This is a genomic window from Thiomonas bhubaneswarensis, assembly GCF_001418255.1.
Lineage (GTDB): Bacteria > Pseudomonadota > Gammaproteobacteria > Burkholderiales > Burkholderiaceae_C > Thiomonas > Thiomonas bhubaneswarensis.
In genome coordinates this window covers 1-219,590 of record NZ_LIPV01000003.1, presented here as the reverse complement: position 1 = coordinate 219,590, position 219,590 = coordinate 1, and the positions used below count along the sequence as shown (strand labels likewise).

The window sequence follows — 219,590 nt, the reverse complement described above, 5'->3', positions numbered from 1 at the left end:
GAATCTCGACGGTCACCTCGCCGTCGGAGAACCTGCCGATGTAAGCCTGACCGAGGCCGATACCGAGTTGTTCCGCAACTTCCTGGGCAAGCGCCGGATTGGCATTGCCGGTGAACAGAATAAAGTCCGCCGGATTCGGTGTCATGGTGGAGTGTTGCGCGATCGCTGCGCCTGAAATGCCCGGGCGTCTGACCGCTCCGGCAAAGCCCGCGGTCTGCAGCGCCGCAGGCAAAACGCTTTCAAAACTCGGCTTTCAAAAATCGTGGCTGGGGAGGAAGGACTCGAACCCTCGCATGCCGGAATCAAAATCCGGTGCCTTAACCAACTTGGCGACTCCCCAACATCATCCGCGCCATGCGAATGACAAAAACCGTTTGCCCTTCGTTTGCCGATCTGCCCCACGCGTTCGCAAGACAAGGCCGACATTATGCTTGAATCCAGTGACGCAGGGGATGCTCGCGCAACCCCTGGCACAACCTGCCTGCCCAACCCGAAGGCCATGAAGCCATGACACCCGGCGTCAAACCGCGCTCGCTTTGCCCCTCGCTCATGTCCGCAACATCGACCAGGGCAAAAACCGCACTGCCCGAGCCCGTCATCCGCACATCGAACGGCAAGGCAAGCTGCCTGCGGCCAAACTGAGTGCGGACAAGCTCCATCGCACGAGCCACTTCAGGCTCAAGCGCAATGGCGCCCGGCTGCAAATCGTTTCGGCCCCACAAAGCGCAGACCGCCTTGGAAGGAATTGTCTCGGCAAATGATCCAGGCCCTTCTTCGGCTGACGCTTTACCGGCATTCATGCCTTCATGCTCATTCAGACCACACGACCTGAAAAACCTGCGAGATTCGAAAAGCCATTCAGCAAAGCCCATTATTTTTGCTTCGGGTCTTGGTGTTGTCAAGTCAAGGGTGGAAAACACGGCGGATGTGGACAAGCCGCGTCCCGGATGCACCACAAGGAACCACGGCGTGGGCAGGTCGATGGCCTGGAGCTTTTCGCCCACCCCTTCCGCCCAGGCGTTGCGGCCGTAGATGAAGATGGGAACGTCGGCGCCGAGCTTCAGCGCAAGCCTCATGAGGTGGTCACGGGTAAGACCCAGACGCCACAGACGGTTGAGCCCAATCAGCACCGTGGCCGCATCGGAGCTGCCGCCACCGAGACCGGCCTGCTGCGGAATGCTCTTGCGCAGGTGGATGTCGACTCCGCTGGTGCAGCCAGTGTCTTCCTGCAGCAGCCGCGCCGTGCGCACGCAAAGATCGTCAGCAGGCAGATCGTCGGCCCCGATGCGGCGAATGACACCGTCGTCGCGGCGAATCAGGTCGAGCGAGTCGTTCCAGTCGATGAACTGAAACACCGTCTGCAGGGTGTGATAGCCGTCGGGCCGCCTGCCGGTGACGTGCAGAAACCAGTTGATCTTGGCCGGAGCCGGCAGGTTGAACAGAGCTTGCATGAATCTGGGGGAATGCCGCGGGTCAACCGGTTGCCTGCGATGCCGCGGGCACCGGGGACGCCGTGGAGGACTCGATCACCATGCGAAGCTCGGCAGGTTCTCCGGTCTGGCGCTGCGCCTTGATCAGCGCCAGCACACCGTCGCGCCAGGTCGGCTGCACCCGCCAGCCCAGTTGCTCGAAGCCACCGTCTTCCAGCGCCTTGGAGGGCAGACCAGCAGCAGGTCGGCCGCGCACCCAGTCTTGCAGCGCGGCTTGCGGCAGCGCCACACCGAGGGCGGCGCGGGTCATGTCGTCGAAAGAGGCGTAGCGCTGCGTCTGCCGACCATCGTCCAGACTGGCCTGGCCCGGGCTCCACGCGGCCCTGGCCATCATCTGACCCAGGGGTGAGAACACCTCGAACTCGCCCGAGGCCGTTCCTTTCAGCGCCAGACGGAACCCGCCGTACAGCGCCTTCTGCGCATCGGGCTGGCCGCTGACGAGGGAAAGACGCCCCGCCATGACGAGGGTGTCCGAGGGTTCGGGCGCCTGGGAGGCCTGGGGCACGGCGCAACCGCCCGCCATCAGCGCCGCGGCGCAAAGAAGGATGGAGCCGAAAACGCGACGCCGCATCAGAAAGTGACGCCGTACTTGCGCAATACGGCTTGCACCATGGCGTCGTGCGGGGCGCGGTCGATGGCCTGGCGCCAGATGGCGCGGGCGCGGTCGCGCTGGCCAAGCTGCCACAGCACCTCGCCCAGATGGGCGCCGATTTCAGGGTCGGGCCGCGCGTCATAGGCCTGCTGCAAGAGGTCGAGGGCCTGGGCCAGCCGCCCCATCTTGAACTCGACCCAGCCCAGGCTGTCGAGGACAAAGGGGTTGCCCGGGGACAGCGCCAGCGCGCGGCTTACCAGCTTGCGCGCTTCGGGCAGTTGTTCGCCGCGATCGGCCAGGGTGTAGCCCAGCGCGTTGTAGGCCGGCTGCGAATCCGGATCGAGCGCGATCGCCTTGCGCAGCATCGCCATCATCTCCTTGATGTGGCCACTCTTGTCGGCCATCATCGAGGCTTCGTAGAGCAGATCGACATCGTCTGGCATCTGCTTGAGCGCGCTCTGCAGCACTCTGAACGATGCCTCGAAATGCCCGGCCTCGCGCAAGATCTGCGCGCGGGCCAGCCAACGATCCTTGCGCTGCGCCGCATTGCCCTGAGGCAGGGCATCGGCCAGTTGGAGCGCTTCGTCCATCTTGCCCTGCTGCACCAGAATCGCCGCGCGACCGCTGACGACGGCGAGGCGGTTATTGGCGTCGGGCTGAGTCTGGTCGAGCCAGCGAGTGGCCTGATCCAGATCGCCGAGCTTGCGCGAGGCCTCCGACAGCGCGAGATAGGCCGGGGTGAGCACCGGCGGCTCGGGCTGGGCACGCGCCAGCCGCAGATAGGTCTGCAACGACACCACCGCCTGCGCGGGTTGGCCGAATTCGGTTTGCAGGCTGCCGAGGATCAGCCAAGCGGGCGCCAGATCGGGCGCATCCACCACCAGTTTTTCGAGCGCCGCAAGCGCAACACCATCGCGCTGCTGCCCGAGCGCCGCCTGCGCCCATGCCAGACGCAGCCCGCTGTCCTTGGGTTGGGCCCCGGCAAACTTTTGCATGGCCGCATCGGCCGCCTGAGGATTGACGGTATAGAGCTGCAGCAGCAGGGCTGCCGCCGGCGCAAGACCGGGGCTGAGGTTCAAGGCATGCAGCGCATCGGCAAAGCCGCCGGTGCGATCGCCCGTGCGTGACCGCAACAGGCCGAGCACCACGTCGGTTTGGGCAAATTGCTTCTGCCCTGCCAGCGCGGTGCGCATCATGGCCAGCGTGGCGGCGGGGTCGTTCGACTGCGCCGCCAGGGGCAGCAGATCGGCAATGGCCTGTCCGCGCTGCGGTTCGGGCGTTTGCGCCAGATCCTGCGCGATCGTGGCCCCGGCCTCGGCCATCTTGCCCATCAACATCTGCAACTGCACGACCCAGGCCCCCGCCTCGCGCGAAGTGGGCATGGCCTTGCGCCAGGCCTGGGCTGCAGCCAGCGCCTTGTCGGGAGCACCGGCGCGCAGGGCGATTTCCGCAGCGCGGCGGTACAGCGATTCGGCGTCCAGTTCCTTCGCGGCCTTGAGCAACTCGGTGTAGGCGACGCCCGGATGCCCGGTATTGGCGGCGATTTCGCCCGCAAGCACCGCAAACACCTGCCGCGCCGTTTCCTCCGCACTGACCCGATCAGACGCCTGCTGCGCGAACGCGGTCACGGGCAGGGAGACGAACGCCGGAAACAACAAGGCCGACACAAGAACGGCAGCACGCATGGGAATCCTGAAAGTCGACGGTGAGAGGGCGAAGACCGCGCGCGGGCGGGCCCGCGCCGATTCGATGGCCGATTGTAGAAGTCTGCCATTTCCCCCTGCGGCACAATGCGGCCATGCCTGAACTCCCCGAAGTCGAAGTCACCCGCCTCGGCCTTGAACCGGCGTTGACCGGTGCCCGGCTGGAGACGCTGCGCCTGGGCAAGCCGCTGCGCTGGCCGCTGAATATCGATCCGGCAGCGCTTGGCGGCCTGCGCATCGTGGCGCTGCAGCGTCGCGGCAAATATCTGTTACTGCGCATGGCAGCGGCCACGCCGGTTGCGCAAGAGTTGGAACCGGACATTGCCGGTGTGCTCATCGTGCATCTGGGCATGTCGGGCTCGTTGCGCTGGATTCCGGCCACGCAGACGCCCGACCCGCGGTCGCCTCACGATCATGTGGAGTGGCAGACCGACCGGGGCGTGCTGCGCCTGCGCGACCCGCGACGTTTCGGCGCCGTGCTCTGGCATGCGGGCGACACGGTGCATCAGCACGCCCTGCTGCGCAGCCTCGGGCCAGAGCCGCTGAGCGCCGATTTCGATGGCGCAGCGCTGCATCGCGCCCTGCGCGGCCGGCATGCGGCGATCAAACCGCTGTTGCTGTCGCAGCAGATCGTCGCGGGCGTGGGCAACATCTACGCCTGCGAAGCCTTGTTCCACGCGGGCATCGACCCCCGCACGCCTGCATCGCACTTGCGGCCCGCAGACTGCGAGCGTCTGGCGACGGCCGTGCGCGACATATTGCTCGAAGCGGTGGCGCTGGGCGGCAGCAGCCTGCGCGACTTCGCCCACAGCGACGGCGAATTGGGCTACTTTCAGATGCAGGCCTGGGTTTATGGCCGCGCGGGCCTGCCCTGTCGCCAATGCGCCACGCCCATCCGACAGATCGTGCAGGGGCAGCGCAGCACCTATTTCTGTCCCAAGTGCCAAAAAATTCTCAAATCGAAGCCCAAGGCGGGGATACGCTGATCGAAATCAGGCCAGCGCCGTGGTTTACTTTCGCCCAATCTGAATCCGATGCGTTGCCGCCATGAATCCGCACGTCGAAACCCCCATCCTCACCGCCGGTCTGTTCGACTACGCCGAGTGGCGCGCCGAGCGCCTGCAGCGCGTCAAATCGCTTCTGGTCTGGCTTGAGGAAACCGGGCTCGATCTCGAACTGGCCAGGCCCGTGCTGCAGCGGCAGATCACACGCCTCGATCACGACCGCATGACCCTGGCCTTCGTCGCCGAGTTCTCGCGCGGCAAATCCGAGCTGATCAACGCCATCTTCTTCAGCGGTCACGGCCAGCGCATCCTGCCCGCCGGAGCCGGGCGCACCACCATGTGCCCGATGGAGCTGTTTTCCGACCCGTCGCAGCCGCGCGGCCTGCGGCTGCTACCCATCGACACCCGCCTGCAGTCGCAGACGCTGGCGCAATGGAAATCGAGCCCCCAGGTCTGGACCTATTTCGAACTGCCGTCGCAGGATGCTCAGGGCCTGGCCCAGGCACTCACCCATCTGTCCGACACCCAGCGCGTACCGCTGGAACGCGCCCAGGAGCTGGGCTTTTTCCACGACGCTGAGGAACTGGCGCAGCTCACGACCGACGCCGACGGCGAAGTCGAAATCCCGCTGTGGCGCCACGCCCTGGTGAACTTCGCCCACCCCCTGCTCGACCAGGGGCTAAGCATTCTCGACACGCCAGGGCTCAATGCCGTGGGCGCCGAACCGGAGCTGACGCTGTCGCTCATTCCCTCGGCCAATGCCGTGGTCTTCGTCCTCGGCGCCGACACCGGCGTGACCCGCAGCGACCTGGACATCTGGAACCGCCACATCGCCCCGGCCAGCGGCGCGCAGACCCTGGTGGCGCTCAACAAGGTCGATTCGCTCTGGGACCCATTGCTCACCGCGCCGCAGATCTCGGCCAGCATCGATCATCAGGTGCAGACTACCGCGGCGACGCTGCGGCTGCCCGTCGATCGCGTGTTTCCAGTCTCGGCGCACAAGGCCCTGCTGGCCCGCATCCAGGGCGATGGCCCGCTGCTGGCGCGCTCGGGATTGGGCGCGCTGGAAAACGCCCTCAACCGCGCGGCCAACATCGACCGCCGCGGCATGCTCGACGGCGCACTGCGCGAAGCCGTCGAGCAGGTGCAGACCGCACTCGACCAGCAGTTGCGTCAACAACTGCACGACACCCAGGGCCAGCTCGACGAGCTGCTGGGGCTGCGTGGCAAGAACGCCAACATGGTGGTGCTCATGCTGCAACGACTGTCCGCCGAGCGCAGCGAATTCGATGCCGGCATGGCGCAGGTCCTCGCCCTGCGCGCCGTCAACAACCGCATGCTCGAAAAGCTGCGCGAGCGCTTCGCCTCCAAATCGGTGCTCCAGGAACTGGAGCAGCTCGAATCACGCATGGGCGCTGCCGTGCTGAAGCTGGGCGTGAAGGGCGAGCTGACCCGCATCGGTGCCGAACTTCGCAACCGGCTGGTCGAAGCCGAGACGCAGATCGAGGAAATCCGCCAGATGCTGGCCGCTGCCTTCACCCGGGCCAACAGCGAGTTTGGCTTCACCGTGTCGGCGCCGCGCGTGCTGCGGCTCAACGGCCTGATGCAGGAGTTCGACCGTGCGATGCATGCCTACACCGAGCATCTGTCCGGGGTGAACTGGCTGAAGCTGCAGAACAATGCCTACACCTTGCGCACCCTGCGCGGGCTTTCCTCGCGGGTTCGCGACCTGTTCGAACGCGCCCTGCGCGACATCGAAAACTGGGATCGTTCGGCCATCGCCCAGCTCGACAGCCAGGTGCGCGAGCGCAAGAAGCAGCTCAACCGGCGCCTGGCCACCCTGCAACGCATCGAGGACACCAAGGACAGCCTTCACGACCGCATCAACGAACTGCGGGCGCAAGTCGAGCACATCGGCACCCTGCAGCGCGGCCTGAACGATCAGCTCCAGCGCGTGCGGCTCGGGTAAGCGCGCCGCGGGCCGCGCTGGCACAATGCGGCGCCTGCGCTTCGATGCACGCCAGCACCGTGTCCGACACCGACCACGCCACCCTTCCCTCCGATAGCGTCACGCCCCTGCCGGACTTTGCCACCAGACTGGTGCGCTGGCAGCGCCACAGTGGCCGCCACGATCTGCCCTGGCAGGTGCGCGACCCCTACCGCGTGTGGCTGTCCGAAATCATGCTGCAGCAGACGCAGGTGGCCACGGTGCTCGATTACTTCGAGCGCTTCACCGCGCGCTTTCCCACGGTGCAGGCTCTGGCGGCGGCGCCCGAGGACGAGGTGCTCGCCGCCTGGAGCGGGCTGGGCTATTACCGGCGCGCGCGGCATCTGCATCGCTGCGCGCTGATCGTCGTCGAAACGCATGGCGGCGTCTTTCCGCAAACCGCCGAAAGCCTGGCGACGCTGCCGGGCATCGGCCCCTCCACGGCGGCGGCAATCGCTGCCTTCTGCTTCGACGAGCGCGCCGCCATCCTCGACGGCAACGTGCAGCGGGTGCTCTGCCGCAGTCACGGCGTGGCCGACCCCGTGCCCTCCACCGCCACCACGCGCAAGCTGTGGTCGCTCGCCCGCAGTCTGTTGCCGCAAGCGCCCGACATCGCCGCCTACACCCAGGGTCTGATGGATCTGGGCGCCACCGTGTGCAAGCCGCGCCAGCCCTCCTGCGGCGCCTGCCCCTTCGCAGGCGACTGCCGCGCCCGCCTCTCGGGCGACCCGCAGCGGCTGCCCCTGCGCCGCCCGACCCGCAAGAGCCGCCCCATGCGGCACACGGTGATGCTCTGGCTGCGCCAGCCTTCGACCGGGCTCAATTGGCTGGAGAGGCGGCCGCCGCAGGGCATCTGGCCCGGGCTGTGGAGTCTGCCGCAGTTCGATACCGCCCAGCAGGCACTGCAATTCGCCGCGCGGCTCGGGCAGGTCATCGGCCACCAGGAACTGGCGACGGTTCGCCATGCGTTCACCCATTTCGAGCTGACCATTCTGCCCTTGCGGGTCGAACTCCAGGCGCGGCCCGGCGCGGCGGAGCCGCAGGGGCAGTGGCTTGATCTCGACGAAGCCACGCGGCTGGGCCTGCCCGCGCCGGTGCGCAGCTTGCTGATGCAACCGATCGCTACGGCTCCGCTACCGTCTTTGCTGCAGGGATGAAACGAGCGCACCACGACATCGTGCTTCACGGCGTCGATTTCAGCAGCGCGCCCAGCCGCCGCAAGCCTATCGTGATCGCGCATGGCCGAATCGCCGCGCTGCAGCCTGATGTCGTCAACCTGGAGGGCTTCACCCGGCTCGAAACGCTGGCGTCTTTCAGGCAGTGGCTGAACATCCCCGGCCCGTGGATCGGCGCCTTCGATCTGCCCTTCGGACTGCCGCGTGAACTGGTCGATGCCCTGCGCTGGCCCGGCCATCGAGGTGACCACGCCCCGCTGCCCTGGGAACGTCTGATCTTGCATGTGCGCCATCAGAGCCGGGAGCAACTGCGCGCGATCTTTCGCGACTTTTGCGCCGCCCGCCCCGTCGGCGCGAAGTTCGCCCGCCGCGCCTGCGATCGGCCTGCCGGATCTTCGCCATCGATGAAGTGGGTAAACCCCCCGGTGGCCTGGATGCTGCACGCGGGCGCCCCTCTGCTGCTCGATGCCGACGTGACCCTGCCCGGTCTGCGCGCAGGCGACCCTGACCGCGTGGCGCTCGAGGCCTATCCGGGTCATGCCGCCCGGGCCGTGCTCGGCCGGCGCAGCTACAAGAGCGATGACCGGGCCAGGCAGACCGACGAGCGCGAGAGCACGCGCGGTTTGCTGCTGACCGCACTGGAATTAGGCCGCCACCCGCTGGGCGTGCGCCTGCAATGCACCAACGAACAGCGGGAACAGATGCGGCTCGACCCCCGAGGCGATGCACTCGACGCCGCGCTCTGTCTGCTGCAGGCCGCCTGGGCCTGCAGCAGACAGAGCGCGGGTTATGGACTGCCCGAGACCATCGACCCCGTCGAAGGATGGATCGTCAGCGTGCTGCCGCAGCGTTGACCGACAGATACTTCAGACGATGGCCAGATGGCCGGTGTCGCTACCGATGTCGGCATTGCGGGCGCGCTTGCTGTCGAGCTTGATGCGCAGCCGAAGATCGTTGACCGAATCGGCGTTGCGCAGCGCATCTTCGTAGCTGATCTTGTCGGCGTCGAACAGGTCGAACAGCGACTGGTCGAAGGTCTGCATGCCCAGTTCGCGCGAGCGCCGCATCACGTCCTTGATCTCGGTGAGCTTGCCTTCGAAGATCTGATCGGCAATCAGGGGCGAATTGATCATGATCTCCACCGCGGCCACCCGCCCCTTGCCCGTCTGCAGCGGCACCAGCCGCTGTGACACCAGGGCGCGAAGATTGAGCGACAGGTCCATCAGCAGTTGGGTGCGTCGGTCTTCGGGGAAGAAATTGATGATGCGATCGAGCGCCTGGTTGGCGTTGTTGGCGTGCAGCGTGGCGAGCACGAGGTGGCCGGTCTCGGAGAACACCACGGCATGTTCCATGGTCTCGCGGTCGCGGATTTCGCCCATCAGAATGACGTCGGGCGCCTGTCGCAGGGTGTTTTTCAGCGCCGCTTCCCAGGTCTCGGTGTCGAGTCCGACTTCGCGCTGGGTGACGATGCAGTTCTTGTGCGGATGCACGAACTCGATCGGGTCTTCCACGGTGATGATGTGCCCGTGCGAATTTTCGTTGCGGAAATCGAGCATCGCGGCCATCGAGGTCGATTTGCCCGAGCCGGTGGCGCCGACGAAGATGATGAGTCCGCGCTTGTGCATCGCCAGGGTCTTCAGAACCTGCGGCAGTTCGAGGGAATCGATGGAAGGCAGCTCTTGTGGAATCTGCCGCAGCACAATGCCCACCTTGCCTTGCTGAATGAAGGCGTTGCAGCGAAACCGGGTGAGGCCTGCGGGCGAGATGGCGAAATTGCACTCCTTGGTGCGCTCGAATTCGGCCGCCTGCTTGTCGTTCATGATCGAACGCGCCAGCGCCAGGGTGTGCTGGCTGCTGAGTGCCTGCGACGACAGCTTGGAGACCGCGCCATCGACCTTGATGGCAGGCGGAAAGTCTGCGGTGAGAAACAGATCCGAGCCACCGCGGCTGATCATCAGCTTGAGCAGGTCGTTGATGAATTTGGATGCCTGATCACGATCCATAAGCCCCCCAGCAATGGTGTGTGTTGTAGGTGGTGTCCATTCCGCTCGGCAAATCGCGGCTCGCTCAACCGCCGGGCGACGTTGCCGCAACGCGCGCGCTGAGCTTGCGCAGCCGCAGCGACAGGCGGCGCGCCAGCGAGCCGATGAGGCGGCAGGCGGCAGCCGGGTCCTGCGCGATCATGCGGTCGAGATCGCTGGCTTCGAGCACGGCGATCTCGCTGTCGGTCAGGGTGGTGCAGTAAGACCAGCGCGGCGCGGCATCAACCAGCGACATCTCGCCCAGCAGACTGCCGGCGCGAACTTCGGTCAGGCGCAGCCGGTCGCCCCAAGGTTGCATGCGATCGACCGCAACCGCCCCGCGCAGCAGCACGACCATGAAGCTGCCGGTCTCGCCCTGCGCGATCAGATCGGCATTGGCGCGGACGGTGTAGAAGTGAAAGTACTTGGCGCAGCGCTCCATGTCGGCGGGCGTCAGTCCGGCCATGTATTTGTCCTGCTGCCACAGTTCGAGCAGGCGCTGGGCACCGGCGCTGCGCGACAGCTTGGTGGCGCCGATTTCCGCCGAGCGCTGCGACCAGTCCACCACGCTGTCCAGGCTGGAGACTTCAGCGTCGTGGAAGCCGGTGGTGAAGAACTGCGACTCGGGTGCGTCGTCCACCCCGTCTTTGCGCGAACTGGCTCGGAGCTTGTCGAAAAGTTTCATGGCCTGCTGTGAACGATGAATGGGGAAAGTGTGCGTGAGCCCGCAAATCTGTGCGCCAATAGGCGCGCTCAAGCTCCGGGGAAATTTTCGGGCTGCTTGGCCTTGGTGCGGGCCTCGGTGGAGGAAATCATGTTGCGCTTGACCAGATCGGCCAGGTTCTGGTCAAGCGTCTGCATGCCGAAGGACTGGCTGGTCTGGATCATGGAATACATCTGCGCGACCTTGTTCTCGCGGATCAGGTTGCGGATGGCCGGGGTGCCGATCATGATTTCGTGCGCGGCCACGCGGCCCGAGCCATCTTTTTTCTTGCACAGAGTCTGGGAAATCACCCCGACCAGCGCTTCCGACAGCATGGCGCGCACCATTTCCTTTTCCTCGGCCGGGAACACGTCGACGATACGGTCGATGGTCTTGGGCGCCGACGAGGTATGCAGAGTGCCGAACACCAGGTGGCCAGTTTCCGAGGCGGTCAGCGCCAGACGGATGGTCTCGAGGTCGCGCATTTCGCCCACCAGAATGGCATCGGGGTCTTCGCGCAGCGCCGAACGCAGGGCATTGGCAAAGCTCAGGGTATGCGGCCCGACCTCACGCTGGTTGATCAGCGACTTTTTCGATTGATGCACGAACTCGATCGGGTCTTCGATGGTGAGAACGTGCCCGTACTCGGTTTCGTTGTAATGATTGATCATCGCCGCCAGCGTGGTGGACTTGCCCGAACCCGTCGGCCCGGTGACCAGCACCAGGCCGCGGGGCTTGAGCGCCAGGTCGGCGAAGATTTTGGGCGCATTGAGGTCGTCGAGGGTGAGCACCTTGCTCGGAATGGTGCGGAACACCGCCCCCGCGCCACGCGCCTGGTTGAAGGCATTGACACGAAAGCGCGCGAGCGACGGTATTTCGAACGAGAAGTCGACTTCGAGAAATTCCTCGTAGTGCTTGCGCTGCGAATCGCTCATGATGTCGTACACCATGGCATGCACCGCCTTGTGATCGAGCGGCTCGACATTGATGCGCCGCACGTCGCCGTGCACGCGGATCATCGGCGGCAGACCGGCCGAAAGATGCAGATCGGATGCGTCGTTCTTGACGCTGAATGCGAGAAGTTGGGTAATGTCCAAGCGATGTCTCCCCCGAGCAAGCTTGTGCGTGATGGCGCGTGATGCTGCGCAAGCGATTGGGCTATCTTAAGGTCAGAACATCGGTTTCCCGCAATTCGCCGCTCCGGCCCGCGCCGATGTGTTGTATCGAACCCCCGTTTTTCACACCCATGTCGCTCCAACAATCCCTGGCCGCGGTGCGCCAGCGTATCGAACAGGCCGCCAAGATGGCCGGCCGCGAGCCGCGCTCGGTCACGCTGCTGGCAGTCTCCAAGACCTTTCCTGCCAGCGACGTCGCCCAGGCTGCCGCGTTCGGTCAGAACGATTTCGGCGAGAACTATGTGCAGGAAGCGCTGGACAAGATCGCCGCGCTGCGCCCTGCCTGGCCCGCGTTGCAATGGCACTTCATCGGCCCTTTGCAGAGCAACAAGACCCGGGACGTGGCACTGCATTTCGACTGGGTGCACAGCATCGAGCGGCTCAAAATCGCCCAGCGTCTGAGCGACCAACGCCCGCCCGAGTTGCCGCCGCTGCAGGTCTGCATCCAGGTCAACGTGGATGGCGAAGCCAGCAAAAGCGGCGTTTCACCCGACGAGGCCGGGGCGCTGGCCGCCGCCGTCGCCGCCCTGCCGCGGCTGCGCCTGCGCGGTCTGATGTGCATTCCCGCGCCGCGCGCCGACGTTGCGGCGCAGCGCGAGCCGTTCGCGCGGCTGCGCACGCTGCGCGACGCCATCGCCGCCGAGCACAGGCTTACGCTCGACACCCTGTCCATGGGCATGAGCGCCGATCTCGAAGCCGCCGTGCAGGAGGGCGCCACCATTGTGCGCGTGGGCACGGCGCTGTTCGGCAGACGCGCTGCGGCCGGGGCGGTTCAGCCATGATCTGCAAAAAGGTCTTGGTCAAGGGCCGTGTGCAGGGTGTGTCGTTCCGCGCCTACACGCGCGAGCAGGCGCTGCGGCTCGGACTGCGCGGCCACGCCCGCAACCTGCCGGACGGGTCGGTGGAGGTGCTGGTCTGCGGCGAGGCGCAGGCCGTCGAAGCGCTGTGCCGCTGGCTCTGGCAAGGCTCTCCGGCATCGCGGGTCGACGCCGTGCGAGTGAAGGATGCCGCGCAGGCCGACTGCGGCGACGGTTTCAGCGTCGGCTAAGCGATCGTCCTAGCGCGCCCACTGTCGCAGGTCGGGCAAGCGCGCAGCGCCTTCCCGCGGGCCAGATGCAGGCGACGCGACGGCGCCCGGTCGGGCCAGCTCGTCGATCAGCCGCAGCCACAGTCCTGGCTGCTGCGCAACCGCAGCACAATACAGCAGCTCGCCGCCGCGCTGCACGGCAAGAACCGGGAAATTTTCCGGCTCGTAATCACCCAGCAGGTCGGCAGCTTCCTCGACATCCACCCAGATGAAGCGAGCCTGTGGGCGCTGCGCCGCAAGCAGCTCGAAGCCTGCGCGCCAGTCGCGGCATACGCCGCACCACTGAGCGCACAGGCAGGCGACGAGCAGCGGCTCCATCAGCGCGCACCGCGAAGTTCATCTCTACCGCAGCGCCTTGAAGCGCAGGCGGTGCGGCCTGGCGCCTTCTTCGCCCAGGCGGCGCTTCTTGTCGGCCTCGTACTCCTGGTAGTTGCCCGGGAAGAAGGTCCACTGCGAATCGCCCTCGGCGGCGAGGATGTGGGTGGCGATGCGGTCGAGGAACCAGCGGTCGTGGCTCGACACCATGATGCAGCCCGCAAACTCGAGCAGCGCGTCTTCGAGCGCGCGCAGGGTTTCGACGTCGAGGTCGTTGGAAGGCTCGTCGAGCAGCAGCACATTGCCGCCGGAGATCAGGGTCTTGGCCAGATGCAGCCGCCCGCGCTCGCCGCCGGAGAGGTTGCCGACGATCTTCTGCTGATCGCCGCCCTTGAAGTTGAACCGCCCGCAGTAGGCGCGCGAGGGCACCTGGAACTTGCCGACATTGAGCATGTCGAGTCCATCGGACACGGCCTCCCACACGGTCTTGTCGTCGGGCAGGGCCTCGCGGCTCTGGTCTTCGTACACCAGCTTGACCGTGGGGCCGATGACGATTTCGCCCGCGTCGGGCTTGTCCTTGCCCGCGATCATGCGAAACAGCGTGGACTTGCCCGCGCCGTTGGGGCCGATGACGCCGACAATGGCGCCCGGTGGCAGCTTGAAGCTGAGGTTCTCGATCAGCAGCCGGTCGCCGTGGGCCTTGCGCACGTTCTTGAACTCGATGACTTCATTGCCCAGGCGCTCGGCGACGGGAATGAAAATCTCGTTGGTCTCGTTGCGCTTCTGGTATTCGATGCTGGAGAGCTCTTCAAACCGGGCCATGCGCGCCTTGCTCTTGGCCTGGCGCCCCTTGGGGTTCTGACGTACCCATTCGAGCTCCTGTTTCATGGTCTTGAGGTGCGAGGCTTCGCTACGCGCCTCCTGCTCCAGACGGGCCTCCTTCTGTTCCAGCCAGCTCGAGTAGTTGCCCTTGAACGGAATGCCCGAGCCACGGTCGAGTTCGAGAATCCACTCGGCGGCGTTGTCGAGGAAATAGCGGTCGTGGGTGACGGCCACCACGGTGCCGGGAAAGCGGTGCAGGAACTGCTCCAGCCAGTCCACGCTTTCGGCGTCGAGGTGGTTGGTCGGCTCGTCGAGCAGCAGCATGTCGGGCTTGGAGAGCAACAGGCGGCACAGCGCGACGCGGCGCTTTTCACCGCCAGACAGCGGGCCGACCAGCGCATCCCAAGGCGGCAGGCGCAGCGCGTCGGCGGCCACTTCCATCTGCAGATCGGTGTTGTCACCCTCGCCTGCGGAGATGATGGCTTCGAGCTGCGCCTGCTCCTCGGCCAGCTTGTCGAAGTCGGCGTCGGGCTCGGCGTATTCGGCGTAGACCTCCTCCAGGCGCTTTTTCGCCGCCAGCACGCCGCCCAGACCTTCCTCCACGGCCGCGCGCACCGTCTGCTGCGGGTCGAGCTGGGGCTCCTGCGGCAGATAGCCGATGCGCAGACCCGCCATCGGCACGGCTTCGCCTTCGATGTCGGTATCCACACCGGCCATGATCTTGAGCAGAGTCGACTTGCCCGAGCCGTTCAGGCCGAGCACGCCGATCTTGGCGCCGGGAAAGAAAGACAGCGAGATGTCCTTGAGAATCTGCCGTTTGGGCGGGACGATCTTGCCGACCCGGTTCATGGTGAAAACGTATTGAGCCATCTGTATCCTGAATCTGTCTGGATTGAACCTGCGGGGCTGCAGGCCATGCCGTATTGTCGCCGCAAGGCCACGGTCATGACGCGCTGCGACATGAATTCCACTACCATAATGCCCAGCGGCCATGTCCAGTCTCCCAGCCGCAGTCACTTCGACTCCTGCCGAGCCACTCGGCCCACCCCATCTGTTGCAGACTGGCGCGCTAGAACCAGCGTGGTGGCAGAGTCTTGGGGCCTTGCACTTCCGGCCCCGGAAAGCTTCTTCTCACATGTCTTTTCAAGATCTGGGCCTGATCGAGCCCATCGTGCGCGCCGTTGCCGAACAAGGCTACACCGAGCCCACGCCGATTCAACAACAAGCCATTCCCGTCGTCCTCGCCGGCCATGACCTGCTCGCTGCCGCGCAGACCGGCACCGGCAAGACCGCGGGTTTCACCCTGCCCTTGCTGCAGCGCCTGAGCGGCGGCGAACCCGCCCGCAACGCCAAGGGCCGCGTGATTCCCCGCGCCCTCATCCTCACCCCCACGCGCGAACTCGCCGCGCAGGTGCATGAAAACCTCGCCGCGTATGGCCGCCATCTCAAGCTGCAGAGCATGACCATGTACGGCGGCGTCGGCATGCAGCCGCAGATCAACGCCCTGGCGCGTGGCATGGACATCGTCGTGGCCACGCCCGGCCGCCTGCTCGACCACCACAATCAGCGCCATATCGACCTCTCCGCTGTGCAGATGCTGGTGCTCGACGAAGCCGACCGCATGCTCGACATGGGCTTCGTGCACGACATGCGCCGCATCGTCGCGCTGCTGCCCAAGCAGCGCCAGAACCTGCTGTTCTCGGCCACCTTCTCCGACGAGATCAAGCGCCTGGCCGGCGACTTTCTGGTCCACCCGCAACAGGTTTCGGTCGCCCGGCAGAACGCCACGGCCGATCTGGTCGAACAGATCGTGTTCCCCGTCGATCGCGACCGCAAGCGCGACATGCTGGTGCACCTCATCCGCGAGCGCAACTGGGAACAGACCCTCGTGTTCACCCGCACCAAGCACGGCGCCAACCGCCTGGCCGAACAGCTCGACAAGGACGGACTCAAGGCCACCGGCTTTCACGGCAACAAGACGCAGTCGGCCCGGCTGCGCGCGCTGGCCGACTTCAAGAGCGGCAAGTTGCAGGTGCTCGTCGCCACCGACATCGCCGCTCGCGGCATCGACATCGACCAGCTCCCCGTGGTGGTGAACTACGAGCTGCCCAACATCCCTGAAGACTATGTGCACCGCATCGGCCGCACCGGCCGCGCCGGCAGCACGGGTCAGGCAGTGTCGCTGGTCTGCGTGGACGAACTCGGCTTCCTGCGCGACATCGAAAAACTGGTGCGCAACCCCATCGCTCAGCAGGTCATCCCCGGCTTCGAGCCCGACCCCAACGCCAAGGCCCAACCCATCGTCATGGGCCGCACCGTGCTGCATGGCGGCGAACGCCGCAGCGGCGCGGGCGGACGTGCAGGTGGTCGTGAACAGGGCCAGCGCCGCCAGGGCGCAGGCAGCCCCGGCGCAGGCCAGGGCGCCAGGCGCGGTGACGGCCGTCAGGGCCAAGGTCGCCCGCAAGCCCCCGCCAGCGCCAAACCGCAGGGACAGCGCCAGTCGGGTGTCGGCACCAAGTCTGGCACAGGCAATCTCCCGCCCGAGCGCCGCGCCGATTCGTGGCAGAGCACCCCCTGGGTCGAACTCGACCTGCCGCCGCACATGCGCAACGGTCAAGGCCGTGGGCGCCGTCCCTCAGGCGGTGGCCAGAACGCAGGCTTCGGCGGCCCGCGCCGCCAGGGCAGCGGTCAGCGCGGGCGCTGACGCAGGAATTGCGATCGGGCAATTCCTCGCGAATCGTCCGGCCGCATTCGCCGCGTAGGGGATTTTTAGGGACATAGCATTTCGCGCATCTATCTCGATTCGCTGGAGTCTCGCGCATGTTCAAGTCCCCGCTTCATCATCTCAGCGTCATGGCGCTGGTCGAAGGCTCGTCGCTCATCGCCCTGGTGCTGCTGGCGGTGCCGCTGAAATACGCGGCGGATTGGCCTCTTGGGGTGAAGATCGTCGGGCCGGTTCATGGCGCGCTGTTCATCTGGGCCACCATCGCGCTGGGGGTGACGCTCTCGCGCGGGCAGCTCACGCCGTTGCGCGGAGCTGGCGTGTTTCTGGCGTCGCTGGTCCCGTTCGGCGGGCTGTGGTCGCACCGCATGATGCGGCGTCAATTGGCAGCCTCCTGACGCGTATCACTGCAGCGCCAGTTGCACCGCCCCGCTGTGGGTGAAGGGAATCTGCAGCATGGTCTGGCCGATCTCGGCCGTGCCGGTGATGACGTAGGGCACCATGCCATCGGGCGGCAAGCTGGCGATGAGGCTGAGCATCGTCGGGCCGTCCACGCTCACCTGCACCGGCACTTGCGCCTGCTGCTGCGCGGGGATGGTGACGGGGGCGGTGCTCACACCCTGCGCCACGTCCAGGCCGTTGAACTGCAATTGAAACCGGAGCTTCTGCAGCGGCAGCGCCAGGCCGCCCGGGTTGCGGATATCGAGGGTGAGGTCGAGGATGGCCGTGGTCCCCCGCAGCGCCATGCTGTCCACGCTGCGGATCGACACCTCGGGCGCTGATCCCGAGGGCTGCGCCTGGGCAGGCGGCCCGGCCAGAAGCAGCGCTCCCATCAGCGCGAGCAGCAGCGCCCGCCAGACCCGCATCGGCCACCGCACGGTCAGTGTCCCGCGAAGTCCACCAGGGTGAACAAGGGCAGCCCCGATTCGCGCAGCATCTGCGATCCGCCCAGTTCGGGCAGATCGACGATGGCGGCACCCTCAACCACGCTGGCGCCGAGCTTTTCGAGCAGGCGCTTGCCGGCCATCATGGTGCCGCCGGTGGCGATGAGGTCGTCGATGAGCAGCACGGTGTCACCAGGACCGACGGCGTCGGTGTGAATCTCCACGGTGGCGCTGCCGTATTCGAGCTCGTATTCCTCCGACACCGTGGCGAAGGGCAGCTTGCCTTTTTTGCGAATGGGCACGAAGCCGATGTTCAGCTCGTAGGCGATCACGGCACCGAGGATGAAGCCGCGGGCGTCGATGCCCGCCACCACGTCGGGGCGCAGGTCGGGCGCCATGTAGCGGTGCACGAACTGGTCGATGAGCACACGGAACACCCGAGGGTTCTGCAGCAACGGCGTGATGTCGCGGAACTGCACGCCGGGCGACGGCCAGTCGGGCACGGTGCGGATGTGTTGGCGCAGATAGTCGATGACGTTCATGTTGTTGAGAGGAAGAATCAGCCCGCCGCAGCGTCACCGAAGACGTCGTGATACGACGCATACGACGCGCCCGACAGCACGGGAAACAGCACCAGCAGCCCCAGCCCGAAGGGCAGCATGGCCAACAGGGAAATCGGCAGCAGCAGCACGGTGAACAGGGTGATGGGCGCCAGATTGGCAAACTCCGCGCGTACCGACAGCTTCACCGCATCCCAGGGGCGGACGCCCCCGATCGCCACCAGAGTATTGACGAACCAGAACGCCACGCTGAACAGATAGAGCGCCAGCAGCACGAGCAGCAGCAGGGTGAGCACGGAGCCCGCCATCGCGCCCATGCCGGCGGCCATGCCCATGCCCGGGGTCATCATCTTGGCTAACGCTCCCATGCTGGCCAGGCCCAGGCCGAACAGGGCGCCCAGACCCATGACGATGATCGCCCCGACGACGCCGCCGATCGCCAGCACCAGCAGCGAGGCCAGCAGCAGCGGCCCGATGCGGCCGCTCCAGGCCTTGGCCGATGCGTTCAGCGCGCCTTCATTCTGAGGCTCCAGTGGCATGCCCGGTGGGGTGATCTCGCGCGCCCGCGTCGCCCGCTGTCGCAGCAGGGCCGCGAAGATCACACCGAATGCCAGCAGCGGCAGGCTCAGCCATTGCGAGAGCACGCCGCCCAGCGGCAGCTCGCCGATCAGCCACAGCAACACCAGCAGCGCCAAGGCCAGACCGACCCAGGGCAGCGGCGCCTGAGTGAAGCTGCGCCAGCCTTCACCCCACCAGCGCAGACCGTAACCTGCAGCGACAAGGCGGAAGGAAGGTTCTGCAACGACGAGATCTTGTGAGGTCATGGTGAGCAGCCCGAGTCGACGACTGCCCATTATCTCCCGCAGCGCAGCACGTTCGTTACCGCGCGATGTCCTCCAGCCGCCTTTGGGTGACGCGCGGCCCCATGAGGACGATCACCAGCGCCACGCCCACCATCGCCGCCGCGATGAAGGTGAACACGCCGACGTCGCCCGAGGTCTTGAGCAGATCGGCAATGACGAAACCGGTGAACACGGCGCTGATGCGGCTGAACGAATAGACGAAGCCCACCGCCTGCGCCCGGATTCGCGTGGGGTAGAGCTCGCTCTGGTAGGCGTGGAAGGCGTAGCTCATGATGTTGTTGAAGAACGCCACGGCTATGCCGAACACGATGATGGCCGCCGCGCCATTCGCGTTGGCGAACAGCAGCCCGAACAGCGCTACCGCCAGCGCGGGCACCGCGATCAGCCATTTGCGCTCGAAGCGGTCACCGAACGAGGCGCCGATGAGCGACGAGATCGGATAGGCGAAGGCGATGATGAAGGTGTACAGCAAGGACTTGGGGATATCCAGGCCCTTGGCGATGAGATAGGTCGGCGCCCAGCTGGCAAAACCGTAGTAGCCCACGGTCTGCAGAATGTTGAACAGGATGAGCATGACCGTGCGTTTGCGGTAGACCCCTTCCCACATCTCGCCCCAGCGCGGCTTCACATGCTCGACATCGCCGACAAAAGCTTTGGGCTCGGGCAGCGGCTGGCCGGTCTCGCGCTCCACCTGTCGTTCGATGCGGCTGAGAATCGCGTCGGCGGCATGGTGGCGCCCCTTGTCCTCCAGCCAGCGCGGCGACTCGGGCAGCCGCAGCCGGATGAACCAGATGAAAATCGCCCCCACAGCGCCGATGATGGCCACCCAGCGCCAGCCATCGAGACCGGCGATCTGATGCGGCACCAACAGCCAGCCCAGAAACGCCACCACCGGCACGGCGCTGAAGGTGATGAACTGGTTCATCGCGAAATACGTTCCCCGCTTGGCCTGCGGCGCAAGCTCCGAGACGTAGGTGTCGATGTTGACCATCTCCAGCCCGATGCCGATGGACGCGATGAAGCGCCAGATGTCGATACTCATGGCCGTGTGCTGAAACGCCATGATCAGCGTGGCGGCGCAGTACCAAAGCAGGGCCCAGGTGTAGATCGCGCGCCTGCCGTAGCGGTCGGAGAGCCAGCTCACGAAAAGTGTGCCGACCCAAAGGCCGAGAAACAAGGCGGCGACGAAACTGGCGATGCCCTCGAAGCCGAACAGCCCCTTGGTCGTTGCGGTGAACACCCCGCTCTTGAACAGCCCGGGCGCGATGTAGGCGGTCAGGAAAAGGTCATAAAACTCGAACAGCCCTCCGAGAGACAGCAGGATGACCATATTGCGCACGGTCCTCGAGGGGGGTAGCCGGTCGATGCGCGCCGCGATGGTGGGCGCACCGTGGTGGCCCGGGCGGGCGGCCACGGCGGACGCGTAGGGGGATAGGTCAGCGCTGGGCTGCGCCGGGATGGTGCTCATGCCTGTCTCCTGTTTTTGTCGTTCATCCATGATGGATGCAAAAAACAGGTCGTGCGGTGACCAAATGTATCGCCCGGGTTCACCGGCCGGTACGAGATACCCCTCGGCTAAGACGGCTGAAGCACGCTGGCGCCGGGCTGCTTGAGCAGCTGCGCCCATTCCTCCAGTTCGCGCGGCTCGCCGAACAGATAGCCCTGCATGCTTTGAAGACCCATGGCGTGCAGGGCCTGGGCGCATTCGCGGTTTTCCACGCCCTCGGCCACCACGTGGATCGACAGCCGCCGCGAAATATCGACCAAGGCACGCACGATTTCGGCGTTGCGCACGTCCTTGGTGACGTCTGCCGTGAAGCTGGCGGGAATCTTGATGTCGCTCGGATCGAGGATCTTCAGGTATTCGAACGAGGCATAGCCTTCGCCGAAATCGTCCATGGCCACGCGCACGCCGGACTTGCGCAGCGATTGCACATTGCGCGCCACGCTGGGAAACGCCGGAATGGCTCGGCGCTCGGTGACCTCGACCATCAGGCGCTCGGGCGCCCAGGCGTAGCGTTGCAGGGTGGTGTTGATGTGCTCGATCAAGGCCGGATCGCCGATCTGATCGGCTTCGATGTTGACCGAGATGTAGCCGTTCCAGCCCGTCCAGTTGGACAGCACCCTGGCCTCGGAGATGGCCTCTTCCATCACCCAAAAAAACAGCTCGCTGGTCTGCGCCGGGGTCAACTGGGGCAGAAACATCAGCGGGGAATGCCGCTTGGGGGCGTCTTGCGCCCGCCACCGAAACAGCACTTCCAGCCCGATGACCTGGCCAGCGGGAAAACTCACCTGCGGCTGATAGACCAAAGCCGGAGCCCCCGCCCCGGCATGTGCGGCAATCTCAGAAAAAACGTCACGTTCCACGATGGGTATGCCGCTGAATAGGAGCAAGCTTGAATGCTTGAATATTTCCCGCAGGTTAGCATGGGTTTTGAATCGTTCAAATGCGAATTTACAAATTCTGATCACCTGCGGCATAGCTCGAATGCCGCCCTTCGCACCATGTCCCGCAAAACACGCGCCAAGTCCCCGTTTCATTCTCAGCCCTCCGGGCCGAGCTACCGCGTCTTTATCGCCGATGCGAGATCGCACCAATTCCAGGTTGAACTCGAACTTGCCGACCCTGCGCCCGACGGACAGGAGTTCTGGCTGCCGGTGTGGATACCCGGCAGCTATCTGGTGCGCGAATTCGCCCGCCATGTGCTGCAGGTGCAGGCCTGGTGCGGCGACCATCCGGTGGCCATCGCCAAGATCGCCAAGAACCGTTGGCGTGCAGCGCCGTGCCAGGGCACGTTGCGGCTGAGCTACAAGGTGTACGCCTTCGACCTGTCGGTGCGCACCGCCTACCTCGATCCGCAGCGTGGCTTTTTCAACGCCAGCAGTCTGCTGCTGGCCGCAGCGGGCCGCGAAACCCTGCCGCACACCGTCACCCTCATCCGCCCGGACTTCGCGCCGCAATGGTCTGTGGCAACCACCCTGCCTGCGGTGCAATGCGACGCCCACGGCTTCGGCAGCCGACGTGCTGCCGATTACGACGAGTTGATCGATCATCCGGTGGAAATGGGCGACCTGATGCGACTGACTTTCAGCGCCGGGGGCGCCGCGCACGAGATGGTGATCGCCCACGGCGCGGCAATGCAGGGCGAGGTCGACGCCAGGCGCCTGGCCCGCGATCTCAAGCGCATCTGCGCAGCGCAAATTGCTCTGTTCGAGCCGCGGCGCAAGCGCGCGCCGTTCGACCGCTATGTCTTCATGGTGGCGCCCACGGCCGACGGCTACGGCGGGCTGGAGCACCGCAGCAGCACCGCGCTGATGTGCGCCAGACGCAGCCTGCCGCATCCACGCATGACTGACGCCGACAGCGACTACCGCGATTTCCTCGGCCTGTGCAGCCATGAATACTTCCACTCTTGGAACGTCAAGCGCATCAAGCCTGCTGCGTTCACCCCCTACGACCTGGAGGGCGAAAACCCCACCAGCCTGCTCTGGCTGTTCGAAGGGTTTACGGCCTATTACGACGACCTGATGGTGCTGCGCGCCGGGCTCATCACCCCGCAGCAGTATCTCGACGTCCTGGCGCGCACGATCGGCGCAGTGCAGCGCACGCCCGGCCGCCTGGTGCAGAGCGTGGCCGAGGCCAGTTTCGATGCCTGGACCAAGTACTACCGCCCCGACGAAAACACCGCCAACGCCACCGTCAGCTACTACCAACTCGGCGCCCTGGTGGCGCTGGCCATCGACCTGCGGCTTCGTCTGCACACCAAGGTCACGCTCGACGACCTGATGCGGCTGCTCTGGGTGCGCTACGGTCGTGACGATGCCCCGCTGCGCACCGAGGGTGTGGCCGAAGACGCCCTGCCCGGCCTGCTCAGCGAACTCAGCGGTCTGGACTGGCGGGCCTTTTTCCGCCGCCATGTTCACGGCACCGAACTGCCGCCGCTGCAGAAGCTGCTGACCGAATTCGGCGTGCAAGGGACCACAGCGCAAGACACGCCGTTCGACGCGCTCGGGCTGGCCGTGCAGGAGCAGGCGGGCGGCTGGCTGAGTGTGCAGCGCGTGCGCAACGGTGGCTGGGCCGAACGCTCGGGTCTGGCTGCTGGCGACGTGCTGCTCACGCTGAACGGCGAGCGGGCGCGAAAAGCCGTGATCGAACGCCGTCACGCCCTGGCGCGCGAAGGCGACCTCTGGCGCCTGAGCTGGCTGCGCCAAGACATCGAACAACGCAGCGAAACACCCTGGTTCGCGCTGCCACCGAGCCGGGTGCAACTGCGTCTGGCCGACAAACCCCGGCGGGTGCAGCGGCAACGCCAGGGTGCCTGGCTGGGCACCGCGCCGTGACGCACAATGACCTACTCGACACCTTGAGGAGATGCCCATGCAAAGCACGGACGACGCCGTCATCCTGACCGAAACACGAGGCCACGTCGGCCTCATCACCCTCAACCGCCCCAAGCAGCTCAACGCCCTGAACGACGCGCTGATGGATGCTCTGGGCGATGCGCTCAAGGCGTTCGACGCCGATGCGGCCATCGGTTGCATCGTCGTCACCGGCAGCGACAAGGCTTTCGCCGCCGGGGCCGACATCACGGCCATGGCGCAGAAGACCTTCCCCGCCAGTTACACCGAAGACTTCATCAGCCGCAACTGGGAAGCGATGATGCAGATCCGCAAGCCGGTCATCGCCGCCGTGCGCGGCTTCGCCCTGGGCGGAGGCTGCGAACTGGCGATGATGTGCGACCTCATCGTCGCCGCCGACAATGCCCAGTTCGGCCAGCCCGAGATCAAGCTCGGCATCATTCCCGGCGCCGGCGGAACCCAGCGTCTCACCCGCGCCGTGGGCAAGGCCAAGGCCATGGATCTGGTGCTCACCGGCCGCATGATGGACGCGCAGGAGGCCGAACGCAGTGGCCTGGTCGCACGGGTCGTGCCACTGGAAGGCGCGCTCGATGAAGCCGTGGCCATGGCCGAGACCATCGCCGGTTTTTCGCTGCCCTCGGTGCTCATGGCCAAGGAAAGCGTGAACCGCGCGTTCGAATCGCCGCTGGCCGAAGGGCTGCGCTACGAGCGCCGCCTGTTTCAGTCGCTGTTCGCCACCGCCGATCAAAAGGAAGGCATGGCGGCTTTTCTGGAAAAGCGAAAGCCCCTTTTCACCCACCGCTGATGCGCTATACTGCATGGCTTTGGCGCTTTAGCTCAGTCGGTTAGAGCGACGGAATCATAATCCGCAGGTCCGGGGTTCGAGTCCCTGAAGCGCCACCAATGCCAAAACCCAACCGGCACCGGTTGGGTTTTTTGTTGCCCGCAGCGCAAATAAACCCTTGTGATCTCGGAGCCTACCGTCGCGGACTGAATAAAGACTATATTGAGCCCTTGTCAGGTCAAGGAATCAGATCATGCGCTACTCATCGCAAGTCAAACCCATCAGCTACCTCAAGGCGAACGCCGCCGAAGTTCTGGCCCGATTGACCGAGGGGCGGGAGCCGCTGGTCATCACCCAGAACGGAGAGGCCAAGGCGGTCATTCAGGACGTCGCATCCTATGAGGAAACACAGGAAACGCTGGCGCTGCTGAAAATTCTCGCGCTCGGCAACGCCGAGGTAGAAGCTGGCAAGGTCAAGCCCGCGGGTGAGGTTGTCGCAAGGTTGCGGGCCAAACAGGCAGCCAATTGATGGCAGGTCGAAAATACGAGGTCTTGCTGACCGAGGGGGCCGAGCAGGATCTGGAGTCGATCTACGACTACATCGCCGAATTCGACTGCAAGGCCCATGCCGACCATGTGCTTGATCGGCTATTGGAGGTCGTCGAGAGCCTGTCAACCTTTCCTGAGCGCGGCGCCTACCCCAAGGAATTGATCACCCTCGGCATCCGGGAGTATCGGCAGACCGCCTTCAAGCCCTATCGAGTGATCTACCGCGTCATGGGGCAGAAGGTTTACGTTTATGTGCTCGCCGACGACCGTCGGGATATGCAGTCACTCCTGGCACGTCGCCTGCTGGGAGCCTGCCGGACTTGAGGATCGCGGGCTGCATCAGGGGTCTGGTGGCATCAGATTTCCAGCACGTCCCCCTGGCTTGGACGATGCACCCGGGTGGAGGTGAGCTTGGCGGCAAAGGCGTCCATGCTGTCGGGGTCGCCATGGACGAGGATGGTCTGCTCAGGACCCAGCGCCTGATGCCAGGCCAGCAGCTCGCGTTGGTCGGCGTGCGCTGAAAAGCCGTTGATGGTGTGGAGCTTGGCGTGAACCGGAATCTCCTCACCGAACAGCTTCACGGTTTTCGCGCCGTCGATGAGCAGGCGAGCGAGGGTGCCGCGCGCCGCGTAACCGACGAACACCACGCTCGACTCGCGTCGCCAGAGGTTGTGGCGCAGGTGGTGACGCACCCGCCCGCCGGTCGCCATCCCCGAACCCGCCATGATCACGGCGCCTCCGGTCAAGCGGTTAAGCGCCATCGACTCGGCAGCCTCGCGGGTGAAATGCAGCCCCGGCAGTGAAAACGGATCCTTGCCGCGGCGAAACAGGGCGTTGATCTCGTCGGAGTAACACTCGGGGTGGCGGCGGAAGATCTCGGTTGCCGAAATCGCCATCGGCGAATCGAGAAAAACCTGCAGCGAGCCCGGCAGCTTTGCGGTCTCGATGCCCTCACGCAGGCTGTAGAGCAGTTCCTGCGCGCGTTCGAGGGCAAAGGTGGGAATGATGACGTTGCCGCCGCGATGCAGGGTGTCGCCTATGGCCTCGAACAACTCGGCAATCGACGCGTCGACGGGCTTGTGCAGCCGGTCACCGTAGGTGGTTTCCATCACCACCGCATCGGCGCGCGGGGGCAGTTGCGGATCGCGCAGCACGGCGCGGCCGCTGTTGCCCAGGTCGCCGGAAAAAATGACCGAGCGGCGCGTGCCCGCTGCAGTCTGCTCGATGCGGATGCTGGCCGAGCCGAGGATGTGCCCGGCGTCGAAAAAGGTGGCCACCAGACCTGGCGCGAGCTCGATGGCCTGGCCGTATGTCGCCGTGCGGCCGAAGGCGTCCATCGCATTGAGCGCGTCGAGGGTGGTGTAGAGCGGCTCGCTCTGCGAGTCGCCGCGCCGGTTCGCGTGCCGGTTGTGGCGCTCGGCCTCCTCCTCCTGCAGATGCGCCGAGTCGAGCAGCACCACACGGGTGAGCTCGCGCGTGGCCGCCGTGGTGATGATCTCGCCTCGAAATCCGCGCTTGACCAGCAGCGGTATACGCCCGCAATGGTCGAGGTGAGCGTGAGTGAGCAGCAACAGGTCGATCGATCGGGGGTCGAAGCCGAAGTCCTCGGCGTTCTCCTCGTCGAGCTCGCGGCTGCCCTGGAACATGCCGCAGTCGATGAGCACACGCTTGCCTTGCGCCTCGAGCAGATGGCAGGAACCGGTGACGTTGCGGTCAGCGCCGTGGAAAGAGAGTTTCATGCCTGTCGTCCTTGTGGTGGGGTTGGCGGATGGGGAGCGTCGAGCGGCGTGCCATTGCGCACATGCCAGGCGCGGATGCCGTCCCAGGCCTCCTGCGCCGTTTCGGCAAACCAGAACAGCTCGGCATCCTCTTCGTCGATCGCGCCGGCTTCGAGCAGGAAATCGACGTTGAACACCCCGCGCCAGTACGACTCGCCGATCAGCACCACCGGAATCGGCGCCGTTTTGCGGGTCTGGATCAGGGTGATGGCGCCGAACAGTTCATCGAGGGTGCCGAAACCGCCGGGCAAGGCGACGATGGCGGCTGCCCGCTGCATGAAATGCAGCTTGCGCATCGCAAAATAATGAAACTGGAAACACAGCCCCGGGGTGAGATAGGGGTTGGGATATTGTTCGCGCGGCAGGCTGATGTTCAGCCCTATGGTCTCGGCGCCAGCCTCGAACGCGCCGCGATTGGCCGCTTCCATGCCGCCCGGGCCGCCTCCGGTCATCACCGCCAGCCCGGGAATGGAGGCCGCGCCGATCAATTGCCCGAGTTCGACGCCGATCTTGTAGTAGTGCGACAGCGCCATGCGCCGCTCGGCCAGCCGCAGCGCCTTGGCCCTCACGGCATCTCCCGCGCTCGCCGCAGCCTGTTGCCGCGCGGCTTCGAGTTCGGCGCGTGCGGTCTGCGGTTCGCGCAGCCGGGTGCTGCCGAAAATGACCACGGTGCGGTTGATGCCGTGCGCCTGCAGCATGTCCTCGGTCTTTTGATAGTCGAGCAGCAGCCGCAACCCGCGATGCGCATCGGCATGCACAAACTCGACATCGCGGTCGGCGGGGATATACGACGGGTGCTCCATGATGGCGCGCAACCGCGCCTGCACCTGCGCCTCCTCCTCCACCGGCTTGGGCCGCTCCCAGGGAAGCGGCTGGCGGCGCTGGGTGCGAGGCGCTGGCGATGGAATGCGAACGGGGGCGCTCGCTGCACTACCCTCCTCGCTACGCTCGGCTCCCCGAGGGAGTTGAGCGCCACCTTCGGGCGGCCGGGCGGTGGCGCTCATGACTGGATCTCCAGCTTGCGCGGCTTGCGGCCAAGACGCGCTTCCACCGCAAGCACATGCTGGGTGGTGGCAATGACCGTGTCGGGATTGAGGCTCATGGTGTCGATGCCGATCTCGACCAGGAATTCGGCCATCTCAGGATAGTCCGATGGCGCCTGGCCACACAGCCCGGAGTGGATGCCGTTGCGCCGACAGCCCTCGACCGCCAGGCGAATCATCTCCTTCACGCCGTCGTCGCGCTCGTCGTAGTCGAAGGCGACGATGTCGCTGTCGCGATCGACACCCAGGGTGAGCTGGGTGAGATCATTCGAGCCGATGGAGAACCCGTCGAAGCGCTTGGCAAACTGGTCGATGAGAATGACGTTGTTCGGGATTTCGCACATGGCATAGATCTGCAGCCCGTTCTCGCCACGCTTGAGGCCGAATTCGGCCATTTTGGCCAGCACCGCGTCGGCCTCCTGCACCCGACGCACGAAGGGCAGCATGAGAATCACATTGCTCAGTCCCATGTCCTCGCGAACCCGTTTCATCGCCAGGCACTCCAGGCGGAACCCTTCCGCATACGCCGGGTGGGCGTAGCGGGAGGCGCCGCGAAAGCCGATCATGGGATTGGATTCATCAGGCTCGAAATCGGCGCCGCCGATCAGGCTGGCGTACTCGTTGGATTTGAAATCAGACATGCGCACCACCACCGGCTTGGGCCAGAACGCTGCAGCAATGGTGCCGATGCCCTCGGAGAGTCGCTGCACGAAAAAGCTCGCGCCGTCCGGATAGCCGCAAAGCAGACGGTCGATCGCCGTGCGCGCGTGCGCATCGCTTACCTTTTCCGAGTGCAGCAAGGCCAGCGGATGCGCTTTGATGGTTTCGTTGATGACGAATTCCATCCGCGCCAGACCCACGCCATCGTTGGGCAGGAACGAGGTCTTGAAGGCGATGTCCGGGTTGCCGATGTTGATCATGATGCCGGTGACTGGCCGCGCGATGTCGCCGACCTCGACTCTGTCCACATGAAACGGAACCGCGTCGTGGTAAACCTTGCCGGCATCGCCTTCGGCGCAGGAGACGGTGACCGTCTCACCGCTGGACACTGCATGGGTTGCGTTGCCGGCGCCGACGACTGCCGGAATGCCCAGCTCGCGGGCGATGATGGCCGCGTGGCAGGTGCGCCCGCCGCGGTTGGTGACGATGGCTGCGGCGGTCTTCATCACCGGCTCCCAGTCGGGCGTGGTGGTGTCTGCAACCAGCACTTCGCCGGGTTGGAACTCGGACAAATGCGCGACATCGGCGATCACCCGCGCCCGGCCGCTGGCGATTTTTTCACCGACTGAGCGCCCCCTGGCCAGCTCTTGCCCACGGCCGTCGAGCACATAGCGCTCGATCACACTGGCGCGGCGCCGCGAGGCCACGGTCTCCGGCCGCGCCTGCACGATGTAGATGTTTCCATCGATTCCGTCCTTGGCCCATTCCATATCCATCGGTCGACCGTAATGCTGCTCGATCTTGATTGCTGCGGCGGCCAGTTCGAGCACGTCGGCGTCGCTGATGCAAAAGCGTTCGCGGTCGGCCTTGGGTGTGGGGATGTTGCGCGTGGTCAGTCGCGTCTGACCCTCGACGAAGACCATTTTCACGGCCTTGTCGCCCAGGCTGCGGCGCAAGACCGCGCGGTGGCCGAGGGCGAACGTGGGCTTGTGGACATCAAACTCGTCGGGATCGACGGCCCCCTGCACGACGTTTTCGCCCAATCCATACGCGCCGGTGATGAACACCACATCGCGAAACCCGGATTCGGTGTCGAGCGAAAACATCACGCCCGAAGCGGCGAGATCGGAGCGCACCATTTTCATCACGCCGATCGACAACGCAACCTTGAAGTGATCGAATCCCCGGTCGATGCGATAGTGAATGGCGCGGTCGGTAAACAGGCTGGCGAAGTCGCGGCGGCAGGCGTCGAGCAGGCTTTCGTCGCCGCGGATGTTGAGATAGGTGTCCTGCTGGCCGGCAAAACTCGCGTTCGGCAGATCTTCGGCGGTTGCCGAACTTCGCACCGCCAGACTGACTTCCTCGCCATATTGCGCCTGCAGCTTGCGGTAGGCGCCGATGATCTCAGCAGCAAGATCCTTGGGCAGACCCGCGCCGTAGACGATTTCTCGGGCCCGCTTGCCGCGACGGGCGAGGTCTTGCATGTCGTCGGGGTCGAGCCCGTCGAGCGCTTCATGCAGCGCGTCCCAGGCGCCTGCGGCGTCGAGCATGTAACGGTAGGCCTCGGCGGTGATGGCAAAACCGTTGGGCACGCGCACACCCTGCGCCGAGAGTTCGCGAAACATCTCGCCCAGCGAGGCGTTCTTGCCACCGACCAAGGGCACATCCTGGATACCGAGTTGATCGAAGAATCGGATGAACTTGTCGTTACTCATATTCCTTCTCCATGCCGCGTCAACGCGGACACCCATTGCCCAGTCTTCTGCCGAATGCCACCTCGGGTGCTGTGGGCATCAACCCTCGTCGAGCCCAACCCAGCCGCTTCACGCCGGATGCTGGCCCGCGTGCACGATCAAAACCGGCACCGAGCTGCGCTGCGCCACCCCCTCGGCAACGCTGCCCAGCATCAGACGACGCACGCCGCTGCGGCCGTGGCTGCCGATGACGATGAGATCGGCACCCCAGCGCCTTGCCTCGGACAAAATGACGTCGGCCACCCGGGGCATCGCCTGCGAGGTCTCGAGCACGGTCGAGCTGACATCCTGGCCAGGCGACCGCGCCTTGTTGACCCAGGTGTCGAGCAGCAACCGCGCATCATTGCCCATGACGGTGAGCAACTCCGGAGACGAGGCGATCAGCCCATGCGCTTCGACAACGGTGACAAAGCGCAGCGCCGCCGCCTGATCGTGCGAAAGCGCGGCGGCCTGCTCAGCAGCGGCCTGCGCGGTCTGGCTGGCGTCGATGGGAATCAGGATTTTTTTGTAGGTGGACATGATGAATGGGAAGAATCAAGGCGGTTGCGGGAAGAAGAGAGACTCTCAGATGCCTAGGAGCCTGTCCTTGGCCTTGAAGTAGTGGCGGGCATGGGCGATCAGTTGCCCGTCGGTCGGATGGTCGGCCGATTCGATGCCCAGCACATGCTCGGCCACCGCAGGGTCATGGCGCTGCAGGTGCTTGAACAGCGCCAGCTTGGCCTGTCCCGGCCCGGTGATCAGAATCTCGGGCACCGAGGCCACCGCCTCGGCGACGGCGTGGTAGTAGCGCTGGTCCTCGGGCGCCTTGCCGCTGCCGACCGTGCCGCTCATGACGTGCAGGTGCGGGTGCTCCTTGGGCATGACGATGGATTTTTCGACGTCCTCGGGGTCGATGAACAACACCTTCGCTTGCGAATGATCGATCCAGACGACGGCATGACGGTGTGACATGATGAGCCTCCCAGTAAAAAGTCAACGACGACAAAGTGCCCGTGCCGATCAGGCACCGGCGGAATGATGCGGTCTGAACACGCGCTGCTTGAGCAAACCCAGGAATGCGCGGTGACGCGGCGCCTCACGATCAAAGTGCCTGTAAACCGCGAGCTTGGCGCGGTCTTCGACCCAGGCCCAGAACAGGCAATAAACCCAGATGATGGCCACGGCTTTCCAGCTGATGGGGGCAATCAAGCCCAGCGGGTACACGACAAACAGCGTGGCGAGCACCTTGGTGACGATGGCCGACCACAGCAGCGCCGGCGCAGGCCAGGGCTTCTTCCACAAGGCTTGTTTGCTGCGCGCGACGAACAGGGTGAGGTGCCCGGAGACGGCCATCTTGAGGAAGATGAAGGTCTGGATGCTGCCCATATCGAGTTTCATCACGTCGTGCGCGTACCAGAGCAACAGCATGGTTTCGGCCACGCCGATGAGGCCGAGCACGGTGGAGACGGTGATGACCCGCTGCATCTCCCAGCGCACCGGCTGCGGGTCAACCGCGGTGCGGTCGTAGGCGATGGTCATGATCGGCACGTCGTTGAAAAACGCCAGCAGAATGATCATCACCGCGGTGATGGGATAGAAGTCGTAGATGAGCATCGCCAGCACCACGAACACCATGATGCGGATGGTCTCGGTGATGCGGTAGATGGCGTAGCTGTTCATGCGCTCGAAAATGCGCCTCGCTTCCTCGACTGCCTTGACGATGGTCGACAGTCCCGGCGCGGTGAGGATGAGCGCGGCGGCTGCGCGCGCTGCGTCGGTCGCGCCAGAGACCGCGATGCCCACGTCCGCCTGCTTGAGCGCCGGGGCGTCGTTGACGCCGTCGCCCGTCATCGCCACGCGGTGCCCAGCCTCCTGCAGCGCCTTGACGATGCCGTACTTGTGCTCGGGAAACACCTCGGCAAAGCCATCGGCGGCGTCGATGCGATCGGCCAGGCTCACCCCTGGCGACTGGCCCGCAGTGTCGAACACCGCGCCCGCGGCAAGGATGTTGCGCCCGATGCCCAGTTGATCGCCGATTTCTCGGGCGATGGCGACGTTGTCGCCAGTGACCATTTTCACCTGTAGCCCATGCTCGCGGGCGTCGGCGATCGTCTGCCTGGAGTCGGGCCGCGGCGGGTCGAACAGCGACAGCAGGCCGTCGAGCTGCCAACCGCCCTCGCCCGTCTTGCTGGCCACGCCCAGGGTGCGCAGACCTTTGGCGGCCTGGGCATCGATCCATGCCTGCGCCTTGCCGCGCGCTGCGGCGTCGAGACCGCACAGATCGAGGATGACCTGCGGCGCGCCCTTGGTGACGGTGAAAGGCTGGCCCTGCGCCGTGGTCCAGCGGCCTTCGCTGCGCTTGCCCACGGGGTCGAACGGCATGAAGCCCTCGGCCTTGTAGCCTGCGGGCGTGGTCTTGTCGTTCTGCGCGGCATACACCGCCTGGTCGATGGCGTCGCCATTGTCGGGCTGGCTGGCGAGCGCGGCGTGCAGATTCAGCGTGGCCGCGTCTGACGCGTTCATGAGCAGCGCCTCGCCCAGGGTGAGTTTGTTTTGCGTGAGCGTGCCAGTCTTGTCCGAGCACAGCACATCCACTGCGGCCAATTCCTCGATCGACTCCAGCCGCGAGACGATGGCCTTCTCTTTTGACAGCGCCAGCGCGCCCAGCGCCATGGTCACCGACAGCACCGCGGGCATGGCCACAGGAATCGAGGCCACGGTGAGGATGAGGGCGAACTGCAGCAGCTCGATCCACGGCAGGCCGCGTTGCAGCTCGACCAGCACCAGAATGACCACCAGCCCCAGGCTGACGTAGATGAGATAGTCGCCGATGCTCAATACCGCCTTCTGGAAGTGCGACACGGCGCCAGCCTTTTGCACCAGCTGCGCGGTCTTGCCCAGATAGGTGTTGACCCCGGTGGCATAGACCACGCCGATCATCTCGCCCTGCTTGGCCACCGAACCGGAATACACCACCTCGCCCACCTTGCGGCTGACCGGCAGCGACTCGCCGGTCAGCGCCGATTGATCGACGCTGAGATAGTCGCCTTCGAGCAGTTTGAGGTCGGCCGGAAGGATGTCTCCCAGCCGCACGCGCACCACGTCGCCCGGCACGAGTGCAGCGGTATCGATCTGCAGCCACTGGCCGTCGCGCTTGACGCGGCACTTGAGCGCGAGCTGTTTTTTCAGCGCGTCAAGGGCGCTGCTCGCCTTGAACTCCTGCCAGAAGCCGATGCCCGCGTTGAACAAAAGCAGCAGAACGATGATGACGAAGTCGGGCCAGTGCCGCACCAGCGCTGACAGCAGCGCGGCTACCTCGATCATCCAGGGAATCGGCCCCCAGAAGTAGCGCGCCAGACGCATCAGCAGGCTGACATGCTGCTCCGGCAGGCTGTTGGGGCCGGCCTGCGCCAGGCGCTGCGCGGCCTCGCTTGAGGTCAGCCCGTCGGAACTGCTGTGCAGGGTTTGCAGCAGATCGGTCGGTGACATCGCAGCCACGGCCTTGGCGTCGAGTTCTTGAACGGTCTGATTCACGCTGTGCTCTCCGGATGCGCCCGCAGCAACGCAGCTTGAGCATGGTGCCTGGGCAAGTCTTGGGTCTGATGTTCTTCGAGGGTGAGGCCGTGGCCATACATGCTGAAGGCCCAGGTGGCGAGCAGGCCGAGCAGGCTGCACGCCGCCATCATGGCGAGCACCATGGGCACCCCAAGCGCAGACTTCACCAGCGGCAAGGCGAATACGCCGAGCGTGGCGCCGATCTTGGCCACTGCGGCAGCAAAGCCCGCGCCGGTGGCTCGAAGCTGGGTGGGATACAGCTCGGTGGGCAGGATGTAGGTCGTGCTGTTGGGCCCCATGTTCATGCTCAGGTTGAACACGATGAACCCGGCAAAGATCAGCGGCACATGCATCCCGGAAGTCACCGTGCTCAGCCACAGCAGCCCCATGCCCAGCGTCATGCCGGCAAAGCCCGCAAGCTGCATGCGAATGCGCCCGAATCGCGCCACCGTCCACAGCCCCAGCGCGAATCCCAGCAGCAGGAACAGGTCGATCAATCCGGTGCCTCGCACCAGCGCAGCCACCTGTTGCACCAGCGATAGATCGCGGCCGGTGAAATGCAATTGCGCCAGCAGCACGGCGGTGAACAGCCCCACCCCGTAGGTGGCGATATCCATCAGAAACCACGGCACCGCGCTCAGCAGGGTACGGCGCAGATAAGCAGGCTGGAACAGCACCGCATAGCCATGAGGTTTGTCGCCTTGCGGCACGCGGGCAACGTAATGCACCGTGCTGCCCAGACGCGAGGCCATGCGTTCGAGCTGGCGCCTGTCGGAGGGCACGAAGCGTTCGAGCATGTGCACCGCCTCGCGGTTGCGGCCCTGCCCGATCAGCCAGCGCGGGCTCTCGGGCAGATTGAGCCTGCCGAGCAGAAACAGCAGCGCGGTGAGCATTTCCGCAGCAAAAAACCAGCGCCATGCTGTGGGCTCGGGCTGCAGATGCAGCAGCGCCATGGCCAGCAGCGCCGCCACCAGCAGGCCGACCGACTGACAGGCGATGGTGGCCACCATCATCACGCTGCGCTTTTTGTGCGGCATGCACTCGGCCACATAGCTGCCGCTGACGGGAAAATCCATGCCGATGCCCACGCCCACGACGAACTGCGCCGCGATCAATCCCCAGGCGTTCCAGGTCAGCGCGCTGAAACCCGCAGCCGCCGCAAGCAGGGCCATGTCGAGCAGAAAGACCGACTTGCGCCCGATGCGGTCGGCCAAGCGCCCACCGAGCACCGCGCCGCCAATGGCCCCGGCCACCAGCGCGGCACCGAGCAGGCCCGTTTGCAACGGCGACAGCCCCAGGCTGTCTGTGAGCAGCGGCATGGCGATGCCCAGCATGAACACCGAGATGCCGTCGATCAGCGTGCCGCCGCTGGACAGCGCCCAGGCCAGATAGTGCGGCAGACGCATCGGCGCGTCGTCGAGCAGGGCGACGATCTGCGCATGATCGGGATGGACTGCGGACCCGCCCGGCGTAGTTTGCACGGTGGCCGCCATGGCTCTTACTCGGCGATGCGGCCTTGCATCACCGCGTCCTGGGTGTAGCTGAAGACCCCGTCAGGATCGGGACAGAGCAAGGCCTCGTTCTTGTCGCGGTAATCGAGGCGGCTGAGCAGATCCATGATGAGGTTAAGCCGCGCGCGCTTTTTGTCATTGGCGCGCACGATGGTCCAGGGCGCCGCCAACGTATGGGTGCGGGCGAACATGGCGTCGCGCGCGGCGCTGTAGTCTTTCCAGTGCTTCTGCGCTGCGGCGTCGATCGGGCTCATTTTCCACTGCTTGAGCGGGTCGGTCAGCCGGGCCTTGAGCCGCTGCCTTTGCTCGGCCTTGTCGATGTCGAGGTAGTACTTGAACAGCCGCAGACCCGAGCGCACCAGCATCTGCTCGAACACAGGCACCGTCTCCATGAACTCTTCATACTGCGCCTCGGTGCAGAACCCCATCACCCGCTCGACCCCGGCGCGGTTGTACCAACTGCGGTTGAACAGCACGAATTCGGCAGCGGCCGGCAGATGCGGCACATAGCGCTGGAAATACCACTCCGATTCGTCGCGCGTGGAGGGTTTGCCCAGCGCCACCACGCGCGTGTCGCGTGGCGAGAGATGCTCGATGATGCGCTTGACGGTGCCGTCCTTGCCCGCACTGTCGCGCCCTTCGAGAATGATGAGGATGCGGTCGCCGTGGCTGATGAGATGCTTCTGAAATTTGACCAGCTCGATCTGCAGTTCTCTGAGGATGTGGCGATAGCCGTGATCGACATCGTCCGCATCGCCGGTGGCCCGCACTTTTTTGGACTTGGCTGTCATATCCATCTCCTCGTCTGAAACCGGTCAGGTCGGTCGCTGGCGGCGAGGCCGCACACACGCTTTGCGGCCCGAGATCCTCAAGCCCGACACGCCTTGCCTGATCTGAGTGTAGGAGCCGCCCAAAATCCGAGCGCTTGACTCATATCAATCTCCGCTGTCCGGGTTTACATCATGTCACGACACACTGTGACCTCCCGCTCACCCTAACTTAGAATCAAGGCATTTCGCGCGAAGCCCATGCACTGCAGCGTGGGCTTTTTTGCTTTGCTCAGGAGTCCGAGATGAAACCTCCTTACCTGCCCCGCAGCATCGCCGCGCAAGCCGCTCTGGGCATGGCGCTTGGCCTGGGGGCAGCAAGCGCTGCGCTGGCGCAGATGACTTACCCGATGGGCAGCCTGCAGGGCAAGGCCGAGTTTGGCGCCTTCCCCAAGGTCAGCATCAACTGCACCGATTACACCCTGGGGCCGGGCGTGCGGGTGATCAGTCCGGACAACCGCATCATTCCCCGCAGCCAGCTCAAGGGCATGCAAAGCCGCGTGGTGTTCCAGACCGACGCGATGGGCAATGTGTTTCGCATCTGGCTGGTGAGCGACGCCGTCGCCAGTCAGCTCCAACTGCCCAAGGCGCCTGGCCAATGCGGGCTGTTTTTCAGTGAATGACGGATGTCGATGGTGATGAAAAAGGTCTTTATCAAGACGTTCGGCTGCCAGATGAACGAGTACGACTCGTCGAAGATGGCCGATGTGCTGAGCGCCTCCGAGGGCTATGAGCCGGCAGCCTCGCCGCAGGAGGCCGATCTGATCCTGCTCAACACCTGCTCCATCCGCGAAAAGGCGCAGGAAAAGGTGTTCAGCGATCTGGGACGCCTGCGCGAACTCAAGGCCGACAAGCCCGACCTGCTCATCGGTGTGGGGGGCTGCGTGGCCAGCCAGGAGGGCGAGGCCATCGTCAAGCGTGCGCCCTACGTCGATCTGGTCTTCGGCCCGCAGACCTTGCACCGCCTGCCGCAGCTCATCGCCCAGCGCCGTGCGCAGGGACGGGCGCAGGTGGACATCAGTTTTCCGGAAATCGAAAAATTCGACAACCTGCCGCCTGCGCGAGTGGAAGGCCCCACGGCCTTCGTCTCCATCATGGAAGGCTGCAGCAAGTATTGCAGCTATTGCGTCGTGCCCTATACCCGCGGCGAGGAAGTGTCGCGCCCGCTGGTCGACGTGCTCACCGAGGTGGCCGAACTGGCCGCGCTCGGCGTGCGCGAGGTCACGCTGCTGGGCCAGAACGTCAACGCCTGGCGCGGCGCGACCGAGGACGAGGACTTCGCCTTCCTGCTCGAGTGCGTGGCCGAGATCGACGGCATCGAGCGCATCCGTTACACCACCAGCCATCCCAAGGAATTCACCCAGCGGCTAATCGACGCCTACGGTCGCATTCCCAAGCTGGTCAACCATGTGCACCTGCCGGTGCAGCATGGCAGCGACCGCATTCTGGCGGCGATGAAGCGCGGCTACACCGCGCTGGAGTTCAAGAGCATCGTGCGGCGGCTGCGCGCGGTGCGGCCCGACATCTGCATCGGCTCGGATTTCATCGTCGGCTTTCCGGGCGAGACTGATACCGATTTCGCGCAATTGATGAAGCTGATCGAGGACATGCGGTTCGACGCCAGCTTCAGCTTCATTTTCAGCCCGCGCCCCGGCACCCCGGCCGCCAATCTGCCCGATGACACGCCGGCGGAGGTCAAGCTCCAGCGGCTGCAGACCCTGCAGGCGCGCATCGAGGCGCAGGCTTCGGCCATCAGCGCCGCCATGGTGGGAACCGAGCAGCCGGTGCTCGTCGAAGGGCCGAGCAAAAAAGACCCTTCGGAGTTGCAGGGCCGCACCGAGAACAACCGCATCGTGCATCTGAAGGGCAACAAGCGGCTGATCGGCAAGATCGTCCCCGTGCGCATCACCATGGCCTACCCGCACTCGCTGCGCGGCGAGGTTGGCAGGGTGCAGGCGGAGCAGGCCGCAGTGGCCTGCTCCTCGGTTATCACTTGATCATCAGCCTCAGGCTGTCCCAGGCACGGCCGAACAGTCCGGCCTCGGGCACGGCCTTGATGACTTCCAGCGGATAGGTCGCCAGCGGCTTGCCGCTGATGCTGACGTCGAGCTGGCCGACGCGCTGACCGGCCGCAAGCGGCGCCACCAGAGGATCGGGCCGCACCACCTTGGTCTGCAGATCCTTGCCCATGCCGCGCGGCACGGAGATGACCACCGGCACGGTGGAGCCCAGTTCGACCTTGTCGGCAACGCCCTTCCAGACCGGCGCGGTCAGCACCGGTTTGCCGGGCGTGGCCAGCACGATGTCGTCGAAATTCTGATAGCCCCAGTTGAGCAGCACCTGGCTCTCCTCACCCCGCGCCCGCTCGGTGGGCGTGCCCATCACCACGGTGAGCAGTCGGCGCGGGCCGTTGGGAAACTGGCGCTGCGCCGAGGTGATCATGCAATAGCCGGCTTCGGCGGTGTAGCCCGTCTTCATGCCATCGACGGACGGGTCGGTGAACAGCAGGCTGACGCGGTTGGGCTGAGTGATGTGGTTGTAGGTGAACTCCTTGACCTTGAAGTAGCGCGCGTAATCGGCCGGGAAGTCGCGGATGATGTGGGTGGCGATGACGGAGAGGTCATAGGCCGTGGTGTGGTGGCCGGGGTCGGGCAGGCCGGTGGGGTCCATGAAATGCGTGCCCTTGAGGCCCCACTGTTGCGCCTGGCGGTTCATCATGGCGACGAAGGCGCTGGTCGAGCCAGCCACGGTCTGCGCCAGGGTCATCGCGGCGTCGTTGCCTGATTGCACGATCATGCCCAGCAGCAGGTCGTTGACCGACACCGGCACCCGTGGGTCGATGAACATGCGCGAGCCGCCAGTCTGCCAGGCCTCTTTCGATTCGGTGACTTTCTGATCGAGCTTGATCGTGCCTTCCTTGAGCGCCTTGAAGGTGAGGTAGGCGGTCATCAGCTTGGTCAGCGAAGCCGGAGCTTCCTGCTGGTGGGCGTTGTGCTCGGCGAGGATCTGGCCGCTGGTCAGATCGACCACCAGCCAGGCACGGGCGTCGAGTTTGGGCGGCGGGACGTTGGCCAGCAGGGCCTGCATCGGCGTGAGCGCAGGGGCGGCGGCGCTGGCAGCGGGCGCGGGTTTCGCAGCCGAAGCGGGCGCAGCCTGCGCCAGAGGAGACAGGGCCAGCAGACTAGCTGCGCTGCAGACGGTGATAAAGGATCGAAGGGACATGGGAGATTGATCGATAGGCACAAAACAAGCAAAACAATGCAAAGTAGCAGCAGCATCGCTGCTCAGGAGTAACGAATGTTTGCTCCTGCTTAGTGGTAGCAGACGGTCGGAGCAAAAAATCACGAGAAGGTTCGCGCCGCCGAGCCAATGCACCAGGCTTACCCGCACCCCGCGCCGTGCCACCGGCACACCCAGTCGCGCAGCGGCAGCAGCAGGCCGTGGAAAAAATGTCCCGCGCCGGGGAAGACCACGACCGGCAGCGCCTGCGGCCTGGCCCAGTCGACCACGGCCTGCAGCGGCACCACGTCGTCCTGCTCGCCATGCAGCACCAGCAGGGTCTGCGCCAGCGGCGCCGCGTTCGGCGGCCTGACCTGCGGCACCTCGAAGCGGGTGACGGCCGTGCCGACCAGGGTGAGATGCTGCAGCGCCCTGCCCCGCTGCTGCAGCGCCAGGGCACAGCGCGCCGCCACAGCAGCGCCGAAGGAAAACCCGGCCAAGGCAAGGGGCAGGTTCTCGGGCTCGGTCTGCATCGCCGCAGCCACCTCGACCGCGAAAGCATCGAGCACCGCCAACAGGTCGTCGGTTTCGCCCATGCCGTGATCGTGCTCTCCAGCGGTTTCCCCCACCCCGCGGAAGTTGGGCCGTACCGCGACGAAGCCGAGTTGCAGCCAGGCCCGGGCCAGCGTCTGCGCGACCTTGTTGTCCAGGGTGCCGCCGAAGAGCGGGTGCGGATGCGCCACCAGCGCCAGACCGTGCGGCGGGCCAGCGGGCGCATCGACCGCCACCTCGATCGGCCCCACCGGGCCGGACACGAGACGCTTGCGCGTCTGGGCGTTCATCGGCATCACACCGACCCCGACGGTTCAGCATCGGGCAGTCGCAGGCGCTCGACGATCCTGCCGCCCACCAGATGCGTGCTCACGATGTCGTCGATGTCCTCCTGATCGACATAGGTGTACCAGACGCCTTCGGGATAGACCACGCAGACCGGCCCTTCTTCGCAACGGTCGAGGCAACCGGCGCGATTGACCCTCACCTTGCCCGCGCCGGCGAGATCCAACTTCTTGACAGCTTGCTTGCAGTGCTCGAAGGCGGCCTCCGCGCCGCTGGCGGCGCAGCATGGCCGGGAGGCGCCGGCCTCGCGTTGATTCAGACAGAAAAAGATGTGGTGTTGGTAGTAGCTCATGGGATATCAGGAATGAGGGCGCGTGCGCCGCAGCGTATGCGCCAGAAGATAAACCAACACCGCGAACGGCCAAAGCCAGCTCAGCCACTGGGGCAGGCCATACAGCCGGATGAACAGCCCCTGGCTCCAGGCCTGCAGGTTCATGGCGTAATAGGGGCCGGGCCCGGAGACGTTGATCCAGAACAGGGCCAGCACCAGACTCACCCCGCCGCTGGCCGCGGCCCAGCGCGGAGGCAGATAGCTCAGCGGCAGGCCGACCATCAGCCCCAGCGCCACGCTGCGCAGATTAGGTGTCGTGGCCCAGGCCAGCGCGTGCTCGGGGCCGAAGCTCAGCACGGCCGACAGGCTGACCGCGAACAGCCCGGCCAGGGTCAACCCCAGCGCCAGCCGCAGGCGCGGCGCCCCCGGCCGCAGCAGCGAAGCCAGGGTGAGGATGCTGGCTGCGAGCATGGCTGCGGTGATGCCCGTCTGGCGCAGGATGCTCATGGGGGCGAAGTCCGGCAGACGCAGCCCACTGTTGACGAACCAGGCCGACAGCACCCGCCAGGTGTCGGTATCCAGCGCGGGTTGCAGCAGGGTCGGGCCGATCTGGCCGGTGCCGAACAACACGGCTGCAGGCCACAGCAGCGCCACCGGCCACAGCGCCAGCAGCAACAGTCCGTAGCCGACATGGGGCGCAAACCAGCGCTCGCGCCACAACCTCAGCAGGCCCGCCAGCCGCAGGCGGGGGAGCAGCCATACGCAGACCGCGGCGCCCAGGACGCCGCCCAAGGAGTTGGTCAGCCAGTCAAGATTGGACGACACGCGCATGGGCAGAAAGGCCTGCAGCGATTCCATGGCGAAGGACAGGGCGCTGGCCAGCAGACTCGCCACCAGCCACGTCGGCCAGCGCGGCCAGCGCGCGGGCAAGGTGCGGGCGACGAGGTAACCCAGAGGCAGGTAGCCGCCGACGTTGATGAACAGGTCGCTCGCGGTGATGTAGCGCGGCAGGGGAGCACGCACGAAATCAAAGGGCATCAGCCCCTGCCAGCGCCATCCCGAGAAGGGATAGAGGCTGGCATAGACGATGAGCAGCACATAGCCCGCCAGCGCATAGCGCGAAAAGCGGGAAACCGGGCGCGCGGAAGAAGAAGGCCGAGGCGAAGGCATGATCCCAGATTGTTCATGAGGGCACGGGATGATGGCGAGGCGGGTTGGGGATGGATTTGGCCCCGTGCGACAAGCCCATAGCCGTAGCTATGGGCGCGAAGCGCGGGGGCAAAGACGCCCCAAACTGACCGCCAGCACCCGTGCAGGCGCAAAGCGCCGCCTCATGGACAATCTGGGATGAAGCAACAGCGCCCGGCAGCGGCGCGCCGGGAAGGCGTCAGAAAGGCTTGATGACCACCAGCGGAATGATGATGAACAGAATGATGGTCGGAATTTCGTTGAACCAGCGATACCACTTGTGACTGCGGGTATTGGTGCCCTGCTCGAACTGCCGCAGGATGCGCTTGCACCAAAACATATAGATCACCAGCAGCACGACCAGGCTGACCTTGGTGTGAATCCACCCGTTGCCGGGGCCGTGCAGACCGATGCCGTAATACAGCCACAACACCAGACCGAGCACGATGGCCGGCCACATCAGAATGTGGGTGAAGCGGTAGAGCTTGCGGCCCATGAGCAACAGGCGGTCGCGCTCAGCCGTACTACCCTCGGGCACCATGGCCAGATTGACGAAGATGCGCGGCAGGTAGAACAGGCCCGCATACCACGCGATCACGAAAATGATGTGCCAGGTCAGCACCCATTGAAAAGCCATTTCGCACTCCCTTCTTCAGACTGACGCACAGTGTAAAAGAGCTCCCGGGAACCTCTGGGTCGGAGGGAAAACCAAAGTGGCAGGCAAAAAAATCCCCGGCAGTGCTGGCCGGGGATTCAAGCCTTGAAACAAGGCCCCGCTCAGGGAGGAGAAGCGGGAGAGGCCGCGCCTGTCGGCGCAGCATCTGGCTGGAAAAGATAGCATTGACTGCCTCAAGTTCCCGTTCCCACCTCTGCGAAGATGAAAAACTTTGTGAACATGCCGGGCTTTCCTGGCACCCGCATGCGGCGGCTGCGCCGCGACGATTTCAGCCGCCGCCTGGTGCGCGAGCACCGTCTGAGCGCCGACGATCTGATTTACCCGGTGTTCGTCCTCGACGGCCAGAACCAGCGCCAGAGCGTAGCCTCGATGCCCGGTGTGGAGCGGTTGAGCGTGGACCTGCTGCTGCCGGTGGCCGAAGAGTGCGTCAAGCTCGGCATTCCCGTGCTGGCGCTGTTTCCCGTCATCGACCCCAGGCTCAAGACGCCCGACGGCATCGAAGCCACCAACCCCGACGGCTTAGTGCCTCGCGCGGTGCACGCGCTCAAGGCCGCGTTTCCGCAACTCGGCGTGCTCACCGACGTGGCGCTCGACCCCTACACCTCGCATGGTCAGGACGGTCTGCTCGACGACAGCGGCTACATCCTCAACGAGCCCACGGTGGCCATGCTGGTCAAGCAGGCGTTGACGCACGCCAGCGCCGGGGTGGACATCGTCGCGCCCAGCGACATGATGGACGGCCGCATCGGCGCAGTGCGTCACGCTCTGGAGGAGAACGGCCACATCCTCACTCGCATCATGGCCTACAGCGCCAAATACGCCAGCGCGTTCTACGGCCCGTTTCGCGACGCCGTGGGCTCGGCCGCCAATCTGGGCAAGGCCGACAAAAAGGTCTACCAGATGGATCCGGGCAACTCCGACGAGGCGCTGCGCGAAGTCGCGCTCGACATCGCCGAGGGCGCCGACATGGTGATGGTCAAACCCGGCATGCCCTATCTCGACATCGTGCGACGGGTCAAGGACGAGTTCCACATGCCAACCTTCGCCTATCAGGTCAGCGGTGAATACGCCATGCTCAAGGCTGCGGCGCAAAACGGCTGGCTCGACCACGACGCGGTGATGATGGAATCGCTGCTGGCGTTCAAGCGCGCCGGGGCTGATGGCATCCTCACCTACTTCGCCATGGATGCGGCGCGCAAGCTGCGGCAACAGGGCTGAACCGCGGAGCCATGCGATGAAAGTGCGCGTCTGGGATCTGCCGCTGCGACTGTTCCATTGGGGGCTGGCGATTTGCGTTACCGTGTCCGTCATCACGGGGCTGGAGGGCGGTAACGCGATGCAGTACCACTACTGGAGCGGCTACACCCTGATCGCGCTGCTGGTGTTCAGGCTGGCGTGGGGGTTGATCGGGCCGCGACATGCCCGCTTCGCTCATTTTGTGCGCGGCCCCGGCGCCATCCTGCGCTACCTGCGCGGCGACGACCCGCGGCCGCCGCATCTGCGCGTGGGCCACAATCCGCTGGGCAGTCTGTCGGTCATCGCCCTGCTGCTTGTAGTGACGCTGCAGGTGGCAAGCGGCCTGTTCGCCAACGACGAGATCTTCAACGAAGGGCCGCTGGCAGGCTATGTGAGCAACCGCACCAGCGAGATTCTGACCTTCTATCACACCACCATCGGCCAGCCGCTGATCTACGCCCTGGTCGGCCTGCACATTGCGGCGATCGCGTACTACGCCATCGTCAAGCGCCAGAATCTGGTGCGCCCGATGCTCACCGGCGACGTGGATACCGTGGCCGGCGCCCCCGCCGCCCGCGACACCTGGGGCGTGAGGCTGCTCGCCTTGCTCATCGTGGCCGCAGGCGGAGCATTGGCATGGTGGATCGCGTCGCTTGGCAGCGTGGGCGGGTATTGATTCACCACCTGCCGAGCACCTCGTAACGCCCCGTACCCAAGACTGATCGCACCAGCGCGAAACCCTGCACGCGCCAGTGCAGCGGCGGGAAAATGCCGGGCGGCTTGGACTCCTGCGCCCGCCGCGCCAGGGTCACATGCGGAGCAAAGGCCCGACCGTCGAACGGCAGGCTGCGCCGTTCGACCTCGCCCGCCAGTTGCGCGCGCAAGCGCAGCAGCTCGGCTGGCGGCTGCGACGGCGCCAGATGCGCAATGCCACCCCGGGGCCACACGCAGGCACGGTCCAGGATGAGATCGAAATCGACCCATCCTGACGCGACCGCGGCACCCACTTCCATCAACTCGGGAACTCGGTTGGCGGCAACCCCCTCCATGAACAGCAGCGTGAGATGCAGTTTGGGCGCGGGCGTCGCTTTCGCCGGCACCGACATCTGCCACAACGCCTGATGACGCACGATGCGTTCGCGCATGGCGCTGCCGGGCCAGAGCGCGAAGAACAGGCGCTGCGGGGATGTGTCGTCTGGCGGCGGCGGGGAGACAGATGATGCCGACATGGGTCTTGACCTGATGCTGACGCGGGCTTGCCCGCCTGAAGTAAGTTCCAACAGATACCGAAGGAAACAAGCCGCCATGATGCCATTCAACCGATCTTCAAACCCCGACGCCACGCGACGGCGTCTGAATGTCGCGCTCGGTCTGACGGCCGGTGCGCCTCTGTGGCTTTCGGCCTCCGCAGCGCGGGCCGCTGCCCTGCCGCCGCTGCCGCGCTACACCCAGCCGGTCGAGGCGCACTCGCCGCTGGTCGGGCGCATCCTGCAGCGCGGTCGGCAGTTCATCTCGCCGCAACAGCTGGTGGACGACTGCGCACGTGCCACGCTGTGCATGCTGGGCGAGCAGCATGATCATCCCGATCATCACGCGGTGCAGGCGTGGATTGTCAGCGCGCTGGGCCAGCGCGGACAACTTGCCGCACTCGCACTGGAGATGGCCGACGCTGGTCAGCGTTTCGACGGCCCGCGCGATGCGCCCGAAGCCGTCGTACGCGCCCGGCTGCGCTGGAACGACGACGGCTGGCCTTGGGCCATGTACGCCGCGCCGGTGATGGCCGCGGTGCGCGCCGGGGTGCCTGTGGTCGGGGTCAACCTGCCGCAGGCCGACATGCGAGCCGCCATGCAGCAGGCGAAGTGGGACGCCAGCGTGCCGCCCGCGGTGCGCCAGCGCATTCTCGACGACGTGGCCGAGAGTCATTGCGGCCTTCTGCCCGCCGCGCAATTGCCGGCGATGGCGCGCATCCAGCTCGCCCGCGACGACAGCATGGCCGCGCACAGCTTGGCGCTGGCCGCGCCCGCCAAGACCGTGGTGCTGCTCACGGGCAGCTTTCATGCCGACCGCACCCTGGGCATAGCCCTGCATATCGCCGCGCATGAAGCGCGTCTGCCGCGGGGCATCGCCCGCCCGGTGCGTTTGTTCAGTCTTTTGCTCGATGGCCTCTCGCCCGAGACCAAACCCGATCTGCCTGCGGGCTATGACGCCGTGTGGTTCACCCCGGGCACGCCGCCCGTCGACCATTGCGCGCAATTGCGCCAGATGATGCAGCACCAAGGCAAGCCATGACGACATCTCCAGCCTGCTGCTCCGCCGCGAGTCCCGATCGGCCGGTCGAGCTGGTTTCGGTGTTGACCTGCCCCACCTGCGGGGCCTCCAGCACCCAGACCATGCCCGAGGATGCCTGCCTGTGGTTTTTCACCTGCCCCGCATGCGGCGCCGAGCTGCGTCCGCTGCCAGGCGACTGCTGCGTGTTCTGCTCTTACGGCAGCGTGCCCTGCCCTCCGGTGCAGCGGCAAGCGGGAAACGGCGCGCCCGATGCGTCACAGGGATGACAGCAGCCGCTTGCGCAACTTGTAAAGATCGTCCCCGACCGGCACAGCGGCCAGCAACAGCAGCAAGGCCGCCAAAGGCAAGGTGGTGACATAGCCGATGCGGGCAAAACTGATCGCACCGACCACGCCGCCGCCGAAAAACAGCAGCAGCAAGCCCGTCAACAGAGCGAGATGGCCGAGATCGGCGCGAACCGGCCGCAGTTGCGGATCGGGGGCGCGGTTCCAGTACACCATGCGCCCGAGCTCGATACCGATGTCGGTGACGATGCCCGTCACATGCGTGGTGCGGATCACCGCGTGCGACACCTTGGTGATCATCGCGTTCTGCAAACCCATCATGAAACACAGCAGCGAGACCGTAGCCGGAATGAACACCCAGTCGCGCTCCGACAGGCTCGTGCCCATCAGGCCGAACACCAGCATCACCCCTGCTTCGAGCACCAAGGGCAGCGCGTACTCGCTGTGAAGATGCTGCCTGCGACCCAGATTGATCAGCAGCGTGGACACCATGGCCCCCACCACAAAACTCAGCACCGCCCCCGTTCCGGCCGCCACCAGCGTCCAGTTCCCCACGGCGAGGTGATCGGCCATCTCCGACACGATGCCGGTCATGTGCGAGGTGTATTGATGCACGGCGACGAAACCTCCGGCATTGGCCGCGCCCGCCACCGCGGCCAGCACCAGACCGAGCACGCGGTCCGCCCAAGGCGTACGCCGACGCCCGGTCAATCGACGCAGAGTGTGCACAGGCATGACTGAAACAGGCCGCCGGCAGCGGCCCTTGCTACGAAACGAGGAACAGCACCGACAATCCGGTGATGGATTTCATTATTTTGCTCCTCGGCGGCGCAGTGCTCGGTCTCGCCGGCGTCTTTGTGCGGCTGGCCGACACCACCGCGAGCCTCGGGCCCTTCGCCAGCGCCTTCTGGCGCATGGCCGTGGCCGCGCCGTTTCTGCTGGCCTGGGCTGCGGTGGAATGGGCACGCAAGCCCGTGCCCCAGACCGCCGCGCTGCCCACACCCGGCTCCCCGCGATGGTTCACCTCGCGCCCTTCCCCGCCCACGCTGCTGGCGCACTGGCCGACCTGGGGGCTGGCGCTGTTTGCCGCAGCCATGTTCGCGCTCGATCTGGTGTTTTTTCACCTCGCGGTGACGTGGACGGCGGTGGGCAATGCCACGCTGGAGTCGAACTTCGCCCCCGTGCTCATCACCCTGGCTTTCTGGATCATCACCCGCAACGCGCCGCGGCCGGTGTTTCTCGCCGGTCTGACCGCGGCTTTGGGCGGCGCTGCGCTGATGATCGGCCCCAACTTCGGCCACAGCCGCGCGCTTCTGGGCGATGCCAGCGGTCTGGTGTCGGCCGTGTTCTATGCGGCGTATCAGGTGGGCATCCAGCAGGCGCGGCAGCGGCTGTCCACCGCGCCGCTCATGGCCGTGGTCACCCTGCTCGCAGCGTTGGTGCTCTGGCCTTTCGCTCTCGCCGAGGGGCGGATGTGGCCGACTGCGACCATCGGCTGGGCGTGGGTGCTCGGACTGGCGCTGCTGGTGCAGATCGGCGGGCAGGTGGTCATCGCCTACGCGGTGCGCAGGCTCAACCCGGCGCTCTCGTCGGTAGGTCTGCTGGTGCAGCCGGCCATGGCCGTGGTGTATGCGTGGATCCTGCTCGGCGAGGCGCTGACCGCCCCGCAACTGCTCGGCGCCGGTCTGGTGCTCGCAGGCATCTATCTGGCGCGCAAGGGGATGTGAGGTTCAGCGGTGCCGCGGTGTAGCGGGCGGGGCGAGGGTGCCATCGCTCGGGCGCAGATCGGAGCCGAGGACTTCGCGCTCGTCGAACACGAAACAGCCGCCCTCGTAATGCGCGCCACCGACCTGCTCGAAGTATTTGAGGATGCCGCCTTCGAGCTGGTAAACGCGCTCGATGCCCAGGTCTTGCATGAGCAGCGCGGCTTTTTCGCAGCGGATGCCGCCGGTGCAGAAGGTAACGACGGTCTGGCCTGCAAGGTCGGCGGCGCGCCCCTCCACTGCGGGGGCGAACTCGCTGAACTTGCCGATGCGCAAATCCATGCAGCCGACGAAGCTGCCGAGATCGCGCTCGAAGGCGTTGCGGGTGTCGAGCAGCACCACGGGGCGACCGTCGTCGTCGCATCCGGCGTCGAGCCAGGCCAGCAGGCGCTCGGGTGTCACCGCAGGCGCGCGCCCGGCCTCGGGGCGGATCTGTGGGCGGTTGAGGGTGATGATTTCGCGCTTGATTTTGACCTTCATGCGCTTGAAGGGCTGGGTCGCTGAAAGCGATTCCTTCGGGCAGAGGTCGGCCAGCCGGGCGTCGGCGCGCAAGGTCGCCATCACCGCGTCGATGGCTTGCCGCGCGCCCGCGAGAAACAGGTTGATGCCCTCGGGCGCGAGCAGGATGGTGCCCTTGAGCTGCAGCGCGTCGCACTGCGACTTCAGCCGCGCCTGCCAGCCGGGCAGATCGTCGAGGCTGACGAATTTGTAGCAGGAGATATTGACCACGGCGGGCGTGGAGGCGGGTGGCGGTGTCGTCATGGGCGGCCATTATCGGGCGGTACCATCGAGCCGCCCCTGCGCTCTTGCCCACTGCCATGACCGATCGCGCCCGCCCCAATCAATTCGCCCTGCTGGGTCAGCGCCGATTCGCGCCTTTTTTCTGGACCCAGTTCGGAGGCGCGGGCAACGACAACCTGTTCAAGTTCGCCTTCACGGTGATGGTGGCCTACCGCACCGAGGGGCAGACGGCGCTGTCCACCGGGCTGATGGTCAACCTGATCGCGGCGCTCTACATCCTGCCCTTCGTGCTGTTTTCGGCCACCAGCGGGCAACTAGCCGACAAGTTCGACAAGGCCGCGCTGATGCGCCGGGTGAAGACGCTGGAGATCGGCATCATGCTGCTGGCGCTTTGGGGCTTCGTCGTGGGCAGCGTGCCTGCGCTGCTGGCCTGCGCCTTCGGCATGGGGCTGCACTCCACCCTGTTCGGCCCGGCCAAGTATGCCTATCTGCCGCAGCACCTCAACCAGGCCGAGCTCACCGGCGGCAACGGCATGACCGAGATGGGCACCTTCGTCGCCATACTGCTGGGCAATCTGGCCGGGGGGCTGCTGATGACCTTCGAGCGCGGGCCGCTGCTGGCCGGGCTGGCGTGCGTAGGCGTGGCGCTGCTCGGCTGGACGGCGGCGCGCTTCATTCCCGCCACCGCGCCGGTGGACCCGCAGCTTCGCATCAACTGGAACCCTTTCACCGAGACGGTGCGCAACATCCGGCTCGCTGCGGGCGACCGCACGGTGTTGCAGGCGCTGCTGGCGATTTCTTGGATGTGGTTTTACGGCGTGTCCTTCCTCACCCAGTTTCCGGTGTTCGCCAAGGACGTGCTCGGTGGCGACGAGGCCGTGGCCTCGCTGCTGCTGGCGGTGTTTTCCATCGGTATCGCGCTGGGTTCGGTGGCGTGCGAGTGGCTGGCGCGCGGGCGGGTGGAAATTGGCCTGGTGCCGCTGGGAGCCATCGGCATGACCCTGTTCGGCGTCGATCTCTACTTTGCGGTGCAGGGGCTGCCGCACGGCGCCGCGCTGCTGGGGGTCGCGGCTTTCATGCAGCAAAGCGCGAACTGGCGGGTAATGCTCGATCTGTTCCTGCTGTCGGCCAGCGCCGGGGTCTACAGCGTGCCGTTGTACGCGCTCATCCAGCATCACACCCCGGTGACGCACCGCTCGCGCGTCATTGCCGCCAACAACATTCTCAATGCCCTCTACATGGTGGTGTGCTCGGGCTATTGCGCCGCGCTGCTGGCCGCCGGGGTGGACGTGCCCACGCTGCTGCTGAGCGTGGCACTGCTCAACGCCGTGGCCGCGCTGTGGCTGATCTGGCGCCAGCCGCTGTACGGTCAGCGCTTTCTGGCCTGGGCGCGGCAGCGGGGTTGAAACGGGATGCGGGCGCGCGAGGCGACCCGACTGTGCGAACATTCCACCGTTTTTGTCTTCCACCGCTGCATGCCCCCGCCTCGCTGTCCGCCTGATCCCCCTGCATCCGTCAACCAGTTCAAGCTGCTGGGCCAGCGGCGATTCGCGCCGTTCTTCTGGACGCAGTTCACCAACGCCGGCAATGACAACCTGCTGAAGTTCGCCTTCACCATGCTGGTGACCTATCGCGCGCAGGCGCAGACCGGGCTGCCCGCCGGGTTGATGGTCAACCTCATCGCCGCGCTGTATGTGCTGCCGTTCGTGCTGCTGTCGGCCACCGCAGGGCAACTGGCCGACAAGATGGACATGGGCATCATCATGCGGCGCATCAAAACCTTCGAGGTGGTGGTGATGCTGGCCGCGCTGTGGGGCTTCATCACCGTGAACGTGCCGCTGCTGCTGGTCTGCGTGCTGGGCATGGGGCTGCATTCCACCCTGTTCGGCCCGGTGAAATTCGCCTATCTGCCGCGCCACCTGCACACCGCTGAGCTGACCGGCGGCAACGGCATGACTGAGATGGGCGGCTTTGTCGCCATTCTGCTGGGCAGCCTGGCCGGAGGCGTGCTGATGACCTATCCGCAAGGCCCGGTGTTCGCCGGGGTGGCCTGCCTGATCGTGGCGCTGGCCGGGTGGACGATGGCGCGCTTCGTGCCCCATACCCCGCCGCTGGCGCCGGGCCAGCGCATCGACTGGAACCCGTTCACCGAAACCGTGCGCAGTCTCAGGCTCGCCGCCACCGACCGCACCGTGCTGGTGGCGCTGATGGCGGTGTCGTGGATGTGGTTCTACGGCGTGGCCTTTCTCACCCAGTTCCCGGTGTTCACCCGCGAGGTGGTGCACGGCTCGGAGGCCGTGGCCTCGCTGCTGCTGGTGATTTTCGCCGTGGGCATCGGCCTGGGCTCGGTGGCGTGCGAATGGCTGGCGCATGGACGGGTGGAAATCGGCCTGGTGCTGCTGGGCGCCCTGGGCATGACGGTGTTCGGCGTCGATCTGTTCTTCGCCACGCACGACCTGCCACACGACGGCACGCTGCAGACCCTCACGCTGTTTTTGCGCGAAGGCGCGCACTGGCGCATCATGGTCGATCTGCTGCTGATCTCGGCCAGCGCCGGGCTTTACAGCGTGCCGCTTTACGCCTTCGTGCAGCACAGCGTGGCCGAGACCCACCGCGCCCGGGTGATCGCCGCCAACAACATCATCAACGCCCTGTTCATGATCGCTTGCGCCGCCTATTGCGCCACCTTGCTGACCCTGGGCGTGGGCGTGCCGGTGCTGCTGCTCACCGTGGCGCTGTTCAATGCCGTGGTCGCGGGCTGGCTGGTGTGGATGCAGCCCGAATACGGACGGCAATTCATCAACTGGCTGCGGCGGCGCAAGACGCTGCGCGTCTGATCCGCAGCAGTGCTTCGCGCGTAGCGCTATCCCCTTTCAAGATTAAAGTCTTTAGTAAGGTGTAGAGTTGTGGCATTCCGAATCTGCCCCACGCAAAGCCATGTCCGCCCAACCCAAGCCCCAACGCCTGCCCGATGCCGAACGTCTGACCATCGGCGAACTGGCGCAGCGCGCGCAGCTCGGCGCCGAAACCCTGCGTTATTACGAGCGCCTGGGTCTGCTCTCGCCCGCGGAGCGCACCCCCGGCGGCTACCGTCTTTACGCGCCCGACGCATTGGAGCGCCTGGACTTCATCCGTCGCGCGCAGGCTCTCGGTTTTTCCCTCGCCGAGATCGCCGAACTGCTGGCGCTGCACGCCCGGCCCGAGGCCGACATGGGTGCGGTACGCGCCATTGCCGCCGAGCGCCTGGCGCAGATCGACGCCAAGATGGACGACCTGCGGCGCATGCGCTCCGGGCTGCAGGCTCTGCTCGACGCCTGCCCCGGCCACGGTCCGGCGGCGCAGTGCCCCATCCTCGCCGCGCTGAAATCGTGAAGGAAGCGAACATGGCCCCCGACACGCCCACAGCCTGCCCGATCGACTCGCAGGAGCCGCAGACCAACCCTGTGCCCGCGAACACCCCGTCAACCACCGGCCAGACGCTGCGGCTGGATGTGGACGGCATGACCTGCGCCTCATGCAGCGCCCGGGTGGAGCGCGCGCTGCGCAAGCTACCCGGGGTGCAGGCCGCGAGCGTGAATCTCGCCACCAACCAGGCCGAGGTCACGATCGATCCCCAGACCGCCACGGCGCAGCAGCTGGTCGATGCCGTCAGCGCCGCGGGCTACACCCCGCTGGTGGCCGAGGCCACACTCGACGTCGAAGGCATGACCTGCGCATCGTGCAGCGGCCGGGTGGAGCGCGCGTTGCGCAAGCTGCCCGGGGTACTCGCGGCCACGGTGAACCTTGCCGTCAACCGCGCGCAGGTACGTTATCTGCCCGCCATGCTGGCCCCCGCCGCGCTGGCGCAGGCCGTGGTGGCCGCAGGCTACGGCGCCAGGCCCGTGGAGGAAGGCGACACCGCCGCCGAGGACGCCAGCGCGCGCGCCCACGAGCGCAGCGTGGCGGCGTTGCGGCGCGATGTCGTCGCCGCCGCCGTGCTCGCCCTGCCGGTATTGCTGCTGTCCATGCTGCCGATGGCGTGGCCCGCGCTCGACGCCGCCTTGCTGCGCGCCGCGCCGCTGCCGCGCTTTTGGGAATGGGTGCAGTTCGCCCTCACCACCGCGGTGCTGTTCGGCCCCGGCAGGCGCTTCTTTCGCACCGGCCTCATCGCCTACCGGCATCTTTCACCCGACATGAATTCGCTCGTCGCCACCGGCACCGGCGCGGCATGGGCCTACAGCACCCTGGTGCTGTTTGCGCCGCATCTTTTCGCTGCCGAGTCGCGCCATGTGTATTTCGACTCGGCCGCCGTGGTTGTCGCGGTGATCCTGCTGGGCAAGTACCTCGAGGAACTGGCCAAGGGGCGGGCCTCGGCGGCCATGCACAAGCTGCTCGGTCTGCAGGCCAAGCAGGCCACACTGCTCGACGCGGGCGGCAGCGAGCGTGAGGTGGGCATCGCCGCGCTGCACCTGGGCGACCGCGTACTGGTGCGCCCCGGCGAGCGCCTGCCGGTGGACGGCCTGATCGTCGAGGGTGACAGCCATGTCGATGAATCCATGCTCACCGGCGAGCCCGTGCCGGTGCACCGCAAGCCCGGCGACCGAGTGGTGGGCGGCACGGTCAACGCCGAAGGGCGGTTGGTGATCGAAGCCACCGCGCTAGGCGCCGACTCGGTGCTGGCGCAGATCGTGCGGCTGGTGGAAAGCGCGCAGACCGGCAAGCTGCCGGTGCAGCGCGTGGCCGACCGCGTGGTGGCGGTGTTCACCCCGGCGGTGCTGCTCATCGCCGCGGCGAGCTTTGCCGTCTGGCTGGGCCTCACGGGCGACGTGAGCGTGGCTCTGGTCGCGGCGGTGGCCGTGCTGGTGGTGGCCTGCCCCTGCGCCATGGGTCTGGCCACGCCGGCCGCCATTCTGGTGGGCAGCAGCCGCGCCGCCGAAATGGGCATGCTGTTCCGCAAGGGAGAGGCGCTGGAGGCGCTGTCGCGCATCGACACCGTGCTGCTCGACAAGACCGGCACCGTCACGCTGGGCCGCCCCGCGCTCACCGCCCTGCACAGCGCGCTGGGCGACGATGAGGCGCTGCGCCTGGCCGCCGCGCTGGAGGCCGACTCCGAGCACCCGCTGGCGCGCGCCGTGCGCGAAGCCGCCACCGCACGCGGTCTGGTCATCCCCACGGTACAGGGTTTCGCCGCGATCCCCGGTTACGGTGTGCGCGGCATCCTCGATGGTCACAGCCTGCTGCTGGGTGCCCGACGGCTGATGCAGCGCGAGGGCGTGGCCCTGGGCGAGTTCGTAGCACAGGCCGATGCCCTCGAAGCGCGTGGCCAGACCGCCGTCTATCTGGCGCAGGACGGCGCGTGCGTGGCCGTGCTGGGCATTGCCGACCCGATCAAACCCGAAGCCGCAGCCGTGGTGCAGGCGCTGCACCGCCGCGGTCTTTCCGTGACCCTGGTGACCGGCGACGCGCAACGCACCGCGCAGGCCGTGGCCGACGCCTTGGGCATCCAGCAAGTCCACGCCGAAGTGCTACCCCAGGACAAGGCCCGCATCGTCGCCGATCTGCAGGCGCAGGGGCGGCGCGTGGCCTTCGTTGGCGAAGGGCTCAACGACGGCCCGGCGCTGGCGCAGGCCGATGTCGGTCTGGCGCTGGCCAGCGGCACCGACGTGGCCATCGAAGCTGCAGACGTCAGTCTGGCGCGCGGTGATCTCGCCACCCTGCCCACCGCCATCGACACTGCCCGCCACACCCTGCGCACCATCCACGGCAATCTGTTCTGGGCCTTCGCCTACAACATCGTCCTCATCCCCCTGGCCGCCGGTGTGGCCGCGCCCTGGGGCGTGCATCTGCACCCCATGTTGGCCGGGGTGGCAATGGGGCTGTCGTCGGTGTTCGTACTAGGCAACAGCCTGCGGCTCAAGCGGCTTTCCCCGTGGTCGGCGACACACCCATCGCCCACCCCACCCTCGACCGCCATCACTTCCCTGCCCCCCACCACCTGAAAGGACGCTCCCATGCCCTCCATCGTGTTTTCCGCCCAGCCCTGCTGCACCTTCGATAACGCCGTCACCCGCACCACCGAGGCGCTGAAAGCCCAGGGCTTCGGCATCATCAGCGACATCGACGTGTCGGCCACGCTCAAGGCCAAGCTCGGCGTGGATCGTCCGCCCTATCGCATCCTCGGCGCCTGCGCCCCCGGTTATGCCATGAAGGCGCTGGACTTCGATCCGCACATCGGCGCCCTGCTGCCCTGCAACGTGGTGGTGCGCGAAGACGCCGCGAGCAAACAGGTGGTGGTCGATTTCATGGATCCGACCTCGGTGCTCGGACTGATCGACAAACCCGAAGTGCACGCCATCGCCAAGGAAGTGTGCGGCAAATTGATGGCCGCCCGCGACGCCCTGGCGAAAGCCGCCTGAACCTCATCGACTGACGAAGGAAACCCCATGAACACCGTGCAACTCCAGATCACCGGCATGAGCTGCGGCCATTGCAGCGCCGCCGTCACCAAGGCCCTCAAGCAAGTGCCGGGCGTGGCCGATGCCCAGGTCTTTCTCGCCGAGGGCATCGCCCGGGTGCAAGGCAGCGCCGCGCCCGAGGCGCTGATCAAAGCCGTAGCCGACGAGGGCTATGGCGTGAAGATCAAGACCGGCGCCTGAACCGCCACAGTGCGCAACCCGACGCGCGCTCAGGCGCTGACCTCCACGCGGTTGCGGCCGCTCTGCTTGGCGCGGTACATCGCAGCATCGGCACGGCTGAGCGCGGCATCGACGGTGCGCTCGGTCGGCAGCACCAGCGCGACGCCGATGCTCAGGCTCATGGGCACGCGCTGCCCCTGCACCCGCAGGGCATGACGATCGACGATCTGGCGGATGCGCTCGGCCAGCAACCGCGCAGCCCGCTTCGATGTGTTGGGCAGAAACACGGCAAATTCCTCGCCGCCGATGCGGCCAAGCACGTCGCCTTCGCGCAGCACCGTGCTCATGCGGCTGGCGATCTGCTGCAGCACGACGTCGCCAACGGCATGGCCATAGGTATCGTTGACGCGCTTGAAGTGATCGGCATCCATCAGCAACACACTGCAATCCGCGCGGTCAGCCTTGGCCAGCAGCGCCTGGCTGCGCTCGAAAAACCCGGTGCGGTTGTACAGGCCGGTGAGCGCGTCGGTCTGCACCAGCCGTGCCAGCCGCAGCTCGCGGCGTTTGCGCTCGGTGATCTCCACCAAACTGGTCAGCACCGCATCCTGGCCATCGAAGTGCAGGCTGCGTGCGGCCAGCATGACATGAATGGGGTCGCCCTCGGCGCTGCGCAGACGTGCGTCCATCGGGCCGACCTGCCCCCGGGCGCGCAACGCCTCGCCCACCTGCTGGCGCACCTGCGCATCGACGTAGAACTCGCCCGCCCATGCGGTACCCGGCTCGGAGAACCGCCCCGCCGGATCGAGCAGATTTTGCGCCGCCTGATTGAAACGCAGCACCAGGCCATCATCCTGCGCGCTGAGCACCAGCGGCACGGGACAGACCTCGAACAGATGCTGCAGATTGCTCTCGGCGGCACGACGTTCTTTCATCTCGCGCGCCAGACGCCGACTGTCCAGCCAGGCCAGCCGCCTGCCGCGCGCGTTCTGCGCCGCCGCGGCCCAGCCCAAGATGTGAACGAATGTCGCCATCACCAGCAGCGTGGCCAGTTCTTTCATCGGCACCTCGAACCACCACAGCGACTGAGCCAGCAAGGTCAGCGTGGCCAGCGGCAACAGCCAGAAGTTGGCCGGAGCCAGCATGGGCACGAAGGCGTAGAACGCCAGCGTCATCAGCAAGGCCGACAGCCCCTGGTTGGGCGAATAGTTGCCGTAGCCCACATTGACCAGACGGAACGCGACGATCACCCCCAGTTCGAACAGGATCAGCGCGTAGCGCAGCGCCACCGGGGAATGCACACCGACGGCTCTCGCGGTGCGCCACAGATGCAGCCCCAGAGCAAGCACGCCCAGTCTCAGCGCCAGCAGACCCAGAAAGGGCGCCTGGCCGTGCAGATGCAGCCAGTCCACCACGCTGGCCATAAAAAACGCGCCACCACCCACCAGCCCCAGCAGCCGCAGCCGGCCAGCGATCTGCGCCCAGTTGGCCTGGACATAGTCGGCCTCGTCCTCGGCACGCAGAAACAGACCCAGACGGCCGATGGGATGGGCCGCGTCGGGACCGGGCAGCAGGGTGTCGCTGCCGCCTTCGGCTGCTTGCGCTGCAGGACTGCGTTGCCAGAACTTCATGTCGTCACCCGATCCACCCACCCAGCATGAGCGTGAAAGGTGAATTGTCGTTTGCAATCTGGCGGGGCAGTTGTTGAAAAATGCACACTCATACGGAGTATTACGAGCATTGAACCCAGATTCTCCATGAGGCGGCGCTTTGCACCTGCAGGGGCTGACGGTCGGGTTGGGGAGTCTTTGCACCCGCGCATCATCCCATGACCTCATGAACCATCCGGTTTGACGCCGAGCCCGGAGCCATGGCGGCGAACAAATCAGTCACTGTGACGCGCTGACCTAAACTGAAACGGTTGCGCAAAGCCACACACCGATGAGCCACGAACCGCGTATCGCCCTTCTGATCGACGCTGACAACAGTCCGGCGGATATGACCGACGAAGTCCTCGACGAACTGGCGAAAGAAGGGGTCATCAACATCCGCCGCGCGTATGGCAACTGGAGAAGCCCGCACCTGAGCGCATGGGCGGCGCTATTGCACGATTTCGCCATCCAGCCGATCCAGCAGTTCGACTACACCAAGGGCAAGAACGCGACCGATGCGGCCATGATCATCGATGCGATGGATCTGCTCTACACCCAACAGCTCGACGGCTTCGGCATCGTTTCGAGCGACTCGGATTTCACCCCGCTGGTGATGCGTCTGCGTGCCAACGGTCTCAAGGTTTATGGCTTCGGCGAACAGAAAACGCCCAAGCCCTTCGTCAACGCCTGCTCCAAGTTTCTGTATCTGGAGAATCTCCGCCGACCCGAGGACGCGCCAGCCGCCTCACCGTCTGATGAGCCTGCACCCACTGGTGCGCCTGTCGGCAGCAGCGCCCCCAAAAACGCCCCGACCCGCGCCGATGCCAAGACCCTGCGCGGCGATACCCGCCTCGTCAACCTGCTGCGCAAGGCGATCGAAGCGGCTGCCGACGAGGAAGGCTGGGCAGGCCTGGGCGCCGTCGGTCAGCACATTTCCAAACAGGCTTCTTTCGATAGCCGCAACTACGGCTACGCCAAGCTTTCAGGCTTGTTTCAGGCCATCGGCCTGTTCGATATCCGCACCCACGGCAAAGTGCTGCAGGTACGCGACCCGCGCGCGGCGCGATAGATGAGGATCACACCCCCCGCGCCCGGTCGGCGCGGAACTGGGTGACGAAGGCGTCGAACGTCCCGGCGTCGAGCGCGGCGCGCATGTCGCGCATGAGCTGCAGGTAGTAGTGCAGGTTGTGGGTGGTGGCGAGCATGCCGAATAGCATTTCGCCGCAGCGGTCGAGGTGGTGCAGATAGGCGCGGGAGAACTGGCGGCAGGTGGGGCAGGTGCAGGTTTCGTCGAGAGGGCGTTCGTCCAGCTTGAAGCGGGCGTTGCGGATGCGCAGGTCGCCATAGCGGGTGAACAGGTGACCGTTGCGTGCATTGCGCGTGGGCATGACGCAGTCGAACAGGTCGATGCCCGCGGCCACACCCGCGACCAGGTCTTCGGGGGTGCCCACGCCCATGAGGTAGCGCGGCTTGTTGGCGGGCAGGCGGGGCGCGGTGTGGCGCAGCAGGCGCAGCATGTCGTCCTTGGGCTCGCCCACGCTCAGGCCGCCGATGGCGTAGCCGGGCAGATCGAGCGCGGCAAGTCCGTCGAGCGAGGCGTCTCGCAGGTGCTCGAACATGCCGCCCTGGACGATGCCGAACAGGGCGTTGGGGTTTTCCAGCCGGGCGAATTCGGCCTTGCAGCGCGCGGCCCAGCGCAGCGAGAGTTCCATCGAAGCTCGCGCCTCGGACTCGGTGGTGATGTGCTTCTGCCCGCCGCGCGTCACGTCGTACGGCGTGCATTCGTCGAACTGCATGACGATGTCGGAATTGAGCACGGTCTGGATCTGCATGCTCACCTCGGGGGTGAGGAAGAGCTTGTCGCCGTTGACGGGCGAGGCGAATTTCACGCCCTCCTCGCTGATCTTGCGCATCGCCCCCAGGCTCCACACCTGAAAGCCGCCGCTGTCGGTGAGGATGGGCGCGTCCCAGCCGATGAAGCGGTGCAGCCCGCCGAACTGCCGCACCACGTCAAGCCCGGGTCTCAGCCAGAGGTGAAAGGTGTTGCCCAGAATGATCTGCGCGCCCGCGGCCTTGAGGCCCTCGGGCGTGATGCCCTTGACCGTACCGTAGGTGCCCACCGGCATGAACTGCGGAGTGTCGATGACGCCGTGGTTGAGGGTGAGGGTGCCACGCCTGGCCTGGCCCGACGTGTGGTGGACGGTGAATTGCAGCATGGGCGGCATTGTTTCAGAGTTGGCGCGGCGCCATGCACGCGATCGGCTAACCTATGGCCGACCCAGAACCGTCCGACCATGCGCACTCACTCGCCCGAGCTACCGCCAGCCACCCTGTCGTGGACACCTTGCGATGAGGCGCAGAAGTGCGTGTGCCACCTGCAAGGCGCATGGAACGCACGCGGGCTCAGACGCCGACCCGACACCCGCCTGCCCGAGGACACACGCCACGTCATCCTCGACGCGGAGAGCATCACCTTCGACACCGGTGGCGCGCTGCTGCTGGCGCGCAGCATGGCGCAGTGGGAGGCGGCGGGTGCCACGGTGAATGCCAACGGCCTGTCGCCCTCGCAACGGCAACTGCTCGATCTGGTGCGCTCGCGGGCGTTGACCCCGCCCGCGGCCGCGCGCGGCCTGGGTCTGCTGGGCGAGATCGGCCGCGCCGCGCTCACGGCGCTGGACGAATTGCGCGCCCTGCTGGCCTTCGTCGGCGAACTGAGCCTGCGCGGCTCGCCGCTGCTGCTGCGGCCCTGGCGGGTGCGCTGGCGCGAGGTGATTCATGAGATCGACGCCGCGGGGCTGCGCGCCCTGGGCATCATCGGCCTGCTGTCTTTTCTGATCGGCATGGTCATGGCGTATCAGGCCGGGGCCACGCTGGCGACCTACGGCGCCAACATCCTGATCGTCAATCTGGTCTCCATCATCACCCTGCGCGAACTCGGGCCGCTGCTCACCGCCATTCTGGTGGCCGGGCGCACCGGCTCGTCGTACACCGCGCAACTCGGCACCATGCGCATCACCGAAGAGGTGGACGCGCTGCGGGCGCTGGGGCTGTCGCCCTTCGAGGTGCTGGTGCTGCCCAAGGTCATCGCCCTGCTCATCACCCTGCCGCTGCTGGCGCTGTTCGCCGATGTCATGGGACTCATAGGCGGCGGGGTGGTGGCGGCGATGGGTTATGGCGTGCCGCTGAGCGAATATGCCGCGCGCATTCCGCAGGTGGTGGGCCTCAAGACCCTGGTGCTCGGCCTGGTGAAGGCGCCGGTGTTCGCCATCGTCATCGCCCTGGTGGGCTGCATGCAGGGGCTGCGGGTCAAGGGCAGCGCGGCGGCGGTGGGCCGAGCCACCACGGTGAGCGTAGTGCAGTCGATCTTTCTGGTCATCGTGATCGACGCCGGTTTTTCGGTGCTCTACAACCTGCTCAGGTTATGAATAAAGCAGCCGATCTGGTCATCGACGCCCGCGGCATCGTCAATCGCTTCGGCGACGTGGTGGTGCACGACGGGCTCGACCTGGCCGTGCCACGCGGCACCATCATGGCGCTAGTGGGTGGCTCGGGTTCGGGCAAGACCGTGCTGGTGCGCAGCCTGCTGCTGTTGCGTGCCCCAAGCGGCGGCACGCTCAGACTGTTCGGCCAAGATGCGCTCGCGGCCGACGACGCGCAGCGCCAGGCGTTGCGCCAGCGCATCGGTGTGCTGTTTCAGGGCGGCGCGCTGTTCACCGGGCTGACCGTGCTGGAAAACGTACTGCTGCCGCTGCGCGAACAAGGCCTGGTGGACAAGCGCCTGCTGCCAGAACTGGGCATGCTCAAGATCGGCCTGGCCGGTCTGCCCGCAGACGCAGCGCACAAATATCCCGCCGAGCTTTCGGGCGGCATGGTCAAGCGCGCCGCGCTGGCCAGAGCCCTGGCGCTCGACCCCGAGCTGCTGGTGCTCGACGAGCCCACCTCGGGCCTTGACCCCATCGGCGCAGCCGCCTTCGACCAGCTCATCCGCGAACTGCGCGACCTTCTGGGGCTGACCATTCTGCAGGTGACGCACGACCTCGACTCGATCTGGCACGGCAGCGATACAGTGGCGTTTCTCGCCCGCAAGCGCATGCTGGCGGTAGGCCCCGCTGCCGAGCTGGCGGAGCGCGACGAGCCGGAACTTGTGGCCTACTTCCGCGGCACACGCTCGGCAGCCTACCTGCAGGAAATCCGTTCAACCCAGATTTGAGTTAGAGCATGGAATCCAAAGTCAACTACACCGCAGTCGGGCTGTTCGTGGTGCTGCTGGCCGCGCTGCTCGGCGGTCTGGGCTGGTGGTTGGCCACCGGCGGCAAGCAGGTGGCCACGCGGCCGTATCTGATCTACGCCACCGACAACGTCAGCGGGCTCAAGACCGATAGCAATGTGCTGTATCGCGGCGTCACCGTGGGCAAGGTGGCCAGCATCGAGATCGACCCGAAGAATCCCTCCCTCATCCGCATCAAGGTCGAGATCGACCGCAGCGTGCCGGTGCGCAGCGATACCGTGGCGCAGCTCAGCCCGCTGGGCGTCACCGGCTTGTCGGCGGTCAACCTCATCGGCGGCGCCTCGCCCACGCCGCTGCCAACCCCACCCGGCGAACCCGATCCGGTCATTCCGTACAAGCCCTCGGTGTTCACCCAGATCGAGGGTGGCATCAACGACGCGGCCATCACCCTGGCGCGCATCAGCCAGCGGGTGGACGCACTGCTCAGCCCCGCCAATGTGCAGGCTTTCAGCACCACCGTGCACAACCTCCAGGCGCTCACCGCCACCCTCGCCGCGAATCAGAACAACATCAATGCCATGTTCGCCAACGCCCGACAGACCAGCGCCAATCTGGCGCAGATGAGCGCCGAAGGCGACGCGCTGATGCGGCAAAGCCAGGCGCTGGTGAAGCAGCTGGGCGGTGTCTCCGAGCAACTCGGCAAAGTGATGCCGCAGATCAGCGCCGCCGCCAGCAGCGTGACGCGCGCCGGCAACACCACCACCGCCTTCACCAACACGGGCATTCAGGCCATGGCCCAACTTCAGAATCGCACCCTGCCCGAGGTGGACGCGCTGATGCGCAACCTGCAGCAGCTCAGCAGCCAGCTCGGCGCCTTGACCGAAAGCCTGAAGTCCAACCCCAGCCAACTGCTCTACGGCCCGGCATTGCCACCACCAGGGCCAGGAGAACAGCCATGATGATCGCCAACCCACACCGAACCGAGCGCCGCGCCCTGCTGACGTTGCTGGCGGGCGCAAGCCTGGCGCTAGCCGCCTGTTCGCTGCCCGTCAATCGCCAGCCGCTGCAGCAAACCTACCGGCTGAGCGCGGCCGACATTCACAGCACGGCGCTGGCAAAGCCCGTGGTGCTGCAATTGCTGCCGGTGCGCGCCGCCGCCGGGTTCCAGTCGGCGGCGATGATGTACAGCCGCAGCGCCGACACCCTGGAGCCCTACCGCGACAGCCGCTGGCTCGCGCCCCCGGCGCAGCTTGTTGGTGACGCCATCGCCCAGACGCTCAGCCGCCAGCCCTGGGTCAGCGCGGTGCAGCAACAGACCGCACTGGCGAGCGCACCGTGGGCGCTGCACTGCTCTCTTTACAGGCTGGAACACGACCTGCGCGGAGGACAGGGGACGGTGCGTCTGGGCCTCACCTGCGAGCTGGCGAATCAGCGCACGCGGAGCATTGCCGCGCATTGGCACTTCGACGGCAGCCAGCCGCTGACGGTGAACGACGCCGCGCACTTCGCTCAGGGCGCGCAGACGCTGCTGAACCAGGCGCTAGGCGAGATCGTGCAGCAGACCCGAGCCGCGGTGGCGGCAGCGGGGGCGTCGCCACCATCCACTTGAAGCGAAGCGCCGAAATCAGCAGGTTTCGTGTTCGCTCAAGGCCACGGCCTCGAAGTCGCTCGCGCTCATGTATTGCGGCACATACTCGCCGCGATGGCGCTGCAGATGGCGATAGAACGCGCGCAGATGGTTGCGTGAACCGCGTTCCAGGTCGTCGTAAACCTCCAGGATTTCCGGCTGGCTGGCGCGGCTGCGGGCCTCGACGAGATCAAAGATGTCGAGCTCTTCGATCAGCAACCCGACTTTGATGGCCTCGATCTCGCTGCTCAGGCCGCGGGCGACGAGCTGGTCATGCAGGGCCTGGAAATCAGGCGTGCGAAACACGCCGACGGGCAGATCGTGCGCGGGGTCGGGCAGGTCGTAATGGTGCAGCAGCGCGGCAATCGCGTCCATGTGCGCCTGTTCGGCACCGCTGATGTTGAGAAAAGGCCGCAGTCCCCAGCGCTCGCCAAGCTGCAGATAGACATCGCGGGCAATTTTTTCCTCTTCGCGCATGTGCAGCAGATCGTGCTCTTCCTGGGCGCTGAGCGCCTGTGCGGTGCGCGACTGGATACGCTGGCGAATGGCTGCGATGTGTTCGATGCGGTGTTGATGCCGGTCTTGCATGAACCGGGGCGAAAGCAATTGTTCCATGGTGAAACCTCTCGGCTGAAATTCAGCGGCATTCTGACCCCATGCCAACACCATGGATTTGTGTCAGCGCAAGTTCACGTCGGCGCGCTCCTGCCGAGCCAGCCACATTGCGTCGCCATAGCTGAAGAAGCGGTATTTCTGCGCGATGGCGTGGGCGTAGGTAGCGCGGACGGTTTCCATGCCGGCAAACGCCGACACCAGCATCAGCAGGGTCGATTTGGGCAGGTGAAAGTTGGTCAGCAAGGCATCGACCACGCGAAAGCGATATCCCGGCGTGATGAACAGCGCCGTGTCGCGCGCACCAGGCAGCACGCTGCCGAAAGGCTGGCCTGCGGCTTCGGCCGCCAGCGCGGCGGATTCGAGCGCGCGCATCGCGGTGGTGCCCACCGCCACCACCCTGGGTGCGGCATCCAGACGCCCCTCGGCTCGCGCCTGCACCTGCTGCTGCCGCACCGCGGCAATGGCCCGCGCGGTGGCCTCAGGCACGGTGTACCACTCGCTGTGCATCTGATGCTGGCGCAGGTCGGCCACGCGCACGGGCTGGAAGGTGCCCGCGCCTACATGCAGAGTCACGCTGGCACGCTGCGCGCCGAGGGCGTCGATGCGCGCGAGGATGTCGTCATCGAAATGCAGCCCCGCGGTGGGCGCGGCCACCGATCCGGGATGCCGCGCGTACACCGTCTGGTAGCGCTCGGCGTCCTCACTGCCGGGGGCATGGGTGATGTAGGGCGGCAAGGGCACGGCGCCATGCCGCTGCAGCAGCGCCAGCGGCTCGGAGGGGAACTGCAGCAGAAACAGGCTGTCGCCCGGCCCAGCCCGGCCCAGGGTCTGCACGGCAAACAGCGCGTCGGCACCCGGCGGCGGGCTCGCCGCGGTCGGCCCCGCTCCGTCCGGCCGCGAAGCGCCCAGCCACAGCACCTGTCCGGCCTTGGGCGGCTTGCTGGCGCGCACATGGGCCCAGACCTGGTGCTCGCCGAGCACGCGCTCGACCAGCACCTCCACCGCCCCGCCCAGCGCGGAGGCGTGGTTGCCGCGCGCGCCACTACCCTCGTTCGCGGCCTTGTAGCCCCACAGCCGCGCGGGAATCACCCGGGTGTCGTTGAACACCACCAGATCGCCCGCGCGCAGCAGACCCGGCAGGTCGGTGAACACGCGGTCGTGCAAGACCTGCGGCTCGCTGGCGTCGAGCAATCGGCTGGCGCTGCGGCGCGCAGCGGGATGCTGCGCGATGAGTTCCGGGGGCAGATGGAAATCGAAGTCGTCAGCGGTCAGGGCAGGAGCGTCTACCGACGCCGACGGGAGGTTGGAATGGGGTGAGGTCATTGAAAATGGGTTCGCCCGGTGAGTCCGGGCGGACACACGACAGCGCATTCAGGATCGGACACGGCGCAGCAAGTGCAGCAGCGCGGAAGGCATCGCGATCTTAAACAAGGTGCGCAGGGTCTGCCCCTTGAAGGTGTGGTAGGCGAACACACTGCTGGCCAGCAGGCCGATGGCGACCTCAGGCTGCATTTCCGCCAGCATGTCCGCGGCACTGAGACTGAGCGCGCCGAGGTGGCGCAGTGCACGCCGGTCGGGACGGCGTGCGGCGTCCTGATCGCGCTGGTAGAGGCTCTTGGCCACGGCCAGCGAGTCGAGCGCGGTGCTTGGGCTGGCAGAGATCTGGCTGGGGCTCAGACGGTAGTCGATCAGCGGCAGGTCGAGGTAGGCCACCGGCCCGGCGCGTGCCACGCGCACGAACCATTCCCACTCGCAAACGATGCGAATGCTCGGATCGAAGGAGCCGGCACGCTTGAGCGCCTCGCGTCGGAACATCACCGTGGGCGGGTGGATGAAATTGCCTTGGATCAGCTGTTTATACACCTCGCCCCAATAGACGTCGATGGCCTGCTGGCCGCCGTGCAGCACCTGCTCGTCGGCGCTCAGGGCGAAACGCTCGGCGTGCGGATAGCGCGCCCGCACCCCACCGCGCGCCGGACTGCAGCGGGCGTAGTACACCCCGCAGTACGAGGCGGCAAGCGGCCCGTCGGCGTTGAACGCACCGAAATCGGCGCTGCACAACAGGATGTCAGGATGGGTCTGGAGAAAGCGCAACTGCATGGCCATGCGGGTGGGCATGCAAAGGTCGTCGGCATCGAGCAGAGCGATGTAGTCGCCGCGTGCGGCCTGCACGCTGACGTTGCGGGCTGCGCCGATGCCAGCGTTGGCCTGACGGATGAGGCGCACGCGGTCGGCATAGGGCTGCAGCACCTCCCAGGTGGCGTCGGTGGAGCCGTCATCCACCACCACGATCTCGAGATGGCGATGGGTCTGCGCAAGCAGGCTGTCGAGCGTCTGAGCGATGGTGGCCTGGGCGTTGTAGGCTGGAATGAGCACCGAAACCAGTGCCTGCGGGTCTGGGGCGGAGTGGGACGCCGTCATGTGCCAACGCCTTCAGCCTCTTGCGCCGCAGCGGACGTCGTCGATGCCTGTGCTGCGGTGGCGCGACGTTCACCGAGCCAGTCTTTCAATCGGTACAGCCGGCAGACCAAACCTGGCCGGTGCACACGCAGGCCGGTGGTTTCACGCGTCTGCTGAAAGAAATGCCGCTTGTGACCGTAGTCGCCCTTGAGCATGTCGAAGCGTGTGCAGCCCTCGGCAATGGCGGCCTCGATGACATAACCCATCAGCACCTCGCCTGGGCTGAGTGCAGCGTAGGCGGGGTCGAAACCGGCCTGAAAGTAATAAAAATCACCGCCCTTGCGGAAGCCGTAGAACATGGCGATGGATGCGCCCGCTCGGTCCAGCGCATAAAGCCGCAGTCGCCCTCGGGCGAACAGAGCGTGCATCATGTCGCGATGAAGTCCGAGGTATTGTGGCGAGGTGAAACTGGGGCTGTCGGTTCGGTCTTGCCAACGCAGGCGGTGCAGTTCGGCAAGGCGATCGAACGCCGGGTCAATCTGCTCCTTTGCGTCCACACGGCTGAAGCGCGCGCCAGACTCCTGTGCGAATCGGCGGCGCTTTCGGCCTATGGCTTCTCGACGGTTGCGGCTGAGGCTTTGGCGGTAGCTGTCCCAGTCCGAAGGCAGTGCCATAGGTGATGCGGTTGACGCCGGTGCTCTGCATCAAGTCGGGCTTGGTTGCAAACGCCTCGGCCATGCAGCGCACCAGGATGCCCCCCACGGGGAGATCGACGAGGTCGATCAGTTGCCAGCCCGACACATGATGCAACAGATGGTCGACCAGCGCCCGCCCGGCAGCCTCCCCCACGGTGGGCTCGCAGAGCATGCCCAGATCGTCCGGGGACGTATCGCCCCCGGCGCCGATGGGCAGCAATTTGCGCACCGGCAGCAAGCCGAAGGCGCGATGGGTTTCCAGATAGAGCGGCAACACACCGACCAGCCGATCGTCCCGCCAGGCCACCAGAACGCAAAGCTGCCGCTCGCCCCCGTAGTGCCGCCACCAAAGGCGCTGCCAGTCCCAGCCGAGGAACAGACTGTTGCAGTCGGCCAACTCTTCCAGCGCGCGCCAGTGGGGTTCGAGACCATCGAGGGCCTGGACCGAAGTGACCCGATCAACCCTCAAGTCGTCATCGTTACTCAAGCCCACGGGCGGTGCATGCGCCAGGCCAGCAAGGGCAGATGTGCGGAGGCAGGAATGCGTGGAATGGCCAGCGGATCGACCATGGCCCCCACCATGCCCTCTTCCGTCGTGACCGCAGCGCGGTAAATCGATTGGGCGATGCGGTGAACCCGCTCGTCGGTCGAGCCGTTGGGGTAGCAGAACAGATCGACCGGCCGACCCAGTTGCGCTTCGAGCATGTCGCGGCTGTCCTGCAGTTCGTGGCGAATTTCGTCCTCGGTGAGGGTGGGCAGAATGGGGTGGGTCATGGTGTGCGAGCCGATGGTCAGCATGCCGGTGTCGCAGGCGCGGACTTCGTCCCAATTCATGGGGTCGTAGGCCTCGCGTTCCTGCGGCGTGGCGACAAAACCCGGCGTGACGTCACGCAGCGCGGCCTCGGCCTGCAATCGCGAGGCCAGAGGCAGGGTTTTCATCCAGGCGATCACACCCTCATGCGTGCCGACATCGGCGCCTGCGGACCGTGCCCAGTCCACCAGTGCTGCGGGCGACAGGCGGCACAGGCGAGCACGAACCTCCTGGTTCCACATCCAGCGCTCCGACTCGATCATGCCGGGGCAGGCGAAGATAGTCGCGGGGATGGCGAGTTGCTCCAGCACCGGGCGGGCAATGGTGTACTGATTGCGCAGACCGTCGTCGAAGGTGATAGCCAGCTCACTGCGCCCCCGACCGACGGGTGCAGGAACATGGCCCAGCACGTCTTGCACCAGCGCTTCGAGCGGCACGATGCGGTAGCGTAATTTCAGCCACGACAGCATGCGAAACAACTCGTTCTGCGTCATGTGCGCGCCTCCCACGCCGTGCAGCATCAGGATGCGGCGCACCGGGCGCCTGTAGGCCAGCCAATGCGACATGCCGCTGCTCAGCGCCATCGACAGAGCCGAAGTACGGGCGTAGCGCCTGATCGAGCCGTTGGAGGCGGGATGCGAGTCGTTCATGAAAAGGTTGGAGTGCTGCCTTGATGGCGCGAGCTCATCGCCGCGTGCGTAGGCTGAGACCAAACTGCAAATCAAATGTACAAATGTTTACGTTCGCCGCGAACAGGATTTCCACCGCCACCCCTTAAACACATGGGGCGCGAAAGACAACTCGAATACCCATCCATCTTCACATACGAGACCCCGCCTGAACAGGAAAAAAGTCGCGGATTGACCGGCCGCATGCCCCGCAACCCTCCGAATCAGCTGGGCATGCAGCGCGATTTGATTTATTCAATCAATCGCATAACAACTTTCAATTATCGTTTTCTGGATCTGCGAACTAGGCTTGGTCGTATCCGAGCAATGCGTTGCACGGCAACTAGCAGGCCGGTGCCGGTTCGTCCCAGCCGCCTTCCCGATCAAGACCCAAACCTCTGACCACAAAGGAGACAAGCATGTCCAGCGAACTGAAATGTCCGTTTTCCAGCGGCGCCCTCACCCACGCTGCCGCCGGTGCCAAAGGCAATGCCGAGTGGTGGCCCGACCAGCTCAACCTCGGCATCCTGCAGGCGCAATCCGAGAAATCCAACCCGATGGACGAGGCGTTCAACTACGCCGAAGCCTTCAAGACCCTCGACCTCGACGCCGTGGTCGCCGACCTCAAGGCGCTGATGACCGATTCGCAGGACTGGTGGCCCGCCGACTATGGCCACTATGGCCCCCTGTTCATCCGCATGGCCTGGCACGCGGCGGGCACCTACCGCATCGGCGATGGCCGCGGTGGCGCCGGACACGGCCAGCAGCGCTTCGCCCCGCTCAACAGCTGGCCCGACAACGTCAACCTCGACAAGGCCCGTCGCCTGCTGTGGCCGGTGAAGCAGAAGTACGGCAACAAACTGTCGTGGGCCGACCTGCTGGTGCTCGCGGGCACCGTGGCGCTGGAGAGCATGGGGTTCAAGACCTTCGGCTTCGCCGGTGGCCGCCCCGACCAGTGGGAGCCCGACAACTCGGTGTACTGGGGCTCGGAGGGCAAATGGCTCGACGACCAACGGGCGGGCACCAAGGCCGCCGAGTTCGAAAACCCGCTGGCCGCGGTGCAGATGGGCCTGATCTACGTCAACCCCGAAGGCCCGGGCGGCAAGCAAGACCCGCTGATGTCCGGACAGATGGTGCGCGAGACCTTCGCCCGCATGGCGATGGACGACTATGAGACCGTCGCGCTGACCGCAGGCGGCCACACCTTCGGCAAATGCCACGGCGCCGGCCCCGCCACCAACGTCGGCCCCGAGCCCGAGGCCGCCCCCACCGAGGAGATGGGCCTGGGCTGGATCAGCAAGTACAAGAGCGGCAAGGGCGGCGACCAGATCGGCAGCGGCCTGGAAGGCTCTTGGACGCCCACGCCGACCAAGTGGGACATGAGTTACCTCGAAGTGCTGTTCGGCAACGAGTGGGTCTCCACCAAGAGCCCTGCTGGGGCGAACCAGTGGGTGCCCAAGGTGAACACCGACGCCAACATGGCCCCGGCGGCGGACGACCCCAGCAAAAAGGTGCCGATCATGATGACCGACGCCGACATGGCCATGCGCATGGACCCGGCCTATGAGAAGATCGCCCGCCACTTCCTCGCTCACCCCGACGAGTTTGCCGACGCCTTCGCCCGTGCCTGGTTCAAGCTCACCCACCGCGACATGGGGCCGCGCAGCCGCTACCTCGGCAAGCTCGCTCCTAAGGAAGAGCTGATCTGGCAAGACCCGGTGCCCGCGGTCGATCACCCGCTGGTCGATGACCAGGACGTGGCCGCGCTCAAGGCCAAGGTCATGGCCTCGGGGCTGTCGATTCCCGAGCTGGTTTACACCGCCTGGTCGTCGGCCTCGACCTTCCGCGGCAGCGACAAGCGCGGCGGAGCCAACGGTGCGCGCATCCGCCTCGATCCGCAGAAGAACTGGGAGGTCAACCAGCCGACGCAACTGGCCAAGGTGCTGGGCAAGCTCGAAGCCATCGCGGCCGAGTTCAACCAGGCCGGCGGCAAGAAGGTGTCTCTGGCCGATCTGATCGTGATCGCGGGCAACACTGCGGTGGAAGCCGCCGCCAAGGCCGCGGGCACGGCGGTGACCGTGCCTTTCCACCCCGGCCGCACCGATGCGCGGCAAGACCAGACCGACGCGGCCTCCTTCGCCGTGCTCGAACCCAAGGCCGACGGCTTCCGCAACTATGCCAAGCAGGGCCTGGGCGGTGGTGCCGCCGAGCTGCTCGTCGACAAGGCCCAGTTGCTGAACCTCACAACGCCGGAGATGACTGTGCTGGTCGGCGGCATGCGCGTGCTCGGTGGCAATTTCGGCGGCAGCAAGCATGGCGTATTCACCCAGCGCGTGGGTGTGCTGAGCAACGACTTTTTCGTCAACCTGCTCGACATGGGCACGAAGTGGGAGCGCACCGGCACCGAGGGCGTGCTGGAAGGCCGCGATCGCAAGACCGGGACGCCGAAGTGGACGGCCACACTGGCTGACCTGATGTTCGGCTCCAACGCCCAGTTGCGTGCGATTGCCGAGGTTTACGGTCAGAGCGACGGCCAGGCCAAGTTCGCCCGCGACTTCGCGGCGGCCTGGGGCAAGGTGATGCATCTGGACCGCTTCGATCTGGCCTGAGCTAACCCACTCAGGAGGTCAACATGAATCGGCTCCATGGCGTGTTTGATCGCTGGACGCAAGACATCCAAGAGCTGCTGGCCGACCTTGCCAGCGGCACCGCCTGAACCTTGAGGAAGCCGGTCTCGACGCAAGTCGAGGCCGGTTGGCTGGACTTCGCCGGGCTCGTCCCGGCTTTTTTTCGCGCCGAAACCGCCCTCAGGCCGCTCGCAGCAGGCCTTTGGTTTCGATGAAGCTCACCACCGTCTCCAGCCCGTCGAGAGTCTTGAGGTTGGTCATGGCGTAGGGCTTGCCGCCGCGCATGCGTTCGGTATCGGCGCGCATCACATCGAGGCTGGCGCCCACGTGCGGCGCCAGATCGGTCTTGTTGATGACGAACAGGTCGCTTTTGGTGATGCCGGGCCCACCCTTGCGCGGAATCTTCTCCCCACCGGCCACGTCGATGACGTAGAGGGTCAGGTCACTGAGTTCCGGGCTGAAGGTGGCCGCCAGGTTGTCGCCGCCGCTTTCGATGAACACGATGTCGGCGTCGGGAAACTGCTCCAGCATGCGGTCGACCGCTTCGAGATTGATCGACGCATCTTCGCGTATAGCCGTGTGCGGGCAGCCGCCGGTCTCCACGCCCATGATGCGCTCGGGCTCCAGCGCGCCTGCCACCGTGAGCAGGCGCTGGTCTTCCTTGGTGTAGATGTCGTTGGTGACGACCACCAGGTCGTACTTGCCGCGCATGGCCTTGCACAGCATTTCCAGCAGGGTCGTCTTGCCCGAGCCCACCGGGCCGCCGATGCCCACACGCAGTGGCGGCAGGCGTTTGGTGCGACGGGGAAGGTGATGCAGCGGGCTGGTGGCAGTGGTGGGATTCATGAGCGGAACAGTCGTGAGTATTGGGTTTCGTGTCGGCTGCTGAGGATGGCCAGCAGCGGGGAAAAGCTCTGCCAGTCGTCCATGCGGTCTTGCAGCTTTCGTGCCTGCTGCACCAGGTCTGGGAGTTCGGGCAGCAGCGCGGCGAGCATGCGCTGGCCCGCACTCTGGCCCAGCGGCACCACCCGCATCGCCGCCTGAACCTGATTCTCCAGCCAGGAAAAGGCCAGCGCCTGCGCGGTCTGCTCGGCGTTCAGCCCCAGGGCATGACCACCCAGCGCGAAGGCCAGCGGCCAGGCCGGAGCAGGCTGCAGCCGCGCCGCCAGCGGCAACAGCGGGTGGGCGGGCTGCAAGGCGCGCAGCCATTGCAGCATGGAGCGCCCCATCTGTTCGGTCTGCAGCCGCAGTTCGGCGGTTTCGCGCGTGGCGAGCACCCAGGTCTGGATGGTCTGCAGCCTGTCGAAGTCGGCACCGTCCCACGCCGCGTGCGCGGCGCAAGCGGCGGGGAGTTCACTGCGGGCCAGGGTGAGTTGCAACTGCCCTCGCAGCCAGGCCATCGCCTGTGCCTCGTCGGCGATCAGCCCTGCGTCCACCGCCGCTTCAAGCCCCTCGGAATAGCTGAACCCACCCACGGGCAGCGCGGGTGAGGCCAGCCACATCATCGCCAGTTGCGGGTCAATGCCCATGCGCGTGATGGTGATCGTGCGCATCGCCGTGGGCATGACCGTGGTGCCCATGCCCGCCGCCCTCGCCATAGGCTCCGGCCTCGGGCTCGAACGGCGCCTGCGCCTCGGTGACGATGAGGTGCATGCGCCGCAACATCTCGGCCAGCACCGGATCGGGTTCAAGCTGCAGGCAGTCGGCCTGCACTTCGAGCTGCACATGGCGGTTGCCCAGGTGATAGGCGGCGCGTGGCAGATCGGTGGGCGTGCCATGCTCGGCGCAGGCGCGCACCTGAAGCACCGACTGCGGCGCGGCCTCCACCCGCACAAAGGATCCATCCTCGGCGACCAGCATGTCTCCACCGCGCAGCACGGTGCCGCGCGGCAGGAACACGGCGATGTGTCGCCCTGTGCTGTCGTGCGCGTCGAAGCGGCTCTTGCTGCGGGTGTCCCAGTCGAGCGTGAGCGTGGCCGCGCGACGCGCCAGAGCCGGAGCCAGGCCGCGTCCGGCTGGAAGGTATTTGTTGGCGGTGAGCATGGTCGTCTGAAGAGGGGCGGGATGGTTGCACAAATCGGGAATGAGCCTAATATAACAACCGTTATAACTTCATCAATGGGAGCAGAGCATGACCGCCCTCAAACTCACCCAGATCGGCAATTCGGTGGGCGTTATTCTGCCCAAGGAACTCCTCGCCCGCCTCAAGCTGGAAAAGGGCGACACTCTGTTCGTCACCGAGGCGGCAAACGGTGCGGTGATGCTCTCGCCTTATAGCGATGTATTTGAGGCGCAGATGCGCGCTGCGCGCGACGTGATGAAAAAGCGGCGCAACGTGCTGCGTGAACTGGCCAAATGAGCCCTTGGGTCTGGATCGATCCCGCCGTGCTGCACGCGGTGCATGAAGAGCAGTTGGCCGAGCACGGCGGTGCTTCGGGCACGCGCGACGCGGGGCTGTTCGGTTCAGCGCTGGCGCGGCCGGAGAATCTCGCCGCCTATGGACAGCCCGATGCCGCTGCGCTGGCTGCCGCCTACGGCTGGGGACTGGCGCGCAACCATCCCTTCGTCGATGGCAACAAGCGCACGGCCTTCGTCGCCACCGAATTGTTCCTCGCACTCAACGGCTTTGAGCTGATCGCCGACGATGCCGCCTGTGTGCTCACCATACTCGCTGTCGCCTCGGGCGATATGGGCGAAGACGAATTCGCGGCATGGATTCGGGCGCATCTGCAGCCGCGCTAGCCCCCTATCCGACCAGAGGATCGCGGGTTGAAAATGGAACCGCGGTGCGGCGCATGTTGCCAGTCAACCACTCTCATGTGCTCACCGCGGCAATGCCTGCGTGGATAGGTCAAAACAAAAAATACCGCTGCGCCATCGGCAGCACGGTCGCGGGTTCGCAGGTGAGCAACTGGCCGTCGGCGCGCACCTCATAGGTCTGCGCGTCCACCTGCATATGTGGGGTGTAGGCGTTGTGGATCATGTCGGCCTTTTTGACACTTCGGCAGCCGCGCACCGCTGACAGCGGTTTATGCAGTCCCAGGCGCTTGCTGATGTCACCTGCCAGCCCGGCCTGCGACACGAAGGTTAGCGAGGTGGCGACGCGCGCGCCGCCGAAGGCACCGAACATGGGGCGGGTGTGCACCGGCTGCGGCGTGGGAATGGAAGCATTGGCATCGCCCATCAGCGCGGCGGCGATGAAGCCGCCTTTGAGGATGACGCTGGGCTTGACGCCGAACCAGGCCGGACGCCACAGCACCAGATCGGCCCACTTGCCCACCTCCACCGAACCCACCTCGTGCGCAATGCCGTGGGCCAGCGCGGGGTTGAGGGTGTACTTGGCGACATAGCGCTTGGCGCGGAAGTTGTCGTTGCGGGACTCGCCCTGCGGACCTGTGGCGTTGGAAGGCGCGGGCAGCCAGCCGCGCTGTGCCTTCATCTTGTGCGCGGTCTGCCAGGTGCGCAGGATGACTTCGCCCACGCGGCCCATGGCCTGGCTGTCGCTGGACATGATGCTGATGGCGCCCAGGTCGTGCAGCACGTCTTCGGCGGCGATGGTCTCGCGGCGGATGCGGCTCTCGGCGAAGGCCAGGTCTTCGGCGATGCCCGCGTCGAGGTGGTGGCACACCATGAGCATGTCGAGATGCTCGTCGATGGTGTTGACGGTGAAGGGGCGCGTGGGGTTGGTGGAGGACGGCAGCACGTTGGCCTCGCCGAGCACGCGCAGGATGTCGGGTGCGTGGCCGCCGCCCGCGCCTTCGGTGTGGAAGGTGTGGATGGTGCGGCCCTTGAACGCGGCGATGGTGTCTTCGACAAAGCCACTCTCGTTCAAGGTATCGGTATGGATGGCTACCTGCACATCGGTCTCTTCGGCCACCGAAAGGCAGCAGTCGATGGCCGCGGGCGTGGTGCCCCAGTCTTCGTGCAGCTTCAGACCGATGGCCCCGGCCTCGATCTGCTCGCGCAGTGCAGCGGGCTGGCTGGCGTTGCCTTTTCCGAGGAACCCGAGGTTCATGGGAAAGGCGTCGGCGGCCTGCAGCATGCGGGCGATGTTCTCCGGCCCTGGCGTGCAGGTGGTGGCGTTGGTGCCGGTGGCCGGGCCGGTGCCCCCGCCCAGCATGGTGGTAACCCCGCTCATCAGCGCTTCTTCGATCTGCTGCGGGCAGATGAAATGGATATGGCTGTCGATACCGCCCGCGGTGAGGATGAGCCCTTCGCCTGCCAGAATCTCGGTGCCCGGGCCGATGACCATGTCCACGCCCGGCTGCACGTCCGGATTGCCCGCCTTGCCGATGGCGGCGATGCGCTGGCCGCGCACGCCCACGTCGGCCTTGACGATGCCCCAGTGGTCGAGGATGAGCGCGTTGGTGATGACCAGATCCATCGCCCCTTCAGCCCGGGTGCGCTGGCCCTGGCCCATGCCGTCGCGGATGGTCTTGCCGCCGCCGAACTTCACCTCTTCGCCATAGCCGCCGGCGCGCAGGGTGTAGTCGTCTTCGACTTCGATGAGCAGATCGGTATCGGCCAGGCGCACCCGGTCGCCCACGGTGGGGCCGTACATCTCGGCATAGGCGCGGCGGGAAATCGTGGCCATCACAGCGCCCCCATCACGTCTTGGCGGAAACCGATGACCACTCGGTCGCCCGCGAAGGGCACGAGGGCCACGGTGCGCTGCTGGCCCGGCTCGAAGCGCACCGCGGTGCCGCTGGCAATATGCAGACGCATGCCGCGCGCGGCGGAGCGGTCGAAGCGCAGCGCCGGGTTGGTCTCGGCGAAGTGGTAGTGCGAGCCGACCTGAATGGGACGGTCGCCCACGTTCTCCACCACCAGAGCGATGGGCGTGCGGCCAGGGTTGAGCGCGAGGTCGCCTTCGGCGCAGAGGATTTCACCGGGAATCATCAAAGCCTCCTCTTTCACATCGATCAGGCCGCCACCCAGCCGCCCAACAAAGCCACCCCCATGCCGGCAATGCCGCCGCCCGCCAGCAGCGCGCCCCATCGGCCGGTGCGTCGCAGGGCCAGCCCCGCGCCCAGGCCTGCGGCATGCAACAGTACCGTGGCACTCACCATGCCGGCGATCACGGCCCAACGTCCCGGCAAACCTGCGAGTTCCTCGCCGTGGGCCAGCCCGTGGAACACCGCGAACGCTCCGACCACGCCCGCTGAGATCCAGCCCGGCAGGCGAAGCCGCACCGCGGCCAGCAGACCGATGACCAGCACCGAAGCCGCGATCATCGGCTCGACCGCGGGCAAGCGCACGCCGACAAAGCCCAGCAGCGCACCCAGCAACAGCATGCTGGCGAATCCCGCCGGGGCCCACAACAGGCGGCGGTCGATGGCCGCGGCCGATACCGCGCTCCACAGACCCACGGCCACCATGGCCGACAAGTGGTCGAGCCCGGTGAAGGGATGCACGAAGCCGCTGCCGAAGCTGTGATGCAGACCGCCATCGTTGCCGGTGTGGGCGTAGGCGGAGGTGACTGCGGCGAACAGCGCCAGCCCAAGCAGGGCTCGGAGGTGACTGCGGCTTGAGTGTCGAGTAGATGCTTGCATGCGAAGTCTCGTGAAGGCGTTGAGGACGAAGGGTCAGACGATGGGTTGGTGCACGGTCACCAGCTTGGTGCCGTCGGGGAAGGTGGCCTCCACCTGAATGTCGGGGATGAGTTCGGCCACGCCGTCCATCACATCGGTGCGGGTGAGCAGTGTGCGTCCGTAGCTCATCAGGTCCGCCACGGTGCGTCCGTCGCGTGCGCCCTCCATCACTGCAGCGGTGATGTAGGCAATGGCCTCGGGCACATTGAGCTTGAGGCCGCGCGCCTTGCGGCGCTCGGCCAGCAGTGCGGCGGTGAAGATGAGCAGCTTGTCTTTTTCGCGGGGCGTGAGATCCATGACGCGGGGAGGGTAAAGAGAACGGATGCGCGAGCTTAGCGCCGTCGAGAGTCAGCAAGAAGCAGACCCGCAACTGGCATGGAACTTTTGTGGGCATCGACAGGACGTGACACGATCGAGCACGCCAGACGCACCAACCTGGTGCGCGCGCACCAAACCAGGACGCCTTGCACGCACGGGGGCGGCCACGATGCGCATGGCGTGCAGCCCCGTGGCGCCCCTTGCCCAAAGGTATGCACGAACACCGATATGAAGCCATCGTGAAGCAACTGTCTCCCCTCAACGGGGGAGGCGACAAAACCATGGCACGCGACTTGCACAACAGGAGACGTAGCACCCCACCAACACCTTTTGGAGGAATGTCCAACATGGATCGTCGTACCGCATTGAAGACCGTTGGCGGCGCCGTCGCCGCGGCGGCTGCCAGCACACTGCCCTTCCCCGCCATTGCCGCGAGCAAGGCCCCGATCAAGGTCGGCATCTTGCATTCGCTCTCGGGCACCATGGCCATCTCCGAAACGGCCTTGAAGGATGTGGACCTGATGACCATTGCCGAGATCAACGCCGCGGGCGGCGTGGACGGCCACATGATCGAGCCGGTGGTGGTCGACCCCGCCTCCAACTGGCCGCTGTTCGCCGAGAAGGCGCGCCAGCTCATCAGTCAAGACAAGGTGGCGGCCATCTTCGGCTGCTGGACCTCGGTGTCGCGCAAATCGGTGCTGCCGGTGCTCGACGAACTCAACGGCCTGCTGTTCTACCCCGTGCAGTTCGAAGGCCAGGAGCAGAACAAGCATGTGGTCTACACGGGCGCCGCGCCCAACCAGCAGGCCATTCCCGCCACCGAATACCTCATGAGCAAGGACGGCGGCGGCGCCAAGCGCTTCTTCCTGCTGGGCACCGACTACGTCTACCCCCGCACGACCAATGCCATTCTGCGCGGCTTCCTGCACTCCAAGGGTGTGAAGGACGCCGACATCGCCGAGGTCTATACGCCGTTCGGCTTCAGCAACTATCAGAACATCGTGGCCGACATCAAGAAGTTCGCCTCGGCCGGCCCGACCTGCGTGATCTCCACCGTGAATGGCGACTCCAACGTGCCGTTCTACAAAGAGCTGGGCAACCAGGGCATCAAGGCCACCGACATTCCGGTGGTTGGCTTCTCCATCGCCGAGCAGGAAATCGCGGGCATGGAGATCAAGCCGCTGGTAGGCCAGCTCACCGCGTGGAACTACTTCGAGTCGTTGAAGAACCCGCGCAACGCCAAGTTCGTCAAGTCGTGGCAGGACTATGTGAAAGCCAAGGGCCTGAAAGACTATCCGGTCACCGACGACCCGATGGAAGCCTCCTACATCGGCATCCATCTGTGGAAGCAGGCGGTGGAGAAGGCCAAGTCCACCAAGACCGACGAGGTGCGCAAGGCGCTGATCGGGCAGAAATTCGCCGCCCCCGATGGCTACACCGTCGAAGTGCTGGAGAACCAGTACCTGAGCAAGCCGGTGTTCATCGGCCAGATCAACGACAAGGCGCAGTTCGACGTGGTGTGGAAGTCCAAGGGCCTGGTGCCGGGCGAGTCCTGGAGCCCCTACATCCCCAAGCCGAAGAACGCCTGAGCGTCGGCCATAGAAAAACACTCATCTTCCCGCCTCTCCCACGCCGTGAGGGATGGGCAAATCACAGCGCATCGCCATGGTTTGCTTCCTCTCCGCTCGCGGGGAGGGCTGGGTTAGGGAGTCTTGCAGGCATCGACACCGTCTTTAATGACCTCGACCACCATGACCCTTTCGCGCTCCCTGTGGCACCGTCCCGGCGCATGGCTGCGCATGGCGCTCGTCCTGCTGCTGCTTGGTCTGCTGTTCGCGCTGATGCCACGGGCCCATGCCCTCACTCCGCAAGAGGCGCTGGCCCTTTCCAGCGGCGACACCGACGCCCGCATCGCTGCCCTGCACAAGGCCGTGGCCAAGCCTGATCCGCAGCTCGCCGACTTTCTGCACAAGCTGCTCGACGGGGACGTGCAGATCGATGGCGACATGGTGCAAGTGCAACAAGGTGATGAATGGATCGACCTGGCGACGGGCAAGGCCGTCACCCCCAGCGATAACGCGCAGGGCGTGGTCAACAACAACTATGTGCGCAAGGAACTGCAGTCGGCCCGCGCCGCGCTCGACCTGTTTTCGCCGCAGCGCGCCCAGCGCCTGAAGGCCGTGCAGCAATTGCAGGACGACCCGACCTCGGTGGACCGCGGTCTGGTGGAGCAGGCGCTGAAAACCGAGAAAGACCCGGAGATCCTGCAGCGCCTGCAACTGCTGCACGCCGCCATCCTGCTGACCAGCGCCAGCGCCGCCGACCGCCTGGCCGCGGCCAAGGAACTGGCCGCCAGCAACTATCCCGCCGTGCGCGCACTCCTGCTCTCCAGGCTGGACAAGAAGGACGGCGCCTTCGTGGAAAGCTCCCCGCTGGTGCGCACGCAGATCGAAAAAAGCCTTGCCGAGATCGACAGCCGCCTGGCCTGGGGTGAACGTCTGGGCACGCTGTTTTCGGGCATCAGCCTGGGCAGCATCCTGCTGCTGGCCGCGCTGGGCCTGGCCGTCACCTACGGGCTGATGGGCGTGATCAATATGGCGCAGGGCGAGTTCATCATGATCGGCGCCTACGCCACCTATGTGATGCAGGGCCTGTTCCAGCACTATCTGCCGGGCTATGTGCATTACTCGCTGATAGCCGCGGTGCCGTTCTCCTTCGTCGTGGCGGGGAGCATCGGCATGCTCATCGAGCGCACCATCATCCGCCGCCTGTACGGTCGGCCGCTCGAAACTCTGCTGGCCACCTGGGGCATCAGCCTGGTGCTGATCCAGGCGGTGCGCAGTCTGTTCGGGCCGCAGAACGTACAGGTGGACAACCCGCCGTGGATGTCGGGCGGCCTCAATGTCATGGCCAACCTCATCCTGCCCTACAACCGCATGGTCATCATCGCTTTCACCGTGGCGGTGCTGCTGGGGATGTGGCTGCTGATCAGCCGCACGCGGCTTGGGCTGTTCGTGCGCGCCGTCACGCAGAATCGGCCCATGGCTTCGTGCATGGGCGTGCGCATCGCGCGGGTGGACATGCTGGCCTTCGGTCTGGGCACGGGCATCGCGGGCCTGGCGGGCTGCGCGCTCAGTCAGATCGGCAATGTCAGCCCAGAGATGGGCACGGGCTATATCGTCGACTGCTTCATGGTCGTGGTGCTGGGCGGCGTGGGCCAGCTCACCGGCACGGTGGCTGCGGCCATGGGCCTGGGGGTGGCCAACACCCTGCTCGAAGGCGTGGCGGGCGCGGTGCTGGCGAAAATCGCCGTACTGGTGGCCATCATCCTGTTCATTCAGAAGCGTCCGCAGGGCATGTTCGCCCTCAAGGGGCGCAGTGTGGAGGGCTGAGCACCCATGGCCGCCATCCTCAACGAATCGGGCACGCTGGTGCCACCGCCGCGGGTGCAATTGCAGTCGCCCACGGCCTTTCTGCCACTGTGGGGCTGGGCCGCGCTGATCGGCTTTCTGCTGCTGGCCACGGTGCTGGTGCCGCTTGCGGCGCTGGCCCTGCCGCAGGGCAGCAGCCTGCATCTGTCGCAATACTGGGTCGGGCTGTCGGGCAAGATTCTGTGCTACGCCATGGTGGCGCTGGCGATGGATCTGGTCTGGGGCTATGCCGGCATCCTGTCGCTGGGCCACGGCCTGTTCTTCGCCCTGGGCGGCTATGCCATGGGCATGTACCTGAACCGGGCGATGAATGCCGCCAGCGGCAACCTGCCCGACTTCATGCAGTTCATGCAGTGGACGCACTTCCCCTGGTACTGGGTGGGCACCGAGCACTTCGCCTGGGCGCTGTTCCTGGCGGTGGCCGCGCCCGGCCTGCTGGCCTTCGTGTTCGGCTTTTTCGCCTTCCGCTCGCGCATCAAGGGGGTGTATTTCTCCATCATCACCCAGGCGCTCACCTACGCGGCCATGTTGCTGTTCTTTCGCAACGAGACCGGTTTCGGTGGCAACAACGGTCTCACCGACTTCAAGGTGCTGCTGGGCTTTCCCATGGGCACGACGGGCATGACGGTGTCGCTGTTCGTCGCCAGCAGCCTCACCCTGGCCGGCATGTTCCTGTTCTCGCGCTGGCTGGTGCGCAGCAAGTTCGGCCGTGTGCTCACCGCGGTACGCGATGCGGAAAGCCGGGTCATGTTCTGCGGCTACAACCCGCTGTGGTTCAAGCTCGGAGTGTGGACGGTGTCGGCCATGATGTGCGGCATCGCGGGTGCGCTGTATGCGCCGCAGGTGGGCATCATCAATCCCAGCGAAATGTCCACCTCCAACTCGATCGAAATCGCCATCTGGACGGCCATCGGCGGACGCGGCACGCTCATCGGCCCCATCGTCGGCGCGGTTCTGGTGAACGTGGCCAAGAGCTGGTTGACGGTGTCGATGCCTCAGGTCTGGCTGTACGTTCTGGGCGGCCTGTTCATCGTGGTCACGCTGTACGCGCCGTATGGCATCGTCGGGCTGTTCAAGCAGTGGAGAGCCCCCAGGGCTGAGCTGCGCCCAGCCCGCCCCCCGCGGGGAACAAGGAAACTTGGGGCGGCCCTGCGTTTCCTTGGGAGGGCGCGCCGTGGCTGATCTTGACTGGCGGGAGATCGTGTACCAGCAGCCCCAGCCCGAACTCGGCGGCGATGCGTCGGCTGGCTACGGCCATGTGCTGCAGCCCGGCGTGGACCTCAGCCACGGCGTGGCGCTTTACCTCGACGACATCAGCGTGAGTTTCGACGGCTTCAAGGCGCTGAACAAACTCAGCCTCTCACTCGACGTGGGCGAGCTGCGTTGCATCATCGGCCCCAATGGCGCGGGCAAGACCACGATGATGGACGTGATCACCGGCAAGACCCGACCCGACGCCGGTACCGCCTTTTTCGGTCAGACCATCGATCTGCTCAAGCTGCGCGAGGCAGAGGTGGTGGCCGCCGGCGTGGGCCGCAAGTTCCAGAAGCCCACGGTGTTCGAGGACTTGAGCGTGCAGGACAACCTGGAACTGGCGCTCAAGTCCGACAAGCGCGCCCGCGCCACCCTGTTCTTTCGGCTGAGCGCCACGCAGCGCCTGCGGGTGGAGGAAGTGCTCGAACAAATCCGCCTGCACGACCAGGCCGGGCGCCGGGCGGGCGACCTGTCGCACGGCCAGAAACAGTGGCTGGAGATCGGCATGCTGTTGATGCTCGAACCCCAGCTCCTGCTGCTGGACGAGCCCGTCGCCGGCATGACCGACTTCGAGACCGATCGCACCGCCGAGCTGTTCCTGTCGCTTGCAGGCAAGCACACCCTGATGGTGGTGGAGCACGACATGGAATTCGTGCGCAAGATCGCCGACAAGGTCACGGTGCTGCACGAAGGCAGCGTGCTCGCCGAAGGCAGCCTGGAGCAGGTGCAGGCCGATGAGCGCGTCGTCGAGGTTTATCTTGGGCGCTGAGCCCTCGGCACCCCGCAACAGCAGACCTACACCATGCTCCAGATCGACAGCATCCAGCAGTACTACGGCGGCAGCCACATCCTGCGCAACGTCAGCTTCAGCCTGGAAAAGGGCCGGGTACTCACCCTGCTGGGCCGCAACGGCGTGGGCAAAACCACCCTGCTCAAATCGCTCATGGGGCTGGTGCCCATCAAGAGCGGCAGCATCACCCTCGACGGCAAGCGCATCGACACCCTGCGCCCCGACGCCCGCGCCCGGCTGGGCATCGGCTATGTGCCGCAGGGCCGCGAAATCTTTCCGCGCCTCACCGTGGAGGAGAACCTGCGCATGGGCCTGGCCTACCGCCCCGGCTCGTCTGCCGTGCCCGAGGAACTGTTCACCCTCTTCCCGGTGCTCAGGCAGATGCTGCACCGGCGCGGCGGCGATCTCTCCGGCGGCCAGCAGCAACAGCTCGCCATCGCCCGCGCCCTGGCCGCGGGCCCCAAACTGCTCATCCTCGACGAACCCACCGAAGGCATCCAGCCCTCGATCATCAAGGACATCGAGCGCGTCATCCGCATGCTCGCCCAACGCGGCGACATGGCCATACTGCTCGTCGAGCAGTACTACGACTTCGCCAAATCGCTGGCCGACAGCTATTGCGTGATGTCGCGCGGCGAGGTGATCAAGGCAGGCCAAGGCGCCAACATGGATGCCGACGGGGTGCGCGAACTGATCGCGGTCTGAATTCGACCAGGTACCGCAGGCTTCTAACCGCCCTGTTTCCTCAACAGCGCCCGTGCCTCGCGTTCGTATGCCCGTATTTCTTCCAGCGTCGCCTTGAGATCGGCCAGACGGCCCTCGATGTCGGCACGGTGCTCGGCGAGCACCTCCAGATAGCGGCGCAGCTGGGGCACGGTGTCGCGCGGCGACTCGTACATCATCACCAGTTCCTTGATCTCGGCCAGGCTCAGGCCCAGGCGCTTGCCGCGCTGGGTGAGTTTCAGCCGGGTGCGGTCGCCCTGCGAATACACGCGCTTTCTTCCCACGCGCTGCGGGCTGAGCAGGCCGGCTTCTTCGTAGAAACGGATGGCGCGGGTGGTCAGGTCGAACTCGCGCGCGAGTTCGCCGATGGTGAAGGTGGTAGCGGCTGGCGCAGCTGCAGCGTTTTTCATGCGTGCCTATACTCGACTCCAGTTGACGTTAACGTCAAGTGTAATGAGTTGTCGCCTCTCTCTGACCCTTTTTCCCCCGCCCACCATGCCCCCTCCAGCCGCCGCCGATGCCCTGATCTACCCCTTTGGCGACGCCAAGCCCGAACCGGGCGAGAGTGTCGAACTGGCACCGGGCCTGCGCTGGCTGCGCATGGGCCTGCCATTTGCGCTCAACCACATCAACCTCTGGCTTCTGGAAGACTGCATCGACGGGGTGCAAGGCTGGACCGTGGTGGACTGCGGCATCGATTCCGCCCCGACCCGCGCCGCCTGGGAGCAGGTGTTTGCCACGCAGTTGGACGGGCGCCCCATCCTGCGCGTCGTGGTCACGCACATGCACCCCGACCATGTGGGGCTGGCGCACTGGCTTACCGCACGCTGGAACTGCCTGCTATGGATGAGCGCGACCGACTATGCCGTGTCGTGCATGGCCTCGCGGGGCTGCATGACCATAGGCGGCGAGCCGATGGCCGCGCACTTCGCCGCGCATGGTCTGGCCGATGCCGACACCCTGGCGGCCATTCGAAGGCGCACCGACTACTACACCGGCCTGGTGCCCGCGATGCCGTCGCGCTTCAAGCGCTTGCAGGACGGCGACGTGCTGCGCATCGGCGGGCGCAACTGGCGCTGCGTCGCAGGCTTCGGCCATGCGCCCGAGCACATCAGCCTGCACTGCGAGGCCGACGCGCTGTTCATTGCTGGTGACATGCTGCTGCCGCGCATTTCCACCAACGTCAGCGTGAACGACAACGAGCCCCTGGCCAACCCGCTGCAGCAGTTTCTCGACAGCCTCGCGCGCTTTGCCGAGCTGCTGCCCGACGCCACCCTCGTCTTTCCCTCGCACGGCCTGCCGTTTCGCGGCGCTCGCGCGCGCATCGCGCAGCTTCAGCAGCATCACCGCGAGCGTCTGGCCGAAGTGGTGTTCGCCTGCGCCACGCCACAGACCGCCGCCGATCTCCTGCCGGTGCTGTTCAAGCGCCCGCTGGATGTTCACCAGATGACCTTCGCCATGGGCGAGTCCATCGCGCATCTGCATAAACTCTGGTTCGACGGCCAGTTGCGCCGCCTCGTCGACGACGGGGTCTATCGCTTCGTGCGCTGAGGCACGCTGCCGCGCGCGAGTGGCCCCGCAACTTGCCCGACCGCGCCGCCATGTCTGTCCCGCCGACCCCCATCCCGATCGCGCCCCAGGGCGCTGCACTGGTGCTGCTGGGCGGCGGTGCGCGCACGGCCTACCAGGCGGGGGTACTCGCCGGTGTGGCCGAGGTACTGCGAGACGAGGGTTGGCCCGCGCAGCGCAATCCGTTTCCGGTGGTCTGCGGCACCTCGGCCGGCGCCATCAATGCCGCCTATTTCGCCAGCCGCTGCGCCGACTGGCAGCAGGCGCTGGAAGAGATGCAAGCCCTGTGGTGCAGCCTGCAGGCTCACGAGGTGTTCGAGGTGGGTGCCCTGCAACTGCTGCGGGGAGGCGCACGATGGCTGGCGCTGATGACCCTGGGGTGGCTGATCAAGCAGCACCCGCGCTCGCTGCTCGACAACACGCCGCTGGCCCACACCCTGAAGCGTCTGGTTCAGTTCGAGACCGTGGGCGAGGCGATACAGGCCGGCAAGCTGCGTGCAGTCTCGGTGGCCGCGTCGAGCTATACCAGCGGGCGGCATATCACTTTCTTCCAGGCCCACCCCGACGTCCAGCCCTGGCGCCGCCCCGGCCTCTGGGGCATTTCGCAACCCCTGGGCGTGGAGCACCTGCTGGCGTCCAGTGCCCTGCCCTTCGTCTTTCCAGCAACGCCTCTGCACGGCGAGGTCGGCCCGGAGTATTTCGGCGATGGCGCCATGCGCCAGCTCGCGCCGCTGGCGCCCGCCATCCATCTCGGCGCCGAGCGGGCGCTGGCCATCGGCGTGGCCGAGCCGCACCCGGAAGCCGGAGCGATGCGCCAACATCTGCCGCCCTACCCCAGTGTGGCGGAAATCGCGGCGCACGGCATGTCCAGCGTGTTTCTCGACACTCTGCGCGCCGATGTGCAGCAGGCCAACCGCATCAACAGAATGTTGGCGGATCTGCCCGAACGAGTGCGCGCCAGCGTGCCTTACCGCCCCTTGCCGACCCTGACCTTCATGCCCTCGGCCTCGATCGACGCCATCGCCGCCCGACACTGGCACAGCATGCCCAGAGGCGCACGCCTGCTGCTGCAGTCGGTGGGCATCGGCACCGGACGCGGCGCCGCGCTGGCCAGCTATCTGCTGTTCACCCCCGACTACCTCACCGCCCTGGTCGAACTCGGGCGGGCCGACGCGGCCGCACAGCGCGAGTCCATCGCCGCGTTCTTCAAACCCGACCCGCATTGCGCATAATGCGGGCCTATGCTCAATGTCTTCACCCTCAAGAATGGCCGACTGGTGCAGCAGGAGGTCGACAATCCGCAGACTCTGGCCGGGCTGCAGCCCGTATGGGTCGATCTGGAGTCGGCCGATCCGCGCGAGCTGGGCTGGATCGAGGCGCGCTTCGGCCTGGTCATCCCCACCGACGTGCTCGACCAGGATCTGGAAGAATCCGCCCGGTTCTACGAGGAGGAAGACCAGAACCAGCTTCACTTGCGCTCGGATTTTCTGATCAGCGATGAAGAGCGGCCGCGCAACGAACGCGTGGCCTTCATCATTTACGGCAGCGTGCTGTTTTCCATCCACACGCACGACCTCACCGTGTTCCGCCTGCTGCGGCTGCGGGCACGGCGCATGCCGGGGCTGATCGAAAACGCCACCGACGTGCTGCTCGCCCTCTATCTCACCGATGCCGAATATTCGGCCGACACGCTCGAAGGCATCTACGACGATCTGGAAGTCATCGGTGCGCACATCCTCAAACCCCGGCCCAGCGACCAGGACGCCTCCGAAGCGCTCACGGGCATCGCGCTGCAGGAAGACCTGAACGGCCGCATCCGCCGCAATGTGATGGACACACGCCGCGCGCTGAGCTTTCTGCTGCGCAGCCGCCATCTCAGCGCCGAGCAGTCGCAGGAGGCCCGGCAGATTCTGCGCGACCTCGATTCGCTCGACGGCCACACCGCCTTCCTGTTCGACAAGATCAACTTCCTGATGGACGCCACGGTGGGCTTCATCAACATCAACCAGAACAAGGTGATCAAGATTTTCTCGGTCGCCTCGGTGGCCATGCTGCCGCCCACGCTCATCGCCAGCATCTACGGCATGAACTTCAAGGTGATGCCCGAGCTCGACTGGAGCCTGGGCTATCCCTTCGCCCTGGCGCTGATGGTGCTCTCGGTCATCGCGCCGTTCTGGTTCTTCCGCAAGAAGGGCTGGCTGGAGTAAGTGTGTCAGGCCGACGCGGCGCGTTTGAGGCGCCGCACCACGGCACCGAGCAAGGGCACCGTGGCGTAGAAATCGCAGGCATCCCAGTAATCGCGGTGATCGGTGACCCGTCCTTGCGCATCGAGAATGAAGCGCGTGGCCCCCTCGATGACCTGCGGCGCCGAGCCGGGTCGCAAGGCGAAGTGGAAGTCCCAGACCATCCAGCCCACGGCATCCTGAGTCGTTATCTCTTTCACGACGAAGCGCGGCGCGTGCAGCTTGGCGTACATGTGCGCAAATTGCGCGGTGATGGCCGCGAGCCCCTGCACACGATTGAACGGGTCTTGAAACGTGGCCTGCGGCGCATAGACCTGCGCCAGCACATCGAGCCGGTCGGCGCTCAATTGCTCGAACACGCGGGCGATGCGGTGCAGGGACGAAGGCTCGGCGTCGGCTTCCATGACGCCATCTTAGGGCCTGAAATCACAGGCGCGGCAACAGCACCGCCGCCCAGATGAGCGCGCACAGCAGCAGGGTCAGCAGCACGGCGGCGCTGCCCAGGTCTTTCGCCGTCTTGCTCAGGGGGTTTTGTTCCAGCGAGACACGATCGACGGTGTATTCGATGGCCGTGTTGAGCAGCTCGACGATGAGCACCATCAGCACACTGCCGACAAGCACCGCGCGCTCGGTCCAGGTGTATCCGAGCCAGAGCGCCAGCGGCAGCATGACGACTGCCAGCGTGAGCTCCTGCCGGAATGCCGACTCGGTCCGCCAGGCTTCGCGCAGGCCGCTGAGGGAGTTGATGCCGGCGTGATAGACGCGCGACAGCCCGGTGCGGGTCTTGTAGGGATTGGGCGCCGCCTCCGTTTGGGACGCGCGGGCGCGCTCACGCTGCTGGGCCATGCGCGCCTCAGGCCGCAGCCTGCGCCGCGGCGCCTTCACGCACCGCCCTGCGCAGGTGATCGAGAAACTGGCGTGATGCCGCCTCCCAGGTGAACTTGCGCGCATGCGCCTGCGCCACGCTGCGCGGGATCTGCAGCGCGCGCAGGCAGGCCGCCTTGAGATCGTTGTCGAGCGCACCGGCGGGGCTGTCGCCAATGACGTCGAGCGGGCCGGTGACCGGATAGGCCGCCACCGGACAGCCGCAGGCCAGAGCCTCGATCAACACCAGACCGAAGGTGTCGGTCTTGCTCGGGAACACGAACACGTCCGCACCCGAATACACCTTGGCCAGCTCGTCCTGGGTGAGCACACCGAGAAAGCGGACCTCGGGGTATTGGCGGCGAATGCGCTCCAGTTCCGGCCCTTCGCCGACCACCCATTTGGTGCCCGGCAGATCGAGCTGCAGAAAGGCGTCAATGTTCTTCTCCACGGCGACCCGGCCGACGTACAGGAAGATGGGCGGCTTACCTTCGAGCCGCTCGCCTTCGCGCGGGTAGAACATGCTCGCATCCACGCCGCGCGACCACAGCCGGATGTTGCGAAAACCCCGCTGCTGCAGATCGCGCTGCACCACCTGCGTGGGCACGAGCACCGCGCGCCCAGCGTTGTGAAAGCGGCGCAGATAGGCGTAAGTCCACGCCAGCGGAATGCGAAAGCGCGCCTGCACGTATTCGGGAAACCGGGTGTGATAAGCCGTGGTCAGCGGAATGTCCAGACGCCGGGCGATGCGCCGCGCGGCCTGCCCCAGCGGCCCTTCGGTGGCCACATGCACCACGTCGGGCATGAAGCTGGTGATGCGCTGCATGATCTGGGCGCGGGGCCGCAGACTGAGCCGAATTTCCGGGTAGGTCGGACAGGGAATGGTGCGAAAGCTGCCCGGCTCGATCACGTCGACCTCCTGCCCCATGTCGCGGAGCTGGCCGATGGTGGTCTTGAGGGTGCGCACCACACCGTTGACCTGCGGCGACCAGGCATCGGTGACGATGAGGATGCGCAGCGGCGGCGAGCCCGCAGCGGCAGGCCAGGGCTTTTCGGCCGCGGCGATCATCCGGGTCGGAACGGTCGATGCAATCATGCGTGCTCTCCGTGGGCTACGGCTGTCTGCGATGCGGTTTGCGGTGCCAGGTCCACCATGACGTGCAGGCCCGCATTCCAGTGCAGGAGCTTCAGGCCGCCGTCGGCATCTTCGGCCAGCGCGGTGAGACTTTCCACCCAGTCGCCACAGTTGGCGTAGATCAGACGGTCTTCAGCGCGCAGTTCGGCGCGATGAATGTGGCCGCACACCACGCCGTCGCACTGCTGGCGGCGCGCCTCGTCGCTGAGCAGGGTCTCGAAACTCGAGATGGTGTTCACCGCAGCCTTGACCTTGTGCTTGAGGTATTGCGACAGCGACCAGTAAGGCAGGCCGAGCTTGAGCCGCGCGTGGTTGAGCCAACGATTGAGCTTGAGCGAGAACATGTAGGCAGCGTCGCCCAGATGCGCCAGCCACTTGGCGTAGAGCACCACGCTGTCGAACTGGTCGCCATGCACCACCAGCAGGGTGCGACCATCGGCGGTGACATGGCGCACCTGGTTGAGCACTTCGATGCCACCAAAATGCAGCCCGTCGTAGGGTCGGGCAAATTCGTCGTGATTGCCGGGCACGAACACCACCCGCGTGCCCTTGCGCACCTTGCGCAGCAGTTTCTGCACCACATCGTTGTGCGTCTGCGGCCAATAGATGCCCTTTTTCTTGAGCTGCCAGCCGTCGATGATGTCGCCCACCAGGTAGATGGTGTCGGCGCTGCAGTGGCGCAGAAATTCGAGCAACTGCGGCGCCTTGCAGTCGCGCGTGCCGAGGTGGATGTCCGACAGCCACAGGGTGCGCCATTTCAGCGCAGGCTCGGCATCGCCCACGCCTTCCGGCGGCTCGGCCATTGCGGCGGCGCGCAACGCCGTGGGCACGGCACCGTCCTGAGGAAACACGGCACTGCTGCGCATCATGCGGGACAGGGTTGGAATCGCCATGCCGCGCATTGCATAGGCACAATGTGTCAGGCGCGTGAATGTCACGAAAGAACTTCGCCGCCCGCTGCCCGCCCACTGCTTTTTGGTGCTTGTGTGGCCGATGGTGACAGAGTCAAATGCACATGTGTTACCCCCTTCCACACCTGCCATGAGCCAGGAACGCGAACTCAAATTCCGACTCGATCCCACCCTGCACGACGCCGTGCGCCAACACCCGGTCCTGCTGACCCTGGGCGAATGGCCTCAGGTCGTGTTTATGCAGACCTGGTATTTCGACACGCCCGAGCACACGCTGCGTCAGGCGGGTTTGGCACTGCGGGTCAGACATCTGCCCGACGGCCGACGCATCCTCACCCTCAAGAGCAGCCCGGCGCAAGGCCTGCAACTCGCGCGCGGCGAGTGGGAATTTCCGATCGACGCCGACGCACCTGAGGCCGATGCACTGCAGCGTCTTGATCACACGCCCCTAGCCCAACTGGGCGAGGCGCAGACCCTTGCGGCCCAGTTGCGCGCCGTGCTCGGCACGCGCGTACAACGCACGGTCTGGCAGATGACATGGCAAGGCACCCGGCTCGAAGTCTGCCTCGACCACGGCGAGGCCTTGGGCGGCACCGGCGCAGACGCCCCTAGCCTGCCGCTGAGCGAGCTCGAGATCGAGTTGGTCGAAGGTCACTGGCCGCATGCCTTCGACCTCGCCTGGACGCTGGCGCAAGACCTGCCGCTGCTGCTGTCGCCCATCAGCAAGGTGCAGACCGCGGCCCGCGCCGCCGGACTCTTCACCCTTGCCCTGCCGCCGCTGGCACGCGAGCTGGCGCCGCAGCCCCACGGCGGCCAGGCCGTGGCCGATGTGCTGCAGCAGGCCACGGCCGTCATCGCGGTGGGCGCCGAGATGCTGCAGGCTGAGCCGCGAGCCGAAACCATTCATCAGATGCGCCTGCAACTGCGCAGGCTTCGGGTGTTGCTGCAACTGTTGCAGACCACCGGGCCGCAGACCGGGCGCGCGGCCTGTCGCTGGCTGCGCAGCGAGTGGCGCTGGGCAGGGCAGTTGCTGGGGCATGTGCGCGATGTCGATGTCTGCCTCGACCATGCCGCAGCTCTGCCAGGTGCAGGCGAAGATCACGTCTCTGTGCTTCGCCAACTGGAGCACAGGCGCGACGCGCGCTTGCAGCCGCTGCTGGCCTATCTGCGCAGCCCTCGATTCGGTCGCGTCCTGCTGGCGCAGGCACGCTGGGCGGACGATTGGGCCGGTGGCCGCATCACCCAAGCCGACGAGTCCGCAGACCGGCTGGTTCGACGGCTGCTGCGCTTTCACCGCGACGACTTGCATCTGCACCCGCAGCGCTGGGCCGAACTGCTGGCCATCTGGGACGGCCAGTCCGCCGCGCCGCTCGACGCGCCCTGGCCCGCGCTGCACACCCTGCGGCTCAAGGCCAAGCAGTTGCGCTATGCGCTGGAATGGTTCGCACCGTGGATCGACGCCACGCTGGACCACCAGGGACGGGCCTGGCTCAAACTCACCAGCGCGCTGCAATCCGATCTGGGCGAAGCGCTCGACACCCTGCGGCTGGCGCGCTGGCTGATAGAGACGGCCGCGTCCAGCCCGCAGCCCTCCACGGCGCTGCAAGACGCCGGAGCCCGCCAGGCCTTCGATCAGGCCCGCAGCGGCCTGGAGCGTGCGCTGCAGGCCGCGCGCAACGTCGACTGAAACCTCGCCCGCGTTCAAACTCTGGCCGCATCCCGGCGCGACGTGGTGAGATAGAGCACCAGCAGCACGATGGCCGCCAGGAACAGTGCGCTGGTTGCCATCGTTCCCAGGCCCAGCCCGCTTTCTGCGAGCGGCTTGGACAGCCAGTCGCCGAAGGTCGCGCCGAGCGGCCGGGTGAGGATGTAGGCGATCCAGAACGTGACCACCGGGCTGGCCTTGAAAACATAGAACGCTGCGGCCGTCGCCGCAATCGCCCCGCCGAACAGCAACGCCGACAGCGCATAGCCCAGTTGCAGGCGCTCGGCCGCCAGGTCGCCGCCCGCCGTACCCAGGGCAAAGGTGAACAGGATGGCGGCCCAATAGAAGGTCTCGCGCCTGCCGCGGGTCACACTGTGAATCGACAGGCTGCGCTCGCTGCGCCACCAAAGGACAAAGGTGGCCAGCAGCGCCACGGCGAACAGGCCCGTGCTGACCGGCAGCGGCACGCCGAACTGATCGGTGAGGTTGTCGGTGACCAGCGTACCCACCACGCTGATCAGCGTGACGGTGAGCCAGTACAGCCAGGGGATGTAGCGAGTCGCGCGCATCTGTGCCGCCAGCACGACGAAGAACAGCACGGTCATTACCGCGCTGGTGGCCACCAGGCCGAAGTGCAGATCGACGGACAGATAGTCTGCGGCGGTCTCGCCCACGGTGGTGGCCATGATCTTGATCAGCCAGAAATAGAGGGTGATGACCACTGGAACCTTGATGGCCTGCGCCCAGTCGGGCTCGGCGCGTAATGCGTGCTGCATAATGAACTCCCTGAATGCCGTTGTGGTTGTGATGCCGTGTGATGACGGCAACGGCATTCTGGGAAGGCAGACTTAGCGCAGCATGAGGTGCGCGCCGTCGCGCCCCGGGTTCAGCCGCTCTTGCGCAGATTCGCCGGGGCAATGCGCAGGGCTTCGCGGTACTTCGCCACGGTGCGCCGGGCCACCTGCACGCCTTGCTGCGTGAGGCGTTCGGCCAGTTCGCTGTCGGACAGGGGCTTGGCGCTGTCTTCCTCGGCCACCAGGCGGCGGATGAGTTCGCGCACCGCCGTGGACGAGGTGTTGCCCCCGGCCTCGGTGCTCAGGCCCGAGCCGAAGAAGTATTTCAGCTCAACCGTGCCAAAGGGCGTGAGCATGAATTTCTGCGTGGTCACGCGCGAGATGGTCGATTCGTGCAGCCCGAGTTCGTCGGCAATCTCGCGCAGCACCATGGGCCGCATGGCCACGGGCCCGTAGTCGAAGAACCGCTGCTGGCGTTCGACGATGGTCTGCGACACGCGCTGGATGGTCTCGAAACGCTGCTGCACGTTTTTCACGAACCAGCGCGCCTCCTGAAGCTGCCCCTGCATGGCGCCGCCGCTGTCGCGCGCACGGCGCATGGCGTCGGCATAGATCTGGTTCACCCGAAGTTTGGGCATGACTTCGGGGTTGAGCTGCGCCGTCCAACCTTGCGCGGTCTTGCGGGCGATCACGTCGGGCGTCACCGCCTGAGCGGCATCGCGGCGGAAGACGCCGCCCGGATGCGGATCGAGCTGGGCGATGCGTTGCTGCGCCTGGCGCAGCGCGCTTTCGTCGGCCTCGAGCAGGCGTTCGAGCTTGCGCCAGTCGCGCTTGGCCAGCATGTCGAGATGGCCGCCGCGGCAGATCTGCAGCGCCAGCTCCCGCACGGGGCAGTGCGGCTGACGCTGCAACTGCAGGCAAAGGCAATCGGCCAGATCGTGCGCGGCCACCCCGGCGGGATCGAAGCTCTGGATCAGCCGCATGGCCGTGGTGAGCGCATCGACCAGGTCTTCGAGCTGTTCGGCGTCCGCCGCGGGAGCGAGGGCCTGCGCCAGCTCCAGGGGCGTGTCGGGGAGGTAGCCGTCGTCGTCGAGGGAATCGATGATGGCCTCCGCAGCTGCGCGGTCGGTGGCGCTCAAGGCCAGCCCGGCCAGTTGCGCGCGCAAATGATCGCGCAGCTCGATCTGCTCGGAGGCAAGGTCCAGGGCGCTGAATTCGTCATCGTCCCCTCCGCCAGAACTCTGGCCCGAGCTGACCCAGGAGTCGGCATCGGCATCGGTATCGGCGCCGTGATCGGTCTCGCCGCTGCTGGCCGTCCAGTCTTGCGCTTCGAGTTGCAGCTCCGCGGCAGGCTCGGCCGTGGCCTCATGTGCCTCGGCGGCTATCTGGGGGGCGTCGGGCGTCAGCGCCGCAGGGGGCTCGGACGCGGGCGCCGCGGTCGGCGGATCTTCCGCTTCTTCGTGTTCGAGAAACGGATTGGATTCGAGCAGGCCTTCGATTTCCTGCGTGAGTTCGAGGGTGGAGAGTTGCAGCAGACGGATGGACTGCTGCAACTGCGGTGTGAGCGCAAGATGCTGGGACAGGCGCAGGTTCAGCGAGGGTTTCATCGCGGATCACATGCGGAAGTTTTCACCGAGGTACACCTTGCGCACCGCGGGGTTGTCGATGATGGATTGCGGATCGCCCTGGGCCAGCACCTGGCCTTCGCTGATGATGCAGGCCGAATCGCAGATGCCCAGTGTCTCGCGCACGTTGTGGTCGGTGATCAGCACGCCGATGCCCTGCTCTTTGAGGAACTGCACAATGCGCTGGATTTCGATCACGGCGATCGGATCGATGCCGGCGAACGGTTCGTCGAGCAGGATGAACCGCGGCTGCGTCGCCAGCGCGCGAGCGATTTCCACCCGCCGTCGCTCGCCACCGGACAAAGCGGGGGCGGGGCTGTCGCGCAAGTGTTCGACGTGCAGCTCGCGCAGGAGATGCTCTTCGCGCTCGCGGATTTCGGCCTTACTCAGGCGCCGCCCCTTGTCGTCGCGCTGCAGCTCCAGGACGGCCCTGACGTTCTCGGCCACGGTCATGCGCCGGAAGATCGAAGCCTCCTGCGGCAGGTAGGACAGCCCCATGCGCGCGCGGCGGTGCATGGGCGTATCGCTCACATCCTTGCCGTCGATGTGGATGCGCCCGGCGTCGGGTCGCACCAGTCCGACGATCATGTAGAACGATGTGGTCTTGCCCGCCCCGTTCGGCCCCAGCAGGCCGACCACCTCGCCGCAGCGCACGCTGAAGCTCACGTCGCGCACGACCTGCCGCCCGGCGTAGCGCTTCTGCAGATGCTGCACGTCGAGCCGGGGGCCGGACGCCGACCGCGCGGGTGTGGGACGATCGCCCTCCCCCGAAGACACCGGCTCCAGACCACCCCGCAGCACTGTTTGCTGCGGCCGTCGCGGCTGCGCGCTCAATGGACTACCCTCCTCGCTACGCTCGACTCCCTGAGGGAGTTGAGCGCCCCACCTTCGGGCGGCCGTGCGGTGGCGCTCAAGGCTGCGTCCCCAGCTTGGGCGCCACCTTGAGCGCCGGGGGCGATTTCGGAGCCGCGGGGGCCGATGAGGCCGGAGGCTGGGGCGTCAGCATCACCCGAACCCGACCGCCCGGATTGGTCGCCGTGGCGCCCGCCGCACCGCCTTCCACGGTGAAGACATCGGTGATCTGGTTGTAGGCAATCACATTGCCCTGGCTGCGGTCCATCAGCCTGCCATCGATCAGACGGCTCAACATGGCCTGACCTCGCAGGGTGACGACATCGGTCTTGCCGTCGTATTCGATGCGCTGCGCTGCGCCGTCAAGGGTCTGGGCGGGCTGGCCCGGAGCGACGTCGAGCTGGCGCTGGAAGGTGGCCAGTTGCCCCGGGGCGGCCAGCGCCGTCGCATATTGATAGCCGTCCGGCGCCTGCCGCACGTCCACGGTGGCGGCACGAAGCACCAGGGACCCCTTGGTCACGACCACGTTGCCGGTGAACACGCTGGTCTGATGCACATCGTCGTAGCGCATCGCATCGGCCTCGATGTGGATGGGCTGATTGCGATCGGTCTGCGCGGACTGCGCAAACGGCGCCAGATGCAGCGCGCACAGCAGGACGAACAACAGGGAACGGGCCACTCGTTTCATCGGCATGGGTTTTGCTTATTTCGGCTCATTCTAGGGCCTGTTCACGCTTGTGCACAGATCTTGCATGGCGGAAAACAAACTGCCCGCTTGATGCGGGCAGCTCGATCTGAAACAGTGGGAAGGCGCTTATTTCTTCGCCGCCTGAACCTTCTTGATCAGATAGTCCACGACCTCCAGCACCTTCTGGTTGTTGTTGGCCTCGGGCAACGCCGCCGAGGTGGTGTAGGTGCCCTGCACCGCCATGGTCGGCACACCCTGGATCTGGTAATCGGTCACCATCTGCGTGGCCTGCTTGACCTGGGCATTGACGCCAAACGAGTTATAGGCGTCCATGAACGCCTTTTTCGGAATGCCTTGCTGGGCCAGCCAGTTGGCCATCTGCTCGGGCGTGCCCAGAGGGATGCGCTGCTTGTGAATGGCGTTGAAAATCTTGGCCTGCATGGCGTCGTTGAGCTTACCCAGGGCCAGCAGCGCGTAGTAGAGGTGCTGCTGCGGCACGAACTGGGGTGAAAACGCCACGGGCACGCGCTGCAGCACCACCCCCGGCGGGAGCTTTTTCGCCCAGGCCTCGAGCATCGGATCGAAATCGGCGCAGTGCGGGCAGTCATACCAGAAGAACTCCATCACCACGATCTTGTCCGACGGGCTCACCGGCTGCGGCACGGGCAGACGGTTGTAGGCGAAGCCCTCGTTGAACGGCTGGGGCTTGGCCGCCGTCTGCGCCTGCGCGCCTGCGGCGAGAAAGCCCATGGAAAAGACCAGAAACACCACGGAAAGCCAGCGTTGAAACATGAGTCGTCCTTTGGAAGGAAATCAGAGAGTCGATTTATGAACTGGTGCGAACCAGCGCGGTTTGAACCCCGTTGTCGCTGAGAAGTTTCTGCGTCTGCTCGGCCTGTTGCGCCGAGGTGAAAGGTCCTACCCGAACGCGATAGAGCGTGCGTCCGTTGACAACGCGCTCATCCACATGCGCCTCCTGCCCGATGAGGGCGACCTTGGCGCGCTGGCGCTCGGCGTCTTCACGCGTGCTGTACGCCCCAACCTGAAGCACATACTGCACGGGCCCCGGTGCGGCAGGCTTGGCCGCTGTTGCGGGCGCTGTCGCGGCGCCGGTCGTCGGCGCCGTCGGCTGCGAAGCCCCTGCTCCCGGCTGCCCGAGCTTGGCGAGCGCCTGCGGCGAGAGCGGCTTGCTGGCCACGGTCACCGGCATGGAGCCGCTGCCTGCCGGGGGCGACTGCGTCGCCCCGCTCAGACCCTGATTGGGGTTCCAGTTGCCAGCACCCGAAGCGGCGCTGGAAGGCCGTTCCTGGAACCGGTTCATGAAGGGCAGAGGCGCCTTGGTGATGTAGAGCGCGACGCCCAGGGCAATGGCCAGGCCGATGACCAGACCGGCGATCAGGCCGATCACGGTGCCCCCGTGCTGGCGGCGTAGGGATGAGGAAGTGGGCATGGAGTGCAGGTTCAAACGATGAAGGTGAAATCGGGTGGACGCTCGCTGCGCTCTGGCTGCGCACTCACATACGCAGCGGCGCACTCACGCCCAGCACACCCAGCGCATTGTGCATCACCTGGCGCACGGCGCGCAGCAGCCGCAGGCGAGCGTGTCGCATGGGCAGCTCATCGACCAGCACCCTTTCGGCGTTGTAGAACGCATGGAAGTCGGCGGCGAGGTCGCGCAGATAGAAAGCGACGTGGTGTGGTGCCAGCTCCTGCGCCGCAGCGGCAAGCACCTGGGGATAGCGCGCGAGCGTGAGCTGCAAGGCGCGCTCGCGCGGAGCCGTCAGCAGGGAGAGGTCGGCCTCGTCCAGCAGCGCGGGCTGCGCGGCGTCCTCAGGGGCGCGTGCCGCCCACTGCTCGAACACCGAGTTCACCCGCGCGTGAGCGTATTGCACGTAGTAAACCGGGTTCTCGTCGTTTTGCGCCAGGGCGAGGTCGACGTCGAACACGAACTCGGTGTCGGCCTTGCGCGAGACGAGAAAAAAGCGCACCGCGTCCCGACCGCGCTGCAACGCCTTGCTGCGCTCTTCGTCACTCATGTCTTCGCGCACGCCGCCCGACCATTCGATCAGATCGCGCACCGTGACATAACTGCCTGCGCGTTTGGAAATCTTCACTTCCTGACCGCCGCGCATGACGGTGACCATTTTGTGCAGCACATAGTCGGGATAGCCCGCCGGAATCCCCAGGTCGAGCGCCTGCAGTCCGGCACGGACCCGCGCGATGGTGCCATGGTGATCCGAGCCCTGAATGTTCACCGCGCGATGAAAGCCGCGCTCCCATTTGGCGAGGTGATAGGCCACGTCGGGCACGAAGTAGGTGTAGTGGCCGTCGGACTTGCGCATCACCCGGTCTTTGTCGTCGCCGAAATCGGTGGTTCTCAGCCACAATGCGCCGTCCTGTTCGAACGTATGACCCGAGGCCTCCAGGCGGCGCACGGCCGCTTCCACCCGGCCGTCGGTGTAGAGGCTGGATTCGAGGTAATAACAGTCGAAACGGATGCCGAAGGTCTTGAGATCGAGGTCTTGCTCGCGGCGCAGGTAGGCCACGGCAAAGCGGCGGATGTTGTCGAGGTCATCCACGTCGCCGCTGGCAGTGATCGGACGCCCGGCGTCGTCGGGCACCGACTGGCGAGCCATGAAATCCTGCGCGATGTCGGCGATGTAATCGCCGTTGTAGGCCGACTCGGGCCAGTTCGCGTCACCTGGCTTGATGCCCCTTGCTCTGGCCTGCACCGAAAGCGCAAGGGTCTGGATCTGCACCCCGGCATCGTTGTAATAGAACTCGCGCTGCACCGCCCAGCCCTGAGTGGACAACACGGCAGCGATCGCATCGCCCAAGGCACCCTGGCGTCCGTGCCCCACATGCAGCGGCCCGGTCGGATTGGCGGAAACGAACTCCACCAGCATCGGCCGCGAACCGCCGGCCTGCGAGTGCCCAAAGGTCGAGCCACCACGTTCGACCTCCTTGATCACCTGCTGCAGCACGGCCGACTGGAGGTGAAAATTGATGAAACCGGGGCCCGCGATCTCGATGCGCGCCACGCCGGCCGCCAATTCGGGCTGTGCCATCAATGCATCGGCAATCTGTTGCGCCACCTCGCGCGGGTTGCGCTTCAAGGGCTTGGCCAATTGCATGGCCAGATTGCTGGCCAGTTCGCCGTGCTCATCGCTGCGCGGACGGCTCAATTCGATGGCGCCTGAAAACTCGGGCTGCAGGGCGAGGGCCGCCCGGTGTAGGGCCGAGGTCAACCGCGCTGTGAATTCGATCATTATCGGAATGTTGTGAAGACGCAAAGTCGGCATTTTAGGAGGCAGTTGCCATACTTCGCGCCTGCACGACCCTATGGTGTAATGGTTTGCCGTTTCGAGCTGGTCACAGGCTGGCTTGCGAAGGCAGATCGTGCGGTTCCCCCGACCGGCAACCGGTCATAACACAACTTGGAGGAATGATGAAAAAACTGATCGCTACACTGGGCCTGGCCCTGGGTCTGCTGGCCCTTCCCATGGTGTCTCAGGCACAGAACACGCCACAGCAAAGCCGCATGGCTCAGTGCAACAAGGAAGCGACCGGCAAGACGGGCGATGCTCGCAAGGCCTTCATGAAGGAATGCCTGGCAGCCAAGCCCGCCGCCACCGAAGCTGCCAAACCGGCGGCCAAGGAAGCCGCCAAGCCCGAGAAAAAGGCCGAGCAAAAGGCTGCTGCCGACGGCAAGAAACTGACCCCGCAACAGGAAAAGATGTCGTTCTGCAGCAAGGACGCCAAGGCCAAGGGTCTGAAGGGTGAAGAGCGCAAGAAGTTCATGAGCGAGTGCCTGCGCAAGAAGTAATTGGCAGGATCCTCGCCCGCGTGGGCTGGCCGCCATGCTGCGCATCGGTGGCCGCACTGAACGCACCTTCGGGTGCGTTTTTTGTTTGCCGACAGCGAACAGCCCCGAAAAGGTCTCGGACTATTGCTGCACCACCGAATAGGCGTTCAGTCCCAGGCCGCGCAATTGCTCCACGAGCCTGGCGTCGGGCGTCGGGCCAGACAGCGGACCGATCTGGACCCGGTAGAAAGTCTGACCTCGGATGTAACCGGGCACCACCATCACGTCGCTGATCCCGGCCGCTTGCAGCCTGGCCTTTTCCGCCTCGGCGTTGGCTTCGAGCGTGAAAGCGCCGGTCTGCACATAGTTCTGCGGCGTCGCAGATGGCAACGCGGCGGTGGCTGAAACTGAAGGTGGCTGCGTGGCAGCAGTCGAACCGCCGGTCGGCAGCGAAAGCGCCGGCTGAGGCATCGGCGCCTGGTCTTGCGACGAAGAAGCTGCAGACGCCACGGCCATGTCTACAGGTGCAGTGGGCGAAGGCGGGGGCGCCATGGGCGGCAGGACCTGCTCGACAATAGGCGCAGGAGAATCCGCCTGAGACGCATCTGGAAGAGGCAACGAAGATGACGCCGTGGAGCTGGGGGTTGTAGCTGTCTGGGCCGCGAATTGCTGCGGCGCGAAGGCGGCGGAAGTTTGCGAAGACCGGTCCGGCTGCACGGGCACCATACCGGGCGCGCCTTGCGGTGATGAAGCAGCGGCCGTCGCCTGTGCATATTGAAGCGGCGCATTCGCCCCTTCGGGCAGCGCCACGACCCGCACCCTCGCCGTACCCGTGCGGGTGACACCCAGCGCCTGAGCCGCCCCCATCGACAGGTCGAGCAGGCGCCCGCTGACGAAGGGACCACGATCGTTCACCAGGACCAGTGCGCTCAAACCGTTGTCCAGATTCGTCACCTGGACGCAGGTCGGCAGCGGCAGGGTACGGCTCGCCGCAGAAAAATCGCGCGGATTGAAGCGGGTTCCCATCGAGGTAGTCGTGCCCGACTCCCAGCCATACCACGACGCGGTGCCGACCTCGTCGTAGCCGTCAGCGCTGCGCAAGGGCGTATAGCTGCGGCCCCTTACGGTGTAGGTGCGGTTGTAGGCAGCGCGCAGATTCGGCGGGGGCACATGACAGCCCGCCTGGGCGTTGACCGGCGCACCGCTTGCGCTCACTCGCGGCGGGCTGCTGGCACAGCCAGCCAGCGTCATCACCGACAAGGCCGCGAGCAAGAATCCGAGGTTCCGAGAGCTGGGGCCTGCCAGAGATAAGCCCTCGCGCTTGCTACCCAAGTCCTGCCTTTCGCTCATCCGCACGCTCCGCTGAGGTTCCGTGACCTCATGCTAGCGGCGAGCGCGCTGCAAATAAAACAGCCCGCAAGAGCGGGCTGTTGCAAAACGACGCGGCAATGCTCAGTGCGAGCGCCCGCGCAGGCGGCGGATGGCGGCGAGCTGAGCGGCCAGCATGGCGAGTTCGCCCTCGACCACGGCGACGTCCTGCGCCTCCTTGGCATGAGCGCGCGCTTCCTGCGCGGCCTTCAGCGCTTCGTTGGCCTTGGCCTCGTCGAGATCCTTGCCGCGAATCGCCGTATCGGCCAGCACGGTGACGCGCTTGGGCTGCACTTCGAGAATACCGCCAGCGACGAAGACAAACTCTTCCTTGCCTCCGGTGGCGTTGGCCTCGGCCAATTCGATGCGCACCGAGCCGGGTTTGATACGGGTGATCAACGGGGTGTGACCGGGCAGAATGCCCAGTTCACCCGATTCGCCCGGGAGGGCGACAAAACGCGCCTCGCCGGAGAAGATGGACTCCTCAGCACTGACGACGTCGACATGGATGGTGTTCATGGCTTCAATCCGGAACGTGATGCGTTTTCAGACTCCGGCGGGCGTCTTCTTTCGAATGCACCCGCCGGATGGGATCGCTTCAAGCTCGTCGGCTTAGTTGAGCTTCTTGGCCTTCTCGAAGGCTTCGTCGATGGTGCCGACCATGTAGAAGGCCTGCTCGGGCAGTGCGTCACACTCGCCGTTGACGATCATCTTGAAGCCGCGGATGGTTTCCTTCAGCGGCACGTACTTGCCGGGCGAGCCGGTGAACACTTCGGCCACGTGGAAGGGCTGCGACAGGAAGCGCTGGATCTTGCGGGCGCGGGCCACGGCGAGCTTGTCTTCCGGCGACAGTTCGTCCATGCCCAGAATGGCGATGATGTCGCGCAGTTCCTTGTAGCGCTGCAGAATGCCCTGAACCGCACGCGTGGTGGAGTAGTGCTCCTCGCCGATGACGTTGGGGTCGATCTGGCGGCTGGTGGAGTCCAGCGGGTCCACGGCGGGGTAGATACCCAGCGAGGCGATGTCGCGGCTCAGCACCACGGTCGCGTCGAGGTGGTTGAAGGTGGTAGCAGGCGACGGGTCGGTCAAGTCGTCCGCAGGCACGTACACGGCCTGGATCGAGGTGATCGAGCCGGTCTTGGTGGAGGTGATGCGTTCCTGCAGCTTGCCCATTTCGTCGGCCAGCGTCGGCTGATAGCCCACGGCAGACGGCATGCGGCCCAGCAGCGCGGACACTTCGGTACCGGCCAGGGTGTAGCGATAGATGTTGTCGACGAAGAACAGGATGTCGCGGCCTTCGTCGCGGAAACGCTCGGCCATGGTCAGGCCGGTCAGCGCGACGCGCAGGCGGTTGCCCGGAGGTTCGTTCATCTGACCGAACACCATGCCCACCTTGTCGAGCACGTTGGAGTCCTTCATCTCGTGATAGAAGTCGTTGCCTTCGCGGGTGCGCTCCCCCACCCCGGCGAACACCGACAGACCGCTGTGCTGCTTGGCGATGTTGTTGATGAGCTCCATCATGTTCACGGTCTTGCCCACGCCGGCGCCGCCGAACAGGCCGACCTTACCGCCCTTGGCGAACGGGCAGACCAAGTCGATCACCTTGATGCCGGTTTCGAGCAGGTCGACCGAGGGGGAAAGATCGTCGAACTTGGGCGCAGCCTGGTGGATCGAGCGGCGTTCGTCGGTGGCGATCGGACCGGCTTCGTCGATGGGGCGGCCCAACACGTCCATGATGCGACCCAGCACGGCAGGGCCGACCGGGACCTGGATGGAATGGCCGGTGTTGTTGACCAGCATGCCGCGGCGCAGGCCGTCGCCCGAACCCATGGCGATGGTGCGAACCACGCCGTCACCGATCTGCTGCTGCACCTCGAAGGTCAAGCCCTTCTCGGCCAGGCTGCTGTCGTTGTTGTCGGCCAGAACCAGGGCGTCATACACCTTGGGAATGGCGTCGCGGGGGAACTCGATATCGATCACAGCGCCGATGCACTGAACGATTTTGCCTTGCGCTTGAGCCGTCGTCATATTGCTCTCCAATGGTTTGAATTCGGTTGGCCGGGTAGTGGGTGCTTGAGGTCAGGGCTTGACCCCATCACACCGCGGCGGCTCCGCTCACGATTTCCGAAAGTTCTTTGGTAATGGCTGCCTGTCGGCTCTTGTTGTAGACGAGCTGCAACTCACCGATCACGCTCTTGGCGTTGTCGGAGGCCGACTTCATCGCCACCATCCGTGCCGATTGTTCGCAGGCCATGTTTTCAGCCACGGCCTGGTAGATCAGGGCCTCGATGTAGCGCACCAGCAGCGCGTCGATCACGGGCTTGGCGTCGGGCTCGTAGATGTAGTCCCAGCTGTGGGTCTTGGCATCACCGGCCTTGGCGTCGAGGGCGTGGGCGGGCAGCGGCACCAGGGGCTCGATCTCCGGCGCCTGCTTCATGGTGTTGACGAAGCGGCTGAAGGCCAGATAGACCGCATCGAGCTTGCCTTCCTGGTAGGCATCGAGCATGACCTTGACCGGGCCGATGAGCTTCTCGAGGTGAGGCTTGTCGCCGAGCTGCACCGCCTGCGACGTGATGTTCATGCCCAGGCGCTGCAGGAACTGCATGCCCTTGTTGCCGATGGCGCAGCACTCGATATGCACGCCTGCGGCCTGCCATTCCTTGATCTTGCCCAGCGCCATGCGGGTGATGTTGGTGTTGAGGCCGCCACAAAGCCCTTTGTCGGTCGTCACAAGAATGAGGCCGACGCGTTTGATCGGCTCGCGCTTGATCAGAAACGGATGGGTGTACTCGGGGTTGGCCTGACGCAGGTGGCCCGCGATGACGCGCACTGTATCGCCATAGGGACGAGCCGCGCGCATGCGTTCCTGGGCCTTGCGCATCTTGGATGCGGCCACCATTTCCATCGCCTTGGTGATCTTGCGTGTGTTTTGCACACTCTTGATCTTGACGCGAATTTCTTTCATTCCAGCCATTGATTTACTCCTCGGTCAGACCGGCAGGCTGCAGTCGACTGGCCTTCCGGTCTTGCCTGTCATGGAATGAATTAGTAGGCACCGTTCTTCTTGAACTCGGCGATGGCTTCCTTGAGCTTGGCCTCGTCGTCCTTGGAGAGATCCTTGGCCGATTCGATGCTTTGCACCAGGGCAGCGTGCTTCGTCTGCAGATGGTCATGCAGCCCTTTCTCGAACGGCAGCACTTGCTTGACGTCGAGATCGTCGAGGTAGCCGTTGTTCACCGCGTAGAGCGAGGCCGCCATCTGCCAGACCTGGGCAGGCTGATATTGCGGCTGTTTCAGCAGTTCGACCACGCGGCGACCGCGTTCGAGCTGCTTGCGGGTGGCTTCGTCGAGGTCAGAGGCGAACTGCGCAAACGCAGCCAGTTCACGGTACTGGGCCAGGTCGGTACGAATGCCACCCGAGAGCTTCTTGATGATCTTGGTCTGCGCGGCACCACCCACCCGCGACACCGAGACACCCGCGTTGATCGCAGGACGCACACCGGCGTTGAACAGATCGGTTTCGAGGAAGATCTGGCCGTCGGTAATCGAGATCACATTGGTCGGCACGAAGGCGGACACGTCACCGGCCTGCGTTTCGATGATGGGCAGTGCGGTCAGCGAGCCGGTCTTGCCCTTGACTTCGCCCTTGGTGAAGTGCTCGACATACTCGGCACTCACACGAGCGGCGCGCTCGAGCAGGCGGCTGTGCAGGTAGAACACGTCGCCGGGATAGGCTTCACGGCCCGGGGGACGGCGCAGCAGCAGCGAGATCTGGCGATAGGCCCAGGCTTGCTTGGTCAGGTCGTCATAGATTACCAGCGCATCTTGGCCGCGGTCGCGGAAATACTCGCCCATGGTGCAGCCGGCGTAAGGCGCCAGATACTGCATCGCGGCAGAATCGGACGCGGAGGCGGCGACGACGATGGTGTATTCCATCGCGCCGAACTCCTGCAGCTTGCGCACCACGTTGGCGATGGTCGAAGCTTTCTGGCCGATCGCCACGTAGATACAGATCAGATCCTTGCCCTTCTGGCTGATGATCGAGTCGACGGCCACGGCCGTCTTGCCGGTCTGGCGGTCGCCAATGATCAGCTCGCGCTGGCCGCGGCCGACAGGCACCATGGCGTCGATCGCCTTGATACCGGTCTGCACCGGCTGCGACACGGACTGGCGCCAGATCACGCCAGGGGCGATCTTTTCGATCGGATCGAGCTGCTTGGTGCCCACCGGGCCCTTGCCGTCGATGGGCACGCCCAGGGTGTTGACCACGCGGCCGATCAACTCGGGGCCGACGGGCACGGAGAGGATTTCGCCGGTGCACTTGACCGTGTCACCTTCGGAGATGTGCTCGTAGGGGCCCAGAATCACCACACCGACCGAATCGCGCTCGAGGTTGAGCGCCAGGCCAAAGGTGTTGTTCGGGAATTCGAGCATTTCGCCCTGCATCACATCGGACAGCCCATGCACCCGCGCAATACCGTCGGTCAGGGACACGACCGTGCCCTCGTTGCGGATATTGGCGCTGGCGCCCAGACCTTCGATGCGGCTCTTGATGAGTTCGGAAATTTCTGCGGGATTGAGTTGCATGGGAGCCTCTAAGACTTTAAGCGGTGAGAGCGACTTTCATCTGCTCCAGCCGGGCGCGAACCGAGGTGTCGAGCACTTCGTCGCCAACGGCGACGCGCACCCCCCCGATGAGCGACGGATCGATTTCCACGGTGGCGTGCAGCTTGCGGCCGTACTTGCGTTCGAGCGCCTGCACCAGACTGTCGAGCGCCTCGCCCTCGAGCGGAAAGGCGCTGGCGACCACGGCTTCGACCTTGCCTTCGGCTTCGTCCTTGAGCGCGCGGAACTGCTCGGCGATCTGTCCCGCCGCCGCAAAACGGCGATTCTCGGCAAGCATGTCGACCAGACCTTTGATGGCCGGGGGAGCCGCAACGGGCAGCGCCCCGAGAACGAGGTCGGCGAGCTGCCGCGCGGACACCTTGGGACTGCCCATCACCTCGCGCAAGGCGGGATCTGCGGCAATCTGCGCGATCTGGTCGAGCATGTCGGCGGCTTGCGCCGGAGGCACGCCTGCGTCACGCACAGCGGCGAAGGCGGCTTCGGCGTAGGGACGGGCAATGGTGGCGAGTTCTGCCATGGCGCGCTCCGATTACAGCTCGGCCTTGAGCCGGTTCAGCAGATCGGCATGCACCTGCGGATTGATCTCGCGATGCAGAATGGCCTCGGCGCCCTTGACCGCCAGCGCCGCCACCTGATCGCGCAACTGTTCACGCGCCTTGACGGCTTGTTGGTCCGCCTCCGATTTGGCCTGCGCCACTATATTGGCGGCGACCTCTTCGGCCTTTTTGCGGGCCTCTTCGATCACGGCCTGTGCACGGCGCTCGGCGTCGGCCAAGCGACCTGCGCTCTCTTGGTGGGAGCGGGCCAGCTCTTCCTCGACCTTGCGGTTGGCCGAAGCGAGTTCGGTCTTGGCACGGTCGGCGGCAGCCAGGCCGTCGGCGATTTTTGTTGCGCGCTCATCGAGGGCCTTGGTGATGGGTGGCCACACGAATTTCTTCGTGAACCACGCCAACAGCAAGAACACGATGATCTGCGCAATGAGTGTTGCGTCCAGATGCATGGCGCTAACCTTTGCTTCAGATGGGTGAACAGATCGTTGCTGGAATCAAGCGTGGATTACTTCAGCACGAACGGGTTGGCGAAGGTGAACATCATGGCCAGACCGACACCGATCAGGAAGGCCGCGTCGATCAGACCGGCCAGCAGGAACATCTTGGTTTGCAGTTCGTTCATCAGCTCGGGCTGACGTGCGGCGGACTCGAGGTACTTGCTACCCATGATGCCGATGCCGATACAGGCGCCATTGGCACCCAGACCAATGATCAGACCGGCGGCCAGTGCGACATATCCGAGAACGTGTTCCATGCTTGCTCCTAGTGAGTTGAAGAGTTGAAAGGGTGAAGAGGAAAGAAACGAAAGCGATCCAGAAGGATTAGTGATGATCGTGCGCCTGGCCGATGTACACCAGGGTCAGCATCATGAAGATGAAGCCCTGCAGCACGATGACCAGCAGACTGAAGATCGACCACGCCAGGCCGGCGGCGATATTACCGACAAACAACGCCCAGCCCGTCAGACTGCTCAAGCCCGCCGCACCCATCAGGGCGATGATCATGAACAGAATCTCTTCGGCGTAAAGATTGCCGAACAACCGCATGCCATGCGAGAGGGTCTTGGCGAGGTATTCCAGAATCTGCATGGCAAAGTTGAGCGGCCAGAGCAGAAAGTGGTTGCCGAACGGCGCGGTGAAAAGCTCGTGCACCCAGCCGCCGATGCCCTTGATCTTGATGCCGTAATACAGGCTGAGCAGCAGAATGGTGATGGACATGCCCAGTGCGATCGACAGGTCGGCCGTGGGCACCACGCGCATGTACATGTGCTCGGGATCGTGCCCGGCCGCGGCACCAGCCGTCTGCCAGATACGCGGCAGCAGATCGACGGGCAGCAGATCCATCAGGTTCATCATCACGATCCAGACGAAGGAGATGAAGGCCAGCGGCGCGACGAATTCGCGCGACTTGGCATTGCGCACGATGCCGCGCGCCTGCTCGTCGACGAACTCGACCAGAAACTCCACCGCCGCCTGCATGCGCCCGGGTTTGCCGCTGGTCATGTTCTTGGCCACGCGCCACAGCACATAACAGGCAATGACGCCGAGCAGCACCGAGAAGAAGATCGAATCGATGTCGATGATGCCGAAATCGACCACCCCGGTCCGTGGCCCGCTGGTCCAATGGGTCAGGTGGTGAACGATGTACTCGCCTGCGGTGATGGTGTGTTGTTCTGCGGACATGGTCGACTATTTTTTTGAACGCCGCCAGGGCGGCGCGACGTAAATGGATCAGGCTGCGCAACTCGTTTTCTTGCCGCGCAGAATCAACGCGACCCAGTACACCTGCAGGGTCACGACGACTGCGATCAGCATCGCCGCCCAGCTCAGCGGCTGGACGATGCGGGGCGCAAAAAACAAAAGCACGATGGTCAAACCGATTTTCAGCAACTCGCCCAGCGCAAAACCGTAAACGGCCACGCCGGGCTTCAATTTGGACAGCCAGAGCTGAATGGACAGTGCGAACAGGGCCGACGGCAGCGCAATGATGGCCGCGCCATACAAGGCAGACAGAACCACCGAGACAGCACCCGAAGAAACGATCCATGCACCCAGGGCCACCACCACGCCGACTGCGGCCTGCAGCGCCACCACACGCCACACGGAGACCTGTGGCTTGCGCAGCAGCAAACCCTGCGCCTCGGCACGCGTGAGCGGCGGAGCGGACGGCGCGTCTTGCTCGTCTTTCCAGGGGTCGGTCGATGGCACGGTTGGGTTCAAAGCGGAAACACTCGGATCTGCAAAGCGGGGGTGAAGACTCACGACCTGGGGTCAAGATCATCGTGAAACCGACCGTGCCCTTGGCGGGTTGTTGCGGCGGGTAACAATTGCCTCTCAGGTCAAACGGCGAAAGTATAGGGGAAAGTCGATACCGCACCAGCTTTTTTCGCGTCCGAGCACCTAACATTGTGTCGGGTCAACCTTCCGTCTTCTCTCTCGACGCCCGACTGTACTGTTTTGGCAAGGTGTGCTTGCCCGGCGTCGAGCCACCAACCTGGGTGCCGTCATGATTGCCTTGCTGGTCTTTTTACATCTTGTCGCCGCCATCACCTGGATGGGTGGTATGGCGTTCATTCTTTTCGCCATGCGGCCCGCGGCCCTGGCCACACTGCAGGCGCCGACGCGCCCGCAGTTTCTGCTGGCCACGCTGGGCCGGTTCTTTCCTCTGGTCTGGCTCAGCATCGCCGTGATCCTGGTCACGGGTCTGATCATCATGCTGCAGGTCGGCTTTGCGCGCTCGCCCATCGGCTGGCATGCGATGTTCGGCATCGGCCTGGTGATGATGGCGATCTTTGCGCACATCTTTTTCGCGCCCTACCGACGCGCCAGACGGGCGGCGGCCCTGCAGGACTGGCCCTCCGCGGCGCGGGGGCTGGAGCAGATTCACCCCTTGGTGATCCTCAATTTCAGCCTCGGCTGGATCGCCATTGCGGCGGCATTGTTCTGGCGTTGACCTTCAGCCTGCGGAGGCACTCTCTGCCGCCATCAACCGACCGAGTTCATCCCACGCCATTCTCGGGGTGATCTGGCGCAGGCAGTTGAGGTGACCGAACGGACAGGTGCGCTCAAAGCATGGACTGCAATCGAGCTGCAGCCACAGGGTGGCGCTGCGGTGCGCCGCAGGTGGCGTATGCCTTGGGTCCGTCGAGCCATACAGCCCGAGGGTCGGCCGCCCCAAGGCTGCCGCGATGTGCATCAGACCGGAATCGTTGCTCACCGCGCCGCTGCAGGTGGCGAGCAGCGCGATGGCCTCCTCCATGCGGGTCGAGCCACAGAGGTTCGCGCTGCCCGGTGCGGCAGATGCGATCTCCGCGCCGACGGCACGATCTCGCGGCGCTCCGAGCAACGCGACGGCATAGCCCGCCTGCTGCGCCAATGCCGCCAGAGCGGCGTAATGCGCAGTCGGCCACTGCTTGGCCGGGCCATACTCCGCGCCGGGACAAAGGGCGATCCAGCGCGTGGGCAGGCCAAAGCACTGGCGTGCGGCATCGGCCACATGCGGTGCAACCGACAAGACCGGCTCCGGCACCGCTTCATCTGCGGCGATCTGCGCCAGCGCGGCGTAATGCGCCCGCATGTCCGGCCGATGCCCCTGCGCGGTTCGTGGCAGGCGGCAGGAGACGGGCGAAAGCGCCATGGGTTCAGCCGCCTTGATGGCCTGTCCACCGGCGGGGCCGACACGGTCGGTCAGCAGCAATCCACGCGCCTCGCCCAGGTGACCGATGCGCCGGGGAATGCGCGCAAGCCACGGCACCAGGCGCGACTTGACGTTATTGCCGAGCACATAGGCACGCTCGAACCCCCGCCCGCGAAGTTGCGCCGCAAGTCGGCGGCGCAGGGCGAGATCGAGTCGGCCATGCGCGAACGGTGCCTCGATGACCTCGTCCACGCCAGGCATGGCCCGAAGCACCGGCGCCACGCCGGGCAGTCCCAGCGCCGTGATGGATGCGCCGCGGTCGGCCAACAAAGCCACCAGGGGCTGTGCCATGACCGCGTCGCCGATCCACTGCGGCGCGATCAGCAGCACACGGGTCATGCCCAAAGCACGATCAATGACCGCGCACCACTTCGCCCTCGGCCAGACGGTAGCGAGTGCCGCAGTAGGGACAGGCGGCTTCGCCGTGCGTGACGTCGATGAACACCCGCGGATGGCTGCTCCAGATCGGCATGTTGGGATTGGGGCAATAGGCCGGAAGATCGCTGGCCTTGAGTTCGACCACGGGCATGTCGGGCTTGGGTATAGCGCTCATGTGCAAACCTCAGTCAAGGGGTGAAGACGCTGCGATCAGACCATCGAAAGCCAGTCGGCGTACTTGGGGTTGCGTCCGCCGACGATATCGAAGAAGGCATTCTGGATGCGCTCGGTGATCGGCCCGCGATGCCCGGGGCCGAGGGTAATGCCATCGAGCTCGCGAATGGGCGTGACCTCCGCCGCCGTGCCGGTGAAAAAGGCTTCGTCGGCGATATAGACCTCGTCGCGGGTGATGCGCTTTTCCTTGATGGTCAGGCCCAGATCGTCGCAAATGGCAAACACGGTCTTGCGGGTGATGCCGTTGAGCGCGCCCGAAGACAGGTCGGGGGTGTAGAGCACGCCGTCGCGCACGACGAAGATGTTCTCGCCCGCGCCCTCGCTGACGAAACCCTGTGGATCGAGCAGCAGCGCTTCGTCGTAACCATCATTGGTGACCTCCATGTTCGCCAGGATGGAGTTGGTGTAGTTGCTCACCGCCTTGGCATTGCACATGGTGATGTTCACGTGGTGGCGGGTGTAGCTGCTGGTCTTGACGCGAATGCCACGCTTGAGCCCGTCTTCACCGAGGTAGGCGCCCCAGGGCCACGCGGCGATCATCAGATGAATGGTGTTGCCGCGCGGCGAGACCCCCAGCTTCTTGTCGCCGATCCAGGTCAGGGGCCGGATGTAGCAGGAATCGAAACCATTGGCCTTGACTACGTCGATCTGGGCCTGCATGGCCTGCTCGATGGTGAAAGGAATCTCCATGCGCAGAATCTTGGCGCTGTTGAACAGGCGCTCGGTGTGATCGCGCAGGCGGAAAATGGCCGTGCCCTTGTCGGTCTTGTAAGCCCGCACGCCCTCGAAGGCGCCGCAGCCGTAGTGCAGGGTGTGGGTCAGCACGTGGATCTTGGCGTCGCGCCATTCGACGAGCTGGCCGTCCATCCAGATTTTGCCGTCGCGATCCGACATGGAAGCAGGCATGACCATGATGTGTTGTCTCCGGGAGGTAAAGGGATGATTCTAGAAACTCCGCGGCGGACACCCGCTGCGCGGAGTCTGCTGCCTTACAACGCTGCCAATGCCGCGTCGTAGTTGGGTTCGTGGGCGATTTCATTCACCAGCTCGGTATGCAGCACGGTGTTGTCCTTGTCGAGCACCACCACGGCGCGGGCGCAAAGCCCGGCGAGCGGGCCAGCTGCAATGCCCACGCCATAGGCCTGGGCGAAGCTGCGGTCACGCATTTCCGACAGATTGACCACCTTGTCCAGACCCTCCGCACCGCAGAAACGGGCCTGAGCGAACGGCAAGTCGGCGGAAATGCACAGCACCACGGTATCGGGCTTGTCGCTGGCACGTGCGTTGAAGGTGCGCACCGACTGGGCGCAGGTGGGGGTGTCGATGGACGGGAAGATGTTGAGCACCTTGCGCTTGCCCGCGAAGTCGGCCAGAGTGCGGTCGGCCAGGTCTTTGTCGGTCAGGCGGAAATCGGGGGCTTTGCTGCCTTTGGCAGGCAATTCACCGCTGGTGGGAACGGGGTTGCCATGCAGATGGGTGGTGGCCATGCGAGTCTCCTTCGGGATGTAGTCAGCGAATGACGAAGGTTTGCATGGTAGAGGCGCGGCCACATTTTTTCAGCCGTCGACTGGGCTGAGCCACCTCTCAAGAAACTCGCCGGGCCGTCCCAAGAGTCTCTCGCCCCTTGAGGGGAGAACCGAGCGACGCGAAGGTTTTTGGGGTGGGCTCATTTCCTGCGCGTGACTTCGGCATGAACCTGCCCCGCGGGCACATGGCGCGAGGCCGATTGCACATGACCGGCCTGGTCGTCGAAGAAGAAGTCGGGCTGGAATTCGCGCAGGAACGGCCCTTTGTCCAGACCGCCGAGAAACATGGCTTCATCGACGGCGATGTTCCAGTGCATCAGGGTGCGGACGGCACGCTCGTGCGCCGGGGCACTGCGCGCCGTGACCAGCGCGGTGCGCAGGCGCATGGGCGTGGAGCCATCGGCGCTGGCGCGCTGCAGGCGGTGCAGCGCTTCGAGCAGGGGCTTGAAGGGTCCGGGAGGCAGTGGCAAAGCGGCCTTGCGGGCCTCGTGTTGCTGGAAAGCGGGCAGGCCCTCGGCCTGGAAAACGCGCTCGGCCTCGTCGGAAAACAACACTGCATCGCCGTCGAAGGCAATGCGCACTTCTTCGGGATGGGCCTCGGACGCGCGGGCCGAGTCGGGATAGACCTGCGCCGCGGGATAACCGGCATGCAGGGCGGCACGCACATCGTCCGGTTCGGCCGAGAGAAACAGATTGGCCTGCAACGCCTGCAGGTATTGATAAGGCGCCCGCCCGCGTGTGAACACGCCACGCTCGATGGCGGTGCCGTGGTGCTTGGCCGAATGGAACACCCGCAGCCCGGACACCGGGTCGTTGCGCGACAGCAGCACCACTTCGACTCGGTCGCGCTGCGCATCGCTGGTGTTGAACCCCAGCAGTTTGCGCACCAGCTGAAACGCCACGCCAGGTTGTGCGGGACGCTCCAGCCGATCGAGCTGCAACTGCATGTAGGACGCGTCATCGGCCTGCTCGAACACGCGGTTCTCCTCCTCGAAATCGAACAGGGCGCGGGAGGAAATCGCCACGACCAGGCGGTCGTTCAGATCAGCAGGCATCGGCTTATTTGACGAGATTGTTCATCTGGATGATGGGCATCATCACCGCGAGCACGATGAGCAGCACCATGCCGCCCATCACCAGGATGAGCAACGGCTCGAGAATGGTGGTCAGGGTCATGGCGCGCCGCTGCACTTCCTGCGCATGCTGCACAGCGGCACGGTCGAGCATCTGCGGCAGCGTGCCGGTCTGCTCGCCCAAACGGATGAAGGTGATGAGCACGGGCGGGAAGCGTTTGTGCAGCGCCAGCGACTGCGCCAGCGAGGCACCTTCGCGCACCAGGGCGATGGCCTCTTCCGCGTCGGCTTTCAGCAGGCTGTTGCTCAGCGTGTCGGCGGCGGCCTGCAGGGCGCGCAGAATGGGCACACCGGCCGCGCTGAGTATGCCCAGGGTGCTGGCGAAGCGGGCGGTGTTGAGACCGCGCACCAGACGCCCGAACAGGGGGCTGCGCAACAGCAGACCGTCGAAGGCCAGTCTAGGCCCGGGCAACTTCATGGCCTGGGCGAACACGATCCCGCCGATGACCAGCACGATCAGGATCAGCCAACCCCAGGCGCGCAGAAAATCGGACACCGCGATCAGGCCGACGGTCAGCAGGGGCAGCTTTTGGTGCGCGCCCTGAAACACGCCGACGACCTGCGGCACGACATAGGTCAGCAGCAGCACCACCACCGTGACGGCCACCAGCACCACGATGGCCGGATAGGCGAAGGCCTGCACCATCTTGCCGCGCAAGGCCTGCCGGTCTTCGAGATAGTCGGCCAGGCGCTCCATCACCAAGCCGAGGTCGCCGCTGTCTTCACCGGCACTCACCAGGGCGCGATAGATCGGCGTGAATTCACGCGGATACTGCGCCAGCGCCGCGCCCAGACTGTGGCCCGCCGACACTTCGCTCTTCAGACTGGACAGCAGATTGCCGACCTCGGCGCGGTCGGCATCTTCCGCCAGGGCGGCCAGGGCCTTCTCCACCGGCAGACCCGAGACCAGCAGACCCGCAAGCTGGCGGGTGAACAGGGTGCGCTCCTGATGGTTGAAGACTCTGCGGGCAAACCGCCGCCCGCCAGCCTGGGCGGCTTCTTCGTGGATGCCTTCGACCTGCAGCGGGATGAGCCCGCGGCTGCGCAGCAGGGTGCGGGCACCGCGGGCGCTGTCGGATTCGAGCACGCCGGACTGCTCGGCTCCGGCGGCGTCCAGGGCGGTGAAGCGGTAGGCGGGCATGGCGGAGCGGAACCGATCGTCGGAATGTTCAGTCGCGGGTGACGCGCAGCAATTCTGTCAGGCTGGTGATGCCGCTGTCGATGTAGCGCTGGCCGTCCTGGCGCATGTTGCGCATCCCGGCGGCCTGGGCCAGACGCCGCAATTCGGCCTCGGAGGCACGTTCGTGAACGGCGGCGCGCAAGGCGTCGTCGATCTCGAAAAGCTCGAACACCCCGGTGCGGCCGGTGTAGCCGGTGTGGTTGCAGACCGGACAGCCCACGGGCGCGAAGCCCTGACCGTCGGGTGCGGGCACCTTGCAGGCGGGGCAGAGCTGGCGCACCAGACGCTGCGCCAGCACGCCCAGCAACGAGGAGGCCAGCAGAAAGGGCTCGACGCCCATGTCGGTCAGGCGGGTGACGGCAGATATCGAGTCGTTGGTATGCAGGGTGGCGAGCACCAGGTGGCCAGTGAGCGAGGCCTGGATGGCGATCTGCGCGGTCTCGAAGTCGCGGATTTCGCCGATCATCACCACGTCGGGGTCTTGCCGCAGGATGGCGCGCAGGGCGCGGGCGAAGCTGAGGTCGATGCGGGCGTTGACCTGCGTCTGGCCGATGCCGGGCAGGTCGTACTCGATCGGGTCTTCCACCGTCATGATGCTGGTGGTGCTGGCGTCGAGCCGGGTCAGCGCGGAATACAGCGTGGTGGTCTTGCCGCTGCCAGTCGGGCCGGTGACCAGAAGGATGCCGTGCGGCGCCCGTATGAGCGCGTCGAAATGGTCGAGCATGTCGGGCGCCATGCCCACGGCACGCAGGTTCAGCCGCGCCGCCGATTTGTCGAGCAGGCGCAGCACGGCGCGTTCGCCATGCGCGCAAGGCAGGGTGGACACGCGCACATCGAGGGTGCGGCCACCGATGCGCAGGGCGATGCGGCCATCCTGCGGCAGGCGCTTTTCGGCGATGTCGAGCTGGGACAGAATCTTGATGCGAGAAATCAGCGCCCCATGCAGGGCCTTGTTCGGCCGCACCACTTCGCGCAGCGTGCCATCCACGCGAAACCGCACCACCGACGAGGTCTCGTAAGGCTCGATGTGAATATCGGAAGCCCCCTCGCGTGCCGCCTGGGTGAACAGCACGTTGAGCATGCGGATGATGGGGGCGTCGTCGGCGGCTTCGAGCAGATCCTCCACGGCCGGGATGTCCTGCATGAGCCGACCGAGATCGACGTCGCCCTCGACCTCGCTGATGACCGCCGCCGCGCTGCCATCGCGTGCGGCGTAGGCGGCGCCGATGCGCGCCTGCAGGTCTTCGGCACTGGTGCGATGCACCGCGCGCAGCACATGCTGACGCTGCACCTCGGTCAGCGCGGCGGGCCGGGTGTCTTCGCACATCCAGAGCTCGACGCCCTGACCGTCGTCTTCGGCCAGCACCGCCTGATCGCGGCAGAAGGTGTAGGGCAAGGGATGACGCGTGGACATGGGCAGGCTTCTCAGTTCTGCGGCGTGAGGGTGACGCGCAGTTGCCTGCCTCGCACTTCGGTGGCGTAGCGCGTGGTCTGGCCCAGGTTCAGGATCACCCGGGTCTTGCCCTGACCGTCCATCACCATGGCGGACTGCAGCGGCCCGAGATCGAACGACTGCGCCTTGCTGCTGAGCAGGGAATGTGCTCCCTGGAAGTCGAGCACAAGACGGATAGGGTCGTTCAGAGTGAACGCCGTGGGCGGCGCCGCCAGAGGCTGGGCGAAGCCGATGTCAACTTCGGTGACACCGTTCTGGGCACGGGCCTGCAGACTCTGCAGCGCATTGGATGCGGCCGCTCCACCGCTGCCCAGGGTCGCCGCCGAAGCCGAAGGCGGGGCCGACGTGCTGCCGGGTGCGGAAGCGCCTGCGGGCAGTCCACCCGCATCGTCAGTCAGCGACGGCATCACCGGGCCGGGCATGTCGGGCATGCCAAACTGTGCGGGCAGTTGCGCAGAGCCCTGCAGACTGCGCATGGTGTCGTAGCGCTGCTGGCTCAGGATGTTGCCCTGGCTTTCGGTGCGCACCACGATGGGCCGCAGGAACACCATCAGATCGGTCTTGGTCGCGGTGCGCGAGTTGGAGCGGAACAGCGCGCCCAGACCCGGGATGTCGCCCAGGCCGGGAATCTTGCTGTTGTTCTCGCTCACGTTGTCCTGCATCAGCCCGCCGAGCACGATGGTCTGGCCATCGTTGACCAGCACGGCGGTCTGGATGGAGCGCTTGTTGGTGATGATGCCCGCGGTGTTGGACTGGCTGGAAATGCTCGACACCTCCTGATAGACGTCCATCTTGATCGCACCGCCTGCGGTGATCTGCGGCCGCACCTTCAGCGTCAGGCCCACGTCCTTGCGCTCGATGGTCTGAAACGGCGTGACCGTGGCGGTGGAGCCGGTCTGCGCATACTGGCCGGTGATGAAGGGCACGTTCTGGCCGACGACGATCTTGGCCTCTTCGTTGTCCAGCGTCATGAGATTGGGCGCCGAGAGGATGTTGGCGCCGTCGTGCGTCTGCAGGAAATTGGCCAGCAGGCCAAGCGTGACCACGCCGGCGAAGTTGTGCAGCACGCCGATGTTCAGGCCGTTGGGGATGTTCAGCGTGCCGTTGGCGATGGCCGTGCCCGCGGCGCTGCCGCCGCTGGACAGTCCGGCCTGCAGATTGATGATGTTGCTGCCGCCGGTGCCGAAGTTGGTGCCGCCGACCACCGCGTTGTTGTTGCCCGCACTGGCGGCGATGGACTGCCACTGAATGCCGAGCTGCGCCGCCTTGTTGGCATCGACCTCCGCAATCAGCGCCTCGACATAGACCTGCGCCCGGCGCACGTCGAGCCGCTCGATCACCCGGCGCAACTGCATGTAAACGGGCTGCGGAGCGTTGATGATCAGGGCATTGAGCGCATTGTCGGCATACACCGTGCCGCCTTGAGGCAGGTTGACCGTGCCGTCGCTGGCGGTGGCGGCGAATTCCGGGGCCTGCCCCAGACCCGGGCTGGTGGTGCTGGACGAACCGCTGCCGGACGACGCCGACGGGTTGTTGCCCACGCCCTGGTTTTGCTCGTTGCCGAAGGTCTTGGTCTGCGACGCCCCACTCGTGGCGCCGCCCGAGCCCTGCGCCGCCAGCACGCCGCGCAGAGTGCGGGCGAGGTCGGTGGCGTTGGCATTGCGCAGATACACCACATGAATGTTGTCCTGATCGTTCTGCGGACGATCCAGACGGCGGATCATCTGCTCGATCTCCGCCAGCTGCGCCCCGTTGGTCGCGCGCACGATCAGCGAATTGCTGGCGTTTTCCGGCAGGATGACGGCGCGCATCGCACCGCTGCTGGCAATGGCCGCCTGCGCTCCGGGCGCGCCGGGTGTGGCCGCATTGACCGTCTGCATGTCGATGAGCTTTTGCAGCGTGGGCGCCAGGTCGCTGGCCACGGCATAGGTCAGCGGCACGACCGTGACTTCGGTGCCGGTGGGCACGTCCAGCGCGGCGATGATGCGGGCGATGCGCTTGAGATTGTCGGCATAGTCGGTCACGACCAGGGCATTGCCCGAGGGGCTGACGTTGATGGTGTTGTTGGGCGAGATCAGCGGCCGCAGCACCGGCAGCAGACTGCTGGCCGAGGCGTTGCGCAGCTGGAAGATCTGCGTCACCACCTGATCGCCACGTCCGGGAATATGCGAAGGCGCCAGTCCGACGCCCACGGGCCCGCTCTGCAGCTTGGCGTCCGCCTCGGGCACGACCTGAAAGACGCCGTCATGCTCCACCACGGCGAAACCCGCCAGACGCAACTGCGTGAGCAGCGCCTGAAAGACCTTCTGCGGCGGCACCGGCTTTTCGAACTGGATGGTGACCTGGCCCTTCACCCGCGGGTCGACGATGAAATTGCGTCCGGTCGCCGCCGCCACGGCCTGCACCGCGCTGGCGATGTCGGCGTTCACCAGATTGATGGTCAGATCGCCGTTGGCGCTGCGCTTGGCTTCGCCAGCGGTGCCCGAGGGCGAAGGCGCCTGGGCCATCACCGGCTGCAGTGTCAGGAGAGGGACGAGCAGCAGCGCCAGCAGACGGCGGCTGAAGCGGCTGTCGTTGGATCGGGCTGTGGGGTATGGATGCATCGCAGCGTTCCTTGATTCTTGTGATCTTCCAGGACTATCGAGACGCCAGCGTCTTCACAGCGCAATCTGGACATGGTCGCCCTCGCGCCGCCCGAGCAGCGAAAGCAGATTGGCCATGGCCGCCTCGTTGCCCGGCGTCGCCCGGCCGGTGCCCAGAAACTGCAGCGCCTGGCCGTTCCAGGCGCCCTTGCCCTCCAGCAGCAAAGGCCCTTTGCTGCTGCGCAAGCTCACCTGCGCGTCGGCCCCCTGACCGGTGATGCTGAGGGTATAACTGCCGATCGGCGCCACCACACTCAGCCGCGATGCCACATCGGGCAGATCGATCTGGATCTGCCCGCCGAGCCGGGTGCGCCCTGCCACCGATTCTAGGTGCAGGCCACGCAGGGTAAATTGCGCCTGTCCCTGCAACGCAACGGTGTTCCAGGGCGTGCCAAGGCCCTCCAGCACCGCCAGAGGCAGAGCGCCCTGCCAGGGTGCGTCCGGCCCGTCGCCTGCGGGGCGCAAGGCCACGGCGCTCTGCGACAGACCGAGCCGCGCATCCACCTGCAGCGCCTGCGGGGACACCGTGGGCCAGTCGATCCGCGCCCGGAGCTCGCCGCGCCAGAGCTGGCTCAGACCGATCGTCCAGTGCAGCATGCCCGGCAGCGCGGTCGCGCCGCGGCTGCCCGCCCCGCCCTCGAGCACCAGCAGTGCCGACCCGTCGCGCCAAGTGCCCTGCGCCTGCGCCAGCAGCAGGTGCTGGCCGCTGGCCCGCCACACCACCGCGCTCAGCCAGCTGGCCGGGGCCTGCCACAACAAGGCCCAAAGCGCGCCCAGAAACGCGGCCAGCCACAGCCAGCGCCGATGGAACATGCGCCGGTTTGGCTTGCGCGACGACGACCGGCCCCGCGACGATGCGCCAGAGCGGCGTTTTGCGGAAGACGACCCTGCGCGAGCCGAGGAAGATACGTTTGCGCCAGCCATTCATCCGCCACCCGATCCTTGCCGCGACAGATGTACCGTGCCGCTGAACAGGCCGCCTGCGCCGCGCTTGAGGTCGGCGCTATCGATCTGCGCCGACCAGTCGCGCCGCGCGGTCTGCGCCAGCGCGGCCAGCGTGGCCGGTCGCAGCGATGCGAGCTGCAGCGTCACCTCACCGGGCAACACCTGCGCCTGAACCGTGGCGCCCGCATCGACGCGCTTGAACCATGCCACGATGGCCGCCTGCAGATCGCCGTTGAAGGCAGGCACCGATGGCGCACTGCGCAACGCGGCAATGTCTTGCGCGTCGCGCTGCAGGGTCTGCAATTGCTGTTGCAGACTGACGATGCGCTGCGGCGCGGTCTGCAGCGTGCGCCAGGCGGGACGAATGGCCAGCCACCACAGCAGCGCCGCCACGACCAGCACTGCGGCAGAGCCGATCAGCACCCGCTCGCGGCCCGACATCTGCGACCAGCGCTGACGGCTGTATGCCACGGTCTGCGGCAGGCCGCGATACCAGAGCGCCGACAGCGAGGCCACCCGACCGCCCTGCGCGCTCATTGCACGACACCCGTCACGCTCAACACATCGCCCTGGGCCACGCAGGACAGCCCGGCGGGCGTGCAGCGTGCCGCCGCCTGCGCCGCGGCGTCGCCCGGCAGGCTGAGCTGCAATTGCCCTGGGCTGAATTTCAAGGCGGTGGGCACGACGCCCGTTGGCACGACAGCGACGGCGCGGCCCATGAGCACGTCGAGGTCACCGTCTCCGGGGCGACCGGTGCGCAGGCGCGCATCGTTGAGCGCACGCTGCACCTGCAGCCTCGCATCGAGAATGGCCGGCACGCCCGGCAGCGCTTCGGCCGCAGTGACATCGAGCCTTTGCTGCAAGGCGTGTTCCTGCCGCGAGAGCTTGAACGCTGCGACATTCATGCCCACCAGTTGAACCGCAGCAAGCAGACCCAACAGCACGCCCACGCGGCGCCAGGCCGATGTGCCGAGTTGTTCTCGCACCCCCGCCCAACCACGCGACAGCGCATGCTTGGGCGCGAGGTCAAATTGCCGCAGGTTCCACGGCGATTGCGCGGCGCGCGCCAGCCATCCCGCATCGTTGAGGGTGGCCGGGGTGAGTTCGGGCGGTAGATCGAGCCAGCTCAACTGCGGCTGGGCCTGATCCTGCACCCAGAGATGCTCGGGCGTGACCGGCAAAGGCAGAGCCTGGGGCGCGGCGGCGTCCGCCGCGAGGATGAGCGGCAGCCAGGCGGCTTCGCCCTGCAGGTCGCGCCACAGCAGGCGCGGTCCCTGCGCGGAGGTCTGCAGCAAGGCATCGCCCGGGGCGAGCAGCGCCGCTTCGGGCACGATCTGTTCGGGTTCTTTGCCCGCCCGGGTCAGGTCGGCGATGACCTGCTCCAAGGCGGCCTTCGGCACCGCGCAGGCCAAGGACACGGCGCCGTCCTCGGCCAGCGGGCCTGTGGCCAGATGGAGTTCTCCGGCATCCTGCAGCAGACGGTCTTCGAGGGCGCCGCTCAAGGCGGCCTGCAAGCGCGAAGCAGGCATGGCCGGAAGCGTCACGGCCATGACCGAGGCATCGAGCGCATCGACCACGGCGATCACCCGCGCCCCGCGCGGCAGCAGCGCCACCTGTTCGCGCCCGACGGATTGCAGCTTGCCGTTGGCGCCCAGCAGCACATACTCCAGTTCCGGCAGGGGATGCGCGGAAGCCAGAGGCGGCAGTCGGAGAACCAGGGTTTGCATGATGGCGCCGATTGTAGAGAGGCTTTGTTGCAATGAAGGTACTGGAAAAACACCAAGTTGCAACATCTTCTTGAAATGATCCCAGATTGTTCATCAGGGCATGGGATGATGGCGCGGCGGGTTGGGGATGGATTTGGCGCCGGGTGACAAGCCCATAGCCCAAGCTATGGGCGCGAAGCACGGGGGCAAAGACGCCCCAAACCGACTGCCAGCACCCATGCAGGCGCAAAGCGCCGCCTGATGGACAATCTGGGATGAAATCACCTCAACTCGTCAGTTTGCGCTCTGAGCGTTGTCGGGGACAGCCGCCAACCAGGGGGGCACACGCTGGATGCGCACGACCTGGGTGAACAGACCGGCGCGCTGAATCAGCGCGCGTTCGGCGTATTCCATCTTGTCGATGCGCACCCGGGCGATGGCGTCGAAATAGCCGGTGGCCACACTCACCAGCAGCGGATTGACGTTGACGCCCTGCGGCAGCGCCGTGGTGATGTCGGCCAGATTGCGAAAGTAAGCACGCTTGCGCGCCTCGACGAGCGCCTGCGCGGTGTCGGCCTGCACCCCGAGCACGGCGGTCAGCACCACGGCGCTGGCGGTGTTGGCGTTGACCGGAGTCGCCTGCGGCAGCAGGGTGACGTAAGGCGCGAGTCTGGGCAGGGCGTCGGCCACGCCGGAGCCAAGGCGGGCGAGGTCCTGAAGTTGCTGCATCGGCAGTGGCGAATTTGCAACATTGGAGGAGTTCGCCGTCCGGAAAGGACTGCTGGCGGCAACGCCGTTGGCGATTTCCGTCGCCACATTGGGCTGCAACTGCAGCGCGGCACAGAGACGCTCGAAGGCCAGCAGCGCCTGCGTATTGATGGAGCCTGCAGGCGCCAGATCTCGCAGATTGAAGCGGCTCTGCGCGTCCTCGATGCGCCCTTCGAGCCAGGCGTCGGGCAGCCCGGCGCTGTCCTGGCCGCGCGCTGCCAGAAAGGTGGAAAGCCGCGCCTCGGACAACGGGACCGACCAGGGCTCGCCCAGATAGTCAGCGGTGGAGGTGTTGGCGTCCTCGCGCAGAATCAGCCGCGCCCAGTCGATCGAGCCGCGCAGAATCCAGCGCGCCTGGGTTTGCTCGCGTGCGGTCTGCTCGCGCGCGATCGCGCTCCACTGCCCCCAGAACATGCCCGACACCATGATGGCCGCGAGCGCGGCGATCAGCATCGCGGTGATGAGGGCTGCGCCCCGATCACGCCTGCCGTGCCGGGCCGGCGATGGCGGCCGAGAGAACGATGTGTTCATTCGTGATCGTCCAGCAGAAAGTCGCGCTGCAGTTCGCCGGTGAGCGGCGGCGCGGTCAGTTGCAGACGCAGCCGCACGGCGGCGGGGGTGGCGGCATTGGCGGCCGGGGTGATGATGCTGGTCGCCGCCGCGCTGGCCGAGGCGATAGGCGTGGTGGTATTGGCATTGGCGGAGGTGCCCGGGTTGACCCAGGCTCCCGATTGCTGCAACAGCCCGATGCCGGCATAGCGGTAGAACTGAATCTGCATGTCGGCCACACCGGGCAGGATGGTCAGCAGCGGCGCGGTCGGGTTCTGCACCGCAGACTGCAGCTCGGCCCGGCTGTCGGTGGGCGCACTGGCGCTGCGCTTGAGGGCGCCGTCCTGCACCGTCCAGCGCACGACCTGGAGATCACCGGCCTGCGGAGGCAGCCCGAGTTGCGCCCCGGCATCGGCGCGCACGTCGCCTCCCAGCGGCTGAGCGGGCCTGCGCACGATGAACAGATTGCCACCGATCACGCTCACCGCAGGCAGGCCCGCGCCTTGCGCTGCGGCATGGCGCAGGTCGTCGCCGAGTTGCTGCAGACCGTCGGCCAGACGCGAGCTCGCGGTGAAAGCCTGGCTGGCCTCGTCGCGGCTGCGCGCCACCGCATCGAGCCCGCGCCAACCCAGCGCCGCCACGACGGCGAGAATGGTCACGGCCACCAGCAACTCGATCAGCGTGAACCCGGCGCGACGTCGCCGCCAGGCAGGGGCAGAACCGGACGGCGTACGCATCTACAGATTTCCGATGATGGTGACCACCTGCCAGGCGCTCCAGCCGCCGGCATCGAGCACGTTGACCTGCATCCGTCTGAAATTCGGATTGGGCGTGGGCATGACATCGACCGCGACGGTGAACGGCACATTCGCCTGGGTACAAGCCTGGGTGCTCTGGCCCACCGCGAGAAAAGTCTTGCTCAGCCGCTGATCGACCAGAAAATCCTGCGCACATTGCTCGGCCAGCACCGTCAGACGATAGCGCTGCGCGTTGTCGCTCACGCTGCCCGCCGCCCGCATGGCCGCGAGCAGGGCAATGGCCACCACCGCCAGAGCCACCAGGACTTCGAGCAGGGTAAACCCGCGAAGGCGGTCGAACTGGGGATCGCCGGTCATGATCGGCTGCGGCTGACGACGAAGGGCGCGAAGCCGTCGGACTGGATGCGATCGCGCTCGGCGCCATCGGACAGCACGATCTCGATCGGCCCGCCCACCGGCTCGGAGCCGAACAGCAGCCAGCTCGGCGGCGTGCCCAGGCTGCGCACCCCGCCCTCGCGCAGATCGACCGTCACCGTTCCTGCGGAATACGAAGCCTCGCGCGGCTGGCCGCCCAGCACGCTGCGCCAATCCTGCGGGGGAATGTCGCGGTCGCCGTCCAGCCAGGGCCACAGGCGCGGACGCAGCAGGTCGGAATCCACCGGCTCCCAGCCCTGAGGCCCGATCTGGACGAAGGCATAACCCTTGGGCCCGCTGGCCCAGGCCAGCGGCACGCCGGTTTCGGCAGCATGCTGGCGCGCAGCGTCGAACAGGGCCGAGAGCCGCTGCGCTTCGCGCTGCATCTGCGCATTCTGCGAGGGCGGCAGGGCAAACGCCGCCAGCGCCGTGACCATGCCGACGATGATCAGCGCCACCAGCATTTCCAGCAGGGTAAAACCCCGGGACGAGGGCTCCCACGCTTGCCGCTGAAGCCGCGACGCCGGTTTCAGCACGCCACTGGCTGCGCTACTGCCAGCTTCCGATATCGGCATTGGCGCCCTCTCCGCCGGGCTTGCCGTCTGCGCCATAGCTGAACACGTCCACCGGGCCCTTCACGCCCGGATTGAGATACTGATACGGATTGCCCCAGGGGTCGGTCGGGAGCTTTTCGAGGTAGGGCTTCCAGTTGTTCGGGATGGGCGGCGTGGTCGGCTTGACCACCAGCGCCTGCAAACCCTGCTGCTGGGTCGGGTAGATGCCGTTGTCGAGCTTGTAGAGCTTGAGCGCCTGCATGATGGTGGCGATGTCGGTCTTCGCCGCCGTCTGGCGGGCCTCGTCGGTGCGGCCCATGATGTTGGGCACGATCAGCGCCGCAAGCACGCCCATGATGACCAGCACCACCATGAGCTCGATCAGGGTGAATCCCCCGACCTTGCGCCGTGCAGCGTGCCCCGGGGGCGCGGCCGGAGCCATCGAACCATCGTTCATCAACTTCACCTATTTCTCTAGAAAACGCAGGGTCGCCCGCAAACGCGGGCTCAGCGGATAATAAAGGTCTGCCGTTGCGAACCTGAACCTCATTCCACGCCATGAACAGTGCCTATGCATACCGGAGTTGGCAATTGGCCCACCTGCTTGCCGTGCTGCTGGCGTTCGCCTGCGCCGCGCTGGCCCTCACCTGGGCGCTGCGCCTGATGGCCTCGCCGCAACCAGTTCCCGCAGACGCGCAGCTCATCGGCGCGCTCTCGCCGGAACAGGCCGCACAGCAGGCGGCGCGGCTGTTCGGCGCCGAGCCTGTGGGCGCCGCCAGCGCGGCGCAGGCGGCGCCGAGCAGGTTCCGTCTGTACGGCGTGATTGCCGGCGGCGACAGCGGCGCGGCCTTGATCGGCGTCGATGGCAAGCCGCCCCGCGCCGTGGGCGTGGGCGAGGCGGTCGCCCCCGGCGTCGTGCTGCATGCCACCGGCTACCGCGTCGTCTGGCTGGACCGCGACGGCTCGCGTCTGGAATTGAAGATGGATCCGCAGCAAGCCTCCCCCGCCGGCTTCAACCCGCCGGGCTTCGCGCGGCCCCAGCCGTTTCCGCAGCCCACCCTGGCGCCGCCGGGCATCGCGCCAGCCAACATACCGGCACCGGCGAGGATGGACAACGAGCAGTGAGCGAACGAATCCGCCGCACAGGCTCCAGCGCGCATTTTTATAATGGAACCATTGTTTGGCACTGCTTGAGCCGCATATCAGGCAGTGGAGCCTGGCCGATAGATCTCACGGGCGCCTTTCCATTTCATATTCCACAGGATTTCCATCATGCCGATCTACGCTTACAAATGTGATGCCTGCGGCCACACCCTCGACGCGCTGCAGAAAATGTCTGACGCTCCTTTGACCGACTGTCCCAAGTGCGGCAAACCGGCGCTGCACAAGCAGCTCACGGCCGCCGGCTTTCAGCTCAAGGGCTCGGGCTGGTACGCCACCGACTTCAAGGGCGGAGGCGCTAGCGCGGCCCCTGCAGCGGCGGCCGCTTCTTCCGACAGTGCGACACCTGCTGCGTGCGGTGCCTCGTGCGCCTGTCATTGATGACCTGCCGGGCCAGACGGCCTCCCGTCGGAGCGCTCGGCTCGCCGCAGCGCCTCCGCCCACTCCTCCCTGACCTTCAAGCCTTCCGTGCCCCGGAAGGCTCATTCGTTTCATGAGCCTGAAAAGCATTTTCATCGCGGGCATGCTGGTCTGGCTGCCGCTGACCATCACCATCTGGGTGCTGTGGCAGCTGCTGGCCGTGTTCGACGGCATCTTCCGGGCCGTGGTCAGCGCGCTGAGCACGGTGATCCCGGGGCTGGCTCCGGCGCTGGACAAGCTGGTGAACATTCCCGGCGTGGGCGTCGTGCTGGTGCTGGCGGCCATTTTTCTCACCGGCCTGGCCGTGGCCAATATGGTCGGGCAATGGTGGCTGGCCCGCTGGGATGGCCTGATGGCGCGCATTCCGCTGGTCAAGACCATCTACAGCAGCGTCAAGCAGGTGTCGGACACGCTGTTTTCGAGCAGCGGCAATGCCTTCCGCAAAGCCCTGCTGGTGCAGTATCCGCACCAGGGTTCGTGGACCATCGCGTTCATGACTGGCACGCCCGGAGGCGAGGTGGCCGGGCATCTGCAGGGAGATCATGTCAGCGTCTATGTGCCGACGACTCCCAACCCGACTTCGGGCTTTTTTTTGATGTTTCCGCGCAGCGAGGTGATCGAGCTGCAGATGAGCGTGGACACCGCGCTCAAGTACATCATTTCCATGGGCGTGGTCGTGCCCGGCGGTCCCAGCAACCCGCACGTGCACTGAGCGCCAACGCTCCCTTTCTTCCCCTCCCCTGCTCCCTGCGCTCTGACGCCGCAGGACCGTTTTCCGAAAGTACCTCTCCAACATGAGTCTGCGTAGCCAATATTGCGGTCAGGTGACCGAAGCCCAGCTCGGGCAAACCGTTTCGTTGTGCGGCTGGGTGCATCGCCGCCGCGATCACGGCGGGGTGATCTTCATCGACCTGCGCGACCGCGAAGGCCTTGTTCAGGTGGTGTGCGACCCCGACCGTGCCGCCATGTTCGCCACGGCCGAAGGTCTGCGCAACGAGTTCTGCGTGCAGGTGCAGGGCCTGGTGCGGCCGCGTCCGGCTGGCACCGAAAACGAGGGCATGACCTCGGGCAGGATCGAAGTGCTGTGCCATGACATCACCGTGCTCAACGCTTCGGTCACGCCGCCGTTCCAGCTCGACGACGACAACCTGTCCGAGACCACCCGTCTGACCCATCGCGTGCTCGACCTGCGCCGCCCGCAGATGCAGCACAACCTCAAGCTGCGCTACCGCGTGGCGATGGCGGTGCGCCGCTTCCTCGACGCCCAGGGCTTCATCGACATCGAAACGCCCATGCTCACCAAGAGCACGCCTGAGGGCGCGCGCGATTACCTGGTGCCCAGCCGCGTGCACGACGGCGAGTTCTTCGCCCTGCCGCAGTCGCCGCAGTTGTTCAAGCAGATGCTCATGGTCTCGGGCTTCGACCGCTATTACCAGATCACCAAGTGCTTCCGCGACGAGGACCTGCGCGCCGACCGCCAGCCCGAGTTCACCCAGATCGACTGCGAGACTTCGTTTTTGAGCGAACAGGAAATCCGCGATCTGTTCGAGACCATGATCCGCGGCGTGTTCAAGGACGTGCTTGGCGTGGAACTGGCCAACCCCTACCCGGTCATGACCTACGGCGAGGCCATGGCCCGCTTCGGCTCCGACAAACCCGACCTGCGCGTGAAGATGGAGTTCACCGAACTCACCGACGTGATGGGCGACGTGGACTTCAAGGTGTTCTCCGGCCCAGCCACCACGCCGGGCGGCCGCGTGGTCGCGCTGCGCGTGCCCGGCGGCGGCGAGATGAGCCGCAGCGAGATCGACGCCTACACCGAGTTCGTCAAGATCTACGGCGCCAAGGGCCTGGCGTGGATCAAGGTCAACGAGATCGAGAAGGGCCGCGACGGTCTGCAGTCGCCCATCGTCAAGAACCTGCACGACGCCGCGATTGCCGCCATCCTCGCCCGCAGCGGCGCGCAAAACGGCGACCTGCTGTTCTTCGGCGCCGACAAGGCCAAGATCGTCAATGACGCCATCGGCGCACTGCGCGTGAAGATCGGCCATAGCGACTTCGGCAAGAGCCACGGCCTGTTCGAAGACGCCTGGAAGCCGCTGTGGGTCGTCGATTTCCCCATGTTCGAGTTCGACGAGGACAACCAGCGCTGGGTAGCGGTGCATCACCCCTTCACCGCGCCGAAGGACGGCCACGAGGAACTGATGGACAGCGCCCCCGAGAAGTGCATCGCCAAGTCCTACGACATGGTGCTCAATGGCTGGGAAATCGGCGGTGGCTCGGTGCGCATCCACCGCGCCGAGGTGCAGAGCAAGGTGTTCTCCGCGCTCAAGATCGGCCCCGACGAGGCTAGAGCCAAGTTCGGCTTCCTGCTCGACGCCCTGCAATACGGCGCCCCGCCGCACGGCGGCATCGCCTTCGGTCTGGACCGCATCGTCACCATGATGACCGGCGCCCAGAGCATCCGCGACGTCATCGCCTTCCCCAAGACCCAGCGCGCCCAGTGCCTGCTGACCAACGCCCCCAGCCCGGTCGATGAAAAGCAGTTGAAAGAATTGCACATCCGGTTGCGCAATCCGCAGCCGCAGGCGTAAGACGGACTGACCCATGCCCCGCATCGACGACTCCACCCACGACCACGAAGCCGGCGCGATTGACGGCACACTCGACACCACCCGCATCGACGATACCCGCATCAAGGCGGTGCGGGCGCTGGTGTCGCCTGCGCTGCTGCTGGAACAACTACCGGTCACCGAGACGGTGGAAGCGGTGGTGGAGCGCAGCCGCTCGGCCATTGCCGATGTGCTGCACGGGCGCGACGACCGGCTCGTGGTGGTGGTGGGGCCCTGCTCGATTCACGATCACGATCAGGCGATGGAGTACGCGCGACGGCTGCGCGCCTCGGCCGCCGAGCTGGACGACGCGCTGGTGGTGGTGATGCGGGTGTACTTCGAGAAGCCGCGCACCACCGTGGGCTGGAAGGGCTATATCAACGACCCGCGGCTCGATGGCAGCTTTCGCATCAACGAGGGTTTGCAGCGCGCGCGCCAGTTGCTGCTCGACATCAACGCCCTGGGGCTGCCCGCGGGCACCGAGTTTCTCGATCTGCTGTCGCCGCAGTATTTCAGCGACCTGATCGCCTGGGGCGCGATCGGTGCGCGCACCACGGAAAGCCAGAGCCACCGTCAACTCGCCTCGGGTCTGAGCTGCCCGGTCGGGTTCAAGAACGGCACCGACGGCGGCGTGCAGGTGGCGGCCGATGCCATGATCTCGGCCGCCAGCGGTCATGCCTTCATGGGCATGACCAAGATGGGCGTGGCGGCGATTTTCGAGACCCGCGGCAACACCGACTGCCATGTCATCCTGCGTGGTGGCAAGGCGCCCAATTTCGACGCGCCTTCGGTGGACGCGGCCTGCGCCGCGCTGGCCAAAGCGGGGCAGCGCGAGCAGGTGATGATCGACTGCTCGCACGCCAACTCGGCCAAGCAGCCGCGAAGGCAGATGGAGGTGGCCGCCAGCATCGCGCAGCGCATCGCCGCGGGCGAGCGGCGCATCATGGGCGTGATGGTCGAGAGCCATCTGTGCGAAGGCCGACAAGACCTCAAGCCGGGCCAGCCCCTGTCGCCCGGCGTGTCCATCACCGACGCCTGCCTGGGCTGGGACGATACGGTTCCCTTGCTGCGCGGCCTGGCCGACGCGGTGCGCTCGCGCCGCTCCTCGGCCACCTGAGTTCGACCGCGCGCCACGCTGGCGCGCCAACGCGGCGCTTACCCTTTCGCCGCGACGTACGCGCGCCAGAACGCCTCGTCCTGCGTCTGGGTGAAGTTGATGCGCATGCGGGTGGAAGGTTGCTGCTGCGGATCGAACAGGTGGCCGGGCGCGAGTAGGTAACCGGCATCGAGCAGGCGCTGCGCCAGCGTGGCCGTGTCCACGCCGGTGTCCACCCAGCCCAGCAGTCCGCGCGGCGGGGTGACGAAGCGGCAGCCCGCTTTCTCGGCCAAGCGCACCGAACGCGCGCGCGCCGCATCCAGACGATCGCGCACCTGTTGCGTGGTGCGCCGCAACTGCCCTTGCTCCAGCACATGGGCGAGCGCCCGTTCGGTCAGGGTGGGCGTGGTGAGCACACTCAGCAGTTTCTGATCGAGAAGCCGATCGATGATGCCTGGCGCCGCCGCCACGAAACCCACGCGCCAGCCGGGCGCAAGGATTTTCGAGAACCCGCTGAGGTAAATGGTGTGCTCGAGCTGGTCGAGCACGCTCATGCGCGGGCTGCCGGGCTCGGCCAGAGCGGCGTAGACATCGTCTTCGACCACCTGAAAGCCGTGGCGCTGCGCGAGCTGCAGCACGCGGTGCGCGCTGGCCGCGCTGAGACTCTGCCCCGTGGGATTGTGCAACACGCTCACGCAGATGAACAGGCGCGGCGCATGGGCGCGGGCCAGTTGATCAAGGATGTCCAGATCGGGGCCTTCGGCACCTCGGGGGACGGGCAGCAGTTTGAGCCCGTGGTGCGCCATCTGCGCAAACTGCATGGCCCAGCCGGGGCTCTCGACCAGCACCGCGTCGCCTGGGCGCGTGAGGGCGCGAAGCACCAGATCCAGGGCCTGCGACGCGCCGGTCGTGATCAGAATCTGTTGCGCCGGGGCTCGCAGGGATAGACCCGCCAGTTGCTGCGACAAGGCCTCGCGCAAGGCAGAATCACCCAGCGGATGTCCGTAATGCAGCGAGGCCTGCTCCAACTCGGTCGCGCGGGCGATGCGCCTCAGCGCCGAACCCAGCGCGGGGCTCTCCAGCCATGTCGCGGGCAACACCCCTGAGCCGGGTGCGCCACGAAGCGCCACCGCGGCGCCCGCCCCCATCTGATGGAACATGCCGCGCACCAGTGCAGTCGCGTGGGTCGGCGCCATCATGGGTGCAGCTGCCCCCTCCTGCCCGCCTCCACGCCTTGCCGTCGCAGGCGATGGCGCCTCGTCGATCGCTCGCACGAAATAGCCGCGCTGGGCGCGCGCTTCCACCAACCCCAGAGCCTGCAGCCGGTCGTAAGCCGCCACCACGGTCTGCGTGCTCAGCCCGTAGCGCTTCGCGCAGTCGCGCACCGAGGGCAGGCGGCTGCCGGGCGGCAGCAATCGGTTGCGGATACGCGCGGCAAACTGCGCCCCGAGCTGCTCAGCCAGGGTAACCGCCGCACGCCGCTGCAACGTGTCTGCCTCGCCCGGCGATGAAACTGTATTGTTCAAATCCACCGTACAGACCTTTATTTGTATTTATCAAGTGTATTGGTTCTGTATTGAATTGGACTCTAAGCTGCGCATCATGTCCACCCTACCAGCAACACCGCAGCCTCGAACTCCCCAGACGAGCGCCGAGCACGGTCAGGCCATGAGCCTGGGTCTGCTCGGGGTCGCTCTGTTTGCGCTGTCGCTGCCCATGACGCGCCTGGCCGTCGGTTCTACACAGTCGCCGCAACTTTCGCCCGAATTCGTGGCGCTGGGCCGCGCCGCCGTGGCCGGTGTGCTTGCAGCAGCATGGCTGGTCTGGAAGCGCGCGTCCTGGCCCCGCCGCCGCGACTGGGCTTTGCTGGCCGCGATGGCCGGTGGTGTGGTGTTCGGCTTCCCGCTGCTGACCTCCATCGCCCTGCGCGAGGTCGATGCGGTGCATGCCTCGCTCATCCTGGCGCTGCTGCCCTTGTTCACCGCTGCGCTCGGCGCGCTGCTGGCGGGCCAGCGTCCATCCGTCGGCTTCTGGGTCTTCGCCGTGCTGGGTGCGGCGCTGGTGATGGTCTATGCACTGCTGCACGGCGCAGGACGTTTCGCCTGGAATCTGCACTGGGCCGACGGCCTGCTGGTGGCCGCCATGCTGTCGGCTGCGGTGGGCTATGCCCTCGGCGGCCACCTCGCGCAATCGCGTCCGGCCGGGGACGTGATCGGCTGGGCGCTGGTGCTCAGCCTGCCCATCAGCGTGCCTGCCGCATGGTGGTTGCGCCCGGCGAATGCGGTGCAGTTCTCGGCATGGGGTGGCTTTGGCTATGTGGCAGTGGTGTCGATGTGGCTGGGATTCCTGGCTTGGTATCGGGCTCTTGCGCTTGGCGGTACCGTGCGCATCTCGCAGCTGCAACTGCTGCAACCCTTCCTGTCGATGATGGCCGCAGCGATCCTGCTGCATGAAACGCTCGGTCTCACCACGCTGTTGTTCGCCGGCGCCGTGCTGGCCGTCGTTTCTGTCGCCCGGCGCATGCCTGTGCATCAGGCGCCGCATCCTGCCCCAGACTCTCGGAGTTGATTCATGACCCTCACCTTGTCGCAGCGCAGCGCGCACTACACCTCTTCCCCGATTCGCGAATTGCTCAAACTCACCGAGCAGCCCGGCATGATCTCGCTGGCCGGAGGGCTGCCCGCGGCGGAGAGCTTTCCGGTGCAGTCCTTGCGCGCGGCCTGCGCCGAAGTTCTCGACACGCAGGCCCAGGGGGCGCTGCAGTATGGCCCGAGCGAAGGCATCGCCCCTTTGCGCGAGTGGGTGGCCGCGCACTTGCGAGCACAGGGCATCCCGGCCCAGCTTGACGAAGTGCTCATCACCAACGGTTCGCAGCAGGGGCTCGATCTGGTGGGGCGCGTGCTGATCGATCCTGCCAGCACCGTGCTGGTGGAACGCCCGACCTACCTCGGTGCGCTGCAAGCCTTCGCGCCTTACGGCCCATGCTTTGCCGATCTCGACGACGACGCCGAGGGCGCGCTGCCGACGCTGGACGACGCAGCGCATCGCGACGCCCGCATGGTCTATCTGCAGCCCAACTTCCGCAATCCCACGGGGCAGACCATGAGCACCGCGCGCCGCGCTCAATGGGCGCAGACCTTGCGGGGCCGACCCATCGCCCTGGTGGAAGACAACCCCTACGGCGATCTGTGGTTCGATCAACCGCCGCCGCCCCCGCTGGCGGCGCAGCTTCCCGGCCAGAGCATTCTGCTGGGCAGTTTCTCCAAGGTGTTGTCGCCTGGACTGCGCCTCGGCTACATACACGCCCCAGCCGAGGTCATCGCCAAGATGACGCTGGCGCGCCAGGCCGCCGACCTGCAGACCTCAAGCCTGACGCAGCGCCTGGTGCTCAAGGTGCTGGAACGCGGTGTGCTCGAAGCGCAGCTGCCCCGCATCCGCGCGCTTTACCGCGGCCAGCGCGACGCCATGCTCGCCGCCCTCGAACGCCACATGCCCGATTCCGTACGTTGGGAAACGCCGCAAGGTGGCATGTTCATCTGGCTGTCGCTGCCCGAAGGCGCCGACGCCACGGCGCTGCTGCCCCTGGCCCTGGCGCGAAAGGTGGCCTATGTGCCAGGCGCTGCGTTCTATGCGGCGGGCACGGCTCCGCGCAACACCTTGCGCCTGTCCTACGCCACCGCCATGCCCGAACAGATCGACACCGCCATCGCCCACCTTGGCGGCGTTTTCTCGCGAGCCCTGTCCCGTTCTCACCATGACGCATCCGTTCTTGCAGCTTGATGTCTTCGCCCCTGCGCCACTGCGTGGGAATCCCCTGGCCGTGGTGGACCATGCCGACGATCTGGATGCGGCCACCATGCAATCCATCGCCTGCTGGCTCGGGCTGTCGGAAACCACGTTTCTACTGAAGCCCACCGCGCCCGAAGCCGATTACCGCGTGCGCATCTTCACCCCCGGCGGCGATGCCAAAGCCCCCACGCTTGCCGCTGACGCGGCAACGCTGCCCCCCGAGGGGGCTCAGCTCGCCTTGGGACGGCCCAGCGGCGAGCTGCCCTTCGCCGGCCACCCTACCCTGGGCAGCTGCGCCGCCTGGTTGCAGCAGGGCGGCAGGCCCCAGCGCGATGGCGTGGTGATCCAGCAATGCGGCGTCGGTCTGGTGGAGGTGCGCGTCGCGGCGCCTGCCGCATCGGGCGCGAAGCAACTCGCCTTTGCCGCGCCGCCGATGCGCGAGCTCCCCATCGATCCCCCTTTGCTGCACAACGTGGCCCAGGCCCTGGGCCTGGGGCTCGACGACATTCAACGCAGCGCCTGGCTGGACAACGGGCCGCGCTGGTTCTGCCTCTGGCTGCGCAGCGCCGCACGCGTGCTCGCGGTGGAACCCGACCATGCCGCGCTCAAGCGCCTGGGCGTGAATGTGGGATTGGCGGGACCGCACGTTCCGGGAGGCGACGCCGCGATCGAAGTGCGCGGTTTCGTCTCTCCGCTGAACGTGCCCGAAGACCCCGTGACTGGCAGCCTCAACGCCAGCCTGGCGCAATGGCTGATCGGCCAGGGCGTCCTGCCAGCGCAGTATGTTGCCGCTCAGGGGGCGAAGCTGGGACGCGCCGGACGCGTGCACATTCAGCGCGATTCGGCAGGGCAAGTCTGGGTCGGCGGCGAGGTGCAATCACGCATCAAAGGCACGCTGAATCTCTGAAAAAACAAACCCGCCGTCGGCGGGTTTGTGCATGGGTGCAAGACTGTCAGAGCTCTTCACGGAAGCTATCGTGGCAGGACTTGCAGGTCTTGGCGGTTTCACCGAACACCACCTTGATCTCGTCGAGCTTGCCGGTCTTTGCAGCCGCCACCAGCTTGGGCGTGAGTTGCTGCAGCTTGTCGGCATCGGCCTTGAACTTGTCCATCTCTTTCCAGATTTCAGGCTTGGCGTGCGAGTCGGGCAGATCGGTGCCCGGACCAAAGGCCTGCCAGGGCAGATGCGACATGAACGCCACGACTTCGGCGTTCTGCAGTGCGGCCTTGGCGTCAAACGGCGCCTTGCCCTGCACCATGGCGCCAATGCGGCCGAAACTCGCCGCCATCACGATGAACGCCGACTGACGGTACTTCACCGCGTCTTGCGGCTTGGCGAACTGCGCGTGCGCCGGCACGCTGGCCAAAAGACCGCAGGCCAACACGGCGGCGACGATTTTTCTGGGATGCAATGAGGCTGGGTTCATGAGGCAGACTCCTGGCTGAAAGGGGGACGAAGAAAAACGCAGTGCCGATCGGCGGGAGCAGTGTAAGAAAAAGCGACAGAATCTGCTGCCGCACCACCATGGCGGTGAACCGACGATGCCGCTCCTTCGAGTGCACGAACGCAAAAAAATGCGCAGGCTGCGTCGGAAGCGCCCGCACTCAGCTTAATATGCGCCTGTTTGAGTGCGATCTTCCTGCACGGTAGCGCCGATCGGGGTGCAGTCTTGCAGAACCGGCGGGGCGGGATCGGCTCAATCCTTCGGCGGGCTGGAGCCACCAGCCCGCCATCCATGACAACGGAGAATCTGCACGGTGCGCAGCCGCCCCTCGGGCCAGCTGACGCGCCAGTGGATGACAAGCTCAACTTCTCGGAGTGCATTCAATATGGCCACTGCAAAACCCGCGGCAAAAAAAGCGACTGCCGCCAAAACCACCCGTCAACCCAGCGCGGCGTTCATGAAACCCCTGACCCCCTCGGTCCATCTGGCTGCCGTGGTGGGTACCACCCCGCTGCCGCGCACCGAAGTGGTGAAGAAACTGTGGGAATACATCAAAAAGCACAATCTGCAAGATGCCGCGAACAAGCGCATGATCAACGCCGACGCCAAGCTCAAGCCCATCTTCGGCAAGGATCAGGTCAGCATGTTCGAAATGACCAAGCTGGTCGGCGCTCACCTCAAGTAAGCCGCGACGCTGCCCGGTTCAAACTCGGCGGGTCGGCCCGCCGCCCCCGAAGCCCGGTCATCCCCCGGGCTTTTTCACGTCTGGGTCACACCCCATGATCTCGTCTTTCCGCACCCGCCTGAGCGCGCTGCTCGGCGCCGCCTTGCTCGTCGCCACCGTCATCAGCCCGGCCGCCCATGCGCGGCAAACCCCTGAACGGCCACTGCCCGCGCAGACAGCCGCCTCCAGCGCCTTCTCGCCCTCCGGGGGCGCGCTGGCGCTGGTGTTGCAGGCCATCGCTCAAGCGCACTCACGCATTCAGATGGCGGCGTATCTGTTCACCTCCTCCGACGTGGCAAGGGCGCTGGTGCAGGCGAAAAAGCGCGGCGTGGACGTGCAGGTGCTGGTGGACTGGAAGGGCAACTTCGAGGAAGACGCCCGCTACGCGCGGCATGCCCTGGGCATTTTGTTGAACGCGGGCATCGCGGTGCGCTCGATCGACGTCTATCCGATTTTCCACGACAAATACATGGTGATCGATGGCCGCACCGTGCAAACCGGCAGCTTCAACTACACCTACTCGGCCGCGCATCGCAACGCCGAAAACGTGCTGGTCATCTGGAACGCGCCTGAACTCGCCGCCCGCTATCAGGCCGACTGGCAGCGCAACTGGGCTCTGGGGCGGCCGGTGCAGTTGTCTTATTGATAGCTTGACGGCAATGACCGCAGGCCGCGCAGGGTGGTGCATCAGCGTGGGCGATGGAGCCTAAAATTCGCGCGCTCAGCGTTATTGAATTCCCTTTGCAGGTTCCGCATGAAATCTCTTTCCAAATCGATCCTCGCCGTCGTCGTTCTGGCCGTTCTGGCGGTGGGCGGCTATCTGGGTTGGTCGGCCATGGAGCAGAAGCCCGTGGCGCCGAATGCCAGCTTCAGCCTGCTCGACGGCAAGACTGTCGATCTGTCGTCGTATCGCGGCAAGGTGCTGCTGGTGAATTTCTGGGCGACGAGCTGCACCACCTGCGTGGGCGAAATGCCCGATCTGGTCAAGACCTACGACGCGCTGCACCCCAAGGGCTTCGACCTCGTGGCCGTGGCCATGAGCTACGACAACCCCACCTTCGTCAGCCATTTCACGCAGCAGCGCCAGCTTCCCTTTTCGGTGGCCTATGACGCCAGCGGACAGACGGCCAAGGCGTTCAAGGACGTGCGCCTGACGCCGACCAGCTTTCTCATCGACAAGTCGGGCCACATCGTCAAGCAGTATGTCGGCAGCCCGAACTTTGCCGAACTCCACCAGCTCATCGACCGCCTGCTGGCGCAGCAAGCCTGAAGCTCAGCCATTCGTCTGCATGGTCGGCTGCGTGGCGAAGTGCAGCTTGAGATAGTCCAGCCACAGCCGCAGACGCAGCGGCTGGTGCTTGCGCTGGGTGAACACCGCGAAAATGCCATTGGGCGGCGCGGCGAAGTCTTCGAGGATGGCGACGAGCTTGCCTTCCTGCAGGCTCATCCCGACCTCCCACAGCGAACGCCAGGCGATGCCCCTGCCTTCCAGACACCATTGGTGCAGCACGGCGCCATCGGTGCAGTCCATGCGGCCCGCCACCCGCACATGCATGATCTCGCCGCCTGCCTGAAACATCCAGCCGCGCGGCTGGCTGCTGACCGATGAATACGCCAGGCATTGATGGCGCGCCAGATCGGCGGGTGTGGCGGGCGTGCCATGCCGCTGCAGATAGCTCGGCGCCGCCACGCAGACGCGGCGGTTGTCGGCAAGCCGCAGGCTGACCAGCGAAGAGTCGGCCAGATCGCCCACGCGCACCGCGCAGTCGTAGCCCTCGTTGACCAGATCGACCAGCCTGTCGCTCAGGTCGAGCGACAGGGTGACGTCGGGGTGCTGATCGAGAAACCCCGGAATCAACGGGGCGACATGGCGCCGCCCGAACCCGGCCGGGGCGGTGATGCGCAGATGGCCGCTCGCCTTCACCCCGCCGGCGCTCACGCTGGCCTCGGCGTTCTGCAGCTCGGCGAGCAGGCGCTGGCAGTCTTCGAGAAAGGCGCTGCCCTCATCGGTCAGGCTGATGCGGCGCGTGGTGCGCAGCAGCAGCTTGACGCCCAGACGGGCTTCCAGCGCATCGATGCGGCGGCCGATGATGGCGGGGGCCACACCTTCGATCTGCGCTGCGGCGGTCAGGCTGCCTTTGGTCGCCACGGCGACAAAGGTCTCCATCTGTTTGAGTTTGTCCATATTCGCGGGCATTGCATCTGGAAAAGTCATCAATCTAATGCATGCGACAGCATCAGCGGGGCGCACGGATGCCGCAGTGCAGCATAAACTGTGGTCATCCCACAAAGATGGGCGTTTGCCGACGCGCCGCGTGACCCGCGGATGATGCGGCAGACGCAAACCTCACTCACCCATACACGGAGATCGCCAATGACCACCCTCAACGCCCCCCAAGGCGTCACGCTTACCGCCCCGTCACGGCCCGGCTTCGACCGCATCCTCACGCCCGAGGCGCTGGCTTTCGTTGCCAGACTGCACCGCGCCTTCGAGCCGCGTCGCCAGGAACTGCTGGCCGCGCGCAAGGCCCGCACCGCCCGCCTCGATGCGGGCGAACGCCCCGACTTTCTCGCCGAGACCCAGTCCGTGCGCGACGGCCAGTGGACCATCGCCCCGCTGCCCAAGGCGCTGGAGCGACGCCGCGTGGAGATCACCGGCCCGGTGGACCGGAAGATGATCATCAACGCGCTCAACTCCGGCGCCGACAGCTATATGGCCGACTTCGAGGACGCCAACACCCCGAACTGGGACAACCAGATCGCAGGCCAGATCAATCTGTTCGACGCCATCCGCCGCACCATCCGGCTGGAGCAAAACGGCAAGAGCTATGAACTGGGCGACACCGTGGCCACGCTGCAGGTGCGTCCGCGTGGCTGGCACCTCGACGAAAAGCACATGCTGGTCGATGGCCAGCGCGTCAGCGGCAGCCTGTTCGATTTCGGCCTGTTCTTCTTCCACAACGCCCGCGAACTGCTGGCCCGCGGCGCCGGCCCCTACTTTTACCTGCCCAAGATGGAAAGCCATCTGGAGGCAAGGCTGTGGAACGATGTGTTCGTGCTGGCGCAGCAGGAACTCGGCCTGCCGCAAGGCAGCATCCGCGCCACGGTGCTGATCGAGACCATCCTCGCCGCCTTCGAGATGGACGAAATCCTCTACGAACTGCGCGAGCACAGCGCGGGCCTGAACGCCGGCCGCTGGGACTACATCTTCAGCGCCATCAAAAAGTTCAAGGTGGATCGCAACTTCTGTCTGGCGGATCGTTCGCAGATCACCATGACGGTGCCCTTCATGCGCGCCTACGCCCTGCTGCTGCTCAAGACCTGCCACAAGCGCGGCGCCCCGGCCATCGGCGGCATGAGCGCGCTGATTCCCATCAAGAACGACCCAGAGAAAAACGCCAAGGCAATGGAGGGTATCCGCATGGACAAGCGCCGCGATGCCACCGACGGCTACGACGGCGGCTGGGTCGCGCACCCGGGGCTGGTGCAGGTGGCCATGGAAGAGTTCGTCGCGGTGCTGGGCGACAGGCCGAACCAGATCGGCAAGACGCGAGACGATGTCAGCGTCGCCGCCTCCGACCTGCTCGACTTCCGCCCCGAGTCGCCCATCACCGAAGCGGGCCTGCGCAACAACATCAACGTCGGCATTCACTACCTCGGCGCCTGGCTGGCGGGCAGCGGCGCGGTGCCCATCCACAATCTGATGGAAGATGCGGCTACCGCAGAAATCTCGCGCAGCCAGGTGTGGCAGTGGATACAGTCGCCCAAGGGCGTGCTCGACGACGGCCGCAAGGTCACCGCCGAGATGGTGCGCAGCCTGATTCCCGAGGAACTCGCCAGGGTGAAGGCCACCGGCGCGCAAGGCCAGTTCGACAAGGCCGCGCAGATTTTCGAGCAGATGGCAACGAGTGAGACCTTCACCGACTTCCTCACCCTGCCGCTCTACGAGGAACTGAGCTGACAACCCATCAAAAAGCCGCCGCGAGGCGGCTTTTTGATCGAAATGACCATTCGCCGCAGATCGTGAGACATTCTCCACATTCTCTTGCGCAAAATCAGGGAGTTCCTCTTCTCAGCCCGTGCGCCTTCCCCCAGAATGGGGGTAAAGAAAAGGATCGGGGAGTCCATGACAGCCTCTTTTACAGCCTTGCAATGGCTGCTCATCGCGGTGGCGCTGCAACAGGGTGTCTATGCCCTGGCCTGGCTGGCCGTCAGTCGGCTCACGCCGCTGTTCCGCCGCAGCGCCGGGCTCTGGGCGCTGTTCTGCGGCATGGGCGCGCTGTCTTGCCTGTTGCTGACCTTTCGCGGACGCATCCCCGACGTGCTCGGCTACAGCGCAGCCGATCTCGCCATGATTCTCGCCATCCTGTTTGCCTGGCGGGCCAGTGCGACGTTTTTCCACCGCTCCACCCATGACCGGGAGCAGGCAGTCATTCTGGTGGCGGCAGTCGTCGTGGTGCTCCTTCTCGGGCACGCCTCGTCGGCGGAAAACGCCCGGATCGCGCTGATCGCGCTGCCGACAGGCTGGGTTTCGATCCGCGCGGTGCAGGGCGTGCATCGTGCCATGCTGACCGAGTTCCACGCATCGGCCACCTGGCTGCTGCATGCCCCCACCCTGGTCTTCGGCCTGGGCATGATCGGCCTGGGCATCGGCGTCCTGTTTGGCCCGCCAGTGCATGCGCCGGTGGTGTTGCAAACCACCCTGCCCAACGTGCTGGCCGTGCTCGGCCTGCTGCTGATGTCGTCCTTTCTCAGCCTGGTCTATGGGGGTTTCATGATCGTTCGTCTGGTGCGCAGGCTCAGCGACATCGCCCTGCATGACGCCCTCACCGGCCTGCTCAACCGCCGCGCCGCGCAGGAACTGCTCGAACACGAGTGGACCACCTACCACCAGAAAGACCTGCCGTTTTGCGTGCTGGTCATCGACATCGACCACTTCAAACACATCAACGACGCCTACGGCCATGCGGTGGGCGACAGGGTGCTCGCCGGACTGGCCGCTCGGCTGCGCGAAGGCACGCGGCCCAGCGACCGCACCGCGCGCATGGGCGGCGAGGAATTTCTGGTGTTCCTGCCACAGACCGAGTTGGGCGAGGCGCAGGCCGCGGCCGAACGCCTGCGCCAGCATGTCGAGCTCTGGGTTCTGGAGCCCGAGCATCTTGCGGTCACGGTGAGCATCGGTGTAGCCCAGGCCGCACCGGAAGACGAGACCTTCGACGATCTGCTCATCCGCGCCGATCGCGCGCTCTACGCCGCCAAGGCCGAAGGCCGCAACCGGGTGCATGTGGCCAGCAGTGCGCCGACCGATGTGGGCAGCCTGGCCACGGCATGACGCGCGACCACCCAGGAGCCTGTCGGGCTTGGGACGCGAATGGCGAAAATGGCCATGTGGATGTCATGTGGCGGCGGATTTGCAGCCCCATAGCCGTTGCTATGGGGCAAAAAGCCGCTGCCGCAGGGGGCCGCAGGGACATTTTGCAGCCCGCGATCCTCAAGTCCGACAAGCTCCTAGGCACGCCGCGTGTTGCATACTTGCGCACATGAGCCCCAGCCACCGCCATGCCACCGCCCCTGCCGCGCAGGACGCCCTGATCCACGCCGAACGCCTGTGCGCCGCCCGCGGGGTGCGCCTCACGCCGTTGCGCCGTCGGGTGCTGGAGCTGGTGCAGTCGCGCACCGAAGCGGTCAAGGCCTATGACCTGCTGGCGCAGTTGTCCACCGAAGACCACGCCGCCAAGCCGCCCACGGTGTATCGGGCGCTCGATTTTCTGCTGGAACAGGGGCTGATCCACCGCGTCGACAGTCTGAACGCCTTCGTCGGCTGCAACCATCCCGATCAGCCGCATGCTGCGCACCTGCTGCTGTGCGAGCGTTGCGGCCGGGTTCAGGAGTTGCACGACGCGTCGATGGACGCCGTCATTCATCAGGCCGTGGCGGCCACGGGTTTTGTCGCCCGCCACGCCCGGCTCGAGGTGCAGGGCCTGTGCGCGGCCTGCGCCGCCGCGGCGAATGAACGCCTCAGCCCGCAGGCTTGAAGGTGTAGAGCCGCACCAGGGTCAGACCCAGCCCGAACAGCGCCCCGAGGGTGAGCCACAGGCGCAGTTGCAAAAACCAGGACGGCCACGGCAGTTGTTTGCGCAGCATCACGTCTGCGGCATACGCCACGGCCAGACCGATGAACAGCCCGCTCATGCCGTAGACCCAGCTCGACGCCCAGGTCATGCGCCAGGCCCACAAGGGCAGCACCACGCCCCAACCCAGCAGCAGCCACGGACGCTGCACCTGCCCCTCCGGCTGAACCAGCGCCGCGCCCCAATACAGCGCCCCGAGAAACGCCAGAATCGCTGCGGCATACTGCGCCTGGATCACCACGACGGCGGTCAATGACGTGACGGGCGCAACCCAGGCGGCCAGGCCCAGGGCGATGAAGGGAACGAGCCCGGACAGGCCCAGCGCGTAAGCGGGTGCTTTCATCTGCAGGTCTCCAAATGGGTACGTGAACCGCGCCTATTGTCGGTCGGCGCGGTGCGCCGCGGGCTGCGTCAACGCAAGGTGACGCCTCACACGCCAGCCGCATGCGCCTGTTGGTCGGCGTGATAGCTGCTGCGCACCATCGCGCCGACGGCGGCGTGGGTGAAGCCCATGGCCAGCGCTTCGCGCTCGAACATGGCGAAGGTGTCTGGATGCACGTAGCGCGTCACAGGCAGGTGGTGTCCTGTGGGCGCGAGGTATTGGCCGATGGTGAGCATGTCGATGCCGTGCGCGCGCATGTCGCGCATCACGTCGAGGATTTCGTCATCGGTCTCGCCCAGGCCGACCATCAACCCGCTCTTGGTGGGAATGCCGGGATGACGCGCCTTGAAATCGGCCAGCAGCTTGAGCGAATGGGCGTAATCGGCGCCTGGGCGGGCCTGTTTGTACAGGCGCGGCACGGTCTCCAGGTTGTGATTCATCACGTCGGGCAAACCGGCGGCGAAAATGGCGAGCGCCTTGTCCAGTCGGCCGCGAAAGTCGGGCACCAAGACCTCGATCTTTGTTGCGGGCGACTGCGCGCGCACGGCCTGAATGCAATCGACGAAGTGCTGCGCCCCGCCGTCGCGCAGATCGTCGCGGTCCACGCTGGTGATGACCACATAGCGCAGCTTCATCGCGGCAATCGCTCGGGCCAGATGGCCGGGCTCTTCGGGGTCGAGCGGGTCGGGACGGCCATGGCCCACATCGCAGAACGGGCAGCGCCGCGTGCATTTGTCGCCCATGATCATGAAGGTGGCCGTGCCCTTGCCGAAGCATTCGCCAATGTTCGGACAGCTCGCTTCCTCACAGACGGTCACCAGCTTGTGCTCGCGCAGCAGGCCTTTGATGGCGTAGAACTGCGACGACGGTGTGGCGGCCTTGACCCTGATCCACTCCGGCTTGCGCAACGGCGCCTCGCCCGCAGGCACGATCTTGATCGGAATGCGGGCGGTCTTGGCCTGCCCTTTCTGTTTGATCGTCGGGTCGGCAAGCGGAGGGGTAGGCGTGGTCATCGCGAAAATGGGCAAGATAAAACGGGTTCAGAGCGGGATGGTAGGCCCGCCGCCCTGCGTCTGCCAGATCTGGCTGAATTCCTCGGCGAAGGCGCTCGCGACCTGCTCCACATCGGCGTGCACGCCCAGGCTGGCCATGTCGAGGGTGCGCAGCCCGGGAAAGCCGCAGGGGTTGATCCACTCGAAGGGCTGCAGATCCATGGCCACGTTGATGGCCACGCCGTGATAGGTGCAGCCGTTGCGCACCTTGAGCCCGAGCGCCGAGATCTTCTCGCCCGAGGCGAGGTAGATGCCCGGCGCGCCCGGAAGGCGCTGGCCGTCGATCTCCCATCGCGCCAGGGTGCGGATCACCGCCTCCTCGATGCGCTGCACGGTCTCGCGCACCATCCAGTGCCGACGGCGAATGTCGAGCAGCAGGTAGATCACCGCCTGTCCGGGGCCGTGGTAGGTGATCTGCCCGCCCCGGTCGGTCTGCACCACAGGCACGTCGTGCGCCGCGAGCAGATGCTCCGGGCGTCCCGCCTGGCCCTGGGTGAACACGGGCGGATGCTCCACGCCCCAAAGCTGGTCGGGCGTGGCGGCGGTACGGGTCTCGGTCAGCGCTCGCATGGCCTCCCAGGTGGGCAGATAGTCCTGCAGACCCCGCCAATGCCAGGTCAGCGCGGGCGGTGCGGGTCGTTTGGAAGGGTCGGGGTTCATGCTAAGGTTGCGCTCAGTTGCGGCATCCACAATCAAAAAACAGCAGGGAGACAGCCCAAGACCGGTCGTAACCGGCTTCGATCTGTTCGTGCCCTCCGTCTGGTTATTCCGGCGCATCGGCGCGCGCTGGCCAGCCTTTGGACGACATGGGTTCCAAACCGAGGCATTGTCCCGCATCCGCATGAGCTCCACACCGCCCTCCACCGTTACCCGCATTCGCGCCGCGCAGCAGATCCGCACCTTTCTGAGCGCGTGGGCGCGCGACCCGATGGGAGTGGCAGCGGTGCTGCCCTCGGGGCGGCAACTCAGCCAGAAGATGCTCAAGCCGTTGGCCCTGCTGCCCGGCAGCGACCCGGCGCAGCTGCGCGTGATCGAGCTCGGCGCGGGCACCGGCGCCTTCACCCGGGCGCTGGTCGATCATGGTCTGCGCCATGCCAATCTGCTGGTGGTCGAGCGCGACGCAGCGCTGCATGGCCTGCTGCGCCAGCGCTTTCCGGAGCTTCAGGTCATTCGGGCCGACGCCTGCGCGCTGCGAACTGCGGCCCAGGCCTCGGGCTATCTGGCGGACGGCCCGGCCGATGCCGTCATCAGCGGGCTGGGGCTGCTGTCGATGCCGCGCGCCACGCAGCGCTCCATTCTGGGCGAAGCGTTCTCGGTACTGCGTCCCGGCGGCTGCTTCGTGCAGTTCACCTACGGGCATGCCAGCCCGGTTTCGCGGGCCTTGCGCGAGGAACTCGGGCTGCATGTGCGCCGCTCGGGTCTGGCCTGGCGCAACGCGCCTCCGGCTTCGGTTTTCGTTTATCAGCGCGCTTTTACAGCCGTACACACCTGCGGGCGCGCCGACGAGACAGAATAGGTGACTCGATCTGCCGCCGATCGAGTGCGGCGGTTATTTCAGGAAGCGCGCCTTGTTCGGGTTTTTCGTCTCCATCGTTGTCTATCCCTTCGCCGTCTATGGCCTGCGCCGGTTCTTCACCGAGCGGCTGGGCATGGAAAGCAATATCGGCTTTCTGGTGTTTCTGCTCGCCAGCGTGGTGAGCTGGCTGGCCGCCGAGGCTGTCGGGCGGCTTTGACAAAAGGCGTCAATCCGGCAGCGAAGGGTCGTCGAGTTGGCTGGGGGAAAAGCCGGATTTGGGCCCGAGCATCTGCGAGCGGATGGCGGGGTGCATGGCGCTGACCAGGCGCGACATCGAGCTGAGTTTGTTCGAGGTGTCGCGCAGATGCTCGGCCAGACGGCTGGCGATGCCCAGCGCCAGCCGTGCCGCCGTGCCCGGATGCTCGTTCACCAGACGTTCGAGCGACTCGCGGCTGAGTTCGGCTAGCGCCACGTCGGAGTAGGCCACGCAGCTCGCGCTGCGCGGCGCATCGAGCAACACGCCCATTTCACCGAACATCTGCCCGGCCTTGGCGATGGAGACCACCAGGCTGTCGCCTTGGTGCAGCGGCGCCTTTTCCACGCTGACCTCGCCGTACAGCAGCATCAGGATGGTGCCGTCGTGCGTGTCGTCGTCCTGGCGGATGAAGCGCGTGCCCGCCTGCATCCAGCGCACCTGCATCTGATTGGCGATGAGCACGGCGTCTTCTGCGGTGAGACGATGGCCGGGCTGGCGCAGCAGCAACTGCGCAATGCGCGGTGCCCAGGTCGCATGAACGGTCTGCTGGGATGGAGGTCGGGCTGGCATGGTGAAAATTGAGTTTCTGTCACATGGTAGAGCCGACGCCGAGGGCATGCGCGCATCTTTACAATAAGTGCTCCCAAGGAGCGTTGCAGCGCCCGCCACCCATGGTGCGCCGGGCGTCAGGCTTGGGGGTCTCAACGGCGCTCATTCCTTCGTGACCTGCACGGTGGCGAAGGCCGACAATCCATTGATCCCCATGTCCAACGACGCCACGCCTCCCGCCCTGCCCCCTTTGCAACTCTCCGGCCTGGAGCCTCTGGTCATCGGCCCTGGTTCGCTGTTTGTGAACATTGGTGAGCGCACCAATGTGACCGGCTCCAAGGCGTTCGCCCGCATGATTCTGGCGGGTGAATACGACAAGGCCTTGGCCGTGGCGCGGCAGCAGGTGGAGAACGGCGCGCAGATCATCGACGTCAACATGGACGAAGCCATGCTCGACAGCAAGGCGGCGATGGTGCGTTTTCTCAACCTGATGGCGAGCGAACCCGACATCGCCCGGGTGCCGGTGATGATCGACAGCTCCAAGTGGGAAGTCATCGAGGCGGGGCTGCGCTGCGTGCAGGGCAAGGCCGTGGTGAATTCCATCTCCATGAAAGAAGGTGAGGCCGAGTTTCTGCGCCAGGCACGGCTGCTGCGGCGCTACGGCGCGGCCACCGTGGTCATGGCGTTCGACGAGCAGGGCCAGGCCGACACGTTCGAGCGCAAGACGCAGATCTGCGAACGAGCCTATCGTCTGCTGGTCGAACGGGTGGGCTTTCCGCCGGAAGACATCATCTTCGATCCCAACATCTTTGCCATCGCCACCGGTATCGAGGAGCACAACAACTACGCGGTCGATTTCATCGAGGCCACGCGCTGGATCAAGGCCAACCTCCCCGGCGCCAAGGTGTCTGGCGGGGTGTCGAACGTGTCGTTCAGCTTTCGCGGCAACGAGCCGGTGCGCGAGGCCATCCACACCGTGTTTCTCTACCACGCCATCGCCGCCGGGATGGACATGGGCATCGTCAACGCCGGCATGATCGGGGTGTACGACGATCTTGACCCCGAGTTGCGCGAGCGCGTGGAAGACGTGGTGCTCAACCGCCGCCCCGACGCCACCGAGCGCCTGCTCGAAGTGGCCGAGGCGGTGAAAGGCGCGGCCAAGGACGACACCGCCCGCCTGGCCTGGCGCGAGCTGCCGGTGCGTGAGCGCCTGAGCCATGCGCTGGTGCATGGCATCACCGATTTCATCGATGACGATACCGAAGAAGTCTGGCAGGCCATGCGCGCCGAAGGCGGGCGGCCGCTGCACGTCATCGAAGGCCCGCTGATGGACGGCATGAACGTGGTCGGCGACCTGTTCGGCGCGGGCAAGATGTTCCTGCCGCAAGTAGTGAAAAGCGCGCGGGTGATGAAGCAGGCCGTGGCGCATCTGCTGCCCTACATCGAAGCCGAGAAAAAGGAGATGGAGGCCGCAGGCTGCGATGTGCGGGCCAAGGGCAAGATCGTGATCGCCACGGTCAAGGGCGACGTGCACGACATCGGCAAGAACATCGTCACCGTGGTGCTCCAGTGCAACAACTTCGAAGTGGTGAACATGGGCGTGATGGTGCCGGCCAAGGACATTCTCGCCAAGGCGCGCGAAGAAGGCGCCGACCTCATCGGCCTGTCCGGCCTCATCACCCCCAGCCTCGAAGAGATGCAGCACGTGGCTGCCGAGATGCAGCGCGACGACTATTTCCGCAGCCGCAAACTGCCGCTGCTCATCGGCGGCGCCACCACCAGCCGGGTGCACACCGCGGTAAAGATCGCCCCGCACTACGACGGCCCAGTGGTCTATGTGCCCGATGCCTCGCGCAGCGTGGGCGTGGCGCAGAACCTGCTGTCGGAGCAGGCCGCCGCCTACATTGCCGAGATCGAAGCCGATTACGCCAAGGTGCGCGAACTGCACGCCAACAAGCGCGTCACCCCGCTGGTTTCATTGGCGCAGGCGCGGGCCAACAAGACCCGCATCGACTGGTCGGCGTATCAGCCGCCGGTGCCCAAGTTCATCGGGCGGCGCGTGTTCCGCAATTACGACCTGAATGAGATTGCTGCCAGCATCGACTGGGCGCCGTTCTTCCAGACCTGGGATCTGGCGGGCAAGTTTCCCGACATCCTCACCGACGACATCGTGGGCGAATCCGCCCGCCGCGTCTACAGCGATGCGCAGCGCATGCTCAAGCGGCTGATCGAAGGCCGCTGGCTGACCGCCAACGCCGTCATCGGCCTGTGGCCCGCCAACAGCGTGAACGACGACGACATCGCCATCTACACCGACGAGAGCCGCAGCACGGAGCTGATGGTGTGGCACGGCCTGCGCCAGCAGACCGAGCGCCCGGTGATCGACGGCGTGCCCCGGCCCAACCGGGCGCTGGCCGACTTCATCGCCCCCAAGGGCGTAGCCGCCGACTACATCGGCCTGTTTGCCGTGACCGCAGGCATCGGCGTGGACGCCAAGGAAAAGGCGTTTCTCGACGACCTCGACGATTACTCGGCCATCATGCTCAAGGCCCTGGCCGACCGCCTGGCCGAAGCGCTGGCCGAGCGAATGCACCAACGCGTGCGTACCGAGTTCTGGGCCTACGCGCCCGACGAGGCCTTGGACAACGCCGAGCTGATCGCCGAGAAATATCGCGGCATCCGCCCTGCCCCAGGTTATCCCGCCTGCCCTGAGCATTCGGTCAAGGGCGCGATGTTCGAGGCGCTGCAGGCCGCCGACATCGGCATGTCGCTGACCGAAAGCTGGGCCATGCTGCCCGCTGCCAGCGTGAGCGGCTTTTACCTCGCCCACCCCGAAGCCCAATATTTCAACGTCGGACCCATCGGCCCCGATCAGAAGGCCGACTGGGAGCGGCGCGCCGCGCGGACGCTCGAAGCCGTGGCCGTGCAGACCTGAGGCCGTCGGGTCGCAGCGTCCATGAGCGCTCTCAATGCTGATTGGCGAAACGCATGCCCGCGCGCACCGAGGCCATGGCCTGATCGACCTGCTGCAGCGCATGTATGCGCCAGCCGCCCTTGTCCGGTGCGGCGCGCAGCAGCTCCGCGCGGGCCTGCTGCAGGTCGCGAAGGGCCTGCATCATCGCGGGCTGGGGCGCAGCAAATGCGGCAGGCGCCCCCAAAGTCAAACCAACAGCCAGCATCAAGGGGGCAACAAAACGAGGGGACATCGCAGACTCCTGTGGGACATGGCACAACGCCATGCTTGCCCTAACGAGCACAGTGCGCGAGCCAGTGACGAGGCTTGACATGCAGGTGTAACCAGCGGTGAACGCACAAGAAAAAAGCCGACCCTGAGGTCGGCTTCAAGGCGATTACGTCAACGTTCAATGGGCAGTCGAGGCGCCTCCGCCCGGGGGATGCGCCAGCGGATCGTGTGCCTCGGCTTCGCGCAGGGCCTTGGCGCGGGCTTCGTGGCTGTGGTCGGCGCCGAGCATCATGTACATGGCCGGCACGACGAACAGGGTGAACAGGGTGCCGATGGACAGGCCGGTGGCGATGACGAGGCCCATGTTGAATCGGCTCACCGCGCCTGCGCCGCTTGCGGTGATAAGCGGCATGACGCCCAGCACCATCGCCGCGGTGGTCATCAAGATGGGGCGGAGCCGCATGCCCGCTGCGTGCTCGATGGCCTCGCGCTTGCTGCGACCTTCGCGCTGCAGGTTGTTGGCGAACTCGACGATCAGGATGCCGTGTTTGGAGATCAGCCCGATGAGCGTCACCAGCCCGACTTCGGTGTAGATGTTGAGCGTGGCGTGGCCGATGCCGAGGTTGATGAACAGCAGCGCCCCGGAAATCGCCATCGGCACAGACACCAGGATGATGACCGGATCGCGGAAGCTCTCGAACTGCGCGGCCAGCGCCAGGAAGATGATGACCAGGGCGAAGGCGAAGGTCAGCACCAGCCCACCGGACTCCTGCTCGAACTGCCGCGAGGGCCCGGCGTAATCAAAGCCATAGCCTGCTGGCAACGTCTCCTGCGCCAGCTTTTTCAGACTGTCGAGAGCCTCGCCCTGCGCGACGAAGGGCATGGGCACACCTTGAATGGTGGCAGAGTTGAGTTGCTGGAAGTGGTTGATGGTTTCTGGTTGTACCGTGGTCTTGAGATGCACCACGGTGGACAGCGGCACCATGGCGCCGCTGGCGGTGCGCACGTAGTAGTGCTTGAGCTGATCGGCGTTGAGGCGGTATTTTTGCTCGACCTGCGGAATGACCTTGTAGGAGCGGCCGTCGAGTTCGAAGAAGTTGACGTAGCCCCCGCCCAGCATGGCCGACAGCGCCGAGCCGATGTCCTGCATGGTCAGGCCGAGTTGCGCCGCCATGTTGCGGTCGATTTCGATGCGGGTCTGCGGCAGGTCGATGCGCAGATCGGACTGCAGGAAGATGAACTGCCCCGACTTCAGCGCATCAGCCAGGAACTTCTGCGACACTTCGTAGAGCTTGCTGAACGGCTCGGTGGTGGTGAGCACGAACTGCACCGGCAGGCCGCGCGCGCCGGGCAGCGGCGGCGGCTGGAACACGGCGATCTGACTGCCGGCGATATGGTTGAGCTTTTGTTGCAGCACGGGCTGCAGCTCGCTGGCGGTTTTTTTGCGTTCGTCCCAGGGCTTGAGCACCATGCCGCCGATCACCTGGCTGGGGGTGTTGAGCTGGAACACATGATCGGTTTCGGGGAAGGTCTTGAACACGTCATAGACCTGCTTGGCGTAAAGCTGGCGCTGGTCGAGGGTGGCCGTGGGGTTGTTGAAGGAAATGCTGATGAGCACGCCCTGGTCTTCCTGCGGCGCCAGCTCGGACATCGAGGTGGAGTACAGGTAGTAAATGCTGCCCAGGATGATGAGCGCCATCACCGCGGTAACCGGCAGGTAGTTGAGCGAACCGTGCAGGGTGCGCTCGTAGCGCTTGTGCAGGCGATCGAAGCTGTGGTCGAGGAACAGCACCAGACGGTCCTGCCAGTTGCGGCTCTTCGGGTCGGGCGCCTTGAGCAGGTGCGAGCACATCATGGGCGACAGCGTCAGCGCGATGATGGCCGACATCACCACCGTACCCACCAGGGTGAAGGCGAACTCGGTGAACAGCGCGCCGGTCAGCCCGCCCATGAAGCCGATGGGCACATACACCGCCACCAGCACGATGGTCATGGCGATGATGGGGTTGGCAAGCTCGCGCGCCGCGCGCACCGAGGCGTCGAAGCGCGACATCCCTTCCTCGAGGTGGCGGCTGACGTTCTCCACCACGATGATGGCGTCATCGACCACCAGGCCGATGGCCAGCACGATGGCCAGCAGGGTGAGCAAATTGATCGAGTAGCCCAGCGCCAGCATCACGGTAAAGGTGCCGACGATGGACAGCGGAATGGCCACCAGCGGAATGATGACCGAGCGCAGCGAGCCGAGGAAGATGAACACCACCGCGGTGACGATCAGAATGGCCTCGATCAGCGTCTTGACGACTTCGTCGATGGACGAGGTGACGAACTTGGTCGAGTCGTAAACGATGGTGCCGCTCAGGCCCGCTGGCAATTGCTGCTGGATGCCGGGGAAGGCCTTGCGCACCCTTGCGATGACATCGAGCAGATTGGCACCCGGCGCCACTTGGATGCCGATGTACACCGAGGTCTTGCCGTCGAAGGCCACCGAGCTGTCGTAGTCGTCCGAGCCCAGCGTCACATGGGCCACGTCGTCGAGCCGCACCACCTGGCCGTCCACGGTCTTGACCACCATGTTCTTGAAACCGGCAAGCGACTTCAGATCGGTGTTGGCGGAGAGGTTGATCTGCACCATCTGGCCCTTGGCATTGCCGGTGGCCGCCAGGTAGTTGTTGGCGGCCAGTGCGCTATACACGTCGGCCGCGGTCAGCCCGTAGGCTGCGAGCTTGTTCGGATCGAGCCAGGCGCGCAGCGCGAAGTTCTTGGCGCCGAGCAGCTCCGCGGTCTGCACGCCGTCAATGGCCTGCAGCTTGGGCTGCACCGAGCGCACCAAGTAGTCGGTGATCTGATTGGGCTTGAGCACATCGCTGTAGAAGCCGATGTACATGGCATCGATGGTCTGGCCGATGCTCACGGTCAGCACCGGCTTTTGCGCCGCCGGCGGCAACTGGTTGAGCACCGAGTTCACCTTGGTGTTGATTTCGGTGAGCGCCTTGTCCGGGTCGTAGTTCAGCCGCAGATTGGCGGTGATGGTGCTCACGCCCTGCACGCTCGACGAGGTCATGTAGTCGATGCCGTTGGCCTGGGCGATGGCGTTTTCCAGCGGCGTGGTGATGAAGCTGGCCACCAGGTTGGCGTCGGCGCCGGGGTAGGCCGTGGTGACGGTGACCACGGCATTTTGCGTGTAGGGATATTGCAGCACCGGCAGCAGGCCCACCGAGCGCAGACCCAGCACCAGAATCACCAGGCTAACCACCAGGGACAGCACCGGGCGGTCGATGAAGATGTCGGTAAATTTCTTGTTCATCGCGGGCAGCCGGTTCAGGAGTTGGGCACTTGCGGGTTGGGACTGTCGGCCGGCTGCACGCTGTTGTTGATGAGAATGGGCGAGCCGTTGCGCAGCTTGAGCTGGCCTGCGGTGACCACGGTCTCGCCGGGTTTGACGCCGCTGAGAATGGCCACCTGGTCACCCCGTGTGGGACCGGTGGTGACGAAGCGCTGCTCGGCCGTCAGCTTGGGTTTGCCGTCTGCCGCCTTGCCTTCATCCTTCACGATATAGACCGTGGCGCCGTATGGGTTGTAAGCCACCGCGGCATTGGGTAGGGTGACGTAGTCGCGCGGTTTGCCGTCGCTCAGCCGTACCGAGGCGAACACGCCGGGAAGCAATTGGCCCTTCGGATTCGGAATGCGCGCACGGACCGTGAGGTTGCGCGTGGCGGTGTTCACCTGCGGCTCGACGGCAATGACCCGAGCGGTGAAGATCTGGCCCGGCGCAGCGTTGGTGGTGACCTCGGCGTTCATGCCGACGTGCACCAGATCGATCTGGTTCTGCGGCACGGTGAAGTCGATGTCCATCGGGTCGAGCGCCTGCAGGGTGACCGCCGCCGTGCCCGGCGCCAGGTACTGGCCGAGGTTGATCTGGCGGATGCCCAGCACGCCGCTGAACGGCGCGGTGATGCGCGCCTGATCCAGCACGGCCTTCTGCGCGTTGATCTGCTCGGCCAGGGCCTTGAGCTGGGCGTCGATGCTGGCGAGGTTGGCACGGTCGGTATCGACCACGGCCTGACTGATGGCCTGCACCTTGAGCTGCGCCTCGTCGCGTTTCAGGGTGGTCTGCGCCAGATCACGCTGAGCCTGCAACTGCCCCACCTGGGCCTGCAACTGCGCCAGCTGAGCACGCTGCGGGGCATCGCTGATCTGGGCCAGCACCTGTCCTGCGCGCACCTTCTCGCCCGACTTGAAATGGATGGCGGTGACGATGCCCGCAACCTGCGAACTCAGCGAGGCTTGTTGACTGGCGCGCAGGTTGCCCAGCGCGTCGACCGTGGGCTGCCAGCTCGACTCCTTCGCCACGATGGTGGAGACGGTTTGCGGCGGGTTGGCCATGCCCTTGATCGCCTTGGCGATCATGGTGTTCTTGAAGTGCTGGAACCACACCACACCGCCGATGAGGACGGCGGCGATGATGAGCATGATGATCATGCGCTTGGTTGTGCCTTGGGTCATCTGGGAACTCCGTGTGCTGGCTGGGTGTGGTGTGGGGAAACTGCAGCGGTGTGCTTAACGGGCGGGCATGGCGACGGTCTGATCTGGCGCGGCTCCAACGGTCACCGCACCTCCGCCCATGGCCTGGTACAGCGCCGCGCTGTCGGCCAGGCGCTGAGCCTGGGCCGAGATGAGCCCCAGGCGGGTCTGCTGCGCCTGCTGTTGCGCCGTGAGCAGTTGCAGATAGCTCGCCGCGCCCAGCATGTACTGTTGATCGACGAGCTTGAGCGACTCCTGCGCCGAGGCGTCCGCCGCGGCCTGCGCCTGCAAGGTCTGGGCATCGTTGTCCAGCGCACGCAGGGCGTCGGCCACATTGCGCAAGGCCTGCAAGACGGTCTGCTGGTAGTTGGCGCCCGCGGCCTGCAGACTGGCTTCGGCGGCGTTCGCCCCGGCTTTCAGACCGGCGTTGAACAGCGGTTGCGCCAGACTGCCGGCCAGCGACCACACCGCCGAGCCGGGACCGAACAAGGCGCCCATGGTGAGCGCCTGCGTGCCCAGGCTGGCGCTGAGGTTGATCTGCGGGTAAAGATTGGAGATCGCCACCCCGTACTGCGCCGTGGCCGCATGCAGCAAGGCCTGGCTGGCCTGGATGTCAGGCCGCTGCTGCACCAGCCTGGAGGGCACGACCACGGGCAGGGTCTGCGGCAGCTTGAAATCGGCCAGGGAAAAGCGCGGCAGGTCGGCGGCGCCGGGCTCCATGCCGAGCAACACCGCCAGCAGATGATCAGTCTGCTCCAGCTTGTTGCGCAGCGGGGGCACGCTGGCGCGCGTCTGCTCCACCTGAGTCTGCAGGGTCAGCACGTCGCTGCGAGCAGCCGCGCCCAGCTCGAAGCGCTTGCGGGCGATGTCGAGCTGGTTCTGCTGCGCCTTCAGAATGGCCTCGGTGGCGTCGATCTGGGCGCCGAGTTGCGCCTGGGTGAAGGCCGCGGTGACCACGTTGGCCGCCAGGGTCAGCCGTGCGCCGTCGAGCTGGTAGCGCTGATAGTCGGCCTGCGCGGCCAGCGCTTCGAGCGCGCGCCGGTTGCCACCGAACAGGTCGAAGTTGTAGCCCACCGCGATGCTGGCGTTGTAGAGGTTGTAGGTGAAGGTCTTGTCACCACTCTGCCCCGTGCTCGCCGCATTCGCCTGATTGCGGCTGGCACCGAGCTTGGCATTGACGGTGGGATACAGCGTGGAACCGGCCTGCGCCGCGTAAGTCTGCTGCGCCTGGCGCAGCGTGGCCTCGGCTGCGGCCAGAGACGGGCTGTTTTTCAGCGCCGTGTCCACCAGACCATCGAGCTGTGACGAACCGTAGCCGCGCCACCAGTCGGGCGCGACGGCGTCCACCGTCTGGAACTGCTGCGCACCGCCCAGCAGGCCGGGCGCCGATGCGGTCTGCGCCGGCAAGCTCTGGCGCGTGTATTGCGCAGCGGTGGGCGCCTTCGGCGCATGGAAATCGGGGCCGACCGTGGTGCACCCCCCGAGCAGGGCGGCGCAGAGGGACAAGCACAAGACGCGAGGAGTCGCGGACAAATTCTGCATGGGGCGCGTTCCGGAAAGACCGAGGAGCAACAGGGTGGCGAACACAGAGTGCGGCCGGACGCTCGTCGCCTGAGGCGAGCCAACGTCTGGCTGGGTGAAGGACGGCTGATTCTAGGAGTCGCCTCGACATTCTGCTGACGACGCCCCCCGATTCCGTGGCTCGAGTGACCGACATGCTAGGAAAAGGCGAAATGGCCGGGTTGCTTTACTATGCCAATGAATATCGCAAACACGCCAAGATGCCCAACCGTCTGCCTTCACCTACCGAATGCGAGTGCAGCAAAGCGGAACTGCTCGCCAGAATCAACCATCTCGAAGGCGCCGAGCTGATCGCCGTGAGCATGCGCAATCCGCTGGCCATGGACGCCGAAACGCATTGCCATGCGCGCGGCACCCTGTTCCTGCTCACCGAAGGGCTGGTCATCGTGGAGACCGCGCAGGGGCGGCAGCTCACCCCCTCGCAAACCATAGGCTGGATGCCGCCGGGTGTGCCGCACGCGGTGCAGTCTTACGGCCCGACGGCCGGTTACGGCGCATTCCTGACGCCGCAGCTCTGCGGCGACCTGCCGGCCGAGCCCATCAGCTACCCGGTCAATCCGCTGGTGTCGCTGATTCTGCAGAAGGCGCTGAGCTGGCCGCACGACGCCCCGCTGGACCTCAGCCGCATGCGTCTGCTGTTGGTGCTGCTCGATGAGCTTCGTCAGTCACCGGCGCGCCCCCTGCAGTTGCCCTGGCCGCAGGACGCCCGGCTGCTGAGCATCGCGCGTGGCTTGCTCGACCACATCGCCAGTGCGCGCACCCTGGAACAGTGGGCCCGCTGGGCGGACATCAGTCCGCGCACGCTCAGCCGCAAGTTCTTGATCGAGACCGGCATGAGCTTCGCGCAGTGGCGCCAATGGGCGCGACTGACCCAGGCGCTGGAATGGCTGGCCACCGGCCGCGCCGTCAAGGATGTCGCCCTGTCGCTGGGTTACGACAGCGTCAGCGCCTTCATCAAGACCTTCCGCCAGGCGCTGGGCACCACGCCCTCGGCTTACTTCCAGGCCCAACAGCGCAACCGGCCTTTGGTGACGCTGTCGCCCACCGTCGAGGCGGCGCCGACGCTGGAATGAGCCAACGCGCCGGTTCACGCGCTTTCGTTGGCCCTTTCCCCGCCCTCATGGTCGGCCTATCCTTCTGACGATTCGATCTTTGGATACGCCCGCCGAGATGAGTAGGCTGACGCCTGTCGAAGCCGCCTCAACCTCATACAGGAGACGCCCCATGAAATTCGAAACCCTTGCCGTCCACGCCGGCTACAAACCCGACCCGGTCACCCGCGCGGTGGCCGTGCCCATTTATCAGACGGTGTCGTACGCCTTCGACGACACCCAGCATGGCGCCGATCTGTTCGACCTGAAGGTTGCCGGCAATATTTACACCCGCATCATGAACCCGACCAACGACGTGCTGGAGCAGCGCGTCGCGGCCCTCGAAGGCGGTGTTGCGGCGCTGACGGTGGCCTCGGGCATGGCCGCCATCACCGCGGCCATTCAAACGCTGGCCGAGGCCGGGGACAACATCGTTTCCAGCAGCCGCCTGTATGGGGGCACCTACAACCTGTTCGCCCACACTTTCCCGCGTCAGGGACTGGAGGTGCGCTTTGCCGATCCGCGCGACCCCGGCAGCTTTGCCCGGCTGATCGACCACCGCACCCGTGCGGTGTTTTGCGAAACCATCGGCAATCCGCTGGGCAATGTGACCGACATCGGCGCCCTCGCCGCCGTGGCACATGCGCATGGTGTGCCGCTGATCGTCGACAACACGGTGCCCTCGCCCTACCTCTGCCGTCCGTTCGAGCACGGTGCGGACATCGTGGTGCACTCCTTGACCAAATACCTCGGCGGCCACGGCAACAGCGTGGGCGGCGCCATCGTCGATTCAGGCAAGTTCGACTGGGCCGCGCACCGCGACCGCTTCAAACTCCTGGTCGAACCCGACGTGAGCTATCACGGCGTGAGCTACACCGCGCAGTTCGGCGCCGCCGCGTTCATCGCCCGCGCCCGCGTGGTGCCCTTGCGCAATATGGGTGCGGCGCTGTCGCCGCTCAACGCTTTCCTCATCCTGCAGGGCATCGAAACCCTGCCGTTGCGCATGGACCGCATCTGCGCCAGCACGCTGCACATCGCCCAGCATCTGCAGAAACATCCGCGCGTGGCCTGGGTGCGTTACGCCGGGCTGGTCGATCACCCCGATCACGATATTGCCCAGCGGCTGATGCATGGCCGGGCTTCGGGCATCCTGAGCTTCGGGCTCAAAGGTGGCAGGCAGGCCGGAGCGCGCTTCCAGGACGCTCTGCAACTGTTCACCCGGCTGGTCAACATCGGAGACTGCAAGTCGCTGGCCTGCCACCCGGCCACGACCACGCATCGCCAGCTCAACGCCCAGGAGCTGGAAGCGGCTGGGGTGAGCGAGGACATGGTGCGGCTGTCGATCGGCATCGAAAACGTGCAGGACCTGATCGCCGACCTCGACCAGGCGCTGGCCGCCAGCGGCGGCTGAGACGCTGCCACTTTTGCGGCTCGCTGTCGTCAAAAACATGGCCTGACGCGTTGAGCACGCACACACTTCTTCAAACTTTCAGGAGAACCTCTCATGTCATCCCTTCCTCCGCAGAACACCGCAGCAACGGGAAAAGGCGTCTGGATCGCGGTTTTCGTCATGGGCGCGGTCATCGTGGCGCTTCTGGCCGCGGTGCTTTACAAGCTCAGCGACAGTTCCGGCAACAAACCTGCGGCTGTGGCCTCCGCGGTGACTGCCCCTGCGAACACCGCCCTGGCCTCAGCGCCGCAGGCTGCGAGCACGCAGACGGCCAACACGGAGGCCAACAATCCGACGAATGGCACACCGGCCACCCAGGCCCAGACGGCGCAAGTCGTGACCCCACCTGCCGCGCCAGCGCCGGTGGTGGCCCCGCAGCCCAAGCCTGTCGTGCGGCAGGCCAAGGCGCCTGAACCTGCCGCTCCGCAACAAATCGCTCCACAACAGTTTGCGCCCCAGCAGTTCGCGCCACAGACTGCGCCCACTGCTCCCGCCGCCCCGCAGCAGCCCGTCTGCAACAACTGCGGCACGGTGACGGCGGTGAATGCAGTGCAGGTGCACTCGCAGCAGAACAACCCCGTGGGCATCATTGCTGGGGGCGTCATCGGTGGGCTGTTGGGCAATCAGGTCGGCGGGGGTGACGGCCGCAAGCTGGCCACGGTGGCGGGCGCCATTGGCGGCGGCATCGCCGGCAACGAAATCGCCAAGCGCGTCGACTCGCAGACGGTGTACGACGTCCAGGTTCGCATGGACGACGGCCAGGTTCGCACCATGCAGCTCAAGGTCGCCCCGCCCGTGGGCCAGCGCGTGCAGATCGGCGCCGATGGCGGGCTGAACCCGATCCAGTGATCGAAGCATGATTTCATACTGGCAACACCCTCTGTTCGCGGGGTGTTGCCACACGACCGACGCCGATTGACGAGAAAGATCAGCCGTTACAAAATGGACTGAACTTTTCGGATTCCCAGCGAACAGAACTGGTGCTGCTGTGGTTCGAGCGCATGCTCAATCCTGTGGCCCTCCAAGTTGCCCGGTAGTCTGCTCCTCAGACTCTCCCCCCGATCCGGGCATTTCCAGCCAGGTGCGCAACGCACCTGGCTTTTTTTTGCGCCATGCCCCTAAAAGAGGCCACGCTTTCACACTTGCGCGAGCGCACGGCGCAGTTGAAGGGCTTCGGCCAGATGGGGCAAGGCAATCGACTGCGACCCGGCGAGGTCGGCAATGGTGCGGGCCAGACGCAGCACCCGATGCGCCTGACGCGACGATGCACCCAGCCGCGTCATGGCCTGGCTCAGAAACGCGCTTGCGGCCGCATCGAGCGCGCACTGTGCATCCAGCGCCGCGCCTTGCAGTTGGGCATTGAGCATGCCCTGCCTGGCGATCTGGATGTCGGCAGCCGCCGCCACGCGCGAGGCGATCTGCGCACTGGTTTCGCCCTGCGGCAACTGCAGCAGGGTTTCCGGGGCGATGGCGCCCACTTCGACCTGGATGTCGATGCGATCGAGCAATGGCCCGGAGATGCGCCCCTGATAGCGCGCGATCTGGTCAGGCGTGCAGCGGCAGGCCCGCGTGGCATGACCCAGGTAGCCGCAGGGGCAGGGATTCATCGCGGCGATCAGTTGAAACTGCGCCGGAAATTCCGCCTGCCGCGCCGCGCGCGAAATGTGGATGCGCCCGGTCTCCAGCGGCTCGCGCAGGCTTTCCAGCACGGACCGGTCGAACTCCGGGAGTTCGTCGAGAAACAGCACGTTATGCGTCGCCAGGGAAATCTCGCCCGGCCGTATCGTCCCCGCTCCGCCACCCACCAGCGCCACCGCCGATGCGGTGTGATGCGGACTGCGGACGAAACGGCGTCCCCACTGCGCCGGGTCGAATCGCCCCACCAGGCTGAGCACCGAGGCGCTCTCCAGCGCCTGCTCGCGCGTCAGCGGAGGCAACAGGCCGACGAAGCGCTGCGCCAGCATCGACTTGCCGCTGCCCGGCGGCCCGACCATGAGCACATGATGCCCACCGGCCGCGGCGATCTCCAGGGCGCGCTTGGCCGCGCTGTGGCCACGCACCTCGGCCATGTCGGGGCCCGTGGAGTGCGCCGGTGCCACGGCACCGGCCGTCACGCGTTGCGCGGCGCCGTCCTGTTCGAGCAGGTAGGCCACGACCTGCAGCAGATCGCGCGCACCTATCACCGTGGATGCCTGCGCCAGCACCGCTTCTTCCGCGCTGGCCTGCGGCAGCACCAGCTTGAGGTCTTCGTGCGCCTCAGGCGCGTGCAGCGTCAGGGCGCAGGCCATCGCCAGAGCCCCTCGCGTGGGTCGCAACTCGCCGGTGAGCGACAACTCCCCGGCGAAGGTGTGCCCGCGAAGCCGCTCGGCAGCGATCAACCCCTGCGCCGCCAGCAGCCCGATGGCGATGGGCAGATCGAACCGGCCCGACTCCTTGGGCAGATCGGCCGGCGCCAGATTGACGACGATGCGCTTGTTCGAGGGAAAGCCCAAGCCGCTGTTGATGAGAGCACTGCGCACCCGGTCGCGCGCCTCACGGACTTCGGCCTCGGGCAGCCCCACGATGGTGAAGCCGGGCAGGCCGGGAGACAGATGCACCTCCACCGTGACCGGCGGCGCCTCCATGCCCAGCAAGGCCCGGCTGGCGACTTGCGCCAGAGACATGCGCGCAGAAATCAGCGCCAGGCGTCTTCCGGCGACGTCGGGGCGGACTGCGCGCCGCTGTCCAGCCGCGCCTGCAATTCGCGCACCTGGGCTTCGAGGGTGTCGATCTGCTGGCGCGCGGCCAGCAGCATGCGCTGCGTGGCATCGAACTCCTCGCGCGTCACCAGATCGAGCCGCCCCGCGGCGGACTGCGCCAGAGCCCGCATATTGCGCTGCGCATCATGCAGCGGCGATTTCTCGATGAGACGACCGAGCTGGTCGAAAAAGGCGGTGTTGCGTTGGCGAAAGCTGTCATTCATGGCCGGACTCCTCAAATGCTTTTGCCGTGCATTGTGACCGATTTTCGCGCGCGCGACCTTGGCTTGCATCTGGATCTGTGCGGCGCCAGCGTGTCGTCATCGCGCATCGAACCGGACAAATACGTCCACATTTGCACCTTATTGGTGCAGATGACCCGATTCGCACCTTGGTGGTGCGAGATGGAAGCCATCTCCACGACATCAAAACGGTGAAAACACCGCGCCAGCCCCGCGCCGCCCTGGCACGAAAGCTGCAAATACTCTCCGGCATTTCATGGTGGGCGTCTTGCCCTGCTGCACTCACAGGAGAAACTTGGATGAACAAAATCGCACTCGCCGCGGCCGTTGCCGCCGTTCTGGTCGGCACCACCGGCGTCGCCTCGGCGCAAACCGCTCCGGCTCCGGCCGCCCCGGCGGCACCCAGCCTGGGCGCCGTTCTCGCCGCCACCCCGGGGCTGAGCGTCACCGGGTATGTGGCTGGAAGCTATACCTACTTCGATACGTCGTCCACACTGCTGCGCGCCTACGACAACAAGACCAATGGCTTCTCTGCCAATCAGGCGGCGGCCACGGTGTCTTATCTGCCCAGCTCCGGGTTCGGCGCCGTCGCTAGTGTCATCGCCGGCAATGATGCCAAGGTGCTCAACGGCAACAACAGTACCTTCTACTTGAACAACGCCTTTGTGCAGTATGCCAACGGCGGACTCACTCTGATGGGCGGCAAGTTCAGTTCACTGGCCGGCTACGAAACCACCAACCCGACGAGCGATTCCACCGTCTCGCGCAGCATCCTGTTCTGGGACATGGAGCCCGGCGCCCTCACGGGTCTGCGCGCCAGCTATGCCGTGTCACCCGCGCTGACGGTGATCGGCGGGGTGAACAACGGCTGGGTCAGCCCGCAGCCGTCCAACACCTCCAAGACCATCGAGCTGGGCCTCACCGGCAGCCCGAGCAGCCTGTTCTCCTACACCGCCGACTACTACCGTGGCCAGTCGCCGTTGTTCGGCGGCTCGACCAATGGCGTGCTGCAACTGCTCGACCTGGTGGGCACCTTCAACGTCAACAGCGCGCTGACCCTGGCGGCCAACGTGGACCTGCTGTCCAAGGATGACGTGCCCCTGGCCAGCGGCGGCACCGGCACCGGCAAGGCCAACGGTCTGGCGCTGTACGCCACTTACGCCCTGACCGACCAGTTTGCCCTGGCTGCACGCGGCGAGTATGTGGACGACAAGGACGGCATGGTGTCGGGCACCAACGGCACCGCCAACAAGCTCAAGGAACTGACCCTGGCGGTCAATTACACCCCCGTGAAGAACGTCAAGCTGTCTGCAGAAGTCCGCCAGGACAAGTCGGACACCGCCATTTTCACCAAGAAGGACGGCACCCCCACGACCAAGCAGAGCTCGGTCGAGCTGATGGCCGTTTACTCGTTCTGACCCTTGGCCATCGAATCCACTGAAGGAGCCACCATGAAAATGATCACGGCCATCATCAAGCCGTTCAAGCTCGACGAGGTGCGCGAAGCCTTGTCGGGCATCGGGGTGACGGGCATCACCGTCACCGAAGTCAAGGGTTTCGGTCGGCAAAAAGGGCATACCGAGTTGTACCGCGGTGCCGAATACGTCGTCGATTTCCTGCCGAAGGTGAAGATCGAGGCGGCGGTGCCGGAAGCCCTGGCCGAGCGCACCATCGAAGCGATCGAAACCGCCGCGCGCACCGGCAAGATTGGCGACGGCAAGATTTTTGTCTCCGCCCTCGAACAGGTCGTGCGCATCCGCACCGGCGAGACCGGCGGCGACGCCCTCTGAACACCGCCCTCCCAGAAAGGTCTTCAACATGAAAAAATTTCTCGCCTCCGTCGCGCTCAGCCTGGTCGCACTGACCACGGCAGCGCCCGTATGGGCTCAGGTGGCAAGCAGCCCGGCTTCGACCTCAGCCCCAGCCGCAGCGCCCGCCGCCGCACCAGCGCCCGCGCCTGCAGCCGCGCCGGCCGCTGCGCCTGCCGCTCCCAATCCTGCGGCCTTCATCAACTCCGGCGACAACGCCTGGATGCTGACCTCCACCGCGCTGGTGCTGATGATGACCATTCCCGGTCTGGCGCTGTTCTACGGCGGCATGGTGCGCAAGAAGAACGTGCTGGCCACGCTGATGCAGAGCTTCGCCATCACCTGTCTGGTCACGGTGCTGTGGATGATCATCGGCTACAGCCTGGCCTTCACCCCGGGCAACGGGTTCATCGGCGGATTGAGCCGGTTCTTCCTCAATGGCATGGGCCTGGACGCGGCCAACCCGCTGGCGCCGACCATTCCCGAATCCACCTACATGACCTTCCAGATGACCTTCGCCATCATCACCCCGGCGCTGATCGTGGGGTCGTTCGCCGACCGCATGAAGTTCTCGGCCCTGCTGTGGTTCATGGGCATCTGGCTGCTTGCCGTGTACGCCCCGATCGCTCACATGGTGTGGGGTGGCGGCTTCCTCGGTGGTGACGGCGTGCTCGACTACGCTGGTGGCACCGTGGTGCACATCAACGCAGGTATCGCCGGTCTGGTGGCCGCGCTGGTGATGGGCAAACGCGTGGGCTACGGCAAGGAGGCCATGCCGCCGCACAACCTGGTGCTGACCATGATCGGTGCCTCGCTGCTGTGGGTAGGCTGGTTCGGCTTCAACGCCGGTTCCGCCGTGGCTGCGAGCGACCGTGCCGGCATGGCCATGGCCGCCACGCAGATCGCCACCGCCGCAGCCGCGCTGGGTTGGATGTTCGCCGAGTGGATCGCTCGTGGCAAACCCACCATCCTGGGCATCACCTCCGGCGCGGTGGCCGGTCTGGTGGCCATCACCCCGGCGTCCGGCTTCGTCGGCCCTGGCGGAGCGCTGGCCATCGGTATCGCCGCCGGCGTGATCTGCTTCTGGACCGCGGTCTACATGAAGGAAATGATCGGCTATGACGACTCGCTCGACGCCTTTGGCGTGCATGCCATCGGCGGCATCATCGGCGCCATGCTCACCGGCGTGTTCGCGGTCAAGGCCATCGGCGGCACCGCCGGCGCGCTGGAAGGCAATATGGCCCAGATCCTGATCCAGGCCAAGGGCGTGGGCTTCACCATCGTCTACGACGCCATCGTCACCTTCGTCATCCTCAAGATCATCGACATGGTCATCGGTCTGCGCGTCACCGAAGAGCAGGAACGCGAAGGTCTGGACATCAGCCTGCACGGCGAGCAGGTGCTGTAACGGGGTTTTTTCTTCCGGACGGTCTGGCGGCGACTGCGTGCCGCCGGATCGGAAGGCGTCTCCTCATCCCTTCCCCGGGATGTTCCCACCGCCCCCTCGGGGGCGGTTTTTTTTCGTCCAGGGAATAATCGCCGCACCAGGCCGTCCATGCAGCATCCCCACCCCAAACGGAGCTGACGATGAACACCGCAACCCGCCTGACCCCCACCCTCGCCGCCGCGGCACTGGCCCTTTCGGCCCTCTGGATCGCGCCTTCGGCCTACGCCGACACCCCCACCGAGGCCGCCCGGGCACACATCGAGGCGATTGCCGCGGGCAACGTGGATGCCATCACCGCCAGCTATGGCCCGAACGCCGTGCTCGAGTGGGTCGGCGGTCCGCTGGACGGTCGCTACGCTGCGACCGACGCCATCAAGACCACCTGGACCAAGTTCACCAAGGCCAACGGCCCGCTGAAAGCAGACATCACCCATCTGCAGGAGGCTGCCAATCCCAAGGGCGCCACCGTCACGGCCGATGTCGTGTTCCAGGGCAAGACGGCGATTCCGGTGCGCTATGTGCTCACCTATCGCGATGGCAAGCTGGTCGATGAAATCTGGCAGATCGACCCCAAACTCGCCAGCAAAGGCGGATACTGACCACAACCACCGCACGCCCACCCTCGAACCCGCCCCGTCATGGCCGACCGCCATCAACTGCTGACCGAGCAGATCCCGCATCTGCGGCGCTATGCCCGGGTGCTCCATGCGGGCCGCATGGCCGACGCCGACGATCTTGTGCAGGACACGCTGGAGCGCGCCGTCAACAAATGGGGGCTCTGGCGAGGCGTGGGTAGTGTGCGGCCCTGGCTGTTCTCCATCATGCACAACCTGTTCGTCGATCAGTGCGCCGTTCGCCAGGCGCAGACCACGCAGGCGCTGGACGACCTGCCCGATGGCGCCCTTCCGGTGCAGGCGGCCGACCAGGAGCTTCGCCTTGAGGCCCTCGAACTCCTGGCCGCCCTGCAGCGTCTTAGCGTGCCCTTGCGCGAGGTGTTGTTGCTAGTTGCGGTGGAAGGGCTCAGCTATGCCGAGACGGCCAAAGCTCTCAGCGTGCCCACCGGCACCGTGATGTCCCGCCTGTCGCGCGCGCGCACTCAGCTTTGGCAACTCACCAGCGGTGAAGGAGCGCAGCGCCCAGCGCTGCGCGTCATCGAGAGTCAAAGGAGTGTGGGATGAGTCCGCAACGTCCCGACCGCGACACCCTCATGGCCTATGCCGACGGCCAACTCGACGACACCCGCCATGCCGAGGTCGATCGCTATCTGGAACACGAAGCGCGGCTGACTCAGACGGGCGAACAGGCTTATCCGGGCGCGCACACCTCGGTGCGTGCCGAGATCGCCGCCCTGCAGGCGCAAAACCTGGCGCTGCGCGAGGCGCTCGCCCCCTTGCTCGACGAACCTGTGCCCGCGCGACTGTTGCAGCCTCTCGCGCCGCCCGCGCGCCCTTGGGTGCGCGCGGCGGCGGTGGCGTTGTGGATCGGCGTGGGCGCGGTGGCGGGCAGCCTGATCACCCGCGAATCGCAGCAAGACGACGCCGTGGCCACCGCGCAGAACGAAGGCATGCAGCACTTCGTGCGTCAGGCCGAACTCGCCTATGCCGTCTACACCCCGGACGCGCGCCGACCGGTGGAAGTGCGCGAGGAAAGCGATCTGACCACCTGGCTTTCACGCCGCCTGCAGCGCCCCATTGTGGCGCCCGACGCCCTGCCTGGCGGCCTGGTGCTCATGGGCGGACGCCTGCTGCCCGGCATGCCGGGCAAACCCGCCGCACAACTCATGTACCAGGACGCTCAAGGCCACCGCGTCACGGTCTATCTGCGCGGCATGGCCAGGCCCACCGCCGAGACGTCCTTCCGCATCGTCACCGGCAAACATATGTCCACTTTTTACTGGGTGGATCGCCAATGGGGCTACGCGCTGACCGGTGATCTGCCCCGCGCCCAACTGCTGGACGCTGCTCGCGCGCTCTATCAGCGCTACACCGCTGACGACCCGGCACAGCCGGCCCCCACCGCTGCGCCCCAAGCCTGACCTGACGGCGCCCCTTTCGATGTCCCTCGCCTCGCAGACCGATGCTCCGGCGTCGATTGGCCGGGGTTTTCTCAACCTTCAGGAGTGCACATGACCCAACCCACCTCACCCAAGCCTAACGCCACCCGCCGCGCCCTGTTGCGCAGCAGTCTGCTCAGCGCCGGATGGCTGCTGGCCTCGGCCACGCCGCTGGCCCTTGCGGACAAGACCCCGTCGCTCAAGGTCTACGGCCCTGGCGGCCCTGCGCCCGCCATGCACGAGGCCGCCGAAGCGTTCGAAAAGGCCACGGGCATCAAGGTCGACGTCACGGCCGGCCCGACGCCGAAGTGGATCGACGCCGCCCGGGCCAACGCCGACCTGATCTATTCAGGCTCGGAAACCATGATGAGCGACTTTGTCACCGCCATGAATGGCCAGATCGACAGCGCCGATGTCATTCCGCTCTACCTGCGGCCGCTCTCCATCCTGGTGCGGCCGGGCAACCCCAAGCACATCACCGGCTTCAAGGACCTGTTGCAGCCCGGCGTCAAGGTGCTCGTGGTCAACGGCGCCGGACAGAACGGCGTGTGGGAAGACGCCGCTGGCCGCCTGGGCGACATCCGCACGGTGCGTGCGCTGCGCAAGAACATCGTCGCCTATCCGGGCAACAGCGCGCTGGCCCGCCAGGCCTGGATCGACCAGCCCGACATCGATGCCTGGTTGATCTGGAACATCTGGCAGGTCTCCAACCCCAAGCTGGCCGACCAGGTCGCCGTGGAAGAGCCTTATCGCATCTACCGCGATACCGGCATCGCCCCGACCGCACGCGGCAAGCAGCAGCCCGCGTCGCAGCAGTTCATCGCCTTTCTGCAAAGCCCGCAAGGCGCGGCAATCTTTCAGCGCTGGGGCTGGATGACGCGCGGCGCCTGATCGCGGCTCGCCCCCGCCCGAGCACAACCTCGCGGGCTCTGTAAGAATCGGGGATGTCCATGCATTCCCCATCAGAACAATGATCCCGCATCTCATCACGTCCTCGGGCGATCCCGTCCTCGAACTCGAACAGCGCATCCTCGAGGCGCAACCGGCCATCGAACGCTGGTTCCGCCTCGAATGGATGGAACACACCCCGCCGTTCTACAGCTCGGTCGATCTGCGCAATGCCGGCTTCAAGCTCGCGCCGGTCGACACCAATCTGTTCCCCGGCGGCTTCAACAATCTGTCGCCGGACATGATGCCGTTGGCGGTGCAGGCCGCCATGGCCGCGATCGAGAAAATCTGCCCCGAGGCCAAGAACCTGCTGGTCATTCCCGAGAACCACACCCGCAACACTTTCTACCTGGAAAACGTCGCCACCCTGATGCGCATCTTCCGCCAGGCGGGGCTGAACGTGCGCCTGGGTTCGCTCGACGAGGCCGTGACCGAACCCATGCATCTCAAGCTGCCTTCGGGCGGCGAGCTGGTGGTCGAGCCGCTGATCCGCAACAAGCTGCGCCTGGGCCTGAAAGACTTCGACCCCTGCACCATCCTGCTCAACAACGATCTGTCGGGGGGCATTCCGCCCATCCTTCAGGGCCTGCATGAGCAGTACCTGCTGCCGCCGCTGCATGCGGGCTGGGCGGTGCGGCGCAAGTCCAACCATTTCCATGCCTATGACGATGTGGCGAAGAAGTTCGCCAAGCTCATCGGCGTGGACCCGTGGATGCTCAATCCCTACTTCGCCCAGTGCGGCAAGATCAACTTCCACGAGCGTCATGGCGAGGACTGTCTGGTCGGCGCGGTGGACAGCGTGCTCACCAAGGTGCGCAAGAAGTACAAGGAATACGGCATCCAGGAAAAGCCCTTTGTCATCGTCAAGGCCGACGCCGGCACCTACGGCATGGGTGTGATGACCGTGCGCGACCCCAGCGAGGTCAAAGACCTCAACCGAAAGACGCGCAACAAGATGAGCGTGGTCAAGGAAGGCCTGGAGGTCAGCGAGGTGCTGGTGCAGGAAGGTGTGCCCAGCGTCGAACGCCTGCAGGAAGCGGTGTGCGAGCCGGTGGTGTACATGATGGACCGCTATGTCGTCGGCGGCTTCTACCGCGTGCACGCCGACCGCGGACCCGACGAGAACCTCAACGCCCCCGGCATGCACTTCGTGCCGCTGGCTTTCGAGGAACAGTTCAACGTCACCCATCCCGAGGCCGCCCCCGGCACCAACGGGCCGAATCGCTTCTACATGTACGGCGTCATCGCCCGGCTGGCCATGGTGGCCGCCAGCTACGAGCTGGAGCGCACCGACCCCGAAGTCGAAATGGGCTGAGTCAGTCATGCAACTGCTGTTCATCGCCGACCCGATCGCGTCCTTCAAGATCTACAAGGACACCACCTTCGCCATGATGCGCGAGGCGCAGGCACGGGGCCATGTGCTCTGGGTTTGTGAAACGGCCGATCTGCATTGGAGGGGGGGAGCCCCCACGCTTGCCGCTGACGCGGCTGCGCTGCCCCCCGAGGGGGCCCACCCCGCCTTGGGGCGGCCCGGCGGCGGGGTGATCGCTGCCCCCACGCCTGCCGCGGACGCAGCACCCGTCACCGCCGTCTGCCGCCGCATCGAACTCACCGGGGCAGCGTCGGGTCACGATTGGTATCGCGTGCTCGACCAGCGCCCGCTGGCCTTGCGCGATGTCGATGCGGTGCTGATGCGCAAGGATCCGCCCTTCGACAGCGAATATTTCTACGCCACCCATCTGCTGCAGCAAGCCGAGCGCGAGGGCGCTGCGGTGTTCAACAGCCCCCGGGCGCTGCGCGACCACCCAGAGAAACTCGCCATTCTGGAGTTTCCGCAGTTCATCACGCCCACCCTGGTCAGTCGCCGCGCGGCCGAGATCAAGGCCTTCTACGCCGAGCATGGCGACGTGATTCTCAAGCCGCTCGACGGCATGGGCGGCACGGGCATTTTTCGCCTGCGTCAGCAGGCCGATGGCAGCCCCGATCCCAACCTCAACGTGGTGATCGAAACCCTCACCGCGGGCGGCGCCACCACCATCATGGCGCAACGCTTCGTGCCCGCCATTGCGCAGGGCGACAAGCGCGTGCTGATCATCGACGGCGAGCCCGTGCCCTACTGCCTGGCGCGCATTCCGCAGGGCGGCGAGACGCGCGGCAATCTGGCCGCCGGTGGCCTGGGCGTGGCGCAGCCGCTGTCCGACACCGACTGGACCATCGCCCGCGCGCTCGGCCCGGTGCTGGCTGCGCGCGGCCTGCTGCTGGTGGGCATCGACATCATCGGCGACCGTCTCACCGAGATCAACGTCACCAGTCCCACCTGCTTTCAGGAAATCACCCAGCAGAGCGGCTGCGACGTGGCCGCGCGTTTCATCACGGCGTTGGAGGCAGCCGTCGCCCGGCGCCGCGGCCATTGACTTCGGGACGGCACGCTGGGCGACAATCCGCCCATCATGTCGCTACCGCAAACCCGCTCCGCGCGCACCCTGATGGCGGCCCTGCTGCTGGCCCTCGCCGGGGTCACGGCGGCCCTCTATCTCGCCCTGCATCAGCCCTGGCTGGGGATGACGCTCTCGCCTCGCGCCGACCCTTACAGCCCGGGCATTCTGGTCACGAGCGTCGACCTCGACGGCCCATCGGCCGCCATCAACCCCGGCTCACGCCTGCTGTCGATCGCCGGCGCAGGGCAGCGCGTCGAGTTGCAGGCCCGCGACCTGATCGAGGAACCCGACTTCTTCGAAAGCTATGACGAGGTCGAGAACTTCTTCCGGCGCCAGACCCGCATCGCCGCGCTGCAGGCCAAGCCCCTGGTGCTGAGCTGGCGCGATCCGGCCGGGCAGATCATCGAGGCGCCGATCACCCCGCGGCGAGACCGGCCGCTGGCGAGCCTGCCCTTCGTTTTCTGGTTCCAGCTGATCTGCGGCGGCGGCGCCCTGCTCGTCGGCGCCTGGGTGTACGCCCTCAAGCCCAAGAGCTGGCCGGGGCGGCTTCTGGCGCTGTCCGGCTTGATGTTCCTGCCCAACACCTATTCGGCGGCGATCTACAGCACCCGCGAGCTGGCGCTGCCCGGCGGCCTGTTCGAGGTGCTGTCGGCCATCAACCACCTCGGCGGACTCGGCTTCGGCGGCGCGCTGGCCGCGCTGTTCATGGTGTATCCGACGCGGCTGGCACCACCCCAATGGCTCTGGCCCGTGCCCCTGATCATCGTCGGCTGGTGGGCCGCCGATGTGATGCGCCTCACCCCCGACGTGAGCTGGGGCGTGCGCATTCCGCTGCTGATCGAAATCCTGCTCGCGGTCGGGCTGGCCGTGGTGCAGTGGCGCCGCAGTGCCATGCGGGCCGCCGACCGCGCCGCACTGCGCTGGTTCATTCTGTCGGCCATGGCGGGCACCTTCACCTTCGTCGTGTTCACCTTCGGGTCGCGGATGTTCGGGGTGTTTCCGCCCATGCAACAGGGCTACGCCTTCGGCTTCTTCCTCGCCATGTATCTCGGTCTGGCACTGGGGGTGGGGCGCTACCATCTGTTCGATCTCGATCGCTGGGCCTACCGGCTGCTGTTGTGGGTGCTCGGACTGGGGCTGATCGTCGTGCTCGACATGCTGCTGGTGCTGCTGCTGAACTGGCGCCACGAAACCTCGCTACTGCTCACCCTGCTACTTGCCGGCCTGCTGTATCTGCCGATGCGGCAATGGCTCTGGACCCGCATGATGCAGGGCGAGCTGCCTCCCATCGACCGGCTGCTGCCCGAGATCATTTCGGTGGCCTTTACCGCGCAGACCCTGGAGCGCGAGCGACGCTGGCTCGGCCTGCTCGACAGACTCTATCAACCGCTGCACAACCTGCCGCTACCCCCCACAGACTCTGACACCACCATCGGCCTCGCGCAAGACGGCATGGAGCTGCGCGTTGCCTCAGCGGGCGGCATGAGCGCCCGGCGTCTGCAGGGGCGCAGCGCGGGGCAGCGTCTGTTCACGACCACCGACGCCGAACTGGCAACCTCGCTCGTGACCCTGCTCAACCAGGCCGCCGCGGGCCGAGATGCGCTCGAAACCCGGGTGCAGCAGGAACGCGACCGTATCGCCAGCGACCTTCATGACGACATCGGCGCCAAGCTGCTCACCCTGCGGCACCTGGTGCATGGCGAGCGTGAGCAGGCCATGCTGATGGCCACCATCGATCAGCTTCGGGCCATCGTGCGCGGCCTGCAGCATCATGTACAGCCCTGGGACGATTTCGCCGCCGATCTCCGCTCCGAAATCGCGCAGCGCCTGGCCGCTGCCGGCATGGAGCTCGACTGGCCGCCCCCCCTGATTGGCGGCCTGGCCTCCGCGCCACTTCAGCGCGGCACCGATGCCGGTGACCCCGCGCAGGACGCGGCGCTGCAATACCACCTTCGCGCCCTGCTGCAGGAAGCGGTGAGCAACGCCATCCGACATGCCCACGCCAGCCGCGTCAGCCTGCGACTGACGGTGCAAGACGATAGACAGATGCGCGTGGAGATCCGCGACGACGGCATCGGCATCGACCCGCAGCGCCCCGCCACGGGCCATGGCCTGACCAGCATGCAGATCCGCGCCCGCGCCCTGGGCGGTCGCATCGACTGGCACAGCAACCCCGGCCCCTTCCCGGCCTCATCGGCGCCGACCGGCGATGAGGCTAAACCAGCAGCCCCGCCGGGCATCGGCACCCTGGTGGAACTGGTCTTTCCGCTGCGGACCGAGCTGCTTTGACCCCCGATAACCCGACTCGAACACGGGAAGTCACCGATTCGTCACACCGCCGCAGACTCGCCGTCGCACAATCGGTGCGCCGGAGATGGGTTTAACCCAGATGGTCCATGAGGCGGCGCTTCGCGCCTGCATGGGCGCTGGCGGTCGGCTTGGGGCGTCTTTGCCCCCGCGCTTCGCGCCCATAGCTTGGGCTATGGGCTTGTCGCCCGGGGTCAAATCCATCCCCAATCCGCCTCGCCATCATCCCATGCCCTAATGAACAATCTGGGTTCAATTCGTTATACATTTTCCCTAACTGTCCGATGAAAACAATCCATTGGATCAATCTCCGCGTTTTCCCTAGACTTCTTCCTCAACGGCGCTGTTGCCGGATGTTTTTTTCCAACCACAAGGACCTCAACCATGGAACAAACCAACGAAACCATCGGCCTTCCCCGTCTGAATGAACCCGCACCGAATTTCACGGCCAAGACCACCCATGGCGATCGCACCCTGGCTGACTACAAAGGCAAGTGGCTGATCCTGTTCTCCCACCCGGCCGACTTCACCCCGGTGTGCACCACCGAGTTCATGGGCTTCGCCCGCAACTACGACAAGTTCAAGTCCATGAACTGCGAGCTGCTCGGCCTGTCGATCGACTCGATCTTCGCTCACCTGGCTTGGGTGCGTTCCATCAAGCAGCACTTCGGCGTGGACATTCCCTTCCCCATCATCGAAGACCTGAAGATGGACGTGGCCCGTGCCTACGGCATGATCCACCCCGGCGCCGCCGACACCCAGGCCGTGCGCGCCACCTTCTTCATCGACCCCAACGGCATCCTGCGCGCCATGGTGTACTACCCCATGAGCAACGGCCGCTCGATCGACGAGTTCGTGCGTCTGCTGCAAGCGCTGCAGACCAGCGACAAGCACGGCGTGGCCACGCCGGAAGCCTGGTGCCCGGGCGACAAGGTCATCGTGCCGCCGCCCAAGACCACGGCCGCCGCGGAAGAGCGTGTCACCGAAGGGCCCAAGCAGGGCATGGAAGTGACCGACTGGTACTTCACCAAGAAGTCGATCTGAGCCATTCAGGCCGGTGAAGGGGTTGCCTGAAAGGGCGGCCCATCGAACGCCTCCACGGAAAGCCCCGTGGAGGCGTTTTTTCGTCCGCATTGCCATAAACTGCGGCGCATGGATGCAACGGTCAGCGCTTCGCCCCCTGCCACGTCGGGGCAGAAAATTCCGGTCTCCGTGCTGGTGGTGATTCACACCCCGGCGCTCGAGGTTCTGTTGATCGAGCGCACGCAGCAACCGGGCTTCTGGCAGAGCGTGACCGGCAGTGTCGATGCGCTGGACGAGCCGCTGGCCGCCACCGCCGCGCGCGAAGTCGAGGAGGAAACCGGCATCCGCATCGGTGGCGCGGGCGTGCCGGCCGCCGCGCTGCGCGACTGGCATCTGGCCAATGTGTACGAAATCTATCCGCTGTGGCGTCATCGTTACCCGGCGGGGGTGTGGAAAAACACCGAACATGTGTTCAGCCTGGAAGTGCCTTCGGGCACCCCGGTCACCCTGGCCGCGCGCGAGCATCGCGCCCAGGTCTGGCTGCCCTGGCATGAGGCGGCGCCGCGCTGTTTCTCGGCGTCCAACGCCGACGCGATCCGCCAGCTTCCACGCCGCCTGGCGCGCACCTGAACCACCGCACCATGGAACTGCGTGTCGCCTCCTACAACATCCACAAGGGCGTGCTCGGGCACGGCCCGGCCAAACGCGCCAGCATCCTCGAATTGCAGACGGCGCTGCAGGGGATGGAAGCCGATCTGGTCTTTCTGCAGGAAGTGCAGTTTCTGCATCAGCGCCACGCCAGTCGCCTGACTGGCTGGCCTGCGCTGCCGCAGCACGACTTTCTGGCGCAGGCGCTGGGCATGCACGCGGCCTACCGCACCAATGCCTGCACGCGGCATGGCGAGCATGGCAATGCGCTGTTGTCGCGCTACCCCATCATCGGCATCGACCACTGCGATGTCTCGGATCACCGCTTCGAGCAGCGCGGCCTGCTGCATGTGCAGGTGGCGCTGCCCAAGGGCGGGCCGCTGCATTGCATCGTGGTGCATTTCGGGCTGTTCGCGGTCAGCCGTCAACGCCAGACCGATCGCCTGCTCGACTACATCGCCGCCCGCGTGCCCGAGAAGGCCGCCCTCATCGTCGCCGGTGACTTCAACGACTGGCACGGCCGCATCGGCCCGCAGTTGCTGCGGCAGCATCTGGTGGACGTGAGCGAGCCGAAGGTCAAGACCAACGGCAAGACCTCCTGGCGCAACCGGGTGCGCACCTACCCCGCGCGCCTGCCGCTTATGCCGCTTGACCGCATCTACGCCCGCGGGCTGACGGCCAGCGAGATCGGCCTGGGCTGGGGCCGCGCCTGGGCCCGGCTGTCCGACCACGCCCCGCTGCTGGCCGCGCTGCGCTGCGACCTGCCCGACTGCCCCGAAGCCGCCTTGCCCGAGACGGCCGATCTGGCCGACCTGGGCAACAGGCTGGGCAGCCCTGCCTGAGCATGCCGCCCGACCCAGCGTCCGCGCCGGACGACCTCCCGCTCGACTGGGTTGCGGGCGCAGCCCCGCGCCTCTTGCCCTACGGCAGCGCGCTGTTTCCGGCGATGCGTCAGGCCATCGAACAGGCGCGCGAGAGTATCTGGCTGCAGACCTACATCTTCCACACCGACGAAGCGGCCATGGGCATCGTCGCCGCGCTTTGCGACGCGGCACGGCGAGGCGTGCAGGTGCGGGTGCTGGTGGATGGCCTGGGCTCGCATCGCAGCATCGAGACGCTCTCCACCCACTTCACGGAAGCCGGGGTGGAGTTCATGGTGTTCCGCCCCTGGCGCCGGTGGCTCGACATCGTGCAGCGCGGGCGCTGGCGACGTCTGCACCGCAAGCTCTGCGTGGTCGATGCCCACGCCGCATTCATCGGCGGCATCAACATCATCGACGACCGCTACGACCTGCACCACGGCTGGAGCGCCGAGCCCCGGCTGGACTACGCGGTGCAATACCACGGTCATCTCGCTCGCCAGACGCAATGGGCCATGCAGCGCCTGTGGCTGCGCACCGTGCTCACCGGCAGCCTGCAAAGACGGCTGCGCAACATGCCGGGCCCCGGCGTGTTCGACACCTCACCCAATCAGCGCGCCTACTGGCAGGAGCTGCTGGACTGGGGCAGCGCCGTGCCCGACCTGCACGAGGAAGACGGCGGCCCATTGCGCCTGGACGCCCCGCCGCCCCTTGGCGCAGCCGCTTCGCCACCGGCAGCCTTGCAGAGCGCCGACACCAGCCTGGCCACCCTGGTGGTGCGCGACAATTTTTCGCGGCGCCGCGCCATCGAGCGCAGCTACATCCACGCAATTCATAGCGCCCGCAGCCGCGTGCTCATCGTCACGCCCTACTTCTACCCGGGACGGGAGTTTCGCCAGGCACTCAAAGCCGCCGCCGCTCGCGGCGTGCGCGTCGAGCTCTTGCTGCAGGGACGCGTGGACTACCGCATGGCAGCCTGGGCAGCCCGAGCCCTTTACGGCGAAATGCTGCGCGCTGGGGTGCACATCTTCGAGTACACCCCGGCCTTTCTGCATGCCAAGGTCGCCGTGGTCGACGACAGTTGGGCCACCGTGGGCAGTTCCAACATCGACCCGCTGTCGCTGCTGGTCAACCTGGAGGCCAACCTGGCCGTGCGCGACCCCGCCTTCGTGCGCGAACTGGGCGCCCATGTCGAGCAACAACTCGCCCGCTCGCTGCCCATCAACACGCCAGACCGCCTGCGCACGCGGGCGCCGTGGTGGCTCAAGCCCTTCGTGGCGGTTGCAGCCCGCGCCTTCGTCGCCTTGGCCGGCGGGGTGCGCAACGAATACTGACCCTGCGTTGACAGGCCCTACCCACAGACCCGATTGCGGCCCGCGGCCTTGGCACGGTAGAGGGCCTGGTCGGCGCGCACCAGCACGTCGGCGGTGCGGCGGTCGTCGGGGCGTCGCTGGGTCAGGCCTATGCTCACCGTCAGCGCCAGCGAGGCGTCCCCGGGCAGATCGAGCGCTTGGGCGCTGACGGCCAGGCGCAGCCTCTCGGCGATCTGCAACGCCTCGGCCTCATCGGCGCCGTCGAGAATCAACAGGAATTCCTCGCCGCCCAGCCGCCCAAAGAAATCGCGGCTGCGCTTTTCCCGGCTGATGATTCGGGCAAAGCCGGACAGCACCTCGTCGCCCGCGGCGTGGCCGTAACCATCGTTGACCTGCTTGAAGTGATCGAGGTCGAGCAGCAGTACCGAGAACGGTGCGCCGCGTTGCAACAACTGTTCAAGAATCGCCAGCACACTGCGCCGGTTGTGAATGCCGGTGAGGCTGTCGAAGGTCGCCAGGTGTTCGAGCCTGCGCTCCAGCGCCTTGCGCTCGCTGATGTCGCGCCAGATGCCTTCGACCCCGGCATACTGGCCCTGCTCGTCGCGCAAGGCCCGCGTGCTGATGGAGATATCGATGATCACGCCGTCCTTGCGCCGCATCCGCCCTGGAAAATCGTGCACCGAGCCGTGCTTCTTGATCTCGGCCACGAGGGCGTCGCGTTCCGACAGATCGGGATAGAACGCCGCAGCGGGCAGGCCGATGATTTCCTCGGCGGAATAGCCCAGCACGTTCTTCACCGCCGGGCAGACGTAGCGGGTGATGCCCTGCGCATCGGTGCGGTAGAACACATCCTGCATGGTGTTCATCATGCGCTGAAAGTCTTCGTCAGTCTGGCGCAGTTGCTGCTCCATCGCGGCGCGCTCGGTCATGTCGAGAAAGCTCGCCAGCACCGCCGTCTGGTCGCCTAGTTGCAGCGTGGCGCTGCTCATGGCCACGATCAGCGGCTCGCCGCCGCAGGTGTAGACGCGGATTTCGGTGACGGGGTTGACGCCGCCGCCTTCCGCATGGCGCAGTCGCGCCAACGAACGGTGCAGATCGAGAGGATGGATGAAATCCTGCACCGACTTGCCCACCACATCGCCGGGCTGTTGCGCGCCCAGCAGCCGCAACGCCGCAGCATTGGCATAACGCACGGTATTGCCCACCAACAAGGCGACGCAGGCTGGTAAATGCTCGATCCAGTCTGCATTTGGCAAAACGGGGGGCTCGGTTTCCGTCACGGTGGCCTCGAAAGGCAGGGCGTGGGTCATGGGCAGGACTTCATAGACGGCCAGACAGCGTAGCACCGCCCGCCCCGCCACGGCGGGCATATGCCTTGCGGTTGGATGCGCATGACAACTCTGTATTTCCGTTTTGACCGCCGGACTTCCAGAATGCCCTGCATGAACACACCCACCTCCACCCCTTCGCCGTCAGCGCACCGCATCGCACGGCGCTCTGTCTGGTCGAGGCTTTGCCGCGCTTGCGCGCTCGGCTGGTTTCTCGCCGCCTGGGCGCTGCAGCAGGGCGTCGGCGCGGCGCCCGCCCATCAGGCAGAGGCGCAGACCTTCGGCCCGCTGATCTCGGCCACCGCGCTGGCGGCGCAACGCGCCCAGGTGCGCATCATCGACCTGCGCGACATGGCCAGCGAACCGCATGTCGCGCACATCCCGGGCGCGCTGCCCGCGCCCTATGCCGACTGGCGTGGTCCGGCGAGCAATCCGGGGCAGCTCCGGCCGCTGGCCGAGTTCACCGCCCTGGTGCGCCGCCTGGGACTGACCGCCGAGACCCCCGTTGTGCTCGTCGCCAGCGGTAGCGACCCCAGCGACTTCGGAGCGCCGGCCCGCGTGTACTGGACGCTCAAGTGGCTGGGTCTGAAGCATCTCGCCATTCTCAACGGCGGCATGACCGCCTGGCTGGCCGCCGGCCTGTCCCTCACCCGCGAGCCCACGCCCCCCGCCGCACCCAGCGCGTTCACGCCCCAGCTCGACGGCGCCCTGCTCGCGACCCGAGCCGAGGTGGCGCAGGACCTGGCCCGCCCCGGCACCCTGCTGCTGGACGCGCGTCCCCGGGCCTTTTACCTGGGCCGCGAAAAGGCGCCAATTGCACGCTGCCCCGGCACCCTGCCCGGCGCGCTTGATTTCGACAATCTGCGCTGGTTCGAGCAAGGAAGCGCCGCCTTGCCCGATACGGCAACGCTCGAACGCGTCGCTCAAACCCTGCCGCAGCCCCTGGCCGCAGCACCGAGCGCTGAAGTGGTCTCGTTCTGCAACACCGGCCACTGGGCGGCGACCAACTGGTTCGTGCTGTCGCAGGTGCTGCACCGCCCGCATGTCGCGCTCTATCCCGGCTCCATGGTGGACTGGTCGCGCGCCGACGCGCCCATGGCGCATGTGCCCACCCGCCTGCAACAGCTCTGGCAGCAACTGGAACAGACATGGCAAGCGCTCTGAGCCCGGCGGGAAGCCGCACCGCAGCGGCGCAGGTGGCCCTTCCGGCTCAACGACGTCTGACCTGCAGCCTGCTGATCGGCTGCGGCCTGCTCGGGTTTGCCGCCATCACCTGGCTGGTCGGATGGAGGCAAGGCCTGCTCTGGCTGATCGGTCTGGGCTACGGCATGTTGCTCGCAGCGGCGGCCTTCGGCTTCACCACGGGATGGAGGGTGTGGATCACCCGCCGCGACCCCAAAGGTCTGTGGGCGCAGTTCGTCGGCATCACGGTGGCCATGCTCATCAACGTGCCGCTGCTGGCCGCGCATCCTGAACTGCAAGGCGCCGACGGGCCGCTTTCCATCAGTCTGCTGGTGGGCGCTTTCGTGTTCGGCGCGGCCATGCAGGTGGCCGATGGTTGTGGCTCGGGCACCTTGTACAAGGCCGGTCTGGGCCATCCGGTGAGCCTGGCGGTATTGCCCGCCTTCGTCTTCGGCAGCTTTCTCGGCGCCGCCCAGCTTCCCGCCTGGCTGTCGCTCGGCGCGCTGCCGCCGGTCGATCTGGTGCACCGGCTCGGAGCCACGCAAACGCTGATCGTCCAGCTTGCGGCCCTGGCCCTGCTGGCCGCGCTGCTGGGGCGGTTTCGCAGTGCGCAGCCTTCGCGCTGGAAGGGGCCAGCAGTGTGGTGGGCCGCCATCGGGCTGGGGCTGCTGGCCGCCGCCAATCTGGTGGTCGCGGGACAGCCCTGGGGCATCGTCTACGGCCTGGGGCTGTGGGGCGCCAAGATCGTGCAGGCCCTGGGCGTCGATCTGAGCGGCAACGCGTTCTGGGGTCTGCCTGCGCAGCAGGCCCAACTGCACGCCACGGTGCTGGCCGACAACACCAGCGTCACCGACCTGGGCTTGCTGCTGGGCGCGCTCATCGCTGCGAGTTGGCACGGCAAGGCCAACCCGGCGGTGAGGCTGCCCGCGCGGCAATGGCTGGCCAGCATCGCCGCCGGGCTGCTGCTGGGCTACAGCTCGCGCCTGGCCTTCGGCTGCAATGTGGGGGCGTATTTTTCGGGCATCGCCACCGGCAGCCTGCATGGCTGGGTGTGGTTCGCCTGCGCGTTTGCCGGCAGCCTCGTGGGCGTGCGCCTGCGGCATCGCCTGGGCATGGCGGATTGAGAGCAGAGACGATGAAGCGCAAATGCCCTGGTCTGATCGCCCTGTTCTGGACCGCCGTCGTTGTGCTCCTCGTGCTGGACTGGCGCGTGAGCACGCCGCACGACCGATTCGCCGAACCGCCACCGCTCGCGCTGGGTAACGGCCCGGCAGCCGATGCGGGTCACTGTTCCCTGGCGCCCAGTTCGCGGTGACGCAGCAGCACGGTGTACTGGCTGGCGAACGCGCGGCTGAGTTGTTCGGAGAGAAACACCGAGCGATGCTGCCCGCCGGTGCAGCCGATGGCCACGCCGACGTAGCTGCGATGATCGGCCGCCAGCTTGGGTAACCAGCGCTGCAGAAAACCGGCGATGTCGGCCTGCATCTGGTGCACCTCGGGCTGCCGCTGCAGAAATTCGGCCACGGGCGCGTCGCGCCCCGTCAGGGGCCGCAGCACCGGGTCGTAATGCGGGTTGGGCAACATGCGCACGTCGAACACATAGTCGGCGTCGAGCGGCACGCCGCGCTTGAAGGCGAACGACTCGAACATTACCACCATCTGCGAGGCCTGCACCCGCACGGCCTGCTTGATCCACTCGCGCAGCTGCGCCGATTTCATCTGGCTGGTGTCGATGTGCAGACCGATCTCGGCTACCGGACGCAGCAACTCGCGTTCGAGTTCGATGGACTCGATCAGCGCGTTGGCGTAGCCCTCGCCTCGCGCCGCGGCGGCGTTGCCCAGCTGATGAGCGGTGGCGCGGCTGGTGAGCGGATGTCGGCGGCGCGTCTCGGAGAACCGCTGCACCAGGGTGTCGGTGGCGCAGTCGAGGTAAATGGCATGCACCTCGCAGCAGGCCCGCAGGTTCTGAAGCAGGGCCGGGACATCGGCCAGCGATTCGGCGCTGCGCGCGTCCACCGCCACGGCCACGCGCTTCTGCCCCGAGGCGCGGGTCTGCTCCACCAGCGCGGTGATGAGCTGCGGCGGCAGATTGTCCACGCAGTAATAGCCGGAGTCTTCCAGTGCCGTCAGCGCCACAGACTTGCCCGAACCCGACAGCCCGGAGATCAGCACGAGCTGGTGGGTTTGACGCGAATCAGCGGGTGGGGCGGCGGTGGACATCTCGGAGGCATTCATGGCGTGGGTTCAGGAGGCATCGCAGGCCGCGAGCAACTCGCGCGCATGTTCCAGCGCGGCGTCGGACTGGGCGTTGCCGCCCAGCATACGGGCGATCTCGCCGGGCCGCTGCTCGGGCGCAAGCGCATCGAGCAGGCTGGCCGTGTGCTGGCCGCTGCTGAGCTTGCGCACCGCGAAATGCTGCTGGGCACAGGCGGCCACCTGCGCCAGATGGGTGACGGCGAGCACCTGGCGGTCGCTCCCCAGACGGCGCAGCAGACGCCCCACGGTCTGCGCCACGGCGCCGCCGATGCCGGCATCGACCTCGTCGAAGATCAGGGTCTCGGTGTCCTGCAAGGCGCTGGTAGTCACGGCCACGGCCAGGGCGATGCGCGACAGCTCGCCGCCGCTGGCCACCTTGCCCAGGGGCCGCAGCTCGGCGCCGGGGTGCGCGGCCACCTGCAGCTCCACCGCCTCCGCCCCGCGCGCGCCCACGGCTTCGAGCGGCAGCAGCGCCACGTCGAAGCGCCCGCCCGGCATGCCCAGATCCTGCATGGCCGCCTGTACCGCTTTGGCCAGTTGCTGTGCCGCCTTGCGGCGCTTGGCGCTGAGCTTGGCGGCCGCCTTTTGCAGGACGGCTTGCGCCGACTGCTCGGCGCTTTCCAGGGCAGGCAGATCGGCGCTGCGATCGAGCCGCTGGAGCTTGTCGCGCAGGTTTTGGTGGGTTTGCGGCAGTTCTGTCGCCGTCACCCGGTGCTTGCGCGCAAGGCTCATCCAGGCCGAGAGCCGGGCGTCGAGTTCGGCCAGCCGCTGCGGGTCGGCTTCGGTGCGCTCGGCAAGTCGGCGCAGCTCGTGGCTGAGATCGCTCAGACTCGCCTGCGCCGCATCGACCTGCTGCACCAGCGGCTGCAGACCGACATCGACCTGCGCGGCACGTTCGAGCGCCTGCTGCGCCAGAGTCAGCATGGACAGCACCCCCTGCTCTTCGCCATCGAGGGTGCCGACGGCGGCCGCGAAGTCTTCGAGCAGGCTGCTGACATGGGCGAGGCGCTTGTGCTCGGCCTCCAGCGCCTCCCATTCACCGACCTGCGGCTGCAGGCGGTCCAGTTCTTCGCATTGCCACTGCAGACGCTCGCGCTCCTCGGCCAAGGCACCGGCGTCACGGCGTGCCTGTTCGAGCGCGGCGTGCGCGTCGCGCCACAGCGCCCAGGCCTGAGCCACCGCCCGGGCTTCATCCTGCGCCCCGGCGTAGCCGTCGAGCAGGTGGGTGACGACTTCGCGCCGCACCAGCCCCTGATAGGCATGCTGGCCGTGGATGTCCACCAGCCACTCCCCAGCCGACTTGAGCTGGGCGGCGGTGGCCGGGCTGCCGTTGAGAAAACCGCGAGACTTGCCCTGCGCGTCGATCACGCGGCGCAGCAGCACGCTGTCGCCCTCGGCGGCAAAGCCCTGCTCCTCCAGCCAGGCGGCCAGCGGCGGGGTCAGGCTGAATTCGGCACTGATCTCGGCCCGCAACGCCCCCGTGCGCACCACGCTGCTGTCGGCGCGCTCGCCCAAGGCGAGCTTGAGCGCATCGATCAGGATGGATTTGCCCGCGCCAGTTTCGCCCGTGAGCACGGTGAACCCGGCCGCCAGATCGATGTCGAGCTCGGGAACGATGACGAAATCGCGCAAATGCAGGTGCAACAGCATCTTCAGGCCTCGTCGGGAATTTCGTGCCAGTGCAGTTTTTTGCGCAGCGTCGAGAAATAACTCCACCCTGGCGGATGGAGGAAGACACAGCGATGCGCCGCCTGGCCGATACGGATGCGGTCGCCGCCGATCAACTCGGCGTAGCTCTGCATGTCGAAATTCACGCTGACATCGCGCGGCGTGACCACCTCGATCACGATGTCGGCACCGCCCGGCAACACGATGGGACGGTTGGACAGGGTGTGCGGCGCAATCGGCACCAGCACCACCCCGTTGACGCTGGGATGCAGAATCGGCCCGTAGGCCGACAGGGCGTAGGCGGTCGAGCCGGTGGGCGTGGCCACGATCAGACCATCGGCCCGCTGCACATACATGAAGCGGCCGTCCACCTCCACCTTCAGCTCGACCAGGCCCGACGCCCCATTGCGATTCACCACCACATCGTTCACGGCAATGGCGCTGAAAATGGTCTGCCCCGCGCGCTCCACCGCGCCGCAGAGCATGGCGCGCTCCTCGCGCTCGAACTCGCCCGCCATCAGACCGTCGATCGCGTTCTCCCACTCGCTGTCGGCAATGTCGGTCATGAAGCCCAGCCGCCCGGCGTTGATGCCCACCAGGGGCACGTTCAAGGGCGCCAGTCGCCGTGCCGCGCCCAGCATGGTGCCGTCGCCGCCCAGCACCACCGCCACCCAGCCGCCCTGTGCGGTGCGCTCGGCCAACTCGCTGCTGCGCAGCACCGGGTAAGGCAGCTCGGTGTGCTGCGCGGTGAGCTCGCCCACCCAGACCTCCACGCCTGCGCGGCTCAGACGCGCGGCGATCTCGCCGAGCTTGCGCTGCGCCTGCGGCGCCTGATACTTGCCGATCAGCAGGGCCTGCTGGAATACGGTACGGGGCATGGGGTAGTGAGATGAGGCATGGCGAACAAATCCACCATGACGGCAAATTACAGCACAGGCCGATGGCGCGCGGTGGGCTTGCAGCCGGCTAAGGCTGGGCGCCCTAAAATTCAGCCATGGAAGAACGCGCCCGACTGCTGCTCAAGACCCTGATCGAACATTACATCGCCGACGGTCAGCCTGTGGGTTCGCGCACGCTCTCCAAGGCATCGGGGCTGGAGCTGTCGGCCGCCACCATCCGCAACGTCATGGCCGATCTTGAAGACCTCGGCCTCATCACCAGCCCGCACACCTCCGCCGGGCGGGTTCCGACGCCACGCGGCTACCGCATGTTCGTCGATGCCATGCTCACCGCGCAGACGAGCAAGCAGCCCGACCTGCTGCCGCAGACCCTGCAACAGCACATCGACACTGCGCCACCACAGCAGGTCATGGCGCGGGCGGCGCAGCTCATGTCGAGCCTGTCGCAGTTCGTCGGCGTGGTGCTGGCGCCGCAACGCAGCGCGGCGTTTCGCCACATCGAGTTTCTGCGCTTGAGCGAACATCGCATCCTGCTCATCATCGTCAGCCCCGAGGGCGACGTGCAGAACCGCATGCTGCACTGGCCGCACGCCCTGAGCCAGAGCGAACTCAACACGGCCACCAACTATCTCAACGCGCATTTTTCCGGCATGAGTTTCGAGCAGGTGGCGCAAAAGCTCGGCAGTGAAGTGGAGCACCTGCGCAGCGAACTCGTCGCCCTCATGCAGGCCGGCGTGCAGGCGGGCAGCCTGGCGCTGCAGCAGCCGCAGGATCAGGTCGTCATCTCCGGGCAGCAGCAATTGCTCGGCATCGGCGACCTCGCCGGCAACCTCGACAAGCTGCGCCAGCTGTTCGACCTGTTCGAGCAGAAAGCCCAGTTGCTCAAGCTGATGGACGCCTCGGCCAAAGCCGAAGGTGTGCGCATCTACATCGGCGGCGAAAGCGAGGCCGTGCCCTTCGAAGAACTCTCGGTCATCACCGCCCCCTACGCAGCAAACGGCAAGGTCGTGGGCACCCTGGGCGTCATCGGCCCCACCCGCATGGCCTACGACCGCATGATCCAGATCGTGGACATCACCGCCAAGCTGGTCGGCAATGCGCTGAGCCAGTGGTGATTCCCGAATCAAGAGCAAATCTCAAGGCCCTCCCCCGCCTGCGGGGAATGCAAAGAAGAGGCCTGCAAAGTCAACCCGGCGGTGACATCACCGCACCAACAGCACCGGCACCGTAGTAGCCGCCACCACCTTGCTCGCCACCGAGCCCATGACAAAACCCTTGAGCGCTGAATGGCCGTGCGTGCCCATGATGAGCAGATCGGGTTGCAAGCGCTTGGCCTCGCCCGCGATCTGCTCGGCCGGGTCACCCACGGCATGCACCGAGGTGAAGGCCAACCCCGCTTCGCGCAGCAGCTTTTCAGCCGGGGCCAACGCCTGCGCGGCGACGTCGCGGTAATAGTCTTCGAGCGTGGCCTTGCTGAGTTGCGCACGCGCCAGCGGCGTGCCTATGGGCAGCGCCACGGTGAACAAGGTGATCTTGGGCGGCTCGCGGTACAACGCCGCCTGGCCAACCAGCATCCGAGCAGCGCGCTCGGTGTAGGGCGAGCCATCAACGGCCAGCATGATGTGCATGGGAAAAATTCCTCGTAGCGTTGGATAAACGTCTCCATCTATGAAGAGCGCCGACCCGAGGTCGATACCCCTTCGTCGCCTTTGATTATGCCTGCCCTGTGCCCGCGGCTCTCACCAGCAGAACGGAACACCGCCGCAAGGCGAAGACGAAAAAGCCGCCTGAAAGCGAGGATAAAAACAGCCGCCCGAAGGCGAGGATGAAAAAAGCCGCCCGAAGGCGGCTTTGAAACAGGCTTGAAACAGCTTGCGCTGAATCAGAACTTGTGGCGGATGCCCAAGGCGAAGCCGTTGGAGCCTTGGTTGGCGACGCCGAGGTTGGTGCTCGCATTGCTGTTGGCAACGATGGCTGCGCCATTGCTGTTGCTGATGTGCGAGTAGGAGGCATACAGGTTGGTGCGCTTGGACAGCGAGTAGGTGTAGCCAATCGCAGCCTGCTTGGCTTCCGGAGCGGAAGCGAGCGAACCCATGTCGTTCTTGTATACGCTGTAGGAGGCCAGCACGGCACCCGGGCCAACCGGCACGGTAGCGCCCAGCATCCATTGCTTCTGGCTACCGGAAATGCCGTCAACCTTCAGGTTGGAGTAAAGACCCGTAACCTTGGCGATGCCGAAGTCGTAACCACCAAAGATGTCGTACATCTTTGCTTTGGCGCCGATGTCGAATGCGGCGTTGATGTTCTGCATATTGGTGATTTGCGAATAATCAACACCGGCGGTGATCGGGCCGTTGTTGTAGTTACCGCTCAGCCAATAGGCACGGCTGGTGCTACCTGCCGTGTTGATCGGCTGGGTGGCCGAGCCCACGTTGAAGGTGTACGCCAGGGTGGCGTTGAAGCCCGAGAAATTAGGCGTAATGTAGGCCAGGGTCTGGTCAGCACGGGTCAGGTTGGCGACGCCGTTTTGAGTCAGCAACGAGGTGTTGCCGATGCTGCCGGTAAGGCCAAAGCCGAACGGGTCAATGGCGACTTGGTTGTTATACGCCGGGTTGTACAGACGGCCACCGACGACAGTACCGAAACTGCCGGTAAGGCCGACGTAGGACTGGCGCTGCATGAAGCCGCCACCGGAGCAGTAGCCGCCGCTGTTGCCACCGGTCACGTTGGTGCCGGCAGCGCAGAAGCCGGTTTCAGCGTTGAAAATGGCGCTCAGACCGCCGCCGAGGTCTTCCGTGCCCTTGATGCCGATGCGGGAGGGCGACTGGATGCCGGATTGCAGGCCGGTGAAGCTGGCCTCGCCGGTGCCGCCAGAAGGCTTGACGCCGGTGTAATGGGCAATGCCCATGTCGACGATACCGTACAGCTGCACGCTGTCAGCGGCAAAAGCCGAGCCAGAGAAAGCGCCGATGACGGCGAGTGCGAGTAGTGATTTTTTCATTGAGCATCTCCAGGTTGTTGAGGGCCGACCATGAAGGCCGGTAAAGAGACAGGCGGCAGAGGCAAGCCACTGCGAGTCCCAGCTCGTCGCAGACCTAAAGCATTCCGCTACCGAGACCCGCTCAATTTACCAGCGCATCAGCAAAGATGCATATTGCCGCGTCGCCATGCCGGGAGATTCGTTGCCAATCAACAACAAAACAGCCCGCAAGCGGGCTGTTTTGTTGCCACTCCGCCCCCTCTCGGCTGCGCCGACGGGGTGGGTTGGAGGTGCTTAGAACGAGTGCAGGATGCCAACAGCGAAGCCGCTGGAACCCTGGCCAGTGACACCGGCGTTGCTGTTGGTCGCGGTGTTGACGGCCAGCGCAGTGCCCAGGCGATCCACAGCGGCGGAGTCGTTGTTGATGTGCGCGTACGAGGTGTACAGCATGGTGCGCTTGGACAGGTTGTAGCTGTAGCCGATGGCGTATTGCTTCGCGGTGGACTTGCTCAGAGCGACCGTGTTGGACAGGCTGCTCGAGTATTGGCCGTAAGAGGCCATGATCATGCCAGCGCCCAGCGGCACGGTCGTGCCGACAAGCCAGGACGAATCGTTGCCGGAGTAGTAGTCGGCGGTGCCACGCTCGTAAATGCCCATCAGCTTGGCAACACCCAGGTCGTACGAACCGAAGGCCTGCCACACTTTGTAGGCACCCGTGTTGGCGCCGGAGGCGTTGACGGTGATATTGCTCACCTTGGTGTAGTTCGCACCCACAGTCGCGGCGCCGATGGCGTAGTTACCGTCGAGCGACCACATGGTGGTCTTGTTGCCAGCGGTGTTGATCGGGTCGGTCGCAGCGCCGGTGTTGAACGAGTAGTCAGCGCGTACGGTCAGCCCAGCCAGGCTCGGCGAAATGTAGGTGATGGTCTGGTTGCTGCGCAGCAGCGAACCGATGGCATCGCCATTCAGGCCAAAGATACCTAGGCTGAAGTTGGAGTAGGCACCAGTGAAACCTGCCTGGAACGGGTCGTAGTTGATCTCGTTGGTGAACATGCTGGTGAAGTAGCGGCCCATTTGCACGGTACCGAAGCTGCCTTGCAGGCCCAGCATGGTGGTACGGCCCATGAAGCTGCCGCCGGTGCAATAGCCCGAAGTGCCTGCGCCGGTTTGGTTGGTGCCGGCCGGGCAGAAGCCGGTTTCTGCCTTGAAGATGGCTTTCAGGCCGCCACCCAGATCTTCGGTGCCTTTGAGGCCGATGCGCGAGCCGGCCACGACACCGGACATCAGGCCGGTATAGGAGGCCGTTGAGCCGGGCGCTGCGGTGGTGTTGCTCGGGGCGATGCCGGTGAAGTGGCCCACACCCATGTCAATGATGCCGTACAACTGCACGCTGTCTGCGGCGAAAGCCGAACCAGAGAAAGCGCCGACCACGGCCAGGGCAATGAGGGATTTTTTGGCGAAACCTTGGTGTTTCATCTCGTGCTCCGTTTGAATTTCCGCTTTTGCCGACACAACTCTCCAGGGCGATGCCGTAGCGGGATTGAGGGGTTTGGCTGCGCAGGCTTGTGCCCTTGCATGCACAAGGGCAGCATTTAAGCGCCTGTCATGACGGCGCTCAAGAAGATTTTGCCCCATCGCGACAAGTGTCATCAAAATGCAACATCTCAGACATAGCCCAATCATTCCACCTGAGCGATATCGACGCTGTAAGTCATCGCCGCGGTCTTTTCCAGCATGGCGCTGGCCGAGCAGTATTTGGTGTGCGAAAGCTCCACAGCACGATGCACCATCTCGGTGCGCAAATCCTTGCCGCTGACGGTGAAGTGCATGTGGATGCGGGTGAACACCTTGGGGTCGGTGGTGGCGCGCTCGGCCTCTAACCGCACGCTGCAGCCGCGCACGTCCTGCCGCGCCTTTTTGAGGATGTACACCACGTCGTAGGCGGTGCAGCCGCCGGTGCCCGCGAGCACGGTCTCCATCGGCCGCGGCGCGAGGTTGTGCCCGCCGGGCTCGCCGGGGCTGCTCGCAGGCGCGCCGTCCATGCGCAGGGTGTGGCCGGTCTCGGTGTGGGCGGTGAAGGCCATGCCGTCCTCGCCTTCCCATGTCACTGTGCATTGCATTGCTCTCTCCTTGGTGTTGTGGGCCAATTGTCGATGCTTTTTCAGCGGGCCTACACTTGTTTCATGAGCACCGTCACGTTCGATACGCACAAGTTCATTCGCAAGTTGCGTGAATCCGGCATGCCGGACGCGCATGCGGAAGCCGTGGTGGATGCGCTTCGCGAAGCGCGAGGCGAAGCAGCCCTGGCGACCAAGCCTGATCTGCGCGAGCTTGAAGTACGGCTAACGATCAAAATTGGCGGCATGCTGGTGATCGCGGTGGGCGTGCTGGCCGCCGTGCTGAAGCTGCAGTAGGCGCGGAAGGCACGCAGCAGGTCATTTTCATTGATTTGCATCAATTTCGATGCGGGCGGCGAAGGCGCGCGAAGACCAAAGCCAGCCCCAAGCCCAAAGAAATCGTTGATTTTTCAATGATTTAATCAAAAAATAAGCCTATGCTTATTTAACAATACCATGATGCACGGATGGGCTAGGCAAGATACATAAGCATCCTCTAATATTGCATCACGCGTCGCAGTTGACGCACCGATTGTCTCCTCCACCTCCTCCTTTGGTGGATTCTTACCCGGGCCGATGAAAGCATCCGCCCGGGTATTTTTTTGCCCGGTTTTTTTTCTGTTTGTCGTCGGCACGCGCCGTTCTCAAAGCGCCCAGGCCAGACCGGCGACGGCGGCGTAGCGCGCGCTGCGGCCGAGCAGCATCCAGAAAGCGCACGCCCAGGCATCGATGCGCAGCCAACCGGCCACCACCACGAGGGCGTCGCCCAGGCCGGGCACCCAGGCCAGTACGGTGATGGGCGCCCCCCAGTGCCGCACCTGCGGCGCCCAGCGCCAGGCGTCGGGCGTCTGCCAGTGACGCACCCAGCGACCTAGCGCGTAGGTGGTCATGCCGCCCAGGGTGTTGGAAGCGGTGGCGACGAGCACGGCCAGCAGGGTGTGTTGCGGCTGCGCGGCGATCACCACGAGCAGCACGGCTTCGGAGCTGAAGGGGATGAGGGTGGCGGCAGCGAAACTGAGCGCCGCAAGCACATATAGCCCACCCGGCCCGGCTGCGGACTGCAGCAATGCGTGCCACAAGGCCAAGGCGTCGCCAGCCCATTCGGCGGGCATCAGCACGGCCGAGACTGGAAGGCGCAAGGGGCGGGGTTCATAGAATCGGCTCTTTTGCTCTGGAAAGATCTCAATGGCCGCGAAGCATACCGACTATCTGCAGCGTATTTTGACCGCACGGGTGTACGACGTGGCCATCGAATCGGCGCTGGAGCCTGCGCACAATCTGTCGCGCCGCCTGCACAACAAGGTGCTGTTCAAGCGCGAAGATACGCAGCCGGTGTTCAGCTTCAAGCTGCGCGGGGCGTACAACAAGATGTCGCGGTTGAGCGAGACCGAACGCAAGCGCGGGGTGATCTGCGCCTCCGCGGGCAATCATGCGCAGGGCGTGGCGCTTTCAGCGCACCGGCTGGGCTGTCGAGCGGTGATCGTGATGCCGGCGACGACGCCGAAGGTGAAGATCGACGCGGTGCGCGCCTTCGGCGGCGCCAGCGTGGACATCGTGCTGCACGGCGAGAGTTACAGCGATGCCTACGCCCACGCGCTCACGCTGCAGGACAAACAGGGGCTGACCTTCGTTCACCCCTTCGACGACCCCGACGTGATCGCGGGCCAGGGCACCATCGGCATGGAAATCCTGCGCCAGCACCAGGCGCCGATTCACGCGGTGTTCTGCGCCATCGGCGGCGGCGGGCTGATCTCGGGCGTGGCCGCGTACATCAAGGCGGTGCGACCGGAGATCAAGGTGATCGGGGTGCAGACGGTCGATTCCGATGCCATGTTGCGCAGCGTGCAGACGGGGCGCCGGGTCACGCTGTCCGAAGTGGGGCTGTTCTGCGACGGCACGGCGGTGAAGCAGGTCGGCCGCGAAACCTTCCGCCTCGTGCGCGATCTGGTGGACGATTTCGTCGTGGTCGATACCGATGCGGTGAGCGCCGCGATCAAGGACGTGTTCGAAGACACGCGCAGCGTGCTGGAGCCCTCGGGCGCCATGTCGGTTGCAGCCGCCAAGGCCTATTGCGCGCAGCACAAGCTCAAGGGCGAAACGCTGGTTGCCGTGACCTGCGGCGCGAACATGAACTTCGACCGCCTGCGCTTCGTCGCCGAGCGCGCGGAGGTGGGCGAAGCGCGCGAGGCGCTGTTCGCCGTGACCATTCCCGAAAAGCCGGGCAGCTTCCGCCGCCTGTGCCGCCTGGTGGGCGCGCGCAACGTGACCGAATTCACCTACCGCATCAAAGGCCCGGAGGAGGCGCATGTGTTCGTCGGCCTGACGGTGAACGGCCGCGACGATGCGCAGAAGATGGCGCAGACCTTCGAGCGCGCGGGCTATGGCGTGCTCGACCTGACCGACAACGAACTGGCCAAGGTGCATGTGCGCCACCTCGTGGGCGGCCCTGCCCCGCGCAGCGCGCAGGGACGGAGCATGGCGGAGAACGAACGTCTGCTGCGCTTCGATTTCCCCGAGCGCCCGGGCGCGCTGCTGCGCTTTCTTGACGCGCTGAGCCCGGACTGGAACATCAGCCTGTTCCATTACCGCAATCAGGGCGGCGACAGCGGCCGGGTGCTAGTTGGCATTCAGGTGCCGCCAGCCGACAAGCGAGCGTTCAGCCTTTTCCTGCAACAGCTTGGCTATCAGTACACCGAGGAAACCGACAACCCGGCGACGAGGCTGTTCTTGAACTGACCGAAGACGCTCAGCGAGGGAACAAGACCTTGTGTTCCCCGTGCTCGGACGGAAAACCACGCAGTGCGGCCTGAGCCAGCGGCACGGCCACGGACGCCAGATCGCTCTGATACCCACCAGTCGACGCGTGCGACTGCCAGATCAGCGCGCCGGTGGCGGTATCGCGGATTTCCAGCGAGAGACTGCGCTCGTAGTAGTTGGGCGGGGGCATCCAGCCGAACAGGCCGCCGCCCCAGCCGCCCCATCCTCCGGGGAAGTACACCGCTCCGTTGGGCAACAGCACCGGAGGCGGCCAGACCGAGGGGCCGTAGGTAGCTTCCAGATCGAGACGCACGGTGTAGGTGTAGCGGGCGGTGTAGGGCGCAGGCACGCCGAGCAAGGGCACCATGCCAGCCTTGGTCATGGCGTCGAGCACGGCGGTTTGCAGAGTGTAGGCATCGGCGCTGTCGGCATTGCCAGGAGCGGCCTGCACCTGCACCTTGGCGCCCACCAGAGCCTGCGGCGCGGGGTTGGGCGTGACGACGGTGGTGCGCAGATCGGTGAGGCTGGCACAGCCGCCGAGCAGCAGCGCGGGCACCAGCAGCAGGACGAAGCCGACGCGGTGCCAAAAGCGGGTCAAAGCCAAGTTACGCATGGCGCTCCTCCGCATCAAAACCATTGGACGGATTGTGCTCGCGGGAGTTCACCCGCGCCGACACAGGGGTCGGCATCGAAGGCGATGTCGCCCTGCGGATCGGGCACGCCCGCGGCGCGCAGACCGGCGAAATCGAACAGGCTGCGGTCGGCCAGATGAGACGGCACCACCTGCGTGAGCGCATTGAACATGGTCTGCGCCCGCCCCGGTGACTCGCGCTCCCACTGCCGCAGCATGGCCTTGACCTGCTTGCGCTGCGCGTTCTCCTGGCTGCCGCAGAGGGTGCAGGGAATGAGCGGAAAGGCGCGCAGCTCGGCCCAGCGTTCGAGGTCGGCTTCTTCCACATAGGCCAGCGGCCGGATGACCACATGCCGTCCGTCGTCGCTCACCAGTTTGGGCGGCATGCCCTTGAGCTTGCCGCCGAAGAACAGGTTGAGAAAAAAGGTCTCGAGGATGTCGTCGCGGTGATGGCCGAGCGCAATCTTGGTGGCGCCGAGTTCCCCGGCCACGCGGTAGAGAATGCCGCGCCGCAGCCGAGAACACAGCCCGCAGGTGGTCTTGCCCTCGGGGATGATGGACTTGACGATGGAGAAGGTGTCCTGCTCCTCGATGTGAAAGGGCACGCCGCGGCTCTTGAGATAGTCGGGCAGTACATGCTCAGGAAAACCGGGCTGTTTCTGGTCGAGGTTGACGGCGATGAGGTCGAAGTCGATCGGCGCACGCTCGCGCAAGCTCAGCAGGATGTCGAGCATGGCGTAGCTGTCCTTGCCGCCCGACATGCAGACCATCACCCGGTCGCCCTGCTCGATCATGTTGAAGTCCACCACCGCCTGGCCGACGAGACGGTGCAGCCGCTTGGACAGCTTGTTGTTCTCGAACGCGGCCTTTTGCGCCGCGCGGGAGAGATCGGGCGCGTTCATGGCTGCAGGTCCTTCACATGGAACACTTCCACGCCCACGCTCTGGCAATCGGGATAGACGTCGGGCTTTTCGGTCGAGACCCGCACCGCCTTCACCCGCGGATGTTCGAGCATGATGCGCGCCACGTCGTCGCACAGCGTTTCCTGCAGATGGATATGGCCACGGGCGATGCGCTCGGCGATGACGCTGCGCATGAAGTCGTAATCGACCACCTCGTCGAGCTTGTCCTGCTGCGGGGTGGACATCGCCAGCGGCACGAACAGATCGACATTGATGAGCACGCGCTGCTCGGCGCGCTTCTCGAAGTCGTGCACGCCGATGTTGATGTTGACCTCGTAGTTCTGCAGAAACAGCCGACGGCAGGCGCGCAGGGCGGGGTGCGACAGGGCACTGAACATGATGGAATCCTAAATTGAGGGGCTGGCCTGCTCACGCAAGGCAAACAACACGTCGCGCCCAGTGCCCGCCAGATGCTGGCCGCCATCGACCAGCAGCGTGGTGCCGGTCATGGCGCGCGCCTGCAGCGCGAAGTGCACGGCCTGGGCGACATCCTGCGGTGTGCTGCCGCGCTGCAGCGGGGTGCGGCTGTGCACGCGGGTGAATTCGTCTTCGGTCATCGGCCCGGAGGGCAGCATCAGGCCGGGCGCCACCCCGACCACGCGCAGGGTCGGCGCCAGCGCCTGCGCCAGCGCCACGGTGGCCGCCTGCAGCGCCGCCTTCGACAGGGTGTACGACAGGTAATCGGGATCGGGATTGCTCAGCTTCTGGTCGAGCAGGTTGACCACGCACCCCTGCGCGCCGCGCTCGCGCAGGTGGGCGTGCAGCGCCTGCGCGAGTTGCACCGGGGCGATGGTGTTGACCTGGTAATGCTGCTGCGCCGCGCTAGCGCTGAAATGCTCGGCGTCGTCGAAGGCGAACAGCGCAGCGTTGTTCACCACGGCATCGATGCGCCCCAATGCCGCCACAGCCTGCGGCAGCACGGCGTGGGTGGATGCGGCGTCGGACAGATCGGCGTAGACCGCTTCGGCCTGCGCGCCCAGCGCCCGCGCTGCGGCGCAGACTTCCGCCGCGGCCTCAGCGGAGCGAAGGTAGTGCACCGCCACGTCCCAGCCCTGGCTGGCCAGGTGCAGCGCGACCTCCCGCCCGAGGCGGTGCGCCGCGCCGGTGACCAGGGCCACGCGTCGGGAACTGCTGGAGGATATCGCCGGGCCGGACATGCTTTCTAAAATGCAGTGATGAACGAACAGCCGACAAGTCTACCGGCCCCGGCCCCCATGGCGCTGGAGCGCAGCGCGCAACTCCTGGGACGCATCAGGGCCGCGCTGCACGCGGGCGGCGGCTGGCTGCCTTTCGATGCCTACATGCAGCAGGCGCTGTACGCACCGGGGCTGGGCTACTACACCGGGCAGGCGGGCCAGTTCGGCGATTTCGGCAGCGACAGCGACTTCGTCACCGCGCCCGAACTCTCGCCGCTGTTCGGCCAGACCCTGGCCTCCGAGGTGGCGCAGGTAATGCAGCGCCACGCCCTGCACACCGTGGTGGAATTCGGCGCCGGCTCAGGTCGGCTCGCCGCACAGGTTCTGGCCGAACTCGACCGCCTGGGCTGCGCGCCGCGGCAGTACGCCATCGTCGAAGTCTCGGGCGCGCTCAAACACCGCCAGATGGAGACCTTGCGCCGGGCCGTGCCGCATTTGCTCGACAGGGTGCAGTGGTGGACCGCCCTGCCCGAGTCCTTCGAGGCCGTGGTCATCGGCAATGAAGTGCTCGACGCCATGCCGGTGAAGCTCCTTCACAGGCATGCCAACGGCTGGATGGAGCGCGGCGTGACCCAGGAGGGCGACGATCTGGTGTTCGCTGACCGCGCCACCGATCTTCTGCCCCCGGAACCGCAGGCGCAGGCGCTGCCCATAGGCTCGGTCACCGAGATTCACCCGCAGGCGCTGGGCTTCGTGCGCACCCTGGCCGACCGCCTCGCACGCGGCGTGGCGCTGTTCATCGACTACGGCTTTCCGCAGCACGAGTATTACCACCCGCAGCGCCACATGGGCACGCTGCAGGCGCACTACCGCCACCGCGTGCTCGACGACGTGCTGCTGTGGCCCGGCCTGACCGACCTCACCTCACATGTGGACTTCACCGCCGTCGCGCTCGCCGCGCAGGACGCCGGGCTCGACGTGCTGGGCTACACCAGCCAGGCCAACTTTCTGATGAACTGCGGCCTGCTCGACCGCGTTGCCGAGGCGCTGGCCGCAGGCCCCGAGCCCGTGGCCCCGAGCAGCGCCGCCGCGCTGTGCGCCAACCCGGCAGCGCCCGGCGGTTCGCACTACCTGCGGCAGACCGCAGCCGTCAACAAACTGCTGGGCGAGAGCGAAATGGGCGAACTGTTCAAGGTCATCGCCCTGGGCCGCGGGGTGGACGCGCACGCCCTGCGCGGCTTCGCCCGCGGCGACCGCACCCATACCCTGTAGAGGCGGCCATGCGCTGGCTGATCGTTTTCATTCTCGCGTCGATCGTGTTTTCGGCCGTGCTGCCGCACCTGCGCCGCTTCGGCATCGGCCGCATGCCGCTGGATTTCACCTTCCGCCTGTTCGGCCGGGAATGGATGTTTCCCTTCGGCTCCAGCCTGCTGCTGTCCTTCCTGGCCTACGTCATCTCGCGGCTGGTTTAGGGCCTGTTGGCCCTATCCCAAATCTTCCACGCCGCCGCCCCGATGGCCAGTTGCGCGACCAGCACCAGGGCGACGCACCCCGCCCAGCCGACGTGGGCCCAGATCCAGGCCGGGCCGAAAGCCCCGACGCTGCCGCCGACGTAGTAGCACAGCACATACAGACCGACGGCCGATGACCGCGCCTTGCCCGCCAGAGCGGGCACCTGGGCCGTGGCCATCGACTGGGCGATGAACACGCCGCCCGAGCTCAGCGTCAGCCCGAGCACGATGGCCCAGACCGGGTTGAGCAGGGTGAGCAGCATGCCCGCGCAACCCAGCGCGACCGCCGCGATGAACACGCGGCGCTTGCCGAAGGTCCACGCCAGCTTGCCCGCCAGCGGGGTGGCGACCATGCCCACCAGGTAGACGGTGAACAACAGGCTCAGATCCTTGAGATCGAAGTGGTAGGGTGCCGCCGCGAGGTGAAAGCTCACATAGGTGAAGGTGCACACCTGCGAGAACAGAATGCCGAAGCCGATGGCATAGGTACCCAGCAGCCTGGGATTGCGCAGATGCAAGCCAAACCCGGACAACGCCGCCCGCACGCCACCTTGGCTGGCCGCAAAGCCGCGCGAGGCTGGCAGACCCCGTGCGATCAGCAGCAGAAACAGCAGGTTGATCGCGCCCAGCACGACGAAGGCCGCCTGCCAGTCGGCGTGTGCGGTCACCATGCCCGCGATGAATCGGCCGCTGAAGCCCCCGGCCACCGAGCCCGAGATGTAGAGCGCGGTCACCGCGGGCACGTCGGACGGCTGCCATTCCTCACTGATGTAAGCCACGGTAGCGGTGAACACGCCGGGGATGCACAGCCCTTCGATGGCCCGCCAAATCAGCAGCCCATGCAGGGTATCGGCAGTGGCTGCCAGCAGGGTGGACAGCCCCAGGCCGGCCAGCGACACCAGCAACACCCGCTTGCGGCCGAAACGGTCTGCGGCGATGCCGGAAAACGGCGCCGCCACCGCCACCGCCAGGGTGGTGAAGGTGATGGTCAGGCTGAGCTCGGCCACGCTGGCGTGAAACACCGACTGCAGGCTGGGCAGCAGACCCTGCGTGACATACATGGTGAAAAACGCGCACATGCCAGCAGCCGTCACGGCGGCGCGGCGCAGCCATTCGGGCGGACGTTCGGACACGGGGGAGGAGGCGGGAAGGACGGTGGCAGACATTGAGGCGAAAGAGCGCGGCAACGGGGCGAAATGCCCTCTTTCAGGGCGTCAGGTTCTCACAGAGCTTAGGGCTCCGATTTTGATATGTGAAATATCATTTTCTGAAAATATGATACGTTTTCAATATGGAACTGCGACACCTGCGCTACTTCGTGGCCGTGGCCGAGGAGCGCCACTTTTCGCGTGCGGCGCAGCGGCTGCATGTCTCGCAACCGCCACTGAGCCAGCAGATCCAGGCTCTCGAAGCCGAACTGGGCGTGCCGCTTTTCACCCGCGGGCGCGGCGGGGTGCGGCGCACTGCGGCGGGTGACACCCTGCTGCCGCTGGCACGCGGCATTCTCGACGCGGTCGAGCACGCCGTGCTCCAGACCCGTCATGCCGGTCGGGGCGAGGCCGGGCGGCTGAGCATAGGCTTCGCCGGCTCGATGCCCTTCACCGATGTGATGCTGCGCCTGCTGCGCGACTACCGCGCCGCCTGGCCGCAGGTTGCGCTCGACCTGCGCGAGCAGCCCTCGCAGGCGCAGATCGACGACCTGCTGGCGAACCGGCTCGATCTCGGCTTTTTGCGCACCACGCCGAAGGCTTTCGATCCACGTCTGGCGACACTGGTGGTGCAGCGCGAGCCGCTGCTGGCCGCAGTGCACAGCGACCATCCCCTGGCCGCGCAGCCCCAGGTGAAGCTGGCCGACCTGCGCGACGAGCCCTTCGTGCTCTACAGCGCCAGCCTCGGCTCGGGTCTTCGCGAGCAAACCCTGGCGCTTTGCGCCCGGGCCGGATTCGCACCGCGCATCGCGCAAGAAGTGCATGAAATGCCCACCCTCATCGGCCTGATCTCGGCCGGTCTGGGCGTGGGCATCGTGGCGGCGTCGATGCAGCGCGCGCAACTGCCTTTCGTCACCTACCTCGGCCTGCAGGATGAAAACGCCTCGACCGACGTGTTGCTGGCCTGGCGCCGGGACGACCCCTCCCCGCCGCTGCGCAACTTCATCTCCCTGGCGACGACGCAGAGGCCGCAGGCTGCATCTGCGTCAGCAGCGCTTGACGGAACTGGCGCAGCCACGCCTTGACCGCGCGCTCGTTCTCCAGCCCCATGCGCATGAGGATTTTCTGTCCGGCAGGCGAGGCTTGGAGCGCCGGATCGGCGTAGGTGTAGAGCACCTTGGGTTGGCGCAGCATGACCGCGCCCTGCGGCTCGGGAGCTTGAAGCAGGCTGGCGAGCACGGCGAGAAAGCGGTCGTTGAACGCACTGTGGGGATGGCCGAGCTCGCGCCAGGCCTGCTCGCACAGCGGGTAGAGCTGGAAGTAGAGCCGCGCGGCGTGCTGTGGGTCGATCGCGGTGAGGATGCGGATATAAGGCGTGTAGCGCTGCGCGTTGTCCGGTGCGATGGCCAGGATATCGCCCTGCCCCGTCACCCGCAGCGTGCCGGGTACGGGATGCACCGGCCAGACCTGCGTCGGCACCATCGGGCGGGCGAGGTTGTCCACCGTGGCAACGAAGTGCACGATCAGCCGATGCGGCACCAGCCAGGCCAGGCCGGGCTTGCCGAGCAAGCCACCGAGTTCGCGCCGCACGAAGGCATCGCTGTCGCCCAGCGCGGGCAGCATTGCTGTGCTGGCGGGCAGTTGCAGCGGCGCCGAGGCGATATGCGAGGGGCGGCTGCTGGCCACGGCAGGCGCGCTATTCGACGCCTGAGGGGTGGATGCCGTGAGCGGGCTCACTCCGGCCCGGCCCGTCCAGGCCTCGATCCAGGTGCTCAATCGGTCGCGCTCGGCGTAGCCCAGTGCGAGTAGAGCCAGAATCAGCAGCACCGCAACCATCCAGCCGATGCGGCGTGGCGGCGGCGGCCGCAGGGGATCGTTGGAAGGAGAGGGCATGCGGCGCATGATCGCAGGGCTATGGCTCCACACGCAAGTGCCTGGTGCTCAGTTGTCGCCCTTGGCGGTGTCCTGGATCTTTTCGCCCGCTTTCTGCACCTGCTGCCCCGCCTGAGCCGCCGCATTGTCGATCGCCTTGCCGGCCTTTTCGGCCGGTCCTTCGGGTTTCTGGCAGCCTGAAAGCCCACCGGCCAGGCTCAGCGCCAGCAGCGCGGCAAGCGTGTAGGTTCTTCGTCGTGATGCACTCATGTTGTTCTCCCTTGTTCCGGGCGACTCAACAGCCGACGCTTCGCATCCGCACGAACGCTGTTGAGCCGCAGGCGGTGCGCTGGCAGCGTGTTATTTGCCGACCTGATTGCCGATGATGCCGCCAACTGCGGCGCCTCCCACGGTGCCGATGCCGCTGCCGCCGGAGAGCACGGCCCCGCCCACGGCACCGATGCCTGCGCCGATGGCGGTGTTCTGGTCACGCGCACTCATATTGGCGCATCCACCCAGTCCGAACAGCAGGCCCAGGGCGACGGCCGCACTGGTCACACGAGTCATTTTCTTGAGCTGCATGATGATCTCCTTCTCGGGGGTTCCCCGCCGCGAGACGCGGTGCGGGAAGAGGGTGCGGGAATGAAGGCGGACCCGCTCGCCAAGGCAGGCGCGGGCCCGCGCCCGCGCTATCTCTATCGACCCATGCCGGTGGCAAACGTTCAAGACTTGCCAACCCGAAGGGCATGCGTGTTGATCGACTTCACGCCGCCCACCTCCTGGGTGGTCGTGACCGCTTCGTCGAATTGCCGCTGGGAGGGCAACAGCCCCGCCAGCACGACCACGCCATGGCGCGTGCTCACGTTGATGCGCATCGACTTGAGATCCGGCGCGGCCAGCAACGCTGCCTTCACCTTGGCTGTAATGACGCTGTCGGCCACGGCATCACCCGCCTTTTCAGCGGCGTGGGCGATTTGTTCGCTCGCACTCACCCCGGCGGTGGAAGCTAGAGTGAGTTGGTCATCGACACGGCGTACACCGCTCACACCCTGCACCACATGCACCGCGTGCCGGCGTGCGTCGATGTCGCGCACCTTGCCGGTCAAGGTCACCACGCCCTCTCGGGTATCGACATGAATCGCAGTGGACTTGGTCTTCTCGTCCATCAGCAGCGCAGCCTTGACCTTGGTGGTGATGGCCGCGTCGTCGAGGGTCTGCCCAGCCGCTGCGGCGGACATCTCGCCTGTCGCCGCCTGAGATGCTGATGCGAAAGGCACAGCAAGAGCCAGCGCAGTGGCCGCGCCGACGAGTGCCGATGTCACCCCATGGGTGAGAGTCAGGGATTTCGTGTTCTTGTGCATGAGCGTTCCTTTCGTTGTTTGAGATCGTTCACGCACCAGCGGTTGAGCCGCGGGCGCGCAAGACTCGGAGCGAAGGGTGAGGAAAGCAAGGAGACAAGGGCGCGGTCGAGCCATCGACTCGCCCCCCGAGCGCGCCGCCCATAGGGCGATGCGCTGAGCCGCCCTGCAAGGTCAGCGTCGATCGGTGTCCTTCACACGACGCTCCCAATCTTTGATCTGCTGCTCGGCCGCATCTTTGGCGATGCCATAGCGCTCCTGCAGCACGCCTTCGAGCTTTTCGCGCTTGCCCGCGATCACTTCCAGGTCGTCATCGGTGAGTTTGCCCCATTGAGTGCGGACATTGCCATTGAGTTGCTTCCAGTTTCCTTCAATCTGATCCCAATTCATTTTGATTCCTTTCAAAAAATATCTTTCCAAATGATTAATTAAAATCATCAAGCCCGACTCATAACCGCCTGCGGCCGGTCACAAGAGAGACAACGAAAAGCACAAGAAAAATCAGGAACAGGATTTTGGCAATGGATGCCGCCGTCCCGGCGATGCCAAAAAATCCCAGGAATCCTGCGATGATGGCAATTATGAGAAAAGTCACAGCCCAGCTCAGCATGCTGATACTCCTTTATGAAAAGAGAACAGTTTCCCCGGCGAGTGCCCGAATGGAGGGGGCACCTGTATCGCCAAGACGAACGAAGAATCCGTCAGCGGGTAAAGAGTCGAGGGGGTTGGCAGAGCCGCTCGGGGGATGTTGGAGCGACAGGCCAGCAGAGCACTGACCATGCAGAAAACTATAGATTCAGATTTCCGTAATTCAAATGTTTTTTTGTAAATGTGTGTAACACGAAAAATGCTCCATAACCAGTATTACAAATGATTATTGCACTACATGAATTCACGCCACCTTCAAACGAGGACGTGGATGACCATCTTCTGATGATGGCTTTTGACCGTTGCGCGCGGCCCTGCTGTCTCTCAAGAAAGCGCTGGGGCGCCTCCTGAATTTTCTTGGTCCTGCTCGCGGCCTACCGGTCAATTGGAATCGGCTCCGTCCAAGCTGCCGTAGCGCAGCTTGTCGCCGCGGGCCTCATCCCCCACGGGGCGCAGCCCAGCCATGGAGGCGCTCAGAGGCAGCCTCTTCAGATTGGCTGTAGCGAGTGCCAGCTTCAGAGCACCAGCACGGCGCGGAAGTCGTTGACGTTGGTGTAGGTGGGGCCGGTCACCAGCAGATCGCCGGTGGCAGCGAACAGGGTGTAGGCGTCGTGGCCGTCGAGAACGGCGCGAGGTGTCAGGCCTGCGGCGCGGGCGCGAGCCAGGGTATCGGGCGTGACCCAGGCGCCGGCGTTGTCTTCGCTGCCGTCGATGCCGTCGGTGTCGCCTGCCAGCGCATACACACCCGGCTCGCCGTCCATCGCCAGCGCCAGCGCAAGCAGGAATTCGGTGCCGCGCCCGCCCTTGCCGGGGGTGCTTCCCTTGGCGACGCTCACCGTGGTTTCACCGCCGGAGAGAATCACGCAGGGCTTGGCAAACGGCGTGCCGTGCCGGACCACGCTGCGCGCCAGCGCCGCGTGCGTCTGCGCGATGTCGCGCGACTCGCCTTCCATGTCGTCGGCCAGGATGTGCGCGGCCAGACCCGCCTGGCGGCAGGACTCGGCGGCGGCCTCCAGCATCTGCCGCGGGGTGGCGATCATTTCCACCCGGTTGCCGTCGAACACCGGATCGCCCGGCTTGGGGGTTTCGAGCGCGCCGCTTTGCAGCCCGGCGCGGATGACCTCGGGGATGCCGATGCCGTAGCGGTCGACAATGGCCAGCGCATCGGCGCAGGTGGTACGGTCGGGCACGGTAGGGCCGCTGGCGATGATGTCGGGATCATCGCCGGGCACGTCAGAAATCAGTAGGGTGAGCACCTGGGCCGGTGCGCAGGCCGCAGCGAGCCGCCCACCCTTGATCGCCGAGAGGTGTTTGCGCACGCAGTTCATCTCGCCAATAGTGGCGCCGCTCATCAGCAGTTCGCGGTTGATGCGCTGTTTGTCGGCCAGCGTCAGCCCTTCTGCGGGCAGCGGCAGCAGCGACGAACCGCCGCCTGAAATCAGGCAGATGACCAGATCGTCGGCAGACAGACCCTGCACGAGCGCGAGCATGCGGCGCGCCGCGGCTTCACCGGCGGCATCGGGCACGGGGTGGGCGGCTTCGACCAGCTCGATGCGCCCCGGATGTTGCCGCAACGCTGGCGGCACATAGCCGTAGCGGGTGACGACCAGACCGGACAGCGGGGCCTGCTGCGGCCAGGCGGTGTCGAGCGCCTGCACCATCGCCCCGCTGGCCTTGCCCGCACCGATGACCAGCGTGCGCCCCTTGGGCGGCGGGGGCAGATGCGCAGGCAGTACCTTCGTGGGCTGGGCGCGAGCCACCGCGACGTCGAACAGGGCGCGCAGGAAGGCGACGGGCTGTGCGGTGGGGTCGAGCAGATTCATCGCGGTTTCGGCGCAGGCCCCTCAGGCGTCGGGAGCAATGGTGTGATGGCTCATCAGCTCGACTGCGCGGCACAGCGCAGAGTGGTCGAGCGCGTCCATGCCGTTGGCAGCGCAGGCCGACATGAGCTGCTGCACCATGGCGGTGTTGGGCAGCGCCACGCCGAGCTGCTTCGCGCCCGAGAGCGCCAGATTCAGGTCTTTCTGGTGCAGGTTGATGCGAAAGCCCGGCTGGAAAGTGCGCTTGACCATGCGCTCGCCATGCACCTCGAGAATGCGCGAAGCGGCGAAACCGCCCATGAGCGCCTGACGCACCTTGGCCGGGTCGGCCCCGGCCTTGCTGGCGAACAGCAGCGCCTCGGCCACCGCCTGGATGTTGAGCGCGACAATGATCTGGTTGGCCACCTTGCAGGTTTGGCCGTCGCCGTTGCCGCCGACCAGGGTGATGTTCTTGCCCATGCACTGGAACAGCGGCAGCACCTTGTCGAAGGTCTCCTGCTTGCCGCCCACCATGATGGTGAGGCTGGCCGCCTTGGCGCCGACCTCGCCGCCGGACACTGGGGCGTCGAGGTACTCGCAGCCGAGTTCGTTGATGCGGCGGGCGAATTCCTTGGTTTCCATCGGCCCGATCGAGCTCATGTCGACCACGGTCTTGCCCGGCGTCAGCCCCTGGGCCACGCCGTCTTCGCCGAACAGCACCTTCTGCACGTCGGGCGTGTCGGGCACCATGGTGAAGATGATGTCGGCTTGGCGCGCGACCTCGGCGCCGTTGGCGCAGGGGCGCGCACCCGCATCGAGCAGCGCCTGCGGCACCGTGCTGCGGCTGTGCACATAAAGCGTGTGGCCTGCGGCCAGCAGATGCCCGGCCATCGGCGTGCCCATGATGCCCAGACCGATGAATCCAAGAGTAGCCATGCGAATCTCCGTATTGTTGTGAACGTGGTTGTCTTACAGACTGGCCAGCCAGCCCAGACCGGATGTGGTCGTGGTCTTGGGCTTGTACTCGCAGCCGATGTGGCCGGTGTAGCCGATGCGGTCGAGATGCTGGAACAGGAAGGCGTAGTTGATCTCGCCGGTTCCCGGCTCGTTACGGCCGGGGTTGTCGGCCAGTTGAATGTGGCCGATGCGCGGCAGGTGCTTTTGCATGGTCGCGGCAAGCTCACCCTCCATGCGCTGCATGTGATAGATGTCGTATTGCAGGAACAGGTTGTCGCTGCCGACCTCGTCGATGATGTCCAGGGCCTGCTGCGTGCCGTGCAGATAGAAGCCCGGAATGTCGAAGGTGTTGATCGGCTCGATCAGCAGACGGATGCCATGGGGCGCGAGCTGCGCCGCGGCATAACGCAGGTTGTCGACGAAGGTGGCGCGCAGCGCGGCGGGGTCGGCGCCTGCGGGCACCTTGCCGGCCAGGCAGTTGAGCTGGGTCACACCCAGCTGCCGCGCGTACTCGATGGCGCGCGCCACGCCCTCGCGAAACTCGGCCACGCGGTCGGGCAGGCAGGCGATGCCGCGCTCGCCAGCATCCCAGTCGCCCGCGGGCAGGTTGTGCAGCACGATGCGCACGTCGGCCTCGAGCGCCGCGTTGCGGATCTGCTGCGCGGTGTGGGCGTAGGGAAAGAGAAACTCCACCGCCTTGAAACCCACCTTCGCGGCGGCTTCGAAGCGGTCGATGAAGGGCTCTTCGGTGAAGAGCATGGTGAGATTGGCGGCGAATTGGGGCATGGTTCAGGCCTCGGCGGGTTGCAGGTCGATGACGGGGTCGAATTCGGTGATGGCGTCGATTTCACCACCCATGGCGATGTTCGTCACGCGCTCGAGGATGATTTCGACCACCACCGGCACGGCGTACTCCTTCATCAACTGCCTGGCCTGCGCCAGCGCGGGCTGAATCTGGTTGGGGTCGAACACGCGAATGGCCTTGCAGCCCAGACCTTCGGTCACTTTGACGAAATCGATGCCGTAGCCATTGACCTCGGGCGAATTGACGTTGTCGAAAGAGAGCTGCACGCAGTAGTCCATGTCGAACTGGCGCTGGCCCTGGCGGATCAGTCCGAGATACGAGTTGTTGACCACGATGTGGATGTAGGGCAGCTTGAACTGCGCGCCAACCGCCAGCTCCTCAATGAGGAACTGAAAGTCGTAATCGCCCGAGATCGCCACCACGTCGGCGGTCGGGTCGGCCACGCGCACGCCCAGGGCGGCAGGCATGGTCCAGCCCAGCGGCCCGGCCTGCCCGGCGTTGATCCAGTGGCGCGGTTTTTCCACCTTGAGCAACTGCGCGGCGGCGATCTGCGACAGGCCGATGGTTGTCACATAGCGGGTGTTGGCGTCGAAGAACTCCACCATTTCTTTATAGACGCGGTGGGGCTTGATGGGAATCTGCTCATGGTCCCATTTGCGCAGCATGGTCTGAACCCGCTCGCGGCAGGCCCGCGCCCAGTCGCTGCGGTTCTTGAGCCGGCCCGCAGCCTTGCGCTCGCGTGCGACTTCGATGAACAGATCCAGCGCCGCCCGGGCGTCCGAGGCGATGCCGTAGTCGGGCATGAACACGCGACCGATCTGCGTGGGCTCGATGTCCACATGCACGATCTTGCGGCCACGGGTGTAGACCTCGGGCGAGCCGGTGTGACGATTGGCCCAGCGGTTGCCGATGCCCAGCACGAAATCGGAGGCGAGCAGATTGGCGTTGCCGCCGCGGTGGCTGGTCTGCAGCCCGACCATGCCGCCCATCAGCGGGTGGCTGTCGCCAATCGCCCCCCAGCCCATCAGCGTGGGAATGACCGGCACGCCGGTCAGCTCGGCGAACTGCACCAGCAGATCCGAAGCATCGGCGTTGATGACCCCGCCACCCGCGACGATCAGCGGGCGCTCGGCGGCGTCGAGCATGTCAAGCGCCTTTTCGATCTGGGCGCGTGTGGCCGTGGGCTTGTAGACAGGCAGCGGCGCGTAAGTGTCGATGTCGAACTCGATTTCGGCGAGCTGCACGTCCAGCGGCAGGTCGATCAGCACCGGCCCGGGGCGGCCCGAGCGCATCACATGAAACGCCTGCTGGAACACGCGCGGCACCAGCGCAGGCTCGCGCACGGTGACGGCCCACTTGCACACCGGCTTGGCGATGGACTCGATGTCCACGGCCTGGAAGTCTTCCTTGTACAGCCGCGCGCGCGGCGCCTGGCCGGTGATGCACAGAATGGGAATGGAGTCGGCAATGGCCGAATACAGCCCGGTGATCATGTCAGTGCCCGCCGGGCCCGACGTGCCGATGCACACGCCGATGTTCCCCGGCGCGGTGCGGGTGTAGCCCTCGGCCATGTGCGAGGCGGCCTCGACATGGCGCGCCAGCACATGCGCGATGTGGCCGTTCTGGCGCAGCGCCGAATACAGCGGATTGATCGCGGCACCGGGCACGCCGAAGGCCTGATGCACGCCCTCTTTCTCAAGCACCAGAACTGCGGCGTCCACCGCGCGCATTTTTGCCATGACTGCTTCTCCTTGTTCTTGCCCACGCAGCGAGCGCGAGCCTTGAACCGCAGTCTATTGCGCCAATCATCCGCAGTGAATACCGATCAAGGTCGAATGATTACATCTTTTTTGTTCATTAATCTTTCGGCTCGCTCCAGAGCTTGCCGCCCGTGGCCCAGTGCGACTTGGGCACCTCAAAGAGGATGATGTCCACCGCCTCGGGCGAGCACTTGAGGGTGTCGACCACGGCCTGGGTGATGTTTTCGACGAGCTGCTTTTTCACCTCGGGGCTGCGGCCCTCGAACATGTCGATGCGGATGGCGGGCATGGGATCTCCTGCGAAGAGTTGACGAACCATCGGCTATTTTGCCGCCTTGTGCTTGCGTCGCGCCTTCACGCCATCGGCCAGCACCTGCACCAACTCCACCGAGTCGTCCCACGGCAGGCAGGCGTCGGTGATGCTCTGGCCGTAATGCAGTTTGGCGGGATCGTCCTTGCCCGGCGTGAACTTCTGCGCCCCGCCATGCAGATGGCTCTCGGCCATGACACCGAAAATGCAGCGCTCGCCCGCAGCGAGCTGCGCCGCCACGTCCCGCGCGACATCGAGTTGGCGCATGTGCTGCTTTTCGCTGTTGGCGTGCGAGCAGTCGATCATCAGGCGGCAGTCGAGCTTGGCGTCCTCCAGCGCGTTGCAGGCGGCGCGCACGCTGGCGGCGTCGTAGTTCGGCGTCTTGCCGCCGCGCAGAATGACGTGGGTGTCCTTGTTGCCCCGGGTCTGCACGATGGATACCTGGCCGTTCTTGTGCACCGACAGAAAGGAGTGCGGGCGACGGGCGGCATGAATCGCGTCGATGGCGATGCGCAGACTGCCGTCGGTGCCGTTCTTGAAGCCGATGGGCGCCGACAGCCCCGAAGCCAGCTCGCGGTGCACCTGGCTCTCGGTGGTGCGCGCGCCGATGGCGCCCCAGGAAATGAGGTCGGCGATGTATTGCGGCGAAATCACGTCGAGGAATTCACTGCCCGCGGGCACGCCCAGGCGGTTGATGTCGATCAACACTTCGCGGGCGATGCGCAAGCCTTCGTCGATGCGGAAGCTCTCGTCAAGATAGGGATCGTTGATCAGTCCCTTCCAGCCCACCGTGGTGCGCGGCTTTTCGAAATACACCCGCATCACGATTTCCAGCTCGCCCGCATGCCGCTTGCGCAACACCGCCAGACGCTCGGCGTACTCGAGCGCGGCCTTGGGGTCGTGGATGGAGCAGGGGCCGATGACCAGCAGCAGGCGGTCGTCCTCGCCGTGGATGATGCGATGCAACGCCTGCCGCGTGTCGGCCACCAGGGCTTCCACCGGCGTGTCGGCGATGGGGAAGAAGCGGATGAGATGCTCGGGCGGCGGCAGCGGCACGATCTGCTTGATGCGGGCGTTGTCGGTGCGGGAGGTCTTGTCCTCCTGCGGCTTGTGCAAAGGCTCTGCGGCGGTCTTGGACTGCATCGTCTGCTCTCCTGCAAGCGGGCTGGTGGGGTCGGCTACTGAGGTGTCGAACATGGTGGCTTGGCCGCTGCCCGCCCGAAAAAAAACCGCCGGGCTGGGCCGGCGGTTTCTTGGGGTTTATCGGGGCCGCTAGTCAGCCTCTCCCTCCGCCGGTGCGGTGCGAGAAAAACCAGAAACCAAAAAAATAGGAACGGTTTGCGGTCATGGCTGTCTGCGTGAATGCCCTGCATTGAAGCAGAACGAGCGCGCCCTGGCAAGCTGCCTCGGCATGTGTGGCTGATTTGCGGTCGATCGGCGCGGAGTTTGTTTCAGCGCAAGCGCGCCTGCGCTTGGCCGTACGGCGAGACGCAGATTAGAGCCCGGCTGCTTATGATGCCGACTCGCGTCAAACCTGCCATGCCCACTGTGTCCTCAGCCCACACCTCGGTTCCCCCGTCTTCCCGCCCCGTCTGGCGTCGCCTGCTGTGGATCGTGCTTGCGCTGGCCGTGCTCGGCGCCGTGCTCTGGTGGCGCAGCCGCCCGCCCTTGGTGCCCGGCTACACCGTCGCGGCGCACGATCTGGTGCAGAACGTGGTGGCCACGGGCTACGTCATCACCCCGTCGCGGGTGCAGGTGGCCAGCGAGATCACCGGCACCGTGGTCAAGCGCCTGGTCGATCGCGGCGCGCACGTCAAGGCCGGACAGGTGCTGCTCGAACTGCGCGCCGACCAGACTTCCGCACAGCTCGATCAGGCCAAGGCCGCGCTGAACCAGCTCATCGAACAGTCACGCCCGCAGGCCGCCGCTGCCCTGGCGCAGGCCAAGACCCAGCTTGAACAGGCCGAGCGCGACCTCAAGCGCGCGCAAGGTGTGTTCGAGGCCGGCGGCGGCTCGGCGCAGCAGCTCGAGCAGGCGCAGACGGCGCTGCGCAACGCCCGCCAGCAGCGCGACAGCGCTCAGGCCGCCTACGCCGCGGTCGCTCCGGGTGGCGCGCAACAGCGGGCGCTCGAAGCCGCGGTCAAGGCCGCCAGCGCGGTCAACGCCCGCAACCTCGTGCGCGCCGGTGTCTCGGGCGTCGTGCTGGCGCGCAACGTGGAGGTGGGTGACACCGTCACGCCGGGCCAGTCCTTGTTCACCCTGGCGATGGATGGGCAGACCGAAATCCTGCTGCCGGTCAACGAGCAGAGCATCGGCAATCTGCAGATCGGCCAGCAGGCCCGCTGCGTGGCCGACGCCTACCCCGACCGCAGCTTTGCGGCACAGGTGAGTTTTCTCGCGCCGCAGGTCGATCGCACCACCGGCACGCTGGAGGTGCGCCTGCGCGTGCCCGACCCACCCGCCTGGCTCAAGCAGGACATGACCGTGTCGGCCGACATCGTCACCGCGCGGCGGCAGCATGCGCTGGTGGTCCCCAACGACGCGCTGCGCAACGCGGACGGCAACCAGGCCACCGTGCTGGTGGCGCGCGACGGGCGGGCTCAATCGCAGCAGGTCACGCTCGGTCTGCGCGGCCTGACGCTCTCGCAGGTGCTGTCGGGTCTGCACTCCGGGCAGACCGTGCTGTCGGGCAGCGGCACCACGCCCGGTGAACGAGTGCGCGTGCAGTTGCTGCCGCTGCCGACGGCTGCGGCCAGCGCCGCTTCACCCAGCAACGACCTGCCCATGCCCGGGCGCTGAACCGCCCCCAACGCGCATGCGCCTGTCCTGGAAAATCGCCCTGCAGTTCCTGCGCGATGGTCGCGTACAGTCGCTGCTCATCCTCGTGGGCATCGCCGTGGGCTCGGCGGTGATCGTGTTCATCACGGCGCTGGTCACCGGGCTGCAGGGCAATATCGTCAACCGCACCCTGGGCAGCCAGCCGCAGATCGTGGTCAAGGCGCCTGATCTCGAACCGCTCACCCCGCCGCCCGCGGCGAACACGGTGTATCTCTCCCGCATCGACCCGCGCCCGCAGCGGCTGCGCGGCATCGACAACGCCGCCGCAGTGCTGCACGCCATTCGCGCCATGCCCGACGTGAAAGCCGCCACACCGGTGGTCTCGGGCCCGGCCTTCGCCCAGCGCGGCAACGCGGTGCGCGCGGTGGCCATCATCGGCATCGAGCCAGCCAGCTATGTGCGCATCATCCCCGTCGATACCGACATCGTGGCCGGACAGTTTGCGGTGGGCGCGGAAAAAATTCTGATCGGCTCGCGCCTGGCGTCCGATCTTGGCCTGGCCGTGGGCGACACCTTGCGCCTCACCGGCCCGTCGGGGCAGGCGCAGGCCTTTCGCGTGGCCGGGATTTTCACCATGGGCGTGCGCGACGTGGACGAGCGCCAGGTCTATCTCGGCCTACAACAGGCGCAGACCCTGCTGGGCCTGCCCGGGTCGGTGACCGAAATCGACCTGACGGTGCACGAGCTGTTCAGCGCCCAGGCCATTGCCGCGCGCATCGCTCGCACCTTCGATGTCAAGGCCGAAAGCTGGATGACGACCAACAGCCAGCTCCTCAACGCCCTGCGCTCGCAATCGCTCTCGACCAACATCATTCGCCTGTCCATCGCGCTGTCGGTGGCGCTGGGCATCGCCAGCGTGCTGGCCGTCAGCGTGGTGCAGCGCACACGCGAAATCGGCATCCTGCGCGCCATGGGCGCCACGCGGCTGCGCATGATGACGGTGTTTCTGATTCAGGGCGGGGTGCTGGGGCTGCTGGGGTCGAGCGTGGGCGCGGCGCTGGGCATTTCGCTGGTCTATGTGTTCAACCACGCCGGGCCGCGACTGTTCCCCGTGACGGTCAGCCCGTGGCTGGCGCCGCAGGCCATGCTCATCGCCACGCTCGCGGGCATTCTCGCCGCCTACGCCCCGGCGCGGCGCGCCTCCCACCTCGATCCGGTGGAAGCCATCCGCACGGTCTGACATTCCCGCGCATGTCTGCCCCACGCCCATGACCGACAAGCAAGCCACGCCCGTGCTGCAACTCAGCGGCCTGCGCAAGACCTATGGCCTGGGCACGCCGCTGGAAGTCGAGGTGCTGCACGGCATCGACCTGACTTTGCACAGCGGCGAATTCGCCGCGTTGATCGGGCCGTCCGGCTCGGGCAAAAGCACGCTGCTCAACCTCATCGGCCTGCTCGACACGCCCACCGGCGGCGAAATCCAGGTGCAGGGCCGCCCCACGGCGGCGCTCACCGATGCCGACCGCACCGAGCTGCGCGGACGCACTCTGGGGTTCGTGTTCCAGTTCCACCACCTGATCAACGCTTTTACCGTGCTGGACAACGTGATGATGCCCGCGCTGCTCGGCGGCGCGGTGGCCAGTGAAGCGCTTCGCGCGCGGGCCCTGGATCTGCTGGGCGCGGTGGGGCTGGCGATGCATGCGAACAAGCGCCCTAACGCGCTCTCGGGCGGCCAGCAGCAGCGCGTGGCCATCGCCCGCGCGCTGATGATTCGCCCGCCCATCCTGCTCGCCGACGAGCCCACCGGCAACCTCGACTCGCATTCGGCCGACGAGGTGTTCGCCCTGTTTCGCCACTTCAACCAGACCTTCGGCTGCGCCGTGCTGCTGGTGACGCACGACCCGCGCATCGCCGCGCGCTGCGACCGGGTGCTGGAAATGCTCGATGGTGAACTGGTACGAGACACCGCAGGCATGCAGGCGCCACAAACGCCTTGACGCTCCCAATGCTGACAGCGTAGAGTATCAATCAAGAATCATTCGCAATTGAGAACTCTATGCTGATATCTCTTCGCGCACGGCATGCCATCCGGTGCGCATTCGGAGCTTTGCTCTACTGCGGCATCGTCGTCGCCCTGACCCCGGCGCAGGCCCAGGAAGAAGTCGCTGTCGGTCAACAACTGGCTCCCTACGCCGCGCCGGTGCTGCCGCCGCCCAGCACGACAGTCAACGGGGTGAGCACCACCCTGCACCTCGACGCCGAAACCCTCGGGGTGATCGGCGGCGACGGGCAGCGCGGCGCGGTCTCGCTGGCGGCGTTCCAGGCCAACTTTGGCCTGGAACGCCGCACAGGCCGGCTGGTGGCGCGGCGGGCAATTCGACCTGATGTTGGTGGGTCTGCGCGGCAGCGGCAACCTGCAGACGCGCAGCGGCGACCTGCAATTGCCGAGCAATCTCTGGGCGCCCAACTTCCTGCGCGTCTATCAGGCCACCTACCGGCAGGACTTCGGCCCGACGTTCCTGCAAGTCGGCGTCCAGGACATGAACAACACCTTCGACGTCACCGACGTCGCAGGGCATCTGCACAATGCTTCGTTCGGCATCTCGCCCACCCTCACTGGCAACGCCAATATCGCCACCTATCCCAACCCCGGTCTGGGGGCATTCGGCGGGGTCGATCTGGGCGGGGGTGCCAGTGTGCAGGCGGGTCTGTGGCAGGCCGATCCGCCCGGAATGCAGGGTGCGCTGCGCCGGGGCGCACTGGCGATTGCCGAATACGATCAGACTTGGGGGAGTGACGCGCAAGGCCCCAGCACCACGCTCAAATTCGGCGCCTGGCATCAGCACAACAGCCCCGACGGCAGTAGCGCCGACGGCAGCGGGATCTATGGCATCGGCCAATGGGCCTGGAAGGGCGCAGACCAGCGCCAGTGGGGCAGTTTCGTGCAATTCGGCTACTCGCCTGCCGCGCCAAATGTGATCCGCAGTTATGTCGGCGGTGGGGTGCGGGTCGAGGGCTTGCTTCCCGCACGACCGAGCGATGTGCTGACCGTGGGCGTTGCGCGCGCCGCGCCGGTCGGAATGCTGGCCGAAACCGTTGTCGAGGCAGTGTATTCGCTGCGTCTGGCACGCCACCTCTACCTGCAGCCCGATCTGCAGCATGTGCGAAACCCCGGCGGCATACCGGGTCGTCAATGGGTCGCGGGCCTGCGGTTGCACCTCGAACAGTGAAGGCCGGGGCTTAAAATGAGTGATTGCGCTCGCTTGGCGCCCCCTCTCACACCCACCCACCATGAGCCTGAAATGCGGCATCGTGGGCCTGCCCAACGTGGGCAAGTCCACCCTCTTCAATGCGCTGACCCAAAGCGCCATTCCGGCAGAAAACTACCCCTTCTGCACCATTGAGCCCAACACCGGCATCGTCGAACTGCCTGACCCGCGGCTCGATCAGTTGGCCGCCATCGTCAAGCCCCAGCGCGTCATTCCCGCTGTGGTCGAGTTTGTCGATATCGCCGGGCTCGTGGCCGGGGCCAGCCAGGGCGAGGGGCTGGGCAATCAGTTTCTGGCCCACATCCGCGAGACCGATGCCATCATCAACGTGGTGCGCTGCTTTGAAGACCCGAATGTGATTCACGTCGCTGGACGGGTCGATCCAATTTCCGACATCGCGGTGATCCAGACCGAGTTGTGCCTGGCCGACCTGGGCACGGCCGAGAAAAGTCTGCACCGCATGAATAAGCAGGCACGCGCCGGAGACAAGGACGCCAAGCGCGTGGCCGATCTGCTCGAACGCATCATTCCTGCGCTCAACGAGGCGCGTCCGGTGCGCGCACTGGGCTTGAGCGCAGAAGAGCTTGCCCTGATCGCACCGCTGTGCCTAATCACCGCCAAGCCTGCGATGTTCGTCGGCAACGTCATGGAGGACGGGTTCGAGAACAACCCCCACCTGGACCGGCTGCGCGAGTATGCGGCCAAGGAGAATGCACCGGTCGTGGCTATCTGCGCCAAGCTCGAGAGCGAACTCGCCGGGCTCGATGCCGAAGAAAAGCAGCCTTTCCTCGCCGATCTCGGCCTGGAAGAGCCCGGCCTGAATCGCCTGATCCGCGCCGCGTTCAAGCTGCTCGGGCTACAGACCTACTTCACCGCAGGCGTCAAGGAAGTGAGAGCCTGGACGGTGCGCATCGGCGCCACGGCCCCGCAGGCCGCCGCTGTGATCCACACCGATTTCGAGCGCGGTTTCATCCGCGCCCAGACCATCGCCTTCGACGACTTCATTCACTACGGCGGCGAACAAGGCGCCAAGGACGCGGGCAAGATGCGCGCCGAAGGCAAGGACTACATCGTCAAGGATGGCGATGTGCTGCACTTCCTATTCAACGTCTGACCTCGGCCCCAGCGCAGCAGAAATCTGCGCCGCCAGTTAAAGTGAGCGGTTCGGCCTTCGCACCTCGCACGAGGCGGCAAGGGCATCAAACCAAAAAACGACCGTTCACATGAATTCCGGCATCGTCTACGCCCTGGCGGCGTATGTCATCTGGGGGCTGTTTCCGCTGTATTTCAAGGCGCTGGAACAGATCCCGTCCTTGCAGATTCTGGCCCACCGCATGGCGTGGTCGCTGCTGTTCGTGGCGCTGCTGCTGATCGTGCTCAAGCGCTGGGCATGGATCAGGGTCTTGCGCGAGCAACCGGCCGTGCTGGCGCGGTTCGCGCTCAGCGCCGTGTTGTTGTCGGCCAATTGGGGCATCTACATCTGGTCGGTCAACAGCAACCATGTGGTAGACGCGAGCCTGGGCTATTACATCAATCCCCTGGTCAACGTGGCTCTGGGCTCGGTGCTGCTTCACGAGCGCCTTCGCCGCATGCAGTGGATCGCGCTGCTGATCGCCGCGGTGGGGGTGAGCAGCATGGCTCTTGAACTCGGGCATGTACCCTGGATCAGCCTCAGCCTGGCTTTGACCTTCGGCGGCTATGCGCTGTTGCGCAAGACCGCACCGCTCGGCGCCCTTGAGGGGCTGGCAGTGGAGACGGCGGTGCTGTTCCCAGTGGCCGCGAGCTATCTGTTCTGGCTGAGCATGCACGGCAGCAATGCCTTCGCCTCGGCCGATCTGTCCACCCAGGCGCTGTTGGTGGCAGCAGGCCCGGTCACCACCATCCCGCTGCTGCTGTTTGCCGCTGGAGCCCGGCGGATGTCGATGACCCTGCTGGGCGTGTTGCAGTACATCACACCCAGCCTGCAACTTGCACTGGGCGTGTTGCTCTATCACGAGCCCTTCGCCACCGCGAAGGTGATCGGCTTCGGATTGGTCTGGTTGGGGCTGGCGGTATTTCTCATCGACGGCCTGCGGGTGGCCTGGGCTCGGCCCGTGCTGAAGGCCGCGCCCGGCATGGGAGAGACCGCGGCAGCTTCGTCGTCCAGGCTATGATCGCGCCCGCCGGATCGCCTCAGGGATAGAGCCCGCGCTCTTCCCGTGCCTGCAACACGCGTTCGCAAGCCACCGCGAACGCGGCCGTGCGCAGACTGATCTTGAGCTGTTCGGACGTGTCCCAGATGCGGGCAAAGGCATTGCCCAGAATCTTGTCCAGCCTGGCGTTGATGTCGTCCTCGTCCCAGAAGAAGCTCGAGAAATCCTGCACCCACTCGAAGTACGACACCGTGACCCCACCGGCGTTGCAGATGACGTCCGGCACGACCAGGATGCCCCGGCTGGCGAAGACATCGTCGGCCGCGGGCAGCGTGGGCCCGTTGGCGCCCTCCAGAATCACCTTGGCCGTGGTCTTGCGGGCGCGCTCGGCCGTGAGTTGCCCCTCCAACGCCGCCGGAATCAGCACATCGCAGCGCACCTCCCAGAAATCCTCGTTGCGGGCGCTTTGAGCACCCGGAAATCCGGCAACCCCGCCATGACGTTCGACATGCGCTTGCAGGGCGCCGATGTCGAGGCCTTTTTCCTCGATGATGGTGCCCGTGTGGTCCTGAACCGCCACGATGTGCGCGCCCGTGGCGGCGAACAGTTCGGCCGCAGTGCCTCCCACATTGCCGAACCCCTGCACCGCGATACGCAGGCCCTTGATCTCATGGCCGAGCCGTCGCAGCGCCTCTCGGCCGGTCACGAACACGCCGCGCCCCGTGGCCTTGACCCGACCGAGCGAACCTCCGAGCGGTATGGGCTTACCCGTGACGACACCCGTGGCCGTGGCCCCGACGTTCATCGAATAGGTGTCCATCATCCACGCCATGATCTGTCCGTTGGTGTTGACGTCCGGCGCAGGAATGTCCTGCTGCGGCCCGATGATGATGCCGATCTCGCTGGTATAGCGGCGAGTCAGGCGTTCCAGTTCCTTGTGAGAGAGCTCCGACGGCGTCACCCTTATGCCGCCCTTTGCGCCACCATACGGAAGACCGACAGCGGCATTCTTGATCGTCATCCAGGCTGATAGCGCCATCACCTCTTCCAGCGTGACGTTGGGGTGATAGCGCACCCCGCCCTTGCCCGGCCCGCGTGACAGGTTGTGCTGCACCCGATAACCCTCGAAGTGCCGTACCGAGCCGTCGTCCATCTCGATGGGCACATCGACAATGAGTGCGCGCTTCGGGCGCTTGAGCGTTTCGCCCCAGCGCGCGAGATGGCCCAGATGCGGCAGGACGCGGTCGACCTGGGCAAGATAGGTCAGCCAGGGACTGTCGGCTTCGGGGTGGATGTAGGACAGTGAGCACGTGGGCGAGGTTGCCGCGGCCGCGGTGGATGCTGAGGCTTTCATTGCGTCTCCATTCGAGTGTTGTGATGCGCCGTATCGCACAAGGCCTTGTAATACCTTGACGCGGGCAGGGCGTTGTGTGCCCTGCTGATACTGTAGTCGCTCACACTCATGACGGCCTCCGGTGGGCCGTATGCGTTGGAAAGACCTGAAAGCAATCCTGACAGGTTCAGACTCGTCTCAGGCAAAAAGCCCATCGCCCGCTTGCCCCACATGACTGTGGCACAAACGGGCGATGGGCTTCGATGCTTCAGCGATCAGATGCGAATAGATCGGAACAGAAGCAATCAGATGACTTGACCCTTGGTGATCAGGCGGCTGACAACCCACGACTTGGTCTTGGAGATCGGACGCGACTCGGCGATCTCGACCACGTCGTTGAGGTGATATTGACCTGATTCGTCATGCGCGCTGTATTTCTTCGAGCGCGCAATGAACTTGCCATAGATCGGGTGCTGGATGCGACGCTCGACCAGAACGGTCACCGTCTTCTGACGCTTGTCACTGACCACGCGGCCGACCAGCGTGCGCTGGACTTTCTTTTGTTCAGTCATGGCTTAACCCTTGGCCTTCTTTTCTTGAATCAGGGTACGAACCCGCGCGATGGCACGCTTGGTGTTGCCAAGCTGGCTCGTGTTCTGAAGCTGCTGAGTGCCCTTCTGCATGCGCAGATTGAAGTGAGCCTTGAGCAGACTGTCGAGTTCGGTCTGCAGCGCAGGAATGTCCTTGGCGCGCAGTTCGGTGAGTTGAGCGGTGGATTTCATATCGCTCTCCTTAAGCGCCGATCTGGCGCGAGACAAAGGTGGTGCGGAAAGGCAGCTTGGCCGCGGCGAGCTCGAAAGCCTCGCGCGCGATGGCCTCGGGCACACCCTCGATTTCGTAAAGCACACGGCCCGGTTGAATTTCCGAAACGTAGTACTCGGGGTTGCCCTTGCCGTTACCCATGCGCACCTCGGCAGGCTTGATGGAAATCGGCTTGTCCGGGAACACCCGAATCCAGATGCGGCCGCCACGCTTGACGTGACGGGAGATCGCGCGACGGGCCGATTCGATCTGGCGTGCGGTGATACGACCACGGGTGGTCGCCTTCAGGCCGAACTCACCGAAGGCCACGGTGGCGCCGCGTGTGGCCAGGCCCGTGTTGCGGCCCTTCTGCTCCTTGCGGTATTTGCGACGAGCGGGTTGTAGCATGAATTCTCTCCTTAAGCGCCGGTCGCACCACCGGACTGAGCCGGTTTGCGTACGCGCTTGACTGCAACGGATTTTTCGCCATCGGCAGACGGCGCGGCGCGGCGGGCACCCGACGGGCGGGCTGTGCCGGGGCGGCGGCTGCGCCGATCTTCTTCAGGCGCGGCGGGCTCGGCCTTGGCCGGAACGACGGCTCCCTTGCCTGGGGTGTCGCCCTTGTAAACCCACACCTTCACGCCGATGACACCATAGGTGGTCTTGGCTTCGGACGTCGCGTAATCGATGTTCGCACGCAGCGTCTGCAGCGGCACACGGCCTTCGCGATACCACTCGGTACGCGCAATTTCGATGCCGTTGAGTCGCCCCGCCGACATGATCTTGATGCCCTGCGCGCCCATGCGCATGGCGTTCTGCATCGCGCGTTTCATGGCGCGGCGGAACTGGATGCGCTTTTCGAGCTGCTGGGTGATGGAGTCGGCAATCAGCTGGGCATCGATCTCGGGCTTGCGCACTTCTTCGATGTCCACTGCGACCGGCACGCCCAGACGCTTGGTGAGTTCGGCCTTCAGGTTTTCGATGTCCTCGCCCTTCTTGCCGATCACCACACCGGGGCGGGCGCTGTAAATGGTGATGCGGGCATTCTTGGCCGGGCGCTCGATGAGCACGCGCGACACCGAGGCATTCTTCAGACGCTTGGCCAGGTACTCGCGGACCATGATGTCTTCGCTGAGCATCTTGGCGTACTGGGTGCTCGGTGCATACCAGCGCGAAGCCCAGCCACGGGTGACGGCGAGGCGGAAGCCGGTCGGATGAATTTTCTGTCCCATAGCGTCCTCAGTTCCCGACTTGAATGTAGATATGGCAGGTGGGCTTGCTGATGCGATTGCCACGGCCCTTGGCGCGCGCACTGAAGCGCTTGAGGGTCGAGCCCTCTTCCACCATGATCTTGGTCACTTTCAGTTCGTCCACATCGGCGCCATCGTTGTGCTCGGCGTTGGCGATGGCCGACTCCAGCACTTTCTTGATGATGCCCGAGGCCTTCTTGGGCGAGAACTCCAGGATGTTCAAAGCGGAGTCCACTTTCTTACCGCGGATCAGGTCCGCCACCAGTCGGCCCTTCTGAGCCGAGAGGCGAACGCCGCGTAGGGTTGCACGAGTTTCCATGTGTCTGCCTTACTTCTTCGCCTTTTTGTCGGCGGGATGTCCTTTGAATGTCCGCGTCAGCGCGAATTCGCCAAGCTTGTGGCCCACCATCTGGTCGGACACATAGACCGGGACATGCTGTTTGCCGTTGTGCACGGCGATCGTCAGGCCGATGAATTCGGGCAGGATGGTGGAACGACGCGACCAGGTCTTGACCGGGCGCTTGTCCTTGGTGCTGACGGCAGCTTCGACCTTCTTCAGCAGATGCTGGTCGCAGAACGGACCTTTTTTGAGTGAGCGAGCCATGTGCTATCCCTTACTTCTTACGGCGCGACACGATCATGTTCTGCGTGCGCTTGTTGTTGCGGGTGCGATAACCCTTGGTCGGCGTGCCCCACGGGCTGACCGCCACGCGGCCTTCACCCGTCTTGCCTTCACCACCACCATGCGGGTGATCGATCGGGTTCATGGCGACACCGCGCACCGTCGGTCGAATGCCCTTCCAGCGGATGGCGCCGGCCTTGCCGTACTGGCGCAGGTTGTGCTCTTCATTGCTGACCTCGCCCAGCGTGGCGCGGCAGTCGATGTGAATGCGGCGCACTTCACCCGAGCGCATGCGCACCTGGGCGTGGATGCCCTCGCGAGCCAGCAGCACGGCAGAGGCGCCTGCGGAGCGGGCGATCTGCGCGCCCTTGCCCGGCTGCATCTCGATGCAGTGAATCGTCGAGCCCACCGGAATGTTCCGGATCGGCAACGCATTGCCGGCACGGATCGGCGCCTCGGACCCGCTCATCAGCGTGGCACCCACCTCGAGATTGCGCGGTGCGATGATATAGCGGCGCTCGCCATCGGCGTAGCAGACCAACGCGATGTGAGCGGTACGGTTCGGGTCGTACTCGATGCGCTCGACCTTGGCCGGAATGCCGTCCTTGTCGCGGCGGAAGTCGACCACACGGTAATGGTGCTTGTGTCCACCGCCGCGATGGCGCGTGGTGATGTGACCATTGTTGTTGCGGCCAGCCTTCTGGAATTGCGGCTCGAGCAGCGAACGCTCGGGTTCGCCCTTGTACAGGTGCGGGTGCGAGACCTTGACGACGGCGCGACGACCAGCCGAGGTCGGTTTGACTTTGACGACGGGCATTTAGACACCCTCCTGCGCGAAATTCAGCTCTTGTCCCGCCTTCAGGCAGACATAGGCCTTCTTGACATGATTGCGACGGCCCGTGCCACGTGCGGTGCGCTTGACCTTGCCCTTGATGTTGGCGACCTGTACCGACTCGACGTCTACCTTGAACAGCAGCTCGACAGCAGCCTTGATCTCGGGTTTAGTCGCGTCACGCAAGACGCGAAACACCACCTGATTACGCTTTTCAGCAACCAGGGTAGCCTTTTCGGAAATGACCGGCGCACTGAGCACCTGCATCAGGCGCTGCGGATTGAGAACGGCTTGCGTCATGACAGCATCTCCTGAAGTTGGCTGACAGCGCCCTTGGTCATCACGACCTTTTTGTAGAACAGCAGGGACAGCGGATCGGCGTAGCGCGGCTCGACCACCAGAACATTCGGCAGATTGCGCGCGGCGAGGAACAGATTCTCATCCGCGCCCTCGGCGATGATCATCACCGAATCCAGCCCCATAGCCTTGCACTTCTCGGCCACGAGCTTGGTCTTCGGAGCATCGACGGTGAAGCTGTCGACCACCACGAGACGACCTTCACGGGCGAGCTGCGAGAACAGCGAACGCATACCGGCACGGTAAGCCTTCTTGTTGACCTTGTGCGTGAAGTTTTCGTCAGGCGAATTCGGGAAAATCTTGCCGCCCCCGCGCCACAGCGGCGACGAGGTCATACCGGCGCGTGCGCGGCCAGTACCCTTTTGCTTCCAGGGCTTGCGTGTCGAGTGCTTGACCACCGCACGGTCCTTTTGGGCGCGATTGCCCAGACGCGCATTGGCCTGGTAGGCAATGACGATCTGGTGCACCAGATCTTCGTTGAAGTCACGGCCGAAGACTTCCGGGCTGACATCAAATTTTTCCGCAGGCTGACCCTGCGCATTCAGAAAATCGAGCTGCATCACTGACCTCCTGCCGCAGACTTGACCGCGGGACGCAGAAACACAAAGCCAGAACGCGCACCCGGCACCGCACCCTTGACCAGAATGAGTTGGCGGGCCTCGTCGATACGGACCACTTCCAGGTTTTGCACGGTCACGGTTTCGTTGCCCAGTTGACCGGCCATGCGCTTGCCGGGGAAGACGCGCCCGGGATCCTGCGCCATACCGATGGAGCCCGGCGCACGCGTGGTGACCGAGTTACCGTGCGAGGCGCGATTGGACGAGAAATTGTGGCGCTTGATCGAACCGGCAAAACCCTTGCCGATCGAGATGCCTTGCGCATCCACCATCTGCCCCACCTGGAACAGCGAGGCCGGCACGGTTGAACCCGGCGCGTATGCAGCCGCCTTGTCGGCAGGCAGATCAAATTCCTTGAGGATTTCAGCCGGCTCCACGCCAGCCTTGGCCAAGTGGCCGGCCTGACCCTTGGTCAGACGTGACGGCTTGCGAGAACCGAAAGCCACCTGAACGGCACTATAGCCATCCACCTCTTGCGTGCGCACCTGCGACACCCGATTGCCGGACGCATCCAGCACGGTGACGGCGATGGACTCCCCATCGTCGGTGAACACACGCGTCATTCCGACCTTGCGCGTGACAAGGCCCATTGAATGTGAGCTCATTGTTTTCTCCTACCTGGCTACGATTGGCCAGGCCCGTAAGTTATCAAATGACCCCAGTTTTACTGGCGTCTACTGCTCATCGCCGCCCAGGCTAACACCTGGGTCAGGCCACCCTTTTCAGATAGCCATGGAGCTGATCCAAAAGGAAAGCCTTAAATCATACATCACGCGCCTTGCGTTCCGCAAGGCGAAAGGCTCACTGCAGTTTGATTTCGACGTCAACGCCAGCAGGCAGATCAAGCTTCATCAGCGCATCGACCGTCTTGTCCGTCGGGTCAACGATATCCATGAGGCGCAGATGAGTGCGAATTTCGAGCTGATCGCGCGAAGTCTTGTTGACGTGCGGCGAACGCAGAATGTCGAAGCGCTGAAGGCGCGTGGGCATCGGCACCGGCCCTTTGACGATAGCTCCGGTACGCTTGGCCGTATCGACAATTTCCATCGCAGACTGGTCGATCAGCTTGTAATCGAAGGCTTTCAGACGAATACGGATTTTTTGGTTTTGCATGATGATCTCTTCAAAGAGCGAAAACCGACACCGTAGGTCAAGATGCCAAACGGTGTCGGCTGTTTGTGTTGGACGATTTACTCGATGATCTTCGCCACCACCCCGGCGCCGACGGTGCGGCCACCTTCGCGGATGGCAAAGCGCAGGCCTTCTTCCATGGCGATGGGGGCGATCAGCTTGACGGTGATGCTCACGTTGTCGCCGGGCATGACCATTTCCTTGTCCTTGGGCAGCTCCACGGCACCGGTGACGTCGGTGGTGCGGAAGTAGAACTGGGGACGGTAGTTGTTGAAGAAGGGGGTGTGGCGGCCGCCTTCGTCTTTTGAGAGGACGTAGATCTCGGCGGTGAAGTGGGTGTGGGGCTTGACGGAGCCGGGCTTGCACAGCACCTGGCCGCGCTCGACGTCTTCACGCTTGGTGCCGCGCAGCAGAATG

228 protein-coding genes, 2 tRNA genes and 1 riboswitch (1 of these 231 running past the window's edge) are annotated in these 219,590 nt (G+C 65.7%); of the genes, 94 read left to right on the top strand and 136 right to left on the bottom strand.

The features are described 5' to 3' along the window. The 5 genes from ASC45_RS05495 to ASC45_RS05475 form a co-directional block, all read right to left on the bottom strand. On the bottom strand, positions 1–145 hold the 5' portion of the coding sequence (locus ASC45_RS05495) for a ribose-phosphate pyrophosphokinase (protein WP_055450152.1). 827 nt of this gene lie to the left of the window's left edge; only the first 145 of its 972 coding nucleotides appear in the window; its start codon is at positions 143–145; its stop codon lies off the left edge, out of view. 118 nt (positions 146–263) lie between these two features. Further along, positions 264–340, bottom strand: a tRNA-Gln gene (locus ASC45_RS05490). Positions 341–425: 85 nt separating this feature from the next. Then, positions 426–1,451 (bottom strand): 4-(cytidine 5'-diphospho)-2-C-methyl-D-erythritol kinase, encoded by a 1,026-nt coding sequence (gene ispE, locus ASC45_RS05485; RefSeq protein WP_055450023.1) that lies wholly within the window; start codon positions 1,449–1,451, stop codon positions 426–428. A 22-nt stretch (positions 1,452–1,473) separates the two neighbouring features. Next, positions 1,474–2,061 (bottom strand): lipoprotein insertase outer membrane protein LolB, encoded by a 588-nt coding sequence (locus ASC45_RS05480; protein WP_055450022.1) that lies wholly within the window; start codon positions 2,059–2,061, stop codon positions 1,474–1,476. Continuing rightward, positions 2,061–3,767: a tetratricopeptide repeat protein gene (locus ASC45_RS05475; protein ID WP_055450021.1), complete on the bottom strand. Its 1,707-nt coding sequence runs from the start codon at positions 3,765–3,767 to the stop codon at positions 2,061–2,063. The genes ASC45_RS05480 and ASC45_RS05475 overlap by 1 nt, the downstream gene beginning before the upstream one ends. Before the next feature lie 113 nt (positions 3,768–3,880). Between ASC45_RS05475 and mutM the strand changes: the two genes are divergently transcribed. The 4 genes from mutM to ASC45_RS05455 all read left to right on the top strand — a co-directional run bounded on the left by mutM (position 3,881) and on the right by ASC45_RS05455 (position 8,805). Next, entirely contained in the window at positions 3,881–4,771 is an 891-nt protein-coding gene (gene mutM, locus ASC45_RS05470) for a bifunctional DNA-formamidopyrimidine glycosylase/DNA-(apurinic or apyrimidinic site) lyase (protein ID WP_055450020.1), read from the top strand. A gap of 61 nt (positions 4,772–4,832) precedes the next feature. Then, complete coding sequence (locus ASC45_RS05465; protein WP_055450019.1) at positions 4,833–6,758, top strand: dynamin family protein; 1,926 nt, start codon at positions 4,833–4,835, stop codon at positions 6,756–6,758. Between the two features lie 44 nt (positions 6,759–6,802). After that, complete coding sequence (mutY, locus tag ASC45_RS05460; RefSeq protein WP_055450018.1) at positions 6,803–7,933, top strand: A/G-specific adenine glycosylase; 1,131 nt, start codon at positions 6,803–6,805, stop codon at positions 7,931–7,933. Continuing rightward, positions 7,930–8,805, top strand: coding sequence for a DUF429 domain-containing protein (locus ASC45_RS05455; protein ID WP_055450017.1), 876 nt, complete (start codon positions 7,930–7,932; stop codon positions 8,803–8,805). The genes mutY and ASC45_RS05455 overlap by 4 nt, the downstream gene beginning before the upstream one ends. Positions 8,806–8,817: 12 nt before the next feature. Here the strand turns inward: ASC45_RS05455 and ASC45_RS05450 are convergent, their stop codons facing one another. The 3 genes from ASC45_RS05450 to ASC45_RS05440 form a co-directional block, all read right to left on the bottom strand. Continuing rightward, entirely contained in the window at positions 8,818–9,954 is a 1,137-nt protein-coding gene (locus ASC45_RS05450) for a PilT/PilU family type 4a pilus ATPase (protein WP_055450016.1), read from the bottom strand. A 64-nt stretch (positions 9,955–10,018) separates the two neighbouring features. Next, positions 10,019–10,657, bottom strand: coding sequence for a Crp/Fnr family transcriptional regulator (locus ASC45_RS05445; protein ID WP_055450015.1), 639 nt, complete (start codon positions 10,655–10,657; stop codon positions 10,019–10,021). A gap of 68 nt (positions 10,658–10,725) precedes the next feature. Further along, positions 10,726–11,772: a type IV pilus twitching motility protein PilT gene (locus ASC45_RS05440; RefSeq protein WP_055450014.1), complete on the bottom strand. Its 1,047-nt coding sequence runs from the start codon at positions 11,770–11,772 to the stop codon at positions 10,726–10,728. Between the two features lie 149 nt (positions 11,773–11,921). On the opposite strand from ASC45_RS05440, the gene ASC45_RS05435 reads away from it, so the two are divergent. Both ASC45_RS05435 and yccX read left to right on the top strand, forming a co-directional pair. Beyond that, positions 11,922–12,632: a YggS family pyridoxal phosphate-dependent enzyme gene (locus ASC45_RS05435; protein ID WP_055450013.1), complete on the top strand. Its 711-nt coding sequence runs from the start codon at positions 11,922–11,924 to the stop codon at positions 12,630–12,632. Continuing rightward, positions 12,629–12,898: an acylphosphatase gene (gene yccX, locus ASC45_RS05430; RefSeq protein WP_055450012.1), complete on the top strand. Its 270-nt coding sequence runs from the start codon at positions 12,629–12,631 to the stop codon at positions 12,896–12,898. The genes ASC45_RS05435 and yccX overlap by 4 nt, the downstream gene beginning before the upstream one ends. Before the next feature lie 9 nt (positions 12,899–12,907). On the opposite strand, the gene ASC45_RS05425 is transcribed toward yccX, so the two are convergent. After that, positions 12,908–13,255, bottom strand: a complete 348-nt coding sequence (locus tag ASC45_RS05425) for a thioredoxin family protein (RefSeq protein WP_055450011.1) — start codon at positions 13,253–13,255, stop codon at positions 12,908–12,910. Positions 13,256–13,279: 24 nt separating this feature from the next. Continuing rightward, a complete protein-coding gene (ettA, locus tag ASC45_RS05420; RefSeq protein WP_055450010.1) occupies positions 13,280–14,944 on the bottom strand; it encodes an energy-dependent translational throttle protein EttA in 1,665 nt (554 codons plus the stop codon). Between the two features lie 265 nt (positions 14,945–15,209). Between ettA and ASC45_RS05415 the strand changes: the two genes are divergently transcribed. Together ASC45_RS05415 and ASC45_RS05410 are read left to right on the top strand one after the other, a co-directional pair. Then, positions 15,210–16,778 (top strand): DEAD/DEAH box helicase, encoded by a 1,569-nt coding sequence (locus ASC45_RS05415; protein ID WP_055450009.1) that lies wholly within the window; start codon positions 15,210–15,212, stop codon positions 16,776–16,778. 116 nt (positions 16,779–16,894) lie between these two features. Next, a complete protein-coding gene (locus ASC45_RS05410; RefSeq protein WP_055450008.1) occupies positions 16,895–17,194 on the top strand; it encodes a DUF3817 domain-containing protein in 300 nt (99 codons plus the stop codon). Positions 17,195–17,200: 6 nt separating this feature from the next. Here the strand turns inward: ASC45_RS05410 and ASC45_RS05405 are convergent, their stop codons facing one another. The 5 genes from ASC45_RS05405 to ASC45_RS05385 all read right to left on the bottom strand — a co-directional run bounded on the left by ASC45_RS05405 (position 17,201) and on the right by ASC45_RS05385 (position 21,470). Further along, entirely contained in the window at positions 17,201–17,674 is a 474-nt protein-coding gene (locus ASC45_RS05405; RefSeq protein ID WP_141655728.1) for an LEA/WHy family protein, read from the bottom strand. Positions 17,675–17,676: 2 nt separating this feature from the next. Further along, a complete protein-coding gene (locus ASC45_RS05400; protein WP_055450006.1) occupies positions 17,677–18,222 on the bottom strand; it encodes an adenine phosphoribosyltransferase in 546 nt (181 codons plus the stop codon). 17 nt (positions 18,223–18,239) lie between these two features. After that, positions 18,240–19,064 carry a hypothetical protein gene (locus ASC45_RS05395; protein WP_141655727.1) on the bottom strand — a complete coding sequence of 275 codons (825 nt, stop codon included), beginning with the start codon at positions 19,062–19,064 and terminating at the stop codon, positions 18,240–18,242. Between the two features lie 55 nt (positions 19,065–19,119). Beyond that, positions 19,120–20,571: an MFS transporter gene (locus ASC45_RS05390; RefSeq protein ID WP_082454267.1), complete on the bottom strand. Its 1,452-nt coding sequence runs from the start codon at positions 20,569–20,571 to the stop codon at positions 19,120–19,122. Between the two features lie 107 nt (positions 20,572–20,678). Continuing rightward, a complete protein-coding gene (locus ASC45_RS05385) occupies positions 20,679–21,470 on the bottom strand; it encodes an EAL domain-containing protein (protein ID WP_055450150.1) in 792 nt (263 codons plus the stop codon). A gap of 138 nt (positions 21,471–21,608) precedes the next feature. On the opposite strand from ASC45_RS05385, the gene ASC45_RS05380 reads away from it, so the two are divergent. The 5 genes from ASC45_RS05380 to ASC45_RS05360 all read left to right on the top strand — a co-directional run bounded on the left by ASC45_RS05380 (position 21,609) and on the right by ASC45_RS05360 (position 25,119). Beyond that, on the top strand, positions 21,609–23,444 hold the full coding sequence (locus ASC45_RS05380; protein WP_141655726.1) for a M61 family metallopeptidase: 1,836 nt from the start codon (positions 21,609–21,611) through the stop codon (positions 23,442–23,444). Between the two features lie 37 nt (positions 23,445–23,481). Further along, positions 23,482–24,267, top strand: coding sequence for an enoyl-CoA hydratase (locus ASC45_RS05375; RefSeq protein ID WP_055450003.1), 786 nt, complete (start codon positions 23,482–23,484; stop codon positions 24,265–24,267). 21 nt (positions 24,268–24,288) lie between these two features. Then, positions 24,289–24,365, top strand: a tRNA-Met gene (locus ASC45_RS05370). A gap of 134 nt (positions 24,366–24,499) precedes the next feature. Then, a complete protein-coding gene (locus ASC45_RS05365) occupies positions 24,500–24,775 on the top strand; it encodes a type II toxin-antitoxin system Phd/YefM family antitoxin (protein WP_055450002.1) in 276 nt (91 codons plus the stop codon). Continuing rightward, positions 24,775–25,119, top strand: coding sequence for a type II toxin-antitoxin system RelE/ParE family toxin (locus tag ASC45_RS05360; protein WP_055450001.1), 345 nt, complete (start codon positions 24,775–24,777; stop codon positions 25,117–25,119). The genes ASC45_RS05365 and ASC45_RS05360 overlap by 1 nt, the downstream gene beginning before the upstream one ends. A 32-nt stretch (positions 25,120–25,151) precedes the next feature. Here the strand turns inward: ASC45_RS05360 and ASC45_RS05355 are convergent, their stop codons facing one another. From ASC45_RS05355 to ppk2, 8 genes are all read right to left on the bottom strand, one after another. Continuing rightward, complete coding sequence (locus tag ASC45_RS05355; protein ID WP_055450000.1) at positions 25,152–26,534, bottom strand: MBL fold metallo-hydrolase RNA specificity domain-containing protein; 1,383 nt, start codon at positions 26,532–26,534, stop codon at positions 25,152–25,154. After that, the gene (locus ASC45_RS05350; RefSeq protein ID WP_082454265.1) at positions 26,531–27,577 is read right to left on the bottom strand and encodes an LOG family protein; all 1,047 of its coding nucleotides are present in this window, start codon (positions 27,575–27,577) and stop codon (positions 26,531–26,533) included. The genes ASC45_RS05355 and ASC45_RS05350 overlap by 4 nt, the downstream gene beginning before the upstream one ends. Further along, a complete protein-coding gene (gene ppsA, locus ASC45_RS05345; protein ID WP_055449999.1) occupies positions 27,574–29,991 on the bottom strand; it encodes a phosphoenolpyruvate synthase in 2,418 nt (805 codons plus the stop codon). The genes ASC45_RS05350 and ppsA overlap by 4 nt, the downstream gene beginning before the upstream one ends. Before the next feature lie 108 nt (positions 29,992–30,099). Further along, a complete protein-coding gene (locus tag ASC45_RS05340; RefSeq protein ID WP_055449998.1) occupies positions 30,100–30,549 on the bottom strand; it encodes a universal stress protein in 450 nt (149 codons plus the stop codon). Between the two features lie 45 nt (positions 30,550–30,594). Further along, on the bottom strand, positions 30,595–30,981 hold the full coding sequence (locus ASC45_RS05335) for a hypothetical protein (protein ID WP_055449997.1): 387 nt from the start codon (positions 30,979–30,981) through the stop codon (positions 30,595–30,597). A gap of 48 nt (positions 30,982–31,029) precedes the next feature. Then, a complete protein-coding gene (locus tag ASC45_RS05330) occupies positions 31,030–33,543 on the bottom strand; it encodes a plasma-membrane proton-efflux P-type ATPase (protein WP_055449996.1) in 2,514 nt (837 codons plus the stop codon). Continuing rightward, entirely contained in the window at positions 33,540–35,057 is a 1,518-nt protein-coding gene (locus ASC45_RS05325; protein WP_055449995.1) for an MFS transporter, read from the bottom strand. Before ASC45_RS05325 ends, ASC45_RS05330 begins: the two co-directional genes overlap by 4 nt. Positions 35,058–35,062: 5 nt before the next feature. Next, a complete protein-coding gene (gene ppk2 / locus ASC45_RS05320) occupies positions 35,063–35,866 on the bottom strand; it encodes a polyphosphate kinase 2 (RefSeq protein ID WP_055449994.1) in 804 nt (267 codons plus the stop codon). A 281-nt stretch (positions 35,867–36,147) separates the two neighbouring features. Between ppk2 and ASC45_RS05315 the strand changes: the two genes are divergently transcribed. Then, entirely contained in the window at positions 36,148–36,525 is a 378-nt protein-coding gene (locus tag ASC45_RS05315; RefSeq protein WP_055449993.1) for a hypothetical protein, read from the top strand. A 12-nt stretch (positions 36,526–36,537) separates the two neighbouring features. After that, positions 36,538–37,899, top strand: coding sequence for a tRNA (N6-isopentenyl adenosine(37)-C2)-methylthiotransferase MiaB (gene miaB / locus ASC45_RS05310; protein WP_055450148.1), 1,362 nt, complete (start codon positions 36,538–36,540; stop codon positions 37,897–37,899). Here miaB and ASC45_RS05305 read toward each other — a convergent pair. The 5 genes from ASC45_RS05305 to ASC45_RS05285 all read right to left on the bottom strand — a co-directional run bounded on the left by ASC45_RS05305 (position 37,892) and on the right by ASC45_RS05285 (position 42,114). Next, a complete protein-coding gene (locus tag ASC45_RS05305; RefSeq protein ID WP_055449992.1) occupies positions 37,892–39,124 on the bottom strand; it encodes a D-alanyl-D-alanine carboxypeptidase family protein in 1,233 nt (410 codons plus the stop codon). The genes miaB and ASC45_RS05305 overlap by 8 nt on opposite strands. Before the next feature lie 158 nt (positions 39,125–39,282). After that, the gene (locus tag ASC45_RS05300; RefSeq protein ID WP_055450147.1) at positions 39,283–39,963 is read right to left on the bottom strand and encodes an alpha/beta hydrolase; all 681 of its coding nucleotides are present in this window, start codon (positions 39,961–39,963) and stop codon (positions 39,283–39,285) included. A 5-nt stretch (positions 39,964–39,968) separates the two neighbouring features. Continuing rightward, a complete protein-coding gene (locus ASC45_RS05295) occupies positions 39,969–40,310 on the bottom strand; it encodes a (2Fe-2S) ferredoxin domain-containing protein (protein ID WP_055449991.1) in 342 nt (113 codons plus the stop codon). A gap of 6 nt (positions 40,311–40,316) precedes the next feature. Further along, a complete protein-coding gene (locus ASC45_RS05290) occupies positions 40,317–41,459 on the bottom strand; it encodes a VanZ family protein (RefSeq protein WP_055449990.1) in 1,143 nt (380 codons plus the stop codon). A gap of 217 nt (positions 41,460–41,676) precedes the next feature. Then, positions 41,677–42,114 carry a CopD family protein gene (locus tag ASC45_RS05285; RefSeq protein WP_055449989.1) on the bottom strand — a complete coding sequence of 146 codons (438 nt, stop codon included), beginning with the start codon at positions 42,112–42,114 and terminating at the stop codon, positions 41,677–41,679. Between the two features lie 258 nt (positions 42,115–42,372). On the opposite strand from ASC45_RS05285, the gene hemB reads away from it, so the two are divergent. Together hemB and ASC45_RS05275 are read left to right on the top strand one after the other, a co-directional pair. Next, the gene (gene hemB, locus ASC45_RS05280; protein WP_425427607.1) at positions 42,373–43,371 is read left to right on the top strand and encodes a porphobilinogen synthase; all 999 of its coding nucleotides are present in this window, start codon (positions 42,373–42,375) and stop codon (positions 43,369–43,371) included. A 16-nt stretch (positions 43,372–43,387) separates the two neighbouring features. Then, complete coding sequence (locus ASC45_RS05275; protein WP_055449987.1) at positions 43,388–44,065, top strand: cytochrome b/b6 domain-containing protein; 678 nt, start codon at positions 43,388–43,390, stop codon at positions 44,063–44,065. A gap of 1 nt (position 44,066) precedes the next feature. Here ASC45_RS05275 and thpR read toward each other — a convergent pair whose 3' ends face one another. After that, complete coding sequence (thpR, locus tag ASC45_RS05270; RefSeq protein WP_055449986.1) at positions 44,067–44,618, bottom strand: RNA 2',3'-cyclic phosphodiesterase; 552 nt, start codon at positions 44,616–44,618, stop codon at positions 44,067–44,069. Between the two features lie 76 nt (positions 44,619–44,694). Here thpR and ASC45_RS05265 point away from each other — a divergent pair, with 76 nt between their 5' ends. Together ASC45_RS05265 and ASC45_RS15445 are read left to right on the top strand one after the other, a co-directional pair. Beyond that, on the top strand, positions 44,695–45,678 hold the full coding sequence (locus tag ASC45_RS05265) for a ChaN family lipoprotein (RefSeq protein WP_055449985.1): 984 nt from the start codon (positions 44,695–44,697) through the stop codon (positions 45,676–45,678). Beyond that, a complete protein-coding gene (locus ASC45_RS15445) occupies positions 45,675–45,944 on the top strand; it encodes a GDCCVxC domain-containing (seleno)protein (protein ID WP_072242979.1) in 270 nt (89 codons plus the stop codon). Before ASC45_RS05265 ends, ASC45_RS15445 begins: the two co-directional genes overlap by 4 nt. Here ASC45_RS15445 and ASC45_RS05260 read toward each other — a convergent pair. Then, positions 45,933–46,697: a YoaK family protein gene (locus ASC45_RS05260; RefSeq protein WP_055449984.1), complete on the bottom strand. Its 765-nt coding sequence runs from the start codon at positions 46,695–46,697 to the stop codon at positions 45,933–45,935. The genes ASC45_RS15445 and ASC45_RS05260 overlap by 12 nt on opposite strands. Before the next feature lie 65 nt (positions 46,698–46,762). On the opposite strand from ASC45_RS05260, the gene ASC45_RS05255 reads away from it, so the two are divergent. Then, on the top strand, positions 46,763–47,689 hold the full coding sequence (locus ASC45_RS05255) for a DMT family transporter (RefSeq protein WP_055449983.1): 927 nt from the start codon (positions 46,763–46,765) through the stop codon (positions 47,687–47,689). A gap of 3 nt (positions 47,690–47,692) precedes the next feature. Here ASC45_RS05255 and ASC45_RS05250 read toward each other — a convergent pair whose 3' ends face one another. Further along, a complete protein-coding gene (locus tag ASC45_RS05250; protein WP_055449982.1) occupies positions 47,693–48,487 on the bottom strand; it encodes a sulfurtransferase in 795 nt (264 codons plus the stop codon). A gap of 56 nt (positions 48,488–48,543) precedes the next feature. On the opposite strand from ASC45_RS05250, the gene ASC45_RS05245 reads away from it, so the two are divergent. The 6 genes from ASC45_RS05245 to ASC45_RS05220 all read left to right on the top strand — a co-directional run bounded on the left by ASC45_RS05245 (position 48,544) and on the right by ASC45_RS05220 (position 55,101). After that, positions 48,544–49,872 (top strand): MFS transporter, encoded by a 1,329-nt coding sequence (locus ASC45_RS05245; RefSeq protein WP_055449981.1) that lies wholly within the window; start codon positions 48,544–48,546, stop codon positions 49,870–49,872. 69 nt (positions 49,873–49,941) lie between these two features. Continuing rightward, entirely contained in the window at positions 49,942–51,303 is a 1,362-nt protein-coding gene (locus ASC45_RS05240; protein ID WP_055450146.1) for an MFS transporter, read from the top strand. A gap of 100 nt (positions 51,304–51,403) precedes the next feature. Further along, a complete protein-coding gene (locus tag ASC45_RS05235) occupies positions 51,404–51,838 on the top strand; it encodes a heavy metal-responsive transcriptional regulator (RefSeq protein WP_055449980.1) in 435 nt (144 codons plus the stop codon). Positions 51,839–51,849: 11 nt separating this feature from the next. Further along, positions 51,850–54,444, top strand: coding sequence for a heavy metal translocating P-type ATPase (locus ASC45_RS05230; protein ID WP_082454261.1), 2,595 nt, complete (start codon positions 51,850–51,852; stop codon positions 54,442–54,444). Between the two features lie 12 nt (positions 54,445–54,456). Continuing rightward, the gene (locus ASC45_RS05225; protein WP_055449979.1) at positions 54,457–54,861 is read left to right on the top strand and encodes a DUF302 domain-containing protein; all 405 of its coding nucleotides are present in this window, start codon (positions 54,457–54,459) and stop codon (positions 54,859–54,861) included. Positions 54,862–54,888: 27 nt separating this feature from the next. Next, positions 54,889–55,101 carry a CopZ family metallochaperone gene (locus tag ASC45_RS05220; RefSeq protein WP_055449978.1) on the top strand — a complete coding sequence of 71 codons (213 nt, stop codon included), beginning with the start codon at positions 54,889–54,891 and terminating at the stop codon, positions 55,099–55,101. 29 nt (positions 55,102–55,130) lie between these two features. On the opposite strand, the gene ASC45_RS05215 is transcribed toward ASC45_RS05220, so the two are convergent. After that, positions 55,131–56,708 carry a GGDEF domain-containing protein gene (locus tag ASC45_RS05215; RefSeq protein ID WP_055449977.1) on the bottom strand — a complete coding sequence of 526 codons (1,578 nt, stop codon included), beginning with the start codon at positions 56,706–56,708 and terminating at the stop codon, positions 55,131–55,133. A gap of 310 nt (positions 56,709–57,018) precedes the next feature. Between ASC45_RS05215 and ASC45_RS05210 the strand changes: the two genes are divergently transcribed. After that, positions 57,019–57,798, top strand: a complete 780-nt coding sequence (locus tag ASC45_RS05210; protein WP_055449976.1) for an NYN domain-containing protein — start codon at positions 57,019–57,021, stop codon at positions 57,796–57,798. Positions 57,799–57,805: 7 nt separating this feature from the next. Here ASC45_RS05210 and tgt read toward each other — a convergent pair whose 3' ends face one another. Beyond that, a complete protein-coding gene (tgt, locus tag ASC45_RS05205; protein WP_055450144.1) occupies positions 57,806–58,945 on the bottom strand; it encodes a tRNA guanosine(34) transglycosylase Tgt in 1,140 nt (379 codons plus the stop codon). Positions 58,946–59,023: 78 nt separating this feature from the next. Between tgt and ASC45_RS05200 the strand changes: the two genes are divergently transcribed. From ASC45_RS05200 to ASC45_RS05185, 4 genes are read left to right on the top strand one after another with little or no spacing between them, the layout of a single operon-like run. Next, positions 59,024–60,154, top strand: a complete 1,131-nt coding sequence (locus tag ASC45_RS05200; protein WP_055449975.1) for an MlaE family ABC transporter permease — start codon at positions 59,024–59,026, stop codon at positions 60,152–60,154. After that, a complete protein-coding gene (locus tag ASC45_RS05195; protein WP_055449974.1) occupies positions 60,151–60,939 on the top strand; it encodes an ABC transporter ATP-binding protein in 789 nt (262 codons plus the stop codon). Before ASC45_RS05200 ends, ASC45_RS05195 begins: the two co-directional genes overlap by 4 nt. Before the next feature lie 8 nt (positions 60,940–60,947). Further along, positions 60,948–61,916, top strand: a complete 969-nt coding sequence (locus tag ASC45_RS05190; protein WP_055449973.1) for an MlaD family protein — start codon at positions 60,948–60,950, stop codon at positions 61,914–61,916. Further along, positions 61,913–62,566, top strand: coding sequence for an ABC-type transport auxiliary lipoprotein family protein (locus tag ASC45_RS05185; RefSeq protein WP_055449972.1), 654 nt, complete (start codon positions 61,913–61,915; stop codon positions 62,564–62,566). Before ASC45_RS05190 ends, ASC45_RS05185 begins: the two co-directional genes overlap by 4 nt. 15 nt (positions 62,567–62,581) lie before the next feature. On the opposite strand, the gene ASC45_RS05180 is transcribed toward ASC45_RS05185, so the two are convergent. From ASC45_RS05180 to ASC45_RS05155, 6 genes are all read right to left on the bottom strand, one after another. Beyond that, positions 62,582–63,199 (bottom strand): DUF2202 domain-containing protein, encoded by a 618-nt coding sequence (locus ASC45_RS05180; protein WP_082454281.1) that lies wholly within the window; start codon positions 63,197–63,199, stop codon positions 62,582–62,584. 63 nt (positions 63,200–63,262) lie between these two features. Continuing rightward, positions 63,263–64,522, bottom strand: a complete 1,260-nt coding sequence (gene queA / locus ASC45_RS05175; protein ID WP_055449971.1) for a tRNA preQ1(34) S-adenosylmethionine ribosyltransferase-isomerase QueA — start codon at positions 64,520–64,522, stop codon at positions 63,263–63,265. Positions 64,523–64,570: 48 nt separating this feature from the next. Beyond that, positions 64,571–65,620, bottom strand: coding sequence for a glycosyltransferase family 2 protein (locus tag ASC45_RS05170; RefSeq protein ID WP_055449970.1), 1,050 nt, complete (start codon positions 65,618–65,620; stop codon positions 64,571–64,573). After that, the gene (locus tag ASC45_RS16000) at positions 65,617–66,210 is read right to left on the bottom strand and encodes a GNAT family N-acetyltransferase (protein ID WP_245609969.1); all 594 of its coding nucleotides are present in this window, start codon (positions 66,208–66,210) and stop codon (positions 65,617–65,619) included. The genes ASC45_RS05170 and ASC45_RS16000 overlap by 4 nt, the downstream gene beginning before the upstream one ends. Further along, positions 66,134–66,781 carry a GNAT family N-acetyltransferase gene (locus ASC45_RS15995; RefSeq protein ID WP_245609962.1) on the bottom strand — a complete coding sequence of 216 codons (648 nt, stop codon included), beginning with the start codon at positions 66,779–66,781 and terminating at the stop codon, positions 66,134–66,136. Before ASC45_RS15995 ends, ASC45_RS16000 begins: the two co-directional genes overlap by 77 nt. Then, the gene (locus tag ASC45_RS05155) at positions 66,778–67,755 is read right to left on the bottom strand and encodes a polysaccharide deacetylase family protein (protein ID WP_055449967.1); all 978 of its coding nucleotides are present in this window, start codon (positions 67,753–67,755) and stop codon (positions 66,778–66,780) included. The genes ASC45_RS15995 and ASC45_RS05155 overlap by 4 nt, the downstream gene beginning before the upstream one ends. A gap of 437 nt (positions 67,756–68,192) precedes the next feature. Between ASC45_RS05155 and katG the strand changes: the two genes are divergently transcribed. Continuing rightward, the gene (gene katG, locus ASC45_RS05150) at positions 68,193–70,382 is read left to right on the top strand and encodes a catalase/peroxidase HPI (RefSeq protein WP_055449966.1); all 2,190 of its coding nucleotides are present in this window, start codon (positions 68,193–68,195) and stop codon (positions 70,380–70,382) included. Between the two features lie 198 nt (positions 70,383–70,580). Here the strand turns inward: katG and ureG are convergent, their stop codons facing one another. The 3 genes from ureG to ureE are packed head-to-tail and all read right to left on the bottom strand — an operon-like array spanning position 70,581 to position 72,443. Next, on the bottom strand, positions 70,581–71,246 hold the full coding sequence (gene ureG / locus ASC45_RS05145; RefSeq protein ID WP_055449965.1) for an urease accessory protein UreG: 666 nt from the start codon (positions 71,244–71,246) through the stop codon (positions 70,581–70,583). Then, positions 71,243–71,965, bottom strand: coding sequence for an urease accessory protein UreF (locus tag ASC45_RS05140; protein WP_425427606.1), 723 nt, complete (start codon positions 71,963–71,965; stop codon positions 71,243–71,245). Before ASC45_RS05140 ends, ureG begins: the two co-directional genes overlap by 4 nt. Continuing rightward, positions 71,919–72,443: an urease accessory protein UreE gene (gene ureE / locus ASC45_RS05135; RefSeq protein WP_055449964.1), complete on the bottom strand. Its 525-nt coding sequence runs from the start codon at positions 72,441–72,443 to the stop codon at positions 71,919–71,921. The genes ASC45_RS05140 and ureE overlap by 47 nt, the downstream gene beginning before the upstream one ends. 88 nt (positions 72,444–72,531) lie before the next feature. Here ureE and ASC45_RS05130 point away from each other — a divergent pair, with 88 nt between their 5' ends. Both ASC45_RS05130 and ASC45_RS05125 read left to right on the top strand, forming a co-directional pair. Further along, the gene (locus ASC45_RS05130; RefSeq protein ID WP_055449963.1) at positions 72,532–72,759 is read left to right on the top strand and encodes an AbrB/MazE/SpoVT family DNA-binding domain-containing protein; all 228 of its coding nucleotides are present in this window, start codon (positions 72,532–72,534) and stop codon (positions 72,757–72,759) included. After that, complete coding sequence (locus tag ASC45_RS05125) at positions 72,756–73,142, top strand: type II toxin-antitoxin system death-on-curing family toxin (protein WP_055449962.1); 387 nt, start codon at positions 72,756–72,758, stop codon at positions 73,140–73,142. Before ASC45_RS05130 ends, ASC45_RS05125 begins: the two co-directional genes overlap by 4 nt. A gap of 109 nt (positions 73,143–73,251) precedes the next feature. On the opposite strand, the gene ureC is transcribed toward ASC45_RS05125, so the two are convergent. Genes ureC through ASC45_RS05105 form a run of 4 tightly spaced genes read right to left on the bottom strand, consistent with a single transcriptional unit; the run spans position 73,252 to position 76,288 of the window. After that, the gene (ureC, locus tag ASC45_RS05120; protein WP_055449961.1) at positions 73,252–74,994 is read right to left on the bottom strand and encodes an urease subunit alpha; all 1,743 of its coding nucleotides are present in this window, start codon (positions 74,992–74,994) and stop codon (positions 73,252–73,254) included. Continuing rightward, the gene (locus ASC45_RS05115; RefSeq protein WP_055449960.1) at positions 74,994–75,299 is read right to left on the bottom strand and encodes an urease subunit beta; all 306 of its coding nucleotides are present in this window, start codon (positions 75,297–75,299) and stop codon (positions 74,994–74,996) included. The genes ureC and ASC45_RS05115 overlap by 1 nt, the downstream gene beginning before the upstream one ends. A 23-nt stretch (positions 75,300–75,322) precedes the next feature. Continuing rightward, positions 75,323–75,952, bottom strand: a complete 630-nt coding sequence (locus tag ASC45_RS05110; RefSeq protein WP_055449959.1) for a HupE/UreJ family protein — start codon at positions 75,950–75,952, stop codon at positions 75,323–75,325. Between the two features lie 33 nt (positions 75,953–75,985). Next, positions 75,986–76,288, bottom strand: a complete 303-nt coding sequence (locus ASC45_RS05105) for an urease subunit gamma (protein ID WP_055449958.1) — start codon at positions 76,286–76,288, stop codon at positions 75,986–75,988. 368 nt (positions 76,289–76,656) lie between these two features. On the opposite strand from ASC45_RS05105, the gene urtA reads away from it, so the two are divergent. From urtA to urtE, 5 genes are all read left to right on the top strand, one after another. Beyond that, the gene (gene urtA / locus ASC45_RS05100) at positions 76,657–77,898 is read left to right on the top strand and encodes an urea ABC transporter substrate-binding protein (protein ID WP_055450141.1); all 1,242 of its coding nucleotides are present in this window, start codon (positions 76,657–76,659) and stop codon (positions 77,896–77,898) included. Positions 77,899–78,060: 162 nt separating this feature from the next. After that, positions 78,061–79,701 carry an urea ABC transporter permease subunit UrtB gene (gene urtB, locus ASC45_RS05095; protein ID WP_245609961.1) on the top strand — a complete coding sequence of 547 codons (1,641 nt, stop codon included), beginning with the start codon at positions 78,061–78,063 and terminating at the stop codon, positions 79,699–79,701. Positions 79,702–79,707: 6 nt separating this feature from the next. Beyond that, a complete protein-coding gene (gene urtC / locus ASC45_RS05090; RefSeq protein ID WP_245609960.1) occupies positions 79,708–80,922 on the top strand; it encodes an urea ABC transporter permease subunit UrtC in 1,215 nt (404 codons plus the stop codon). Next, entirely contained in the window at positions 80,915–81,763 is an 849-nt protein-coding gene (urtD, locus tag ASC45_RS05085) for an urea ABC transporter ATP-binding protein UrtD (protein WP_055450139.1), read from the top strand. Before urtC ends, urtD begins: the two co-directional genes overlap by 8 nt. A gap of 33 nt (positions 81,764–81,796) precedes the next feature. Next, on the top strand, positions 81,797–82,489 hold the full coding sequence (urtE, locus tag ASC45_RS05080) for an urea ABC transporter ATP-binding subunit UrtE (protein WP_055449957.1): 693 nt from the start codon (positions 81,797–81,799) through the stop codon (positions 82,487–82,489). Positions 82,490–82,512: 23 nt separating this feature from the next. Here the strand turns inward: urtE and ASC45_RS05075 are convergent, their stop codons facing one another. After that, on the bottom strand, positions 82,513–82,917 hold the full coding sequence (locus tag ASC45_RS05075) for a MerR family transcriptional regulator (RefSeq protein WP_055449956.1): 405 nt from the start codon (positions 82,915–82,917) through the stop codon (positions 82,513–82,515). 85 nt (positions 82,918–83,002) lie between these two features. On the opposite strand from ASC45_RS05075, the gene ASC45_RS05070 reads away from it, so the two are divergent. Genes ASC45_RS05070 through corA form a run of 3 tightly spaced genes read left to right on the top strand, consistent with a single transcriptional unit; the run spans position 83,003 to position 86,283 of the window. After that, positions 83,003–84,058 (top strand): MBL fold metallo-hydrolase, encoded by a 1,056-nt coding sequence (locus ASC45_RS05070; protein ID WP_055449955.1) that lies wholly within the window; start codon positions 83,003–83,005, stop codon positions 84,056–84,058. A 50-nt stretch (positions 84,059–84,108) separates the two neighbouring features. Continuing rightward, entirely contained in the window at positions 84,109–85,308 is a 1,200-nt protein-coding gene (locus tag ASC45_RS05065) for a patatin-like phospholipase family protein (RefSeq protein ID WP_055450138.1), read from the top strand. A gap of 9 nt (positions 85,309–85,317) precedes the next feature. Then, positions 85,318–86,283, top strand: coding sequence for a magnesium/cobalt transporter CorA (corA, locus tag ASC45_RS05060; RefSeq protein WP_055449954.1), 966 nt, complete (start codon positions 85,318–85,320; stop codon positions 86,281–86,283). Between the two features lie 5 nt (positions 86,284–86,288). Here corA and ASC45_RS05055 read toward each other — a convergent pair whose 3' ends face one another. From ASC45_RS05055 to ASC45_RS05040, 4 genes are all read right to left on the bottom strand, one after another. Next, positions 86,289–86,723, bottom strand: a complete 435-nt coding sequence (locus ASC45_RS05055; protein WP_055449953.1) for a nuclear transport factor 2 family protein — start codon at positions 86,721–86,723, stop codon at positions 86,289–86,291. A 22-nt stretch (positions 86,724–86,745) separates the two neighbouring features. After that, complete coding sequence (locus ASC45_RS05050) at positions 86,746–87,165, bottom strand: diacylglycerol kinase (RefSeq protein WP_055450137.1); 420 nt, start codon at positions 87,163–87,165, stop codon at positions 86,746–86,748. A 7-nt stretch (positions 87,166–87,172) separates the two neighbouring features. Next, on the bottom strand, positions 87,173–88,201 hold the full coding sequence (locus ASC45_RS05045) for a glycosyltransferase family 4 protein (RefSeq protein WP_174514703.1): 1,029 nt from the start codon (positions 88,199–88,201) through the stop codon (positions 87,173–87,175). Between the two features lie 74 nt (positions 88,202–88,275). Then, the gene (locus ASC45_RS05040) at positions 88,276–89,220 is read right to left on the bottom strand and encodes a UDP-2,3-diacylglucosamine diphosphatase (RefSeq protein WP_055449951.1); all 945 of its coding nucleotides are present in this window, start codon (positions 89,218–89,220) and stop codon (positions 88,276–88,278) included. Positions 89,221–89,359: 139 nt separating this feature from the next. Here ASC45_RS05040 and ASC45_RS05035 point away from each other — a divergent pair, with 139 nt between their 5' ends. After that, the gene (locus ASC45_RS05035) at positions 89,360–90,916 is read left to right on the top strand and encodes a CYTH and CHAD domain-containing protein (protein WP_055449950.1); all 1,557 of its coding nucleotides are present in this window, start codon (positions 89,360–89,362) and stop codon (positions 90,914–90,916) included. A 14-nt stretch (positions 90,917–90,930) separates the two neighbouring features. Here the strand turns inward: ASC45_RS05035 and ASC45_RS05030 are convergent, their stop codons facing one another. The 7 genes from ASC45_RS05030 to argS form a co-directional block, all read right to left on the bottom strand. Further along, complete coding sequence (locus tag ASC45_RS05030; protein ID WP_055449949.1) at positions 90,931–91,710, bottom strand: COG4705 family protein; 780 nt, start codon at positions 91,708–91,710, stop codon at positions 90,931–90,933. Between the two features lie 110 nt (positions 91,711–91,820). Continuing rightward, complete coding sequence (locus ASC45_RS05025) at positions 91,821–93,335, bottom strand: RNA polymerase factor sigma-54 (RefSeq protein ID WP_055449948.1); 1,515 nt, start codon at positions 93,333–93,335, stop codon at positions 91,821–91,823. Between the two features lie 6 nt (positions 93,336–93,341). Beyond that, complete coding sequence (lptB, locus tag ASC45_RS05020) at positions 93,342–94,130, bottom strand: LPS export ABC transporter ATP-binding protein (RefSeq protein ID WP_055450136.1); 789 nt, start codon at positions 94,128–94,130, stop codon at positions 93,342–93,344. Between the two features lie 133 nt (positions 94,131–94,263). Beyond that, complete coding sequence (gene lptA, locus ASC45_RS05015) at positions 94,264–94,899, bottom strand: lipopolysaccharide transport periplasmic protein LptA (protein WP_055449947.1); 636 nt, start codon at positions 94,897–94,899, stop codon at positions 94,264–94,266. Positions 94,900–95,019: 120 nt separating this feature from the next. Next, positions 95,020–95,685, bottom strand: coding sequence for a thiol:disulfide interchange protein DsbA/DsbL (locus ASC45_RS05010; RefSeq protein ID WP_055449946.1), 666 nt, complete (start codon positions 95,683–95,685; stop codon positions 95,020–95,022). A gap of 34 nt (positions 95,686–95,719) precedes the next feature. Further along, positions 95,720–96,343: an SPOR domain-containing protein gene (locus ASC45_RS05005; RefSeq protein ID WP_055449945.1), complete on the bottom strand. Its 624-nt coding sequence runs from the start codon at positions 96,341–96,343 to the stop codon at positions 95,720–95,722. Positions 96,344–96,407: 64 nt separating this feature from the next. Continuing rightward, the gene (argS, locus tag ASC45_RS05000) at positions 96,408–98,162 is read right to left on the bottom strand and encodes an arginine--tRNA ligase (protein WP_055449944.1); all 1,755 of its coding nucleotides are present in this window, start codon (positions 98,160–98,162) and stop codon (positions 96,408–96,410) included. Between the two features lie 179 nt (positions 98,163–98,341). Here argS and ASC45_RS04995 point away from each other — a divergent pair, with 179 nt between their 5' ends. Next, positions 98,342–98,719 (top strand): PsiF family protein, encoded by a 378-nt coding sequence (locus tag ASC45_RS04995; RefSeq protein ID WP_055449943.1) that lies wholly within the window; start codon positions 98,342–98,344, stop codon positions 98,717–98,719. 120 nt (positions 98,720–98,839) lie between these two features. Here the strand turns inward: ASC45_RS04995 and ASC45_RS04990 are convergent, their stop codons facing one another. From ASC45_RS04990 to ASC45_RS04945, 10 genes are all read right to left on the bottom strand, one after another. After that, positions 98,840–99,970, bottom strand: coding sequence for a septal ring lytic transglycosylase RlpA family protein (locus ASC45_RS04990; RefSeq protein WP_245609959.1), 1,131 nt, complete (start codon positions 99,968–99,970; stop codon positions 98,840–98,842). A 180-nt stretch (positions 99,971–100,150) separates the two neighbouring features. Beyond that, positions 100,151–100,585 carry a F0F1 ATP synthase subunit epsilon gene (locus ASC45_RS04985; protein ID WP_055449941.1) on the bottom strand — a complete coding sequence of 145 codons (435 nt, stop codon included), beginning with the start codon at positions 100,583–100,585 and terminating at the stop codon, positions 100,151–100,153. Positions 100,586–100,678: 93 nt separating this feature from the next. Continuing rightward, positions 100,679–102,094 carry a F0F1 ATP synthase subunit beta gene (atpD, locus tag ASC45_RS04980; protein WP_055449940.1) on the bottom strand — a complete coding sequence of 472 codons (1,416 nt, stop codon included), beginning with the start codon at positions 102,092–102,094 and terminating at the stop codon, positions 100,679–100,681. Positions 102,095–102,161: 67 nt separating this feature from the next. Then, complete coding sequence (gene atpG / locus ASC45_RS04975) at positions 102,162–103,040, bottom strand: F0F1 ATP synthase subunit gamma (RefSeq protein ID WP_055449939.1); 879 nt, start codon at positions 103,038–103,040, stop codon at positions 102,162–102,164. A 71-nt stretch (positions 103,041–103,111) separates the two neighbouring features. Beyond that, complete coding sequence (gene atpA, locus ASC45_RS04970) at positions 103,112–104,653, bottom strand: F0F1 ATP synthase subunit alpha (RefSeq protein ID WP_055449938.1); 1,542 nt, start codon at positions 104,651–104,653, stop codon at positions 103,112–103,114. A 16-nt stretch (positions 104,654–104,669) separates the two neighbouring features. Then, on the bottom strand, positions 104,670–105,209 hold the full coding sequence (locus ASC45_RS04965; protein ID WP_055449937.1) for a F0F1 ATP synthase subunit delta: 540 nt from the start codon (positions 105,207–105,209) through the stop codon (positions 104,670–104,672). A 12-nt stretch (positions 105,210–105,221) separates the two neighbouring features. Beyond that, positions 105,222–105,692: a F0F1 ATP synthase subunit B gene (locus ASC45_RS04960; RefSeq protein WP_055449936.1), complete on the bottom strand. Its 471-nt coding sequence runs from the start codon at positions 105,690–105,692 to the stop codon at positions 105,222–105,224. Positions 105,693–105,748: 56 nt separating this feature from the next. Then, on the bottom strand, positions 105,749–105,997 hold the full coding sequence (gene atpE, locus ASC45_RS04955) for a F0F1 ATP synthase subunit C (RefSeq protein WP_013107156.1): 249 nt from the start codon (positions 105,995–105,997) through the stop codon (positions 105,749–105,751). Between the two features lie 67 nt (positions 105,998–106,064). Beyond that, positions 106,065–106,925, bottom strand: coding sequence for a F0F1 ATP synthase subunit A (atpB, locus tag ASC45_RS04950; RefSeq protein ID WP_055449935.1), 861 nt, complete (start codon positions 106,923–106,925; stop codon positions 106,065–106,067). Positions 106,926–106,973: 48 nt separating this feature from the next. After that, entirely contained in the window at positions 106,974–107,450 is a 477-nt protein-coding gene (locus ASC45_RS04945; RefSeq protein WP_245609958.1) for an ATP synthase subunit I, read from the bottom strand. 298 nt (positions 107,451–107,748) lie between these two features. On the opposite strand from ASC45_RS04945, the gene ASC45_RS04940 reads away from it, so the two are divergent. Next, the gene (locus ASC45_RS04940) at positions 107,749–108,195 is read left to right on the top strand and encodes a CopD family protein (RefSeq protein WP_055450135.1); all 447 of its coding nucleotides are present in this window, start codon (positions 107,749–107,751) and stop codon (positions 108,193–108,195) included. A gap of 3 nt (positions 108,196–108,198) precedes the next feature. Here the strand turns inward: ASC45_RS04940 and waaF are convergent, their stop codons facing one another. From waaF to gspG, 16 genes are all read right to left on the bottom strand, one after another. Next, the gene (gene waaF, locus ASC45_RS04935) at positions 108,199–109,278 is read right to left on the bottom strand and encodes a lipopolysaccharide heptosyltransferase II (protein WP_055449933.1); all 1,080 of its coding nucleotides are present in this window, start codon (positions 109,276–109,278) and stop codon (positions 108,199–108,201) included. 13 nt (positions 109,279–109,291) lie between these two features. Continuing rightward, complete coding sequence (locus ASC45_RS04930; RefSeq protein ID WP_055449932.1) at positions 109,292–109,492, bottom strand: zinc-finger domain-containing protein; 201 nt, start codon at positions 109,490–109,492, stop codon at positions 109,292–109,294. 35 nt (positions 109,493–109,527) lie between these two features. Further along, positions 109,528–110,463: a branched-chain amino acid transaminase gene (locus ASC45_RS04925; RefSeq protein ID WP_055449931.1), complete on the bottom strand. Its 936-nt coding sequence runs from the start codon at positions 110,461–110,463 to the stop codon at positions 109,528–109,530. 77 nt (positions 110,464–110,540) lie between these two features. Further along, on the bottom strand, positions 110,541–111,038 hold the full coding sequence (gene tpx, locus ASC45_RS04920; RefSeq protein ID WP_055449930.1) for a thiol peroxidase: 498 nt from the start codon (positions 111,036–111,038) through the stop codon (positions 110,541–110,543). Positions 111,039–111,217: 179 nt separating this feature from the next. Then, positions 111,218–112,132: a 5'-nucleotidase gene (locus tag ASC45_RS04915; protein ID WP_055449929.1), complete on the bottom strand. Its 915-nt coding sequence runs from the start codon at positions 112,130–112,132 to the stop codon at positions 111,218–111,220. A 4-nt stretch (positions 112,133–112,136) separates the two neighbouring features. Beyond that, the gene (gspF, locus tag ASC45_RS04910; RefSeq protein WP_055449928.1) at positions 112,137–113,351 is read right to left on the bottom strand and encodes a type II secretion system inner membrane protein GspF; all 1,215 of its coding nucleotides are present in this window, start codon (positions 113,349–113,351) and stop codon (positions 112,137–112,139) included. Positions 113,352–113,379: 28 nt separating this feature from the next. Further along, positions 113,380–114,804, bottom strand: a complete 1,425-nt coding sequence (gspE, locus tag ASC45_RS04905) for a type II secretion system ATPase GspE (protein WP_055449927.1) — start codon at positions 114,802–114,804, stop codon at positions 113,380–113,382. A gap of 11 nt (positions 114,805–114,815) precedes the next feature. Next, positions 114,816–117,446, bottom strand: coding sequence for a type II secretion system secretin GspD (gene gspD / locus ASC45_RS04900; protein WP_055449926.1), 2,631 nt, complete (start codon positions 117,444–117,446; stop codon positions 114,816–114,818). A gap of 54 nt (positions 117,447–117,500) precedes the next feature. Then, entirely contained in the window at positions 117,501–118,298 is a 798-nt protein-coding gene (gene gspN / locus ASC45_RS04895) for a type II secretion system protein N (RefSeq protein WP_245609957.1), read from the bottom strand. A 111-nt stretch (positions 118,299–118,409) separates the two neighbouring features. Further along, positions 118,410–118,967, bottom strand: coding sequence for a type II secretion system protein GspM (gene gspM / locus ASC45_RS04890; RefSeq protein WP_055449924.1), 558 nt, complete (start codon positions 118,965–118,967; stop codon positions 118,410–118,412). Beyond that, positions 118,964–120,157, bottom strand: coding sequence for a type II secretion system protein GspL (gene gspL, locus ASC45_RS04885; protein WP_055449923.1), 1,194 nt, complete (start codon positions 120,155–120,157; stop codon positions 118,964–118,966). The genes gspM and gspL overlap by 4 nt, the downstream gene beginning before the upstream one ends. Positions 120,158–120,430: 273 nt before the next feature. Further along, positions 120,431–121,435 carry a type II secretion system minor pseudopilin GspK gene (gspK, locus tag ASC45_RS04880; protein WP_055449922.1) on the bottom strand — a complete coding sequence of 335 codons (1,005 nt, stop codon included), beginning with the start codon at positions 121,433–121,435 and terminating at the stop codon, positions 120,431–120,433. Beyond that, complete coding sequence (locus tag ASC45_RS04875; protein ID WP_055449921.1) at positions 121,432–122,190, bottom strand: PulJ/GspJ family protein; 759 nt, start codon at positions 122,188–122,190, stop codon at positions 121,432–121,434. Before ASC45_RS04875 ends, gspK begins: the two co-directional genes overlap by 4 nt. Further along, on the bottom strand, positions 122,191–122,568 hold the full coding sequence (gene gspI, locus ASC45_RS04870; protein WP_072242977.1) for a type II secretion system minor pseudopilin GspI: 378 nt from the start codon (positions 122,566–122,568) through the stop codon (positions 122,191–122,193). After that, positions 122,565–123,200, bottom strand: a complete 636-nt coding sequence (locus ASC45_RS04865) for a pilus assembly FimT family protein (protein WP_055449920.1) — start codon at positions 123,198–123,200, stop codon at positions 122,565–122,567. Before ASC45_RS04865 ends, gspI begins: the two co-directional genes overlap by 4 nt. Further along, entirely contained in the window at positions 123,175–123,621 is a 447-nt protein-coding gene (gene gspG, locus ASC45_RS04860; RefSeq protein WP_055449919.1) for a type II secretion system major pseudopilin GspG, read from the bottom strand. The genes ASC45_RS04865 and gspG overlap by 26 nt, the downstream gene beginning before the upstream one ends. A 116-nt stretch (positions 123,622–123,737) precedes the next feature. Between gspG and ASC45_RS04855 the strand changes: the two genes are divergently transcribed. The 5 genes from ASC45_RS04855 to ASC45_RS04835 all read left to right on the top strand — a co-directional run bounded on the left by ASC45_RS04855 (position 123,738) and on the right by ASC45_RS04835 (position 128,489). After that, a complete protein-coding gene (locus ASC45_RS04855; RefSeq protein ID WP_055449918.1) occupies positions 123,738–124,304 on the top strand; it encodes a type II secretion system protein N in 567 nt (188 codons plus the stop codon). 147 nt (positions 124,305–124,451) lie between these two features. After that, positions 124,452–124,721 (top strand): FmdB family zinc ribbon protein, encoded by a 270-nt coding sequence (locus tag ASC45_RS04850; RefSeq protein ID WP_055449917.1) that lies wholly within the window; start codon positions 124,452–124,454, stop codon positions 124,719–124,721. 112 nt (positions 124,722–124,833) lie between these two features. Beyond that, positions 124,834–125,472: a DUF502 domain-containing protein gene (locus ASC45_RS04845; RefSeq protein ID WP_055449916.1), complete on the top strand. Its 639-nt coding sequence runs from the start codon at positions 124,834–124,836 to the stop codon at positions 125,470–125,472. A gap of 82 nt (positions 125,473–125,554) precedes the next feature. Further along, positions 125,555–127,354, top strand: a complete 1,800-nt coding sequence (gene aspS / locus ASC45_RS04840; protein ID WP_055449915.1) for an aspartate--tRNA ligase — start codon at positions 125,555–125,557, stop codon at positions 127,352–127,354. 13 nt (positions 127,355–127,367) lie between these two features. Further along, a complete protein-coding gene (locus ASC45_RS04835; RefSeq protein ID WP_055449914.1) occupies positions 127,368–128,489 on the top strand; it encodes a 3-deoxy-7-phosphoheptulonate synthase in 1,122 nt (373 codons plus the stop codon). A gap of 38 nt (positions 128,490–128,527) precedes the next feature. Here ASC45_RS04835 and ASC45_RS04830 read toward each other — a convergent pair whose 3' ends face one another. Then, positions 128,528–129,955, bottom strand: coding sequence for an aminotransferase-like domain-containing protein (locus tag ASC45_RS04830; protein WP_245609956.1), 1,428 nt, complete (start codon positions 129,953–129,955; stop codon positions 128,528–128,530). Between the two features lie 115 nt (positions 129,956–130,070). On the opposite strand from ASC45_RS04830, the gene ASC45_RS04825 reads away from it, so the two are divergent. Genes ASC45_RS04825 through ASC45_RS04815 form a run of 3 tightly spaced genes read left to right on the top strand, consistent with a single transcriptional unit; the run spans position 130,071 to position 133,164 of the window. Continuing rightward, positions 130,071–131,036 carry a DMT family transporter gene (locus tag ASC45_RS04825; protein WP_055449912.1) on the top strand — a complete coding sequence of 322 codons (966 nt, stop codon included), beginning with the start codon at positions 130,071–130,073 and terminating at the stop codon, positions 131,034–131,036. 3 nt (positions 131,037–131,039) lie between these two features. Further along, the gene (locus ASC45_RS04820; protein WP_055449911.1) at positions 131,040–132,248 is read left to right on the top strand and encodes an aminotransferase-like domain-containing protein; all 1,209 of its coding nucleotides are present in this window, start codon (positions 131,040–131,042) and stop codon (positions 132,246–132,248) included. Further along, complete coding sequence (locus ASC45_RS04815) at positions 132,223–133,164, top strand: PhzF family phenazine biosynthesis protein (RefSeq protein ID WP_055449910.1); 942 nt, start codon at positions 132,223–132,225, stop codon at positions 133,162–133,164. The genes ASC45_RS04820 and ASC45_RS04815 overlap by 26 nt, the downstream gene beginning before the upstream one ends. A 46-nt stretch (positions 133,165–133,210) precedes the next feature. On the opposite strand, the gene ASC45_RS04810 is transcribed toward ASC45_RS04815, so the two are convergent. Beyond that, the gene (locus tag ASC45_RS04810) at positions 133,211–133,684 is read right to left on the bottom strand and encodes a c-type cytochrome (protein WP_055449909.1); all 474 of its coding nucleotides are present in this window, start codon (positions 133,682–133,684) and stop codon (positions 133,211–133,213) included. Between the two features lie 403 nt (positions 133,685–134,087). Between ASC45_RS04810 and ASC45_RS04805 the strand changes: the two genes are divergently transcribed. The 3 genes from ASC45_RS04805 (at position 134,088) to ASC45_RS04795 (ending at position 135,696) form a co-directional block, all read left to right on the top strand. Next, a complete protein-coding gene (locus ASC45_RS04805) occupies positions 134,088–134,387 on the top strand; it encodes an SWIB/MDM2 domain-containing protein (protein ID WP_055449908.1) in 300 nt (99 codons plus the stop codon). A 94-nt stretch (positions 134,388–134,481) separates the two neighbouring features. Continuing rightward, complete coding sequence (locus ASC45_RS04800; RefSeq protein ID WP_055449907.1) at positions 134,482–135,072, top strand: phospholipase D family nuclease; 591 nt, start codon at positions 134,482–134,484, stop codon at positions 135,070–135,072. A gap of 108 nt (positions 135,073–135,180) precedes the next feature. Continuing rightward, a complete protein-coding gene (locus ASC45_RS04795) occupies positions 135,181–135,696 on the top strand; it encodes a peroxiredoxin family protein (RefSeq protein WP_055449906.1) in 516 nt (171 codons plus the stop codon). A gap of 3 nt (positions 135,697–135,699) precedes the next feature. Here the strand turns inward: ASC45_RS04795 and ASC45_RS04790 are convergent, their stop codons facing one another. Continuing rightward, a complete protein-coding gene (locus ASC45_RS04790) occupies positions 135,700–136,611 on the bottom strand; it encodes a LysR family transcriptional regulator (protein WP_055449905.1) in 912 nt (303 codons plus the stop codon). Positions 136,612–136,800: 189 nt separating this feature from the next. Here ASC45_RS04790 and aceB point away from each other — a divergent pair, with 189 nt between their 5' ends. The 3 genes from aceB (at position 136,801) to ASC45_RS04775 (ending at position 140,461) form a co-directional block, all read left to right on the top strand. Further along, on the top strand, positions 136,801–138,387 hold the full coding sequence (gene aceB / locus ASC45_RS04785; protein WP_055449904.1) for a malate synthase A: 1,587 nt from the start codon (positions 136,801–136,803) through the stop codon (positions 138,385–138,387). A gap of 165 nt (positions 138,388–138,552) precedes the next feature. Then, positions 138,553–139,758 carry a GGDEF domain-containing protein gene (locus ASC45_RS04780; RefSeq protein WP_082454253.1) on the top strand — a complete coding sequence of 402 codons (1,206 nt, stop codon included), beginning with the start codon at positions 138,553–138,555 and terminating at the stop codon, positions 139,756–139,758. Between the two features lie 208 nt (positions 139,759–139,966). Further along, positions 139,967–140,461: a transcriptional repressor gene (locus ASC45_RS04775; RefSeq protein ID WP_055449902.1), complete on the top strand. Its 495-nt coding sequence runs from the start codon at positions 139,967–139,969 to the stop codon at positions 140,459–140,461. On the opposite strand, the gene ASC45_RS04770 is transcribed toward ASC45_RS04775, so the two are convergent. The 3 genes from ASC45_RS04770 to lipB form a co-directional block, all read right to left on the bottom strand. Continuing rightward, complete coding sequence (locus ASC45_RS04770; RefSeq protein ID WP_055449901.1) at positions 140,445–140,900, bottom strand: DUF3429 domain-containing protein; 456 nt, start codon at positions 140,898–140,900, stop codon at positions 140,445–140,447. The genes ASC45_RS04775 and ASC45_RS04770 overlap by 17 nt on opposite strands. Positions 140,901–140,986: 86 nt before the next feature. Then, positions 140,987–141,952 carry a lipoyl synthase gene (gene lipA / locus ASC45_RS04765; protein ID WP_055449900.1) on the bottom strand — a complete coding sequence of 322 codons (966 nt, stop codon included), beginning with the start codon at positions 141,950–141,952 and terminating at the stop codon, positions 140,987–140,989. Between the two features lie 27 nt (positions 141,953–141,979). Next, positions 141,980–142,651 (bottom strand): lipoyl(octanoyl) transferase LipB, encoded by a 672-nt coding sequence (gene lipB, locus ASC45_RS04760; protein WP_055449899.1) that lies wholly within the window; start codon positions 142,649–142,651, stop codon positions 141,980–141,982. 181 nt (positions 142,652–142,832) lie between these two features. Between lipB and ASC45_RS04755 the strand changes: the two genes are divergently transcribed. Together ASC45_RS04755 and ASC45_RS15840 are read left to right on the top strand one after the other, a co-directional pair. Beyond that, a complete protein-coding gene (locus ASC45_RS04755; protein ID WP_055449898.1) occupies positions 142,833–143,507 on the top strand; it encodes a class I SAM-dependent methyltransferase in 675 nt (224 codons plus the stop codon). A gap of 52 nt (positions 143,508–143,559) precedes the next feature. After that, the gene (locus ASC45_RS15840; RefSeq protein ID WP_167344838.1) at positions 143,560–143,724 is read left to right on the top strand and encodes a hypothetical protein; all 165 of its coding nucleotides are present in this window, start codon (positions 143,560–143,562) and stop codon (positions 143,722–143,724) included. A 9-nt stretch (positions 143,725–143,733) separates the two neighbouring features. Here ASC45_RS15840 and ASC45_RS04750 read toward each other — a convergent pair whose 3' ends face one another. After that, the gene (locus ASC45_RS04750) at positions 143,734–144,333 is read right to left on the bottom strand and encodes a Crp/Fnr family transcriptional regulator (protein WP_055449897.1); all 600 of its coding nucleotides are present in this window, start codon (positions 144,331–144,333) and stop codon (positions 143,734–143,736) included. A 69-nt stretch (positions 144,334–144,402) separates the two neighbouring features. Beyond that, positions 144,403–144,483, top strand: a riboswitch (S-adenosyl-L-homocysteine riboswitch). Positions 144,484–144,526: 43 nt separating this feature from the next. Between ASC45_RS04750 and metH the strand changes: the two genes are divergently transcribed. After that, entirely contained in the window at positions 144,527–147,247 is a 2,721-nt protein-coding gene (gene metH / locus ASC45_RS04745) for a methionine synthase (RefSeq protein WP_072242990.1), read from the top strand. A 31-nt stretch (positions 147,248–147,278) separates the two neighbouring features. Here the strand turns inward: metH and ASC45_RS15680 are convergent, their stop codons facing one another. The 4 genes from ASC45_RS15680 to ASC45_RS04730 all read right to left on the bottom strand — a co-directional run bounded on the left by ASC45_RS15680 (position 147,279) and on the right by ASC45_RS04730 (position 153,562). Beyond that, positions 147,279–147,518, bottom strand: a complete 240-nt coding sequence (locus tag ASC45_RS15680; RefSeq protein WP_072242976.1) for a hypothetical protein — start codon at positions 147,516–147,518, stop codon at positions 147,279–147,281. Positions 147,519–147,674: 156 nt separating this feature from the next. After that, positions 147,675–150,803, bottom strand: a complete 3,129-nt coding sequence (locus ASC45_RS04740; RefSeq protein WP_055449896.1) for an efflux RND transporter permease subunit — start codon at positions 150,801–150,803, stop codon at positions 147,675–147,677. 14 nt (positions 150,804–150,817) lie between these two features. Next, positions 150,818–152,002 (bottom strand): efflux RND transporter periplasmic adaptor subunit, encoded by a 1,185-nt coding sequence (locus ASC45_RS04735; RefSeq protein ID WP_055449895.1) that lies wholly within the window; start codon positions 152,000–152,002, stop codon positions 150,818–150,820. Between the two features lie 54 nt (positions 152,003–152,056). Then, entirely contained in the window at positions 152,057–153,562 is a 1,506-nt protein-coding gene (locus ASC45_RS04730; protein ID WP_055449894.1) for an efflux transporter outer membrane subunit, read from the bottom strand. 173 nt (positions 153,563–153,735) lie between these two features. On the opposite strand from ASC45_RS04730, the gene ASC45_RS04725 reads away from it, so the two are divergent. From ASC45_RS04725 to ASC45_RS04715, 3 genes are all read left to right on the top strand, one after another. Further along, on the top strand, positions 153,736–154,674 hold the full coding sequence (locus ASC45_RS04725) for a helix-turn-helix domain-containing protein (protein WP_245609955.1): 939 nt from the start codon (positions 153,736–153,738) through the stop codon (positions 154,672–154,674). Positions 154,675–154,825: 151 nt separating this feature from the next. Further along, on the top strand, positions 154,826–156,103 hold the full coding sequence (locus tag ASC45_RS04720) for an O-acetylhomoserine aminocarboxypropyltransferase/cysteine synthase family protein (RefSeq protein WP_055449892.1): 1,278 nt from the start codon (positions 154,826–154,828) through the stop codon (positions 156,101–156,103). 93 nt (positions 156,104–156,196) lie between these two features. After that, entirely contained in the window at positions 156,197–156,991 is a 795-nt protein-coding gene (locus tag ASC45_RS04715) for a glycine zipper 2TM domain-containing protein (protein ID WP_055449891.1), read from the top strand. Positions 156,992–157,278: 287 nt separating this feature from the next. Here ASC45_RS04715 and ASC45_RS04710 read toward each other — a convergent pair whose 3' ends face one another. Together ASC45_RS04710 and ASC45_RS04705 are read right to left on the bottom strand one after the other, a co-directional pair. Next, entirely contained in the window at positions 157,279–158,805 is a 1,527-nt protein-coding gene (locus tag ASC45_RS04710; protein ID WP_055449890.1) for a YifB family Mg chelatase-like AAA ATPase, read from the bottom strand. Between the two features lie 11 nt (positions 158,806–158,816). Beyond that, complete coding sequence (locus tag ASC45_RS04705) at positions 158,817–159,104, bottom strand: accessory factor UbiK family protein (protein ID WP_055450134.1); 288 nt, start codon at positions 159,102–159,104, stop codon at positions 158,817–158,819. 317 nt (positions 159,105–159,421) lie between these two features. Between ASC45_RS04705 and ASC45_RS04700 the strand changes: the two genes are divergently transcribed. The 14 genes from ASC45_RS04700 to clsB all read left to right on the top strand — a co-directional run bounded on the left by ASC45_RS04700 (position 159,422) and on the right by clsB (position 173,988). Next, complete coding sequence (locus ASC45_RS04700) at positions 159,422–160,540, top strand: outer membrane beta-barrel protein (RefSeq protein WP_055449889.1); 1,119 nt, start codon at positions 159,422–159,424, stop codon at positions 160,538–160,540. A 33-nt stretch (positions 160,541–160,573) separates the two neighbouring features. Continuing rightward, positions 160,574–160,912, top strand: a complete 339-nt coding sequence (locus tag ASC45_RS04695; RefSeq protein ID WP_055449888.1) for a P-II family nitrogen regulator — start codon at positions 160,574–160,576, stop codon at positions 160,910–160,912. A 28-nt stretch (positions 160,913–160,940) separates the two neighbouring features. Continuing rightward, positions 160,941–162,338: an ammonium transporter gene (locus tag ASC45_RS04690; RefSeq protein ID WP_055449887.1), complete on the top strand. Its 1,398-nt coding sequence runs from the start codon at positions 160,941–160,943 to the stop codon at positions 162,336–162,338. Positions 162,339–162,517: 179 nt separating this feature from the next. After that, complete coding sequence (locus ASC45_RS04685; protein WP_055449886.1) at positions 162,518–162,976, top strand: nuclear transport factor 2 family protein; 459 nt, start codon at positions 162,518–162,520, stop codon at positions 162,974–162,976. A gap of 39 nt (positions 162,977–163,015) precedes the next feature. Next, positions 163,016–163,555, top strand: coding sequence for an RNA polymerase sigma factor (locus ASC45_RS04680; protein ID WP_055449885.1), 540 nt, complete (start codon positions 163,016–163,018; stop codon positions 163,553–163,555). Next, positions 163,552–164,412 carry an anti-sigma factor family protein gene (locus tag ASC45_RS04675; protein ID WP_055449884.1) on the top strand — a complete coding sequence of 287 codons (861 nt, stop codon included), beginning with the start codon at positions 163,552–163,554 and terminating at the stop codon, positions 164,410–164,412. Before ASC45_RS04680 ends, ASC45_RS04675 begins: the two co-directional genes overlap by 4 nt. A gap of 90 nt (positions 164,413–164,502) precedes the next feature. Next, positions 164,503–165,321: an extracellular solute-binding protein gene (locus ASC45_RS04670; protein WP_055449883.1), complete on the top strand. Its 819-nt coding sequence runs from the start codon at positions 164,503–164,505 to the stop codon at positions 165,319–165,321. Between the two features lie 79 nt (positions 165,322–165,400). After that, a complete protein-coding gene (gene gshA / locus ASC45_RS04665) occupies positions 165,401–166,693 on the top strand; it encodes a glutamate--cysteine ligase (RefSeq protein WP_055449882.1) in 1,293 nt (430 codons plus the stop codon). 7 nt (positions 166,694–166,700) lie between these two features. Then, a complete protein-coding gene (gene gshB, locus ASC45_RS04660) occupies positions 166,701–167,792 on the top strand; it encodes a glutathione synthase (protein WP_055449881.1) in 1,092 nt (363 codons plus the stop codon). A gap of 36 nt (positions 167,793–167,828) precedes the next feature. Beyond that, positions 167,829–170,105: a sensor histidine kinase gene (locus tag ASC45_RS04655; RefSeq protein ID WP_055449880.1), complete on the top strand. Its 2,277-nt coding sequence runs from the start codon at positions 167,829–167,831 to the stop codon at positions 170,103–170,105. A 402-nt stretch (positions 170,106–170,507) separates the two neighbouring features. Then, positions 170,508–171,167 (top strand): peroxiredoxin, encoded by a 660-nt coding sequence (locus tag ASC45_RS04650; protein WP_055449879.1) that lies wholly within the window; start codon positions 170,508–170,510, stop codon positions 171,165–171,167. 108 nt (positions 171,168–171,275) lie between these two features. Next, positions 171,276–171,776: a dihydroneopterin triphosphate diphosphatase gene (nudB, locus tag ASC45_RS04645; RefSeq protein WP_055449878.1), complete on the top strand. Its 501-nt coding sequence runs from the start codon at positions 171,276–171,278 to the stop codon at positions 171,774–171,776. An 11-nt stretch (positions 171,777–171,787) separates the two neighbouring features. Then, positions 171,788–172,636, top strand: a complete 849-nt coding sequence (locus tag ASC45_RS04640; protein ID WP_055449877.1) for an endonuclease/exonuclease/phosphatase family protein — start codon at positions 171,788–171,790, stop codon at positions 172,634–172,636. Positions 172,637–172,638: 2 nt separating this feature from the next. Further along, the gene (gene clsB, locus ASC45_RS04635; protein ID WP_055449876.1) at positions 172,639–173,988 is read left to right on the top strand and encodes a cardiolipin synthase ClsB; all 1,350 of its coding nucleotides are present in this window, start codon (positions 172,639–172,641) and stop codon (positions 173,986–173,988) included. Between the two features lie 17 nt (positions 173,989–174,005). On the opposite strand, the gene ASC45_RS04630 is transcribed toward clsB, so the two are convergent. Then, positions 174,006–175,337 carry a sensor domain-containing diguanylate cyclase gene (locus ASC45_RS04630; RefSeq protein WP_245609954.1) on the bottom strand — a complete coding sequence of 444 codons (1,332 nt, stop codon included), beginning with the start codon at positions 175,335–175,337 and terminating at the stop codon, positions 174,006–174,008. A 72-nt stretch (positions 175,338–175,409) separates the two neighbouring features. Here ASC45_RS04630 and ASC45_RS04625 point away from each other — a divergent pair, with 72 nt between their 5' ends. From ASC45_RS04625 to ASC45_RS04615, 3 genes are read left to right on the top strand one after another with little or no spacing between them, the layout of a single operon-like run. Continuing rightward, positions 175,410–176,459 carry a sulfurtransferase gene (locus ASC45_RS04625; protein WP_055449875.1) on the top strand — a complete coding sequence of 350 codons (1,050 nt, stop codon included), beginning with the start codon at positions 175,410–175,412 and terminating at the stop codon, positions 176,457–176,459. After that, the gene (locus ASC45_RS04620) at positions 176,444–177,601 is read left to right on the top strand and encodes a YeeE/YedE thiosulfate transporter family protein (protein WP_055449874.1); all 1,158 of its coding nucleotides are present in this window, start codon (positions 176,444–176,446) and stop codon (positions 177,599–177,601) included. The genes ASC45_RS04625 and ASC45_RS04620 overlap by 16 nt, the downstream gene beginning before the upstream one ends. An 11-nt stretch (positions 177,602–177,612) precedes the next feature. After that, positions 177,613–177,792, top strand: a complete 180-nt coding sequence (locus ASC45_RS04615) for a hypothetical protein (RefSeq protein WP_055449873.1) — start codon at positions 177,613–177,615, stop codon at positions 177,790–177,792. Here ASC45_RS04615 and rapZ read toward each other — a convergent pair. Genes rapZ through ASC45_RS04600 form a run of 3 tightly spaced genes read right to left on the bottom strand, consistent with a single transcriptional unit; the run spans position 177,762 to position 181,279 of the window. Further along, positions 177,762–178,712 (bottom strand): RNase adapter RapZ, encoded by a 951-nt coding sequence (gene rapZ / locus ASC45_RS04610; RefSeq protein WP_245609953.1) that lies wholly within the window; start codon positions 178,710–178,712, stop codon positions 177,762–177,764. The two genes, ASC45_RS04615 and rapZ, sit on opposite strands and share 31 nt — an antisense overlap. Before the next feature lie 9 nt (positions 178,713–178,721). After that, a complete protein-coding gene (gene recN / locus ASC45_RS04605; protein ID WP_055449872.1) occupies positions 178,722–180,383 on the bottom strand; it encodes a DNA repair protein RecN in 1,662 nt (553 codons plus the stop codon). Positions 180,384–180,385: 2 nt separating this feature from the next. Then, entirely contained in the window at positions 180,386–181,279 is an 894-nt protein-coding gene (locus tag ASC45_RS04600; protein ID WP_055449871.1) for an NAD kinase, read from the bottom strand. Positions 181,280–181,395: 116 nt separating this feature from the next. On the opposite strand from ASC45_RS04600, the gene hrcA reads away from it, so the two are divergent. Next, entirely contained in the window at positions 181,396–182,415 is a 1,020-nt protein-coding gene (hrcA, locus tag ASC45_RS04595) for a heat-inducible transcriptional repressor HrcA (RefSeq protein ID WP_055449870.1), read from the top strand. 87 nt (positions 182,416–182,502) lie between these two features. Here hrcA and ASC45_RS04590 read toward each other — a convergent pair whose 3' ends face one another. The 4 genes from ASC45_RS04590 to ASC45_RS04575 all read right to left on the bottom strand — a co-directional run bounded on the left by ASC45_RS04590 (position 182,503) and on the right by ASC45_RS04575 (position 186,400). Further along, positions 182,503–182,928 (bottom strand): universal stress protein, encoded by a 426-nt coding sequence (locus tag ASC45_RS04590; RefSeq protein WP_055449869.1) that lies wholly within the window; start codon positions 182,926–182,928, stop codon positions 182,503–182,505. 254 nt (positions 182,929–183,182) lie between these two features. Beyond that, the gene (locus tag ASC45_RS04585) at positions 183,183–184,301 is read right to left on the bottom strand and encodes a porin (RefSeq protein ID WP_055449868.1); all 1,119 of its coding nucleotides are present in this window, start codon (positions 184,299–184,301) and stop codon (positions 183,183–183,185) included. 273 nt (positions 184,302–184,574) lie between these two features. Then, positions 184,575–185,756 carry a porin gene (locus ASC45_RS04580; protein WP_055449867.1) on the bottom strand — a complete coding sequence of 394 codons (1,182 nt, stop codon included), beginning with the start codon at positions 185,754–185,756 and terminating at the stop codon, positions 184,575–184,577. Between the two features lie 203 nt (positions 185,757–185,959). Continuing rightward, complete coding sequence (locus ASC45_RS04575; RefSeq protein WP_055449866.1) at positions 185,960–186,400, bottom strand: OsmC family protein; 441 nt, start codon at positions 186,398–186,400, stop codon at positions 185,960–185,962. 63 nt (positions 186,401–186,463) lie between these two features. Here ASC45_RS04575 and ASC45_RS04570 point away from each other — a divergent pair, with 63 nt between their 5' ends. Next, entirely contained in the window at positions 186,464–186,694 is a 231-nt protein-coding gene (locus ASC45_RS04570; RefSeq protein ID WP_055450131.1) for a hypothetical protein, read from the top strand. Positions 186,695–187,041: 347 nt separating this feature from the next. On the opposite strand, the gene ASC45_RS04565 is transcribed toward ASC45_RS04570, so the two are convergent. After that, positions 187,042–187,536 carry a YqaA family protein gene (locus tag ASC45_RS04565; RefSeq protein ID WP_245609952.1) on the bottom strand — a complete coding sequence of 165 codons (495 nt, stop codon included), beginning with the start codon at positions 187,534–187,536 and terminating at the stop codon, positions 187,042–187,044. Positions 187,537–187,582: 46 nt separating this feature from the next. On the opposite strand from ASC45_RS04565, the gene ilvA reads away from it, so the two are divergent. Next, the gene (gene ilvA, locus ASC45_RS04560; protein WP_055449865.1) at positions 187,583–189,133 is read left to right on the top strand and encodes a threonine ammonia-lyase, biosynthetic; all 1,551 of its coding nucleotides are present in this window, start codon (positions 187,583–187,585) and stop codon (positions 189,131–189,133) included. A gap of 10 nt (positions 189,134–189,143) precedes the next feature. On the opposite strand, the gene ASC45_RS04555 is transcribed toward ilvA, so the two are convergent. The 4 genes from ASC45_RS04555 to ASC45_RS04540 are packed head-to-tail and all read right to left on the bottom strand — an operon-like array spanning position 189,144 to position 191,904. After that, positions 189,144–189,767 (bottom strand): DUF4136 domain-containing protein, encoded by a 624-nt coding sequence (locus tag ASC45_RS04555; protein ID WP_055449864.1) that lies wholly within the window; start codon positions 189,765–189,767, stop codon positions 189,144–189,146. Positions 189,768–189,781: 14 nt separating this feature from the next. Next, positions 189,782–190,687 carry a tRNA 2-thiocytidine(32) synthetase TtcA gene (gene ttcA / locus ASC45_RS04550; RefSeq protein ID WP_055449863.1) on the bottom strand — a complete coding sequence of 302 codons (906 nt, stop codon included), beginning with the start codon at positions 190,685–190,687 and terminating at the stop codon, positions 189,782–189,784. Next, complete coding sequence (locus ASC45_RS04545) at positions 190,684–191,085, bottom strand: dihydroneopterin aldolase (RefSeq protein WP_055449862.1); 402 nt, start codon at positions 191,083–191,085, stop codon at positions 190,684–190,686. Before ASC45_RS04545 ends, ttcA begins: the two co-directional genes overlap by 4 nt. 9 nt (positions 191,086–191,094) lie before the next feature. Beyond that, complete coding sequence (locus ASC45_RS04540) at positions 191,095–191,904, bottom strand: SDR family oxidoreductase (RefSeq protein WP_055449861.1); 810 nt, start codon at positions 191,902–191,904, stop codon at positions 191,095–191,097. An 18-nt stretch (positions 191,905–191,922) separates the two neighbouring features. Between ASC45_RS04540 and ASC45_RS04535 the strand changes: the two genes are divergently transcribed. Together ASC45_RS04535 and ASC45_RS04530 are read left to right on the top strand one after the other, a co-directional pair. Continuing rightward, the gene (locus tag ASC45_RS04535; protein ID WP_055449860.1) at positions 191,923–193,155 is read left to right on the top strand and encodes a class I SAM-dependent methyltransferase; all 1,233 of its coding nucleotides are present in this window, start codon (positions 191,923–191,925) and stop codon (positions 193,153–193,155) included. A gap of 8 nt (positions 193,156–193,163) precedes the next feature. Further along, positions 193,164–193,355, top strand: coding sequence for a DUF2905 domain-containing protein (locus tag ASC45_RS04530; protein WP_055449859.1), 192 nt, complete (start codon positions 193,164–193,166; stop codon positions 193,353–193,355). Here the strand turns inward: ASC45_RS04530 and ASC45_RS04525 are convergent. Continuing rightward, the gene (locus tag ASC45_RS04525) at positions 193,352–194,527 is read right to left on the bottom strand and encodes an MFS transporter (protein WP_245609951.1); all 1,176 of its coding nucleotides are present in this window, start codon (positions 194,525–194,527) and stop codon (positions 193,352–193,354) included. The two genes, ASC45_RS04530 and ASC45_RS04525, sit on opposite strands and share 4 nt — an antisense overlap. Positions 194,528–194,685: 158 nt before the next feature. On the opposite strand from ASC45_RS04525, the gene ASC45_RS04520 reads away from it, so the two are divergent. Beyond that, a complete protein-coding gene (locus ASC45_RS04520) occupies positions 194,686–195,627 on the top strand; it encodes a LysR family transcriptional regulator (protein ID WP_055449857.1) in 942 nt (313 codons plus the stop codon). Here ASC45_RS04520 and ASC45_RS04515 read toward each other — a convergent pair. From ASC45_RS04515 to ASC45_RS04465, 12 genes are all read right to left on the bottom strand, one after another. Further along, positions 195,545–196,435, bottom strand: coding sequence for a DUF3014 domain-containing protein (locus ASC45_RS04515; protein WP_055450129.1), 891 nt, complete (start codon positions 196,433–196,435; stop codon positions 195,545–195,547). The two genes, ASC45_RS04520 and ASC45_RS04515, sit on opposite strands and share 83 nt — an antisense overlap. 48 nt (positions 196,436–196,483) lie before the next feature. Then, positions 196,484–196,684, bottom strand: coding sequence for a hypothetical protein (locus ASC45_RS04510; protein ID WP_055449856.1), 201 nt, complete (start codon positions 196,682–196,684; stop codon positions 196,484–196,486). Between the two features lie 90 nt (positions 196,685–196,774). After that, positions 196,775–196,981 carry a glycine zipper 2TM domain-containing protein gene (locus ASC45_RS04505; protein WP_245609967.1) on the bottom strand — a complete coding sequence of 69 codons (207 nt, stop codon included), beginning with the start codon at positions 196,979–196,981 and terminating at the stop codon, positions 196,775–196,777. A 155-nt stretch (positions 196,982–197,136) separates the two neighbouring features. Further along, on the bottom strand, positions 197,137–197,775 hold the full coding sequence (locus ASC45_RS04500; protein WP_055449855.1) for a BON domain-containing protein: 639 nt from the start codon (positions 197,773–197,775) through the stop codon (positions 197,137–197,139). 171 nt (positions 197,776–197,946) lie between these two features. Continuing rightward, positions 197,947–198,162: a CsbD family protein gene (locus ASC45_RS04495; RefSeq protein WP_055449854.1), complete on the bottom strand. Its 216-nt coding sequence runs from the start codon at positions 198,160–198,162 to the stop codon at positions 197,947–197,949. Positions 198,163–198,220: 58 nt separating this feature from the next. Beyond that, complete coding sequence (locus ASC45_RS15430; protein ID WP_072242974.1) at positions 198,221–198,382, bottom strand: DUF1328 domain-containing protein; 162 nt, start codon at positions 198,380–198,382, stop codon at positions 198,221–198,223. Between the two features lie 553 nt (positions 198,383–198,935). Further along, complete coding sequence (locus ASC45_RS04490; RefSeq protein WP_055449853.1) at positions 198,936–200,243, bottom strand: glycerate kinase type-2 family protein; 1,308 nt, start codon at positions 200,241–200,243, stop codon at positions 198,936–198,938. 21 nt (positions 200,244–200,264) lie between these two features. Continuing rightward, positions 200,265–201,161, bottom strand: coding sequence for a 2-hydroxy-3-oxopropionate reductase (gene glxR, locus ASC45_RS04485; RefSeq protein WP_281173291.1), 897 nt, complete (start codon positions 201,159–201,161; stop codon positions 200,265–200,267). Between the two features lie 27 nt (positions 201,162–201,188). Then, on the bottom strand, positions 201,189–201,962 hold the full coding sequence (hyi, locus tag ASC45_RS04480) for a hydroxypyruvate isomerase (protein WP_055449851.1): 774 nt from the start codon (positions 201,960–201,962) through the stop codon (positions 201,189–201,191). 3 nt (positions 201,963–201,965) lie between these two features. Then, on the bottom strand, positions 201,966–203,720 hold the full coding sequence (gene gcl, locus ASC45_RS04475; protein ID WP_055449850.1) for a glyoxylate carboligase: 1,755 nt from the start codon (positions 203,718–203,720) through the stop codon (positions 201,966–201,968). 118 nt (positions 203,721–203,838) lie between these two features. Next, positions 203,839–204,030 carry a 4-oxalocrotonate tautomerase gene (locus ASC45_RS04470; protein WP_055449849.1) on the bottom strand — a complete coding sequence of 64 codons (192 nt, stop codon included), beginning with the start codon at positions 204,028–204,030 and terminating at the stop codon, positions 203,839–203,841. A 33-nt stretch (positions 204,031–204,063) separates the two neighbouring features. Further along, positions 204,064–205,194, bottom strand: a complete 1,131-nt coding sequence (locus ASC45_RS04465; RefSeq protein WP_055449848.1) for a 3-deoxy-7-phosphoheptulonate synthase — start codon at positions 205,192–205,194, stop codon at positions 204,064–204,066. A 396-nt stretch (positions 205,195–205,590) separates the two neighbouring features. Here ASC45_RS04465 and ASC45_RS04460 point away from each other — a divergent pair, with 396 nt between their 5' ends. From ASC45_RS04460 to rarD, 6 genes are all read left to right on the top strand, one after another. Further along, positions 205,591–206,850 carry an efflux RND transporter periplasmic adaptor subunit gene (locus tag ASC45_RS04460; RefSeq protein WP_055450127.1) on the top strand — a complete coding sequence of 420 codons (1,260 nt, stop codon included), beginning with the start codon at positions 205,591–205,593 and terminating at the stop codon, positions 206,848–206,850. Positions 206,851–206,866: 16 nt separating this feature from the next. Further along, positions 206,867–208,069: an ABC transporter permease gene (locus tag ASC45_RS04455; RefSeq protein WP_055449847.1), complete on the top strand. Its 1,203-nt coding sequence runs from the start codon at positions 206,867–206,869 to the stop codon at positions 208,067–208,069. A gap of 28 nt (positions 208,070–208,097) precedes the next feature. Then, a complete protein-coding gene (locus tag ASC45_RS04450) occupies positions 208,098–208,826 on the top strand; it encodes an ABC transporter ATP-binding protein (protein WP_055449846.1) in 729 nt (242 codons plus the stop codon). A 333-nt stretch (positions 208,827–209,159) separates the two neighbouring features. After that, the gene (locus ASC45_RS04445) at positions 209,160–210,059 is read left to right on the top strand and encodes a carbohydrate porin (protein ID WP_245609950.1); all 900 of its coding nucleotides are present in this window, start codon (positions 209,160–209,162) and stop codon (positions 210,057–210,059) included. Positions 210,060–210,120: 61 nt separating this feature from the next. Next, positions 210,121–211,212, top strand: coding sequence for a redox-regulated ATPase YchF (gene ychF, locus ASC45_RS04440; RefSeq protein ID WP_055449845.1), 1,092 nt, complete (start codon positions 210,121–210,123; stop codon positions 211,210–211,212). 109 nt (positions 211,213–211,321) lie between these two features. Further along, positions 211,322–212,251 carry an EamA family transporter RarD gene (gene rarD, locus ASC45_RS04435; RefSeq protein ID WP_055449844.1) on the top strand — a complete coding sequence of 310 codons (930 nt, stop codon included), beginning with the start codon at positions 211,322–211,324 and terminating at the stop codon, positions 212,249–212,251. A 19-nt stretch (positions 212,252–212,270) separates the two neighbouring features. On the opposite strand, the gene ASC45_RS04430 is transcribed toward rarD, so the two are convergent. The 13 genes from ASC45_RS04430 to ASC45_RS04370 all read right to left on the bottom strand — a co-directional run. Next, positions 212,271–213,584: a Glu/Leu/Phe/Val family dehydrogenase gene (locus tag ASC45_RS04430; RefSeq protein WP_055449843.1), complete on the bottom strand. Its 1,314-nt coding sequence runs from the start codon at positions 213,582–213,584 to the stop codon at positions 212,271–212,273. A gap of 284 nt (positions 213,585–213,868) precedes the next feature. Further along, positions 213,869–214,135, bottom strand: coding sequence for a 30S ribosomal protein S17 (gene rpsQ / locus ASC45_RS04425; protein ID WP_055449842.1), 267 nt, complete (start codon positions 214,133–214,135; stop codon positions 213,869–213,871). 3 nt (positions 214,136–214,138) lie between these two features. Then, positions 214,139–214,345, bottom strand: coding sequence for a 50S ribosomal protein L29 (rpmC, locus tag ASC45_RS04420; RefSeq protein WP_055449841.1), 207 nt, complete (start codon positions 214,343–214,345; stop codon positions 214,139–214,141). Positions 214,346–214,355: 10 nt separating this feature from the next. Further along, positions 214,356–214,772, bottom strand: a complete 417-nt coding sequence (gene rplP / locus ASC45_RS04415; RefSeq protein WP_055449840.1) for a 50S ribosomal protein L16 — start codon at positions 214,770–214,772, stop codon at positions 214,356–214,358. 11 nt (positions 214,773–214,783) lie between these two features. Then, positions 214,784–215,596: a 30S ribosomal protein S3 gene (gene rpsC / locus ASC45_RS04410; protein WP_055449839.1), complete on the bottom strand. Its 813-nt coding sequence runs from the start codon at positions 215,594–215,596 to the stop codon at positions 214,784–214,786. Positions 215,597–215,603: 7 nt separating this feature from the next. Further along, a complete protein-coding gene (gene rplV / locus ASC45_RS04405; RefSeq protein ID WP_055449838.1) occupies positions 215,604–215,933 on the bottom strand; it encodes a 50S ribosomal protein L22 in 330 nt (109 codons plus the stop codon). A 9-nt stretch (positions 215,934–215,942) separates the two neighbouring features. Continuing rightward, positions 215,943–216,218 carry a 30S ribosomal protein S19 gene (gene rpsS, locus ASC45_RS04400; RefSeq protein WP_055449837.1) on the bottom strand — a complete coding sequence of 92 codons (276 nt, stop codon included), beginning with the start codon at positions 216,216–216,218 and terminating at the stop codon, positions 215,943–215,945. 10 nt (positions 216,219–216,228) lie between these two features. Continuing rightward, complete coding sequence (gene rplB / locus ASC45_RS04395; protein WP_055449836.1) at positions 216,229–217,053, bottom strand: 50S ribosomal protein L2; 825 nt, start codon at positions 217,051–217,053, stop codon at positions 216,229–216,231. Beyond that, the gene (rplW, locus tag ASC45_RS04390) at positions 217,054–217,368 is read right to left on the bottom strand and encodes a 50S ribosomal protein L23 (RefSeq protein WP_055449835.1); all 315 of its coding nucleotides are present in this window, start codon (positions 217,366–217,368) and stop codon (positions 217,054–217,056) included. Further along, positions 217,365–217,985: a 50S ribosomal protein L4 gene (gene rplD / locus ASC45_RS04385; protein ID WP_055449834.1), complete on the bottom strand. Its 621-nt coding sequence runs from the start codon at positions 217,983–217,985 to the stop codon at positions 217,365–217,367. Before rplD ends, rplW begins: the two co-directional genes overlap by 4 nt. Further along, positions 217,985–218,647, bottom strand: coding sequence for a 50S ribosomal protein L3 (rplC, locus tag ASC45_RS04380; RefSeq protein ID WP_055449833.1), 663 nt, complete (start codon positions 218,645–218,647; stop codon positions 217,985–217,987). Before rplC ends, rplD begins: the two co-directional genes overlap by 1 nt. Positions 218,648–218,843: 196 nt before the next feature. Then, on the bottom strand, positions 218,844–219,155 hold the full coding sequence (gene rpsJ / locus ASC45_RS04375; protein ID WP_055449832.1) for a 30S ribosomal protein S10: 312 nt from the start codon (positions 219,153–219,155) through the stop codon (positions 218,844–218,846). A gap of 77 nt (positions 219,156–219,232) precedes the next feature. Then, positions 219,233–219,590 (bottom strand): elongation factor Tu (locus ASC45_RS04370; protein WP_483855325.1); only part of this gene is annotated, 358 nt, incomplete at its 5' end.

What these genes read in the sequence shown, in the direction of transcription:
- ispE (WP_055450023.1), bottom strand. Translation starts at nt 1,451, where the DNA reads ATGCAAGCTCTGTTCAACCTGCCGGCTCCGGCCAAGATCAACTGGTTT.
- ASC45_RS05480 (WP_055450022.1), bottom strand. Translation starts at nt 2,061, where the DNA reads ATGCGGCGTCGCGTTTTCGGCTCCATCCTTCTTTGCGCCGCGGCGCTG.
- ASC45_RS05475 (WP_055450021.1), bottom strand. Translation starts at nt 3,767, where the DNA reads ATGCGTGCTGCCGTTCTTGTGTCGGCCTTGTTGTTTCCGGCGTTCGTC.
- mutM (WP_055450020.1), top strand. Translation starts at nt 3,881, where the DNA reads ATGCCTGAACTCCCCGAAGTCGAAGTCACCCGCCTCGGCCTTGAACCG.
- ASC45_RS05465 (WP_055450019.1), top strand. Translation starts at nt 4,833, where the DNA reads ATGAATCCGCACGTCGAAACCCCCATCCTCACCGCCGGTCTGTTCGAC.
- mutY (WP_055450018.1), top strand. Translation starts at nt 6,803, where the DNA reads ATGCACGCCAGCACCGTGTCCGACACCGACCACGCCACCCTTCCCTCC.
- ASC45_RS05455 (WP_055450017.1), top strand. Translation starts at nt 7,930, where the DNA reads ATGAAACGAGCGCACCACGACATCGTGCTTCACGGCGTCGATTTCAGC.
- ASC45_RS05450 (WP_055450016.1), bottom strand. Translation starts at nt 9,954, where the DNA reads ATGGATCGTGATCAGGCATCCAAATTCATCAACGACCTGCTCAAGCTG.
- ASC45_RS05445 (WP_055450015.1), bottom strand. Translation starts at nt 10,657, where the DNA reads ATGAAACTTTTCGACAAGCTCCGAGCCAGTTCGCGCAAAGACGGGGTG.
- ASC45_RS05435 (WP_055450013.1), top strand. Translation starts at nt 11,922, where the DNA reads ATGTCGCTCCAACAATCCCTGGCCGCGGTGCGCCAGCGTATCGAACAG.
- yccX (WP_055450012.1), top strand. Translation starts at nt 12,629, where the DNA reads ATGATCTGCAAAAAGGTCTTGGTCAAGGGCCGTGTGCAGGGTGTGTCG.
- ASC45_RS05425 (WP_055450011.1), bottom strand. Translation starts at nt 13,255, where the DNA reads ATGGAGCCGCTGCTCGTCGCCTGCCTGTGCGCTCAGTGGTGCGGCGTA.
- ettA (WP_055450010.1), bottom strand. Translation starts at nt 14,944, where the DNA reads ATGGCTCAATACGTTTTCACCATGAACCGGGTCGGCAAGATCGTCCCG.
- ASC45_RS05415 (WP_055450009.1), top strand. Translation starts at nt 15,210, where the DNA reads ATGTCTTTTCAAGATCTGGGCCTGATCGAGCCCATCGTGCGCGCCGTT.
- ASC45_RS05410 (WP_055450008.1), top strand. Translation starts at nt 16,895, where the DNA reads ATGTTCAAGTCCCCGCTTCATCATCTCAGCGTCATGGCGCTGGTCGAA.
- ASC45_RS05400 (WP_055450006.1), bottom strand. Translation starts at nt 18,222, where the DNA reads ATGAACGTCATCGACTATCTGCGCCAACACATCCGCACCGTGCCCGAC.
- ASC45_RS05395 (WP_141655727.1), bottom strand. Translation starts at nt 19,064, where the DNA reads ATGACCTCACAAGATCTCGTCGTTGCAGAACCTTCCTTCCGCCTTGTC.
- ASC45_RS05390 (WP_082454267.1), bottom strand. Translation starts at nt 20,571, where the DNA reads ATGAGCACCATCCCGGCGCAGCCCAGCGCTGACCTATCCCCCTACGCG.
- ASC45_RS05380 (WP_141655726.1), top strand. Translation starts at nt 21,609, where the DNA reads ATGTCCCGCAAAACACGCGCCAAGTCCCCGTTTCATTCTCAGCCCTCC.
- ASC45_RS05375 (WP_055450003.1), top strand. Translation starts at nt 23,482, where the DNA reads ATGCAAAGCACGGACGACGCCGTCATCCTGACCGAAACACGAGGCCAC.
- ASC45_RS05365 (WP_055450002.1), top strand. Translation starts at nt 24,500, where the DNA reads ATGCGCTACTCATCGCAAGTCAAACCCATCAGCTACCTCAAGGCGAAC.
- ASC45_RS05360 (WP_055450001.1), top strand. Translation starts at nt 24,775, where the DNA reads ATGGCAGGTCGAAAATACGAGGTCTTGCTGACCGAGGGGGCCGAGCAG.
- ASC45_RS05355 (WP_055450000.1), bottom strand. Translation starts at nt 26,534, where the DNA reads ATGAAACTCTCTTTCCACGGCGCTGACCGCAACGTCACCGGTTCCTGC.
- ASC45_RS05350 (WP_082454265.1), bottom strand. Translation starts at nt 27,577, where the DNA reads ATGAGCGCCACCGCCCGGCCGCCCGAAGGTGGCGCTCAACTCCCTCGG.
- ppsA (WP_055449999.1), bottom strand. Translation starts at nt 29,991, where the DNA reads ATGAGTAACGACAAGTTCATCCGATTCTTCGATCAACTCGGTATCCAG.
- ASC45_RS05340 (WP_055449998.1), bottom strand. Translation starts at nt 30,549, where the DNA reads ATGTCCACCTACAAAAAAATCCTGATTCCCATCGACGCCAGCCAGACC.
- ASC45_RS05335 (WP_055449997.1), bottom strand. Translation starts at nt 30,981, where the DNA reads ATGTCACACCGTCATGCCGTCGTCTGGATCGATCATTCGCAAGCGAAG.
- ASC45_RS05325 (WP_055449995.1), bottom strand. Translation starts at nt 35,057, where the DNA reads ATGGCGGCCACCGTGCAAACTACGCCGGGCGGGTCCGCAGTCCATCCC.
- ppk2 (WP_055449994.1), bottom strand. Translation starts at nt 35,866, where the DNA reads ATGACAGCCAAGTCCAAAAAAGTGCGGGCCACCGGCGATGCGGACGAT.
- ASC45_RS05315 (WP_055449993.1), top strand. Translation starts at nt 36,148, where the DNA reads ATGAAACCTCCTTACCTGCCCCGCAGCATCGCCGCGCAAGCCGCTCTG.
- ASC45_RS05305 (WP_055449992.1), bottom strand. Translation starts at nt 39,124, where the DNA reads ATGTCCCTTCGATCCTTTATCACCGTCTGCAGCGCAGCTAGTCTGCTG.
- ASC45_RS05300 (WP_055450147.1), bottom strand. Translation starts at nt 39,963, where the DNA reads ATGAACGCCCAGACGCGCAAGCGTCTCGTGTCCGGCCCGGTGGGGCCG.
- ASC45_RS05295 (WP_055449991.1), bottom strand. Translation starts at nt 40,310, where the DNA reads ATGAGCTACTACCAACACCACATCTTTTTCTGTCTGAATCAACGCGAG.
- ASC45_RS05290 (WP_055449990.1), bottom strand. Translation starts at nt 41,459, where the DNA reads ATGCCTTCGCCTCGGCCTTCTTCTTCCGCGCGCCCGGTTTCCCGCTTT.
- ASC45_RS05285 (WP_055449989.1), bottom strand. Translation starts at nt 42,114, where the DNA reads ATGGCTTTTCAATGGGTGCTGACCTGGCACATCATTTTCGTGATCGCG.
- hemB (WP_425427607.1), top strand. Translation starts at nt 42,373, where the DNA reads ATGCCGGGCTTTCCTGGCACCCGCATGCGGCGGCTGCGCCGCGACGAT.
- ASC45_RS05275 (WP_055449987.1), top strand. Translation starts at nt 43,388, where the DNA reads ATGAAAGTGCGCGTCTGGGATCTGCCGCTGCGACTGTTCCATTGGGGG.
- thpR (WP_055449986.1), bottom strand. Translation starts at nt 44,618, where the DNA reads ATGTCGGCATCATCTGTCTCCCCGCCGCCGCCAGACGACACATCCCCG.
- ASC45_RS05265 (WP_055449985.1), top strand. Translation starts at nt 44,695, where the DNA reads ATGATGCCATTCAACCGATCTTCAAACCCCGACGCCACGCGACGGCGT.
- ASC45_RS15445 (WP_072242979.1), top strand. Translation starts at nt 45,675, where the DNA reads ATGACGACATCTCCAGCCTGCTGCTCCGCCGCGAGTCCCGATCGGCCG.
- ASC45_RS05260 (WP_055449984.1), bottom strand. Translation starts at nt 46,697, where the DNA reads ATGCCTGTGCACACTCTGCGTCGATTGACCGGGCGTCGGCGTACGCCT.
- ASC45_RS05255 (WP_055449983.1), top strand. Translation starts at nt 46,763, where the DNA reads ATGGATTTCATTATTTTGCTCCTCGGCGGCGCAGTGCTCGGTCTCGCC.
- ASC45_RS05250 (WP_055449982.1), bottom strand. Translation starts at nt 48,487, where the DNA reads ATGACGACACCGCCACCCGCCTCCACGCCCGCCGTGGTCAATATCTCC.
- ASC45_RS05245 (WP_055449981.1), top strand. Translation starts at nt 48,544, where the DNA reads ATGACCGATCGCGCCCGCCCCAATCAATTCGCCCTGCTGGGTCAGCGC.
- ASC45_RS05240 (WP_055450146.1), top strand. Translation starts at nt 49,942, where the DNA reads ATGCCCCCGCCTCGCTGTCCGCCTGATCCCCCTGCATCCGTCAACCAG.
- ASC45_RS05235 (WP_055449980.1), top strand. Translation starts at nt 51,404, where the DNA reads ATGTCCGCCCAACCCAAGCCCCAACGCCTGCCCGATGCCGAACGTCTG.
- ASC45_RS05230 (WP_082454261.1), top strand. Translation starts at nt 51,850, where the DNA reads ATGGCCCCCGACACGCCCACAGCCTGCCCGATCGACTCGCAGGAGCCG.
- ASC45_RS05225 (WP_055449979.1), top strand. Translation starts at nt 54,457, where the DNA reads ATGCCCTCCATCGTGTTTTCCGCCCAGCCCTGCTGCACCTTCGATAAC.
- ASC45_RS05220 (WP_055449978.1), top strand. Translation starts at nt 54,889, where the DNA reads ATGAACACCGTGCAACTCCAGATCACCGGCATGAGCTGCGGCCATTGC.
- ASC45_RS05215 (WP_055449977.1), bottom strand. Translation starts at nt 56,708, where the DNA reads ATGAAGTTCTGGCAACGCAGTCCTGCAGCGCAAGCAGCCGAAGGCGGC.
- ASC45_RS05210 (WP_055449976.1), top strand. Translation starts at nt 57,019, where the DNA reads ATGAGCCACGAACCGCGTATCGCCCTTCTGATCGACGCTGACAACAGT.
- tgt (WP_055450144.1), bottom strand. Translation starts at nt 58,945, where the DNA reads ATGCTGCAATTCACCGTCCACCACACGTCGGGCCAGGCCAGGCGTGGC.
- ASC45_RS05200 (WP_055449975.1), top strand. Translation starts at nt 59,024, where the DNA reads ATGCGCACTCACTCGCCCGAGCTACCGCCAGCCACCCTGTCGTGGACA.
- ASC45_RS05195 (WP_055449974.1), top strand. Translation starts at nt 60,151, where the DNA reads ATGAATAAAGCAGCCGATCTGGTCATCGACGCCCGCGGCATCGTCAAT.
- ASC45_RS05190 (WP_055449973.1), top strand. Translation starts at nt 60,948, where the DNA reads ATGGAATCCAAAGTCAACTACACCGCAGTCGGGCTGTTCGTGGTGCTG.
- ASC45_RS05185 (WP_055449972.1), top strand. Translation starts at nt 61,913, where the DNA reads ATGATGATCGCCAACCCACACCGAACCGAGCGCCGCGCCCTGCTGACG.
- ASC45_RS05180 (WP_082454281.1), bottom strand. Translation starts at nt 63,199, where the DNA reads ATGGAACAATTGCTTTCGCCCCGGTTCATGCAAGACCGGCATCAACAC.
- queA (WP_055449971.1), bottom strand. Translation starts at nt 64,522, where the DNA reads ATGACCTCACCCCATTCCAACCTCCCGTCGGCGTCGGTAGACGCTCCT.
- ASC45_RS05170 (WP_055449970.1), bottom strand. Translation starts at nt 65,620, where the DNA reads ATGACGGCGTCCCACTCCGCCCCAGACCCGCAGGCACTGGTTTCGGTG.
- ASC45_RS05155 (WP_055449967.1), bottom strand. Translation starts at nt 67,755, where the DNA reads ATGAACGACTCGCATCCCGCCTCCAACGGCTCGATCAGGCGCTACGCC.
- katG (WP_055449966.1), top strand. Translation starts at nt 68,193, where the DNA reads ATGTCCAGCGAACTGAAATGTCCGTTTTCCAGCGGCGCCCTCACCCAC.
- ureG (WP_055449965.1), bottom strand. Translation starts at nt 71,246, where the DNA reads ATGAATCCCACCACTGCCACCAGCCCGCTGCATCACCTTCCCCGTCGC.
- ASC45_RS05140 (WP_425427606.1), bottom strand. Translation starts at nt 71,965, where the DNA reads ATGCCCACGGCGATGCGCACGATCACCATCACGCGCATGGGCATTGAC.
- ureE (WP_055449964.1), bottom strand. Translation starts at nt 72,443, where the DNA reads ATGCTCACCGCCAACAAATACCTTCCAGCCGGACGCGGCCTGGCTCCG.
- ASC45_RS05130 (WP_055449963.1), top strand. Translation starts at nt 72,532, where the DNA reads ATGACCGCCCTCAAACTCACCCAGATCGGCAATTCGGTGGGCGTTATT.
- ASC45_RS05125 (WP_055449962.1), top strand. Translation starts at nt 72,756, where the DNA reads ATGAGCCCTTGGGTCTGGATCGATCCCGCCGTGCTGCACGCGGTGCAT.
- ureC (WP_055449961.1), bottom strand. Translation starts at nt 74,994, where the DNA reads ATGGCCACGATTTCCCGCCGCGCCTATGCCGAGATGTACGGCCCCACC.
- ASC45_RS05115 (WP_055449960.1), bottom strand. Translation starts at nt 75,299, where the DNA reads ATGATTCCCGGTGAAATCCTCTGCGCCGAAGGCGACCTCGCGCTCAAC.
- ASC45_RS05110 (WP_055449959.1), bottom strand. Translation starts at nt 75,952, where the DNA reads ATGCAAGCATCTACTCGACACTCAAGCCGCAGTCACCTCCGAGCCCTG.
- ASC45_RS05105 (WP_055449958.1), bottom strand. Translation starts at nt 76,288, where the DNA reads ATGGATCTCACGCCCCGCGAAAAAGACAAGCTGCTCATCTTCACCGCC.
- urtA (WP_055450141.1), top strand. Translation starts at nt 76,657, where the DNA reads ATGGATCGTCGTACCGCATTGAAGACCGTTGGCGGCGCCGTCGCCGCG.
- urtB (WP_245609961.1), top strand. Translation starts at nt 78,061, where the DNA reads ATGACCCTTTCGCGCTCCCTGTGGCACCGTCCCGGCGCATGGCTGCGC.
- urtC (WP_245609960.1), top strand. Translation starts at nt 79,708, where the DNA reads ATGGCCGCCATCCTCAACGAATCGGGCACGCTGGTGCCACCGCCGCGG.
- urtE (WP_055449957.1), top strand. Translation starts at nt 81,797, where the DNA reads ATGCTCCAGATCGACAGCATCCAGCAGTACTACGGCGGCAGCCACATC.
- ASC45_RS05075 (WP_055449956.1), bottom strand. Translation starts at nt 82,917, where the DNA reads ATGAAAAACGCTGCAGCTGCGCCAGCCGCTACCACCTTCACCATCGGC.
- ASC45_RS05070 (WP_055449955.1), top strand. Translation starts at nt 83,003, where the DNA reads ATGCCCCCTCCAGCCGCCGCCGATGCCCTGATCTACCCCTTTGGCGAC.
- ASC45_RS05065 (WP_055450138.1), top strand. Translation starts at nt 84,109, where the DNA reads ATGTCTGTCCCGCCGACCCCCATCCCGATCGCGCCCCAGGGCGCTGCA.
- corA (WP_055449954.1), top strand. Translation starts at nt 85,318, where the DNA reads ATGCTCAATGTCTTCACCCTCAAGAATGGCCGACTGGTGCAGCAGGAG.
- ASC45_RS05055 (WP_055449953.1), bottom strand. Translation starts at nt 86,723, where the DNA reads ATGGAAGCCGACGCCGAGCCTTCGTCCCTGCACCGCATCGCCCGCGTG.
- ASC45_RS05050 (WP_055450137.1), bottom strand. Translation starts at nt 87,165, where the DNA reads ATGGCCCAGCAGCGTGAGCGCGCCCGCGCGTCCCAAACGGAGGCGGCG.
- ASC45_RS05040 (WP_055449951.1), bottom strand. Translation starts at nt 89,220, where the DNA reads ATGCGCGGCATGGCGATTCCAACCCTGTCCCGCATGATGCGCAGCAGT.
- ASC45_RS05035 (WP_055449950.1), top strand. Translation starts at nt 89,360, where the DNA reads ATGAGCCAGGAACGCGAACTCAAATTCCGACTCGATCCCACCCTGCAC.
- ASC45_RS05030 (WP_055449949.1), bottom strand. Translation starts at nt 91,710, where the DNA reads ATGCAGCACGCATTACGCGCCGAGCCCGACTGGGCGCAGGCCATCAAG.
- ASC45_RS05025 (WP_055449948.1), bottom strand. Translation starts at nt 93,335, where the DNA reads ATGAAACCCTCGCTGAACCTGCGCCTGTCCCAGCATCTTGCGCTCACA.
- lptA (WP_055449947.1), bottom strand. Translation starts at nt 94,899, where the DNA reads ATGCCGATGAAACGAGTGGCCCGTTCCCTGTTGTTCGTCCTGCTGTGC.
- ASC45_RS05010 (WP_055449946.1), bottom strand. Translation starts at nt 95,685, where the DNA reads ATGTTTCAACGCTGGCTTTCCGTGGTGTTTCTGGTCTTTTCCATGGGC.
- ASC45_RS05005 (WP_055449945.1), bottom strand. Translation starts at nt 96,343, where the DNA reads ATGCCCACTTCCTCATCCCTACGCCGCCAGCACGGGGGCACCGTGATC.
- argS (WP_055449944.1), bottom strand. Translation starts at nt 98,162, where the DNA reads ATGATCGAATTCACAGCGCGGTTGACCTCGGCCCTACACCGGGCGGCC.
- ASC45_RS04995 (WP_055449943.1), top strand. Translation starts at nt 98,342, where the DNA reads ATGAAAAAACTGATCGCTACACTGGGCCTGGCCCTGGGTCTGCTGGCC.
- ASC45_RS04985 (WP_055449941.1), bottom strand. Translation starts at nt 100,585, where the DNA reads ATGAACACCATCCATGTCGACGTCGTCAGTGCTGAGGAGTCCATCTTC.
- atpD (WP_055449940.1), bottom strand. Translation starts at nt 102,094, where the DNA reads ATGACGACGGCTCAAGCGCAAGGCAAAATCGTTCAGTGCATCGGCGCT.
- atpG (WP_055449939.1), bottom strand. Translation starts at nt 103,040, where the DNA reads ATGGCTGGAATGAAAGAAATTCGCGTCAAGATCAAGAGTGTGCAAAAC.
- atpA (WP_055449938.1), bottom strand. Translation starts at nt 104,653, where the DNA reads ATGCAACTCAATCCCGCAGAAATTTCCGAACTCATCAAGAGCCGCATC.
- ASC45_RS04965 (WP_055449937.1), bottom strand. Translation starts at nt 105,209, where the DNA reads ATGGCAGAACTCGCCACCATTGCCCGTCCCTACGCCGAAGCCGCCTTC.
- ASC45_RS04960 (WP_055449936.1), bottom strand. Translation starts at nt 105,692, where the DNA reads ATGCATCTGGACGCAACACTCATTGCGCAGATCATCGTGTTCTTGCTG.
- atpE (WP_013107156.1), bottom strand. Translation starts at nt 105,997, where the DNA reads ATGGAACACGTTCTCGGATATGTCGCACTGGCCGCCGGTCTGATCATT.
- atpB (WP_055449935.1), bottom strand. Translation starts at nt 106,925, where the DNA reads ATGTCCGCAGAACAACACACCATCACCGCAGGCGAGTACATCGTTCAC.
- ASC45_RS04940 (WP_055450135.1), top strand. Translation starts at nt 107,749, where the DNA reads ATGATTGCCTTGCTGGTCTTTTTACATCTTGTCGCCGCCATCACCTGG.
- waaF (WP_055449933.1), bottom strand. Translation starts at nt 109,278, where the DNA reads ATGACCCGTGTGCTGCTGATCGCGCCGCAGTGGATCGGCGACGCGGTC.
- ASC45_RS04930 (WP_055449932.1), bottom strand. Translation starts at nt 109,492, where the DNA reads ATGAGCGCTATACCCAAGCCCGACATGCCCGTGGTCGAACTCAAGGCC.
- ASC45_RS04925 (WP_055449931.1), bottom strand. Translation starts at nt 110,463, where the DNA reads ATGGTCATGCCTGCTTCCATGTCGGATCGCGACGGCAAAATCTGGATG.
- tpx (WP_055449930.1), bottom strand. Translation starts at nt 111,038, where the DNA reads ATGGCCACCACCCATCTGCATGGCAACCCCGTTCCCACCAGCGGTGAA.
- ASC45_RS04915 (WP_055449929.1), bottom strand. Translation starts at nt 112,132, where the DNA reads ATGCCTGCTGATCTGAACGACCGCCTGGTCGTGGCGATTTCCTCCCGC.
- gspF (WP_055449928.1), bottom strand. Translation starts at nt 113,351, where the DNA reads ATGCCCGCCTACCGCTTCACCGCCCTGGACGCCGCCGGAGCCGAGCAG.
- gspE (WP_055449927.1), bottom strand. Translation starts at nt 114,804, where the DNA reads ATGTCCACGCGTCATCCCTTGCCCTACACCTTCTGCCGCGATCAGGCG.
- gspD (WP_055449926.1), bottom strand. Translation starts at nt 117,446, where the DNA reads ATGCATCCATACCCCACAGCCCGATCCAACGACAGCCGCTTCAGCCGC.
- gspN (WP_245609957.1), bottom strand. Translation starts at nt 118,298, where the DNA reads ATGTTCCATCGGCGCTGGCTGTGGCTGGCCGCGTTTCTGGGCGCGCTT.
- gspM (WP_055449924.1), bottom strand. Translation starts at nt 118,967, where the DNA reads ATGAGCGCGCAGGGCGGTCGGGTGGCCTCGCTGTCGGCGCTCTGGTAT.
- gspL (WP_055449923.1), bottom strand. Translation starts at nt 120,157, where the DNA reads ATGCAAACCCTGGTTCTCCGACTGCCGCCTCTGGCTTCCGCGCATCCC.
- gspK (WP_055449922.1), bottom strand. Translation starts at nt 121,435, where the DNA reads ATGAACACATCGTTCTCTCGGCCGCCATCGCCGGCCCGGCACGGCAGG.
- ASC45_RS04875 (WP_055449921.1), bottom strand. Translation starts at nt 122,190, where the DNA reads ATGCGTACGCCGTCCGGTTCTGCCCCTGCCTGGCGGCGACGTCGCGCC.
- gspI (WP_072242977.1), bottom strand. Translation starts at nt 122,568, where the DNA reads ATGACCGGCGATCCCCAGTTCGACCGCCTTCGCGGGTTTACCCTGCTC.
- ASC45_RS04865 (WP_055449920.1), bottom strand. Translation starts at nt 123,200, where the DNA reads ATGCCGATATCGGAAGCTGGCAGTAGCGCAGCCAGTGGCGTGCTGAAA.
- gspG (WP_055449919.1), bottom strand. Translation starts at nt 123,621, where the DNA reads ATGGCTCCGGCCGCGCCCCCGGGGCACGCTGCACGGCGCAAGGTCGGG.
- ASC45_RS04855 (WP_055449918.1), top strand. Translation starts at nt 123,738, where the DNA reads ATGAACAGTGCCTATGCATACCGGAGTTGGCAATTGGCCCACCTGCTT.
- ASC45_RS04850 (WP_055449917.1), top strand. Translation starts at nt 124,452, where the DNA reads ATGCCGATCTACGCTTACAAATGTGATGCCTGCGGCCACACCCTCGAC.
- ASC45_RS04845 (WP_055449916.1), top strand. Translation starts at nt 124,834, where the DNA reads ATGAGCCTGAAAAGCATTTTCATCGCGGGCATGCTGGTCTGGCTGCCG.
- aspS (WP_055449915.1), top strand. Translation starts at nt 125,555, where the DNA reads ATGAGTCTGCGTAGCCAATATTGCGGTCAGGTGACCGAAGCCCAGCTC.
- ASC45_RS04835 (WP_055449914.1), top strand. Translation starts at nt 127,368, where the DNA reads ATGCCCCGCATCGACGACTCCACCCACGACCACGAAGCCGGCGCGATT.
- ASC45_RS04825 (WP_055449912.1), top strand. Translation starts at nt 130,071, where the DNA reads ATGTCCACCCTACCAGCAACACCGCAGCCTCGAACTCCCCAGACGAGC.
- ASC45_RS04820 (WP_055449911.1), top strand. Translation starts at nt 131,040, where the DNA reads ATGACCCTCACCTTGTCGCAGCGCAGCGCGCACTACACCTCTTCCCCG.
- ASC45_RS04815 (WP_055449910.1), top strand. Translation starts at nt 132,223, where the DNA reads ATGACGCATCCGTTCTTGCAGCTTGATGTCTTCGCCCCTGCGCCACTG.
- ASC45_RS04810 (WP_055449909.1), bottom strand. Translation starts at nt 133,684, where the DNA reads ATGAACCCAGCCTCATTGCATCCCAGAAAAATCGTCGCCGCCGTGTTG.
- ASC45_RS04805 (WP_055449908.1), top strand. Translation starts at nt 134,088, where the DNA reads ATGGCCACTGCAAAACCCGCGGCAAAAAAAGCGACTGCCGCCAAAACC.
- ASC45_RS04800 (WP_055449907.1), top strand. Translation starts at nt 134,482, where the DNA reads ATGATCTCGTCTTTCCGCACCCGCCTGAGCGCGCTGCTCGGCGCCGCC.
- ASC45_RS04795 (WP_055449906.1), top strand. Translation starts at nt 135,181, where the DNA reads ATGAAATCTCTTTCCAAATCGATCCTCGCCGTCGTCGTTCTGGCCGTT.
- ASC45_RS04790 (WP_055449905.1), bottom strand. Translation starts at nt 136,611, where the DNA reads ATGGACAAACTCAAACAGATGGAGACCTTTGTCGCCGTGGCGACCAAA.
- aceB (WP_055449904.1), top strand. Translation starts at nt 136,801, where the DNA reads ATGACCACCCTCAACGCCCCCCAAGGCGTCACGCTTACCGCCCCGTCA.
- ASC45_RS04780 (WP_082454253.1), top strand. Translation starts at nt 138,553, where the DNA reads ATGACAGCCTCTTTTACAGCCTTGCAATGGCTGCTCATCGCGGTGGCG.
- ASC45_RS04775 (WP_055449902.1), top strand. Translation starts at nt 139,967, where the DNA reads ATGAGCCCCAGCCACCGCCATGCCACCGCCCCTGCCGCGCAGGACGCC.
- ASC45_RS04770 (WP_055449901.1), bottom strand. Translation starts at nt 140,900, where the DNA reads ATGAAAGCACCCGCTTACGCGCTGGGCCTGTCCGGGCTCGTTCCCTTC.
- lipA (WP_055449900.1), bottom strand. Translation starts at nt 141,952, where the DNA reads ATGACCACGCCTACCCCTCCGCTTGCCGACCCGACGATCAAACAGAAA.
- lipB (WP_055449899.1), bottom strand. Translation starts at nt 142,651, where the DNA reads ATGAACCCCGACCCTTCCAAACGACCCGCACCGCCCGCGCTGACCTGG.
- ASC45_RS04755 (WP_055449898.1), top strand. Translation starts at nt 142,833, where the DNA reads ATGAGCTCCACACCGCCCTCCACCGTTACCCGCATTCGCGCCGCGCAG.
- ASC45_RS04750 (WP_055449897.1), bottom strand. Translation starts at nt 144,333, where the DNA reads ATGCCAGCCCGACCTCCATCCCAGCAGACCGTTCATGCGACCTGGGCA.
- metH (WP_072242990.1), top strand. Translation starts at nt 144,527, where the DNA reads ATGTCCAACGACGCCACGCCTCCCGCCCTGCCCCCTTTGCAACTCTCC.
- ASC45_RS15680 (WP_072242976.1), bottom strand. Translation starts at nt 147,518, where the DNA reads ATGTCCCCTCGTTTTGTTGCCCCCTTGATGCTGGCTGTTGGTTTGACT.
- ASC45_RS04740 (WP_055449896.1), bottom strand. Translation starts at nt 150,803, where the DNA reads ATGAACAAGAAATTTACCGACATCTTCATCGACCGCCCGGTGCTGTCC.
- ASC45_RS04735 (WP_055449895.1), bottom strand. Translation starts at nt 152,002, where the DNA reads ATGACCCAAGGCACAACCAAGCGCATGATCATCATGCTCATCATCGCC.
- ASC45_RS04730 (WP_055449894.1), bottom strand. Translation starts at nt 153,562, where the DNA reads ATGCAGAATTTGTCCGCGACTCCTCGCGTCTTGTGCTTGTCCCTCTGC.
- ASC45_RS04725 (WP_245609955.1), top strand. Translation starts at nt 153,736, where the DNA reads ATGCTAGGAAAAGGCGAAATGGCCGGGTTGCTTTACTATGCCAATGAA.
- ASC45_RS04720 (WP_055449892.1), top strand. Translation starts at nt 154,826, where the DNA reads ATGAAATTCGAAACCCTTGCCGTCCACGCCGGCTACAAACCCGACCCG.
- ASC45_RS04715 (WP_055449891.1), top strand. Translation starts at nt 156,197, where the DNA reads ATGTCATCCCTTCCTCCGCAGAACACCGCAGCAACGGGAAAAGGCGTC.
- ASC45_RS04710 (WP_055449890.1), bottom strand. Translation starts at nt 158,805, where the DNA reads ATGTCTCTGGCGCAAGTCGCCAGCCGGGCCTTGCTGGGCATGGAGGCG.
- ASC45_RS04705 (WP_055450134.1), bottom strand. Translation starts at nt 159,104, where the DNA reads ATGAATGACAGCTTTCGCCAACGCAACACCGCCTTTTTCGACCAGCTC.
- ASC45_RS04700 (WP_055449889.1), top strand. Translation starts at nt 159,422, where the DNA reads ATGAACAAAATCGCACTCGCCGCGGCCGTTGCCGCCGTTCTGGTCGGC.
- ASC45_RS04695 (WP_055449888.1), top strand. Translation starts at nt 160,574, where the DNA reads ATGAAAATGATCACGGCCATCATCAAGCCGTTCAAGCTCGACGAGGTG.
- ASC45_RS04690 (WP_055449887.1), top strand. Translation starts at nt 160,941, where the DNA reads ATGAAAAAATTTCTCGCCTCCGTCGCGCTCAGCCTGGTCGCACTGACC.
- ASC45_RS04685 (WP_055449886.1), top strand. Translation starts at nt 162,518, where the DNA reads ATGAACACCGCAACCCGCCTGACCCCCACCCTCGCCGCCGCGGCACTG.
- ASC45_RS04680 (WP_055449885.1), top strand. Translation starts at nt 163,016, where the DNA reads ATGGCCGACCGCCATCAACTGCTGACCGAGCAGATCCCGCATCTGCGG.
- ASC45_RS04675 (WP_055449884.1), top strand. Translation starts at nt 163,552, where the DNA reads ATGAGTCCGCAACGTCCCGACCGCGACACCCTCATGGCCTATGCCGAC.
- ASC45_RS04670 (WP_055449883.1), top strand. Translation starts at nt 164,503, where the DNA reads ATGACCCAACCCACCTCACCCAAGCCTAACGCCACCCGCCGCGCCCTG.
- gshA (WP_055449882.1), top strand. Translation starts at nt 165,401, where the DNA reads ATGATCCCGCATCTCATCACGTCCTCGGGCGATCCCGTCCTCGAACTC.
- gshB (WP_055449881.1), top strand. Translation starts at nt 166,701, where the DNA reads ATGCAACTGCTGTTCATCGCCGACCCGATCGCGTCCTTCAAGATCTAC.
- ASC45_RS04655 (WP_055449880.1), top strand. Translation starts at nt 167,829, where the DNA reads ATGTCGCTACCGCAAACCCGCTCCGCGCGCACCCTGATGGCGGCCCTG.
- ASC45_RS04650 (WP_055449879.1), top strand. Translation starts at nt 170,508, where the DNA reads ATGGAACAAACCAACGAAACCATCGGCCTTCCCCGTCTGAATGAACCC.
- nudB (WP_055449878.1), top strand. Translation starts at nt 171,276, where the DNA reads ATGGATGCAACGGTCAGCGCTTCGCCCCCTGCCACGTCGGGGCAGAAA.
- ASC45_RS04640 (WP_055449877.1), top strand. Translation starts at nt 171,788, where the DNA reads ATGGAACTGCGTGTCGCCTCCTACAACATCCACAAGGGCGTGCTCGGG.
- clsB (WP_055449876.1), top strand. Translation starts at nt 172,639, where the DNA reads ATGCCGCCCGACCCAGCGTCCGCGCCGGACGACCTCCCGCTCGACTGG.
- ASC45_RS04630 (WP_245609954.1), bottom strand. Translation starts at nt 175,337, where the DNA reads ATGCCCGCCGTGGCGGGGCGGGCGGTGCTACGCTGTCTGGCCGTCTAT.
- ASC45_RS04625 (WP_055449875.1), top strand. Translation starts at nt 175,410, where the DNA reads ATGAACACACCCACCTCCACCCCTTCGCCGTCAGCGCACCGCATCGCA.
- ASC45_RS04620 (WP_055449874.1), top strand. Translation starts at nt 176,444, where the DNA reads ATGGCAAGCGCTCTGAGCCCGGCGGGAAGCCGCACCGCAGCGGCGCAG.
- ASC45_RS04615 (WP_055449873.1), top strand. Translation starts at nt 177,613, where the DNA reads ATGAAGCGCAAATGCCCTGGTCTGATCGCCCTGTTCTGGACCGCCGTC.
- rapZ (WP_245609953.1), bottom strand. Translation starts at nt 178,712, where the DNA reads ATGAATGCCTCCGAGATGTCCACCGCCGCCCCACCCGCTGATTCGCGT.
- recN (WP_055449872.1), bottom strand. Translation starts at nt 180,383, where the DNA reads ATGCTGTTGCACCTGCATTTGCGCGATTTCGTCATCGTTCCCGAGCTC.
- ASC45_RS04600 (WP_055449871.1), bottom strand. Translation starts at nt 181,279, where the DNA reads ATGCCCCGTACCGTATTCCAGCAGGCCCTGCTGATCGGCAAGTATCAG.
- hrcA (WP_055449870.1), top strand. Translation starts at nt 181,396, where the DNA reads ATGGAAGAACGCGCCCGACTGCTGCTCAAGACCCTGATCGAACATTAC.
- ASC45_RS04590 (WP_055449869.1), bottom strand. Translation starts at nt 182,928, where the DNA reads ATGCACATCATGCTGGCCGTTGATGGCTCGCCCTACACCGAGCGCGCT.
- ASC45_RS04585 (WP_055449868.1), bottom strand. Translation starts at nt 184,301, where the DNA reads ATGAAAAAATCACTACTCGCACTCGCCGTCATCGGCGCTTTCTCTGGC.
- ASC45_RS04580 (WP_055449867.1), bottom strand. Translation starts at nt 185,756, where the DNA reads ATGAAACACCAAGGTTTCGCCAAAAAATCCCTCATTGCCCTGGCCGTG.
- ASC45_RS04575 (WP_055449866.1), bottom strand. Translation starts at nt 186,400, where the DNA reads ATGCAATGCACAGTGACATGGGAAGGCGAGGACGGCATGGCCTTCACC.
- ASC45_RS04570 (WP_055450131.1), top strand. Translation starts at nt 186,464, where the DNA reads ATGAGCACCGTCACGTTCGATACGCACAAGTTCATTCGCAAGTTGCGT.
- ilvA (WP_055449865.1), top strand. Translation starts at nt 187,583, where the DNA reads ATGGCCGCGAAGCATACCGACTATCTGCAGCGTATTTTGACCGCACGG.
- ASC45_RS04555 (WP_055449864.1), bottom strand. Translation starts at nt 189,767, where the DNA reads ATGCGTAACTTGGCTTTGACCCGCTTTTGGCACCGCGTCGGCTTCGTC.
- ttcA (WP_055449863.1), bottom strand. Translation starts at nt 190,687, where the DNA reads ATGAACGCGCCCGATCTCTCCCGCGCGGCGCAAAAGGCCGCGTTCGAG.
- ASC45_RS04545 (WP_055449862.1), bottom strand. Translation starts at nt 191,085, where the DNA reads ATGTTCAGTGCCCTGTCGCACCCCGCCCTGCGCGCCTGCCGTCGGCTG.
- ASC45_RS04540 (WP_055449861.1), bottom strand. Translation starts at nt 191,904, where the DNA reads ATGTCCGGCCCGGCGATATCCTCCAGCAGTTCCCGACGCGTGGCCCTG.
- ASC45_RS04535 (WP_055449860.1), top strand. Translation starts at nt 191,923, where the DNA reads ATGAACGAACAGCCGACAAGTCTACCGGCCCCGGCCCCCATGGCGCTG.
- ASC45_RS04530 (WP_055449859.1), top strand. Translation starts at nt 193,164, where the DNA reads ATGCGCTGGCTGATCGTTTTCATTCTCGCGTCGATCGTGTTTTCGGCC.
- ASC45_RS04520 (WP_055449857.1), top strand. Translation starts at nt 194,686, where the DNA reads ATGGAACTGCGACACCTGCGCTACTTCGTGGCCGTGGCCGAGGAGCGC.
- ASC45_RS04515 (WP_055450129.1), bottom strand. Translation starts at nt 196,435, where the DNA reads ATGCCCTCTCCTTCCAACGATCCCCTGCGGCCGCCGCCGCCACGCCGC.
- ASC45_RS04510 (WP_055449856.1), bottom strand. Translation starts at nt 196,684, where the DNA reads ATGAGTGCATCACGACGAAGAACCTACACGCTTGCCGCGCTGCTGGCG.
- ASC45_RS04505 (WP_245609967.1), bottom strand. Translation starts at nt 196,981, where the DNA reads ATGACTCGTGTGACCAGTGCGGCCGTCGCCCTGGGCCTGCTGTTCGGA.
- ASC45_RS04500 (WP_055449855.1), bottom strand. Translation starts at nt 197,775, where the DNA reads ATGCACAAGAACACGAAATCCCTGACTCTCACCCATGGGGTGACATCG.
- ASC45_RS04495 (WP_055449854.1), bottom strand. Translation starts at nt 198,162, where the DNA reads ATGAATTGGGATCAGATTGAAGGAAACTGGAAGCAACTCAATGGCAAT.
- ASC45_RS15430 (WP_072242974.1), bottom strand. Translation starts at nt 198,382, where the DNA reads ATGCTGAGCTGGGCTGTGACTTTTCTCATAATTGCCATCATCGCAGGA.
- ASC45_RS04490 (WP_055449853.1), bottom strand. Translation starts at nt 200,243, where the DNA reads ATGAATCTGCTCGACCCCACCGCACAGCCCGTCGCCTTCCTGCGCGCC.
- hyi (WP_055449851.1), bottom strand. Translation starts at nt 201,962, where the DNA reads ATGCCCCAATTCGCCGCCAATCTCACCATGCTCTTCACCGAAGAGCCC.
- gcl (WP_055449850.1), bottom strand. Translation starts at nt 203,720, where the DNA reads ATGGCAAAAATGCGCGCGGTGGACGCCGCAGTTCTGGTGCTTGAGAAA.
- ASC45_RS04470 (WP_055449849.1), bottom strand. Translation starts at nt 204,030, where the DNA reads ATGCCCGCCATCCGCATCGACATGTTCGAGGGCCGCAGCCCCGAGGTG.
- ASC45_RS04465 (WP_055449848.1), bottom strand. Translation starts at nt 205,194, where the DNA reads ATGCAGTCCAAGACCGCCGCAGAGCCTTTGCACAAGCCGCAGGAGGAC.
- ASC45_RS04460 (WP_055450127.1), top strand. Translation starts at nt 205,591, where the DNA reads ATGCCCACTGTGTCCTCAGCCCACACCTCGGTTCCCCCGTCTTCCCGC.
- ASC45_RS04455 (WP_055449847.1), top strand. Translation starts at nt 206,867, where the DNA reads ATGCGCCTGTCCTGGAAAATCGCCCTGCAGTTCCTGCGCGATGGTCGC.
- ASC45_RS04450 (WP_055449846.1), top strand. Translation starts at nt 208,098, where the DNA reads ATGACCGACAAGCAAGCCACGCCCGTGCTGCAACTCAGCGGCCTGCGC.
- ychF (WP_055449845.1), top strand. Translation starts at nt 210,121, where the DNA reads ATGAGCCTGAAATGCGGCATCGTGGGCCTGCCCAACGTGGGCAAGTCC.
- rarD (WP_055449844.1), top strand. Translation starts at nt 211,322, where the DNA reads ATGAATTCCGGCATCGTCTACGCCCTGGCGGCGTATGTCATCTGGGGG.
- ASC45_RS04430 (WP_055449843.1), bottom strand. Translation starts at nt 213,584, where the DNA reads ATGAAAGCCTCAGCATCCACCGCGGCCGCGGCAACCTCGCCCACGTGC.
- rpsQ (WP_055449842.1), bottom strand. Translation starts at nt 214,135, where the DNA reads ATGACTGAACAAAAGAAAGTCCAGCGCACGCTGGTCGGCCGCGTGGTC.
- rpmC (WP_055449841.1), bottom strand. Translation starts at nt 214,345, where the DNA reads ATGAAATCCACCGCTCAACTCACCGAACTGCGCGCCAAGGACATTCCT.
- rplP (WP_055449840.1), bottom strand. Translation starts at nt 214,772, where the DNA reads ATGCTACAACCCGCTCGTCGCAAATACCGCAAGGAGCAGAAGGGCCGC.
- rpsC (WP_055449839.1), bottom strand. Translation starts at nt 215,596, where the DNA reads ATGGGACAGAAAATTCATCCGACCGGCTTCCGCCTCGCCGTCACCCGT.
- rplV (WP_055449838.1), bottom strand. Translation starts at nt 215,933, where the DNA reads ATGGAAACTCGTGCAACCCTACGCGGCGTTCGCCTCTCGGCTCAGAAG.
- rpsS (WP_055449837.1), bottom strand. Translation starts at nt 216,218, where the DNA reads ATGGCTCGCTCACTCAAAAAAGGTCCGTTCTGCGACCAGCATCTGCTG.
- rplB (WP_055449836.1), bottom strand. Translation starts at nt 217,053, where the DNA reads ATGCCCGTCGTCAAAGTCAAACCGACCTCGGCTGGTCGTCGCGCCGTC.
- rplW (WP_055449835.1), bottom strand. Translation starts at nt 217,368, where the DNA reads ATGACGCAAGCCGTTCTCAATCCGCAGCGCCTGATGCAGGTGCTCAGT.
- rplD (WP_055449834.1), bottom strand. Translation starts at nt 217,985, where the DNA reads ATGCAGCTCGATTTTCTGAATGCGCAGGGTCAGCCTGCGGAAAAATTT.
- rplC (WP_055449833.1), bottom strand. Translation starts at nt 218,647, where the DNA reads ATGAGCTCACATTCAATGGGCCTTGTCACGCGCAAGGTCGGAATGACG.
- rpsJ (WP_055449832.1), bottom strand. Translation starts at nt 219,155, where the DNA reads ATGCAAAACCAAAAAATCCGTATTCGTCTGAAAGCCTTCGATTACAAG.